This is a genomic window from Ferruginibacter sp. SUN002 (assembly GCF_050611725.1).
Taxonomy (GTDB): domain Bacteria; phylum Bacteroidota; class Bacteroidia; order Chitinophagales; family Chitinophagaceae; genus Ferruginibacter.
Window position 1 is genome coordinate 1 of sequence record NZ_JBODJB010000001.1, and the last position, 230686, is coordinate 230686.

Genomic DNA, 230686 nt, shown 5'->3' on the forward strand with positions numbered 1-230686 from the left:
TACGTAAAGATCCTTTAACTCTTAATCTGGCGGTTGATGCATCTGTTGTACTGCTTGCATTTACACCTTTGGTTCTATCACCTCTGATGTAGATCATCCAGGCATTATGAGCATTCGCAATACTTGTTGTTGTTGTTGCTGTACCCATACCTACCCATGCAGGGTTAGTACCTGGAGAATAGCTCAACAATGAATAACCCGGTGTTGTTGCATCAAAACCTGCAGCACCTGTTGGACTAGTGATCAAGGTACCGAATCCGTTATCGTTGATACCATTTTCCTGCCATGAAGCTCTGATCGTTTGTGTACTTGCTACTGGTAAAGCCAACATTCTCCAACCTCTGTTCAATTGTTGGGTTGTAAATCTTTCGGCAATAATGTTATCAGCACCTAAGATACCACCGCCACCGGTTACTGCACCTATAGTTCCTGTACCACTTGCTGTAGATTGAAGAAGAACAGGATTACTGTTGAAATCAATGATACCACCTGTAGCTTTTAATTCTACACCGGGAGCAATGATCAATGTATCACCTGCTGTTGAACCTTGATAATCGAAAGTACCCGTAACATTCAGATCTGAACTGATGGTTATTTTACCTTTACCTGCAGGAATGATCACATCTGATGCGGATGTAGGCACTGATCCGCAGAACCAGTTAGCCGGGTTGTTAAAGTTGCCATCGGTACCTGTATATAAACCACATTTCGGTGTACCGTTTAAAATTACGTCATCAATTCTTATTGAGTTGCTTCCACTTTTTACAAAGCGAATTTTAAGACCATCTATCTGTGCACCTGCAGGCAAGCTAAGTGTTTTCGCCGCATACCATGCTACAGAAGCAGTACCTGATTCGTTAAATAAAGCCGTAGAAGTACTTGCTACAGAAACCCATGCACTACCATTCCAGTAATCAACTGCAAATGTTGCATGTGCCGCAGCATTTTCTTTTCTGTAAGCATAACTTAATGAAAGACCCGTGTAATTAGCTGCGTTAATGCTTTCAATTGAGAAACCAATTGTTCCTGATGTTGCAAAGAACACATTACCATTACCAGAAGCACCTGTATAACCCGAAGATGCACCTGTAGTTCTTACATCAGATGTTGTCTGACCTCCAATACCAAAAGTCAAAATTCCTTTATTTTGGAAAGTGGCAGGAGCTGTACCACCTGCATAAGTTGCAATTATAGTTGTTCCAGATGGAGTACCCATATTTTCAGAAAAAATAGGAGCAGGTGTCCATTTCGCATACAGGGTAACGTTAGCAGCACCCATTGTGAAGGTTACACTACCTGTTGCTGCGTAATTTATTCCTGTACCGTCTGCAGCTGTATTCCATCCAACAAAAGTATGAGCTGTTTTAACCAATGACCCTGTATTAGCCAATACAGTTACTGAAGAATTATAAGCATAGTTTGCCGGGGCTGATGGTACTGTACCACCGGTATTGTCGTTACCATTGTAAGTAACTGTATAATTAATAGGTGTCCATTTAGCATATAACGTAACAGCATTTGCAGGCATTAAGAAAGTAGCACTTCCTGTTGCTGCATAATCTGTTCCTGAACCGTTTGCAGCTGTATTCCAACCGCTGAATGTATAACCGGTTAGTGCAATATTGCCTGAATTTGTTAATACAGTTACTGTTGAAGCATAATCATAGTTTGCCGGTGCTGACGGTACAGAACCTGTTCCGCCGTTAACACTATAAGTAACTGCATATTGATTGATGTTCCATTTTGCATATAGGGTTGTAATACCTGTAATATTGAATGTACCACTACCTGCTGTATAATTTGTTCCGTTACCATCTGCCTGTGTATTCCAACCGCCAAATGTGTAACCTGTTTTTGCAACAGGGCCTGAATTTGCTAATACTGTAACAAGCGCATTTGGTAAATATTTCACATTATCTGTAGGCACTGTACCTGTTCCACCATTCGCATTGTATGTAACAGTGTATGTCCATTTCGCATACAGGATAACGTTAGCAGCAGGCATTGTTAAAGTTGCACTACCTGTTGCAGCATAACTTGTACCTGTTCCATCGGCCGCAGTATTCCATCCGTCAAATACATAACCTGCTCTTGCAAGATCTGTATTGGCTGCTACAGTTGCCACAGCTGCTTCTAAATAAGTATTATTATCAACAGGTGGCGTACCTGTTCCGCCGTTTGCACTGTAAGTAATTGTATAAGTAACATTGGCTACCCATTTCGCATACAGAGTAACGTTAGCAGTACCCATCGTGAATGTTACGCTACCGGTAGCAGCATAATTCGTTCCATTACCATCCGCCTGTGTATTCCAACCACTAAATACATATCCTGATTTAGAAAGTGTATTTGTATTAGCCAGTACCGTTACGATTGTATTATAATCATGGCTGGTTGGTGCTGATGGCACAGAGCCACCGTCATTACCATTACCACTATAAGTAACTGTATAAGAATTGATCGTCCATTTTGCATACAAGGTTGTACTTGCTGCAGGCATTGTATAGGTAGTTGTATAATTTGTTCCTAAACCATCTGCCTGTGTATTCCATCCGGCAAATGTGTAACCGGTTTTTGTCATAGCACCAACACCAGGTAAAGTAACGGTTGCACCGGCAGCATATGTAGCAGCACTTGGAGCAGAGCCCGATCCTGTATTGATATTATAGGTAAGTGTATACGCACCAGCAGGTACTACCTCTGCCCAACTTGAGCCAGCCCTGAAACCGTCAATTTCTGCAGTTGGTGCATCGGCAGAAGCTCCTTGTCTGACCATTATACCAGTCATCGCTGCCTGATCAGTTGTTCCACTACCTGTAGTTAAGGTTGCAGTACCCTCTAAACCATTTAAAGTCGGGTTAACCCAAAGGCTAACAATATCATCTGTACCACTTACTGTATTGTACGCATATTTTATTGCAACCAAATAAGTAGTTCCCAGTGTTCTTGCCGTACCTGTTTCATAAACAGCCGTAGCATTGGTTTTACCAACACCGAAATAGAAACCACCAGAAGTAGATTTTGCATAAATTCTTGTAGCAAAAGTACTGGTTCCGCTAATTAATCCTGTGAAATAATCACCGTTTGTCTGAGCTGCAGTTATTTTTACCAGGAATGATCCATAAGCAGCGCCTGATGATACGGTATTTCCAGTTAATCTCACTGCGTCTTGGCCATTATTTGCCAAAGGCAAGCTTAAGCCAATGCCTGACTGTACTGCACCATCATAAGTTAAACCTGCACCATTTACAGTTAAGTTATTAGTACCTGTACCGCTTGTTGCAGTCCATACACCTCCTGTACCAGCAACTAATCCGGTACCATTTGCATAACTGAAATCTTCAACAAAAGTTGGAGCCCATTTAGGATATAAGTTAAAATCTGCATCCCCCATTGTAAAAGTTGCACCCGGAGCATAATCTGTACCGGTACCATCTGCCAAAGTATTCCATCCGGCAAAACCATAACCTGTTTTCACAAGATTGCCGGTATTACCAAGTACGGTAACGGTTGCACCATAATTTTGTGAAGTTGTACCCGGAGCTGTACCACCGGTACTTCCCGTAGTGTTATAAATAACTGAATACGAATTCACCGTCCATTTAGCATATAAGGTAACCGCATTTGCAGGCATTAAGAAAGTAGCACTTCCTGATGCTGCATAATCTGTTCCTGAACCATCTGCAGCTGTATTCCAACCGCTGAATGTATAACCCGTTCTCGCCAGCGTATTAGTATTTGCTAATACGGTTACAGTAGCGTTGTAATCATAGTTTGTTGATGAAGCCGGAACTGAACCAGTTGTATTTCCGTTACCATCATAACTAACCGCATATTGATTGATGTTCCATTTTGCATATAGTGTAGTAATGCTTGTTATGTTGAAAGTTCCACTACCTGCTGTATAATTTGTTCCCAATCCATCTGACTGTGTATTCCATCCGCCAAAGGTGTAACCTGTTTTTGTAACAGGGCCAGCGTTTGCTAATACTGTAACAAGCGCATTTGGTAAATATTTTACATTATCTGTAGGCACTGTACCTGTTCCACCATTCGCACTGTATGTTACAGTGTATGTCCATTTCGCATATAGGGTAACGTTAGCCGCAGGCATTATTAAAGTAGCGCTGCCTGTTGCAGCATAATTTGTGCCTGTACCATCGGCCGCAGTATTCCAGCCATCAAATACATAACCTGCTCTTGCAAGATCGGTATTAGCAAGCACAGTAACTACCTCTCCTGAATTATGAGCATTCCCATCCACAGGAGGTGTACCTGTTCCGCTATTAGCATCATAGGTAATATTGTATGTTGCAACTGAAAGCCATTTAGCATATAAAGTTGTATTGATTGTAATATTGAAAGTAGTGCTATTGTCAGCAGGATAACTTGAACCCGATCCGTCAGCAGCAGTATTCCAACCGTCGAAAGTGAAACCTGCTTTTGTTAAACCACCCGAGTTGGTTTGAACAGTTACAAGATCATTATAATTGTATGTATTACCATCGGTAGGAACAGAGCCTGTTCCACCATTAGCATCGTATGTTACTGTAAAAGTTGGTCTTACTGCAATTGACAAATACAAAGTACCTGCACCCGATAAACCACTGCTACTTGTATTTACAGATGGTTGGCTGCTTAATGTACCAACAGTACCATCAATTGAAGCATAAGATGAAGCTGCATCTGATGGGCTAGCTGCAATGATACGTCCGGCAGGTACAGCAGGTGTTGATCTACCTATAGAAAAATTAGTAGCTGCAAATGTAGCGCCGGTAGTAATTACTTTCCAGTATTCTGTACCGCTGATACTTGCAACAGTTGTTCCGTTAGCTGTTCCTGCAGGAGCCGCTGCAAAGGCTTCAATATTGATTGTAGGCGTTCCACTTGCAATTGTTCCGGCAGTAAATGCAAACGGGTAATATTTAGATGATTTACCTAAAGGAATTGTATACAACCCTGTAGATGTAGTTCCTAAAGTTCTTGTAACCGCACCATCGATATAAGCAGTTGTACTACCACCGGTAATTGTACCACTTGCAGGATTAGTAAGATTTAAAGTATTAGCACCTGTAGTAGTTAAAACAGCTGATAAAGCTAGTGTACCCGACATCGTTATAGCACGGTTAAGGGTAACGGCAGCTCCAATTGTTACATCAGCGGGATTCCCTAGTGTACTGGTAGGGAATGGTGCTGTTGTAGCGGCATTGAAAGTATAGTTTGCACCAGCATTAAATGTTCTAGTTTGAACATTGGTACTATTAATAGTACCATTTGTTCCTGAAGTACCTGTACCTACTATACCGCCTGTATTTGATGTAACAAGTGTACCACCGGAATTGATAACAAATGTAGTTCCTGCAGCAGTTGTACCATTACTAGTGATATTATTTGTACCAACATTAAGTGTTCCTTTATCTTTAATGGTCAAAGTTCCCACAAAACCAGCCCCGGCGTCATTCACCAAGGTTATGCTGTTATTCAATACAACAGTAGTAAGATTTGTCCCATCACCAATTTCATAATTCGCATACCCTACTGTACCAGTAGCTGTAAAAGTATAGGTTTGACTCGTTCCACTAAATACCACCGTACCATTAGGAGCAGAACTACCAATTGTAGTAATCCTTCCGTTTGTTCCGGAGATATTCAAATTACCCTTAAGTTGTATAGTAGTATTATTGGTACCAGTTCCATTCAGATCAATAAATCCACCATTTGAGATCGACGTAGTACCATTTACAGTAAGAATAAAAGAAGTTCCGTTATTTGTTCTTAAGCTACCTCCTGATCCCGACACACTTAGATCATTCCCTACAGTCATTGTCCCCCCCAAAGTAGCTATTGATGTTCCACTATACGTTAAGTTATAATAGTTACTACCGCTTGCAACAGCAAGAACCGGTATGGTTTGTGCCGTACTTCCGTTAAATTCAACCGTACTTGTACCAATTGTATAATTGCCGCCTCCTTGTGTAAATGTTCCGGCAATTTTAATGACCCCACTTAGTGATCTAGTGTTATTTGAAGAAGATAAATTATTATAAGTAGCTCCCGGAATAACTTGTCCGTTTGCTCCGTTAAAATTAAATGTATTAGACGTTACCGTTAGTGTACCTGCCCCCGGAGTATATGTTCCGGAAACATTGATTGTTCCACCATTAATTAAAGTTCTGTTACCACCTGATATATTCAGATTTGAATATGTACCTGCCACAACCGTTTGTGCACTTGAACTGTTATATTGTAATTCCTGAGACCATGTTCTACCGGTAGGTATTGGTGTACCAGTTGTGTTTTGTGTTTTTATAATACCCGTTCCGCTTGTTGTGAGTGAAGCCCCGGTTAAAGCATTCGTTCCAAGATCGAAAGTAGAACCGTTTGCAACCGTTAAAGCAGTTACTACTGCAATAGCACCGCTTGCTGTAGCGTTAGCAGTTGTTGTTGACACTGAAAGATTGCCATATGTAGCTGCCGGAACTGCCTGAGCACCCGCTGCCGTAAATGCAACAGTACTTGTGGCATTTAATGTTCCTAAAGTAGGATTGGTTGTGTTTGCAATGGTAAGCGTTGCCGCGGCGCTCACATCTATCGTACCTGTTACAGCGAAACCTGAAGGAATAGTGAAATTACATGCGTTGGTTCCATTACCTACAACAATTTTAGATCCTGTACCTGACACTGTCCAAGCTGCACCTATAGTTGGTGATGCGTTGTTTCTTACATTAAAAATTTGACCATTTGTGGTAAAGTCTGTTGGTGCTGTACCGGTACCATCTGTACTTGTACCCCAGTTAGCAGTTGAATTTAAATCACCCGTTGATTTTGAATAGAAATTTGTTGTTGTAACAGCTGCAGCTGTTGTACCAGTTACTGTAAAATTTCTACACCTAACTGTCTGCGAATTGGTGATTGTATTTCCAGATCCATTGTTATAAACATAGAAGCGAAGATATAATGTTTGACCATTTGTTACACTTATTGACAAAGAAGATGCAGTAGTTGTTGTAGCTGTAGTTGATAAAGCAAAAGTACTACCTACTATCGAAGGCGAGGTGAATGAAGAACTATATGAATATTGTATTTGACCAGTTGCTGTTTGACTAGATAGGTTATGTGTAGCAGCAATGCTTGAAATTGTGAAATCATTCCCGGCTGTTGGTGAAATTGAGAATTGATAATAGTCATTCGCATCCAATCCAGTTGAGCCCCAGCCATTAGATGAAACACCATTAGCAGTAAACGTCATTGCGCCAATTCCACTACCACCAGTTTGAGCACCACCAGCAACATTACCAACAATAGCAGCGTTAGCATTAGCCGTTAAAGCCCAAGTACCTGATGCAGCTTGGCCTAAACCTGAACTAGCAATTGCAACAAGTGCAACAAAAAGGAAACTAAATCTCAATAAATTTTTCTTAAAAGAAGTCAGAGTTAAATTACAATTCATATAAAGTAAATTTTATATTTTTTATTTCTAAAGAGCCAAAGAAAATGCTTGTTTATAAACTAAATGTTATCAAAATAAAAACTGATTGTTGCCTTGTGCAACAATTTTTTCATGTAGTGGCAGCTATGGATTACGTGATCCGGAGCCTGCAAATCGAAGCAATTTGTTTTTGTAGGGGGTAGAATGCATCAATAACATAGATCAGTTTTTAATTGTTCAGTTTTAAAATTTGGCTAAACGATTATTTACTAACCGTTTAGTTTAGACGAAGCCCTCAGTCGTTAGCTGAAAGCGGACAAACAAGGTCAAAAACTTTTCTATATTATATTGGAGTGGCGTTTAAAAAAGGCTTTAGTATAAATTAAACCCGATTCTAATTTGTGAAAGTATGAACAAAAAGTTAAAAAATCAAAAAATGAATAAAAAAGTGCATAATTTTTATTTTGTGGGGATAAAATGAATAATTTATGCATTTTTATACTATGATGGCTCATTTATGATATGTGTCATATTTATTCGGTATTTAATATGTATAATGGGTATTTTATGCTCATTTACGATTGCTTTTTCTAAAATCGCCATCCAACAACAATGTGAGGTTATTTTTTATTACTTTACAGCCGTTAATACTAAACCATTCAATTTTAATGGCAAAAACTAATAGTAAGACTACCATTGCAGCTAAAATAGACAAACCAACTGCCGCACAAAAAATTATTACCGTATTTGGTGAAAGATCACTCTGGCATATCATTGTATTGGTATTGTTGCCATTCTTTATTTTCATTAAGATTACCGGGTTTGAGTTCATCAATATGGACGATGTGGCCATTATCCAAAATAACTTTCATATACTTGGTAGCATAAAGAATATTGGTATAGCTTTTAAAACCGACGCTTTTTTGAGTGCTCATGGAGATTTTTACAGGCCGGTGCAAACGGTATCTTTCATGATAGATGCACTGATCGGAAAAGAAAACCCATGGATCTATCACTTTTCAGGATTGATCTATCACTTGCTTACCGTAATTGCCTTGTATTACCTGCTTATTTTTTTAGGAATAAAGAAAATGGTTTCTTTCATTTTCAGTTTGCTGTTTAGTTTGCATCCTGTACTGGCCGCAGCAATTTCCTGGGTACCGGCAAGAGGTGATGTACTGATCGGGCTATTCGGCATACTCATGCTGATCACCTTTGCTAAGTATATCCGCTCCGGCAAATGGCATTTCTTTGCATTGCATGCGCTTTTGTTTTTAACCGCAGCTTTTACCAAAGAAACTACATTGGTGTTTCCGTTAATGTTGCTGTTTTATTATTTTTTGATAGCGAAAGAAAAGTTTTCACTGAAGAAGCTGCTTCCATTTTTTCTACTATGGATTACCGTTAGTATTGTTTTCTTATACATGAGAAGTAAGGTTGTAAGCGGCACACCTCCGGATTTTATATTCGGGTTGAAGCCACTTCTTTTAAATCTTCCAACCATACCGATCATACTGGCAAAGTTCTTTTTACCGGCTAACTTATCAACGATGCCGTTGTTCGAAAATTCGTTTACCATCATCGGATGTATTATTCTATTGCTAATGGGTTTGATGGTTTACAAAAAGATACGATCAAAAGAATGGTTGCCCTTGTTCGGATTTTCCTGGTTCCTACTTTTTATTGCCCCTCCCTTACTTTTCAAATTATTTTTTAGTAAATATTTACTGGAATATTATGAACATAGGGCTTACTTACCTTTTATAGGTGTTATTATCTTACTAAGCTACCTTTTCAATGAAATACTTTCTAAATCAAAAACCGGTAATATTATCTGGTTGCCTGTTGTAGCTATTGTGTTATTTACGCCAATTGCCTCCATACATAGCGATCATTTTAAAAATACCATGCAATTCTTCGGAAGAGCTGCCGAATTAAATAATCCCGGAGCTTCTATAAAAATTGCCGAAGAATATATCAATGCCCATGATATTGTAAGTGCCAGTGCCGAGATAGAAAAAGGCATAGAAAATTCAAATGGCGAATATCCTCCGGCATTCTTTTCAAGAGGTATCATTGACCTTACTTATGAAAAAAAATATTTTGATGCAGATGCTGATTTTTCTACTACGCTTGCACTGGACTCAACTTTTTTTCAGGCTTATATCAAACGTGCTGAAGCAAGGATACAAACACAAAACATCGGCGGTGCCTTTGATGATCTGAATAAAGCAAAACAGTTTGTCCCTAATGATCCTACAATATTTTATACCGAAGGAAAAGTATTTGTGGCTTCGCAGCAACCTGAACCGGCACTTGTTAGTTTTTCAAAAGCAATTAAACTGGACAGCAACTATACAGAAGCATACAACGACAGGGCTTTCGTGAATTACAGATTGAAAAAATTTGATGATGCATTAGCTGATTGTGATAAAGCGATTGCACGAAATCAGTTGTTTTTAAACGCTTATTACAATAAAGGAATGATATTGTATGAAAAAGGGTTAAGCGATTCTGCCATTAAGCAATTTGACATTACACTGAACCTGGCCAACAACTTTTATTTTGGATATTTTTACAGAGGTATGGCTAAACTGCAAAAGAAAGATATGACCGGCGCCTGTAATGATTGGCAGGAGTCTGTTAAACTCGGCTTTGATATGGCACAAGACACCATACAAAAATATTGTCGTTAAAAATTGTACTAACACTTTGAATGGTTATGGGAGAAAAAATGTTTACTGCACAGGGCTTTTTGTGGCATTTAAAAAACAATAAGTGGCTGCAAATTTCATTGCTAATTATATTGCCTATACTTGTTTACATACAGTGTGTCAAATTTGATTATACCAATTTTGATGACAATGGTATCATTCAACAAAAATTTGATATTGTTGGCGACATAAAAAAAATCGATACAGCTTATAAGGTGGATGCCTTCTTTAATAAAAACGGGGACTTTTACCGACCCGTGCAAAACATCACATTTATGCTAGATGCTCAGGTAAGCAGAGATAAACTGTGGATGTTTCATATCAGCAATTTGGTGATACATATCTTAACCGGTATTGCATTGTATTTTTTTCTGCTATTGTTGCAGCCAAGCAGACTAGTTGCATTTTCTTTAGCATTGCTTTTTTCTATACATCCTCTTTTTGCTTCAGGCGTTGGCTGGGTACCTTCACGAGGTGATATATTGATCGGACTACTTGGAGTACTTTTGTTCATTACATTTCATCATCAGATCGTTAAAAAAAGTGTAGTATACTTCTTTTTACACTCCTTAACTTTTTTGATCATTTTATTTACGAAAGAAACAACCATCCTTTTTCCATTACTATTGATCTTTTATTATTTCCTAGTGATCAATCCTTTACCGAATCATAAAAAAATAATGTATCATTCCTTGCGCTTACTCCCCTATCTTGTTGTATGGGCCGCTGCTACGATTTTCTTTTTTATGATGCGGAGTAATGTAGTGGCCAATACCGGAGCTACGGCAGATGTACTCGGCATTATTCCCTTCTTTAAAAACAATACAGTAGTGCCAACAATCATTGGCAAGTTTTTCTTCCCGAATAACCTTTCTACTTTTCCGTTATACAATAATTTCGATACGATTATTGGAAGTGTTTTTCTAATTGCCATAGTTTTTATTACCATTTATTTTTCAGCAAAAAAACAATGGGCAGTGTTGCTAGGCTTATTGTGGTTCTTATTCTTTGCAGTACCACCAACTATTTACAGACTTCAAAACGCCGACACTTTTTTTAACTACCTCGAACATCGTACTTATTTACCGATGATCGGCATTGTGATCATACTAAGTTTTTTTCTGAATGAGGCATTGAAATTTTCAGGTGCAAAAAAAATATTTGCGGCCGTTTATATCCCTGTACTGATCGTATTCGGTATTTTAGCTGTAAGACATGCAGGAGATTATAAAAATTCTTTCACAGTTAGAGACAGAGCTGCAAAACTCGATAATCCTTCGGGCTTATCGGGCAGAGCCGGCGAGTATTTGAAAAAGGGAGATACTTTAAATGCACTAATTGATATTAACAAAGCAATTGCACTTAATAACAAAGATGCTACGATGTATTTTGAGAGAGGAAAGATCATGTCGAAAACTCAAAAGCATGAAGAAGCTGAACAGAACTTTACACTTGCATTAGAACTACAACCGAATTTTGCTGATGCGTTACTGGCTCGTTCTGTTGAAAAAAGATTTTTAAAAAAATACGAAGGTGCTTTTAGAGACGTTTTCAGAGCAGCAACACTTGACTCAACAAATCCAAAAGTGTACAACACTTTTGGTAATTTATTTATAGAAGTAAAAAACTATGCGGAAGCAGTTAACAGCTTTTCGAAGTCGATAAAATTACAGCCAAAGTTTGCCGATGTTTATAATAACAGAGCTTATGCATCTATTTTACTAAATGATTTTAAAAGTGCTATTACCGATTGCCATACAGCGCTTGCATTGATGGAAAAAAAACCTTCTCCAATTGTTTATAATAACCTGGGGCATGCATATAGAGAATTGAATATATATGATTCGGCTTTTTATTATTTCGATAAAGCTATTTACCTCAACAAGAAATTTTCGCAAGCATATTTCGAAAGAGGCATAGCAAAACAAAAAGTAAATGATCTTAAAGGTGCATGTAATGACTGGTATGAATCGTACTCTTTAGGCTATTCGGATACATTGAAATTGAGTGAAAAATATTGTCGTTAAGATAAGCACCCGGCAAATTTGTTTTTTATGATAAGAGATAAGAAAATAGTAGTTGTAATGCCTGCATATAATGCAGCAAAAACCCTTGTACAAACTTATAATGAAATTCCTTTCGATATTGTTGATGAAGTATTGCTTGTAGATGATGCTAGTAAAGACGAAACCTCTACAATAGCAAAACAGTTAAATATCGGATTACATATCCACGAAAAAAATCTCGGTTACGGCGGCAATCAAAAAACCTGCTATACGGCTGCTTTAAATACCGGTGCAGACATTGTTATCATGTTGCATCCGGATTATCAATATACTCCAAAACTTATTGGCGCCATGGCTTATTTGCTTGAGTCGGGAGAATTTGATGTGGTACTCGGCTCAAGGATCCTTGGAGGAAAAGCGTTAAGTGGTGGTATGCCTTATTATAAATATTTTTTTAATCGTATACTTACTTTATCTCAAAATATTTTAATGAGTGCAAAGCTGTCGGAGTATCACACAGGTTACAGAGCATACAACAGAAAAGTATTAGAAAAATTAAATTGGCGAAATAATTCCGATGATTTTGTGTTTGATAACCAATTCTTATCACAAGCGATCTTTCACGGTTTCAAAATTGGAGAAATTACCTGTCCTACCAAATACTTTGAAGACGCATCTTCCATCAATTTTTTAAGAAGTATGAAATACGGATTAGGCTGTTTAAAAAACGGTTTGCTATTCCGTTTACATAAATGGGGAATTTATAAATCAAAACTTTTTTCTTAGTCTCCTTATTGCATTTGTTAAATCATACAATCATCTTGTGCTTTTTTAGATAAAGAATAAATATTTATCTAAATTTGCAGCTACTTTCGTTCTTGCTAAAAAATTTGTTGTAAATAAATTTTATAACAGGCATTAGCAAAGCGTATTAAACCTTTCCAACTAATGAAAAGCTTGTTGCTTGCCCTTGCACTACTATTGTGCTCCAATACCTATTGCCAATATAATTTTTATTACGGCAACCTGCATTCTCATACTGCTTATTCGGACGGAAATAAAGACAGTGCTACAACGGGTTATAAAACTCCCGGACAAAGTTATGCGTACACAAAGGGCAGCTATCATATGGACTTTTTAGGCATTGCAGAACACAACCACTTTTCAAGTGCTAATAATCCGGGAATGCATCTGGCAGATTATGCAAAAGGCGTTTATCAGGCAGATACAGCAAACAATGAAGGAACTTTTGTTTGTATGTACGGAATGGAATGGGGTGTAATTGATAATGGCGGGCATCTGGTAACTTACGGTATACCTGGGTTGGTTGGCTGGGAAAGCGGAAGTGGCGGCTGGGGACCAACAAATAATTACAATATTTTTTGTGCAAAAACTGATTATTCAAAATTCTGGCAGATCGTTAATTCCTATCCAAATGCTTTTTGTACGCTGGCTCATCCACAGGATTTTGATTATAATAATTTGATAGAAGGCACATTGAATACATCTGCAGATAGTGCTGTGGTAGGCGTAGCCGTTAGAAGTGGTGCCGCATTTTCTACAACTACAGATTATTCCGATGCTGTACCATCAAGTTATTCATCTGTTTATTATGAAGCATTGGGAAAAGGGTTTCATGTAGGCCCTAATTGCGATCAGGACAACCACTACACCAACTTTGGAAGAACCAACAAAATGAGAACAGTTGTGTTGGCAAAGAGTTTGAAAAGAGATAGTATCATGGCGGCTTACAGAGCAATGCGCTTCTATGCATCTGACGACTGGAATGTACAAGTGAATTTTACGGTCAATGGATTTTTTATGGGTTCCGATACAACAGCCGCATCTAATTCAGCAATACAGGTTTCTGTTGTAGATCCGGATGCAGGCGATAATGTTAGCAGAATTGATATTTATTATGGTGTACCCGGCAGCGGATTGAACCCAACAAGCTTAAGATCTATTACCAACAACAGTGTTTTAAACTATACACATACTACAACACTCGGTAATAAATTTTATTATTTTGTACGAGTGATACAGGCAGATGGTGATATTATCTGGACCGCTCCAATTTGGATCTACAGAAATTTAAATACTACACCGATACATTTGATTGATTTCGATGGTATTCAAAAAGACGAGCAGATCAATCTTTCATGGACTACAGCGCTTGATTACAGTGTAGATTATTTTGAAGTAGAGCGTAGTGTAGACGGCACCAATTTTTCTTTTGTAAGTGAATTGACGGCGAATAATACAAACTATAGTTTTACGGATGTACAACCCGTTAATGGTTTGAATTTTTACAGGTTAAAACAGATCAATGGTGATGGAAGTTTTGTGTACTCATCTACCATTGCAATTAATTTTAACAACCCTGTTGTAAAAATCATTCAGATCAATCCTAATCCTGTAGTTGATCAATTAACCATCATTTGTACTGCAAAGAATAAAGAGCAAATTACCTGTAAGATCTATTCATCCGAAGGAAGAGAAGTAAAAAACATTGCCGTCAATTTTAAGCCGGGAGAAAATAAGATCACTACCGATGTTTCAAAATTAGCATCAGGCAATTATTTTGTTGTGATCAGTAAACCTGATGTACGTATCACTGAAAGTAAATTCGTGAAATTATAAACAAGAGCTACAAGCCACAGAAAAAGCTACAAGCTACAAGCCACAAGGGACAAGTATACCGTTCGTAATTCTTTTGCTTCTCCCTTGTAGCTCATCCCTTGTAGCTTTTATTTCACCGCCTCCGTAATCACCTTCCCCACACACCCACTCGGCATTTGTATCTTTAGCATTGCAGCTACTGTTGCAGCAATATCTGTCATGTATGTTTCCCTGTTAGTCTTACCCGGTTTTACACCCCAACCAAAAAACAATAAGGGAATATGTGCATCGTACGGGTTCCACAAACCATGTGTGGTACCTTTACCCCACCCGTCAAAATAGCCCGAACGAAGTGTAAACTGAATATCGCCGCTGCGTTTAGGATTGTACCCATTTGTCATCATCGATTTTTGAGGCTCAGCAATGGTAGTCTCAGACAATTCATCTAATTCAAATGCTTCAACGATATACACTTTTTGTTTAAGCGATTTAATAACAGCTTTTTTAATTGCATCTATATCTTTTCCTTGCTTTTCAATTTCCGTAGTATTTAAATAAACCTGATAGTTCTGTAAATTGACAACACCATTCTTTACCCCAAAATTTCTTTCTATCATATCATTCATTTCTTTTTGCAGATCCTTATCTTCAAACATTCCTCCGGGTATTTGATGTTGTGCCAAAAAGCCCGGTGCATGTGCCGCACCATGATCTGCTGTTAAGAACAACATATAATTACCCTTGCCGATCTTTGTATCTAAATACAAAAGGAAATTTTCAATGTCTTTATCCAAACGTAAAAAAGCATCTTCTGCCTCAATTGAATTAGGGCCGAATGCATGCCCTATATAATCCGTTGAAGAAATACTCACCGCCAGAAAATCTGTTCCGGCATGAGACCCCATGTCTTCATTTTGAATGGTTGCTTTCGCAAAATCAAATGTATAAGTTGTACCGAATGGCGTTCGTTTAAAAGCCTGGTATTTTGTATCGGTTAATGAAGAAAGTTTATGTGGGAAAGTAGATGCCTTCAATCCTTCAATTTTATCCTCATAAGGTTCGTCATCATCAGTGCTCTGATCATATTTCTCTATCGGCAATAAAGTATTCCAGTCTTTACTCATGTATTTTGCAGCCAGATCTTTATTATTAAATGTATCAACCCATGTAGGCAATTGCTTCATATAATAACTACTAGTGATCCATTTGCCCACTTTATCATCATACCAGTAAGCTGCATTGGCACTATGACCTGCAGGTAAAATAGCTCCTCTGTCTTTCAAAGCAATACCAATAACTTTTGTTTTAAAATTATTACTCAATCTTAATTCATCCGTAATAGTGGTGGTCCACATATTATCCGGACTCATTTTCCCTGCATTGGTATTGCTACCAACGGTTGATACAGTTGAATCATCTGTACAATAAACATTTTTGCCTAAAGTTCTGTCATACCAGTTGTTTCCAACTATACCATGCACAGCAGGTACACTTCCCGTATATACCGAAGTATGCCCCGGTGCTGTATAGGTTGGCGTATAAGGTATGAGTGTATTCTCGGCACTAAAACCCTCTTTTAGTAGTCGCTTAAATCCATTGGCACTGTACAAATTATTATAGCGATATAAATAATCCCAACGCATTTGATCAATTACCAGACCTACTACCAACTTTGGTTTGGAAGATTGTGCCGTAACTGAATAAGAAATAAGTAATAAGAAACATGTAATAAGAAAGTATGAACGACGCATCATTTATTTTATTTAAGTAGTTAAAATTAAGACAGTTGTCTGACATAAAAAGGCTGTTAACCTCATGTTATGGATTTTGGGCTCAAAACCTTAATTTTGCACATCGTAAATCAAAAATCGTAATTCTACATGGCAGATGTTTTTGAAAAACTGGTAAAAGATGGCGGCCCTATCGGTCAGCACATGGACAGAGCACACGGCTATTTTGCTTTCCCGAAATTAGAAGGCGAATTAAAGCCAAGAATGAAATTTCGTGGTAAAGAAATGATCGTTTGGAGTTTGAACAATTATTTAGGTTTAGTAAATCATCCTGAAGTAAGAAAAGCAGATACAGAAGCTGCACAAAAATACGGTATGGGTAACCCAATGGGTGCAAGGATGATGAGTGGTAATACCGACAAACACGAAGCCCTAGAAAATATCATCAGCGAATTTGTAAGTAGAGAAGATACCATGTTGTTGAACTTCGGTTATCAAGGTATCATGAGTTGTATCGATGCATTGGTGAACAGAAGAGATGTGATCGTTTATGATGCGGAAGCTCATGCCTGTATCGTAGATGGTATCCGTTTACACATGGGTTATACCTATGCATTCAAACACAACGATATTGAAGATTTTGAAAAGCAAATGCAACGTGCCGAAAAGATGGCAGAAAAACAAGGTGGTGGTATTTTAGTGATCACCGAAGGAGTTTTTGGAATGGATGGCGAACAAGGTATCTTAAAAGAAATTGTTGCACTTAAAAAGAAATTTGATTTCAGAATATTAATTGATGATGCTCACGGTTTCGGATACATGGGACCAACAGGTGCCGGTGCCGATGAAGCACAAGGTTGCCAGGCCGGTATCGATCTATACTTCAGCACATTTGTAAAAAGCATGGGCAGCATTGGTGCTTTCATCAGCGGACCAAAAGCTGTTATCAAATATTTGCGTTACAACACCCGTAGCCAGATCTTCGCAAAAAGCTTACCGTTAATTATTGTTGATGGCATGCTAAAGCGTATGGAAATGGTTAAGACAATGCCTGAGTTGAGAGAAAAATTATGGGCTAATGTTGAACGTTTACAAAATGGTTTAAAAGAAAGAGGTTTTGATATCGGACATACCAACTCTCCTGTTACACCGATCTATATGAAAGGCGATGTACCTGAAGCTACTTCAATGGTGATGGACCTTAGAGAGAACTACCATATTTTCTGTTCAATTGTTGTGTATCCGGTAATACCAAAGGGAGATATCATTTATCGCCTGATTCCTACTGCTGCACATAGCTTCGATGATATTGATGAAACATTGAAAGCTTTTGAAGAAACAAAGAAAAAATTAGATGCAGGTGCTTATAAAGCCGTTGATATTCCTGATATGGCGGAGAAAGCAGTATAAGATTTTATAAATATTTTTATTCGATCCCACTTTTAACCAGGTGGGATTTTTTTATTACTAACATTTTTGCTTTGGTCATCATCGTGGTGTTCATCCTGAGGAACGAAGAATTACACTCTTGTACGGTATACTATTGTTGGGCTTTTATGTAAGCGAATGTTGTTGGTCAGGCGACCAACAACGTAAAAATTATTTATAAATGAGAAATCTATGTAAAACGGACTAAAGCTTATTTGACAGTTTTCTTCTTAGTAAAATAAATCTTACCATACCCGTATGATCTACCTAACAAACATTCCCAATTACCTTCTAAAGTATAACCGCTCTTATTGCTCTTAAGCTTGAGAAACATTTTTTGAAGACAAACAGCATTGACCTTTTTAGGCTTCAATATTTCTTTTTCTTGAAGAAAAACAGAATCACCCGAAAAGGTGTAAGCCATACTACAAACCACTATTGTATCAATGCCTTTTGAATAACTGTAAATATTATAAGAACTATCTTTATCCTGTTGGAAATATAATTTAATTGGAAATTCTTTATCTAAATTTTGATCATCTGTAAAGCTACCTTTCCATTCCCCTGAAAGTGACTGTGACCAACTGTGCAAAAATGAAAAAATAAATAAAATTGAAAGGAAGAAAAATCTCATACTTAATTTTAAGTATAGATGTTAAATTCAAATGAATGGTTGCATATGACATAATTTATCGTTGTTGTTTTCGCCAAACTTCAACCTATTCAGCACGCCGCTGTTGTGTCTCCCGACCAACAGCCGAAGTCTTAACCAGCATACTCATTTTATTTCAGCAACCACATTAAACATAAGGTTATGTTTTTTGCCGGTAAGTCGGGAAAACGAAAATTAAATAAATACTTATCGTCTTCCCGACTTACCGGCTATTTAAATTTCAAATTCAGTGTAATAATATTCGAATGCAATGTATTACTGCGTTTGTAATACCCGTAACGCAGCTCAACCATATTCCAGTGTCGAATACCGAATATGCCTTTCGGAGGTACAAACCTTACACCTGCACCTAAAAATTGGCTGTTGAATTTCGACAGATCATAATTGCTTGTATAAAAATTATCCGCAGTGGTATGCTCTTTGTAGCCTGCAAAATAATCAATAGCAGTTTGTGTATAATATCGATAAAAAGGAGCAACAGATAAAAAAGGATTGATCTTTACAGAAGCTTCCAGTTCTGCTGTGTGGGCATTCAAACCCCAGTCATCATGATAAAAACGATAGAAAGAACGAAGGACAATATTATCACCCAAAAAATAATTGGCTCTTAGACTTACCGGTAATTTAAATCGTGATGACGGAAGTAGTTCAGATCTCACCGCATTGTTATTCAGATAAACCCTGTGAAAAGGCAATGCTAAAAATCCGTTCTGATAAGCAATGTCCAGCAGCACCATTAACTGCAAACGTTGATTCACAATTTGTGAATAGGAAAATGTTCCACTATATGAATTTCTTGCGCTTGTTGGATAATCATCATCATCGTCATCATGCCGACCGCCACCTTGTCTTAATTCTGTTGGTAGTATCATAGATACTGCATCGAAATAAGCCTGCGCTTTAAAACCAAACTCCGCATTCCTGTTTTTCGATTTTTGAAAAACACTTGCGCCAATTCCAAAAGACTGGTAATCGAATTCTGTTGAATAAGAAGCATTCAGTCCTATCGTTGTTCCTTTCTTTTCATTTTCTCTTGTCCAGGAAACTGATGGATAAAAACGTACGTCGGAAGAAGATGCAGAAGAGTTTGCTTTCAGATCTATTTTATCGGAAGATGCAGAAGTATAATAATCAACACCGGCATCTATATCCAAGCCGTGTTTGCGGCCATGTTTGTCATACAAGCTTAGTTTAACATCTATGGAATTAGCAAGATCGCTAAGCTTTTCGGTACCAATGCCACCTGTCACTGACGAATTATTTCCATCCTGATGATAATAACTGCTTACAAGATTTACCTCGTCCAATTTTAAGGTACGGCTTTTATATTGAGCCGTATCTGTAGTTTGTGAGAAAGCGTTGAGCAGACTGACATACAATCCTACTACAACTAAACAAATTTTCTTCATGCTCGTATTTTGAATTGTATTAATTGCAACCGCAGCCACCACCGGCTTTACCGCCATTAGCACCGGATGCTCCTTCACGGTAAGATTGAAAACTCATTTCGGTTTTTTGAACTTTTCTTGCAGATAATTCCATTTCAGCATCATTCAATCTTGATTTTTGATACGGCTTTACCGAAGCACATGAACTCATTGTAATAATGACAGCGCCGAGTAAAAACATTTTTCCTTTCATATAAGATTAATATTTTTTGATGTATACATTTTATTCTCATCATCGATGATGATACAACCAATTCCTTTTATTTGATTGATCATATCGATCCCTACTTTGATGCCCATGATTGCAATGGGTGTTGCCATTGCATCTGCAATTTCTGCATTCGGACAAATAACCGTTACACTCTTGATACCGGTAATAGGCAAGCCCGTTTTAGGATCGATGGTATGAGAATATTTTTTCCCATCGATCATTACAAATTTCTCATAATTGCCTGATGTAGCTACTGACATATCAGTGATCTCTACATGAGAGAATGCATGTTGTGCATTATCAGGATCAGAAATACCGATGGTCCATGGTTTCCCATCAGGTTGATAACCCCATGTTGTAAGATCGCCGGCAGCATTTACAATACCACTCTCAACACCTTTTTGTTTCATGATCATCTTTGCTCGTTCTGCCGCATATCCTTTACCAATTCCTCCAAATCCAATTCGCATTCCTTTTTCTTTTAAAAAAACAGTACATTTTTTTTCATCTAGGATCACGTTACGATAGTTGATCAATCTTACTAGTTTTTTTGCCTGCTCAGCATCCGGCAAATGTTTCATTGTCTTGTCAAAGTTCCACAAACTTTTATCGATCGATCCATAAGTAATATCAAAAGCACCTTGTGTAATATCAGATATTTTTATGGAACGTTGGATCAGATCTAAAACTTCTTTATCAACTTTAACCGGCACCAATCCAGCATTTGCATTGATCTGATTTGTCTGACTTTCGTCGTTGTATGTTGTGAGCAATTTTTCGATCCTGCTTATTTCTGTAATAGCCTCTTCAATTCTTTCATAAGCCCATGCAGCATCATCAGACACGACACTTATTTCAAAACGGTTACCCATCAAACGAAGTACAGATTTGTGTATTGTAGCATTATTTGCTGCCATTAATAACAGTTCTTATTGTTTCAACAAAGTCAACAGAATTTTCCTTCGGCAACCCATCCCAGGTTTTTAAAATTTTACCATTCGCATCCAATAACAAGGTGTAAGGAAATTTTCCTTCGGGATTATATTTATCTGCCAATGCCTCATTTAGTTTTACCTGAGCCTTGTCTAATTTATTTTTTTTGTTTCTTGGAAAATCGGCATTTACCAATACAAGATTTGTATTAGCAAAGTTGTTGAATGTATCGCTGTTAAAAATTTCTTTTTTTAAACGAATACAAGGAATACACCAATCTGAGCCGGAGAAATTCAATAAGATCATTTGATTTTTTTCCTTTGCTATTTTTTGAGCATCATCAAAATTGGTTAGCCAAACTGATGAGGAAAACATCAATAACGAAAACAATAAAACGGAAAGAATTTTCATATACTATTGAAATAAATCATTTACCCTAAAAAACCTCAACAAAGTATACCAAAGATACTTTGTTGAGGTCAAACCAACTGAATACTTCCTTATTTATAGAGTGTTACCGGCTCTACTTGTGTTTCAACACCTTTAAGAACAACGACATTATTAACCGTTGTATCCTTATAGCCATTAAAAGCTTTAAAAGTAATACTGTAAGTACCTTCATTTAAACCCCTTATTTTATATTCGCCATCATCATCGTATTCAGGAATTGCTGTTGCAGTGTCAGTTGCATTAAAAATAGTAATCAATGCTTTTGCATCAACCGGACGAACCTTCCCTTCTACACTACCTGAATTTTCGTCGCAGAAAGGTTTTACAACAGGCGTAAGATAATATTGTCCTCCGTCTAAAGTAATAGATCGGCCAAGATCAAAATCTAACCAGATATTAACCGGCGTATCATCCTCTTCATTTTCATTATCTCCATCATTTTCATTATCCCCACCTTGCTCATCTTCATCATGAATTTTTACATAAAGATAATTGTCAACTCCAGGCGCTAAAGATAAAGTATGTGCTACTCCACCCACATAAACAACACTACCTGCACCCAATGAAACCCTAATCTTTCTTACATCTCCTTGAATTGTACCTGAAGCCAACAAAGCATCTACGCCATTTCTTAATGCAGAAACATTGTATAAACCCGGAGTCATCGACAGATCAACCCAATATCCGAACGCATCATTATCTTGATGATCATCATCTCCATCATGATCATTATCACCAAAGTCATCATCATTTTCATGCTCTTCGCTTGAATCAAGTTTTACTTCTACACGCTGAATATCAATCAAAACTGAATCAAACACAATCGGAGCAGGATCGTCTGTTAAATAAAGAGATAAATGTTGAGCGCCTGAAGAACCTGCCGTGTCTTTCTTACAAGCAGAGAAGATCAGCATAACCAAGAACAATGATAGCCCCAGGCCGACCAAAGTTGTTTTTGTACTTTTCATAAAAAAATGAATTATAGTTTGATGATAAAATTTTTTGTTCAAAATGGTAGATGTATATTTCAAACCAAAAGGTTGGGTTAAACTTAAAAAAAATAAATATTTATTGTAACCCAACCATTTCTACCAAAACCAGCATCTATTTTGGCAAACGACAGCTATTTAGTGGATATCACCGAAAAACTTATACAGGGATGTATTAAAGGAGACAGGCATAGCCAAAGCCAGTTGTATAAGTTATTAGCACCCAAGATGTTTGTTGTTTGTTTACGATATTCAAAAAGCAAAGAAGAGGCCGAGGAAATTGTTCAGGAAGGCTTTATGAAGGTCTTTTCGTTCATCGATCAATTCAGATCAGCCGGTCCTTTTGAAGGCTGGGTGAGAAAAATAATGGTGAATTGTGCACTGCAACGATACAGAAGTAAACCTCAATTGCATGCAGTTGTAAATATAGATAGCAGCGATCTTGAGCCTATAGGCAGTGAGGATATACTTTCCGGAATCGGAGTTAAAGAGCTACTGAATATGGTACAACAATTACCACCTGCATATAAAATGGTATTTAACTTATATGTTTTTGAAGGAATGAAGCATAAAGAAATTGCAACCCATTTAGGGATTTCAGAAGGCACTTCAAAATCAAACCTGTCGGATGCAAGAGTACTGTTACAAAAAGCAGTGAAGAATAGTTTACAAGTTTTAAAAGAAAACATTAAACCAATATGAAAGAAGATCTACACGATATAGATAAATTATTTCAATCGGCTATTAATGAGCATCAAGAAATGCCTTCTGATGAGGTATGGAACAATCTTGAAAAAAATCTGGATAAGAATGATATAATAGATTTCCGAAAAAAGAATAGTGGGCTAAAAAGATTATCGGTATTGCTATTATTACTCCTTTCCGGTATCAGCGTTTATTTATTACTGAACACACAAAAAGACAAACCGGTTTCATCTAATCAAATCACAACAACACCAAACGATCCTGTTGCCGATCAATCGCAAAAAAACATAGCTGCAAAAAAGAATACTGCAGATATTTTAAAAGATAAATTGATTGCAAAAAAAACAATCGAAAAAGCTGACGTCGCCGAAGCAAAAAATAGTTCTTCCCTGGAAACAAACAATACCGCTAACGCTGCTACTGGAAAAGCAATTAGCGATCAAAACAAAACTACTGCTACTTTAAAAAGAAGTAGTAAAAATAATCCGGTAAAGAACAAAAATATTTCCGGTAATATTAATAAAAGTCGAAAAACGACCACTAAAAAAGCTTCTGTAAAAATTTCCACCAACAAAGCAACAGACAATTTTGATGGTGATGAAGACAGAGAACTTAGTTCCGCTGTTGACGAAACCAATATCTCAACTAACAAAGAAATTAAAGATAGTTCTACTATTGAGAGTAATAAAGCAACTTCTTTGGCAGTAGCAGCAACTAAGCCAACAGAAGTGGGGAAAACCAGTCCGGCAAAGAAGAAAGACCAAAAGAAAAAAGAAACCGACTTTGCTCTAAATTTTTTCTACTCGCCGGACTTTGCTTTTTATCGTTTACAAAATGACGAGAATAACAATCAGCAAAGCGGAGAAAATGAAGATGAATTCAATGACAATGAAGAGCATGGGAATGCTTTCACCGGCGGCATTTTGTTCGACTACAATTTGAATGATCACTGGACCATACAATCTGGTATTGTTTTTTCAAAAACTACGATCAGGAGCGATGAAAAAAAGATATATGCTCAAACTGATAATTCAGGAAACATCAAATATAGATACAATGCCTCATCGGGATATACCTTTGTAAATGCTCCGGAAGGTAATGCACCATCTGTAGGCGATAGTATCGAAGCGTCATCCGCATTACATACCATAAAGTATATTGGAGTGCCTTTAGCATTAAAATATACACTGTCATATAAAAAATGGGAATTGAATATGTCTGCCGGAGCAACTGCAAATTTTCTCATCAATGGTAAAATACAAACTTCGTTGGAAGGCAGTGGTGATGACGATGATCATGATAAAAAATACAAACTTCAAGGGTTGAAAAAAACGTATTTCTCCGGATCAGCAAGCATTGGTGCTGCCTATAATTTAAACAAACAGTGGGCAATTACATTTAATCCAACAGTCCGTTTTGCGTTAAGTGCTATCAATAAAAATGTAAGTGTACGATCGTATCCAAATTCATTCGGATTATCTACCGGACTCCGCTTTAAATTCTAATAATGTCTATGAAAAAAATTATTGGTTTTCTTCAAACAATAACAGCAATCACTAAATTCTTGGTAACCGATAGATTTTTTGTAAAAGATATTTTATAGTCTATTTTGCTAACTTGCAGTAGTAAAATTATTTACAATGAATAAAGTATGGTTTATCACCGGTTGCTCAACCGGATTTGGGAGAGAATTGGCACAACAAACATTGGCCTTAGGCTACAAAGTAGCTGTAGCATCTCGTAATACAGAAGATGTGAAAGATATTGTAGCAGCATATCCTGAAACTGCCTTTGCTGTAAAGTTAGATGTTACCAAAGCTGATGAGATCAGTTCTTCTGTAAAACAGGTATTAGAAAAATTCGGCAGTATAGATGTATTGGTGAACAATGCCGGGATTGGTTATTTTGGTGCTGCTGAAGAAAGTGAAGAAGCAGAATTTCGTCATATGTTTGAAGTGAACTTTTTTGGATTGGTTAATCTTACTCAAAAAGTATTGCCCGTTATGCGTAAGCAAAAAAACGGACATATAGTGAACATTGCATCCATTGCAGGATTCTTTGCTTTTCCTGCTTTAAGTTTTTATAATGCCACGAAATTCGCTGTGGTTGGTTACTCAGAATCTCTTGCAAAAGAGACAGGTCACTTAGGCATTAAAATAACCATCATTGCCCCAAGTGGTTTCCGTACCGATTGGGCAGGTCGTTCAGCAAAAGAAAGCTCGATTGTAATTGATGATTATGCACCGACTGCCGGTGCAAACAGAGCTAATTTAAGAAAAGCAAGTGGCCATCAACCGGGTGATCCAGTAAAAGGGGCTGCAGCTATTATAAAAGCAGTTGAATCTGAAAATCCGCCATTGCATTTATTGTTGGGTGCCGCAGCATTAAAAAATGCACGTATCAAATTAGCTGAATTGAAAAATGATTTTGATACCTGGGAAGCTACAACCATTGGTGCCGATTCTCCTTTATCTGAATAATCAATTTTCTCCTATGGTATTTATTTTGTCTTCTAAATTATAATCGGCCTGTGTTTTGTAAGGCCACTGGTTTCTTATTTTAGCTAAAACAAAATATACCAATAGCCCACTACCAAACACAATTAAGAAAGAAACAATAATTGTAAGCCCCGTTGCATAAAAAATAAATAACCACATAGCTATTGCCAATATTATCGGCAAGGGATACAAGGGCATTTTATAGGGAAGCCCTACCGTTCCTTTTCGTTTACGCAATAACGTTACACCAACAGCCTGACCGATGAACTGCACCATGATACGCATGGCAAGAATTCCATCAATAACATGTTTCATTTTAAACAGCAGGCTGAATATAAAAGCAAACCCAGCTAACACCAATAGTGACACATAGGGAAAGTTTTTGGTTGGATGTAATTTGGCAAATACTTTAAAGAATGCCCCATCTACAGCGGCTGCATAGGGTACTCTTGAATAACCCAGCATTACGGCAAATAAGGAGGCTAGTGCTACCCACAATATCATCACCGTGGCTATTTGTGCCGCACCTGTACCATACAACCGTTCTATAAATGTGCTCACAACAAAATTATTTTGTCCTGCATCTTGCCATAATTTTATTTCCTGCCAAGATATAACGCTACTTACACTTACATTCATCGCCAGGTATAAAATGGCAATTCCAATTACAGAAATGAACATACTCCGTGGAATATTTTTACCCGGATCTTTTATCTCCCCGCCTAAATGGCAAACATTATAATATCCCAAATAACTGTAGATCGTTTTTACACAAGCTTGTCCAAATACAAATGATACTAACTGTCCCCAGCTGAAATCTGCATTAATATCTTTTAAAGGCTGTAAAAAATTACCATGTGCTATTCCACCGATGATGATCCAACCTAATGTAAGCAGTACACCACTCCATAGCAATACACCGATCTTACCAATACTGTCAATCTTTCTATACAATAAAAAAGTAACAAACACTATAACGGTGGCGGATACCATTTTTTGTTGAATTACATCCAAGTTTACTAAGTATCCTAAATACTGAGCAAAACCTATAGCTGCAGAAGCCGCAACCAACGGAGCTTGTATTACGGTTTGCCATACATACAAAAAGCTCATCATCTTCCCGGCTCCATTTTTCCCATAGGCTTCTTTAAGAAAATTATAACTACCGCCGGCTAATGGATAGGCTGCTCCCAATTCACTCCATATCATTGCATCTATCAAAGAAAGTACAGCACCGGCTATCCATGCGTACAAAAACATTCCACCCATTAAACCCATTACTATCGGCAAGGTTACAAACGGACCGATCCCCACCATATCGATCATATTGAGTACGGTAGATTGAAAAAGTCCTAAGTGCCGTTCCAGTTTTGGGTTTGTTATTGTCATATTCTAATTTATTTCACACACCAAGCTAATGCCAGCTGACTGAAAAATTTAACTTCTACGTTTAACGAAACTGCATCATACTTTGATAATATGCAAGATGCTGTTGCAGTTTCTAAATTTTTAAAATCAAATGTCCTTATCTGCATATGTTCTTTAAAATCCAGTTCACCTTTTCCCTCCCATTTAAAAATAGTTTCTTTAATACTCCAAGCCGAAGTTAATAATTGAATGAGCGGCAGATCATTTGTGGTATTACTATTTTGCAAAAGTATTTGTTCTGCTTCACTCAAATATTTATGCTTTACTCGTTCAACTTTATCTGTATATAATTCAATATCTACACCTACCCTATTCTTTGTACTAACAATTGCTGCTGCAAAATCTCCGCAATGGGATATGGAAAAATGATACGCTTCGTCTACCAAAAAAGGTTTCCTCGTATCGGCTACCTGAATTAAACTGTGAGGAAAATCAGGGAACAATTCTTTTAACAAAAATCTGCCTGCCAAATGCTGCAAACGCTTGTGTGGATGGGTGATGCTCCTTTGTAAAGGCACCTGCAATAAAAAAAAATCTTCCGATTCGGTAATATGCCAAATAGCCAATTTAGTGGCCTCGTTGATATTTTGTTGATAAACCAAAGGCATAGAAACAATGAAAAATGAAAAATGAAAAATGAAAAATTTACTTTTACAAAATAACGATTAAACCATTTAACATTACATAAATAATTAAGAACAATGATACTTAGTGATTCACGCATTTTAGAGGAAATTGAAAAAGGCACCATCAAAGTTGTACCTTATAACAGAGAATGTTTAGGCAGTAACAGCTATGATGTACATTTAGGGAAACACCTTGCAACTTATACCAACAAAGAATTAGACGCTAAGGCACACAACACTATTGAGCATTTTGAAATACCTGACGAAGGTTTTGTTTTACAACCACACGAATTTTATCTCGGTGTTACAGAAGAATATACTGAAACACATGCACACGTTCCTTTCTTAGAAGGCAAATCTTCTACTGGGCGTTTGGGTATTGACATACACGCTACCGCCGGCAAAGGTGATGTTGGATTTTGTGGTAACTGGACTTTAGAAATTTCTGTAAAAAAACCCGTACGAGTGTATAAAGGGATGCCAATCGGTCAATTAATTTATTTCCCTGCCGATGGTGAGATCATTGTAAAATACAATCAGAAGAAAAACGCCAAATACAGTGGCCAGCCTAATAAGCCGGTAGAGAGCATGATGTGGAAGAACAGTTTTTAGAACAACTTCAATGGATTAACTATAAGGGATAAGTGTGCTAACAATATGCTTCTCCCTTGTGACTTGCAGTTTGTAGCTTGCCCTTCTATATCCTCCCATATTTTTTATAGTACGCTATTAGCAGCCCTGTCACCTCATCATAACTAAAAACACCGGCCGGTTGATCATTGCTTTGTAAAAATTTTCCGTACATCCATCTGATAATAGGCTCAACCGGGTTTCTGTGCTGTTCCATGAATGTTTTCCATTGTTGCAGATCTGCTTTCACTTCAGGTAAAAGTTTTGCTTTATTCTGTATTGCTGTAACACTATCTACCCTATACAAGGTTCTGTTAGCATATGTAAAAAGATCAACGTATACCGAATAATTAAACCAGGAACTCCTTGATCCGGATGCAGCTAAATATCCAACAAAATTTGCTTCATCTTCTTTTGCATAGCCAAGCTGATGGGCCATTTCATGACAAGTTGTGTAGGGCTGCAAAAAAATCGGAACACTTGTATTCACATTCGCTTCGCCGGTAAGCGGATTATAATAACCAATGAAACCAAGATAATTACCCACCCATCCCCATAAAGATTTTTTAACGGATGGTGTTTCGTAATTTAGGAAACTATACCGCTTGTTAAGTGCTGCATAAGCATCAAGAACTCCTCTGTAAATTTCTTTGTGGGAAATGTCAGTCGTTTTTTTTGATAACCTTATTTTGCTTTCATTCACTCTTTGTAACAAAATAGAGTCAATCATTTTTAATTCCGGAACAGAATATTTTTCTACGCTTAAACCAAGTTGCGATGCAATACCTTTTCTATTGTAATTGATTCCCCAAAAAATATTAAAGGCTGAGTATAGAATTAAGGAAAGAACAAGCAACTTATAAAAAACAAGTTGAAGCCGTTCTGTATTCATCTGTTTTTGGAAAACAGCTTTCATAAATTTTACCAAAGTCCACAATAGCCAAATTACGGCAATTCCGTAAATAATATCTCCCAGGCTAAAGGGGATCCATCCAAACGAAAAACGTAAAATTTTACTTATTACCGGATATATGCCTGCCGAGTAATAATTTTCTACCCGATCGCCATCCATGGAAAACAACTTAATGAGGATAGCTACCATCCCCAAAAAAACAAGTACAAACCATTTAGTTCTATATTTCATATATACCTGAATAACAATGAATAAAGCCCAATTTAAAAGAGGTTAATCCCCAAAGTATCAAGCTAAGTTATCTTTTTGTATTTTAATTCAAAATTCAAAATTTATAATTCAATTTTTTTTGTACCTTTGCCGTCCTTTAAACCAGCGGAAATGGGAAAAAGAAAGGCATTTGAGATAGCATTTGTAGGTTTAAAGCCTGGTATTCACGAGTTTACGTACGAAGTGAATGATGAGTTCTTTGGCGAAATTGACAATAGAGACTTTGCTAATTGCAATGCAACGGTAAAGCTTCAGTTAGATAAAAAGAATAGCTTTTTTTTACTCAAGTTTGAAATTGGCGGTAAAGCAGATGTTGTTTGCGATAAATGCGGCAACACCCTTACCAAAGATCTTTGGGATGAGTTCAATATGCTGGTTAAAATGGTTGATAATCCTGAAGAGATGAACGATCAGGAAGATGATCCGGATGTTTTTTACATCTCAAGAACAGAAAGCCATTTGCAGCTAAATGATTGGATATTCGAGTTTGTAACGCTGAGTATTCCCAATCAAAAAAAATGCAGTGAAGAAGAGTTTGGAGGTGAGAAATGCAATTTGGAAGTATTGAAAAAGCTAAAAGAAATGGAGGTTAAGTACAGCGGCCAAAATGCCGATAATATCTGGAAAGACCTTGATCAATTTAAAGAAAACAAAAATTAAATAATTAACAACGTAAAATAAGAAGTCATGCCAAATCCGAAACGACGCCATTCGCAGCAACGCAGTGCAAAGAGAAGGACGCATTATAAAGCATCAGAAACTACTTTAACTGTAGATAAAACTACCGGCCTTACACACGTACGTCACCGTGCTCATGTAAGTGAAGGTAAATTGTACTACAAAGGACAGGTTGTAGCTGAAAAAGCTCCATTAAAAGCTTAGTATTTCCTAAAAATATTAATTCCGAAATTCTAAATTCCAGACTAAAATAGTTTGGGGTTTAGAATTTTTTTATTCGTTACTTTTATCCCATGAATATAGGTATTGATATGATGGGTGGCGATTACGCCCCTTTAGAAGCCGTAAAAGGAATTTCATTATTCATGAATGATGTGCAGACATCTGTACAACTCACCCTAATTGGGGATGAGCAAAAACTCAATGAGTTACTTGAATTAAATTCCATCGACCCCAAAAATATTACAGTTGTTCATGCATCACAGGTAATAGAAATGCAGGAGCATCCTACCAAGGCATTAAAAGAAAAGCAACAATCATCCATCGCTATCGGTTTTCATTTATTGGCCACCGGCAAAATAGATGCATTTATTAGCGCAGGTAATACCGGTGCAATGATGGTGGGTTCTTTGTTCAGCATAAAAGCTATTGAAGGCGTAAGCCGCCCTACCATTGGTGCTTATATGCCAAGAGAAAATGGAAAATTAGGGGTATTGCTCGACGCAGGTATCAATGCAGATTGTAAACCTGAAAACCTGAATCAGTTTGCAATATTGGGATCATTATTTGCAGAACATGTTTTAGGCATCAGCAATCCCAAAGTTGGTCTTATCAATTTAGGAGAAGAAGAAGGTAAAGGAAACATTTTGGCACAAGCTACTTATCCTTTACTAAAAGAAAATACACAAATAAATTTTATCGGCAATATTGAAGGAAGGGACATCTTAATAGACAAAGCCGATGTAATGGTTTGCGATGGCTTTACAGGTAATGTAGTATTGAAAATGGCCGAAAGTATTCATGATATAGTACAACGCAGAGGCATACACGACGAACATTTTGAAAGATTTAATTTCGAAATGTATGGAGGTGTTCCGGTATTAGGTGTAAACAAACCCGTTATCATCGGACATGGTATTTCTCATGCAATAGCGTTTAAAAGTATGATCATGACCGCACAACGAATGCTGGAAAAAGCATTAATAGATAAGATGAAAGCAGCCTTTACTGCATAAACTTAAGAAAATAAAAAAGCCCTCTGTAAATGCAGAGGGCTTTTTTATTAATAGGTAGAATTATTTTTTACCTAAATGAATTTGGAAACCTGCTTTTAATCCGAAAGAGTTTGTTGGATCTGAATCTGATTTCCATTTTTCTGAACCATAAGCAAGTGCAACTTCTAAAGCTATACTTTTGTTCAAGAAGAATGCAGGACCAGCTGATAATTCCCAATTTGTAAAGCTTTCTGAATCACCAGTTTTTGGTTTCCAACTACCGAAACCAAATTTACCATTCACAAATAATTTTGCGTTAGTACCAATTGGTAAGAAATAATAACGTGCAAATGGCGCAAAGCCAAATTGAGTGTAAGAATCTTTTACTGATGACAAATCGATACCTGCACCTACAGCAATATCCTGAGCAACGAAATAACCAATTGCCGGAGATATATTTACACGGGTAACCGCATCAGCTGGTTTTTGTTTTTCAGATGCAAAACTTGCAGAACCGCCTAATAACCAGGTTCCTTTTTCGGTTTGAGCATTAGCACTTGCTGTAGCCAAAGCCACAATCGCTAAACTTAAGATTACTTTTTTCATGTTACTTGATTTTTGGTTTTTAATGTGTAAAATCATTACTGCAAGTTTACGGCAAACCCATGAGGTTGTTTTCGATATGCAGCAATATGCAAAGATTAATATAATTTATATCATCTTTATACCCTAAAGTGGGTATAAAGATCAATTTTTGGTAGTTTTCAACAGAAAAATGGCATTTGTTGAAAAGTTGCATTAAATAAAAAAAACATATTTATAAAATTATATATATAAAATAAGCGCTAGTTATAAAGCGCCTAATTAATACCGAGCTATATTGACCGGGTACAATTATTTCACAGGTTAAATCAGTAATTTTGACGCATGGAAAAATATCTAGGAGATCTATTTGAGGCCCAAACATATGATAGCAATAGCTTTTTTTTAATTGCCGGGCCATGTGTGGTAGAAGATGAAACGGTAGTAATGGAAATTGCCGATAAAGTTTCGAGTATTTGCAAAAAATTATCGATACCTTATGTGTTTAAAGCCTCTTACAGAAAAGCTAATAGAACCAGTGCCGATTCTTTCACCGGAATTGGGGATGAAAAAGCACTTGAACTGATACAAAAAACGGGAAAAAAGTTCTCTCTTCCTACAACTACAGATATTCATACCGCTGCCGAAGCTGCTTTAGCAGCTCAGTATGTAGACATTCTTCAGATCCCTGCATTTCTTTGCAGACAAACCGATCTTTTAATTGCAGCCGCAGAAACAGGAAAGATCATCAACGTAAAAAAAGGACAGTTCCTAAGCGGCCCCTCAATGAAATTCGCTGCAGACAAAGTACGTAATGCAGGTAATAATAAAATAATGCTAACAGATAGAGGTAATACTTTTGGCTACCAGGATCTTGTAGTTGACTTCAGAAATATTCCCTGGATGAAAGAAAATAATGTACCTGTAATAATGGATTGCACACACAGCTTACAACAACCCAATCAAACAAGCGGCGTTACAGGTGGCAACCCCCAATTAATTGAAACCATTGCTAAAGCTGCTATTGCAACCGGGGCAGATGGCTTGTTTATTGAAACACACCCCAATCCGTCGGTCGCCAAAAGTGATGGTGCCAATATGTTGCCTTTAAACTTACTCGAACCATTATTGGAAAAACTGGTTCGCCTAAAAAAGGCTGTAAACTAAATTGTCCCGCCAAGGGCAGGACAATTTCTTACATCAAAAACCATCAATAATCAAAAAATCTATTGGTAATTCACAGACTGAATAAAAGCGGAAATATTTTTTGCTGGCAGCAATTTTCTTTCGTGTGCAAGGTACACTAAGTGTACTTCTAAAAAATACCTTATTCAGACAGTTCAATAATTGCAAAGGTCATATTAATGCAAACGTTCTCGGTAAAATATATAGGTTTTATATATCGCTGGGCAGAATATTAAATTCTTTTTTAAAAGCTATCGTAAAGTTGCTCAGGTTTTTAAAATTCAACATTAAACCAACTTCTTTCACAGAATATTTACGAGTTACCAATAGAGAATTTGCTTTTAGCATCCTGTTCTTTTGATAATATTCATATATACTTAATCCGTATATCTTTTTGAAAAGCGTTTTAAGTTTAGTTTCACTCATAGCAGCTTGTCTCGCCAGTTGTGCAATAGTGGGTGGGGCCACAGAAAAATCTCTTACCAATGCCGACTCTACATTCATTAATTGTTGAATCGTTTCATCATCTAGGCTGCTACGAAAGTTTTTAGGGTCGATCTTTTCATAAAGTCGTGTAAAAAACCTTTCTATTAAAAGCATTATTCGGTTTTGAATAATTACACTTTTCAACGGTTTATTATTCCTATCCGCTTCCAGTACCTCATTCAAAAGAAAACGGTATTCTGTATCAAATGGTTCAAAATTAAGGCTGGCGGTTTTCAGAGAAAGATATTTCTGTATCACATTGTCGTTGGAGTCTATCCCTAAATATTTGGCAAGCCATTCTTTAGTGATAAGTACGTTGATACTTTTAATAGCGCTTCCTTTACTTAAAGCAAAACCAAAATCGAGTAAAGAACTGGTTAGTAAAACAGCCGATCGGCTCTGCCAAACTGAACTTGACAATTCTTCTCTGCCGAATTTCACCGTTAGTTTATCCGCTATTTTTATCTCATCAAATCTCAATGCATAAAATTCATCGGGTGATTTTGTTCTTGTTATACAAAAATCCTGATTCAATGTAACACTAATAATATATGCCTGTAAACCATTAGGTAGAGTAATTACCTTATTGTAACCATCGGCAAAAGAAGTCGGAAAGTCTAATCTGTTATCTTCACTAACGGATGCGCCTACCGCTTTTGCCAGATCGGCCAAAAACGCATAATAATCCTTATGTGTATAGTTGAGATAAAACATAAAAGAGCAATGTTACAACAGTATTAATTATTTGCAACAATATCTCCAGGAGATATTTTGTATTGTTTCTTAAATGCAACAATAAAATTAGAAGGATTATTATAACCTATAGCTTCTGCTGTTTCTTTTACATTGCATTTTCCCGTAACCAATAGTTCTTTGGCTTTTTGCAGTCGCAGTTTCTGATAATATGCATAGATACTATCGCCATACAAATTTTTAAAACTCTTTTTCAACTTAGTTGTGCTCATCGATACCAATCTCGAAAACTCATCGATTGTAGGAGGCTGTTCGCTAAAATCATTTACCAGTATTTGCTCCACTCTTATCAAACGATTGATATCGTCTTGGTTTATATCAAATCTGCCCTGCAGTAATGACATTTTATCAAATAATTTCGAAAAAAAACGTTCAACTAGCAACGATACCCTGTTTTGTAAGAACACATTTTTCAGCGGATTATCTTTTTCTATCCGCCATAGGTCATTCAATAATTTTTGATATTCACTATCTAATTTTTCAATATCAAAACTTTCTGTTTTAAGAGATAGATATTTTTGTAAAACCTCTGCATCACTATCTAAGCCCAAATATTTTTTAAGCCACTTTCTGTTGAAAAGTATTTTAACGGATTTCATATTGATGCCAGCCGGAATCTCTTCTGTGTTTTTAAAAAGATTACTGGTAAGCCTTGCAACTGAATGTACCGTATTTGTTTTTTGCAATATTTCTTCTTCAACCGTAAACTTAAATGTATCGGTGATCTTCATATCATCAAAATGAAGAATATAATATTGCTCATCCGACTTTTCTCGTATGGTTAATATTGGATTATTGAAAACTGCATCGATCAAAAAAACCTGCAATTCATCGAATAAACTAAAGACCTTGATCACACCCTTACCAACCGGCTCATTCACAATTACAAAATCCTCATTCTTATATGGAATGCCTAAGGTGAAAGCAAGATCTTTCAACAGCTTTTGGTAATTGGTATGATGTATATTGAACACAACCATGAGAAAAAGTTGAAGGTAGAAACTGATGAGACCTGAACTGTTAAAGGTATCTTAACGGATTGCGTCTTGCATTGAGGATATATCGTTTAATGTTCATCCAAAAAGCGATGAATAAATATATTATCAGGGGCGACCCCATCGTCATAAAAGATATGTATATAAAGTATTTCCTGATGGTTGAAGTTGCAATACCCATCCGCTCACCGATTGCCGAACAAACTCCAAACACATGCCATTCGATAAAATGCTTCAATCGATTCATAGCCCAATTTACAAAAAATAATAGAAATAACCTACAAATTTCCTGTCTTAGCTTGACTGTTTTGTTGTAATTTTGCAAAATGAAATAAGCAGGTATCCTGTTTTTTCCAATCTATTCTTCAAATCATAATCCCAAAATTGTAATTAGCTATGGCTTTTGACATCGAAATGATCAAAAAGGTATACGCCAACTTCGGTAGCAGAATTGCAGCTGCCCGTAAAGTTGTAGGTAAACCTCTAACACTTACAGAAAAAATATTATATGCTCACCTTACCGAAGGTGATGCCAGCAAAGCATACAGCCGTGGTGCTGATTATGTTGATTTTGCACCGGACCGTGTGGCCATGCAGGATGCAACTGCTCAGATGGCTTTATTGCAGTTCATGCAAAGTGGAAGGGCAAAAGTAGCTGTACCAAGTACGGTACACTGTGATCACTTGATCGAAGCTAAAGAGAATAGCAAAACGGATCTTACAAGAGCTGTTAGCGAAAGCAGTGAAGTATATGATTTTCTTGCATCGGTTAGTAATAAATACGGCATTGGTTTCTGGAAACCGGGTGCAGGTATCATTCATCAGGTAGTATTGGAAAATTACGCTTTCCCGGGTGGTATGATGATTGGTACAGATAGCCACACTGTAAATGCTGGTGGTCTTGGTATGATCGCTATTGGTGTTGGTGGTGCTGATGCTTGTGATGTAATGGCTGGCTTACCATGGGAACTTAAAATGCCAAAATTGATCGGTGTAAAATTAACCGGTAAATTAAATGGCTGGACTGCTCCTAAAGATGTTATTTTAAAAGTTGCCGGTATCCTTACTGTAAAAGGTGGTACTGGTGCTGTTGTTGAATATTTTGGTGAAGGTGCTACAAGCATGAGCTGTACAGGTAAAGGAACCATTTGTAATATGGGTGCTGAGATCGGTGCTACTACTTCTACATTTGGTTACGATGATAGCATGAGCCGTTATTTAAAATCTACAGGCAGAGAAGATATTGCTGCTGCTGCAGATGCTATCAAAGAACATTTAACCGGTGATGCTGAAGTATATGCTGACCCGGCTAAATATTTCGATCAAGTAATTGAGATCGATCTGAATACATTAGAACCACACTTAAACGGACCATTCACTCCGGATCTTGCTACGCCTATTTCTAAAATGAAAGAAGAAGCTGCTAAGAATGGCTGGCCTACAAAAATTGAAGTTGGCTTGATCGGTAGTTGTACAAACTCTTCTTATGAAGATATCAGTCGTGCTGTTAGTTTAGCGCAACAGGTAAGCGATAAAGGATTAAAATTAAATGCAGAATTTAAAATTACTCCGGGTAGCGAATTAGTTCGTTACACTATTGAAAGAGATGGCTTCCTTGGTGTGTTTGATAAAATTGGTGCTACAGTATTTGCAAATGCTTGCGGACCATGTATTGGTATGTGGGACAGAGTTGGTGCAGAGAAAAAAGAAAAAAACACCATCGTTCACAGTTTCAACAGAAACTTTGCAAAACGTGCTGATGGTAACCCTAATACTTTTGCGTTTGTAGGTTCTCCTGAAATCGTTACTGCAATGGCTATTGCAGGTGATCTTGGATTCAATCCATTAACAGATACGCTTACAAATGATAAAGGCGAACAAGTAAAATTAGATCCGCCAACAGGATTTGAATTACCAGTAAAAGGATTTGCTGTTGAAGATGCAGGTTATCAAAAACCGGCTGAAGATGGAAGTAGTGTTCAAGTGAAAGTTGCTCCTGACAGCAAACGTTTACAATTGCTAGATCCATTTGCTGCATGGGAAGGTGTTGATCTTAAAGGACTAAAATTGTTGATCAAAGCAAAAGGAAAATGTACAACCGATCATATCAGTATGGCAGGACCATGGTTAAAATTCCGTGGACATTTGGATAATATCAGCAACAATATGTTGATCGGTGCGGTTAACTTTTTCAATGAAAAAACTGACAGCGTAAAAAATCAATTGACCAGTGAATACGGAACTGTGCCAAGCACACAAAGAGCTTATAAAGCTGCCGGTGTTGGCACTATCGTTGTTGGTGATGAAAACTATGGCGAAGGTTCATCAAGAGAACATGCAGCTATGGAGCCTCGTCACTTAGGTGTTAGAGCTGTATTGGTAAAATCTTTTGCTCGTATCCACGAAACCAATTTGAAAAAACAAGGTATGTTGGCATTAACTTTTGCTAACAAAGAAGATTACGATAAGATTTTGGAAGATGATACCATTGACATCGAAGGTTTGTTAGCGTTTGCTCCAAACAAACCATTGCAATTGGTATTGAACCATGCAGATGGCAGCAGTGAAACCATCCAGGTAAATCATACTTATAACGATCAACAGATCGAATGGTTTAAAGCTGGTGGTGCATTAAACATTATCAGAAGAGAATTTGCTGCTTCAAACAATTAAGCAACAATTTTATAATAAAAAAGGCTATCAAATTTGATAGCCTTTTTTATTTATCCTTAGCATTGTTAAAATTAAAATGACGGTCAAGCGATATCCAACCTCCTCCTTCAATAAAGAAAACGACCAATAGAAATAAAACAATTATACTCAACAATGATTCAGTACTACTCGATATCACAATGGATCTAGAGTGTACAAAAAGAACTGCACCCAATAATATTGGTATTTGTATCAGGCAAGCCATTCTTGTAAACAATCCTACAATGATAAGGAAACCACCAAGTAAATGCGCCCATGCAATAAATTGTGCTAACCAAGGGCTGGTCCCTAATCCGCTTCCCTCCATTATTTGACGCAGAAGAACATCGTTGCCCAAAAAAGAAATGCCTTTTGCAAAGAGGCAAAGCCCCAATATCACCCTTAAAAATATCAACCATTTAGGATGATGTGTAGAACTCCATTTTTCTATTTGACTCAACAGATTCATAACAGATGAATTTGTAATGAATAACTACTATGAATTTACAAAACATAATAGCTCTGGTCAAGTAAAATTTATGCACTTTTTCGATATTAACATTCCATTGTACGTGTCATTTTATACTCACACTATTTTAAAAAATTGTAGTTTTATTAAAATTTGTTGAATGATCAGACAATTAACGACTATTCTTTTTACAATAATTTCTATAAATGCTTTTGCTCAAAAACAACTGGACGATTATTTTATTCCGAGCAAGATCAATAAAGCCACAGAAATTAAAAACCAGGCCGAAAGTGGCACTTGCTGGAGCTTTGCAGCTACTTCGCTTATAGAAAGCAGTTGTATTAATAAAGATTCGACAGTAGAGGTAAGTGAAATGTTCACTGCAAGAAATATCTATATTGAAAAAGCTAAGAACTACATTTTACGTCAGGGAGCAACTCAATTCAGCCAGGGTAGCCAAGCACATGACCTGCTCAATTCATACCGTAAATACGGTGCAGTACCAAGAAGTATATATCCTGGATTACAAAATGGAGAAACTTTTTTCAATCACGACTCATTGTACAATCAATTAAAAAAATACCTTGACAGTTTGATTGAGCACAAACCTATTCCCGACAACTGGTTAGATCATTACATTGATCTGTTAGATAAAAAATTAGGCAAAGCTCCTGTTGGAGATTTTTGGTACAGAGGAAAAATGTATACTGCCCTCTCATACGCAGAAGAATATCTAAAAGCGGATCCTAAAGATTATATTACAATTACTTCTTTCACACATCATCTTTACTATAATTCATTTGTTCTTGAAAGCCCTTATAACTGGAGTAACGGATTATATTATAATGTAGGATTACAAACATTACTCAATATTACTAATAGTGCCATCCATCATGGATATACTGTATTATGGAATGGCGATGTGTCAAATAATCATTTTATGCCATATAGTGGATTAGCATTGAACCTTGATGACTCTTTGCAGTATGACAACATCAATCCTGATATGAAAGAGATCAAATGGGATGAAACCGAAAGAACAAGATTATATCAGAATTTAACTACTACGGTAGATCATGTAATGCATATCATTGGTACTGTGCGAACGAAAAAAGGCAAAACATTTTATAAAGTCAAAAATTCGTGGGGAGAAATCGGACCGTCAAAAGGTTATTTGTATATGTCTGAAGATTATTTTGCAATGAACACAGTTAGCATTACCCTTTTAAAAGTAGCATTGGACTACAAATATTCTTTTATCCTCCATCCGATGCAGATAAAATAAATTATGATGACAACAATTAAAACTGCAATCCTCTCTTTCGGTATGTCAGGCAGGGTTTTTCATGCTCCCTTTATAGAATTACATCCGGGCTTTAAATTGGCAGGTGCATGGGAAAGAAGTACAAAAGGTATTCAGGAACATTATCCTTCAACTATATCGTATCCAACATTAGAAAGTGTATTAGCAGATGAAACAATAGAGTTGATCATAGTAAATACACCGACGTATACACATTATGATTATGCAAAACAAGCATTATTAGCAGGCAAACATATCGTTGTAGAAAAAGCATTTACTACAACGGTGGAAGAAGCGAAAGAATTAAAAGCCATTGCTGAAAAACAAAATAAAAAAATTGCAGTCTTTCAAAACAGAAGATGGGACAGCGATTTTAAAACAGTACAAAAAGTTTTAAAGGATGGATTGTTGGGTAAATTAAATGAAGCCGAAATTCATTTTGATAGATATAATTTAGCGTTAAGCCCAAAAGGCCATAAAGAAATACCCGGCCCCGGTGCAGGTATATTAAAAGATCTTGGACCACATTTAATTGATCAGGCTTTATGTTTATTCGGAATGCCGGAATCATTGTTTGCAGATATCCGCATTACCAGAGAAACATCTTCAGTAGATGACTGGATCGATATTTTATTATACTATCCAACATTCAGAATAAGATTAAAGGCAGGTTATATTGTAAGAGAACCACTACCCTCCTACGTTTTTCACGGCACAAAAGGTTCGTTCTTAAAAAGCCGTGGGGATATTCAGGAACCCTCTCTGTTAAAAGGCATGAAGCCTAACACAACCGACTGGGGAGCGGAGCCGGAAAGTGAACAAGGCTTATTACATACAGAAAAAGACGGAAAAATTATTCGTGAAAGAATCCCCACATTAAACGGCAATTATTACGACTTTTATGATGGTGTGTACAAAGGCCTCTCCTCTTCAAACCCAATGCCCGTAACGGTTGACGACGGCATTAATGTAATGAGGATCATTGAAACGGCCATTCAAAGCAATCAAATAAAAGCAGCAATAACCCTCTAAAAAAGAGCACATTTTTAATGTTAACAAATATTTTATTAAAAATTCGATGTTTAAACATTGATTTTTGTATCTTGCATGAAAATTAAACATCATGGCAACTAAAAAATGGGCTATAGACCCAACACACAGCGAAGTAACTTTCAAGATCAAACACCTTATGATCACTAATGTGACAGGTAGTTTTGATATTTTTAATGCAGCAGTAGAAACCGATAATGAGGATTTTACTAAAGCAAGCATCAGTTTTACTGCTGATATTGATTCGATCAATACCGGCGTAGAACAAAGAGATGCACATTTAAAAAGTGCAGATTTCTTTGATGCAACAACTTATCCGAAATTAAAATTTGTGGCAACAAAATACGAGAACGTAGACAACGACGGTTCTTATGAATTGTATGGCGATCTTACTATTAAAGATGTAACCAAACAAGTTAAATTAAGTGTTGAATTCGGTGGCGTTGTAAAAGATCCATACGGAAATACAAAAGCAGGATTTACCATCAATGGCAAGATCAACCGTAAAGATTTCGGACTTACATGGAATGCAGTAACAGAAGCAGGTGGTGTTGTTGTTAGCGACGAAGTAAGGATCAGTGCAGAGATACAGTTGATAGAACAACAGTAATAGCTTCAAGCAGCAAGTTGCAAGGGACAAAAAAGCTACAAGCTTCAAGCCGCAAGGGACAAGTATGCTGATTGTAGCTCTTTTGCTTATCCCTTGCGGCTTGAAGCTTGTAGCTTAAGTCACTTTTCTAATTCTGCCCCAGCCTTCCCTTGAATTTATGTTTCTTTCTATGCCCCATTGCAGCACAGGGCTGTACAGATTTATTTTGAAAATCATCTGATATGATGCTGATATTCCCATCTACTTCCAGCATGGCAAGGTCAACTCGCTGACAATCTTTTACACCATGCTCCCTTACAGCAGCTTCCAGCTCTTCAAGGGTTATCTCCGCTTTTTTGAGATTGTCTGTTTGTATTTCTCCTTTATAAATGAGCAAAATTGCTTTACCCTGCAGCAGTTCATTCACATTCTTATTTGAATACAATATCTTCTTTAAAATAAAATTTACTACAAACAATGCCGTAGCAGCTATGATACCTCCTGCCAAAGATATATCGGGTCCTACCATGGCATTTTGCACCGAGTTACTGATCAATAAAATAAATACCAGATCGATCACTGATAATTGTGCTAATTCCTTCTTCCCAAAAACACGAATGGCAATGATCACAAAAAAATACACAGCAATGCAGCGTAAAATGATCTGCACATAATTATTATGAAATATTTCCGGCATCGTTATTAATTATGATCAAATTTAACTTTCTAAAATTGATTTGCAGGTATATTAGTTGTTAACGTCGAACCACACTTTGGTACTATCGTTCCAATCTCCATTATAATTAATGGTAAGCTCCTCACCATTTTCTATAGCCCTAACGGTTTGAATAAAGATAACATCATCTTCATAATCCATTATGTATTCACAATTGCTTTTATAGCTGTGGTTATACATAGGAATTAACCCCAAAGCCATACAACATTTATCCTGCTGCTTACCCCAATCAAAAATATAATCATGCAGTAATGTTTTATCCAGGTGCAATTTATCATCCTTGGTCATCACTATTACCGGAGACATTTCGATGATCGTGTTGGCGGGTATTCGTTCATGGGTAAAAACGCCCCTGCCCATATTGTCAGTTTTATCAACGTACAAATATGATTTTATCATAACGTTTGATTAAAGTTAAATGAGTTAAATTGCGGCTCGTTTCCCTGACAAAATTAAGCACAACACGGTCATGTCATTAGAAATAGAAGAAATATCAATACAACAACACTTTGAGGAAGTAATTGCCTCAGAAGATAAACTGAAGATACAGGAATTCCTGAATCATCAGAATATCAGTGATGTGGCTGAATTGATCTATGAAAATGAAGAATACGAGACCCAGATCATGGGACATTTGTCTATTCACAGGGCTGCCAGTGTGTTTAAAATATTAGAGCTTTCCAATCAGAAAAGGATCATAAAAAATCTGCCGGCCTTTACCACTGCAGAATTATTGAACGCATTACCTGCAGATGACCGTACTGCATTTTTAAGTGAATTGCCTAGTAGCGCCGTAAGAGAGTTGGTAAAAGCATTGAATCCCGATGAAAGAAAGATTACTTTATCATTATTAGGATATCCTGAAGGCAGTGTGGGTAGGTTGATGACGCCGGATTATGTTTACGTATATGAAAATGATTCGGTAGAAGATGTATTGAATACCATCAGAAAATATGCTAAGAACAGTGAGACCATTGACGTGATCTATGTGATCAACGAGCATGGCGAATTTTTAGATGATATCAGGATCAAAGATTTTATCATGGCTACGCCTGATAAAAAAGTAAATGAACTCATGGATGGCAGGGCTATCACATTATTTGCAGAAGACGATCAGGAAGTTGCCAACGAGGCTTTTAAAATGAATAATCGTGTAGCCTTACCCGTAGTGAGCAAGACAAATAAATTGTTGGGCATTGTTACCATCGATGATGTACTTTGGGTAGCTAATGAAGAATTCAGTGAGGATATACAAAAGATCGGGGGTACCGAAGCATTGGATGAACCTTATTTAGAAATGCCTTTGTTCAAATTGTTTAAGAAACGCATCGGCTGGCTGGTAGTTTTATTTTTAGGAGAAATGCTTACTGCCACCGCAATGGGTTTCTTTGAAGATGAAATAAGCAAAGCAGTAGTGTTAGTGTTGTTTATACCGCTAATTATATCAAGTGGTGGTAATACCGGCTCACAGGCATCTACCTTGATCATTCAGGCAATGGCAGTTGGAGAAATTACCATTGCCAACTGGTGGAGGGTAATGCGTAGGGAGATCATACAAGGTTTAATGCTGGGAGCCGTTTTAGGGCTTATTGGTTTTATAAGGGTGATCATTTGGGCAAATATTCTGCATGGTGTGTATGGAACCCATGAGGTTTTAATAGCTTTCACTGTTGGGTTCTCTTTGCTGGGTGTGGTTTTGTGGGGCACTTTAACCGGATCTATGTTGCCCATTATTTTAAAGAAACTAGGTGCTGATCCGGCTGTTTCATCTGCTCCATTTGTAGCAACTTTGGTAGATGTAACCGGGCTTATCATATATTTTTCTTTTGCATATACCTTTTTAAAAGGTGTACTGCTTTAATTACTGCTACTTGTTTTGCATAAAATCAATTAGTTGGCTACATTTTTATTATTTTGCAAGGCGATAATTGGCGGATAAAGTTATACTGTACAAGCATATGCTTAGTTCCTCAGCATAAACGCTGCCAATGAAGTTGATTAAAATTACTATTGTTCGGTTCAAAAAAATTATTATATGTGTGGAATAGTTGGCTATACGGGACCAAGAGAGGCTTACCCGATCGTTATTAATGGTTTGAAAAGATTAGAATACCGTGGTTATGACAGTACCGGTATTGCCTTATTAAATGGCGGATTAAAAGTTTACAAAAAGAAAGGCAGAGTTGCTGATCTGGAAGGATTTGTTTTGGGCAAAGACCTTCACTCTAATATAGGCATAGGCCATACACGTTGGGCTACCCATGGTGAACCCAATGATAAGAATGCTCATCCGCATCAATCTGCAAGTGGTAAATTAGCAATGATACACAATGGTATCATTGAAAACTATGCACAGATAAAAAAAGAATTACTCAATAAAGGTTATTCTTTTAAAAGTGATACGGATTCTGAAGTGTTATTGAATTTTATTGAAGAGATCCGTAAAAACAATGATTGCTCTCTGGAAGATGCTGTTAGAAGTGCATTAAAAAGAATCACCGGAGCCTATTGTATTTTATTAATTGATGAAGATGATCCTGAAACAATTATTGCCGCAAGAAAAGGTAGTCCGCTGGTAATAGGTGTTGGTAAAGGCGAACATTTTTTAGGCAGCGATGCCACACCAATGCTGGAATACACTAAAGAGGTAGTGTATGTAAACGATTATGAACTAGCCGTTGTAAAACCTGATTCATTGGTACTTAAAAATTTAGGCAATGAAAAGATCACACCGTTCATTACCAAATTGGATATGGAATTAGCAGCCATTGAAAAAGGCGGCTACGATCATTTCATGCTAAAAGAAATTTTTGAACAACCCAGCACCATACATGATTGCTTACGTGGCAGATTAGACGCAAATGCAGGCACCATCACCATGAGTGGTATTCAAAATAATATGGAAGCTTTTAAAGAAGCAAAACGTATTATTATTTTAGCCTGTGGTACCAGTTGGCATGCAGGTTTGGTGGCAGAATATGTGATTGAAGAATTATGCCGCATACCCGTAGAAGTTGAATATGCATCTGAATTCAGATACAGAAATCCCATCATCAATAAAGGCGATATCATAATTGCTATATCGCAAAGTGGCGAAACGGCAGATACTTTAGTAGCTATTGAAAATGCTAAAGAACAAGGTGCGGTTATTTTTGGTATTGTAAACGTGGTAGGCTCTTCTATTGCACGTATCAGTAACGGTGGTGCTTATACGCATGCCGGACCGGAAATTGGCGTTGCATCAACAAAAGCATTTACAGGACAGTTGGCCGTTATTATGATGATGGCATTAAAAATTGCCAGAGAGAAAAATACGATCAGCCAGGAGAGATACAATGCTTTATTATTTGAACTGGAAGCAATACCAGAAAAAGTAGAAGCCCTATTAAAAAGTGCAGAAGACATTAAAAAGATCGGGCTTAAATATCAAGGTGCTACCAGTTCTTTATTTTTAGGAAGAGGCTATAATTTCCCAATTGCTTTAGAAGGTGCATTGAAATTAAAAGAGATCAGCTACATACATGCAGAAGGTTACCCTGCTGCAGAAATGAAACATGGCCCTATTGCATTGGTAGACGAAGATCTGCCCGTAGTATTTGTTGCTACTAAAGATAGTTATCACGAAAAAATTGTAAGTAATATACAAGAGATCAAAGCACGTAAGGGAAAGGTAATTGCCATCATTACTGAAGGCGATGAAGTAATTCCCGGATTAGCTGATGATGTTTTTTATGTACCACCTGCAGATGAATTGATAGCTCCTTTATTAAGCTGCATTCCTTTGCAACTGCTCTCCTACTATGTTGGTATTGCAAAAGGGGTTGATGTAGACAAACCAAGAAATCTGGCAAAAAGTGTTACGGTAGAATAACACCAAATCATAAAACAAAAAAGGTTCGTAAAACATACGAACCTTTTTTATTGGCTTACTATAAATTTTCAAGGAACCCATATTTTGCAATATAACCCTCTACTTCTCTTGAAAGTTGATCGAGTTGTTTTTCTTTCAAACTTCTTACAAAGCGCCAGTTACTCCAGGGCCTGTAGCCGGGTATTTTCATATAGTCTATAGTAATATATACATTCAATATTTTTTTAACCGCCGACGCAGGAAATGACTTTTCATCAATAGCCTCCAAATCGGTAATACTAAAGTTCTTGGCCTGCTTATAAATAATTCTAAGATCGGCTGTTAAACAATCTATCAAAGAAGGCGGATTGGCTTTACCCGAAGTGATACGATATTCATACGTTTCTGTAATTGGCTTTGATACCTTACCTCCATCTGTTGCGTCATAAGTATCAACTTTCGACAAAAGTGGATATTTAATTTTCACTTTTGCAAACTTTGCCGCATCCATCTTGGTAAGCTTAACTTCTTTGCTTTTTACTTCATCTTTTTTTACCGGCTCTTCTTTTACTTTTGGAGTTTCTTTTTTTACAAATGGGTTTTTTATTGAAAGCAATTCAATAGAAAACTTATCATCCGCATAATAACCTAAAAATGCAGTTGAATAATTAAATTCTACCAAGCCAAGTGTAATTTTTGTATCTCCCGGATCATACACCCCTAATGCATAGGTCATCGACAAATCTTCTCCATTATAGGTGATCGTTTTATCTGTTTCATATTCATCAGGAGAAAAAGTTCGGGATACACCATCTACACTAACGGTCATGTCTAAAGCCAGGTCGTACATATCGTAAAAGAAATTATAACCTAGCAGCCAGCGGCTTTCGTATTTCCCGAGTTTTTCATCTACAAATGTTGGTTTAATATTAATTGAGCCGGACTCCATAACAGCAGTATAAGGGAATACCGAACTTTTTGGTTTTGCTTTTGAGTCCACCACTCGCCAATCTATCCTAACATTGCCCTTTTCGTTCCATTCCTTAACAGTGGCTTCCACTTTATAGCCTTTTGCACCTTCCTTAACTGCATAAATAAAAGACGTGCCTTTACCAATTTGCCTTTCCTGAGCGGAAACAGACAGTTGGCTACACAAAAACAGAATAGTAATAATGCTAATAAATTTTTTCATACTCAAATTATTGAGCCAACAAAGTAGTTAATCTTTTCGGTAATTATTGTACGTGCAGGAAGGTATATTCTTGCTAATCAGCTTAAATAAAAATTATCGGCAATATAAATACTGCATTATTCAAACGAAGTATCTCTATTGTTACTTTTTTTTGCGGAAAAAGAGGTAAGCGAGGGAGGAGCTTACGATAAAAAAGCCGCCCGAAATCGATTACATCCCGATTTCGGGTTGGTACTCCGATTAAGCTTTTTACTTCCCGCCGAGTCGGGATTTGCAAACTGTAAACTCAACATCAGTAATTCTACATTATGCTATGTTCCCAAAATGATACACAACAAATAGCCGCAACTTTTTAACAATTTTTGTTTTTGGTACGATTTTGGATTCGTGGGAGCAGACTAAAATCCAATATCATGAAATTCCTGATCGCATTTGCACTTTGTGCCATTACTACACTTAACAGCTTTGCTCAACGCAATAAGGTAGATGACCTCGACACGGAGAATTTTTTACGTGCCGGCGGAAAACTCGGTTTCAATGTAAATAAAACGCCGAACCAATCTTTCAAAAACAGTTTTCATTATAATTATCAACTAGGTGCTTTTGTACAGATCAATTTCAGCAGACGATTTGGTGTGCAACCCGAAGTAAATTTTGTGCAGGCTACTGCAGAGCAGGGCAATGAATTGCCAACCATATTCAACGATGCATTTCGTGATGGTGTACAGATCAGAAGACCGTTCAATTATTTAGAGATACCTGTATTGATCAATATGAATGTTGGACAAAGCAGGCATGTAAAACTACAGTTTGGCCCTGCGTATAATATTTTACTAAATAAAAACGAAGAGAACATTAAAAACAATACCGTTACCAACCTATATAAAAATGGCGAACTAAGTGCCATTGGCGGCCTATGGATACAATTGCCTTTTATTAATATCAGCGGCCGTTATAAAATGGGATTGAGTAAAGTAACGGCAGCAGACAATAGTACGAGTTGGAAAAACCAGGCTTTTGAATTTGCGGTTGGTTTTACATTATAAATTATTTTCCCTGATTACCTTTTAGCACCGGACTTTGTTCGGTGTTTTTTATTTAATTAATAAATTACTTATTTTGAAATAACAACATGCTACACCTCTATTGGTAGCCAATAGGTTGGCTAAGTTGGTTTGCAGATCTCTCCAACGTATACGAAATCGGTAAGTAAGCCTATTGCCCATCTATTAAAAACCTATTCTTCATAGGTGGAGGAACCTAATAAACACTTCGAATGAGCCTATAAAGAACGGGTTGGCAAAGTAGTAACCCATAGGTATGTATGCCTATGATGATTAGGCTATACAACCTGATGGCATCAATATTGAACGTATGGGGAATAGGTTCTGGAGAAATATAACCTGAAATGGTAAATATGATTGGCGCTATAAACAATACAAAATGTATAACACTAAAAAATTGGTTTTTAACCCTTTATGATTTTTGACAGTAACTTTTAATATCATATATTTATGTGTTAGCCACAATAGTAGAGCGACACCCTACAAATTATGAAATATCACTTTGGAGATTTTTTAGACAGGACTGCGGACTATTGGACAACAATTCCAAATAGAGACAGATACGCCTTTGTTGCGAATTCTAAAATTCAAAATAAAGACCAAATAAAAATCCTAACAATCAGCAAAAGTCAAGATAAAGAATATTGGGAACAAGTATTTGATTGCCCAAACCTTGAAGAGTTGACACTTCAAGACCCCAGTAAAGAGCAAGTTCAAGCAATTCGCAAATTGACAAATCTCAAACGGTTAAGAGTGACTTTTTTCAGAGCGGTTGACATTGAATTTGTTGGAGACTTAATTAACACAGAAGAACTGATACTTGAATATGTTTCAGGCTTTTCAGACTTGACACCTTTATTAAAGTTGAACAAACTTAAATCTTTGCAATTGGTGAATCTACGCAGAGTTTCAAATTTTGACGGACTTAAAGGATTGAAAAGTTTAAGATACTTACAAATAGACGGAACTCTTGATTGGAGCCAACCAATTGAAAACTTTAATTTTTTAGAGGGTATTGAAAACTTAGAAGTTCTTGCATTGGGGTTTATAACAAATAAGACAGAATTCCCTGCACTCTTGCCAGTTCTTAAATTGACAAAATTGAAAAAGATTATGGCAAGTTTATCTACCTTTTCAACAAAAGAATTTGCATTTCTTGAAGTAGCCAAGCCGAATACATTTCTTTGTGATTTTAGTAATACCAAACTCAAAAGCTATGTAATTACAAGCAGCGACTACATTTATTTTATAGGCAAAGGGACAAGAAGTATTAATTCAAAGGAAGAAAATGCACAGGATAAAATAAAACTCTTTGAAAAAAAGTATAACGATTATAAAAGTGAAGCGGCAAGCGTAATCAAGAACTACTGTGGCTAACAAAAGGTTTGCCGCAAGGCTGGCGGACGGAATAACAATCAGCAGTTGTACTACTATCAACTAATATCGGGCTTGACCGAATTCTATCTGGCTTTTAGTTGTTAACTTCAACATTAGTTTTTCAATCGGCTTCAGTTGCCGGGCAGACACAGTAACAATTCCAGCCCTGCGGCAAGCCTCGAACGTTAGCGGAAATTCTCCTGAATGAAACATCTACTCATTTTATTGCTTTTGGAACTTTCTACAAAAAGCTCATTCAGTCAGTCAAATCAACCAAGCTTACTTTATGGGAGGTATGAAGGAATTGAAATAAGATATCTCAAACACGTAAACGACACTTCAAGCAAAGTTGACCGAATGAACGAGACTTGGGGGAAAAAAACATTGACCTTAGACAGCAGTGGTACCTTTTTGTTAGAATTTCCTGTTCCGTATCCAACGACAGCTATTGGATTAAAGAGATCAGCTGCAGGTCGATGGAAAAGGATAAACGACACTTTAATTCTCGACAGTTATCAACCTTATAGCGCTTTCATAAAAGTTAAAGAGAAAAAGGTAGATCATAAACATATTCAGGTTAAGTTAAATTATACTAATAAAGGCAAAAAGTATTATCCTGGACTAAGTATTAGAATCAACAATCGGAAGGAGCAAATGATTAATACAAGAGAGAGGAAATGGATATACCTACCTCTGGATACAGTCAGAACTATTTTGATTCAACATTGGGCTGGACCAACGAGTACAGATCGAGAGTGGGTTTATAGACCTAAAAACATTGAATGTAACTCCTTTGCAATAACTGTGAGTGATAGTGATGTAACAACCAATTTTATTGTCGAAGACTATAAGCTTCTTATTGTGGACTCAGCGCTTATACAAATTGACCAAATATTTAGACTTAGTGGAAATGGCTTCAAGTTTATAAACTTCCGCTAACATTGGGTTTTATGCAAGTTGGGCTTGACATTGTGACATCAGCTATTTGCAAATCCCATCTTCAGTTCCAGCAGACGAATATCTATCAGCTTTTGTACTTAACTTCATCAACATATTTTTAATCGGCAGCGGTTATGGGCAGACGGAATACTAATTCCCAACCTGCATAAAGCCCTGTCGTTGCCTACAATAGTAAAATGACACCTCGTTCATATTTATACATACTGACAATAATCTTTTTAACAAGCTGTGACTTTAAATCTGCTGACGATTATTTAAAGCAAGGTCACGACATTGGTTTGACTGGAAATTATAAAGCTGCAATTCCAATTTTTGACAAAGCAATTCAAAAAAATCCAAAATTGAAGGAGGCTTATATTCAACGTGGACTTTGTTATGAAAACATTCACGAAGACAGTCTTGCAATAAACGACTATAAAAAATTGTTGAGCTTTGACCATAAAAACACGACTGCATTTTATTACATTGGACTTTGTAAATACAGACAAAATAAATTTGAAGAAGCAATTGAGTTCTATAACAATGCATTAATTACAAAAGGAATTTCAAATCCGTTAGACACTTCAAGGTCACAATTTGTACTCGACCTCAACAAAAATGGAATACTTGGTGAGCAAGCCACTTTTGATGTTGCATCTTATGAAATATATTATGAAAGAGGTTTAGCATATTATTCGACTGGACAAATAAAAAGAGCCTTTTATGACTTCGAAAATTGCATCAACCAAAAATATCAGTTAGGAGAAAGTAATTATATGATTGGACTTTGTTGGTTGACAGCAAACAAAAAAGACAAAGCTTGTGAAGCATTTAGACAAGGAGCATTTTATGGAGACAGTCTTTCAAAAACACAAATTCTTGAAGTATGCAAGTGAAACTACTGCAGGCAAAATAGGGTTTTATGCAACTTGGGCATGACCAGCAAACATCAACCATTTGCATATCCAAGCTTTGGTTCGGGCTGGGCAAACAACTTTGAACTTTAATTCTTAATTTCAACTTTATATTTTCAATCACCAGCGGTTGTCGGCGGACGGAATACTAATTCCCAACCTGCAGCAAGCCCTGCCCGTTATGCCCAATACTATAACACACCCTACGAATATCAACGCACATAGAAAATGAGATTAGATAGACCACAAATGACGAAATATTTTACATTTTTTCTTTTAATAATTCTAACCAGCAGACAACTTAAAGCTCAAGACACCTTGCGGCTTGATACAACACAACAGTTGAAAGAAGTAATTATAACTTATCAAGCCGACAAACTTACTCCAATAACTTTTCAGAACATAAGTTCTAAAGACCTCAAGACAAAGTCAACAGGACAAGAACCTTCGTTCTTGCTTTCTGAAACTCCATCAATCACGAATTATTCAGACGCAGGAAACTCACAAGGCTATTCCTATTTCAGATTGAGAGGCATTGACCAAACAAGAATCAACATGACACTTGACGGAGTTCCATTAAACGAACCCGAAGATCAAGGAGCATATTTTTCTAACTATCCTGACATCTTAAATTCAGTAAGTAAAATTCAAATTCAACGGGGTGTAGGTACTTCCAAAAATGGAGTAGCAAGTTATGGCGGTAGTATTCAACTATTTTCTCCCCACCTTTACGATTCAACCAAAACAATTCTTGGCTTTGGTTATGGAACATTCAACAGTTTGAGAGCATTTGGCGAATACAATAGCGGAATAAAAAAAAATAAAGCAATTTACGCAAGAGCATCAGAAGTTTTTTCTGACGGCTACAAATACAATTCTTCAAACAACTCACAATCTGTTTTTATAAGTGGCGGTTTGTTCTATGACAAATCAACTTGGAAAATAAATTTGCTTGTCGGACACCAACAAAATCAATTAGCATGGATTGGCGTTTCAGATTCATTGATTGAAACAGATAGAAAAACAAACGCAAACAAAAATGAGAAAGACCAGTTCACTCAATGTTTAGCACAGCTTCAAAACGGTTGGCGACCCAATAATTTTTCATCAATTCAATCAAGTGTTTACTATACTTTCTTAAACGGCAATTACGATTTCAATTTGAACAACTTTTTAGGATTGCCGACCACAAACGAACTTTACAATTATGCTTTTAAATCAACCTTGATTGGCTTTTTCAGCAACTACACTTTTTCAAAAAAGCATTTCAACTGGACAACTGGAATTCACGGAAATATTTATGACCGTCAACATATCGGCAGCGAAAAAACTTTAGGACAGCTCTACAAAAACACTGGCTACAAAAAAGAAGTGAGTGTTTTTACAAAAGCAGATTACACTTTCAAGTGGCTTACATTCTTTGCCGACATTCAATATCGTTATTCATCGTTTGACTATAAAGGAACAGTTACATTTGATAAAATGCAATGGCATTTCATCAATCCAAAAGCAGGATTGAGTGTTGAAGTAAAACCAAACTCTATAATTTATTACAGCATTGGAAGCACAGGCAGAGAGCCAACACGAAACGATATGCTTGGAGGCAATGATGATTTATTAGCAGACAGTTTAGGCAATGCAATTCTTTCAATCAAAACGCCTGAATATGTTCTCAATCATGAGTTAGGTTTTAGACACAAATCAAAGAAATTGAATTTCAATTTGAATCTTTACTACATGGATTTTAAAAATGAAATTGTGCTTGACGGGAAATTTGGACCAAATGGTTTAGCACTCACAAATAAAAGTGAGCAAAGTTTCAGAACAGGAATTGAGTTAAGTGTTACTTACAAAGTCAGCAAATGTTTTTCACTTATAAATAATCCTTCTTTCAATTACAGTCGCATCAAAGAACAAAAGGAAGTGTTCACTCCTATTCTCACACCGCCTTTAATCATCAGTCAAGAAGCGGTTTATACATACAAAGGTTTTTCAGTTACAGTTTCATTAAGGTATCAAGACAAATCATACATTGACTTTGCAAACACTTCTACTGTAAAAAGTTATTTCCTTTTAAATGGACGAGTTAGTTATGACATCAAAGGTTTTCAGTTTTGTGTTTTCGCAAACAACATCACCAACTCAAAATATTTCAACAACGGCTATGTGGATTTTGACGGCAGCAAAAAGTATTTTGTGCAAGCACCGTCAAATTTTTATGCTTCAATAAAATATAGCTTCTGATGAACTTCTTTGAAATAGAAAATATCGCCTTTAAAATATTGGGTTACCCAATCAGCTATGTTGAGTTGATAGGAACATTGTTTGGTTTGGCTTCTGTTTACTTTGCTTCAAGGGCAAACATTCTGACTTGGGGAACAGGAATAGTGAATGAAGTTTTTCTTTTCATTTTGTTTTTTCAAATTCAACTGTATGCAGATATGTTTCTGCAAATTTATTTTTTTGTTGTAACGCTTTACGGTTGGTATAAATGGAACACAAAGACAAGTGAAAACAAATTATCTGAAATAAGTTTCAGAAACAAAATATCTCTTGCTGTTACCATTCTAATCGGAACATTGATTTCGGGTTTTCTCTTAACCAATATTCATTTGTATTTGCCAGCGTATTTCAAAATACAAGCGGCTTATCCTTTCATCGATTCGTTTGTAATGGTTTCAAGTATTGTTGCTACAATCCTACTTGCAAAAAAGAAAATTGAGAACTGGTATTTATGGATTGCAGTTGATTTGGTTTGTGTTGTTCTCTATTTCAAAAAAGGAGTTTACTTTCTCTCACTTGAATATTTTATTTTTCTTGGACTTGCATCTTACGGACTTTATCACTGGAGAAAACAATTAAGGAATGACTAAAGCATTTGTATTCGGTAAGTTTTTGCCTTTTCACAAAGGACATGAAGCGATGATAAATTTCGCTTTGAGTAATTGCGACTTTCTCACAGTTTTAGTTTGTTGCAGCGACAAAGAAAATATTCCCGACACAGTTAGAAAGTCATGGATTGAAAAGACATTTGAAAATGAAAAGAGAGTTGAAGTAAGAACCTTTAACTATTTGGAAAGTGAATTGCCAAACACATCAGAAACTTCCGAATCAGTTTCAAAAATTTGGGCGGACATTTTCAAAAAGCAATTGCCTGATTATTCTCTTCTGATTACATCAGAAGAATACGGCAACTTCGTTGCCGCCTTTATGAATATTCAGCACATTGCTTTTGACATTCCTAAAAAACTTTTTCCTGTTTCGGCCACTGCTGTTCGTAAAGATGTGTTTGCTAATTGGAAATTTTTGCCCGACAGTGTGAAGCCCGACTTTGCAATTAAGGTTGTGATATTGGGAACTGAATCAACAGGCAAGACAACCTTGACAGAAAAACTTGCAAAGCATTTCAATTGCAATTTGGTTTTAGAAGCAGCAAGAGAAATTATTGCTAACTCAAACTCTTTCAGCTTTGACGACTTACATCTTGTAGCAACAGAACATGCAAAGAGAATTGGCAAAACTAGTTTAGCCGACAGTCCGCTTGTAATTATAGACACCGATATTCACACAACAAAATCCTATTCACGATTCACCTTTGAGAAAGAACTTGAAATAAGTGCTGATATTTACAATTCCAATAGAGCAAATATTTATCTTTACCTCAATAACGATGTTGAATATCTGCAAGACGGAACACGATTGAGTGAAGCAGAAAGAAATTTATTAGACCTTTCACACCGACAAGTTTTGACAGACCATAACATTGACATTTTAGAAATAAAGGGCAACTGGGACGAGAGATTTGAAAAGGCAGTTGAACAAGTAAACAAACTAATTGCAACGAATGGACAAAAACACTGGGCATAACACTGGTTTGGCAAAAGTGGCGGTTCAGTGCTCCGCAGACACATTTGTGGTTAATCAAAGTTTGGTTCTCCGCATCAATATTTGTGCTGAAAATCACCACCTTCGCCAAGCCCGAAAAAGTTGATCAATAAAACCCTCTCTCATTCTGTGGCTTAGGTCCTTCGGCACGTAGGGTTTGCTAGCATTTAAAAAACACAATCAAATAAAGGCTGTAATGAGTCATCAATGTTCATTCATATTCTATCGCCGAAATGCTACGCCTGATAGCAGCGGATACCCCGGTGAAGGTTTTGCAGCCGGGCCGGTGCCGGAGTAGCAGCGAATAGCAGGACCAAAGCCGATCAGCGGTATTAGTTTGCGTACAAAAACACTCCAACCTTACCGAAAAACGCATATTCGCTGAAATTTCATTATTTTAGTCGATAATTATTTTACGAAGCAATGAATATTATTAAGAAGAAACCTGTAGAGCAACTCGGCTATGGGTTTGTTGATCCTGAGTTCATTCCCAAAGGGAAAGATGAGTACTACCTCAGGAATATTCAAAATGGCAAATCGGGCAATTACAGAAAATTAACTGCGCTTGAAATTCAGGTGTTGGTTAGAAACAGAAATACCTCCGACGACTGGAATAAAATATTTGTATCGGAAAAATTTAATCCGGAACTGGTTAAGAATTGTCAGTTTTACGGTTTGATACGCATTGGTAAATTAGAACCGCTGTATCTTGAATTTCATAACCTGCGTATGCCGGTTGGTTTATACAACAGTACCATCATCAGCTCCGATTTTGGCGATAATGTTTGTATTGATAATGTGAACTGTTTGAGTAGATACATTATTGGTAACGATGTAATGATCGCTAATGTAAATGAACTGGCTACTACCGATAAAGCAAAATTTGGTAATGGCATTTTAAATGATGGTGAAGATGAGAAATACAGAGTGTGGATGGAATTGTGCAATGAGAATGGTGGTAGAAAAGTGATTTTGTTCGACGGTATGCTTACAGGTGATGCATACCTGTGGAGCCGGTATAGAGACGATGTGGCCCTGATGGAAAAATTTAAAAAATTTACCGAAAACAAATTTGATACAAGAAGGGGTTATTACGGAAGAATACAAGACAGAACCGTTATAAAAAACTGTAAGATCATTAAAGATGTGAATATTGGTAGTGATGCGTATTTGAAAGGGGCGAATAAATTAAAAAATCTTACCATTAACAGCGATAAAAACCGCACTACACAAATTGGTGAAGGTTGCGAAGTGGTGAATGGTATTGTTGGTTATGGTTGCAGAATTTTTTATGGTGTAAAGGCGGTGCGTTTTGTAATGGCCTCACATTCGCAATTAAAATATGGTGCAAGATTATTGAACTCTTATCTTGGCAACAACTCTACCATTTCCTGTTGTGAGGTATTGAACTCATTGATATTTCCGGCACACGAACAACACCATAACAATTCATTTTTATGTGCTTCGCTGATCATGGGGCAAAGTAATATGGCGGCGGGTGCTACCATTGGCAGTAATCATAATAGTCGTGCTGCAGATGGTGAGATCATTGCCGGTCGTGGCTTTTGGCCGGGACTTTGCGTTAGCTTGAAGCACAATTCGAAGTTTGCTTCGTTCACCATTTTAGCTAAAGGAGATTTTCCTGCAGAAGTGAATATACCCGTTCCGTTTAGTTTGGTGGTAAATGATGTATCGAAAGATAATTTAGTGATACTGCCGGGCTACTGGTTCCTGTATAATATGTATGCACTGGAACGCAATTCGAAAAAATATATAGACAGGGACAGACGCACTGAAAAGATACAAAACATCGAATTCGATTATCTGGCTCCCGATACGGTCAATGAAATGTTTGACAGTTTGAAACTATTACAATCGTTAAAGCCTGATAGTAATGGTACGGCAGAAGTTGCTAACTGGGAAAATTCCGACAGAAAAACACTGATCATAAAAGTTCCGAAAGCTATTGAGGTATTTACGGCACTGATAGAATATTATGGTGTGAACGAAATATTCAATCATATAGAAAACAATAAGATCAAAACCTTTGATGAATTAAAGAAAACACTGTCTGCAAAAATTCATAGAAGCGACTGGTTAAACATTGGCGGGCAATTGATACAAAAAACAGTTGTGGATACTTTTAAGATAAACGTAAAAAAAGACAAGATAAAAGGCTGGGATGATGTGCATAATTTTTATAGAAAAGAAGGCGCCGCTTATTCAAAAGATAAACTTGATCATGCTTACACTTCGTTATTGGAAATTTTAAAAATAACGCCTAAACAATTTACACCGGAATTGTTTAAACAATTACTGCTGAAGTATGTGAGAACAAAAGAAGGTTTATGCAAAAGCATTTACAATAGTCGTGCAAAAGACTACAGCAGCGACTTTAGAAAAATGGTATATGAAACAACCGAGGAAATGAATAAAGTAATTGGCAGATTGGAAGACAATGCATTTATTCAACAGGAAATGGCTGAGCTGGATGAAACAAAAAAGAAAATAAACTCATTGATCAAAAAATTCAAATTATAAATTTTGAAAAAACTGTTCGTACTATTTGTATTGGTATTACTATGCAGCAATACTTTTTCTCAAAATCTGGCCACTATAAAAAAAGAACTGGAGGCAACCGATAATCCGCTTGGTTACGTAAAATACAAACTGAAGAAAAAATATGTGATAGACACTATTACTGTTTTAAGCACAACAGAGTTTCTCGGCGTTGCCGATAGCCTTGCTTACAAAGGCAAGGTGGGTAAGGTTTACGGGCCTTTTAAAAAAGGAAATTATCTGATAAAAGTGCTTGCTAAATTGCCCAACACATTTTATCATGTTAGCCATATTGTATTAGACACGGCTATCTTCAGAGAAAAATTTGCTGAAAATTTAGCTGATACGATCATTAGTAAAATAAAAACCGGCAGATCAACTTTTGCAAATATGGCCAAAACTTACAGCTCCGATAATGTTTCATCTGGCAAAGGCGGCGACTTGGGTTGGTTTATAAGAGGTTTTATGCTCCCTCAATTAGATGATGCTATAGCTACACACAAAAAAGGAGAAATATTTAAAGTATGGACAGATATTGGGCTGCACATTGTAACTATCACTGACAAACCAAAAGAGGATAATGGTTTTGCGCTGCTGCTACGAGTGTTACTTTAATTCGGGCAAGTTGCAAGCTCAATAAAGTTTTCGACTATCGAGATTCCCTGTTCCGCATCATTTCACCGTAATTTAATTTTTGTGACAGAGCGGATACTGCCATTGCAATACGTTTGGTTTTTGTGGCGTCGGTTTTTGCAGCATCTATCCATTTACTGAAATAATTTTGCATAGACCTTGTTTGTGTTTTAAAAAATGCCAAGGCATCCGGATCATCTTCCAAACAATCCATAAATTCTCTATTGAGCTCGTAAGTTGTTTTATCCAATGCCAATTGTACGTTCAACATAGCCCCTTTTCTTTTACCGATCCCTTTTCTGATAGCCGCATTTAAAGGCATTATTAGATCGCCTCCTCCCATGGGTAATAAAGAAATACCATTGAAAGCAAAATCGTCTAACTTACCTTTTACCCTGAACCCTTTCTTATCTGCGGAGTAAAGCTGAACAGCTATATCTGCGGGGATGGTAATATATGTCCAGCCCGTCTTTTCTCCTTGCTTCGCAAACTGCAAAATGGTCGTTGTAAATTTTACCATAATGACATTACATTGATTATTGACGTAAAAAACAAAGCTATATCTTTGTCATCTTAAAAAAATGATATGGCAAAAGTAAATATTGCATTGGTACAAATGAGCTGTGTGGCCGATAAGCAAACGAATTTAAACAAGGCTATTGCTAAGGTAAAAGAAGCTGCAAAAAAGGGAGCACAAATTGTTTGTCTGCAGGAACTTTTTACCTCATTATATTTTTGTGATACGGAAGATTACGAGCATTTTAAATTAGCAGAATCTATCCCTGGTGCATCTACCGATGCGTTGAGCAAAGTAGCTGCGGAAGAAGGGGTTGTAATTATTGCATCGCTTTTTGAAAAAAGAACACAAGGTTTGTATCATAACACAACTGCTGTTATTGACGCTGATGGAAAATATTTAGGGAAGTACAGAAAAATGCACATACCTGATGATCCGGCTTTTTACGAAAAATTTTATTTTACTCCGGGTGATCTTGGATATAAAATATTCAAAACAAAATTTGCAACTTTTGGTGTGTTGATCTGTTGGGATCAATGGTATCCGGAAGCTGCAAGAATTACGGCTTTGATGGGAGCTGAAATCTTATTTTATCCAACCGCAATTGGTTGGGCTACTTCGCAAGATGAAGCAACGAATACCGAGCAATACAATGCATGGCAAACCATACAACGCAGTCATGCTGTTGCAAACGGTGTGCATGTGGTAAGTGTTAACAGGGTTGGTTTTGAACAGAATGGCGCTATGAAATTCTGGGGTGGATCTTTTGTTTCGAATCCGTTTGGCACATTGTTATACAAAGCATCTCACGAAGAGGAAGAAGTTGCAATTGTAGAAATTGATACAGCTAAAACAGATAGTTACAGGACACACTGGCCTTTTTTAAGGGACAGAAGAATTGACAGCTATCAACCAATTACAAAAAGATTTATTGACGAGGATTAACCCCCTCCGCCCCCTAAAGGGGAGTTATAGAAAGGGTAATCAAATAAATAAAAATCTCAAAATAATAAGTGAATAAAAATAAATTAGAATCGTCAAATAACTCCCCTTTAGGGGACGGGGGCAAAACTCCTGCTGAACTAGGCTACTACTTCCCTGCCGAATTTGCTCTGCATGAAGCGATGTGGTTGAGCTGGCCTCATAAAGAAGCATCATGGCCGGGAAAGATCGCTGAAATATATCCTTACTATTGCGAATTTATAAAAGAGGTAAGCAAGAGCGAAATAGTACGTATCAATGTGGCTGATGAAGCCATGAGACAATTTGCTTTAGGTCATTTAAAAAAAGCTGCTGCCGATATTTCAAGAATTGAATTTTATTTTCACCCTACCAATGATGCATGGTGCAGAGATCACGGACCGGCATTTTTAATTAACCCATCTGCAAAAGAAAAAAAAATAATTGTTGATTGGAATTACAATGCATGGGGAAATAAATATCCACCTTTCGATCTGGATGATGTGGTGCCAACTCTGATCGGTAAACATTTTAATATACCGGTATATCATCCGGGTATTGTTATGGAAGGCGGTTCGGTGGAATTTAATGGAAAAGGAACTATACTTACTTCGAAAGCATGTTTATTAAATAAGAATCGAAATCCGCATTTAAATCAGGAACAAATAGAGAAATACTTGTATGATTATTATGGCGCTGAACAGATCTTATGGGTGGATGAAGGTATTGTTGGTGATGATACCGATGGCCATATTGATGACACCGTTCGTTTTGTAAATGAAGATACCGTATTGACTGTTATTGAAACAGATAAACAAGATGAGAATTACGAACTGTTACAAGACAATTTGCATCAACTAAAAAAAATGCGTTTATTAAATGGCAAACAATTGAATATTGTTGAACTACCCATGCCCGATGCGGTGATATATGAAAACCAACGGCTACCTGCATCATACGCCAATTTCTATATTGCCAATCATGCAGTGATCGTTCCTACGTTCAGGTGTAAAAAAGATGACGAAGCGTTACAGATCATACAATCTTGTTTCAAAAACAGAGCAGTTGTTGGTATTGATTCTACCGAGATCATTTGGGGATTGGGCAGTTTTCATTGTTTGAGCCAGCAAGAACCAGCAGTTTAATTTACGATTTTCCAAACTTTGAAGGATAAGCACAAATAGAACCAGCTTTAATTTAATGAAATCGTACATCGTACATCCCAAATCGTAAATTAAACTGAACTGTTGGAATCATAGTGAATCCCATATTATTGATCTTTTATTAACTTTTCAATTCATATATTTAGTACATGAAAAACTTTACAAAACTACTCTCCGTACTATTTTTTACAATTATAGCTTTGCAGGTATCTGCACAGAAAAAAGATTTTTCTGCGGTAGATAATTATGTAAAAAGCTTGGGTTCACTTGATACATTAAATATGGGTACCATTAGTTATGTAATTACAAAAAAGTTTCCTGATAATTTAGATAAAGTGAGAGCCATTTTTGACTGGATAGCATACAATATCAATTTCGATCTTAAAGCTGCAAAAGCAAATAATAATGATAAAAGCGGTTCGGATATTATTTTAAAAACAAGAAAAGCAACAGCAGCAGGTTATGCCGCACTGTTTCAGGATATGTGCAGTGTGGTAAAAATAAGATGCCTTACTGTTGATGGTTGGGTAAAAAATAATGTTGAACAAATTGGCGAAAAGCCGGATGAGTTCAATCACACATGGGCAGTGGTACAATTAGGGCAGAGCCCGGAAACATGGTTTTATGTAGATCCTACCTGGGGCAGTGGCTACACCGATGAAAAAATGACCACCTACACTAAAAGTTTTAATGATAATTATTTCTTCGCCAACAAAACCATTTTCAACTTTCAACATTTTCCCGATAATATGGCCTGGCAATTAGGTAACGGATCAAAAAACATTAAGGAATTCATCAATACACCGTTAGTAAAAGAAACGGCATATAATGTTGGATTAAGTTCTTACGCTCCCGACAATGGATACATTAAAACCAAATCGAGTAAAGCAGTTCAGTTCTCTATAAAAATTTCTGACACAGTGAATGTGCAAATTGTATCGCTTGTAATTGGTCCGGAAAAAAAGAAAAAAACCAAAACAGTTGACTATACTTTTACAGAGGGTAAAATTTTGTTCAGTTATAAATTCGATGAGGAAGATACCTACCCTGTTACCGTTTTGATCAACAATAAACCTGTACTTGCTTATTTTGCAGAAGTGGTTGAATAAACGATTTAACAATACTTTATTATACAAGGAGTATCATTTCGTATTTACATTTGGTTTATAAATTTAAAACAAAATGAAAGAAAACTCTTTTCTGAAGCCAGCCATCATCGGCCTGGCTATTATTTTAACTGCATTTATCCTCGGTAGTGCTTTTAAAAATCGAAATGCTACCGACGATTCAATTTCAGTAACAGGGTTGGGTTCCAAAGATTTTATTTCAGATGAAATTTCCTGGTCGGGTAGTTTCAACACCAAAGCGATGGAAGCTAAAGATGCATACAATCTTATCAATGACGACAAAGAAAAAGTAAAAGCATTTTTTATTTCGAAAGGCTTCAAAGAAAATGAATTTTCATTTGGCGGTGTAAACTTCAATCAATCTTACCGTACCATCACCATTGAAACTGATGGAAATACTACAAAGACCGAACAGATATTCGACGGTTACACAGCCACGCAAAGTGTAAATTTCATCAGCATAAAAAATCCTGAGTTGATGAAGAAAATAGAAAATGTAATAGATCATACAGCAGAATTGATCAACTCGGGTATTCAGTTCAACAGTAATTCGGTTCAATATACTTATTCTGACCTACCAAGTTTGAAACACAACCTGATAGAAAAGGCAACACAGGATGCAAAAGAAAGAGCACAAAAGATTGTAAAGACAGGCGAAGGGGATCTGGGTAAATTAAAAGATGCCAGCATGGGTGTATTTCAGATCACCGGAAAAGGATCGGTTGAAGAAGACAGCTATGGTGGCAATAATGATACATACAGCAAAGCTAAAACAGCTCGTATTACTGTTAGGTTAACATATGAATTAGAATAAAAAATGTAGATAAAAAAAGTCCTCAATTTTCATTGAGGACTTTTCATTTAAGCTCTTTGTTTTACCGGAGCTTTTTTCTTTACTTTCTTTAATGTACCGTCGATGGCTTTACTCAATTCATCGAAAGTGATCTTACCATTGTATCGTTCGCCATTAATAAAAAATGTAGGAACATTTGTAACACCTCTATCTTTTCCTTCTCTGATATCTCCCTGAACCTGCCAGCCATAAGTTGCATTTACCAACTCATCTAAGAAACGTTTGTTGTTAACGCCTGCTTCTTTACTATGTAATTTTAAACTGGTGGTTCCTAAATTTCTGCGGTTTGCAAATAAAATATTGTGCATTTCCCAGAATTTACCGTCTTGTGCAGTAGCAACTGCCGCTTCACCCGCCTTTAAAGCACGTTGGTGAATATTAGTTAAAGGAAAATGACGGAAATTAAAACGGATCTTACCTTCATATTCTTCCAACAATTGTTTAACTACCTCGTTAGCTTTTGCACATGCTTCACTTTCATATTCACCAAACTCTTCTAATGTTACCAACGCATTTTTGTTTCCTACAAATACATCTCTCGGTTCTATAATTTCAACCACATCTTTCTTAAATGCCATAATGATCTCCTTTTTTTATATGTTTTAGGTAGAAAATTCTACCGAATTGCTGCAATTTCTTGTTCTGTAAACTGTGGATTATGCTAGTTAGATAAGTATAAAATGTCAGTTCAGAAGGATTACCAAGCGACGAAAGGTACTATTTTTTGCCATTTTTTATCTACCATTTAAGGAATATTTCCTTTATTCATTATTAATAATGATGATAATCAATGAGTTATAAAATTTTAATTTTTATCCTTAACAAGACATTTACACAGATTTAGCCTTAGTTTCCCTTTTTTTCTCCGAAACCGACTCGTTTCTGAAAACTACCGTACCATCGAAAACATCTACCAAAACCGGCTTGGTTTTGTCAATATCTCCCGCTAAAATCCGTTTGCTTAATTGGTTAACGATCTCTTTCTGAATCAATCTTTTTAAGGGCCTTGCACCAAACTGGGTATCATATCCGTTTTCTGCCAGGTAATCCAAAGCATAATCACTAAATGTTAATTGAATACCGCTTTCTGCCACCAATTTTTTCAGGTTGTCGAGCTGAATACCGATGATCCCCTTTATTTCTTTTTTCATTAAAGGCTGGAACATGATGATCTCATCAATCCTGTTCAAAAATTCCGGACGAATGGTTTGTTTTAATAAATTAACCACTTCGGCTTTTGTACTTTCCACCACTTCCTCTTTATTCTTATCGGTGATGTTTTCAAAATTCTCCTGAATGATCTGGCTGCCCATATTACTTGTCATGATGATGATGGTGTTTTTGAAATTCACCACCCTACCCTTGTTGTCTGTTAATCTTCCATCATCTAAAACCTGTAGTAAAACATTGTACACATCAGGGTGGGCCTTTTCAATTTCATCTAAAAGCACCACGCTATATGGTTTACGTCGTACTGCTTCTGTTAACTGGCCACCTTCATCGTAACCAACATAACCCGGAGGCGCACCAACCAATCTGCTCACAGAATGTTTTTCCTGATATTCACTCATATCAATTCTGGTCATCATACTATCGTCATCAAAGAGATAGTCTGCCAACGCTTTTGCCAATTCTGTTTTACCCACACCGGTAGTACCAAGGAAAATAAAAGAACCGATCGGTTTTTTAGGATCTTGTAATCCAGCTCTGCTTCTGCGAATGGCATCACTTACAGCTTCGATTGCTTCTTCTTGTCCAACAACTCTTTTATGCAATTCTTCCTCCAGATTCAACAATTTTTCTCTTTCACTTTGCAACATTTTCATCACGGGAATACCTGTTGCTTTCGCTATATTTTCAGCAATGTCTTCCGCATCAACCTCTTCTTTCAATAAACGTTTTTCACTGATCTGATCAAGTAATTGTGTTTGCTCTGCAATGATCTTCTCTTGTTCTTGTACTTTACCATATCTGATCTCGGCTACTTTACCGTAATTACCTTCACGTTCTGCTTTTTCTGCAGCCAATTTTAAGTTCTCTATTTCGGCTTTTGCATTTTGTACTTTTTCAACTACCTCTTTTTCCTGTTGCCATTTTGCTTTGAATGTATCTCTTTGTACAGCAAGATTAGATATCTCTGTATTCAATTCCTTCAGTTTTACTTCATCACTTTCTCTCTTGATCGCTTCTCTTTCAATTTCAAGTTGGCGTATTTGTCTTTCTAACTTGTCTAATTCTTCGGGCATAGAGTTCATCTCTAAACGAAGCTTAGCAGCACTTTCATCAATTAGGTCGATGGCTTTATCCGGTAAAAAACGATCGGTAATATATCTGTGAGATAATTCTACTGCAGCAATGATCGCTTCATCTTTGATACGAACATGATGATAGGTTTCATAACGATCTTTCAACCCACGTAAAATGGAAACGGCATCATCAACAGTAGGTTCATCTACCATTACTTTCTGAAAACGTCTTTCCAACGCTTTATCTTTTTCAAAAAATTTCTGATACTCATTCAATGTGGTTGCTCCTACTGCTCTCAACTCTCCTCTAGCTAAAGCTGGTTTCAAAATATTAGCAGCATCCATGGCTCCATCGCCTCCACCTGCACCAACAAGTGTATGAATTTCATCGATGAATAAAATTATTTCCCCATCGCTTGATGTAACTTCCTTTACAACGGATTTTAATCTTTCTTCAAACTCTCCTTTATACTTTGCGCCGGCTATCAATTGCCCCATATCCAAAGCATAAATAATTTTTGATCTTAAATTCTCGGGAACATCGCCATTTACAATACGCATGGCTAAACCTTCGGCAATGGCTGTTTTACCAACACCGGGCTCTCCTACCAAAATGGGATTGTTTTTACTTCTACGAGAAAGAATGTGTAAGGTTCTGCGTATCTCTTCATCTCTACCGATGACGGGATCTAATTTCCCTGCTCTTGCCATTTCAATTAAGTTCTTTGCATACTTATTCAATGCGTTGAACTGTGTTTCCTGAGTTTGAGAAGAAATTGTAGATCCTTTACGCAGATCTTTTATTGCAGCGGTTAAACCTTTTTCTGTAAGACCTGCGTCTTTTAAAATTTTTGCACTGTTATCATTACCTTGAAGTAAAGCGATCAATAAATGTTCTACACTTACAAACTCATCGCCAAATGATTTTAAAATGCCAGACGACTTTAAGATAACAGTATTCATATCACGACTAACCATTTGAGCCGGTTCGCCGTTTTGAACTTTTGGTAGTTTATTAATACTCTCATCTACTTTACTCTCAACAAAATTTACGTTGACGTTATTTTTTTTCAATAGAAATTCTATCGGCGAATCATCTTCGCTGAGTAATGCTTTTAACAAGTGCTCAGTCTCAATATTCGGATTGGCATTATTGAATGCCAACTGCTGAGATTGAGCAATTGCTTCCTGTGCTTTAATGGTGAAATTATTCAGATTCATATCGTTATTTTATGTGTTAATTTTAGTAGTTCAGTGCAAATGCCAATCCAAATGATAAATTCAGCAATTATGGCGTATAAATGCATAGGTAGCTGCCGCAAATGCAGTACAGCAAATATTTTTCTGCTATTGTTGCAGGTTTTAAACTCAATAATGTAATAAAAAATGGAGCGGTAATTACGGGATAAAAGTAATGCGGTTGAAAAACGACGATCAATTATCATTCACTTTTTTTCAAGACCACAAGCAGCCTATCTGCTTTATAGATATCAGCATAAAATTTTGCCAACTCAGAATAATCAGCAGCAGGAAAATTACCACTGAATTGTTCCCTGTTTCGGTAATAAATTATTTGATTACTTTTCACAACAAAAGAAGCATAATATTTTCCGAATTTATTTTCAATTTTTGTTATTCCCGGAAGCGACTCAACCTGATAGCCTGCAGGGAAATCTATAATAACACTATCCATATCATGGTATTCAAAATTCAGTTCTACCGAATTTATTCTTGCAGTATCGGTACTTAAACGTCTTTTTGTTTTTGATAAAACATTCGGAGAAATAAATAATCTTTTACCACTCACCTGAGCGTAATTCCTGGCTTTGATCTCCAGATCTTCGTAAACTACAGGTAGTTTACCAGCTTGTTCTTTGAATGAATAATTAATGATATCAAAACTTGGAAGCATGATTACTTCTTTCAGATATTCTGTTACACTTGCTTTTGATAAATTATTGATCACTGAATGCAGGTTATCCTGCTGCATAGCTGCATAAGTTGTTTTAACTTTTGTATTCAAATCACCGGTTTCTTCCAGCACCGCATTGATCTTTCTAACCTGAATATTATCATCAATATCATATTTGGGTGTCCGTACAATCTTACCTCCATTTTCATCTACTAATAGGGCATATCTGTCTGCAGTAAACGAACTTAAGTAACCCATTGGCAAGGTTTGACTGGTACATTCCAACCAAACACTATCTTTTTGTAAGGGCACACATACAATAATATGATTGAATTGTGTTGAGGGAAAATCAACCAATAGTTTTTTATCGTCGTCACCGGATTTTATAAGTGTGTAAAAAGCTTTAAGTCCTACTTCTTTCAACATGGCACACATGTAATTGCTCAATGCTTTACAATCACCATAGCCCTTTTGTGCAACATACTCCGCAGGAAATGTCTGCCATCCTCCAATACCTAATTTAATATTAACATAACGAGTATTGTTTTGCAGGTATTTATAAAGTGTTCGAATCTTTTCCCGATCATCATGAATTGAATCGGTCAATTGATGCACCATGTTTTTTGTAGCTTCGGGCAATTGATCTCTTCCTACGTTTAATGAATAAACGAATTTTCCAAATCCAGACCAAGTACTCATATTACCTTTATAATCTTCTACATCAAAATCTGTTGGTGCTAAAAAAACTGTTGGTGTTAACTCATACCATTCCTGAGATAAAATTTCTTTGCTTACTGCACTAAATTTTTCTATCTGCCATTCATATACATTATTATTTTTGTTCTTAGTGATAGTAGGCTCCTTACTTATATTGAACATTTTATAACGGAGGCCATAGTCAACCGGTGTTTCTACAATCAACTTACTTAATTCTACTGATAGATTACTTCCTTGCACAGGCATCCAATCCGGAAAATAAAAAATCCCTTTAAAATCAATGGCGGTTTCGTATTGTATGGTGTATGGGTAATTTTTATTCTGAAAATTGTAGTACTTAATCCGGCTATCAGAAACAAAACTAGAACCCCCTGCAAGACTTATGTCTTGAATATCCGATTTTTTCAGCTTTCTGATTCTTTCACCAAAAGCGTCGAATAATTCACCTTCTATATATTTGACATTTCGCAATTTATCATAGTATTCATAAACACCTGCATAATGATCAGCAGCCTCGTTCAAAATTGTAATGGCGTATTTATGATAAAGTGTTGCCTTTCCAATATCATCAATTACAAGTTTTACTTCTTCAAACCGCTTAATTGCATTTGCATTTTTTAACAGGCCAGCTGTAACAAGACATATAGAATAATTATTTTTTTGTGCCTGACTTTTTAGGGCCTGAGAAAAAAACACAAGAATTAATATCGTTGTTCTAAAGATCATTATTTCTTTAATTTAAAAACAATTTGTTCGCTTTGCTTTTTTACGATGTAGTCAAAAAAGCTTCTTAATGCCTCATACTCTTCGGGATAGAAAGTTGCTTTTTCGAGTTTAATTCTTGATCTTAAGTTAATTGAACTCTCTCCAACAGATATCAGATATTCAAAGTACCCTTCTTCTCCATTAAAAGTAACTTTAGTTGGTGCCGGCACTTCATCTACAACATATCCTTCTGGTATATCTAAATATAACGCTACCGTTTCATCTGTTAAATAAGGCATTTCAACAGGATATTTCCTTTCTGCCGATTTAAAATAATTTTCGGTATAACCTTCTTTGAGCATCGGGTTGAAGTAAATTACATCTGCATTACCTGAATTGTCTATCGTTAAATTATATTTTAAGTTAATCGTCTTTTCACAATCGTCAAGATTCTCAAGCTTTATATCCCTAGCAACAAAGTTCTCAGCGTAAGAAGAAGACAATTCTTTTTCAAATTGCCCAATACCATGCTGTGCAATTTCATCTCTTATATCATACGACTCGTAATACCCCAAATTGGAACTAAGATTTCCTTCCCATTTACCTTTTACTTTCTGATCATTGAAAAGCATGATGTTAGTGTATTTGGCTTCAGCTAAAGTGTCTGGTGAAAAATTAATTGCTAAAGGAATTTTATCGATTACCCTTGCATCTCCGTTATAACAAAATAACGGAAGATGCCCAAAGCCAATTTTAGTTTTAGATGCATCTAAAAAATAATTTGTACTATCAATGTCTAATTTACATACCACATAATTAAATCTATCGAGTAGAGGATAAATGTTATTGATATAACCATGATCAGTAGTACTTAGAATAACAGGAGCGGCATACAGGTTTTCATGTTTGAGCATAGCAATCAACAATACATTAATTTCTGCAACAGATCCGCTTTTAGAGCTAAAAACATCCTTCAATGGTTTGCTCAGTAATATACCTCTGTCACCCGTTGATTTTATTTGCTTTTTTACATATTCGTAAATCTTTCTGGCTTTATCAATTTTCGTTAAAGCTCCGCTCATTATCAATTTAATATCATCATCCAGCCAATTATTCTCCTTATTTATTTTGGCTCCGAAATCATCACTTTGCATTAATTCGTCACTTACAGTGATCCAATCTCCCATAACCTTTTTCGGAGGTTGATTAGGAAATTTGTAACCCGACATTTGAAACTCAATTCTAGCTATATGGTTTTTTATTGAGGATGTGTATTTCTCTTCCTTAAGTGCCGGAACATCTTTCATGATCCATGTGTTTTCTGTTTCTGTACCACTCAGCTTTAAATGATCCGGGCTACCGTAAGCGCCATTGTAATCAACGGTAACGTAGTAATCGCCGTGATATGATTTATTATTCTTTTTGAAAAAAGGGTGATAGCCCTGTGAAAGAAAAACATATTCAAAAAATTCTGGCACTTTGGTTGTGTATTCGCTCCAAACCCTCGGATAAGAGCCTTGAAAATTCCACGCATGCAGATTAAACAAATAATCAGAATTAATAGTGTATGAATATTCTATTATACAACCTTCTTTAACCTGAGGCAATGTAAATTTCTTGACCACATGGTTCTTATCATACTTATCTTTAAAAACCGACTTCATATCCAGTTTTGTTTCAACTACTTTACCGTTTTCAAGATTATAAGTTATTGCACTGATCTTCTCCAAACTCTCTTCTTTATTTCCTTGAACATATAATGGGATCTCAACATTGGCCAGATCAAAACCATTTTTATTAATTATTTTTACACGACGCTGGTGTTTAAATACCAATGTAAAATACCCCTTTGTGTTTCCTTCAAACGAACTAATACCCACGTCTGCAATTACAACAGCACCTTCGGTTGTATCAACATTTAATTTTGTAATATCAAAGTCTTCAACAGAAACTCGTCCAAACTTTATGGGCAATTTATCCTGAGCATACAGGCTATTCGATATAAATAAGAAACAAAGTCCGGAAAGAATAAAAAACTTAAACTTCATAAAGTACAAATTTTAATTTTATGTTCGCTAAATTTAGTAAATCTGAATATATCTGAAAGTAAATAATGAATATTTCTGAAAAAAAATATTTTATAAAAAAATTAGCAACCGATCTGGGATTTACTCATTGCGGTATTGCTAAAGCTGCACGGCTAGACGAAGATGCCCGTCGTTTAGAAAAATGGTTGAATAAGGGTATGCATGGCAATATGCAATACATGGAAAACCATTTTGATCTTAGAACCGATCCGAATAAATTAGTACCCGGCGCCAAATCTGTAATTACATTATTATTAAATTACTTCCCAAATGAGCAGCAAAACAGCAACGCTCCTAAAATAGCCAAATATGCGCTGGGAAAGGATTACCATGAAGTGATCAGAGAAAAATTAAAAACATTTTTGCTTTTACTGAGAAAAGATATCGGCGAAATAAACGGCAGAGGTTTTGTTGATAGCGCTCCTGTGCTAGAAAGAACCTGGGCTCAAAAATCAGGGCTTGGCTGGATCGGAAAAAACGGAAACATTATCAATAAGCAAAGTGGCAGTTTCTTCTTTATTGCTACACTAATCGTAGATATTGAATTAGCTTACGATGACCCATATGCGAAAGATTATTGTGGTACTTGTACAAATTGCATTGATCATTGCCCAACAGAAGCTATTTTACCGGATAAAGTAATTGACGGCAGCAAATGCATCTCCTATTTTACGATTGAGTTGAAAGATGCTTTGATCCCCGATACCATGAAAGGCAAATTTAACAACTGGATGTTTGGCTGCGATGTTTGTCAGGATGTTTGTCCCTGGAACAGATTTTCAAAATCAACCGAAGAAGCCAACTTCACACCTATCCGTGAAGTGCTCAATTTTTCTATTAATGATTGGGAAGAATTAACGGAGGAATCTTTTAAAAAAATATTCAGACATTCTCCTTTAAAAAGAAGTAAATGGCAGGGAATTAAAAGAAACCTACAATTTATACAACAATAATAGTTATAAGGCTTCTACATATTTTTTCAAACTCTCCAGTGTAGTTTCATAACCCGGGCCGTAAATTTTATCGATGAAAATACCATAAAATTTTTCCCATGGATACCAATGTAGCTTTGTAAGTGATCTCCATTCTACCTGCAGCTGACCAGACTTCTGAACAGGAATGATATTTAGTTCATTTTCTATAGGATCATCTCCATGTGCCTGCATTGTAAATTTTATGGATGAAGAATCTGCAGTTGTAATGCGTATATGTGTTGTCTTACCCATGTAAGTTACATCGCAACACTTTCCGCTGTATACTGCAGGGTCATCGCAATATGCAAGCACTGTACCATCTGCTTGTAATCCCGGATGCCACTCATGCCATTTTTTAACATTAGATAAATGATCATATAAAATGCTCTTGCTACAGTTAATAACAGTGGCTCTCGATATCCTTACAGTTGATGGAATTAATAGTGAAAACAATGTTATCACTAAAAACAAAACAATTGAAACAAATAAAAATCCTTTTACTAAACGCATATTATTCCCATTTAAAAACTTTAACTGCAACTGCATAAACTACCACACCCCACAGCAATAAAATACCTATTTCATTTCTTACATCCCATAAATTTTGCCCTTCAAATGCAACTTCTCTCATGGCATTGTTCAAATGCGTGAGCGGCATTGCTTTTGATATTGGCTGTAACCATTTTGGGAAAACATCTGCATTAAAAAAAGTACCACCTAATAAAAACTGTGGCAATGTTATAATATTTGCTATTGGAGGAATAGTACTGTCACTTTTTGCGATGCCACTAACAATAAAACCAAATCCCATAAAAACCAATAATCCAACGAAACTCAAAAAAAGCATTTCAAACAAAGTTTGTACACCATTTACCAGTGTAAAACCAAATGCAAACTTTCCTACTACAATAATAACTACAGCCGTTATCATTTGAAAAAGTACTCTTGCCAAACCTTCTCCCAAAACTATATACGTACGACTAATTGGTGTAGCAAAAAATCTTTTAAGTACTAATGTATTTCTTAGATTAAAGAACATGAATGCAACACCAAAAACACCTGAACTTAACAATGAGAATCCTAATTGTCCGGGTAAAATAAAATCGATCGTTTTATATTCCCTTATTTTTTCTATATCTCTTTCATAGTTAAAATCTGCCACTGCATACGTTGGTCGGTTCACATATTTTTCATTACTGATCTTATTTACGATGGCATTTACAACCGGTAAAAATTGTGGCCATTTATCTCCGCTTGCAGTAGTACTTTTTATTGAATATGTATAAGCCGGTATTTGTGACGTGTTTTTTACAATACTAAGCACTCCAGTTATTTTCCCTTTTACCAAACTTGCTCTTAATTCTTTATCATCTGCAAAACGTACAATTTTGATTCGGCTATTTGTTTTTAATGAATCGTACAGTGCATTTGTAGTATCGCAATGCTTATCTAAGGCTATTTTATATACCGGCACCCCTCCATTATTGCCTATAAAACCAAACACCAGAATGAATATAAAAGGAAAAGCAAATCCAAATACGACAGCTGACGGACTTCTGAAGATTGCCCTGACACTGGCTTTTGTTATTGCCAACATTGCTTTTAACTGGCTATATCCTTTCATACAGATTTTACATTGAGACGGCAAAGTTATTGGTAAAAGCGATAAAAAAAATTTGAAATTAGCGACATTTGTCGTAAATTTGAAGACAAATGACGGGTATGAAAAAAAAGAAAGTCATAAAGCAGTATAAACCAAATGAGAATGAAGCCTTAAATAAGGCTGAAGAATCTATTCCTGTGTTTTCTAAAAACATAAGAACACTGCCGGTTACCAAAGATTTCACATACGCCGAATTTAAAAAAATTGCCGATAAAGCTCCCTTCTCACAGGCCGAATGGGCCACTATTTTGCACCTCAGCGAACGTACCTTACAACGCTATGCCAAAAACAATGGAAGCTTTGCTGCTATTAATGCAGAACGAGCCATGCAAATTGCTAAGGTTCTAAAAGAAGCAAAGATCACTTTCGGTTCTGTCGAAAAATTTTATGCTTGGATCAAACGTAATCCATATATGCTTGAAGGAAACTTATCTTTCAATTCGCTTACAAGTTATGATGGCATTGAAAAAGTATTAACACAATTGGGAAGAATTCAACATGGAATTTTTGCATGACAGTGTACAGAATCAGCAACTCCGCATTCAGTGATGATATCAGTGGTACTGGTGCAAAATTAAAGGGTGCCAGATGGAACTCTGTAGACGTGCCTATGCTATATACATCACAATTTATTTCTTTGGCAGTTTTGGAAATGCTGGTAAATACTAACTTTAAAGATTATGCTATTCCTTTGGATCTAATGTATATTCAATTGCCTACTCAACCTTCTATCGCTGAAATAAAATTAGAAAAATTAAAATCAAACTGGAGAGAAGATATTGAATTCACAAGATATATTGGAGACGAGTTCATCAAACAAAACAAAGCGTTGCTATTAAAAGTCCCCTCAGTAGTGATAAATGAAGAATACAATTATCTTGCTAATCCATTACATCCTGATTTTAAGAAAGTAAAACTTGTTAAAACAAAGTCTTTCTGGCCCGATAAAAGACTCTTTAGTATATGATCATAAAAACCTATTTACTTCTTGGCAGCAATATGGGCAACAGTAAAACACAATTATCTGTTGCTATTAAACATATACAAAAAGAGATAGGAAAATTAATGCGACAATCCTCTTTATATCGAACTGCCGCATGGGGCAATACCGACCAACCGGATTTTTTAAATCAGGTAATTATTGTGGAATCAAAATTATCTGCGGAGCAAATGATAAAAAAAATTCTTGACATTGAAGAAAAAATGGGTCGAGTGAGAACCATAAAAAATGCTCCAAGGATCATTGACATTGATATTCTCTTTATCGAAAAAGCAATCATCAATAAAAAAAATCTGATAGTACCACATCCTGAAATTGCCAACAGAAAATTTGTACTTATACCTCTAAATGAGTTATCTCCCAACTTTAAACACCCCATATTAAACAAATCTATTCACCACTTATTAACGATTTGTAAAGACAGCCTGAATGTGAAAAAGTTTTGATTGTTCAACTACGCTTTCAACTTATTTTGCAACAATAAGTATGAAGTACAATTTTGTAACAATAGAAGGGAATATCGGGGCAGGTAAAACCACGCTAGCGCATTTATTAAGCAAACACTATAATGCCCGACTGATATTAGAGGAGTTTGCAGACAATCCTTTCTTACCCAAATTTTACGAAAATCAGGAGCAGTACGCATTTCCGCTAGAACTCTTCTTTATGGCAGAACGCTATAAGCAGTTGAAAGAATTATTACAGACCAAAGATATGTTTCAGCATATTACTATTTCCGATTATCTCTTCACTAAATGCTTATTGTTTGCTAAAGTAAATTTGCCTGAAGAAGAATTCAGATTATATCAAAAGCTTTTTGAGATCATCAATCCACAGATCGTTCAACCCGATATTTTAATATACCTGCATACGCCTGTAAACAAATTACAAGAGAATATAAAAAAAAGGAACAGAGAATATGAGCAGGGCATTCCCAATGAATATCTTTTCACCTTGCAGGAAACTTACACACAGTATATAAAACAGCATAATATAAAAACCATTTTTGTAGATGCTTCAAATGCAGACTTTTTAAATAATGATGAACACCTGAAAGTAATAACAGATGCATTGAATACCGAATTTGAAGAAGGCCAGCACTATCTTACTTTACCATAACTGCAATAGTTTAAATAACTTCGCATTCAACCTTGTTCACCCGAATAACCTTTACACTTGAACTTAAATGCATTAACAGCCCTTAAAATCACTGAATTCAGAAATTTCATTCTGGGTAGGTTTGTATTTATTATGGGGCTACGCATGATGGGTACATTGGTAGCCTGGTGGATGTATGAATTAACAGGAGATGCTTTTTATATAGGTATGATCGGGCTTGCGGAAGCTGTTCCCGCTGTCGCATTATCATTGTATGCCGGCTATGTAATTGATAAGTCTGAGAAACGAATGTTGTTGCTTTTTACAACATTTTTGTATCTCGTTTGTACACTTGTTCTACTCGGTAGTTCTACAGACTGGTTTCGTTATGAATTTGGCGATAAACTTATCATCGTTCTTATTTATACAATCATCTTTTTTACAGGAATCATCAGAGCCTTTGCTGGGCCAAGTTTTGGAGCAATCATTGCATCACTGGTTCCGAGAGAATTGCTTTCAACTGCATCGCAACTAAGTTCAAGCACTTGGCTAGTTGGCAGTATTATTGGCCATGCTATGGCAGGCTTTTTAATTGCCTGGTTAGGTGTAACGGGTACATTTGCCATCATCAGTGCATTAATATTTTCCGGCTGGATATTATTGAACAGATTAGAAGAAAAACCTCCCGGTATATCTGAAGAAAAGAAAACATTCGAGGCAATCAAAGAAGGACTTCAGTTCGTTTTTAAAACGAAAGAAGTTTTAGCGGCCCTATCATTAGATCTTTTTGCTGTATTGTTTGGTGGCGCCGTGGCGATGGTACCTGTTTATGCAAAAGATATTTTACATGTGGGGCCAATTGGTTTTGGTTGGTTGAATGCAGCTACCGATATCGGCGCAATAGCAATGGTGGTCTCTCTCACACTCAAGCCAATGAAAAAAAGGCAAGGCATTAAACTCTTGTTGGCCGTTGCAGGTTTTGGTATTTGCATCATTGTATTCGGTATTTCGAAATGGTATTGGCTTTCTTTTGTTGCCTTATTTATTTCCGGCGTATTAGATGGTGTAAGTGTGGTAGTACGTGGAAATATTGTTCAATTAAAAACACCTGACCATCTTAGAGGCAGAGTGCTCAGTGTTAACTCAATGTTCATCAATTCATCCAATGAAATAGGTCAATTTGAAAGCGGCGTTGCGGCAAGACTAATGGGAGTGATCCCGTCTGTTGTATTTGGCGGCAGCATGACCGTATTAACAGTTATCATAACCTGGATAAAGGCTCCCTCATTAAAGAAATTAGAATATTAAATCGGCCGTTTTAAGTATAGAAAAGAGTACATTTGAGTTGAAACAAACCTCAGATGAAAGTATCATACCTCTACACAACATTGTGCCGCTTAGTGCGTCACGGCTTTTTAGCGCTTGTCTTATTTTTTTCGCTCTCACCTAAAAATGCTAATGCATGGGGCCCGAAAGGACACACTATTGTAGGACAAATTGCCATGCAATTATTAAGCGCTGAAGTTAGAGCAAATGTATTGAGTGTTTTAAACGGAATGCCCATTGACACTGCTGCCAACTGGATGGATATTCAAAGATCCAATTCGGATTATGATTTCATGAAACCATGGCACTATATTGATTTTGGGAAAGATGTAATTTATGCTCCTTCTACTGATGAAAATAGCGTAAACAAGATCATTGCGGTCTTTAATGAATTAAGACACAAACATGTGCTTTGTGATGAACAAATAAAAATGGATCTGTTGATTCTTATACATTTGATGGGTGATCTTAGTCAACCTTTACATAACGGTTATGATGATGACCTTGGCGGTAACAAAAGACCGGTACAACTTGATACATTAAAAACAAATCTGCACCATTTTTGGGATGAGAATATTATTGATCTGAGATCTATCACTTTTGAAGATTGCATGGCCCTTTACAAAAGCATGGATGCAAATAAAATTGATTCCATTGAAGGCATTCATCCGGCTTTATGGATGAAAGAATCACGTTCGTTATTACCCAAAGTATATGACTTCAGCGAGTATATTATCACTGATGCTTATGTTGACAGAAGTGCTGCCATTGTAAAAAGACAATTACTGATAGCAGGTGTAAGACTTGCAAATATGTTGACAAAATTATTTACGCCTGAAGCCGCTCCTGTTGATGCAAAACTATTAGCCGCCAAATACAAAAATGGTATAGATGCGAAAGATGCAGCAGCCAGTATCGGTAAAAAAATTACGGCTTGCTCAAAAGTATTCGGTGTAAAATCTTTGGAAAATGTAACCTTTATTAATATGGGAGCTAAAGCCCCAAACAGCCCATTAACGATTGTTGTTTTTGCAAAAGATGTAAAGAATTTCAAACCATCTATTGAAGAACTTTATAACAACAAAAACATTTGTGTTATAGGAACGGTTGTTGAGTATAAAGGGAAAGTAGAAATTATTGTCAGCAGTCCAAGCGATATTATTGTTCAATAATTCATTAAAGCATATTCATTGTTTTAGATAATTACTTATCTTTCGCCAACGACCTGCTTATATGACTAAAGATACATCTCCTATTACCACATATGTTGAAAGCACTACGCCACTCAAACAATTAGGCGTACTATCATTACCGGTTATTGTTGGCGCCCTCGGCCTTTTTGTTGATGTATACGATCTTTTGCTTTTTGGTATTGTACGCAAACCCAGTCTTGAGGCTTTAGGCTTAAATTCTGAGCAAGTGCTATCCCAGGGAGAATTTATTATTAGCGTACAAATGATCGGACTTGTTATCGGGGGTATTTTATGGGGTATACTCGGCGATAAAAAAGGAAGACTAAATGTTTTATTTGGTTCTATTCTTCTGTATTCATTGGCTAATATTACTAACGGCATGGTACAAACGATTCCGCAATACGTTATCACACGTTTTATTGCAGGTATCGGCTTAGCCGGAGAACTTGGTGCAAGTATAACCTTGGTTGCTGAATTGTTACCAAAAGAAAAAAGAGGTATCGCAGCATCGGTCATTACAAGCTTTGGTGTATTTGGCGCCGTTGCAGCCTACCTGGTTTATCAAACCTTTCATGACTGGCGTTTAAGCTATTATATTGGCGGAGGAATGGGACTTTTGCTACTGTTTTTACGTGTAAGTATTTTTGAGAGCGGTATGTACGATGCCATTAAAAAAACAACAGTTGAAAGAGGAAACTTCTTGATGTTCTTTAATAATAAAGATCGTTTTTTAAGATACCTCAAAGGTGTTGTTATTGGCTTACCTGTTTGGTTTGCAATTGGTGTACTTATTACTTTCTCTGATAAGTTTGCAAAAGAAATGGGTATCGAAAACATCGATCCCGGTAAAGCAATCATGTATCAATATTTTGCACTTTCCTTTGGCGACCTAACGGCAGGATTACTCAGTAATTATTTAAAAAGCAGAAAAAAAGCCTTGTTTATTTTCTTCGGAATTCTTACAGTATTTATCATTTTATATTTCACACAACATGGCGGATCGGCACAAACAATGTATTGGCTTTGTGCCGGGTTAGGCTTTGGCTCAGGGTTTTCGGTTTTGTACATCACCATGTCTGCAGAACAATTTGGCATAAACCTAAGAGCTTCTGCGGCCATCTCCATACCTAATATGGTACGGGGTGGGCTACCACTGATCTTACTAATGTTTAAAGGCATCCGTTCTCTTACAGGAGATTATATTACAGGAGGATGTATCACTGGTTTCATCATTATGTCAATGGCAATCTGGGCAGGCTATTACACAAAAGAAAGTTTTGGAAAGGACTTGAATTTCTTAGAAAAGTAAGCAGCTATTTTATTTCTATTAATTTTTCCAGCACATAATAAACTGCCGGACAAAAAGTAGAATTCTTTAATGTCAATGGCTGCCTTTTTAAGATCACATCTTCATCAGTATAAGGAAAACGTTCACAATCAGACGGACGAACATCATAAATACTACAGTAGTTATCATCCCCAAGAAAAGAGCACGGCGCCTGACGCATTACATAATCACCTTCTTCATCAACCCTTAAATAAGTATTGATCAGATCGCCATCTTTCATTTTAAGATGTTTCGCTATTCGTTTAATATCTGGTGTTTTAAATCGTGGAGAATAGCCTTTACAACAGTTGCCGCATTGAAGGCAGTCAATTTTGCTAAACGCCTCATCATGCAATTCCGGCAAAGCTCTTAACACAGTATTTTTATTTGCCCTGTTAAGATACTGTTTATAGGCTTTCTGCCTTTCAATGGTCTTTTTCTCCCAATTATCTAGCAAATGTTCACTCATAAATACATTTTAGTGGTTATACCCTACTTTTCCACAGATGCAAGGTAGCGAACAAATCGGCATTTTATCTTGTGGTGTTAACGTAATTTTGCACCATTCAATAACCCCCAAATCCAAGGCTACTTAATTGAAACAAATCATACAAGACCAACAGCTAAACGATATAGATATAAAAAATATTAATACAATGAATTTATTCGAAAAGCAACAGAATGAATTTGTCGGCAGACACATCGGACCAAATGAAAATGATACAAAGAAAATGTTGTCGGTTGTTGGAATAGATTCATTAGATGAATTGATCAGCAAAACAATCCCCGATTCTATCAGAATAAAAGAAGATCTGGCCATTCCGGATGCAGTAAGCGAATTTGATTATTTAAGAGAATTAAAAAATACGGCATCAAAAAACAAGGTCTTCAAAAATTATATTGGGCAAGGATATTACGATACGATAACTCCTAGCGTTATTCTAAGAAACATTTTTGAAAACCCGGGATGGTACACTCAATACACCCCATACCAGGCAGAAATATCTCAGGGTAGGTTGGAAAGTTTATTGAACTACCAAACAATGGTAAGCGAACTTACTGCCTTACCGATTGCTAATGCAAGTTTATTAGATGAAGGCACTGCCGCTGCAGAAGCAATGGCAATGCTGTTCAATCATAAAAATAAAGATCACGATCATATCACTGCACCAAAGTTTTTTGTTGACGAAAACATATTTGTACAAACAAAAGATATTTTAATTACAAGAGCTACGCCAATTGGTGTTGAACTTGTTTTTGGAGATTTCTCCACTGCAACTTTGGACGAAAACTATTTTGGCGCAATCGTTCAATACCCCGATAGCAATGGTTCGGTTGTCGATCACCGTGAGTTCATTGAAAAAGCTCATGCGGTGAATGCAATGGTGGTTATGGCCACTGATCTTTTAGCATTAACTTTACTTACCCCTCCGGGAGAATTGGGTGCAGATGTTGCCATTGGGTCGTCTCAACGTTTCGGTGTGCCAATGGGCTTTGGCGGCCCCCATGCTGCATTCTTCGCAACAAAAGATGAATTCAAAAGAAATATTCCCGGAAGGATCATTGGTGTAAGTATAGATGCTCAGGGAAAGAGATGCTTACGTATGGCTTTACAAACAAGAGAGCAGCACATTCGACGTGAAAAAGCCACCAGCAATATTTGCACGGCGCAGGCTTTGCTGGCAAACATGGCAGCTATGTATGTTGTGTATCACGGAGAAGAGGGATTAAAAAATATTGCTAAACGTGTGAGTTTGTTAACGCAAACACTGGCAACAGAATTAAATGAACTTGGTTTTAAAAATGAAAACCGATATTATTTTGATACAATCAAAGTAAAGGTTGATGATGTTGATTTGATTTTAAAATCAGCTCAACAAGAGGGAATTAATTTTAATTACTTCAAAGATAATTATATAGGTATTTCTATTGATGAAACAACATCGCAGCAGGATATCATTAACATTCTCCACATTTTTGCAAAATCTATTAATATCGATACAGCTTCTGCTCTTTTCAATCATGAAGCTGTATTGGAAAATATCCCTGGCAATTTAACAAGAACATCTGCCTTTTTACTGCATGCAGTTTTTAATACACATCGCAGCGAAAGTCAGATGATGCGTTATCTTAAACTATTGGAAAATAAAGATCTAAGTTTAAATACTTCCATGATCAGCTTAGGTAGCTGCACAATGAAGTTAAATGCAGCATCTGAATTGATTCCGGTTAGCTGGCCTGAGTTCAGCAAACTACATCCATTTGCCCCGGCTAATCAAACAGAAGGATACCAACAGATCATTAAAGAATTAGAAGATTACTTAAGCACCATCACTGGCTTTGCTGCAACCTCTTTACAGCCTAACAGTGGAGCACAGGGTGAATATGCAGGTTTGTTGGCAATCAGAAACTACCATATATCAAGAGGTGAAGCTCATCGAAATGTAGTATTGATACCTATTTCAGCACATGGCACCAACCCTGCCAGCGCAGTAATGGCAGGAATGAAAGTTGTTGTTACAAAATGTGATGAAGCCGGAAATATCGATCACGAAGATCTGATGGCTAAAGCAGAAGAGCACAAAAATGACCTTGCTGCTTTGATGGTTACTTATCCATCTACACATGGCGTATTTGAAGAAAGCATCAAAGAAATTTGCGACATTATTCATGAACATGGCGGACAAGTTTATATGGATGGTGCTAACATGAATGCTCAGGTTGGATTAACCAGTCCGGGTATGATTGGCGCAGATGTTTGCCATTTGAATTTACATAAAACATTTGCTATACCCCATGGTGGTGGTGGGCCTGGTGTTGGACCAATTTGTGTTGCAGAACAACTTGTACCATTCCTACCTACAACCATCAATGGTAAAATTGGTGGTCGTGTTTCTGCAGCAGCTTATGGCAGTGCAAGTATTTTATTGATCAGCTATGCATATATAAAAATGTTAGGTGCTAAGGGAGTTCGCAAAGCAACAGAGTATGCAATCCTCAATGCCAATTATATGAAAGCAAGATTAGAAAAATTCTATCCGATTTTATATTCGGGCAAAAACGGAACAGCGGCTCACGAATTTATTGTTGATCTGCGTCCTTTCAAAACAAGTGCCGGCATCGAAGCAGAAGACGTGGCAAAACGTTTGATGGATTATGGCTTTCATGCACCAACACTTTCATTTCCGGTAGCCGGTACTTTAATGATTGAGCCTACAGAAAGTGAAGACAAAGCCGAGCTTGACAGGTTCTGTGATGCCATGATCGGTATTTACAATGAAATAAAAGATATCGAAGAAGGCAAAGTAGACAAGAAAGATAACTTGCTCAAAAATGCACCACATACACAATCTGTTATTTGCGCAAATGAGTGGAGCAAAGCCTATACAAGAGAACAGGCTGCATTTCCTCTACCGTATGTAAAAGAAAATAAATTTTGGCCAAGTGTTAGCAGGGTAAACAATACTCATGGTGATAGAAATTTAGTTTGTACTTGTGAGCCAACTGAAGCTTATGTGTAAAATATGCAGATAAACATAATAAATAAAAAAGCCGCTAAAAAACAATAGCGGCTTTTTTATAAAACTCAAAAAAAAAAATTAATCCAAATTTGGTTGTGGTGTATAACGCAAGTATGGTTTTACAATATCCAATCCTTTAGGGAATTTTTTGATCGCATCTTCTGTACTAACGGCAGGAACAACGATTACTTTTTCGCCATGTGCCCAGTTAGCCGGAGTGGCTACACTGTAGTTAGCAGTTAATTGCAATGAATCTAACACCCTTAATACTTCTACAAAATTTCTTCCTGTAGACGCAGGATAAGTGATGATTAATTTAACTGCTTTGTCCGGGCCAATGATCACCAATGAACGAACTGTTGCAGTTGCAGATGCATTCGGATGAATGAAATCATACAAAGTAGACACTTTTCTGTCATCATCAGCAATGATTGGGAATTCAACATTACAATTTTGTGTTTCGTTGATGTCACCGATCCAGCCTAAGTGTTTATCCACCGGATCAACGCTCAATGCCAATACCTTTGTATTGCGTTTTGCAAATTCGTCTTTTAAAGCAGCAGTACGACCTAGTTCTGTTGTACACACAGGCGTATAATCTGCAGGGTGAGAAAATAAAATTCCCCATGAATCACCTAAGTATTCGTAGAAATCTATTTCCCCTAACGATGTTTTTGCCTGAAAGTTGGGAGCTATATCCCCTAAACGTAAACTCATAGTTGTATAAAATTTATGGTTATGAATAATTTGGACTGCAAATATAAACATAGTCCACCAATTAAGTGGACTTATTTCAACGGTTTTTTTTGAATTTTATATTAACTTTATAGCATGTTATCGAAAAAAACTCAATACGCACTCAAAGCCTTGGGCTATTTAGCTACTAAATACGGACAGGGGCCTGTGCTAATTTCAGATATTGCAGTAAAAAAGAAAATTCCTGTAAAATTTTTAGAAACCATCCTGCTTGAATTGAAACAAGCCGGTATTTTAGAAAGTAAAAAAGGTAAAGGGGGAGGTTACTACCTTGCTCAATCGCCTAAAAAGATATCGTTAGCCAGCGCTATTCGACTTGTGGGAGGACCTATTGCACTTATCCCTTGTGTAAGCTTGAACTTCTATGAAAAATGTAAGGATTGTGATGAAGCTACCTGCGGCTTGAATAAAGCCATGGCTATTACAAGAGATGCGACTTTAAAGATATTAGAGAAGAAGACGTTGGCTGAGTTGATGGATGAGCAATAAAAGCTTCAATGAAAAATGAATAGTGAAAAATGAAAAACTCAGTTCATAACTTTTTATTTTTAGTTTTTCATTTTTAGTTTTTAGCTTTTCATTTTTAACTTGATGAAGCCCTCTTCAACTTTACCTTCCCGAACTTATTCTTCACATCATCTATTGCTTTGTAGAGATCTGTTTTCCTTTCAACATCGCTAAATATATTTGTCTGCACAGCATTGTTGGTTAACTCACTTAACCGCACTCCCATTAACCTTACCGGTGTGCCTTTTTTGTATAATTTATGAAAGAGTTCTTTTGCAACGGGAATGATCTCATCATCCGCACAAGTATAAGGAACGGTTGTTTGTCGAGATGTTGTTTCAAAATTCGGATAACGAATTTTTACTGCAATACATCCTGCTACTTTACCATCCTCCCTTAATTCAAAGGCAATCTTTTCTGTTTGACGGACTAGTTCACTCATTAAAAAATTCACATCGGTCACATTCTCAAAAAAAGTATTTTCTGTTGAGATGGATTTTGCTTCGTGATACTGTGTTACTTCTCTGGTGTGGATCCCATGACTTTTTTGCCATAATGAAACACCCCATTTTCCTAACCTTGCCTCTAATTCTTCCGGTGTTCGTAAACTTACATCTCTGATGGTTTTTATACCGATCGATTTCAATACTTCATACGTATGATCTCCCACCCCGGGAATTTTATTGACCGCAAGCGGCGCTAAAAATTCTTTTTCTTTTCCAAATGGTATATGCAAATAACCATTGGGCTTTGCTTCATCTGTTGCAATTTTTGCAACCATTTTATTGCTGGCCATACCAAAAGAAATAGGCAACCTTGTTTCATCAATGATCTGTTGACGAAGATCGATCGTCCATTGCAGCGGATCAAAAAACTTATCCATTCCCGTTAGGTCTAAGTAAAATTCATCTATGCTAGCTTTTTCGAACAACGGAGCTTTGGATGCAATGATCTCTGTAACCCAGCGGCTGTATTTACTGTACGATCCATAAGTGCCTTTAATAAAAATACCATGTGGGCATAATTGAAACGCTTTATTGCCGGGCATACCGCTATGTACACCAAACTTTCTGGCTTCATAACTACAGGTGGTTACAATGCCTCTTTCTTTATGCCCTAAAATAACAGGCTTGCCTCTCAACGAAGGATCGTTGAGTATCTCTACAGCCACAAAAAATGAGTCGAGATCGAAATGAGCAATTATACGTTGAGGGTCATTCACAAAATAAAGATACTAAATTTATTAGCAATCCCATCCCCCCTCAAAGGGGGAATTTACCCCAAACACCTAAAGGGACTTTCCTTTGTTAGGTTATTAATTTTGTTTAATCTTCTTTATAATTAACGCTGCCAAAATATTTTTCTCTTTGCAGTTCCCCCCTTTAGGGAGCGGAGGGGGTGTTGTTTTATTGATAAATATCTAACAACCCATCAGGAAGCGTTACAAAGACCTTCCTGTTTTTTTGATCTACTTTCTCCAATGAGTCCTGATGAATAGGAATAAGTGCTTCTTTGCCATTTAATAAGATGGTACAGAGTATTTGGTGGGGTTGTTCAATAACTTCAATGATCTCACCGAGATCTTTTCCATCGCTGACTAAATTAAAACCCACCATAAAAATTGGAGAGGCTTTAGCAGCGAACCTTTTAAAATCTTCTTCGAGCAGCCACACTTCTTTTGGGGTAAGTTTACGGGCTACTTCTTTGGTATCGATCCCTTCAATTTTTATATAGATCTCTGCATCGTTTTTTATGGAGGTTGATTCAATAAAATAAGGCATGAAATTATCTTTCCCCTCTTCAATAAAAAAAGTTTCCAATCCTTTCAGTGAAGTTTTTTGACCGAGGCTATGCTGTAAAACCAATTCACCTTTTAATCCAAAACTTGCTGCCAGTTTACCAATTTTGAAATATTCTTTCATGTTGCAAAGTTAAGCTACAAGCCACAAGTAGCAAGGGACAAGCAAGTAATTCGTTTACTTGTCTCTTGTGGCTGCAGCTTGAAGTTTGCTAAATAAAAAAAGTCCTGCTAAATAATAGCAGGACTCAAGAATTTAGTAACAAAAGCAATCTTATTCTTCTGTTTTAGGTTCTTCTGTTGCAGGTGCTTCTTCTGCAGGTGCTGCTTCGGCAACAGCTACAGGAGCTTCAGCTACTTTTTTCACTACAGGTCTGTTACGACTTTCCATACGTGCTTTTTTATGAGCACCCTGGCGTTTAGCGATGTGAGCATCATGCTCAGCCATCCATGTAGTAAATTTCTGCATTGCTGCAGCTTCATCAAATAAACCAAGGCTAACGCCGCGGAGTAAATGTTTCAAATACAACACACCTTTGAAAGAAAGGATGCGACGAACGGTATCAGTTGGTTGAGCACCTTTGTGCAACCAGTCTAATGCCTTTTGACGATCGATCTGCACAGTTGCAGGAACCGTTAAAGGATTGTACGTTCCAAGTTTTTGAATGAATTTACCGTCACGAGGGCTTCTGCCATCAGCAACTACGATGAAGTAGAATGGTCTCTTCTTTGAGCCATGTCTTTGTAGTCTCATTTTTACAGCCATAAAAAATAGAAATTTTTTTGGTGTTAATAAATAGGGTTTCTAAATCTCCTTAAAAAAGGAAAGCAAAGTTACTATTATGAGATTCAATCTCCAAATTTCAATGTTAATTTTTATTAAGCTGCTGCTAAACCACTCATCCTTACGTGATAATGAGGCTTTTATCTCATAACATCAAAGCGTTGCTGAACATAATTCCAGTTCAATATTTTCCAGAAATTGTCAATATACTCAGCCCTTCTATTGCGATATTTCAGGTAATAGGCATGCTCCCAAACATCTAATCCGATCAAAGGAATTCCTTTTGACTCAGCAATGTTCATCAAGGGATTATCCTGATTAGGAGTAGAACAAATGAGCAATTGCTTTTTATCTGTATAAACCAGCCATGCCCAACCGCTTCCGAACCTGCTCTTTGCTGCTTCATTAAAAGCTTTTTGCATTGTTTCCAAAGAGCCAAAATCTCTTTCGATCATTGCTAATAAAGAACCTTGTGGTTTTGTGGTGGTGTTAGCAGATAATAATTTCCAGAATAATTCATGATTGTAATGACCACCTGCATTGTTCCGCATTTTTACAGAGTATTTGGAAATATTGTACAACACATCTTCCAACGGCTTATTCATATCCACCGCTTCATCTCTGGCAGCATCCTGTAAATTTTTTGCATAGGATGCTGCATGTTTGTTGTAATGTATGTCCATTGTTTCCGTATCGATCCACGGCTCAAGTCCATTGTATGCATATGCTAACGGTTGCTGGGTAAAGCCGGTTTTCAACGGAGTTGTACCTGTAGCTTTTTTTGAGGATGAGCAGGATGATAAGAATGCACTCAATCCTTGTGTAGCAACAACAGCAGCCAATCCTGCTTTAGCAGAATTACTGATGAACTTTCTTCTTGAAGAAGTTTTCATAACTAAAAAATTTTAAGACACTAAATATAGCAAACTATTTCCGTGCAAGTAAGTTTCCAAACATTGATCTGACCCTTTTAAAGAAACGGTAATAAAACTCTTTATTGAACAGTTGAGAATCATGCATGGCTTTGTATGTAAAAAAGATACCGACCGGCGCCAACACAAACACTGGCAACCAGGCTCCGGCTACTACCGGAATAACCGCATCTTTTGCCAATTTCTCACCAAAAATATTCAACAGATGAAAAAGCAAAAAGAATACAATAGCAACAACGATTGGCATTCCCAGCCCCCCCTTTCGAATGATAGAACCTAAAGGTGCTCCGATAAAAAATAATACTAAGCACACAAATGATATAGAAAATTTTTGTTGCCAGATTAGCTTACTGTGACGCAAATCTTTTTTCTTTCCCTCCAACTCATTACCACTAAACATCAAAACACTTTTTAAATTATCTACAATTCTTAACGCTCCGTCATTAACTGCTGTTTCAACAGAATCGGGGATAAGATCGGCAAAGTTTTTTGTATTGGCCGAAGGCTTTACAGCTGGTATTTTTTCCCATACAGAATCAGCCACATTTGTAGATACTAATTGTTCATTAACATCTTTAGTAAATTCTTTACTGATGCTGTCATTATCTACAACAAGATCTTTAATACGCTTACTCAGTTCCGGTATGTTCATAGCTCGACTATCTTGTTTGTAAATACTATCCGGTGCGGTTGACAATTTAAGCGACTCAATATCAATTAATTTTTTATATGATGTAAATCCAAGTCGTATAAATTCCGAAGCACTGTCCAGCATCTGTGCTCTGCCACGCTCCTGATAGCGAAAACCATTTAGCAGGGTAAACTCCAAATATCTTTCATCAGCCGAAAGTTGCATGGTACCTTTTTCTGCAATAATGCAATTATCCTGCAATGTATTCTGTTGTTCATAGATGATGACATTATGAATGGTTATTCCATCCGGGTCTTTTTTTGCGATCTTAATGGCATAGTTCGGGATGGCAGTGTAAAATGTTCCTGCCTTAAGATCCAATGCAGGCTTTTTTATGAGAATACCCGAATACAATGCCCTGAATTTTGCATTCGCATTTGGTATAATAAAATTGGCAAAAACAAAAGTGATTCCGCAAAGCAGTAAAGCCACCCACATAAGCGGACGCATGAACCTCAATAAAGAAATACCGGATGATTTAATGGCGACTAATTCAAATCTTTCACCAAGATTGCCAAATGTCATGATAGAAGAGATCAATATAGCAATAGGCAATACTAATATCAAAAGCGATGCACTTGCATACCACAAAAACTTAAGCACCGTAATGGTATCTAACCCTTTACCAACAAGATCATCTACATACTTCCACAAGCTCTGCATCAGTATAACAAAATAGGCAATAAAGAACGTTACTGAAAACGGCCCTATAAATGATTTGAGTATTAGTTTATCTAATTTCTTCATTGATTCGCTTAACCCAATAAGTTATTTGGATTAATTTGTTATTTTTCAACATGATTGAAAATACAAAAATAACTCTTTCTGCCAAGGAACTTGAATTGGTTTGTAACAGAGAGTGGATTTTAACGAAACATGCTATCATTGAAAAAGTCTACAACGTTTTTGGAAACTTATCGATTTCTATGCAAACCATGGTAAACAATAGCAATCTGTCACCTGAAATAAAGCAAACCACACCCAAAATTTCTAAAGGCGAAAACTACCTATTGTTACCCTACGTTATGCTCGACTATCCAAGATACTTTGAGCCTGAAAATACATTTGCAATAAGAACATTTTTCTGGTGGGGAAAATCTATGAGCATACACCTGCTGATATCAGGTAACTATCAAAAAGAAATGTTGAACAATTTGATAACTCATTTTGCTGTTTTACAAGAAAAAGATTTTGCTATTTGCGTTGCCGAAACTCCCTGGCAACACCATTTTGAAAAAGACAATTACGTTTCTTTGAAAGAATATACTTTAAATGAATTTGCAGTTATACTACACCGTAAGTCATTTGTAAAAATCGGTAGAAGTATTGCGTTAGAGCAGTGGGACGAGGTAGCTGACTTTTTGCTAGAAAGCTTTTCTTTGGTAGTAAAGATCGTTTAGAAATTTTAGAAGAGCTTTACTAAAGCATCTAAACCTAATTACCCAATCTATGAAATAGATCTTTTACCTGATATTCCCATAATTGACTTTGATCTTTTATTTCTTTTTTATCGGCAAAATCTTTTATGATAAGAATGGTTTGATTGGTTACTTCAGATTTATCAATACTGAATTCAAAATATTCATCTTTGGCATTATGCAACCATCTGAAACGCACAAATTTGTCCTGCTCGGTTTCTAACAACTCCGCTTTCTCATCATCACCATTCCATGAAAAACTAAAAACACCATCTCTCTCATCAACTTTATCTGCAAACCACTCTTGCAAACCCGCCGGTGTTCTTAAAAAATCATAAAGTATGGCTGGTGAACATCTAACCGGGTACTCCAACGTATATAAAACTTTCTTACTCATCCCAATATTTTAAAATCTGTCTTGAATGATGCAATAATAACAAAATAAACGAGGCAACAAAATATTTTTACAACTATTTTTTGTTCACCATTAGGTCGTTTTCATATGAAAATCAGGCTGAATGCAGTTTATACCATAATTTTTTTTTTGGAAACATATTGTAAATAGCATAAATTACGTTTAAGAAATTTAACAAGGCCTTAACCTTTTTATAAACAACCGATAAAACCTCACGGCTTATGAGTATGCGTCAGCTAAAAATCACAAAGTCGATCACTAATCGTGAGAGCCAAAGTCTCGAAAAATATCTTCAGGAAATAGGTAAAGTGGAGTTGATCTCTCCGGAGGAAGAAGTAAAACTTGCAATCCGTATTAAACAAGGAGATCAATGTGCCCTTGATAAGCTAACCAAAGCAAATCTCAGATTTGTTGTATCTGTTGCTAAACAGTATCAAAATCAAGGACTTACATTATCAGACCTCATCAATGAAGGCAATTTAGGTCTCATAAAGGCAGCCCAAAGGTTTGACGAAACAAGGGGATTTAAATTCATCTCTTATGCAGTATGGTGGATCAGACAAAGTATTTTGCAAGCCTTAGCAGAACAATCAAGAATTGTACGTTTACCACTTAACAAAGTTGGCTTAACTAATAGGATCAGTAAGGCATTTCAACAGTTAGAACAAGAATTTGAAAGAGAACCAACTGCAGAAGAACTCGCCACTTTACTGGATATTGAAACTGAGGAAGTTGCTGCTACGCTTGGCGCATCGGCTCGTCATGTGAGTATGGACCAGCCTTTTTCAGAAGGAGAAGAAGGATCACTGATTGATGTATTGGAAAATCCGAATGCAGACAGCACCGATATGGAAGTTACTTTTAAAGCTTCTTTAAAGACTGAAATAGACAGATCTTTAAGTACTTTAACCGAAAGGCAGAAAGATGTGATACGTTTTTTCTTTGGAATAGGTGTAGACCATCCTTTGAGCCTTGAAGATATTGGTGAACATTTTCATCTAACCAGAGAAAGAGTAAGACAGATCAAGGATAAGGCCATTACCAAATTAAGATCAACTTCCAGATGTAAATTGCTTCGTACTTACCTTGGTGCATAAAGATTTCATACATTTGCAAACTTTTTAGAGTGAACTTTTAAGTTCACTTTTTTTATGGAAATTATTAAATAGAGATACAAAATGTTCAATTCATTAAGTGAGAAACTAGAAAGTGCGTTTAAGAATATTAAAGGTCAGGGCAGGATCAGTGAACTTAATATTGCCAATACGGTAAAGGATATACGCAGAGCGTTGGTGGATGCCGATGTGAATTATAAAATTGCCAAAGAATTTACAGATAAAGTAAAGGAAACGGCATTGGGCTCAAAAGTGTTGTTATCGGTTAATCCGGGGCAACAAATGGTAAAGATCGTTCAGGATGAATTAACTGAACTGATGGGTGGTAAAGAAAGTGATTTTGTGATCAATGGAAACCCTGCTATTATTTTGATCGCCGGCTTACAAGGTAGTGGTAAAACAACTTTCAGTGGTAAACTTGCAAACTATTTAAAGACAAAAAAGGGCAAATCTCCATTACTTGTTGCTGCAGATATTTACAGGCCTGCAGCGATCGATCAATTGGAAGTACTTGGCGGGCAAATCGGTGTGGATGTTTTCTCTGAAAGAGAAAATAAAGATGCAGTAAGTATTGCACAAAATGCCATCAAAGAAGCTAAGGCAAAAAATAAAAATGTGATCATTATAGATACCGCCGGTCGTTTAGCGGTGGATGAAATAATGATGACAGAAGTTGCCAATATCAAAGCGGCCGTTAACCCACAGGAAATTTTATTTGTAGTAGATAGCATGACGGGACAGGATGCGGTGAATACAGCTGCCGCATTCAATGAAAGATTAGATTTCAGCGGTGTTGTATTAACTAAGCTTGATGGTGATACAAGAGGTGGTGCTGCACTATCTATCAAATACACAGTAAACAAGCCTATAAAGTTTGCAAGCAGTGGCGAGAAAATGGAAACGCTTGATGTGTTCTATCCTGAAAGGATGGCGCAGCGTATTTTGGGTATGGGTGATATTGTGAGTTTGGTAGAAAAAGCGCAGGCGCAATTTGATGAAGCAGAGGCTGCAAAACTTGAGAAAAAGATCAGAAAAAATCAATTTGATTTTGAAGATTTTAAAACTCAATTGCAGCAAATAAAAAAGATGGGCAACCTAAAAGACTTGATGGGTATGATTCCCGGCGTAGGCAAACAAATTAAAGATGTTGATATTAAAGATGATGCTTTTAAAGGCATTGAAGCATTGATCAATTCAATGACATTGGAAGAAAGAAGAAATCCGGACTTGATCAATCCAAGCCGTAAAGCCAGAATTGCAAAAGGAGCAGGAAAAGATACGGCTGAACTTAATCAGTTCTTAAAACAGTTTGAACAAATGAAAGGAATGATGAAAATGATGAATAAAATGCCGATGGGGAAAATGCCCGGAATGAAAAGATAACTTTATAAAACAGATCCTTCCTTAATAGTCTCAGCCTTTGTTTTTGGGGTTCTTCAAAAAAGAACGATCCTGAACAAAGGCTGATTTTTCAATAGGAGATCTATCTTAGATATAGACGTTTAATTCAAAAAAATATTGTCAAAATCGCAGGAAATCTTGTTTGAAATTTTAGTTATAAATCGCTTACATTCGTTTCCCTAAATCTAATTATTATGCAAGTCTGGAAAGAATATCAGGAGAAAAATAAAGATCGCTTTTTAAATGAATTATTAGACCTATTGCGTATACCAAGCATTAGTGCTAAATCGGAACATAAAGATGATATGATCAAGTGTGCAGAAGCAATTCAACAACGTTTAATAGAAGCCGGTGCAGACACTGTAAAGATATATCCGATCGAAGGTGGACATCCTGTAGTGTATGCTGAAAAAATAATTGACCCATCCAAACCAACCGTATTGGTTTATGGGCATTACGATGTGCAACCTGCCGAACCATTAGAATTATGGAAAAGCGGCCCCTTTGATCCCGTAATCGTTGACGGAAAAATATTTGCACGTGGCAGTTGCGATGATAAAGGGCAAGTGTATATGCATGTGAAAGCGTTGGAAACATTGGTTAAAACAAATACACTTACCACTAATATTAAATTTTGTATTGAAGGTGAAGAAGAAGTAGGCTCTCCTAATCTTGGAAAATTTGTTTCCACTCACAAAGAACTATTAAAAGCAGATTGCATTTTAATAAGCGATAGTGCAATGATCAGCATGGAAAACCCTAGCATTGATATTGGTGTACGTGGACTAAGCTATATTGAGGTAGAAATTACCGGACCAAACAGAGACTTGCACAGTGGTGTTTATGGTGGCGCTGTTGCTAACCCTATTACTATTTTAGCAAAGATGATCGCAAGTTGTCATGATGAAAACAATCATATTACCATACCAGGTTTTTATGATGATGTAATTGTTGCAACCGAAGAAGAAAGAAAACTAATGGCGGCTGCACCTTTTGATGAAAAAGAATATCGTGAAGACCTTGGTATTAAAGAGTTATGGGGTGAAAAAGGATTTACTACCAATGAAAGAACCGGCATCAGACCAACATTAGAGTTGAACGGTATTTGGGGCGGCTATCAGGGTGAAGGAGCTAAAACAGTTTTACCATCTAAAGCCTCAGCAAAAATTTCTGCCCGTTTGGTTCCAAATCAATCATCTGAAAAGATCACGGAAAAATTATTGAATTATTTTAAATCGATTGCTCCTGCAGGCGTTACCGTTAGTGCCTTTGAACACCATGGCGGCGAGGCTTATATGACACCGATCAACAGCAAAGCATATCAAGCCGCAGCAAAAGCAATTGAAACAACATTCGGGAAAAAACCAATTCCCGTTCGTGGCGGTGGCAGCATTCCTATTTGTGCTTTGTTCGAAAAAGAACTGGGTATAAAAATTGTGTTCATGGGTTTTGGTTTAGATAGTGATAATCTGCACAGCCCAAATGAAAAATTCAACCTGGAAAATTTTTATAAGGGTATAGAAACCATCCCCTACTTTCATCAATATTTTGCAGAATAATTTTAATATTGTATAAAAAAAGCGGCCTCAAATGAGGCCGCTTTTGTATTGGTATATAGGACTATTTCTTAATGATCTTTTGTGTGATCACTCCTGATCTTGTTGCTACTTCTACTGTGTAGATACCGCTAGACAAACCATCCAGATCTTTTATTACTACAATATTATCATTTGGCTGCAAGATAATATTACGTTTAACAACAGCCTGACCTGATAGATTCATGATACGAACAGTTGTCGCTTCTTCAAAGTCACTGTGAATCTGCATTTTAATGTTGCTTATAAACGGATTAGGATACACTGCAAAGTTTTTAATCGTTGTAGTTCCGTTAAGATGCAATGACACAACGTTTGTTACCGAAACATTTGCTTCTTTGTCAAATATCTTCAATCTGTAGTAAAATACTTTTACGGATGTATTCCATAAGAAATTGCTGAATTGATAATTGTTTACAAGCGTTGAAGTGCCGTTACCAGTTACTGTTCCAACCTTTGTGAAATTTATACCGTCTAAGCTTTGTTCAATGTCAAAATGATCATTTTTATCTTCGCTAACAGTTGTCCATCTTAAAACAGCACTACCATTTTCATTCGAAACATTGAACTTAGATATTTTTACGGCTAATGATCCGCCTTGTGGTCCGATGATAGCAGTTGCATCATCAACGTAAGGATCGCCTGAAATACCATTACCAACAATACGTGCCAGATTTATAACCGACGATACCTGATTAGCAACAGCCGGTGTCATTACTTTAAATCTTACCGCATAACTTTCTCCTGATTGCAACACACCACCTTGTGTACTTGTAGCGCCTGTTCCAATAAAATATTTAATATAGAACTTACCACCATCTACAGTTTTAAACGCCTCATCTGCATCATTCGGATTATCAGTTTTAGGACCCACAATCCCACCCGGAGAACTAATTATCTCTAAGCTGTTAGGCACATATATTACGTTTGACGGAATCGTATCAATGATAACACAATTGTACGCCGGCCCTACTCCAACATTTGAACCCGATAAAGTATAAGTCAATACCTCGTTTGGCGTTAAAACATTTAGAGGGAAATTTGCATCCTGTACCGCTTTATCAATAAAAATACTTGGCTCTTTTGTTTTCATTGTAAATGCAAACACACTTGGAAAATACTGATCTGCTTCTGTACCAAACTCTACCGTTGCCTGAGTGGCATTAGGCACAATTCCATAACCGGTGCCTACTTCCATCTCATCTAAATCCAAACCAAACTGATTTATATAATTCGGAAATTTAGTAGTTACATCCGCACCATTTTTAGAGATCGTTCCATTCCAAAAATTATTTGCAGGGTTACGGGCATCACTTACGGTAACACCATTTAGTTTGACATAATCACCCGCCGGTGTTTGTGATGATGCCGCTAAGTTTGCATCACCTTCCCACGAAAGTGCTGTCATATAAGCATCTGATGCAGACAGTGGTGTTGAAGGAGCATTTAAACCTGTTAATGTTATGGATTGAGTTACAGCACTACCATCATCAAAAACCTGAAGATACCCATCATACACTCTAACACTTGAATAAGTTGAGGTAGGATTTTCATACACAACTACTATTGACCATCCACCATAATGTCCACCACCACTGATTGATCCGGTAGCACATGAAACATTGGCAACAGTGTATGTACCTGCACCATTATTTTTTACATAATCTGTAACATCTACATAAGCTTGATATACAGTATCAGAACCACTATTAACATTAGCTTTATCAATTTGTGCTAAAGGGGCAATGCCTGTTAAATAAGCTCCGCTGTTGCCTTTACGAATTTGAATTGTCCTTAAATTGATGAAATCATTAACACCTGCTCCGGCAGATACTCTACCACCCCAATACAAACGTGCAAATTTGATTGTATTGGTGCCTGTACTAGGAAGGATCAGATCAGCAGATGAAGAGTTAAAGGTAGGATTATCACCAGCCAATAATTCGAAATCAAAATAAAGATCATCAGTACCTGATTCGTTACTAGCGGATGTGTGTACTTCTACCTGAATAACATTGTTGCCATTCACAAAAGGAGCTCCGGCATTTACGGTAAAACTTGATATTTCTTCCGGCTCAGTATTATCAGATGAATTCGTACTATAATCAGGTGTTCCATTATCCATATTAATTCTGCCAACTTCAGTACCATTCACATACACTACTGCTCCATCATCAATCTTTAAATTGAATGTATAGTTTTCATAAGTAGCCGTATTTATATTTACAGTTTGTGTAAAATAGTAAGTTCGTCTATCCGTTAAAGTTGTATTCACTGTACCGGTAGGACCGTAACCCAATGGGGCTGCTCCGGGACCACCCGGAAGAGAGCTTACATTTGGCCAACCTGCAGGTTGGCTATTAGCATTGGAATAAGTCCAACTTGATCCATAGTTTACTAAAGTAGCAGTTGGATTTACTCCATCAATATCTACATACTGCATGTTGGAGCCATCATTACCATACTGACTGGTGGCTCCATTTGAGTACGAACCGAAATCATTGTGACGGTCTGTTAAAACTGTACCATTAGAACTTTCCATCTGCATTACAGTGTTACCAAAAGCAGTATGACCACCTTTTAAATTGTTTGAGTAAATAAGATCATACGATCTGATCACCTGTGCGGTGGAACTAAAAGAAGTTAAAAGCAAAAAAGTAACGGCACATAGGCTCAATCCATTTTTTTGCAATTGGGTAAAAATTTTCATGACGGGGTTATTTTAAGGTTTAATTAAAAGCCCTTCACATGATATTGTACACAACAAAGTGCTGATCAACGGTGTTCGAGATAGGAAAATGAATTACAGAATGTATTGTTGCTCACGCAGTAAAGTCGATCAAAAAAAGCATCAACAACTATAGTTGGTAGTAGGGAACGGTACAGATGCGATTAATAATCAGAGCACTAAGTTACAATTTAAATCAGTAAATCCAAATGAGTTGCATAATTTTTTTGTGTTAACATATTGTAATCTTATTTAAAAAAGCTTAAGCATATCATTAAAGATCACTAACGGTACAAAATAAAAGAGCGACCCCAAGAATGAGGTCGCATTAAACATACCCTGAAAAACCTAACTCTTAAATTTCGTCATCCAAGGTTTTGTTTTTGTTATGTATCTCAAGTGTAAGTCTCTTATAAAAAAATATATTTTGAATGAATGTGGGCAGCAATCCGCCGTATTAAAAATATTTTTAAGGTACCTTTAGTTGGAGTTCAATAAATAATAATGGACTTGTGGAGTTTCGTGTAAGGATAGACGATCAATAGGTTATGAACCAAAGGAATACTAAAAATTCAGGGATTTTTCAAAGGAGAGTGCAGTTATTTTGTATTCGGCGTTACTGAGTTTTGGTACGGTAATGCCATTCCGAATAACAGAACGAAGTTAATACAGATTTTTGGTAAATCAAAACAAATACCGAAATCAAATTTAAAAATTCCTATCCGGTATTTGCTTTAAATCCATGTAAAGGGGTTTATTATCTGGCTCCCGGCGGGCAATATTGTTTTAAAAACTTTGTATATAATGCGGATAAATGGGCTCTTGTACCCTCTCCTTCAGATAGACTATGAGTACGGTTGGGATATGCCATGAACTGAAATTGTTTATTATACTTTACTAACTCATTGATCAGCACCTCTGCGTTACTGTAATGTACATTATCATCTCCGGTGCCGTGTATTATTAATAAATTTCCCTGCAGATTTTTTGCATAATTAACAGCCGACCCTTTTATATAATCCTCTCTGTTCTCTTGCGGAAGTCCCATGTATCTTTCTTCATAAATATTATCATAGGATAATAAATTATCCAGCGCTGCAATTGAAATCCCCGTTTTAAAAAGTTCAGGATACTGAAACAACAAATGCAATGTTGTTGACCCACCGCCACTCCAACCCCAAACTGCCACACGGTCTTTATCGATATATGGTTTAGCAATAATTTTTTTTGCGGCCATAGCAATGTCTCTCACATTGATTCTTCCTATTTGCTTGTAAATAGCTTTACGCCACGCTGCTCCTTTTAATGAAGGTGTGCCTCTGTTATCAACCGAAACCTGTATGTAGCCTTCTGTAAGCATATCTCCATCGTAAAGCCCATAAACATCATTCTGATAACCATATTTATCTTCTACAGTGCTACTACCGGGTTCGCCATATAAATAAAATAATACCGGATACTTTTTTGTACTGTCAAAATCAAGAGGTTTGGTTATCCATGCATCCACAGTGATACCATCTTCTGTAGTAATTTTTGTAAATTCCGTATTACTAAATGGCGTTTCGGTAAAATCCTCTGAAGTAAGAGGTAATTTATTTTGTAAGTTGATCCATTCCTGTACCGGACGTATCTTATGACTGCTAAATGTATGATAAGCCCACGTAGCTTTAGGAGAAATAGTGTAATCATTTGTTCCCTTTAGCGCCAAATTTGATATGGGCTCAGGAGTTTTACTTTTACCATCCAACCTAACTCTATACAAATATAATTGTGTAGCATTATCAGGCGAAGCCATAAAATAAACGTAACCGCCTTTATCATCTATGCATTTAATATTTGCAATATCATACTTACCTGCGGTGAGCAACACTTCCTTAGTGCCGTCGCTGCTTACTTTATAAATATGCCTCCACCCGTCCTTTTCGCTTACCCACAAAAAATCTTTACCGCCGTTCAACCACTCCCAACCGGTAGGGTCATCATCATTCCAGTAATCTTTTGTTTCGATCCAAGAATTGTTGCTCTCTGTATAGAACGATTTACTATCGCCGGATTGAGCGTTGCAATAAAATAGTTTACTTACCTGTTGCTTTCTGTTCAATTGCTGTACAACCAATGTTTTGGCATTACTCCACTCCATACGGGTAATATAATGCTGCTGAGGATCTCCTTCGATATTCATCCAGTTAATTTTAGCATCTGCAACTTTTACAACACCAATTCGTGCAGGTGACGGCGACTCCCCTACTTTAGGATACTCTACCGGAATAACTTTTGAATAAACCGAATCAGTTGTATTCAGCATATAATAATCCCTAACCTTTGTTGCATCAATTTGCCAGAAAGCTATGCTTTGTCCATCGGGGCTCCAGCGAAAACCATCTCTGCACTGAAACTCTTCTTCATATACCCAATCGAAAGTGCCGTTGATCAGTTTTCGGGTACCATCAAACGTTAGTTGTTTTATTGTATTAGACTCAATATCTTCTGTATAAATATTTTTTTCGCTTACATAGGCAACTGATCTACCATCGGGAGATAACTTAGCATACATCAGTGATTGAGCCGGCAATGATCTTCCAAGTTTGGTTAGTTTTTTATTCGGCACATCCAACACCCAATAATCGCCTCTGGTTTTATATCGCCACACTCTAGCCGTATTGGTAAATATCAATATTTTAGTTTTATCTGTACTGATACTAAAAGCTGCTACTGCAGTTGGTAAATTTTTCAATAACTCTTTTTTTACAAGTTCTGTTTCTTCACCTGTAGCAAGATCAACTTTTGTGATACTTTTTCCTTGCAGTCTATAATATCCGTTTCCATCATCAGTCCACTTGATACCATCTCCCGGAAATTGAGCCGAAACAGTTTGTGCAATTGACACAACAATAAAGATCGCAAGCAAAAAGCTGTATTTTTTTGTAAGCATATATTCAATATTTATCGAACTAAATTAAACAAATGCAATTACTTGCAATTACCATTCGTATAAAAGAATTTACATTTGGGTATGATTGCAGAAAAAATACGGTTGGATAAGTATTTGTGGGCTATCAGGCTTTTTAAAACTCGTAGCCAGGCTGCTGATGCCTGCGATAAGGGTAAGGTGAAACTAAACGGAGACAATGCGAAAGCCGCCAGATCGGTGAATATAAATGATGAATATGAAGTGAAAACGGAATCCAAGCGTTGGAAAATAAAAGTGACCGGTTTATTAGAAAAAAGAGTACAATACAGTGACGCTATTAAATATTATACAGATATTACCCCTGCAGAAGAGTTGGACAGAATTAAATTTGAAGCAGCTACATTCAATACCGGCAAACGGCTGAGCAAAGTTGGAAGGCCGACAAAAAAAGATAAAAGAGATCTAGACGGATTCATGAACACCCCCTCCGCCCCCTAAAGGGGGAACTATTACACGAAGAGGTATGCGAATTTTAATGATTGTTCAATTGACAAATACTTATTTAAAAACTTTATTACTTAGTTTTACCTCTACAAAATGAATCAACAATAATTTTAAACTAAAAGCCCCTTTAGGGGTTGGGGTATGAAGATAGATATCATCTCTGTAGTTCCTGATCTTTTAGAAAGTCCTTTTGCCCATTCAATAATGAAAAGGGCAAGAGATAAAGGCTTGCTTGAGGTAAATTGCATCAATCTCAGAGAATACACCACCTATGCCAGGGCACAGGTAGATGATTACCAGTTTGGCGGCGGTGCCGGTATGGTAATGATGGTTGAACCTCTGGTGAATGCCATTGAAAGTTTACAAGAATCTACTGTTTACGATGAGGTCATCTATCTCACTCCCGATGGTAAGACCTTTGACCAGAAAATGGCCAATCATCTATCGTTGAAAAATAATTTACTGTTGATATGTGGTCATTATAAAGGAATAGACCAAAGGGTAAGAGATCATTTTATTACAAAAGAAATTTCTATTGGAGATTATGTACTAAGTGGCGGAGAACTGGCTGCAGCTGTATTGGTTGATGCCATCGGCAGACTTATACCCGGTGTTTTAAATGATGAAACCTCTGCCTTAACCGATTCTTTTCAGGATGGGTTACTGGCTCCTCCTGTTTATACCCGGCCCGTAATTTTCAGAGATTGGAAGGTTCCCGACATTCTTTTAAGTGGCAATCATGCTAAAATTGAGGAATGGCGGCATGAACAAGCCCTGAAAAACACTGCAGAAAAGCGCCCTGACTTACTTCCGTAATACTTTCAGAAATATTTTGTGTATTAATTGCCGAATTGTATCTTTGCAGTCCGAAAAAAACGCCGCGTTGGTCAAGGGGTTAAGACGCCTCCCTTTCACGGAGGAATCACGGGTTCGAATCCCGTACGTGGTACTAAAAACCTCAACAAAGTTGAGGTTTTTGTTTTTTATACCTTATTTGATAGCTTTCGTTTACTTATAAACTTACCAAAGGCAACAAAGAGCAAAGAAACGGCAAGAAAGAACACCGTTAATAATCCTGCATTTTGTAAGGCTTTATTCCATCCTAACTTATCGGCATCAATGAATGGGTAAGGATAAAATCCTGAATATGCTCCTCTAATAAAAACAATAACTGCATAAATAAAGGGATATAATAACCATGGAAATACATTTTTATATTGTAAGCTATCTTTCTTTACAATGATCAACCAATACAATAAAAACAAAACAGGAATGATCAGATGCAATAATTCATCTACCACCCTTTGCATACCCTGCGGATCCCATATAAACCTTAGAATGGTATTGTAGATTATTCCTACCACCACTATATAAATTGTGAGTGCTGTACGTGTTTGTTGTTGTTGAAAAAATTTGCCGAAAGACGAGTGAGGATTGAGAAACAAAACCGTACTACAAATGGCAATAAATAAATTGGTAAGAATAGTGAAGTAACTAAAAAATCTTATAAACAGTTCCTGCTTGGATGCAATATCAAGTGTTATATGCAGATAGAATTGTCCGATCAACGCAAACCACCCTAAAACAACAAGTGTCAATAAAAATATTTTTTCGAATTTAGTTTGCTGCTGCATCTGTCAAAAATTTTGTTGAATAAATATATTCATTCTCTGTCCAATTAATATCATTTGTTTAAACAGATAAATATTATATCGGTTATAGGTAAAACAACAATGGGCTACTGATCAGTAACCCATTGTTGTTTATTGAAAATCTACAAAATGCTTATTGCTTAACGATCTTAGTACTTGATATTTGATTTTTACCATTTACTACTTTCACTAAATACACTCCTTTTGGCAGGGCTGCTATATTTATCTGTGAATTTACTTTTGTAGTTTTTGCTGTCATAACCTGACGACCATTCACATCAAACAAATGTATTTCAGATGCACCTTCAAAACCTGTAAGATTTATATTCACTATATCTTTTACAGGATTAGGATATACTTCTACAATTTGTTTACTCTTATTACCACTAACAAAATTATTTGCACCTTTCGTTGCAGTGCCTGTTGCTACTTTTAATGTGTAACAAGAAGTAGCATTGAAAGCACTGCTATAACCATATACTCTTATATAATAAGTACCTGCGGCAGCAGTGTAATTGATCGTTTCGCTGGTAGTACTTGAGTTTTGAGAAACACCTAATTGAGTAGTTCCATTACTACTGTACAGCTTAACATCGTAATCACCAGGCAAGGTGCCTAAAGTAATGGTGATGGTGCCACCTGTAGAGATCACAAATTTGTAGTAATCAATATCAGTAGACGTGCCAATAGTTCCTGTAATATTTGTATTTAACGGAATTTGTGCAGCTCCCGATGTTGTAGCATTGGTTGTATTATCATAAGCACTTACACAACTTGTACTAACAGATGTTGTTGCATTTAATGCATAACATACAGTTGTACTAAATGCACCACTGTAACCAATTACTTTAATATAATAAGTTCCTGCAGCCTGACTTGTAAGTGCGACAGATTCATTGTTTGTACTAGCATTTTCTGATGCCCCTAATTGAGTACCTGCAGCATTATAAACATACAGATCATAATCACCCGGTAAATTACTCAACGCAACTGTTATGTTACCTGCAGCGGTAGTTACTATTTTATAATAGTCGATATCAGTAGAAGAGCCGATTGCAGCTGATATAGCAGTTCCTGTAGCAATGGTTGCTGCAGTAGCTAATGTTTCATTTGCTTCGTAAGCTGTAGTACAAGAAGTAGTTACAGCAGCAGTTGTAAACTGAGCAGCAGTGGCTGTACTTGTTCCGCTTGTACAGTTAGTTACTACTCTCCAATCATACACTGAAGAAGCAACCAAACCACTTAACGCAACAGATGTTGATGTTATTGCGGTGGCTGCACTGACCCATGTTGATGAAGAAGATAACTTATAATCAACCGTATAATTAGATGCTCCACTTACTGCAGTCCAGCTAACAGTAGCACCACTACTTGTAATAGCAGATGATGCTAAACCTGTTGGTGCGTTACAAACAGCAACAGCAGTTGTTGTAAATTGTGCAGTTGTTGCCGTACTTGACAAACTGCTGCAATTAGTAGCCACTCTCCAGTCGTACACAGATGAAGCAACCAAACCACTCAAAGTAACTGATGTTGAAGTTGTAGCTGTAGCTGCACTTATCCAGGTAGATGAAGAAGATAATTTATAATCAACTGCATAACTTACTGCACCACTTACCGCAGCCCAACTAACAGTTGCACTACTTGTTGTAATCGCAGATGATGCTAAACCTGTTGGTGCGTTACAAACAGCCGGAGCTGTTGTTGTAAATTGTGCCTGTACATTGCTTCCGCTTCCTGCCGAGCAGGTTGCTTTCACTCTCCAATCATAAGTAGAACCTTGTGTTAAACCGGTCAATACCTGCGAAGTTGAAGTTGTTGCAGTTGCAGCACTTATCCACGTAGAAGAAGAACTTAATTTGTAATCTACTGCATAACTGATCGCATTGGCAACTGCAGCCCAGCTGACTGTTGCGGTATTATCGCCAATTGCAGATGAACTTAATCCTGTAGGATTACCGCAGGCTACTACGCCATTAATTGTAAAGTTTGTGTTAGAAATATCAAAAAAGATATTACCCACTGCTTCTACTTTAATTCTTGCAGTAGTTGTTGGGGTAGCCGGTATCACTAATGCTTCAGTACCATCATTAGGCGTGCTAGCTGCTAATACTGTCGGGAATGTTTGCCCGCCATTAGTAGATAAAGAAATTTTTACGTTTGCACAATTAATTGGAGAACCTGTTGTACCATTTACGCTCCATGTTATTGTTTGTGTTGAACCCCCTGTGTATGTAACCGCAGTATTTGGAGCAGTAACAAGAAAAGGTCCTGTAGTACTGCTAATGGTAACGTTTACATCGTCACTTTGATTAGCTCCACCACCTGCATGATTATCTCTTACAGTTAATCTGAATGCTAGTGTTCTTGCAACCGAAGGTAATTTCTCCCACGTATTACCGTTAGTTCCATCTAATATTGAAGATAATATCGGGAAAGTTCTTGTTGGAGAAGTACTGTATGGTCTTGAACGGAATACCGGACCCGATGTTGCTGTTGCACTCGGCATCGTAGTTGTTTTTGTACCTGTATTATATTGTTCCCAAGTGTAAGACAATACATCACCTACAGTAGCATCGGTACCTGCACCTGTTAAGGCAAACGGTGTTGATTTCGGAATTGTATAATCCGATCCTGCATTGGCTGTTGGTATTGCATTGCCTGTAGTTGTTACCACCGCACAAGCTCCACCACCTGAAGAAGATTTTATATAATCTGTAACCTGCTCTACACTTCTTGCATGAAAATAATCATCACTATGTGCCTGTACATCGGTTGATCCGGTTATACCGGCATACCCCATAATAGTAGATCCGCTGCCGGGTTCGTATTGTGCTGCCGTACCACTTTCGTTACTGAATGTAAAAGTATGATTGGCCCCAAATTGATGTCCCATTTCATGTGTTGTATAATCTACAACAAACGGATCTCCTTCCGGATTAACATGCGAAGTAAAGGCACTTCCTTTTGAACCTGATTTACAAACGCAACCAATACAACCGGCATTACCATTATTATTTGCGGCTGATGATTCTTTATGTACTAAGTGACCAATATCATAATTAGCAGAGCCAATTACTGCATCGATGGTTGTTTGTGTTTTAGTATTCCATTCAGTACTCCATGGATCGGTTGATGCATTTAAATAAATGATCGCATCATTGTTAGCTACCAAATTCATGTGAATACCAAAATCTCTCTCGTAGATACCGTTTGTTCTGGTCATTAATGTAACCATTGCTGCCAACACTTTCGATTTACGTTGTGCATCGGTAGTTTCTGTGCCGTTTAAAAAATATTGTGCATACTCTCCTGTGCAAGCCAATGCCAGTCTATATGTTCTGAGTCTACCATCATCAGCGCCTCTCATTAATCTTGTTGGTGTTTCTACATTTAATGTAGGCTCTGTAACCGCGGCGGCAGTAAGACAATGAAAAGATTTTTTATAATCAACAACATCTGGTCTTGCAAAAACCACATAATATTTATTGTCTCTATCAACCGGATCTATGTAGATCGTTTTTCTGTCAACAGATAATATCATTGCATGAAAACCTCTCGGAGAAAAATCACAACGAATGGTCGATGTAGGATCTTCAATACCCTGACCTGCATAAGATTTAATATCAGGATATTTTTCTGCCAGCGCCGGATCCATTACCGGAGCTTCAACAAGTTTATATCTTTCTATTTTACCTTCCGGATTGGGAATAGATAAAATAAAATCAGATGCTGCAGCAGCAATGTGCTTTTGCAAAGGTGTTCTTTTAAGATCTAAGCTAAACATATCTTCACTTAGCTCAAAAATCTTGTATGCCTGAGGTTTGTAACGGTTGGCAAACAGATCTTTTTTAATGGAGGATTCATTGACTGATTTCCAGAAGTTTTTATTCTGTGCAGTTGCAGTTTTTAATGCAAAAAAAGCAAACGTCAACAACAAAATTTTTCTCATAGATAGGTGTTTGGTTTATAAAAATTAGAGATAAATATAATAAGTAATTCCACAAAAACAGCATGTGCTGGTAAAATATTTACAACTATAAAGCAATTTTAGAGCAGAATTTTACAAAAATTGGATCAATTTCTACAAAATTTTTATTGCAACTCTTTGATAATAAATTGTAAACTTGCAGAAATGAATAAAGCTGTCTTCTCATTATTAAAAAAAGACCTTTTATTGGAATTGAGGCAACAATATACCCTCTACGGTATATTATTGTACGTAGCATCAACCATTTTCATTGTTAAGCTATCTATTAATGATCCTGAAGCGGATGTGTGGAACGGGCTTTTCTGGGTTATTCAATTGTTTGTTTGTATAAATGCTGTGGCAAAAAGCTTTTTGCAGGAAAGTCGTGGCAGAATGCTCTATTTTTATTCGATAGTAAGTGCAGGAGAATTTATTCTTGCAAAATTATTGTACAATATCATACTTATGTTATTGATGAGTATGATCAGCCTGTTACTTTTCTTTCTACTCCTTAAAAACCCGTTAAACAACACGGCTGTATTTTTTGGAATTGTGTGCATTGGGGGAATAAGTTTAAGCCTTGTATTTACGCTGCTTTCTGCCGTTGCAGCCAAAGCACAACAGAATGCAGCCATGATGGCAATATTGGGCATTCCGCTCATTGTGCCTCATCTGCTCTTGCTGATGCGATTATCGAAAAATGCGTTTGGGGAAGTATTTAAAGAAGGTGCTGTTATGCAACTATCGGCACTGATCATCGGGTTTGATATTTCGTTGGTGATACTTTCACTCTTGCTCTTTCCTTTTTTATGGAAAGATTGATAGTTTTTTTACAATTTGTACAACAATATCTTTCCTTTAATTTTGCAGACACAATTTTTATATGCGTAAAATCTGGTGGAAAATAGCGGCAGTTGTTTTATTGACATACACATTCTCAGCTGGCTTTCTTATTCATGTGCCCCATATCGGTAATTTGAAGGAAACCATCCGCAATTTATTTTTCCATGTACCGATGTGGTTTGGGCAGATAGCGTTGTTTTCAATTTCACTTGTTTATTCCATTCTTTACCTGCGTACTTTCAACCTGAAGCATGATATTTATGCCACAGCTTTTGCAAAAACGGGTATTTTTATGGGTTTACTTGGTTTGGTAACAGGGATGATATGGGCCAACTATACCTGGGGTGCCCCATGGAGTAACGATCCAAAACAAATTGGTGTAGCCATTGCCTTGCTTACATATATGGCTTACTTGGTACTAAGAGGTTCTATGCCTGATATTGACAGAAGAGCTAAAGTGGCTTCGGTGTATAATATTTTTGCTTACTTCATTTATCTTCTTTTTATAATGGTACTTCCTCGTTTGGTTGAGTCATTACATCCGGGAGGGAAAGGCGTACAAGGTAACCCTGGTTTAAATGGCGCAGACCTTGATGCTACCATGCGTTTGGTTTTTTGGCCGGCTGTATTGGGCTGGATCTTATTAGGTGTTTGGATCAGCACCCTGATTGTGAGAATAAATTCTATAAAAGATAAAAATCTTATTCATGTATAAATTCATTATCCGCATTTTTGTATTTGTTCATTTGATGCTTATATCTGCTGCAACATTTGCTCAGCAAAATACTCCTGTTGAGGAAACCGTTATGCGTAGCAACGATAAGATCTATGTGGTAATGGCTGTTTGTATCACCATTCTTTTTGGCCTTATTATCTATTTAGTAAGTATCGATAGAAAAATAGGAAAAATAGAAGACCAACAGTAATTACCATTCTTCACAAATAATATAAAAGAAACTAACTTTTATATTTTCATTTTATCTCCTTTCTGTACATTTACTTTTAATTGCAGCTTGCCAGTTGCAACCAAATAACGATTGCTAAATAAAATAATTAATCCATGTCAGCACAACAGCCGTATAGCTTTTTCCATAGTGTGGAACAAAGCTTTGACAAAGCAGCCAAATTTACCAAATGGGATCCCGGAATTCTTGAACAAATAAAAGCATGTAATGCCGTTTATCAAATTCGTTTCCCGATAAAGAGAGATGACGGAAGCATTGAAGTAATAGAAGCATACAGAGTTCAACATAGTCAACATAAATCTCCATGCAAAGGTGGTATTCGTTTTAGTGATGAAGTAAATCAGGATGAAGTGATGGCGCTTGCATCGTTGATGACTTACAAATGTGCCATTGTAAACGTTCCGTTTGGTGGAGCAAAAGGGGGATTGAAAATCAATCCTCGTAGTTATTCTACTTACGAACTGGAAAAAATCACCCGACGTTATACATCTGAATTAGTAAAGAAAAATTTTATCGGTCCGGGTATTGATGTACCTGCACCCGACTACGGAACAGGCGAAAGAGAAATGGCCTGGATCGTAGATACCTACCAATCATTAAAGCCCGGCGAAATTGATAGTGCCGGTTGTGTTACGGGTAAGCCTGTGTCCTTAGGCGGAGTTCGTGGAAGAAAAGAAGCAACAGGGCTCGGTGTGTTTTATGGTATTCGTGAAGTATGTAATATGCATGAAGTTATGCATGGCATGGGGCTTCCCGTTGGTGTGGAAGGAAAAACGATAGTGGTGCAAGGATTAGGAAATGTTGGTTATCATACAGCAAAATTTTTCAGAGAACACGGCTCTAAAGTGATTGCATTAGCAGAATATGAAGGGGCGATATACAGTGCTGATGGTTTAAATGAAGAAGAAGTTTTTCAACACAGAAAAAAAACGGGCTCTATTTTAAATTTCCCGGGAGCAACTAACCTTGCAAAAAATACCGATGCATTGGAATTGGAATGTGATATTTTAATTCCGGCTGCTTTGGAAAATGTGATCAATGCAGAAAATGCACCAAGGATAAAAGCAAAGATCATCGGTGAGGCAGCCAACGGACCTTGTACGCCTGAAGCAGATGAAATATTTACTAAGAAAAGAATACTATGTGTACCGGATATGTATCTAAATGCAGGCGGTGTAACAGTGAGTTATTTTGAATGGTTAAAAAACCTTAGCCATGTACGTTATGGCAGATTAGAAAAACGTTTTACCGAAAATTTAAACACACATATCCTTGCTCAAATAGAGGGCCTAACTGGTAAGCAGGTAAGTGATCAGGAAAGAGCTTTCATTAAACACGGACCAGATGAAGTTGATCTTGTATACAGTGGTTTGGAAGAAACCATGAGTGCCGCCACAAGAGAAATTATGGATATCTGGCACAGCAATCCGGAAATACCTGATATGCGTACAGCCGCTTATGTTAGTGCTATTAATAAGGTAGCAACTATTTATGCTGAGCTGGGTATTTTCCCATAAGGAAAGCTCCAAGTTAGTAGCTTCAAGGGACAAGTATGTGGAATCGAATCTCTTTGCTTCTCCCTTGTAGCTTGGTGCTTGAGGCTAAAAATCCGGCAACTCCAACAACGCTGTCAATTCATTGTTTGCTGTAGAATAAGCAACTGTATTACTTCCATTTGTAATTACAAGAAAGGGGACTTGTAGTACTTGATTGTATCTCAATACCTGATTCAATACAACTGTATCTAAAGCCACATTCATCTCTTTACATTCAACGATCATCCATGGTTTTGAATCTTTATCAAAAACCACTATATCAAAACGCTTCTTTAACTCTCCCAATTTTATCTCTCTTTCAACAGCTATCAATGAAGCCGGATACTGCATCACTTGCATTAAATATTGCAGAAAATTCTGCCTTACCCATTCTTCCGGCGTAAGTATTAACCATTGCTTACGAACCTCGTCAAAAATAAATTCTTTGTTACTTTCACCTTTAATTTTGGGCTGATATGATGGGTATTCTATCTTTATCATCTGCTATCAAAAAAATATTTTGTACTTTTATCAATGGCAAAGAAACAAATTTGAAACTTAATGAGGCTTAAATTTTAGAATTTGCAGTACAGAAATAAAAAATGTAAGATATGAAGACAAAAGAAGAAATCGTAAAAAATTGGCTGCACCGCTATACCGGCGAAGAGTTGGCAAACTTTGGTGAATACATTTTATTGACCAATTTCAGTAATTATGTATCTCTGTTTGCAGAGTGGAATAAAGTAGAAGTAATTGGCAAGGACAGGCCAATGCAGTGTGCAACAGCCGACAATATTACCATTATCAATTTTGGTATGGGTAGCCCGGGCGCTGCCACCATAATGGATCTGTTATCTGCCATAGAACCAAAAGCGGTGTTGTTTTTAGGTAAGTGCGGTGGGTTGAAAAAGCGTAATACCATTGGAGATCTAATTCTACCGATCGCTGCACTAAGAGGCGAGGGTACCAGTAATGATTACTTCCCTCCCGAAGTACCGGCACTACCTGCGTTTATGTTGCAAAAAGCGATCAGTACCACCATCCGTGATTATGATTGCGATTACTGGACAGGTACTGTTTACACCACCAACCGCCGTGTTTGGGAACACGATGAAGTGTTTAAAGAATATCTACAAAAAGTAAGAGCCTATGCCATAGATATGGAAACAGCTACTATTTTTACGGTAGGTTTTTACAATAAAATACCAACTGGTGCATTACTGCTAGTAAGTGATAGTCCGATGGTACCAGAAGGTGTAAAAACTGAAGCCAGTGATAAAAAAGTTACTACGCAATTTGTAGAACGCCATATCAAGATCGGTATCGATTCCTTAAAACAAATTATGAATAACGGACATACTGTTAGACATTTGCATTTTTAATTTTTTGGGATCATGCTTTAAAACTTATACCAAATACACTCTGAATTTATGTATTTAGTGCTATAACATAAGACATTATTAAAAAGCCAACCTTTTATTAAATAAATAAAAGGTTGGCTTTTTAAATCTTAAGATTGTTTGGCTTTTTTATTTTTTAATAACAAAAAAACAACCAAGCCTACTTGTATTGCCAAGGAATATACTTTTATATCATAGCCATAGAACTTTCTAGCTAAATATGTAAGAATACCTAAAATTATTCCTACTACAATTGCGTATATAATCATTTTTTGTAGTGTCATTTTAAATAATTTGATAATTAAAATTACAAAATACTATTAGGGATTAGTAACTAATTCTAGTTGTACTTTTTCGATACTTGTCTTTAGAGTTGTAGACAATACTCTTATTTGGGCATCGGTTAATGTTTCAGTTATTCTCTTGGATGGCCATAACCAATTTATAAGTATATCTACAGCTTGAGTTACCGAAGCACTAACACCTCCAGCAATTGCACCTCCCAACCATCCGGGTATTGCCCCAAGGGTGTTGCTACAGTGCCTCCGATTAATGCTCCTGCAACGCCTCCACCTACCGCACCTGAAAAGTCGGAACTTATTACTTTATTTATATTTACAACATTACGATCAATTTCTACCGACCGTGCCAATTTTCTTTTATTATCTGCCCAGCCTAAACTTAATGAATTGAAATTTTGCGTCCAATATTGACCACTATACTTTGCAGTAGATAATGCACTTAATAATATTCCATCTTCAATTTTCAATACGCTTTTTGATGAAATGATTTCCTTCTCCATGTTTTCTATTTGTTCAGTAAAATGCTTTATACTCCTTCCGTCATAATTTGCAATTATATCATTTACTTTATCAATTTTATCAAAAAAGAAACTACTTAAAACTTGATTTAAAGTTGAATTTTGCCTCATTTCATATGAACCTACATTTCGCAAATTGTTAAATATGTCGGAAGCGAATAATTTTTCATTAAATAACTGATCTTTAGTATTGGAACTTTTAATTAAAAATTGATTCAGGTTATTCAAATTACTTTTTTCCGCTTTCACTTGTTCTGCCGTGAATTGTTGAAAGAAACTAGACAACCCATCGTTGTGTGATTTACCTACATAATCGAAGTTTCTCAGCGTCTTATTTTCATTTACAGCATCAAATGAAGCACTAGAATTTTTGTTACATCCATTTATCATAACCAGTAAGCTAATTAAGCAAATGGTTAAAAGCATATTAAATGAAATTTTAAAAGACATATTTAAAAAATTAAGAAGTTACCCTACCTTCAGAAAATAAAACATGGTGCTGTGTCAGGATTTTCCACCATAAAGAACAAAAGCTTGTAATTACCACTTCTACTAACGAATCTCAAACATAATCTTAGACGTTCCTAACCGTTTTCCCTATATCTTATCATTTATTTCTATAAATAGTTTTTTTTAGCAGCAACCTTTTTTTTCTATAATTCGTCATATAATCATAATCAAATTTTTATGATTCATAATAACATTAAAGTATTAAGAATTAAAAACAATTTCACTCAAGAAGAAATGGCGGAGGCAAGTAATTGTAGCCAAAATACCTGGAGCCTGATTGAAACCGGTAAAACACCTTTGGTTCATATCGATAGGATCATTAAAATTGCTAAAATATTAAATTGCCATCCCTTGGAACTATTTGAAGGCACCGAATTATCCATAAAAGCATATAATGAATATCAAAACTCCTCGTTAAAATCGCTATAATACTCTGGTCTTGAGAATATCGCACCTTTCTATGTATTCCCTTATTTTTGTTAAATGGAAGGAACATATAGTTATCAACAATTATATCAGTTCGCAAAAAATATTTTTTTGCAGATTGGCTGCAACGATGCCAATGCTGAAACTGCCACAAAAGTGTTACTCTCTGCCGATCTACGTGGTGTAGATAGCCATGGTATTGCCCGATTAGTTGGTTATGTAAGATTATGGGAGGCCGAAAGAATAAACGCCAATCCAAATATTTCAATCGTACACGAAACGCCTTCTACTGCCACTGTTGATGGCGACAAAGGGTTGGGTTTGGTAGTAGCGCCTGCGGCCATGCAAATAGCCATCGACAAAGCAAAAAATGTTGGTAGCGGTTGGGTAAGTGTAAAAAACAGTAACCATTTTGGTATTGCCGGTTATCATGCTATGATGGCTTTGGATAATGATATGATCGGCATTGCAATGACCAACGCCTCTGCATTGGTTGCGCCAACTTTTTCTTCGGAAAAATTATTAGGTACTAACCCTATTGCCGTAGCCATTCCTTCAGGAAATGAAGCACCATTTGTTTCCGACTTTGCTACAACAACTGCTGCAAATGGAAAATTAGAGATCTTACAACGTAAAAATCTAGATACACCTAACGGTTGGGTACAAACGAAAGAGGGTTTCCCATCAAACAATGCAAATGAACTAAAGAACGGTGGTGCATTGTTGCCATTAGGCAGCGACAGAGACCGCAGCAGTCACAAAGGATATAATCTTGGTGCAATAGTAGATATTTTTTCTGCAGTATTAAGCGGTGCTAATTACGGACCATGGGTGCCCCCCTTCCCTGCGTATGTACCAATGCCGGAAGGTATGCCGGGTGAAGGTATTGGCCATTTCTTCGGAGCCATGCGTATTGATGCATTCAGACCAGCATCAGAATTTAAACTGCATATGGATAAGTGGATACATCGTTTTAAAACAGCCAAAACGGTTGAAGATCATCAAAGAGTACTTATTCCGGGTGAACCTGAGGCCGAATTTGAAATTGAAAGAAAAGCAAATGGTATACCTCTGCACGAATCTGTTGTAGCAGATTTGACTGAGTTAGGAAAAAAATTCGATACTCCATTTAATTAGCAGTCAGGCGGGGACCGTCAGACCAGGTGCAAAAAAGACAAAAATTTGACCGTAATTATCTCCCTGTAAGTATCTTTGCACCCAATTTAAAAATCAAATAGCTTTTCTGATGAAAATAATGAAGTTTGGCGGCACCAGCGTGGGTAAGCCTGAAAGAATGCATGAAGTTTCTAAACTGATCACAAAAGATGCGGAAAGTAAGATCGTTGTATTATCTGCATTAAGCGGAACAACGAATGCTTTGGTAGCAATCAGTGAGTCGTTGGCAAAATCTGACAGAGTAAAAGCCAAAGAACAAATTGATGCATTAGAAGCACATTACCAAAATTTCATTGCCCAATTGGTAAAAACAGATGCAGCACTTACTAAAGCAAAAGCTATTGTTGCAGAGCATTTTGAATTCTTAAATATCATCCTAAAAATATCTTTCAACGAAGCATTGAATAAAGATATTCTTGCGCAAGGTGAATTGTTAAGTACTAAACTATTCTCTACTTTCTTAGAAGAGCAAGGTATCGATCATATGTATTTAGCAGCTTTGGATTTTATGGTGATTGATGAGTATGATGAACCAGATTTAGATACCATCAAAAAGAAATTAGCTGAAATTTTAAAAGTAAATAGCAACAAAAAATTATTCATTACCCAGGGATATATATGCCGCAATGCAAAAGGTGAAGTAGATAATTTAAAAAGAGGTGGAAGCGATTACAGCGCCTCATTGATTGCTGCTGCTTGCAATGCCACTGTTTGTGAAATATGGACGGATATTGATGGTATGCATAACAACGACCCGAGAGTTGTAAATAAAACTGTAGCCATTGAGCAATTGAGTTTTGACGAAGCGGCCGAGTTAGCATATTTCGGTGCAAAAATTTTGCACCCTACTTGTATCTGGCCTGCACAATTAGCGAAAGTACCGGTGAAATTATTGAACACTATGCAACCCGATGCAGTAGGTACTACCATTACATCTGAAGCAGGTTCTAATGGCGTTAAAGCTGTTGCCGCAAAAGACGGTATTACTGCTATCAACATTAAAAGCAGCCGTATGCTATTGGCTTATGGTTTCTTGAGAAAAGTATTTGAAGTATTTGAAAAATACCGTACTTCTATTGATATGATCACAACATCTGAAGTTGCTGTTTCTCTTTCGATAGATAGCGATACTTACTTACCTGAAATTATAAAAGAACTGGAAGTATTTGGAAATGTTGAGATCGATAAAGATCAGACAATTGTTTCTATCGTTGGTAATGAGATCACAGAAACTAAAAATCTGAAACAACTTTTATTCACTGCTTTGAGTGATATTCCTGTAAGAATGGTAAGCTACGGTGGCAGTAAGCACAATGTTTCTATATTGATACCAAGTAGTTTTAAAACAAAAACATTACAAGCGATCAATAGCGGTATATTCGGTTTAGAATAATCTAACTCAAAATATTAGAATAAAAAAAACTCCTTTAGTTGGGAGTTTTTTTTATTCTAATAGTACTTATTAAATACACCTAAAAAATCATTACAGCTTTATTAGCTTTTGTTGTGTTATAATATTATCGCTGCTAATGCGGATAATATATACACCGGGCATAAGTTTATTCAGATCTGCAATATTGAATTTATTCAATCCGCTCGTACCTTTAAATATTTTTTGAGCTATCGTTTTACCAACGGCATCAACCAACGCAACATTTACAGTTGTTGATCTTTTCAGATCAATATTGATTTTAATCGCACTCATAAAGGGATTGGGACTTACGGTAGTCATCAAGATATGATCATCAACATTTCTGACAGCTATGACTTTACTGAAAGAAACACTACCATTTTTATCTGTTATTTTTAAGCGATAAAAATTTACTCCCTCAACAGGTGCTGCATCTGTATATTGATAATCTACAGCTATCCCTGCACTACTCTTAGCAATTATTTTACCAAGGGAAATAAATTCAATATTATCGTTGCTTCTTTCTACGATATAATTATCCGCAGATATTTCTGAAGCAATATTCCAGATAAGATCAATTTTGTTTTTATTCAATTTTGCAGAAAAGTTGTTGAGTGTTATTGGCAAAGGAACCGAAAAAGGCATTGTTACTGTTGCAATATTACTGCTCACCAATGCTGCATCTAATTCAACGTAATCAAAGGTTACTGTTACGGGACCATCAATCGGATCAATCGTTAATTTTGCAGGATCATAATTTTTTATCGTATCATTCACTCCTAAAATAATTGCAACCGGCCCTGCACCAAAATCATAATAGAGTGTAGCATTCGTCGGTAATGTTTTTATAACAACAGTATCTGATCCTGATACTCCACCAAAAGTTCCTTGTTCAGGATCGCTTCCCTTTAATGTGGGGACTATAAATTGCACAGTGCCATTTGGATTAAGTTGAACTAATGAAGAAACATCATTTGCCATCGGTGCTCTTTCTATCCCAAAATCAACACCTGTAACGCTAACTGTACCTACTACAACATTTATAGAATCCAGATTTCCTGAAGTAATAAAACCTCCACCCGTTCCATTGTTTGTTCCTACACTATCTCCTGTATTCAACCAACCATCTGTAAGACTTGCATTCGGCGCAGGTGCACCAATTGTACCAGGTGCGGTAGTAGTAATTTTTATTGAATACGTACCGGAAAATAAATTACTGAAACTATAAGTACCATTTGCAGGTAATAAAGAAGATGCAACAATATTGTTGGACGCATCTACTAAAACAGCGTATAGTGAACTAGATGTATTTGTACCGACTCCATTTACTAAACCATCAGTCATTCCATTGGCATCATTAAAAATTGTACCGCTGATTGTCTGGCAAGTTGCTGTTAAAGAAATATCATCCAATACCAGATCATTTCCTTGTCCTCCCGGTTTATTATTGATGAGATATACTTTTACATTACCGGATGCCGGAGCAATGAATGAGCCTTTCTTTTCGATCCATGTAAGGGTGGTACCTGTTTTAGGAATATCTCCTGATGGCAGATCTAACAGAATTTGTCCGGTTGTTGGATCAATTACTCTTAAGATCACATTAGGATCTGTTGCATCGGTTGCTACTGCAAGCAATACATTGGCCAGCCATGCAGAAAACTGATAACTGTTTCCAGGAACTAAACCTGCATATTCTTTTTCGTAATAAACCCCTGAAGAGAAATCTGCATTTACCAATAACATACCTCCGTTGGTATTACCCGTATGATCATGATCACTGACATCTCTTGAGCCACCTGCATGTATATCACAGTTATAACTACATGCGGCTCCATCAACACCAGGACCCGATACCCATTGATAATAATAACCTGTTGCATCAAATACAGAACTCACTACATCATATTGACCGTCATTAGTACCATTGCCCTGGTAATGCCCCATTGGGTTTGTGTTAAATGTGTACGTAGTTTGTCCTACAGGAAGAGAACTAACGGTATTGGGCACAACAGTTCCGAAAGTTTCAACAAAAGTGCCACCACAGGCTGTAGAAATTATTTGAGCTGCTGGTTTTGATCCAAGCACATTTGTATATTGAATATATGCATGCTCTCCGGAACCCAGCGAAATAGTTGAAGTACCTGTATTTGTGTTATAAGAATCTCCGTTGGTACCAAATATTAATACATCCTGTAAATAGTAGCCGGCAGCAACGGTTTCTGTAAATGAATAATTACCCGATGGTTGATTATAATAAATGATTGTATTGTTAATACCGGCAGTTTGTGCAACGATCTCTACCCATCTTCCATCCGATAATCTTTTTAATAAATAAGAACGACCACCGTTGAAACTCAATGTCATCAATGGTTCATTATCTGCGCCTACTGTTACATTGTACATGGTTGTACCTGTGGGTGCCAATGCATCGGCCACCCAGGCTGAGCCATTCCAGTAATACAAAATATCATAATTAACATTTGATGGATTAGGAGCTATCGTCCATGCTGTACCGTTACTACCAACTGCAATATCCTTAGCGGCCTGGCCACCGGGTAAACCATGATTGATACTTGTAGTTCCGGTATATTCATAAACATGATTATTCAAACCTACATACCAGGCTGTACCGACCGGTCCACCATCAACTCTTTTACCCGTAGGTTGTGGACTACCGGCCAATGCAGTATAGCTACTACCGCTTACCCATTTATATATTTTATCATCTGTGCCGATGATATAAACACCGTTATCAGCACCAACACCAACGTCTTTTGCAGTACCGGAAGCAACACCGTTTCTGTAAATATTATTCGCTGCATTGATCTGCCAGTTAATACCACTGGTTTCAATGTCAAGACGTACGGCATTATTGCCTGCCGGGTGTATCCAGGCAGGATCTCCTGAGCTGTAAGTGTAAACATCATTTACAGGCGCATCTTTTTGTGTGAAAGCTAAGTAACCAAAGCCTGCAGCGGAAGCACCTATCTCTAATGGTTGCTTAGCACTAAACTCGTCGTGCAATGTAATGACAGGATTAGCTGCAAATGCAGAACCGGCAGGGCCTGCGGTACTGAAATTAAAATTCTGATTGGCATTTGGCAATGTGTTTTTTTGAAGAACAATGGATTGTGTTTGTGCAGAAGCTACCATACTATACATAGCAATGGCAATAAAAAATAGATTTTTTTTCATACAACAATTTTTAAAATGAGCAATACGGCTTAGATAAGAGAAGGTGGGAATTTCTAAAAATGAGGCTTATTAGATGTGTAACAAGTACACATTATAATGCAGAGTTAGTTTTTTTAATCGATATCACAAAAAAAAAATCAAATATTTTATCGGATTGTAAAAATTTCAGTAACAAGTCTGTTAATTTTATTTTTTTATTCTGTAGAGAAGAATAAAAATTATTGAAAGGCTTTACTTACAATCAAATCTTTATTTCCGGTAGTATATTCGTAAAAGCCTTCGCCGGTTTTGATGCCTAATTTACCTTTACTAACCATCTCAACCAACAAGGGGCAAGGAGCATACTTAGGTGTTTGAAATCCATCGTGCAATACATTGATGATACTTAAACACACATCTAAGCCAATGAAATCGGCTAACTGCAAGGGGCCCATCGGATGGGCCATTCCCAATTTCATGATCGTATCAATTTCTTCTACACCGGCAACACCTTCATGCAAACTGTAAATTGCTTCATTGATCATTGGCATTAAAATGCGGTTAGCAATAAAACCGGGGGCATCATTTACTACACAAGGAATTTTATTAAGCTGTTTTGTTAGTGTTACAATTGTTTCAGTGACTTCTTTTGTTGTGGCAGGGTTTTTAATGATCTCTACCAGTTTCATTATTGGTACAGGGTTCATGAAATGCATACCAATTACCAGTTGCGGCCGCTTTGTAACTGCTGCAATTTTTGTTATGGAGATAGATGAAGTATTGGTTGCTAAAATACAGCCGACAGGTGCAGTTTCATCAATGGTTTGAAATATTTTTAATTTCAGATCTATATTTTCTGATGCAGCCTCAACAACTAAGCCGGCATTTTTTACACCTGAAGAAATATCGGTAGTTGCAGTAATATTTTTTAAAGTGGCTACTTTCTGTTTTTCAGTAATTACTTCTTTAGCAATTTGCCTGTCTAAATTTTTAGTGATTGTTGCAATTGCTTTTTCTAATTGTGCTGCGTTAATATCAATCAGAGATACTTCATATCCGGCTTGAGCGAAAACATGGGCTATCCCATTACCCATTGTTCCTGAACCAATTACTGAAATATTCTTCATATTATTTGAATGCATTTAATCCGGTAATATCCATACCTGTTATTAATAAATGAATATCATGTGTTCCTTCATAAGTGATCACACTTTCTAAATTCATCATGTGACGCATAACAGGATACTCGCCTGTTATGCCCATACCGCCTAACATTTGGCGAGCATCCCTGCAAATATTGGTAGCTACTTCGCAAGCATTTCTTTTTGCCATACTTACTTGTTGCGGTGTGGCTTTTCCTTCATTCATCAAAACACCTAAGCGCCAATTTAGTAATTGTGCTTTGGTAATTTCAGTGATCATCTCTGCCAGCTTTTTTTGTTGCAACTGAAATGCTCCGATCGGTTTATCAAACTGAATTCTTTCTTTACTATATTGTAATGCCGTATGATAACAATCCATCGCAGCACCAATAACGCCCCATGCAATACCATATCTGGCTTTGGTCAAGCAACCTAAGGGACCTTTTAATCCTTCTACATTCGGTAAAATGTTTTCTTTTGGAACCTTTACATTATCAAACACTAATTCGCCGGTAGCACTTGCTCTCAAACTCCATTTGCCATGCGTTGTGGGTGTAGAAAACCCTTCCATTCCACGCTCTACGATCAATCCTCTAAAAACATCCTTTTCATCTCTTGCCCACACTACCGCTATTTGCGCAAAGGGGGCATTGCTGATCCACATCTTTGCGCCATTTAAAATAACATATCCATCACCGTTATCTTTAATATTAGTAAGCATACTGCTTGGGTCGCTACCATGATTCGGTTCTGTTAACCCAAAGCAGCCTAACCATTCACCACTGGCTAGTTTTGGAAGATATTTATTCCGTTGTTCTTCATTGCCGTATTGATAGATGGGATGCATCACCAAACTTCCTTGCACACTTGCTGTGCTGCGTACACCACTGTCGCCTCTTTCTAATTCCTGCATCATTAAACCATAGCTTATATAATCTAAACCTCCGCCGCCATATTGCTCAGGTATAGTTGGACCAAAGCAGCCTAACTCTCCCAATTGTTTTACTATCTTTTGTGGAAATTCTGCTCGTTGAGCATAGTCTTCTATGATCGGTGATATTTCTTTCTTCACATAACTACGTACTGTTTCACGAATTAGTTTATGTTCCTCGGTAAGTAACTCATCTATATTAAAATAATCGGGTGATTGAAAATTATCAGTTTTGGCAGCCATACTATTTAAGATTTGTGATGTACGATTTAAGATTTTCTTCTTTAAAGATAATGAAAAACCAAACTATAACAGCCTTATCATTTATGTATTGATTGTGAGTTTTTATTGAAAATGATTTAATTTCAGTAAAACATTTTATATGAAACACATTGTACTGTTTTCCATATGCATACTGATAATAAACGCTTCTTTTGCTCAAAAGAAAAAGAAAGTAAGACCAGAAGATACCATAGAGCAATACTGGTTTGTAATGATAAAAACAGGGCCGAAAGATAATGCATACGACAGTGCGACAAAAGCAAAACTTTTTGAAGGGCACATGGCGAATATCAATAAACTTTATTACGATGGTATTTTAAAAGTAGCCGGGCCTTTCGGTAAAAATGATTATAACTGGCGAGGTATTTTTGTTTTTGACGGCAAAGCAGCTGAATGCAAAACAAAAGCAGATGTTGAAAGGATAATTCAAACGGATCCGGCAATTGCTGCAGAAATATTTGTTGTAGAAGTATCGCCTTGGTACACTTCGCCGATGGGAAGTTTTAAACATGGTAAACCCAAAAAACCTAAATCATAAAAGATAACCTGCCATTTCAGTTTGATACTGTAATGCAATAGCTCTTGCTTCTTCAGCAAAATTTTCTTTTTCACTTGCGTAGATGATGGCTCTGGATGCATTTACCAATAAACCACAATCATCGTTCTTTCCGTATTTGGTTACGTCTGATAAACTGCCGCCTTGTGCGCCTACACCGGGTACTAATAGAAATGAATCAGGAATAATGTTGCGGATATTTTCTAACTCCGTTGCTTGAGTAGCACCGAGTACAAACATTAAATTATCAGGTGTACCCCATGAGGCTACTTTTCTTATTACACTTTCGTACAAGAAATCACTTCTCAAATGTTCTTCATTGCCATTTTGAATTTTAAGCATTTCGAAATCTGCTGCACCTTTATTGCTGGTTAGCCCTAGAACGATCGTCCACTTACCTTTAAACTCCAAGAATGGACGAATGCTATCTTCTCCCATGTATGGAGCTACTGTGATGGCATCAAAATTCATTGTTTCGAAAAATGCTTTGGCATATTGTGAAGAGGTGTTGCCTATATCTCCTCGTTTTGCGTCTGCTATTTTGAAATGTTCATTGGGAATATAATTCACCGTTCTTTCCATGGCCTCCCAACCTTTGAGGCCCATGGCTTCGTAAAAAGCGGTGTTTATTTTATAGCTAACGCAGAGGTCTTTTGTAGCGTCTATTATTTGTTTGTTGAATTCGAAGATCGCATCTTTATGATCTTGCAGATGCTTGGGAATTTTTGTGATGTCTGTATCTAAGCCTACGCAGAGGTACGATCGTTTATTTTTTATTTGTTCGATGAGGGATTGGCGTGTCATGTGGGGCAAAGATAAATTTTTATCCTTGTTTTATTTTCTTTTTTGCTTGTCCAAAAAAGAAACAAAAAAAGACACCGACAAAGGATATACAGCGCCTTTGTCGGAAGGAGCTATGTGGAACTTTAGTACTACTGTGGCTTCAGCATTTGATCTTTACTCTTAGAATTGAAGAATTCATGGAATTTCAAAAAACTAATCAGCTCCATCTCTTCCTGCCTTCCAAAATCCTTCTTCATCCCAAGAAGACATTTCATCTTCCCCATTTTTAATACTTTGCTGAATTCGATAATCCTCATCATGCAGATTATTCTCATTTTCAAAATCACTAACTATATCATACAACCTAGTTATTGAATTTTTATACACATATAACGAATTAAAATTAAGAGGGTACTTTACCAAAACATTTTCTTCAAATTCTATATCGAATATTTCAAAATAGTTCAATTCAAGAACATTGTCGTCTTCCAAAGAGCTTTTACATTTAACCTTGTGAATTGAATATTTATTGTAAATCTCATCAAAATCACTAACAAGGTATTTCGTCTTGAATCTTAAATTATTATTTGAAACGCCGCTTATGAAAATTTTATAATACTCAGTTATATAACTTTTAGCTCTATTAAAATCACATAATTTACCTAGAAATTTTTGTTCATTAGACACTAAAATGGTTTGATAGAAAATAGTCCCACTTGTAACATCATAGTACAATTCTAATCCCTTACCTTGATAAGTTTGAAATTTTTGCCCTAGAAAAATAATTTGACAATCTTCCTCAGCTTTTGAAAATGTAACTTCCTTTACATATTTAGCTAAATTCAATACTCTAAGTTTTCCTTCTTCTGAACTTAGTGCCTTTAAGATTTCTGTCAATTCCATAAAATTGAAAAATATTAGCTTGTTAAAGTAATGATATCAGCAAGTAAAGTACAAATTATTTGAATAAGTATATAGCAACTGAAGATGAAAACAGTCTTATTTAATGATTAGATAAATCATTCCAAATCGTAGTTCAGACAAAATACGCTTCAATAAAAGCTCAATAAAGCCATGCCGTACAAGTGAGTGACACAACAATGGTGACCAAAGCAAAAATGTTCATAACAAAAAAGTCAAAAGTATTAACACTTTTGACTTTTGATTTTTTACTTTTGAATTTTCATTCTAAACTACTACCTCCTGTATCTCCGTCGGCGCCAAATTTGCATTACGCATTGCAATACCTCTTACAGCTGCACCTGCAAAATCAGTGAATGATTTTTTAGTTATTTCATCATCACTAACCATAATGGGTACCCCAAGATCGCCGCCTTCACGGATAGATTGTACAATAGGAATTTGCCCAAGGAATGGAATGTCAAATTCTTCGGCAAGGTTTTTACCACCATTCTTACCAAAAATGTAGTATTTATTTTCAGGCAATTCTGCCGGCGTGAAATAACTCATGTTCTCTACAAGCCCTATCACAGGCACTTTTAATTGTGCTTGTCCGAACATAGCGATACCTTTTTTAGCATCAGCCAATGCAACAGTTTGCGGTGTTGTAACAACGATCACACCTGTAACAGGTACGGTTTGTACAATGGTTAAATGAATATCACCTGTGCCGGGTGGCATGTCAATTACTAAATAATCCAATTCGCCCCAATCCACATCAGTAGTAAATTGACGAATTGCACTGCTCACCATCGGGCCACGCCAAACTACGGCTTGCTTTTCATCTATCAATAAACCAATACTCATTGTTTTAATGCCGAATTTTTCAATCGGTACTATCATGCCTTTGCCATCTACTTCTCTCATCAACGGTCTTTCTCCTCTAATACCAAACATGATGTGTTGACTCGGACCATAAATATCCGCATCCATCAACCCAACTTTCGCTCCGCCTTGTGCCAATGCCAAAGCAAGGTTTGCTGATACTGTACTTTTTCCAACGCCACCTTTTCCGCTCACTACAGCAATGATATTTTTTACACCTGCTAAAACTGTTTTAGCATCTTTTCTGTTGGTACTTGTATTAGAGGTAAAGTTTACTGTTACAACAGCTTCTTTATTTACCAATAGTTTGATAGCATTTTCACTGGCCATACGCATCATGTCTTTCATGGGGCAGGCAGGTGTTGTGAGCACTATGGTGAAAGCAACATTGTTGCCATCAATGACAATATCTTTTATCATGTTCAGCGTTACAAGGTCTTTACCAAGATCTGGTTCTTGTACGTTGCTGAGGGCTTTTAGTATGTCTTCTTGTGTCATTTATTTTTTAATATTTTTTTAATAGTTATAGTATTCATGTTACTTTTTTGCGGAAAAAAAGTAACCAAAAAAGCCGCCGACAAATGATTACATCCCATTTGTCGGATGGTTCCCTGATTAAGCTTTTGTACTACTGTAAACTCAACTTCAGTTCCCTGCTCTTAGAATTGAAGAGTAAACTGTATATCAAATACATCAGATTTAAAAATCCTGCTAATCCACCAATCTTGTAAATCCTGATTCAGACAAAATAAGCTGATACAACTCAATTTATTGTTAAAAACCTGTTTGCGCTGCAAAATTAAACATTGAAGCCTTTACTTTGTTTATTAATTAAGAAAAACTGCTTTTGAGAGCCTATTAAATGAAGAAATTCCTACAATACACTTTTATAGCTGTTTGTTTTCTGCCTTCTGCTGCCCGTGCACAGTTTGAGACTATTAAAGACTCTGTTGTACAGTTATATGGGGTAGTTATGACTGCTGATAGTCTGCAAGGGCTTCAGTCTGTTACTGTGATGGTAAAAGGACAGAATCGAGGCACTGTAACCAATCGTCAGGGGGTGTTCAGTATTGTTGTTTTAAAGGGAGACCAAATAACCTTCTCTAGTGTTGGTTATAAGCCAAAAGAATTAACCATTCCTAAAAATATTGAGGGAACCGATTATAGTGTGATACAATTAATGGTTACCGACACCATTTACCTGCCTGCCACAGTACTGAAACCAAGACCCAGAAGGGAGCAGTTTGAGAGAGATTTCCTAAATACACAAGTACCGGCCGATAATTTAGAGATAGCCCGCCAGAATAATGATGAGGCCAAACGTAAGGTATTGATGGCTTATTTACCGAGAGATGGGCAGGAATCGAACAGAAACCATCTCATCAAACAAAGCAATAAAATTTATTATACTGGCCAAAACGCTCCAATCAACTTACTGAACCCTTCTGCATGGAACGAGTTTGTCAAAGCATGGAAAAGAGGGGATTTTAAGAGTAAAAAATAATCTTCGGCTCTAGAGAAAAGTTCGGCTTTTTATGGCTTTTCTAATTTCTCATAATATTATATTTGTAGAATGACAGATGTTGCTAAAAATACGCTCTCTGAAAAACAGCATAATATTTTCCTGATTGGTTTTATGGGAAGCGGTAAAACGCATTGGGGCAGTATATGGGCTACTTCCCACGGCTATTCATTTATTGATCTTGATGAGGTCATTGAAAAAAATGAAGGAAAAACTGTTGCTGAGATATTTGACCAACACGGTGAAGATTATTTCAGGTTGATAGAAACAAAAACACTTCGTCGCTTAGCCAATAAACAAAATACGATCATTGCCTGCGGTGGCGGCACCCCCTGCTTTCATGAAAATATACAATGGATGAAAGAACATGGCACAGTAGTTTTCATTTCATCTTCCATTAAAAAAATTCTGGAACGTGTTTTGGAAGAACAGGACAAACGACCTTTGCTAAAAAAATTGAACGAGGCTGAATTGCTTTTCTTCATTGAACAAAAATTAAAGGAGAGAGAGCCTTTCTATACGCAAGCTGATATTACTCTTGATGCCGATAACATTACCAGCGAAACTTTCAAAGAGATCATTTCAACAAAAAATTAATGCACAAATTATTTATCCGAACTGCTGCCCTGTTAGGAGCTTTAACCGTAATATTAGGAGCTTTTGGTGCTCATAAATTAAAAGAATTTTTGCCACCTGCTACACTGAACATTTTCGAAACAGCTGTTCGTTACCAATTTTATCATGTGCTTGCATTATTGTTTGTTGGTATTTTATTTAAAGAGTTTGCCAATAAGTATATGCAATGGGCAGGTTATCTTTTTATTGCCGGCATTATCTTGTTTAGCGGTTCTCTTTATCTAATAACCTATTTACACGCTGTTGAAATAATTGGCTACAATGGCATCGGGCTTATTACTCCCATTGGAGGTTTGTTATTTATTTTAGGCTGGATCCTACTGACTTTAGGTGTAAAATCGGGGCAAAACTAATTTTATCCGCATTGCTGTATAACAGGTATTTACAGTATTGCTTTTTTATATCTTTGTTAGAATGGCAAGTAAAACAAAAACAGAGAAAGCTCCTAAGGCAGATAAGACAGATCTGAAAGCGGAGAAAGAAGAAAAAGTAGAAGTAAAGCAACTGCTTAAGGATGAACGTACGCACAAAATTACCGGTGCTGTTTTTTTGTTGATCGCTTCAATGTTATTTATTGCTTTCACGTCTTATCTTTTTACCTGGGAAGAAGATTATAGTGCGGTACATCAATTTGATTATCACCTCTTGTTGGGTAAAGACGTCAAGGTTAGCAATTTGCTTGGAACATTGGGTGCTTTTCTTTCTCACTTTTTTATTTATAAAGGATTTGGTATTGCCTCCTACTTAATTTGTTCTTTCTTTTTTGTAGTAGGTGTTAATTTATTTTTTGGTAAGAAAGTGTTTTCCATTGGTCGTAATGTAAAATATGTAATTGTAGGACTGGTTGTATTAAGTGTTGCCGCATCTGTTATTGCAGGCCTTGGCAGTACAAACAATCAACCCATGTTTGCGTGGGGCGGTGCCGTTGGTGATATGATCCGAGATTGGATGTTTGGCATTGTTGGAAAGATCGGTACCATTGCAATCCTTTCAGTGGTAGTACTATCATACATTATCTGGAGATTTAATCCGGTGTTTAAACTGCCATCTAAAAAAGTATTATTGCCGGATGATAATCTTGCAGTAGTCCCTATCCCTGAAGAAAAATCTGAATTGATCGAATTAGCCGTAGAAGATAAAAAAGAAGCAACTACATCAACGGATGAAGGTAGTGGTAATTTCTTAAAAGGTAATGCAGGTATGGTAGCCATTCCTTCACAAGAAAACCCATCATTGAACCATGATATAAAAATTGTTGAGAAAGAAGAAGATCCAATTGAGGAAGAAGAAGAGGAAGAAGAAACACCTCCAATTGTTGCACCCATTAAAGAAGAACCGGTTATAGTTGCAAAGAAAACTGTAGATCCTACTCCACTTGAACTGGAAATAAAATCTGTTCCGGATAAAATTGCTGACGAACCTGTTGCTGCAACAGAAAAACCGAAGACTGCAACCAGTACACCATACGATCCGATCTTAGATCTGAGAGATTACAAATATCCAACGCTTGATCTTTTAGAAAATCATGGCAGTGATAAAATTGTACAAGACAATAATGAGCTGGAGAATAATAAGAACCAGATCATCAACACACTTAAGAACTACGATATTCATATCTCTAAAATTTCCGCAACTGTAGGCCCAACGGTTACACTGTATGAAATTATTCCTGCTGCAGGTGTACGTATCTCACGTATTAAAAATTTGGAAGATGATATTGCGTTAAGCCTTGCTGCGCTTGGCATTCGTATTATTGCACCAATACCGGGTAAAGGAACCATTGGAATTGAAGTGCCGAATGCGAAGAAGACAATTGTTAGTATGAAGACCTTATTGGCTTCGGAAAAATTCCAGAAAAATAGTTTCTCTTTACCAATCGCTATTGGTAAAAAGATCGATAACGAAAACTTTATTGTTGACCTTGCTGCCATGCCGCATTTATTAATGGCTGGTGCAACAGGACAAGGTAAATCGGTTGGGTTGAATGCAATACTAGTTTCTTTATTGTATAAAAAACATCCATCGCAATTAAAATTTGTATTGGTAGATCCGAAGAAAGTAGAATTGAGCATCTACAAAACAATTGAAAAACATTTCTTAGCAAAATTGCCGGATGAAGGCGATGCCATCATTACGGATACAAAGAAAGTAGTACACACATTAAATGCATTGTGTATTGAAATGGATAACCGTTACGATCTGTTGAAAGAAGCCGGTTGCCGTAATATACGTGAGTACAATGAAAAATTTGCTGCAAGAAAACTAAACCCTGAAAAAGGGCACCAATTCTTACCATTCATTGTTTTGGTGGTAGATGAGTTTGCCGATCTGATCATGACAGCAGGTAAAGAAGTCGAAATGCCGATTGCACGTTTGGCTCAGTTGGCACGTGCTATTGGTATCCATTTAATTATTGCAACACAACGTCCTTCTGTAAATATCATCACAGGTACTATCAAAGCTAACTTCCCTGCTCGTATAGCCTTTAAGGTTAGTAGTAAGATCGATAGTCGAACCATTTTAGATGCAGGTGGTGCAGAACAATTAATTGGTAAAGGCGATATGCTGGTAAGCTACAACGGCGAACTGGTTCGTTTACAATGTGCTTTTGTTGACACTCCTGAAGTTGATAAGATCGTTGATTTCATTGGCGACCAACGTGGTTACCCACAAGCATTTTTATTGCCTGAGTATGTGGATGAAAAAGAAATGGAAGGAAAAGATTTTGACCTTGGCGATAAAGACCCACTTTTTGAAGATGCTGCAAGATTGATTGTTGCAAGCCAGGTAGGAAGTACTTCCCTACTCCAACGCCGCATGAAGCTTGGTTATAACCGTGCCGGCCGTTTAATGGATCAGTTAGAAGCAGCAGGTGTTGTTGGTGCTAATCAAGGCAGCAAGGCAAGAGATGTTTTGATCAAGACTGAAGCCGATCTGCAGATGTATCTGGATAATAATTTATAGCATCTTGAAAAAAATATTAATCATTTTTACCAGTACAATTCTTTTTTCATGCAAAAAAGATGAAGCAACGAATTGCAAAAAAATTACAGGGTATATGGTCATGTCAGGCTCTTACATGATCCATTTAGATGATGGAAGCGAAATAACAATCACCAAAGTTGAATATGATACAGGGAATTATGCTACTGGTAAAACTATTTGCAATTAAAACTACCCTTTAATATTCCTTTCCATCCACTCCTGTTGCGACGAAGCAGATTGCTCTAAAGTTACTAATGCTGCTATTTTTTGTTGGCCTCTAGTAATGGATTGCGTTACATAACTATGTTCAATCGGTTCATCTTCTTTCATGCCCAGCATCTTAATTAGCGGTATCATTTTTTCGCTACCGAAATGTTTGAAGATAGCTTCGTCTAAAGAACTATATACAGGAATTTTTGTATGTGGCCAGTTGCTAATCAGAGCTGTTTCCTTTTCATGTAAAGGATAATGTCCCAGAAAAACCGGTTGCTTGTTTTCTATCATCGTAATAAAAACATGACGAGCATCCAATACTCTGGCTTCATCTATTCCATTCTGCGCAAATAACTCTTTTGCAGTTTTCAGCGTATCGGCAAACCAGGCAATAAAAACCGTATCGGCCTGTTGTTTTGCTAATTGTAAAATGGCATACCATTTTCCTGCAGCATCAATAAACACACGATCAACAAAAACACCTTCGCCGGATTTTTCTTCTTTCTTGCCAAATAAATTAAAAAACATAAAGTTGATTTATGCTGCAATTTAACAACTAAACCTCAATTGTTTTGTTAGTATATTTACAGGATAGTAAGTATTCATGGCAAAAGCAAAAAAAACTGCCGAGGCAGAAGTAATCAACAACAATTTTATTGAAGTATTTGGTGCAAGGGAACACAATCTCAAGAATATCGACATACATATACCGAAGAACAAACTGGTGGTATTCACCGGTGTTAGTGGCAGCGGTAAATCTTCTTTAGCATTTGATACCATTTATAATGAAGGGCAACGTCGGTACATGGAAAGCTTTGGTGCCTATGCCCGTCAGTTCATTGGTGATATGGAGCGACCCGATGTAGATAAGATCACGGGACTCTCTCCTGTTATTTCCATAGAGCAAAAAACAACGAATAAAAATCCACGAAGCACCGTCGGTACCATTACAGAAATTTATGATTTCCTTCGCCTACTATTTGCAAGAGTTGGCGAAGCCTACAGCTACAACACCGGAAAGAAAATGGTGCAGTTCAGTGAAGAAGAAATTGTTCAAAATATTTTCGAAAAATTTGACAATAAAAAAATAAATCTTTTAGCGCCATTGGTAAGAGGGAGAAAAGGTCATTACCGAGAACTTTTTGAAGAAGTAAGAAAAAAAGGATTTTTAAAAGTAAGGATCGATGGTGAAGTGAAAGACCTTGCTCCTAAAATGCAGGTTGATCGATATAAAATTCACGACATAGAATTAGTGGTGGATAGATTACCGGTGAATGATGAAATGCGTTTCAGGCTTAGCCAGAGTGTACAAAAAACATTACAACTCGGCAAAGATCTGATGTTTGTTTTGGTAGAAGGTACAGATAAGGTTGTACAATACAGTAAATTGTTAATGTGTGAAGAAACAGGTATCAGTTATGAGAAACCTTCTCCAAATGCATTTTCTTTCAACAGTCCATATGGTGCATGCCCTACCTGTAAAGGTTTGGGAGATGTTTACACCATCGATATGGAATCTGTTTTACCTGATACAAGCAAGAGTGTAAAAGACGGAGCCATTGTTCCCTTAGGTGAAGAAAGAGAAGCCAGTGTATTTCAACAGGTAGCTGCTTTTGCAAAAAAGCATAAAATAAATTTAGATAAAGCCATTAAAGATCTCCCGAAAGAACATGTTGATCTTTTATTGTATGGCGATCAAGAAATTAATCCTGCACTGGAATTAGACCTCAGTGATGAAACCGTTCCACAGGTTTACACCGGAAGTTATGAAGGTATTATACCGATGTTGAAACGCTGGTTCTCCTCTCCGCAAAGCAATGCAGGCTTACAGGAATGGGTAGAAAAATTCATGGTGTTAAAAACATGCGGCACTTGTAATGGAACAAGATTAAGAAAAGAGAGCATATGGTTTAAGATCGATAAAAGAAATATTGCAGAGCTCAGCAATTTGAATTTAGATAATCTTGCTGCATGGTTCGATGGCATTGAATTACGCTTGAGCGATAAACAAAATGCCATTGCAAAAGATGTATTGAAAGAAATAAGAGAACGCCTACAATTTTTGTTGGATGTTGGTCTTACTTATCTCACATTGAACCGATCTTCCAAAACCCTCAGTGGTGGCGAGAGTCAGCGAATACGTTTAGCAACACAAATTGGCTCACAGCTACAAGGCATCACGTATATTTTAGATGAACCGAGTATTGGTTTGCACCAAAGAGATAACCAACGATTGATTGGCGCATTGCAAAACCTGAGAGATATCGGTAATAGTGTGTTAGTGGTAGAGCATGATAAAGACATTATGTTAGCGGCTGATTATTTAGTTGACATAGGACCAAAAGCCGGCAGACATGGCGGGGAAATTGTTGCCATGGGTACACCGCAAGAAGTACTCGATTCTAATTCTGATACGGCACAATATTTAAACGGCGATAAAAAAATTGACGTTCCAACTGAAAGAAGAAAAGGCAATGGTAAGTTTATTGAGATAACCGGAGCCAAAGGAAATAATTTGCAAAATGTATCCGTAAAGTTTCCTTTAGGAAAATTAATTTTAGTAACGGGTGTAAGTGGCAGTGGCAAATCAACATTGATCAATGAAACATTGTATCCGTTGTTGAGTAAATATTGTTACAATTCAAAAACGAATCCTTTAGAACATAAAACGGTAAAGGGTTTGGAGCACATCGACAAAGTAATTGAAATAGACCAATCCCCTATTGGACGTACACCAAGAAGTAACCCAGCAACCTATTGCGGTTTCTTTACAGATATTAGAACATTGTTTGCAGCTGTACCCGAAGCCAAAATTCGTGGTTACAATGCAGGTCGTTTTTCATTTAATGTAAAGAGTGGTAGATGTGAAGTATGTGAAGGAGGTGGTATGCGTATCATTGAAATGAATTTTTTGCCCGATGTACAAGTGCATTGTGAAAAATGTAATGGCAGAAGATACAACAGAGAAACATTGGAAATTCGTTACAAAGGAAAATCTATCAGCGACGTACTAGATATGACGGTGGATGAAGCCGTTGATTTTTTTCAGGCGGTACCATACATTTACCGAAAAATAAAAGTATTACAAGAAGTCGGGCTAGGTTATATTACACTCGGACAAAGTGCTGTAACATTGAGTGGTGGCGAAGCTCAAAGAGTTAAACTATCTACGGAGTTAGGAAAAAAAGATACCGGAAAAACTTTTTATATTTTGGATGAACCAACTACGGGTTTACATTTTCAGGATATACAACACCTTTTGGTAGTGATCAACAAACTAGTTGATAGAGGAAATTCTGTTTTAGTGATCGAACATAATATGGATGTGATAAAAGTTGCTGATCATATCATCGATATCGGACCAGAGGGTGGTGACGGTGGCGGACTTGTTTTATTTGAAGGCTTACCGGAAGATCTTATTAAAATAAAAGAAAGTTTTACAGGAAAATATTTAATTCCTGAATTGAAAAATTAAAATCGCACCGGACATTTAGTTTGCCTGCGTTCTCTCCATCTTTCAGGACCTTCAAATTCATGACCGATTCTTACGCCGATCTTAAATCCAACGGTAAAATAAGCGTCTGCATTCGTTTCCGTACCGCGTTTATCTCCCGGATAACCCCATGTACCTCTGAAATAAGTAACACCTATCTTATTATATATTTCTTTTGCTACCAACGCATTTTCAGGTGTTAAATATTTATCGAAATATTTTGGGTCGATGTATTTCGTACTAACGTCATCAATATAATCTGTAAAAGATTTTCTGTAAGCTATTTCAAGACCAATATTTACTTTAGGTGAAAGAAAGTATTTTATACCTCCACCCATCGGGATATTTATCTGCGTTAGTTTATATTGCTTTCTATCCGGATATTCCGACATTCCCTGCCCTTCTGTTCTTAGTGGCCGCAGATCATACCATCTTATATTTCCTTCAGCATCGGCAAGCGAACCCTGCGGATTAAAATGAAAGGCTCCAACACCGGCGAAGAAATACGGACGTAATCTGGATTCATTCTCTGTGTTACGCATTGCATAAGCAGTTGGTGAAAATTCAATTGCAGCATAAGCTTCCCATACCTTACTTCTGAAATCAAGATTGCGTTGCTTACGGGTAAGCTCCTGCCCCCCGCTGTTTTTTATGATCTCATCTCTACCTTCAACATAGGTGTATTGAGCTCCCAGTCTGAAACCGATCCATTCATTCGGATTAACAGTTACAAAACCGCCTTTCATTAATTTAGTGAGTTGCAAATTCAGATCTTTAAGAAAACGGGTTCCGATACCTTTGTTACCGCCAAGATCGCCAAGAAAAAAACTGGGACCAAAAGTAACACCAACTTCCACACTGGCTTTAGGATTACCAAATATTAAGTGTTGGGATGTAGCAGTAAGGCAGACCATGCATAAAAAAAGTATAGAGGCAATGCTCCTTAGAGCAAAGCAGCGCAAACTCCTTTTCATGGTTTTAAAAATTGGTTAAGCAGATATTGGTTTTTGTATATTTTTAAAATATACAATTTTATTTTCTAAAACATCAACGACTCAATTCCATCTCTATATGTTCTATGTTATCTTCTAAATAAATTTCACTCGTCTGAACAAAACCAAGTGAAGCATAAAAATTTTTCAAATATAATTGAGCGCCGATCATTATTTTTTTGCAATTGAATTGTGTGATTGTTTTTTCAATTGCCAGTTTCATCATCTCTCTTCCATACCCTTCTTTTCTGTATCGTGGTGATGAAACCACTCTGCCAATGCTTGCTTCAGAAAATGCTAGCCCGGGAGGTAATATCCTGCAATATGCTGCCAGATCATTTTCAACCCAACCCATTAAATGCCATGAGTGTGAATCCTTCCCGTCTGCATCCTGATACACGCAATTTTGCTCAACAACAAACACTTCATTTCTTAATTGCATGACCGCATAAAGCTCTGCAGATTCCAACTCATTAAACGTTTTATAGACCCATTTTATTTGCATTTTTTTACATATTTTAATACTTAGGAATATTACTGTTAGCAACTTTTAATCGAAGTGGTTTCCGCAATCATTAGGTAAAAACACATTCATTTACAATGATATTTGAAAACATTTTTCAGCATATCAAATATACTGTTTAGCATATAAAATTTTGCAAGAGTAAAAACACGTTGATGTTTTTTAGATTTAACACGGCGAATGCAATAAGATTTGCGGTAGTTGGTAATAAATTTTTATCGTTGCAGAGTCTTAGTGCTTATTGAATCGCACTGTTTAAGTAGTTTTAAAGCATTAGCAAAGTCTCCATCATTATCAGCAGATTCTTTTCCTTGATAGAAAAACAGACATGCTTTCTCCTCATCCCCAGATTTGAGCATTATTGTTCCAAGCCATAAGAAGCAATTACTCTTTTCATAATTTTCATTAATTAAATCCTGAAAATCTTTGTATGCATTACGCAGATTACCCATTTCATATTCTACCTGAGCTTTTTGATACAATGCATCATTATAAGGAATTTGATACCTTGCTTCTTCATTCAATTCAGCAAGTTCAGAACTCAACTCAAACCTAAAACCACCAGCCGCCATATGCATATCCAAAATTTTTTCAAAGTCGAATAAAGCATCACTTAGTTTGTTTTGCTCCCAAAAACAAAATCCTCGATAATAATACGCCTCTTGAAGTTTTTTATTCCTTTTAATGATCTTGGAACACATTTTAATAGCGCTCTCATAATCTTTCTTTTTATAAAGATTTTTCATTTCATCAAACATTTCTCCAGTAGATCTCTTGCATGCGGATAAAAAGATCAAAATAAAAAATAAGCTAAAAAGAACTTTACTTTTCATTACGATAACTTTTGACCTATTAAATTATTGAGCCAAAGAAATTCTTATCTGCACACCTGCTCTCGTGTTCGTAATGGCTGCACTTGATTGCACATAAGGGATCACTTTTCTTCTGTCGAAGAATAATTTGATATTCACTCTGCTGTTCAGGAAGTAATCAATGGTTGGAGAAAAAGTAATTTCTTTACTTCCTGCGGTAGGTACTGTATTATCCTGACCCAACCTGCTATTGGATGTTGCATTGTCTCTGATCTTATAATCAAATCTAAAATTAATTTCATTATCCAGTTTTCCTGAACCGCTTTTGCTTAAGAATTTAGGTAGCTTCAAGCCTCCCAATAATTTCATGCCGCGTTTACGGAAACCTGCGCCAATAGAAAATTCTGTACTTCTTGTTTCACTTAATTGATAGTCGATCAAACTCAAACTTAAAATACGTTGTTTGCTATATTCAAATTTTGCCTGCAACTGATTGGTGAACATCATATCTACTCCTATCAATGGTGCAAATTGTTCCTGTATAGTAATATTAGGTATTAGGAAATAAGGAACAAAGTTTTGAGAAACCGTATCAAAGAAAGTAGGCATTCCCTGGTTTAATGTATCGGCATAATATAATGCTGAAGTAAATCCATTCATGCTCAAATTACCATTATAACCGTGTGAAATAGTGAAGTTGGTAAATACTTTATCCAATCCTTTCATTCTACTCAAACCGCTGTAATCTAATTTCCAGTTTGGTTTAGGCAAAATATTTCGGAACGGATTAGATTTAATATTAGGATTGCTTTGTTTAATTAATCCTACTTTATTAGGGTCTTGTCCGGTGTATGCAGCAATGAATGCCGGTATCAATACATCAACAGCATATTTATTGTAGCCTTTGTAATAACCATTCGCCAATTCTTCACTTACAAGATTTCCTTTACCTAATCTTTCCGACAAGATGATCCTGTTATTCTCAAATGTTTTAAATGTTTCTGATACTCTGTTAGGATCAAACTTCCCAAACAATGTTTTATATGCAATATAACTTACATCAAAACCGCCACCTGCATACGGACTTAAATGTCCAAATTCATTTCCTGTTCCCGAAGTATCTTTAAACAACTCAGAATATGTTTTGTTGAATGTCTTGCTGAGATTAACGCTGATGTTCAGATCTCTTACCGGCTCTAACTGAGCTGTAAGCATTAAACGCTGATCGAAGGATTGTTGCAAAATAGTATTGAATAAAGCATCCTTCGTTATTAATCCTTTTTTGGAGGCACTGTTCAACCAGTTTGTATCCGGTTGCATACCAAGCACAAAATCAAGTCCGGGTGCCATGCTGTTCCAGTTCTGACCAACTATTTTGGTACTGTCTGTATACCCGGGTAAACGTGTATTTGCATTTTCAGATATAGAAACATTTACCTGCTTAAGACTTGTGATCAATTTACCAAATACTCTGCCTACAGTTCCAACATCAGGTAAAGCATTCTTATCTCTTATCTTCTTTACTTTAACACGTTTTACTTCCTTCACTTTTATACCATCTCTCATCACATATTTGAAAACAGTATCTGTTCTTGTCAATTTCGGATTTGATTGTCCTTGCATTCTTGGTTGATCAATTGCTCTGAAGAATTTCAGTTTATTGTACAACTTAGTAAAATCCAATTGTGCTGTAGCTTCTTTTTGCTGGCCATTCTCCAGTATATTACCAAGATTAACTGCCAGTCTCGATGCACCGATCCAGCGATAATCTGCCTGATATTTCACATTGATCGTTGTCCAGTCTATCAACGGGAATTTAGATGTTGGTAAGGTATAAGAGAAATTAGCCGTTTGATTGTACAATGTATTTCTACCACCTTTCCAGAAGTTTGTACGAACAGTATCTTTCTTTTCCTTAGTATCCAATCTTCCAAATGGTTCATCTACTCTTGAGTTATTTGTTGCCGTTAGGTCAAAGTTGATTGAACGTGTCAATGTCCAACGGAGTATATAATCTCTCTGGAACGTAAAGAATTTATCGTAGGTTTCAGGAATTTTATATTTTGAAGAACCAATACTCCTCGGACGTATCGCTGCAAACTGGCGATGAATATCTGCCTTAAAGCTCAATTGACTCGGCACCGGATTAAAGTTGAAATCTTTGATCAGATCGAACCAATGTGTTTTACGCTTTTTAAAGAATTTGATCTTTTTGAATGGCTCTATATATTTAGCCTGTGGAGCAAAATTGTAACCTATACCGCCTCTATGTCTGGTCACTTCATTATTTTCTATCAACGGGCTATGCGCCTTAATATTAATGTAGGAGTAACTAAGGTCTACATTTGATATATCATATATCTTAGGTTTTTTAGTACCCGTTCTGTTTTTACGAACATTGGTAAAGTTTAAAGTTTTTGTACTTGTAAAATCTACTGCAGCATTTTTTATAGAATCTTTTTCCGCACCTGATGCTGCACTCAACTTATCTTTCAATTTGATATCAAGATCGTACGGATCGTATTCAGGTGTGCTGATCGCCTGAGAGTAACTTGCAAAAACAGGAATTGAGATAGCTGCTTTTTTAGGCAATAGTTTTCCTAATTCCAATGTAGCAGCAACATCAAATTGTTTGTAGTCATCTCTGTATCTGTCATTGGCTCTTTGCTCCAGTGTACCAAAGCCCTGACTGTGTGTAGATACCGAGGCTGTTAAGGTTCCAAGATCAGCCAATGTCATATCTACTCTGCCCATAGCAGCCCAACCTCCTTGTTCATCAATGGATGATAAACGTAATTCATTTACCCAAACTTCACCACAGGCGCTCGGACTGTTCTCATTTTCAATACTGATCAACACACCTCGGATCTCACCCAAATTCGGATCTCCCATTACCGCATAGGTTTGACCGTTAGTTTGAGCTTTCCTGTAAATATCCGTAACAGAACAGTTGCCGCAAAGATTTCTCTCCTGTTTCAGTTTTGTCAATGTTGTAAGATCAACATTCAGACTATTAATTGCTTTCCACAAAGAATCATTGTAGGCATCACTGTCAGGATTAAGATTTGCATCATCAAGGTCTGTGAGGTAAAGTGGTATTTTAATTTCGTAATAATTGTTTACAAAATCGGTACCGATCCTGATAATTGCATTCATATCTTTATCTGCAATACCAAAAGGCGTTTTAATACTGTTCTCTGCATGTATATACATTGCAAGATTTTTGTACTGACGAAGATCTCTGTTGGCAAATGTTTGGAAAACACCTCTTGTATCTCCTTTACCCATTCCGCAGAAACGTAAACTCATACTTTGTTCGTTCTGCAAAAGATTCACACCATTGTTACTTTGTATTTGCTGGCGTTCGATATCTTTAGGTGTACGGTATGGCAAAGGCGAACGTTTATCGTTTTCTTCGATGTTCACTCCACCTACACTAAAATCAACCGTTGTGCTGATCGGATTATAATTACCCGTAGTATCTACTTTATATTTGAATTGACGCCAGATATTTCTTGTCAATTGCAACTGACCAAAACGAAGCGTTACACTATCTTCAAAATCGGTTAAGAACATTCTTATAAAACGGATCGATTTAAAATCGGGAATATTTCCAATTTTTTTATTGTACGAATTGATCGGTATTCTGAATTGATACCATATTTCATCACGAGTACTTCCGTCTGCAGGTTTTACTGTTACCGTTTTTTTATCAACAATAAAATTATTGCCACCTACTTCCATTTCAGAATTACCGTTCGGTTTGATCTTTACTACATATTGAAAATACTCTTCAACCTCATTCAGTGTATTGTCTCTGTTAAGGTCTTCAGCATCGGGATATAATGTTGCTGCAGATGAAAATTCTGTTCCGGTATTTGCTTGAGAGTTTCCTTGTGGATTATTAAAATTTTTATACCGTGCTAAAATTCCATCCGTTTCAGTGAAAGCTTCATTCCTATAATGAACATAATCATCTAATGACGGATCGTTATTGAATTTTTGAAATGCGGCAGGTGATACAATACCTTGAAGGTTCACCAGATATGGCAGATGTTGTATTCTTTCCGAGTTGTCATCCAACCCATCCAGCCCAATATCCTGTGCTTCTCTATCTTCAACATTATTACTGAATGCATTGGTAACCTGAATCGGATTACGTGGTACTCTGCTCCAGTTAGATGTATCAACCTGTGCAGGAGAATTTGGTGTTGGCAATCCATTTTCATAAAACCTTCTACCATCTTTTAAAATATCTTCAGAAATATTTCCTAGATTAAAATACAATTTACCTCCGGTAGAATTGGATGCGTTAGGATTACGGGGTGTATTAATAAAAGGATCCTGCATCCAGAATTCAATGAACTCAATGTTAGCAGTTTCAAAATCTGTTTGATCGATATTACGCATTAAACCACCCCAACGTTTTTTCGGATCTTTCAAAAGACCGGTACTGGCAACATTTGCACCGTCATCAGCATAATTGTACGGACCTTTTTCCGTAGGGTAATAGGACAGATCAAAAGTTACTAATTGATTTTGTCCGAAGCCGGTTGTTTTTTGTGGGAAGATCTCACTCTGATAAACAGTTCTTACTCTCGGATCACTCAGCTCTTCTCTGTTGTTTGCTAGTGGATTATTATTTCCTTTATACAATTGTAAAGATGGTTCAATTTGATACCAAGCCAGTTTTGCTCGGTTCTTTCCATAGTCAAGATCATTGTTCAATCCTGCTTCGGGGAAAAGTTCGTTACCAAATTCATCTGTTGCACCTTTAGGTGTTGATGCCAATGTCCATGTAACTGCAGGGAAACGAAGATCGATTCCTGAACGACTGCCTTCAAAATCATCAATATAAACAGCCCCTTTACTTCCGCTACCGATCTGCGGCGCATGACCGGGTTTTAGAATAGCTAACTCACCATACGCATTGATAGTAGATGGTGCCGTAGTTTGATAGAACGGTAATTTATCTAACCACTTCGTTAATCTCGGTACTTCTTTTCTGTAGTTAACATCCAAACCATACATGGTGTTTCTGATAGGATCTTCGTTGTAGTTTACTTTGGTAAAGAATGGTCGTTCTCCCAATCTTACAACCGTAGCACCGATCGCAAGTTGTTCCTTAACCGTATTCTTCGCCATATAATCCAATCGAAGTCCGAGATAATTTCTTTGTTGAATACCAAATGCCGCATTGTTCTCAAAATTTACCTGAACCGGTAACCCTGCATTTAATACTGCCTGATTGGTAATTTTTATCGTACCAAGATCGTAGTTGATATCATAATCAACTCCTTCAATTAAAGTTTGTCCGCCTGCGCTAACGGTAACGCTACCACGAGGTATATTATAGCCGATGCTGATGTCGGAAGAACCGGAGGTTTTTGCCGAACCTTTCATCACAAATCTGTCGAGATTAGGGTATTGTTGTGCTACAGCTTTAATGGAATCGTACAATGCATAAAACAAGGTATCTCTTATGGTAGACGGAATAGTGGTATATATCTGTTCAGCAAGGTCTTTACCAAAAGGCTCAAGTACCGGGAAAATGATCCTGCTGTATGGAGAGATCACAGTATATCCTTCAACATAATCAAACACACCATCGGGTTGAGGATCTAGCTGATTATTCAATCTGTCTAAATTCAATAAAGTCAAAATAGGAGTACCCTGATTTTTGTCGCCGTAAGGCACATAAGGTTTTACACCAAGACTTGGTTCCTGATAATACATGCTCAGTTTAAAATCTGTTGGTGTTAATGTACCATAACCAACGGAGTAAACATTCTTCATCATCAAACTCCAAAGTGGTAAATTTGTTCTTTGTGATGTTGCTTTCAATAATTTTAAAAACAATACTTGTTGTGTAGCCTTATTGCTATCGGGAGGAAGGTCTGAAGAAAACTCTCCTACCTGATAAACTCTGCCATTGTAAGCATATTGGTACGCAACGGCTAATACTTCATCCGTTTGCAGCGGCTGACTTAAAGAAATAAATCCAACCTGACGATTGTAAATGTATTGGGTGCTATCTAATTTACGAGCAAATATTTTTTCGAATTGTTGCACAGGTTGCAGGTTCATATTATTAACCAGATTACTGTATACCAATGCAGGATCTCTATTTACAGGATTTGCTTTAAGATCGGCAAACAATGTGTTTGCATTGTTATCCGGAAGCCCGGGGTTAACAGGATTCACAATATCCGGTTGCGTTTCACCGAGGTTCATGAAACCTACTACATCTCTGGTATCGGTGGTGGCGCCATTTCTATTGGTTACCCAAACTTCCATTCTTAATATTTGCACAGGCGTAGTTACTGCCGGCAAATTTTTCATTGTTGTATTGTAATTGCTTTTGAAATATTGTGCCAATAAAAAGTGTCTATTCTCTTCGTAGTCATCTGCTTTCAGATCTATCAACTGAGCAGCTGCGCCACCTTGGAGGTTCACACTTTGTCTTTGTGATTTTTGATTAGCCAAAACAGCCGTTACATTAAGTTTACCAAATTGCAATTGTGTTTTTAAACCAAACAATTGTTGTGCTCCGGGAATTAATGTACTTCGTGAAGGGAAACTTACATTACCTGCTTCTAATCTTTTTATTATTTCGTCATCAACACCGGTATAGTCTAATTTAAGCTGATTGTCTTGTCCGAAATTAGCAAGCGTATTATAGTTGATCGGGAATTTTAATTTATCGCCAATGTTTGCATTCACATTTACCTGAGCATTCATATCAAAATCAAAACCACCGTTCTTTCTTGCTCTTTCTGGTAATGTAGGGTTTGCTATATTTTGTCCCTGATAACCTGCAATTACATCCACGTTTCCTTGTGGTGTAATTTCTATTTTCCCATTACCGAATAAACGATTGAATAAATTATCAACAAGATTCAGTTTAGGCTTGGCTAGTTTACTGTTAAGCAAACTCATAGTGTTGGCACGTTTTTTAAAATACTCTGCCTCTGTTTGCTTGTTGCGTATCTGCCAATACTCGTCGAAAGTGTAAGTTGTTGGTGTACGATAATATTTATCGCCTATCTTTTCATAAACAACATACAATTTTGTTTTAGCATCGTAGGCAACTGAATCGGTAATATTGGAAGGTTTCTTAAAATCGAAAGTGCTTTTTTTATCGTTAATAAAATCCCCTCTTCTGTCGTGAATAGGAAAGTGCAAACCTCCGTTATTACCCGGTTCTAAAGTATCAATTGCATTACGGTAATTATTTGAAGGAGTATTATCTGAAGCGGTAGCGGATAAAGACACTGTTGTAAGCAACAATACCTGTAACAACCAAAAACATGCCCTTTGCTTTGTTAAGTTCTTTGTGGTAAACATTCAGTAAATCAATTAATGTAGATTAGTATCAAATGGCTTTTAGGGCTTTTTTAATCAGTTCTTCTAAGTTACTATTATTTGGTTCAGATAAAACAATTTTTTGAACAGCGGCTTCGGCCTGCGAACGGGATATACCCAAGGCAATTAAAGCATTTGAAGCATCCTGTTGTAAACTATTTCCATGGGCAAAAGGTACACTAACATCCGATGATATTTTACCCACTTTGTCTTTCAACTCCAACACCAATCGTTCAGCTGTTTTTTTACCTATACCCTTGATGCTTTCAAGTAACTTAACGTTGCTTTGCAGGATAGCCCTGCTAATTTCATCGGGCTTCAAGCCTGATAGCATCATTCTTGCTGTAGCAGCACCAATGCCCGAAACACCGATCAACTGAATAAACATTTCCTTTTCTGCCTTATCAAAAAAACCATATAAAGTATGTCCGTCTTCCTTAATTTGTAAATAGGTAAACAACTTACCCTGATCCATATTCTGAATATGAGAATATGTGTTCAGGCTGATATTTACTTCGTACCCCACGCCTTGTATATCAACATAAACTTGAGTAGGGGTTTTATCTATAAATTTTCCTTGCAGATATGCGTACATAATTCAATATCAGTCAGTAGCGAAAATAAGGATATTTTTTGAGTGAAAGCGTTAAAATAGGCATTCCGGGCTGATGGTGCCCGTAAAAACCTACTAACCACAGATTTAACCTAAGCAATGCTTTCTAACTCTGTGAGCCTCTGTGAAAAAACTCCGTGTAACTCTGTGGTAAGAATCCTTACTTTTGCACTCATATTTTCTTTACAAGATATATAAATATTTTACATACGATGCAAAAAATAAATGCCGTTATTACTTCAGTAGGTGGTTATGTTCCTGAATTCAGATTGACCAATGCAGTTTTAGAAACACTTGTTGATACAAATGATGAATGGATAAAATCGAGAACAGGAATTGAAGAAAGAAGGATCTTAAAAGGCGAAGGATTGGCTACTTCGGATATGGGAGTACCGGCAGTTTTAGAGATTTGTAAAAAAAGAGGCATTGACCCGATGGAAATAGATTGTATGATCGTTGCTACGGTTACGCCTGATATGGTTTTCCCTTCTACAGCTAATTTGATATGTGATAAGATAGGAGCAAAAAATGCCTGGGGATTCGATCTGAGTGCGGCTTGTTCAGGATTTTTATTTGGTTTAACAACAGCTGCGTCTTTTATTGAGAGTGGCAGATATAAAAAAGTTGTGGTGGTGGGTGCCGATAAAATGAGTTCAATTGTTGATTACAGCGATAGAACAACTTGTATCATTTTTGGTGATGGTGCCGGTGCAGTTTTATTAGAACCTACTACTGAAGACATTGGTGTAAAAGACAGTATTCTTAGAAGCGATGGCAGCGGTAAAGATTTCTTACACATGAAAGCCGGCGGTTCGTTAAAACCTGCAAGTATTGAAACAGTTACTGCAAAAGAACATTTTATTTTTCAGGACGGACAACCCGTATTCAAAGCTGCTGTTAAAGGTATGGCCGATACTGCATTTGAGTTATTAGAACGCAATAGTTTAACAGGCGATGATATTGCATGGCTTGTTCCACATCAGGCAAATAAAAGAATCATTGATGCTACTGCAAATAGGATCAATTTATCACACGAAAAAGTAATGTTGAATATTCAAAAATACGGTAACACTACTGCAGGCACTATTCCACTTTGTTTATGGGATTGGGAAAAACAATTACACAAAGGTGATAAACTTGTATTGGCTGCTTTTGGTGGTGGGTTTACCTGGGGTGCTACTTTAATTACCTGGGGGTACGATTCGAATTGATTTGGAGATGTGAAAGTTTGGAGATGTGCTAATTTATAATTTGCTACTGTTTATTTTTTTGTTCTGGTATATAAGATGAAATCTGTTCCGGGAATTTTATCTACACCCAATTGATGAAATATTGTAACGATCTGTCCCCTGTGGTATGTGCCATGATTAAACATATGCATCAATACTTCAGTAACAGGTTGTTTGAATTGTTCCTTTTTAGAATTCTGATAAGCAAACACATGTTGTAATTGATTTTCGCCGGCGGCATCCACCCACTCCTTCCATTGTAAAGATTGTTGTTGAGATTGTTTTACTAACTCCGAAAAATTGCCTGTAAAATTTTTACTCGGCACTTCTACAAACTCTGCCAATTTCAAACGCTGCCACCAAATTGATTCTGCATCCAATAAATGTAAAACTGTTTTGTATAAACTTGGAAAACTGTTCGGAACTTCCTGATGTATTTGTTCTTCTGTTAATAAAGATATTCTCTCGAACAATTTATTATTTGCCCATACATTATATGCTGCGTATTGCTGAAGTAATTGTTTCATAGCCCCTCCGCCCCCTAAAGGGGGAACTTTGGTTTAAAATTATTTGATGTTCTTTTCAATTCTTGATTGAATAATTTCATTTTTATCCAAATGCTTTTATCGTTTTACCAAAGATAAATTATTTTACAAGGTTGCATACTTCCAAGTTTCCCCTTTAGGGGGTGGAGGGGGTTCTGGTTCCGGCATACAATTCGTATTCATACAATCTGCAATCGATCTTACTTGTATAAAATTCTATGCGTCTGCTTGGTTTTAATCCGATCCGTTTTCCTAACTCTAAATTACCTGTAAAAATATATCCAGTATAGCCTTTGCATTGTTTTTTCATAAAATCACCCATGCGTTTATAAGTGAATTGCAACTCAGCTTCCACTCCTAACCTATCACCATATTCAGGATTAAAATAAATAACTCCATTGCCACCTTCCGGAACAGGTGTAGTTTCAAAATCTCCCAAAGTGAATTCAATGATATCCTCTACACCTGCTGCACCGGCATTTATTTTTGAAATATTAATTGCATCACTGCTGATATCAGATGCAATGATCTTCAATCCGGGAACTTCAATAATGATTTCGTCTAACCGTGTACATTCTTTTAAATAGATAGTTTCATTATACCCGACGATATGCATGAATCCATAGTTGCTTCTGTATAACCCGGGCATGCGATTGGTTGCCAACAATGCAGCTTCAATCGCTACTGTAGAAGAACCACACATTGGATTTATAAAAGGTGATTGTCTATCCCATTTCGTAGCCAGCAATGTAGATGCAGCAAGGGCTTCAAGCATCGGCGCTTTTCCTGGAATTTTTCTATAGCCATGCTTGGACAGCGTTTCACCGGATGTATCAACAAAAATTTCAGCAACAGATTCCTGCCAATATAAATGAATGACTGTTTTATCCAACTCCGGTCCGGAATTGGGTCTGGATCCTGTTTTATTTCTAAATCTGTCAACAATAGCATCTTTCACTTTTACATTAGCAAATAAAGAATTGTTGATGGTATCATTGTTCACATTACTTGTGATAGAAAAATATCCATCGGGAGCAATGATATCTTCCCATTCAAAATTAATCAACGCTTTGTACAAAGCATCTGCATTGTAAGCATTAAATTCTTTCACAGAAAATAATACCTGACTTGCACAACGCAGATTCAGATTCAGTTTGATACAATCTTCCAGCGAACCCTTTAATTCTACGCCTGTTTTAAAAACTCTTACGGGCACAAAGCCAAGTGCTTCTATCTCTTTTTGTAGATATGGAGATAACCGATTGCTGCAGGTTACTATGATCTTACTTGTAATGTTGAAAAGGTGCATAATGAAGCACAAAAGTAGGCAATCTCTCCGCTAATCGAATTTCAAAAATTTTTCTTCCTGAATTTTTTGCAACATTGGTTGAACGACGTTTAATGTATTTCCATTTAAAACCTCGTTGTAATAGTAAAGATATTTATCGCACATTTGTGTTGAAGAGAAATTAGAAAGCACATACTCATGACATCGCTTTCTATTGAATGCATCAACATTTTTCAACGCATTGGCCAACTCAACTGAATTATCCGACAAAAAGCCCACTTCAGAATTCACTAATTCGGGTAATGACCCGTATGGCGTGGCAAACACAGGACAACCGAAATATAAACTTTCAATGATAGCAATACCAAATGGCTCATGCCATCTCACAGGAAATAAAAATGCTTTTGAATCATTGATGATCTTATTTTTCTTTTCTCCGCCAAGCATTCCATGAAAATGTGCATTAGGAGTGAATGTAAGACGTATACCCTGATTAAAATTAAATCGTACACCACCAATAATATGGATCGGGAGCTTTGCCATACCGGCAATCTTTATTGCTCCTTTTACATTTTTTACACGCCAAGCAGCATCGCCTAAAAAATGGATGTAAGTACGTTTATTATCTAAAACAGGAATTCCGTAATCAGCAGGGTCAATACCATTGTGTACAAAAGAATTACTTCCAAATCTTGCTGCATGATCAGCAGAAACAAAAACTGTATTGATATCAAGTTTTTTTTGCTGATGCATATTTCCGTGACGGGTAATGATATACGGCTTAAGAGGAGTTTCGTTTACGCCATGATTCAAATGTACAATATCAACATCATCGGGAACCTGCTTATTGAAAGGTTGTGTCGGATCAAAAACCAACACATTTGCAAACGGGCAACTTGACCCAGCTGCAACGAGATAGCTAACCTTATGCCCACGAGCTGCCAACTGTTTTCCCAACCACCATATAACTCTTTCAGTACCACCATATCTGATAGCGGGAATAACGCTGTTGTTAACTATTAATACATGCATGGATCTAAAATTAAGTATTAATAATAATAAAGATCTACAATAAGCTGAGGCATTTTTTCAAACTGTCTTTCCAGAATGGAATTGAGATATTGAATGTTTGCTGAATAGCCGAAGTATCTAAAACCGAGTACTGTGGCCTTTTTGCAGGTGTAGGATATTGGGAAGTAGGAATAGGGTTAACAATACAATTACTTCCTGTCAACTCCTTTATTGCTGTTGCAAATTCATACCAATTGATAATACCTGAATTGGAGTAGTTGTATATGTTGGAGGTTGGAAGTTGGAAGTTGGAGTTTATAATTTGCATAATAGCACTTGCAAGATCAGCAGCATAAGTTGGGCAACCTTGTTGATCATTTACAACATTAATACTTTCTCTCTCCTTCATCAAACGCAACATCGTTTTCACAAAATTATTTCCGAAAGAAGAATAAACCCAAGAAGTACGAATGATAATAGAATCTGGATTATTTTTCAAAGCAAGTTGCTCTCCTTTTAATTTACTTGCTCCATACACACCAATCGGATCTGTTAGCTGATCTTCTTTTATTGGAGTAGTGTTGGTGCCATTGAAAACATAATCGGTAGAAATATGAATGAATTTTGTGCCGTACTCTTTGCAAACTACTGCCAGATTTGCAACTGCATCTGCATTGATCAGATACGCTTTATCAATTTCACTTTCTGCTTTATCTACTGCAGTATATGCGGCACAGTTAACACACCAGTCAATTTTATGTTGACTGAAATAATTTTTTACTTCATTGAAATCATCGATCGCCAATTCATTCTTTGTAACAAATAAAAAATCATACTGTGGATATGCAGCAGCTATCGCTTTCATCTCCTGCCCCAACTGTCCGCCGGCTCCTGTAACTAAAATGGTTGACATATTATTTTCCGAATATGAAGTTACTGATACAATCGTTTAAGAGCGGATGGTTTCGATCTCTATCTGCTACGATCTGTTTCTCTGCAGGAACCCCCCAATCTATTTCAAGCACAGGATCGTTAAAAACCAAACCACCTTCACTTTGTTTATTATAAAACTGATCTACCTTATACATTACTTCGGCCGTTTCTGATATAACAGCATAGCCGTGTGCAAAGCCTTGGGGAACTAATAATTGTTTTTTATTATCGGCCGATAATTCAATGGAAAATGATTTACCATAAGTTGGCGACCCTTTTCTAATATCAACTGCGGCATCAATAATAGCTCCGCTAAGTACTCTTATCAGCTTTGTTTGTGCGTAAGGGTTTAATTGATAATGTAACCCTCTGATAACGCCATATGTAGATCTAGCCTGATTATCCTGTACAAATTTTATTTCTACACCTTCAGCAGAAAAGATCTTCTCATTATAACTTTCAAAAAAATAACCTCGGTCGTCTTTGTGTACAACTGGCTCAAAGATCATCAATCCGGGCAAATCTGTTTTTATAAACGGCATTAAGAATTAAAAATTAAAAATTAAAAATTAAAAATTATGACTCACCAATAATCATAACTTTATTTTGTATATACCTTTTTAAAAAAATTAATAGTTTCTATTAACCCGTCCTGAAATCTTTTAGTTGGCTGATAATCCAATAAGCTCTTCGCTAAAGATATATCTGCCAAGGAATCTCTGATATCACCTGCTCTGGGTTCTCTGTAAGTAGGTTCAAAATCACTTTGTAGATGTTCTCTGCATTTATTATACAGGTCATTCACAGAAAAATTTTCTCCAATGGCAACATTGTACACTTTATTGACTGCATCAGGATTATCGGTAAGCATACCTTTTACGTTTATCTGCACTGCATTTTCAACGAATGTAAAATCTCTGGTTTGTTTACCATCTCCATTAATAAAGACCGGCGTACGATGTAAAATGCCTTTTACAAACAATGGTATCACTGCTGCATATTGTCCATCAGGATCTTGACGTGGTCCAAAAACATTAAAGTAACGAAAGCCCATAATTTTTAGGCCATACGTATTTGCAAAAACTTCTGCGTATAACTCATTCGTTTTTTTGGTAACCGCATAAGGCGAAAGACAATTGCCAACACGTGATTCTATTTTGGGTAATGTTTTTTCATCTCCATAAACAGAAGATGATGATGCATATACAAACTGTTTTACGTTATTATCAACTGCGGCCTTGAGCATATTAACAAAGCCAGATACATTTACAGCAGCAGAGCTAACGGGATCGGCTATAGAACGTGGCACAGAGCCTAATGCAGCCTGGTGGCTTACATAGTCTATTCCGTTGCAAGCTTGCTTACAAGTTTCTGCATCACGAATATCGCCTTCAATAAATTCGAAAGCTGGATAAGTACTAAGGATATCAATATTGGATTGAAATCCGTTGGCAAAATTATCCAATACCCTCACTTTTTTTGCACCATTCTTCAACAAATATTCAGCAATATGACTACCAATAAAGCCTGCACCTCCCGTTATAAGAAAGCTGCTGTTGCTTAGATCTTTTGTATGAAAAATTAAACTCAAACGTAAAAGTATTAAAGGCTCCAGTAATGGCGTGTCTTGATCTTGTTTCTATAAATACCTTTCAGGTCTGCGATCATTGCAGCAGGTTTTGTAATGCCTGAAAAATAAGCATCATCTAATTGTTTATAATCATTGTGCGGAACAGTGATTACTATTGCATCATAATCATTAGCAATAACCGGTGTTAATTCAATTCCATATTCGTGTAACAATTCATCGCTATCAGCATACGGATCTGTAAGATCAACATTCAATGAAAAAGACTTCAACTCTTTGACCACATCCGCCACTTTTGAATTACGTATATCGCTTACGTTTTCTTTAAACGTTGCACCCATCACCAGTACTTTTGCATCTTTTACATTACCGTTACTTTGGATGATGTGCTGTAAAACTTTTTTAGCTACGTAACCAGCCATGCCGTCATTGATAGACCGTCCGGCTAAAATAACCTGACTATCATAGCCAAGTTTTTTTGATTTATATGTTAGGTAGTATGGATCTACGCCAATACAATGACCACCAACAAGACCGGGTTGAAATTTTAGAAAATTCCATTTTGTTCCGGCTGCTTCCAATACTTCAAATGTATTGATACCCATTTTATCAAAGATGATCGACAATTCATTCATCAATGCAATATTCAGATCACGTTGTGTGTTTTCAATAATCTTTGCTGCTTCAGCTACTTTAATACTTGATGCTCTGTGGACACCTGCAGTAACCACCAACTCATAAACTTTTGCAATTACCTCGGCCGAATCTGCATCACAACCACTTACCACTTTTACAATTTTTGCCAGTGTATGTTCTTTATCTCCCGGGTTAATTCTTTCTGGCGAATACCCCAATTTAAAATCTGCTATATTTTTTAATCCTGACAGATCTTCAATGATCGGCAAACAATCTTCTTCAGTACAGCCGGGATATACAGTGCTTTCAAAAACCACATAATCTCCTTTTTTGATCACCTTTCCAACTGTTTCACTTGCTTTTAATACAGGAGTAAGATCGGGAATATTATTTTCATCAACAGGAGTAGGTACTGCTACGATGAAAAAATTTGCTTTCTTTAATACATCGAGGTTATTTGTAAATTCAATATCACATCCATCAAATGCGCTACTCTCTAATTCCTGACTTGGGTCGATCTTGTTACGCATCATATCAACACGTTTAGCATTGATATCAAAACCAATTACTTTTATTTTTTTAGCAAATTCCAGTGCAATAGGCAACCCAACATAACCCAAACCTATTACCGCTAATTGTTTTTTCTTATCTAACAGATCCTGATACATTAATAATTGAGGATTATGAATGATGAATTATTTTTTTTCTTCAAACTCTTTTGGCATTTTGTACAATTCTTCTTTAGGCAGATTTTTGAAATAGTCATATGTGATCTTCAAACCTTCTCCTCTTGAAACTTTCGGTTCCCAGTTCAATATTGATTTGGCTCTTGAGATATCCGGCCTTCTTTGTTTAGGATCATCTGTAGGTAAAGGCTTGTAAACGATTTTTTGGGTGGTGCCCGTAAGTTTTATGATCTCTTCTGCAAAATCTTTCAATGAAATTTCATCGGGGTTACCAATGTTTACCGGTAATGTATAATCACTCATCAGTAATTTATAAATACCATCTACCAGATCGTCTACATAACAAAAGCTTCTCGTTTGTGAGCCATCACCAAATACCGTCAGATCTTCGCCTCGTAATGCCTGTCCGATAAATGCAGGTAAAGCCCTCCCATCGTTCAATCGCATTCGTGGACCATAGGTATTAAATATCCTGATGATCCTTGTTTCAACGCCATGATAAGTATGATAAGCCATTGTAATAGCTTCCTGAAAACGTTTTGCTTCGTCATATACGCCACGTGGCCCTACGGGATTTACATTACCCCAGTACTCTTCAGTTTGCGGATGCACTAACGGATCGCCATATACCTCACTCGTACTGGCTACTAATATTCTTGCTTTTTTTTCTTTAGCAAGGCCTAAACAATTATGTGTACCAAGCGAACCAACCTTTAAGGTTTGAATTGGAATTTTTAGATAATCGATCGGACTTGCAGGTGAGGCAAAATGAAGAATGTAATCAAGTTCACCATTAACATGAATAAACTTAGAAACATCATGATTGTAGAACTCAAAATTTTCTAACGGAAAAAGGTGCTCAATATTTTTAAGATCGCCGGTAATAAGATTATCCATCGCAATTACATGAAAGCCTTCTTTGATGAAGCGATCACATAAATGTGAACCTAAAAAACCGGCAGCCCCGGTGATGAGTATTCTTTTTTTCATTAGAGGTTTATTGTTGTTTATCCTATAACTTTTCTTCCGATACTTACATAATAAAAACCTAAGTCCTGCATTTGCTGCAGATCAAATAAGTTTCTACCATCAAACACTACTTTATTTTTTAAAAGACCTGTTATTTTTTCAAAATCCGGTGTTCTGAATTCACTCCATTCAGTAGCAATCACCAATGCATCCGCATCTTGCAAAGCATCATATTGATTATTTGCAAAATAGATCTTATCTCCCAACAACTGTTTTACATTTGGCATTCCTTCAGGATCAAAAGCAGATACTGCTGCTCCTTCGGCCAACAATGCATCAATGATGTATAATGCAGGTGCTTCTCTGATATCATCTGTATTTGGTTTGAATGCAAGACCCCACAATGCAATTTTTTTTCCTTTCAAATTGCCGTTAAAATATTTTTTTATGCTTGGCAACAAATGTAATTTTTGTTTGCTGTTCACATCCATCACCGCTTCCAATATTTTAAAGTCGTAGTTCACTTCTTTAGACGATTTAGCTAAGGCTTGAACGTCTTTGGGGAAGCAACTTCCGCCATATCCGATACCGGGGAACAAAAATCTTTTCCCAATTCTTTCATCACTACCAATTCCTTTACGAACCAAGTCAACATCTGCTCCCAACAACTCACATAGCTGAGCTATTTCATTCATAAATGTGATCTTAGTTGCTAAGAATGAATTGGCTGCATACTTTGTAAGCTCTGCACTTTTTTCATCCATAAAAATGATCGGGTTGCCCTGGCGAACAAACGGTGCATATAGATCGTTCAATATTTTCTTCGCCTTTTCGCTGCTCGTACCGATCACCACTCTATCAGGTTTCATGAAATCATCTACAGCTACACCTTCTCTTAAAAACTCAGGATTACTTACTACCGCAAATGAATTTTCATTGGCACCACTTTTAATTAATGCCGCATGTACTTTATCTGATGTACCAACCGGTACAGTACTTTTATCAATGATCACTTTATAGTCTGTCGGTTCAATTATTTTACCAAGGTCTGCAGCTACACCAAGGATGTATTTTAAGTCAGCACTTCCATCTTCTCCCGGAGGAGTAGGTAAGGCAAGAAAAATGATTTGTGCATCTTTAATCCCATCTGCTAGAGATGTTGTAAAATTTAGTCTGCCTTCTTTTTGATTGCGCAAAAAGATCTTTTCCAATCCGGGCTCATAAATTGTAATAGTTCCACTACTCAACTTATCTACTTTACTTTTATCAATATCTACACAGGTTACTTTATTGCCTGTTTCGGCAAAACATGTACCTGTAACCAATCCTACATACCCTGTTCCAACTACTGCTATTTTCATTTTGTTATTTGTTAATTGTTATTTGTTATTTGTTGTTGGCATCTTTTGCTTTTTTAAGATACCCAATATAGCCGTTCAATATTGTTATACATTTTATTATCTGTTCCTTTCTTACAACAAATTCTTCATTAATTAAATAATTTTCTTCTACTGCAATTATTAAGTGATCGATAATCTCATATAAAGAACCTCTACTTATTCTACAAAATTGTATATTTTCCTGATAATTAAATCTACCATATCCCTCCGCTATGTTATTCGTTACCGAGCGCAAACATCTTATTAACTGATCTTTTAACCGATACTCTTCGCTTTTTGGTAATCCTGATAAAAATACTTTTAAACTTTCTCTTAATACAACCGCCTCTTTCCAACAATTTAATTCTTCAAACGATTTTAAGTTCTCCATACTAATAACCAATCACTATTAACCAATTATCTATTCGCAAACCCCAAGACATTTTTTACTATATAGCTCTGCTGCTCTTCATCCAGCTCTGTATGAATCGGTAAAGAGATCACTCTTTCCGTTAACCAATCGGTGACAGGAAGATCATAACTGCTGCCACCAAAGGATTCAAACATTTTTTGTTTGTGGCAAGGTACCGGATAATAGATCATCGACGGTATTTTTTGTTCAGCTAAAAATGCACTTAATGCATCTCTATCTACCCCATTTAATACCAAAGTATATTGATGGAAAACATGATCATTATATGCTGCTCTGAAGGGTGTTGTTATTTTCGTATGATTGGCAAAAGCTTTATCATAAAAATCAGCAGCTTTTCTTCTTGCTAAAATATACTCATCGAGGTGTTGCAACTTAATGTCGAGTATTGCTGCTTGTACAGCATCCAATCTGGAATTACAACCAACAATATCATGATAATATCTTGCTCCTTGTCCGTGTGCTGCGATCTTTTTTAATTTTTCTGACAGCATATCATCATTGGTAAACATTGCACCTCCATCTCCATACGCCCCCAAATTTTTCGACGGGTAAAATGATGTAGTTCCGATATGTGCAATGCCGCCGGTTTTTTTAACCGATCCATCACTGAATGTATAATTGCAACCGATGGCTTGAGCATTATCTTCAATTACATGTAGATTATGTTTTGCAGCAATGGCCATTATCTTCTCCATATCTGCAGCATGGCCGTATAAATGTACAGGTACAATTGCTTTAGTTTTTGGTGTGATTGCTTTTTCTATTGCTTCCGGATCGATACAAAAGGTTTGTTTATCTACCTCAACAAAAACTGGCTTTAATTTTAGTATTGCTGCTGCTTCAACTGTAGCTATATATGTAAATGAAGGTGTAATAACCTCGTCTCCCGGTTGAAGATCTAAAGCCATCATGGCTATCTGTAAAGCATCTGTGCCGTTGGCACAGGGAATTGCATGTTTAACGCCATTATAATCAGCTAAATGGGTGGCGAAATCGGCTACTACTTTTCCGCCTATAAACTGAGAACTTTCCAATACAGCAATTACCGCAGCATCTACCTCTGTCTTGATCTTATTGTACTGGGTTTTGGTATCTACCATTTGTAATGGCCTCATGCGTTTCAGTTTTTTATGGAGCGGCAAAGATAATACTTGCTTTGCTATTTATAAAGGATGATTTATAGCTTGATATACAGGGCAATAGCCGTATTTTTGACCAAATTTTACGCAGTTGAGTTTCTTCATATATAAGCTGGCCATATATTTATACGTTTCAGGTATAAAAATTGCGTCGCTTTGGAATGCCAAAGCCCGACTATGGGTCAATGGTAGAAGAACTTTCCCTACCATTAATAAAAATACTGCTAACAAGGATAAAACAATATGGATGCACTGCTCAAGTTTGGGTGAGTTTGAGCAAGGAAGACCGCTATTAGAACAACTGAAAAAAGAGCAGCCCGATGCTGAGATCGTTTTAACTTTCTTTTCGCCGAGTGGGTATGAAGTTTGTAAAAACTATGCAGGTGCCGATTATGTTTTTTATTTGCCGATAGATTCTGCAACCAATGCTAAAAAATTTATTGATACAATTGAACCCACATTGGTACTTTGGATAAAATATGAGTATTGGTATTTTTATCTTACCGAGTTAAAAAAAAGAAATATTCCAACTCTTTTGATCTCTGCTATTTTTCTTCCTTATCAACCTTTCTTTAAATGGTATGGTGGCATTTGGAAAAAAATGCTTGGCTGTTTTAGTCATTTATTTGTACAAACCCCTGCTTCGAAAGATGCTCTGAATAAAATTAGCTTTGTTGGAAACATTACAGTAAGCGGCGATACAAGGTTTGATAGAGTAATTACGATTGCCAATAATTTTGAACCTATAGAATTGATTGAAAAATTTTGCGGCGATAACAGGGTCATTGTTGCAGGAAGTACATGGGAAGAAGATGAAGCGGAACTGATTCATTTTGTAAGAGCCAATCCTAATATTAAATTTATTGTTGCACCGCATTCGATTGATGCTGAAAATCTGAAGGATGTAAAAAAAGAATTCAAAGGGTCTATTTATTTCTCAGAATTAACAGAAGCAAATCTTCACTCAACCAATATTGTTATTATTGATAATGTTGGAATGCTCTCCAGACTTTATAAATATGCAACCATCACTTATGTTGGCGGGGCATTTACTGATAATGGCGTACACAATGTTTTAGAAGCGGCAGTATATGGCAAGCCGGTTATTTACGGACCTGAATATGAAAAATATGCGGAAGCAACAGAGCTTGTTTATAGTGGTGGTGGTATTTCTATCAACAATGCACTGGAATTTGAAACTGTTTTAAAAAGATTGCTGGAGAATGACGAAGAATTAAGCCGAGTAAGCAATATTGCAAAAAACTATGTTTATGTAAGAGCGGGAGCCAGCCAGAAGATCGTTGATCATATTTACGAGAATCGTCTCTTAACCAATTGATCAAATTGCTTCACCGTTTCCTGACTGTCGATCCAACCTAGCTTTGTTTTCAATTCTCTTCTGATCCAGTATTCAGCCTCGGGCCAGATAGAAAAACTATTGATCGTTTTTATACTTCTTTCGTACATGGCCTCATCTCCCCTGAACAATTCGTTGATGTATAAAAAGCGGTCGTTGATGCCAATTGCTTTTTTAAGATCTTTTACCGGAGCATCGGTCAATGTTTCACTCAATTCTGTTTTTGTTTCTTTCAACACATCATTTACCGAAACAGATTCTTTGGCAACTGCCTGATTGATCTCTTTTTCAACAGGTTTGGTAATGGATTGATGTTGTCTTAATGTAGGAGCTTCTTCATCTATCGACTCAAATAAAAGTTGCGGTTTACTCTGTACGCTCATTCTTTGAATGGATGCTGCATTGCGTTTTATTTCCTCCAACTCTGCTTCTACTTCTTCTTCATTGATTTGTAGCACTTCGACAGTTCTTTCTTCTTCAATTGCTGTAGTAGGTTTTGTTTCAACAGGAGCTGTTACTGGCATAGATATAGCAACAGAAGTACTTTGTGCCGTACCCTGTAAGTGCTGTAATTCATGTTGCATCATTTGCACCGTAAGTAGTAACAGTTCAGGCGAAGCTCCGTCTTTAAATTGTTGCTGCAGTTTTTGCAAAAGTGTTTCCACTCTATCCATAAAACAATGTTAATAGTTTGTCTTAAAATTTAGTTTGGTGAATCCACCAAAACCATAATCTTTGCAATTGTGGCTTAAAGTTACAAACTCAATTCAAAAAAATTACATAAATGTTTATAGAACCAAATTTAAAAGGAGAAAGACGTGGGTGGATAGAAGTGATATGCGGCAGTATGTTTAGCGGTAAAACAGAAGAATTGATCAGAAGATTGAAAAGAGTGAAGATAGCTAACCTTAAAGTTGAGATATACAAACCTGCAATTGATGTACGATATGATGAGGTAAAAATTGTTAGCCATGATTCGAATGCAATTCACAGTACACCTGTAAAGAACTCTCGTGAAATATTAGAAGTGGCTACGGATGTAGATGTGGTTGGTATTGACGAAGCTCAGTTCTTTGATGCTGAAATAGCGAATGTTTGTGAACAATTGGCATCAAAAGGTATCAGGGTTATTGTTGCAGGATTGGATATGGATTACCTCGGTAACCCTTTCGGACAAATGCCTAACCTATTAGCCAAAGCAGACTATATTACTAAACTCCACGCCATTTGTGTCAAATGTGGCAACATAGCCAATATCAGTTACCGCAAAACTGCTCAGGAGGGCCAGGTTTTATTGGGTGAAAAAGATATTTATGAGCCGAGATGCAGGCATTGTGCACAAGAAGGATAACGGAACACGGATGGCACAGTTTAAACTGATTGACACAGATTTTTGTTACGCCACTTTTCCAACAAAATAATTTTATCAGTTAATATCCATCCAATCCGTGTCATCCGTGTTCTATCAATCATGTCAACCCAACCTCAAAATGCATTTCAGGAATAGTAATATCGTGAAATCCTTTTTTAGCCAATCGTTTTTTAAATTCCTGTTGTACATCATACTCTCCATGAACTATAAATAATTTAGCAACCTGCTGCGGATTCTGGCAAGCAAGGAATTGACAAAGATCATCATAATCGCCATGTGCACTCATGCTTCTGATAGACCCTATCTCCGCATTTACTTCATGTGCCACACCATAAATACCAACTTCTTTATTACCTGCCATCAATCTACCGCCTAATGAGCGTGGTTCACAATAGCCTGTAAACAAAATTGTATTTCGACTGTTTTCAATATTATTACTGATATGGTGTTTTACCCTGCCTGCATCTGCCATACCGCTTGCTGAAATAACTACAAAAGGCCCATCTTTAAAATTCAGCGCTTTCGATTCGTCAACTGTTTTGATATATTTTAATCCCTTAAATCCGAAAGGATCATTATCACTTTGTAAAACCCTTTGAATGGTTTTATTGAAATATTTTGGATAATGCTTTACAATTTCTGTAGCCTTAACACTAAGCGGACTATCAACAAAATATTCTAGTGCCGGCAAACGCCCCTCCATTTCTAATTGGTTCATCGCATATAATATCTCCTGCGTACGACCAACGCTGAATGCAGCCATGATCAACTTCCCTTTTTTCTGCACACAGGCTTTTTCTATCCAATGCAAAACCTGATCGGGAGTAGTTACAGATACATCATGCAAACTATTACCGTATGTAGATTCGATGATGATATAATCTGCTTGTGAAAATTCTTTCGGCGATTTCAATATAACATCGCGGTATCTTCCTACATCTCCACTGAATGTTAAACGCTTTGTTTTCCCATTCTCTGTTACCTTTAAATGTACCGCAGCACTACCAATGATATGGCCTGCATCGGTATACATCACCTCAATATTATCATCGATCTTAAACCAGATATCGTATTCTACTTCTACAAAAGCATCCATAGCATTTAGAGCATCTTCAGTATTATACAAGGGCTCTATATATGGTTTCCCTTCTTGTGCTCTTTTTTTGTTTTCAAATTTAGCATCGCTTTCCTGTATGCCTGCAGAATCTTCAAGCAAAGCCGCTGTCAACTCCTTGGTTGCCGGCGTACAAAATATTTTTCCATCAAAACCATCTTTAATCAATTTAGGAATAAGGCCACTATGGTCGATATGAGCATGAGACAAAATAAGATGTGTTACTTCTCTTGGTTCAAAGCCCCATTCTCTGTTCAGTGGATCCGTATCTTTTCCCATGCCTTGAAACATACCACAGTCGAGCAGGTATTTATTACCGTTAGTTAATGAAAGTAAATGTTTTGAGCCCGTTACCGTTCTTGCAGCTCCATGGAAAGCAATTTTCATCGTTGATTATTTAATAAGATTAATTTTTCTTTGATTTGAATGACCATGTAATATAGAACTCTGCCACAACATCGCCATCTTTATTCTTTCCTGTTGACTTTACTTTAACAATCTTCCCTTCTCCTGTTTGTATGGCTTCGTTAACCGTATCGGTGATCAGTTTCCCATCTTCACAGATAAATGCTGTAGGGCCGGTGGCTTTTTTGAAATAGTTTGCCTCCATACTTACAACTAACATTGAAACAGCAGGGTTTCTTTTATAGGTATTCATCATGGCCAACAAACCTGTGCTTAATTCAGCTGCCATTGCCAAACAGGCAAAATAAGTACTCTTGAAAGGGTTTTGCGAAAACCATTTATACGGAACCGTTACTATTGCTTTTTCTTCTGAAATACCTAATACCCTTACTCCGCTGAAAAAAGCGGAAGGAAGTTTTGAAAAAAGAAACATCCTGAATTTAACAGGATGCTTCACAAGCTCTAAAAAATATTGTTTCCCATCTGTCATAATAAATTATTCTTATTGCTTATCGATCTCCACTACACAACCAACCACATTATTTTTTTCTGTAGCATCTGCTTTAAAATATATGCTACCGTTTGTTGTACTATTATACCTCACATTTTTTATGGAGGCACTATTGATCACTTCATTTAGTTTACCTGCAAAAGTCGATTGTTTACTGGCATTGATGGAAGCATTAATAGCATTATAATCCAGCGCTGTTTTACTTACCACTACTCCCATAAAATCTTTATTGCCCAGTTCATCTGCTCGTATAGATTGTTTACGAGGAAATAATCTGGTACCGGTAATACCGCAATATGGCGAGTGAGATTCGTTGTACGGAAACAATACAAAACTACTGCCGGACGCATTCGGAGTAAATAAATAGATATAACACTCTACCGCATTTTTTATTTCGATCTTAAATTGAGTTCCTTTTGCAACAGGTGTGGTTGTTACGAAAGTATTACCACTGCTCACTTTTAAAGGAATGTTTTGTTTGTTACTATTATTGATCAGCCCGATATTACATTCAAAATCTACATTCAATGCAGCACCACGTTTAGGCATAGGGTCTACCCCATAGGCCTCCCTTACAAAAACTTTAAAATCAGCATAACGAACCCATGCAATACCGTTTTGCCCCCAGTCTGTTCCCCAACTATTCATTATTTGAAAAGCGCCACCTTCCAATCTGTCATCATATCCTATCACACACATGGCATGACCGCCAAACCCTACCTGGTCTTTATCTTCTTCGGTAGGATGCCATACTTTTTGACCGATCATATCCTGCATAAACGTTCCGCCAACCATCATACCAATTACTACCGGTGCATCTTTTGCAAGATGCTCTTTAATAGATCGGATGCTTAAAGCGGTACCGTCATCTTCTGTTAATCTGTTAAAGCCATGCATTTTATTTTGCGATGCATTGTTCCATATACTTGTACCAGCTCCTCTTTGACAATCATTTTCATCGTAAGGAAATTGATTGAAAGGAACAGACCCTTTATTGGTCATGAATTCCATTGCTTTAATAATGTACGATCCCTGGCAACCATCCAAACCAATTTGATTGTATAAAAATGCCGGACTATATGCAACTTCATTAGGATTTTGCGATGTACTCGAACTTTCTATAATAGTTCTTGCCGCATAAGCACTACTCCAAGCAACACAACTTCCCTGTTTTCCCTGATTTAATCTTTGCGGTGCAAATCTTTCCAACGAAACGCTTTCAGGTAAAGGATTTTTTCCTTTATCATCTTCCAGTCCTTCATATACATCCGCTTGCTTAAACTTGTTAACGTCGAGCAAACCGCCTTTTGTAAATTGAGAGATCGTATCTGTTAGCCCTGAACAGGATTTATTCTGCATTAAAAAATATCCGCCTCCAACGATCAGTAAGAGCAATAGCATTCCCTTACCACCCTTAAACAAACTAAAGAGCAATGGTAAAAAATTCAACAACCCTCCTCCCGGAAAACCGCCTCTACCACCACCGCCGGAGTTGTTATCCGTATTTTCATTGTAGTCGTTTTTGTCTTGTGGATCGTCCACCATTTCTAAAGGCATAACAAATAATTTTAGTTAATAAACGGATATTAAAAATAGTAAGATTTCGTAATATAAGATATACAAATTTTGCGAAAAGACACAAGCCACAAGACCCAAGAGACTAGTCTGCTGATATAAAAAAACATTTTAACCAGTGTACTTGTCCCTTGGGTCTTGTGGCTTGAAGCTATTTAACTCTTTATACCTAAATGATCAATCAACAACCTGATTTTTTAATAGGTCTTCAAACACATCTCTTTTACGAATGAGTTTTGCCTTACCATCGATCACCAGGACTTCTGCAGGTTTTAATCTGGAATTGAAGTTAGACGACATTTCAAACCCGTAAGCTCCTGCGTTATAGAAAACTAAGAAATCTCCTTCACGTACTTCATTTAATTTTCTATCCCATGCAAAAGTGTCCGTCTCACATATATTACCTACTACAGTATAGATCCTTTCTGCCCCACCTGCATTGCTGATATTTTCAATATGATGATAGGCATCGTACATCATTGGACGGATCAAATGATTGAACCCACTATTCACACCTGCAAAAAGTGCAGCCGGCGTTTGTTTGATAACGTTAGTCTTTGTGATCAAATAACCACATTGACTAACAAGATATTTACCCGGCTCAAACCATATTTGTAATTTTCTGCCCGATTCTTTTTCGTACTCAGCTAATGCCACTGAAACTTTTTCTCCTAAAGTATTTACATCCGTTTCTGCATCTCCGGGTTGATATGGCACTTTAAAACCACTGCCCAGATCAATAAATTTCAGATCAGGAAAATGTTCTGCAATACTGAACATCACTTCCAGCCCTTCCAGAAAAACATTGATGTCTTTGATCTCACTACCGGTATGCATATGAATACCATTCACATTAATATTGGTTGTTTTTACGATCCTTTCAATATGCCTCATCTGATGCACTGAAATACCGAATTTACTATCAATATGTCCTGTACTGATTTTGTAATTACCACCCGCCATGATATGCGGATTTAAACGAATACACACCGGATAGCTGTTTCCGAATTTATTCCCAAACTGTTCTAAAATAGATATGTTATCGATATTGATGTGTACCCCTAATTCTTTCGCTTCAACGATCTCATCAAAGTCAACACAGTTAGGTGTGTACAGGATATTATCTTTATTAAAACCTGCCATCAATCCAAGCTTAACTTCATTGATGCTTACACAATCAAGCGATGCACCAAGTGTTTGAATGTATTTTAAAACATTGATATTGGTTAAAGATTTACAAGCATAAAAAAAATGTGCGTCACAACCTTTAAATGCCTTCTTCAGTTTATTGTATTGTTCTCCAATCTTTTCTGCATGATATACATACACAGGGGTTCCAAACTCGTTAGCGATCTCAATCAATTGTTGATGCGTTAATTTTTTTGACATTTTGTTTTAATTGTTAGGTTGTTATTTTTTGATCAATAAAAAAGGTATGAAATGTTTCCGTTTCATACCTTAGTTAATTAGTTATATACATAAGTCTATGATTCGGACGTATCGTCTTCCTTTTCCTTTATCTGTTTATCTTCCACAATTTCGCCTTCAGTTGTTACTGCTAAAACCACGTCTGCATTTTCTACAGATTCAATGATACTTTCTTCTGTTGGCTCTTCTGTTGTTTCATTCACCATGATCTCTTCAACAGCACCATGATTCACCATCGTAGCCTGCACTAATTCTTCCATCAACACTTCGCTGATCTTCGGCAGATCATCTGTAGAATTGATACCAAAATAATCCATGAAAGATTTTGAAGTACCATAGATCAATGGTTTTCCTACCGCCTCTTCATTTCTTCCGGTGATGATGATCAGGTCTTTTTCCAATAATTTTTGTACTGCATAATCACAATTCACTCCTCTAATAGATTCAATCTCACTTTTAGTGATCGGTTGTTTGTACGCAATAATAGCAAGTGTTTCCAAAGCCGCAATAGAAAGGCGTTTTAAAAACTTATCTCCATTTAATTGAGCAACCGTTTTATGATATTCTTTCTTTGTAAGGAACTGCCATCCACCGCCGCTTTGTTTTAATTCAAATGCATAAAACTCTGCAGCATATTTTTCCTGTATCCCATTAATAGCAGCATCCACCTGTTCGATGGTTGCTCTATCTTCAATAAAACCCATTGCATTATTCAGCAATTCAACCAATTCGGTATTCACCAATGGTTTATCACTTGCAAATATCAAGGCTTCAATATGTGGTATAATTTGAGAAAGTTCCATTTAATAAGTTTAATAGGTTTAATAAATTGAAGAGGTTTAATAGGTGTTAGAAGAACATTTGTAACTTCTTAAACCTATTGAACCTGTTAACTCATTTAACCATTTAATGCTGCTGCTCCACTCACAATCTCTGTCAACTCAGTTGTAATAGCTGCTTGTCTAGCTCTGTTATAACTGATCTTCAGCGATTTCAACAATTCATTTGCATTATCACTCGCTTTATCCATTGCAGTCATCCTAGCACCATGCTCACTTGCGTTCGCATCTAAAACCGCTTTGAATAATTGAGTGTTTAAGATCTTTGGCATCAATTCAGCTACCAATACATCCTTACCTGGTTCAAAGATAAAATCAGATTGTTTTTGCCCTGCTACCTGAGCAACTTTTGGCACCGGTAAAAATTGTTCTGCAACAAATACTTGCGTAGCTGCATTTTTAAATTCACTATATATCAACTCCACCGCATCTACTTCTTTGTTTGCAAAAGCACTCATTGCATATTTAGCCGCTGTTTGTACTTTATCAAAACTAAGACCGGTAAAGATCTCCCAAAATTGAGGAACTACTTTAAAACCGTTTTTAGTAAAATGTTCGAACCCTTTTTTACCTATGGGTAATATCTGCACATTACCTTTTGCATGTTGAGCAGCATATTTATCCTTAATGGTTTGTTTGGCTAATTTGATCAGGTTACTATTATATCCACCACACAAACCTCTATCACTGGTAACTACAATGATCAATACTTTTTCAACCGGTCTTTCTGCACCTAAAGCAATATTCAGATTTCCATCTCCGCTGCTTACAATATTACTCAGCATTTCCTGCAATTTTTGAGCGTATGGACGCATTTGCGTAATGGCATCCTGAGCTCTACGCAATTTAGCCGCACTTACCATTTTCATTGCCTTGGTAATCTGTTGAGTACTTTGTACACTCTTAATTCTGTTACGTACTTCTTTTAATGCACCTGACATATCTAAAACCGATTAAAAAATTAATATTCACTTTCGGGCTGCAAAAGTAGGGCAAAATATGTAAAAAAAGGGGATAAAGCGGTCAAATGTTGACAATAAGTTTATTTCAGTTTGATCTTTACGGGTTTTAAAGCATACTGAATTTCCATTTGTCCGCCTTCGGGGGTGGTCTGTTTTAAAGGAACTGTACGGAAAAGCTTTGCATTCAGGGTTAATTCTTTTCCCTTTTGACGCTTTAATTCCGATACCGGAACGATAATTTTATTGGCAGAATCTGTGGCGTTTACGGTTATGCTGAATGTGCTATCTGTATCAGTGGCATATAGCCTGATATAATCATCTCCTTTTAGCTCAAGAGCCGGCTCAAATGCATACTGAATAAGCAATGGCTGATCTTTTGGTGCTGAAGCAGGTACATCTTTCAACTTGAATTCGTTCATAAAAAAACCATTTTCATAGGCTTTCTTATTGATATCGTAGAAAACAAAGCTATGACTAGACAACATCAAACCTGCATCTTGTTTATGCTCATAATATGCTCCGGAATACTTGCTGCTATCCACTTTTATACGTTGCTGATCGAATTGTACATATGAGGGATCCGAAAGTTCTAAAGTTGTTCCTTTACTTCCTGCAAAACGAAACTGTGCCCAGGCTGTAAAATCCTTTTCCCCTTCGGTATAATTGATACTGTAAGATTGATAGATCTTATCCTGAGCCACATCTTTACTGTTGCCGATCTCACTGCTTGAGCATTTTGTAAATCCAATAATAATACTTGTAAAAAGAGCGATCTGAAGAATTTTGCTATGTTTCATAATAGAGATTTTACTGTTTTATATCCGGATCTATAAAAAGTTAGTTAACAAAAGCATAAACCGCTAAACGATACAGTATTAAAGGTAAAAACACCAACTATTCCTTACCTTTGCTGCCCCGTAAAAGGCTTTGCTCTGTCAATTTGACCACATTAATTTTTAAGCATCAAATTTGACAATGCAATTAAACGAATTAAATATTTATATACAATACCCAATAATACTGAATGTATGGCAGGCTTTTTATCAAAACTATTTGGTGGCAGCAAAAGTGAAAAGGACGTAAAAAAGATCAGTCCACAAGTTGCGATCATCAACAACTTTTTTTCTCAATATCAATCGCTTTCCAACGATCAGTTAAGAGGCAAGACCGGAGAGTTCCGCAGTCGTATCAAAAGCCACTTAAGCAATATCGAAACTGAAATTGCCAACAAACAACATGAGGCTGAAAATTTACCTGTAGAAGATATCAACGCTAAGGACCTTATTTATCAGGAAATTGATAAACTGAAAAAAGAAAAGGATACACAAATTGAGCAGATCCTGAATGAAATTTTACCCGAAGCATTTGCAGTTGTAAAAGAAACTGCCCGCCGTTTTAAAGAAAACACAACAATAGAAGCTACGGCTACTGAACTAGATAAAACACTTGCTGTAAAGAAACAACACATCTCCATACAAGGTGATAAATCCATTTATAAAAACACCTGGTTAGCTGCCGGTGGAGAAGTTACCTGGAACATGCAACACTACGATGTACAGTTGATCGGTGGTGCAGTATTACACTCCGGTAAAATTGCTGAGATGGCTACCGGTGAAGGTAAAACGCTTGTGAGTACATTACCTGCTTATTTAAATGCATTGGCCGGTGAAGGTGTACACATTGTTACAGTGAATGATTATCTGGCAAGAAGGGATAGTGAATGGAACGGACCAATCTTTGAATGGTTGGGTATCACAGTTGATTGTATTGATAAACATGAACCTAACAGCGATGCTCGTAGAGCAGCTTACAATGCCGACATTACTTATGGTACAAATAATGAATTTGGCTTCGATTATTTGAGAGATAACATGGTGCATAGCCCGGATGAAATGGTACAACGCAAACATCATTTTGCAATGGTGGATGAGGTGGATAGCGTTTTGATCGATGATGCCCGTACGCCTTTAATCATCAGCGGCCCCGTTGGCCACAGCGATAATACGCAACAATTTTTTGATCTTAAACCACGTATCGAAAAATTAGTAGAAGCTCAGAAAAAAGCTATCAATCAATTCTTAATTGAAGCAAAAAAGAAAATTGCCGAAGGCAATGACGATCCTAAAGACGGAGGCCTTGCTTTAATGAGAGCTCATCGTGGTTTACCTAAGAATAGCGCCTTGATCAAATTCTTAAGTGAACCGGGCATGAGGGTGAAATTACAAAAAAGCGAAAACTATTATTTAGCTGATCAGCAAAAACAAATGCCTGTTGTTGATGAAGAATTATTCTTTCACATTGATGAAAAAAACAATCAGGTTGATTTGACGGATAAAGGTATTAACCTAATCACCAGAGCTGGTGAGGATACAGAATTCTTTATTCTTCCTGATATCGCTACTAAATTAGCCGACATAGAAAAAGCGAATTTAAGTGCAGAAGAAAAATTACATAGCAAAGAAATTTTATTGAATGAATATTCTTTAAAAGCAGATCGTATTCATACGGTACAACAATTACTAAAAGCTTACACTTTATTTGATAAGGATATCGAATACGTGGTAATGGATGGTGCCGTAAAGATAGTAGATGAACAAACGGGTCGTATCCTAGATGGACGCCGATATAGCGATGGTTTGCATCAGGCCATTGAAGCAAAGGAAAATGTAAAGATCGAAGCATCTACACAAACCTATGCAACTGTAACCTTGCAAAACTATTTCCGTATGTACCATAAGCTTTGCGGTATGACGGGTACTGCCGAAACTGAAGCTGCTGAATTGTGGGACATCTACAAATTAGATGTGGTAACCATCCCAACAAATATTCCTGCTATCAGAAAAGATCATCAGGATCTTGTTTACAAAACAAAGAGAGAGAAATACAAAGCGGTTATTGAAGATATTGAGCGTTTACGCCTTGCCGGTAGACCATCATTGGTTGGTACTACTTCGGTTGAAGTGAGCGAATTATTGAGCAGGATGTTAAAGCAAAAAAACATTCCTCATAATGTATTGAATGCGAAACAACATGCCAAAGAGGCACAAGTGGTTGCTGAAGCAGGACTTGCCGGCGCAGTTACCATTGCTACCAACATGGCCGGTCGTGGTACGGATATTAAATTAGGCCCCGGCGTTAAAGATGCCGGTGGTTTAGCCATTCTTGGTACAGAAAGACATGAAAGCCGTCGTGTAGATAGACAGCTTCGTGGTCGTGCCGGTCGTCAGGGGGATCCGGGTAGTACGCAATTTTTTGTGAGTCTTGAAGATGATCTGATGCGTATGTTCGGCAGTGAACGTATTGCTTCTTTAATGGATAGAATGGGTTACAAAGAAGGCGAAGTGATCCAGCATAGCATGATCTCTAAATCTATTGAAAGAGCGCAGAAAAAAGTTGAAGAAAATAACTTCGGCATCCGTAAAAGATTGCTAGAGTACGATGATGTAATGAACAAACAACGTAATGTGGTGTATAGTAAACGTAACCATGCATTGTTTGGAGAACGTCTTGCACTTGATCTTGACAATGCATTCTATTCTGTATCTAAAGATCTAATCGAATCTTTTAGAATGTCTGAAGGTTATGATGATTTTAAACTAGCGGTCATTATGAATTTTGGTATCGACACAACCGTTACTCCTGAAGAATTAGAAAAAGGTGATATTCCAACTGTATCGGAGAAATTATACAGCGAAGCAAAAGCGAATTATAATAGAAAGGTTAAGGCAATTGCAGAGCAAACTTACCCGATCATTAAAAATATCCGGAAGGAACAAGGAAATCATATTGAAAATGTTGCTGTGCCGTTTACCGACGGTAAAAAGTCAATGCAGGCCTTAGCAAATCTGGATAAAACAATTGCTACCGAAGGTGCCGAATTAACCAATGCCTTGGAACGTAGCATTACATTAGGGTTGATAGATGATGCATGGAAAGAACATTTAAGAGCGATGGACGATCTGCGTCATAGCGTTCAAACCGCAGGTTATGAACAAAAAGATCCTTTGGTTATTTATAAGATAGAGGCGTTCAATGCTTTTAAACAAATGGATGATCAGGTAAATAAAGATATTGTTAGTTTCTTATGTCATTGCAATATTCCGATGGAACAAACCAATGCAGGTCAGATCAAAGAAGGCAGAGAGCAAAAGACGGACATGAGCAAAATGAATATCAACAAAGCTGAGATAGATGCAGCCGGCGATAGTTATGCGGCAAATGAAAAGGATTATTATGATCCTTCTGATCCAATCAAAAAAAGCGAACCGATCAGGGTTGATAAAATGCCGGGCAGAAATGAGCCCTGCCCTTGCGGTAGTGGAAAAAAATATAAGCAATGCCACGGAAAAGAAGCATAGATATGATTATTAAATAAAAAGAATAGCCCCTAACTAAGTTAGGGGCTATTCTTTTTAGAGTTACACTTGGTAACGTGATATAACAGCTTTAATACAAATACATAAATCTATCTTAATGTTTAAACAGTTCGTCCCTCAAAGAGTTCCTATATTATACATTTACATACCGCCAATTTATTTGTATGAAACTTCGATTCATCTTTCTTTTAGGAATATTATTTTTTGTTTTTGGAGAAAGCGTTTCACAAACTAAAAAAAACGATACACTTGCTATCATATATGCTGATGTTGGACATAGGTATTCGAATAGGAAAAAGATAGAGATCAAACAAAATGATACCACTTATGAATGTTCTCTTTTCTGCGAAAATCTAATTTGTACAGGCTCGGATACAATGAGGTGGTTAACTGACACAATAAAATATATGCTTTGTAAAAATGTGTGGCTATTTGAATCAGATATCAAGGAACTCAATTCATTTAAAAGAGAATTCGACAATCTACCATCTACTATTAACTTTTGTGGATTTTTTCATAGGTATGGACTTTATACATTAAAAACAAGCGATTTAGAAATCACAAAAACCGACTGCGACAATAAGTGGAATGGGTTTCACTTATTACAAGACAAGATATTTGGTCTACTAGAATAACCAATGCATCCAACTTGTCTGCAGATCTTAATGGCAAGGAACACTCTTCTTTTAATCTTACCAAAGCCTCACTTACAGAAAAAATCAGTGTGATCTGTTAAATCAGTGTAATCCGTGTTCCATCATTTATTGCATTTTTTGCAGAAAAAGTAAAAGAAAACCCTAAATTTGATATTTACAATAAGATTGTATGGCAACAGAAAAAAAGATAATTAGTTATTTACCCGATTTTGGCAGTTCTCCACGAATTGATCAAGTAGGTGTTGAAGAAAGAGCTTCTCGTTTTACCAAACGTAGTATTAAGAACGAAACCAAAATGAATGGTTTGTTACTTACCCTGAATATGATCGATCTTACCACACTGGAAGGAAAAGATACTCAAGGAAAAGTAAAACAAATGTGCTACAAAGCTCAGCATTTACACGATGCATTCCCTGGTTTACCAACCGTGGCTGCAGTTTGCGTTTACCCATCAATGGTAGCTACTGCTAAAAAAGCGCTGGGCAATTCAGGTGTTAAAATTGCAGCAGTATCAACAGCCTTCCCAAGCGGACAAGCTCCAAGAGATATAAAAATTCGTGACACTAAGTTTGCAGTGGAAAACGGCGCCGATGAAATTGATATGGTGATCAGTCGTGGTAAATTTTTAGAAGGTGAATACAATTTTGTATTTGATGAAATTGCAGCTATCAAAGAAGCCTGCGGCACTGCCAGACTAAAAGTAATTTTAGAAACAGGTGAGTTGGTCACTTATGATAAAGTCCGCAGAGCAAGTGATATTGCAATGTATGCCGGTGCCGATTTCATCAAAACATCTACCGGAAAAATTTCTCCTGCAGCTACTATGCCTGTAACATTAGTAATGTTAGAAGCTATCAGAGATTTTTATTATAAAACGGGAAAAAGAATTGCCATGAAACCTGCCGGAGGTATCTCTACAGCTAAGCTGGCATTGCATTACCTCGTAATGCTGAATGAAGTACTGGGAGAAGAATGGATGAACAACGAATGGTTCAGATTTGGTGCCAGTAGTTTAGCAAATGATGTGCTGATGCAGATCATGAAACAAAAGACCGGTGTGTATCAAGGTAAAGATTATTTCTCAGTAGATTAACCAAGGTTTAAAGAGTTTAATAGATTTAAGAAGTATAAAAAGTTGCTTCAACCTGTTAAACCTATTCAACCTTTTAAACTTATTAAACTTAAAAGTTTTATGGCAAAAGCAGTTAAAAACAATACAATAAAATTAAAATTTGATAGTGCTAGAAATCTGGCACCGGCTCCTGAAAGCAAAAGTGCTGCTAAAATAAATCCGCAATATGATCTATTCATCAACGGTAAATTTGAAAAGCCTTCGTCAAAAAAATATTTTGATACCATCAACCCTGCAACAGAAGAAAAATTATCAAGTGTTGCAGATGCCAATGCCACAGATGTAAACAAAGCTGTTGTAGCTGCAAGAAATGCCTACAATAAGACATGGAGCAAAATGCCTGCAAAAGAAAGGGCAAAATATATTTACAGAATTGCCCGTATGGTGCAGGAAAGAGCAAGAGAATTTGCGATCATCGAAACATTAGATGGCGGTAAACCGATCAGAGAAAGTAGAGATTTTGATGTACCAACTGCTGCCAATCATTTCTTCTATTATGCAGGATGGGCTGATAAATTAGAATATGCTTTTCCAAACCGTAAAGCTCAACCCCTTGGTGTTGCAGGGCAAATCATTCCATGGAATTTTCCATTACTAATGGCTGCATGGAAAATTGCACCCGCTTTAGCAACAGGAAATACCGTTGTCTTAAAACCTGCAGAAACCACTCCCCTAACAGCTTTAAAGTTGGCTGAAATTATTCAGGAAGCTGATTTGCCACCGGGTGTTGTAAATATCATTACCGGTGCCGGAGATACTGGTGCTGCAATTGTTAATCATCCAGATATAAATAAGATAGCCTTTACCGGCAGTACCAATGTAGGTAAGATCATTCAACGTGCTATTGCAGGTACTGACAAAAAAGCCACGCTTGAATTAGGTGGTAAAGCCGCTAATATTATTTTCGATGACGCTCCGCTTGATCAAGCTGTTGAAGGTGTGATCAATGGTATCTTCTTTAATCAGGGCCATGTATGTTGCGCCGGTAGTCGCTTGTTTGTACAGGAATCTGTTTTCAAACAAGTAGTACAAAAATTAAAAGACAGAATGGAAACACTCATCGTTGGTGATCCATTGGATAAGAATACAGATATTGGTGCCATTAATAGTAAAGAACAACTAGGCACAATCGAAAAATATTTAGCTATCGGTAAAAAAGAAGGTGCGGAAATGTTCCAGTCTTCTTGCAGCATTCCTAAGAAAGGATTTTTCTGCAGACCAACCATCTTTACCAATGTTGCACAATCCAACAGAATTGCACAGGAAGAAATTTTTGGTCCAGTATTAACTATCCAATCTTTCAGAACTGATGATGAAGTAATTGAAAAAGCAAACAATACACCATTTGGTTTATCTGCCGGTGTATGGACAGATAAAGGTTCTAAAATATTTAACCTTACAACTAAATTAAGAGCAGGTGTGGTTTGGGCTAATACATATAACAAATTCGATCCTACATCTCCATTCGGTGGTTATAAAGAAAGTGGTTATGGTAGAGAAGGTGGCTTACATGGATTGGCAGCGTACCTTGATTTGGTTTAATACGTTTAATACGTTTAAGAGGTTGAAGAGGTTGAATGCGTTTAAAAGGTTTAAAAGGTTTAAGAAGTTTAAAAGGTTTAAAAGGTTTAAGAAGTTTAAAAGGTTTAATACGTTAAAAAGTTGTTGTGCTTGCAACCTCTTTAACTTTTTAAACCTCTATAACCTATTAAACTTCAGTTATGGCAACAATAAATAGGTTTGAAGATATTTTATCTTGGAAAGAGGCAAGAACATTAAATAAAACAATTGGAGATCTAATAGATAAAGGAAAATTTAAAAATAGTTTTAGATTAATTAATCAAATAGAAGGTTCAGCAGGCTCAATAATGGATAATATTGCTGAAGGATTTGAGAGGGGAGGAAATAAAGAATTTATACAATTCTTATTTATAGCAAAAGCATCTTGTGGTGAATTAAGATCACAATTATATAGAGCTTTAGATAGAAATTTTATAGAACAAAATGAATTTGAATCGTTATCAGTGCATGCAATGAGAATAAATAGCCTGATACAAAAATTTATAAATTATTTAGAAAACACAACAATAAAAGGAACTAAGTTTAAACCAAAAACAGAGTAGAATGGTTTAACAGGTTTAATAGGTTTAAGAAGTTTCAAAAGTTGCTTCAACCTGTTAAACCTATTCAACCGCTTAAACCTATTCAACCTCTTAAACCTATTAAACCTCTTAAACTTATTAAACAAGTACTATGGCAACTATAACAAAAGAAAACGAAACAAGATTGGAAGTTTTAAAAACATATAAAATATACGTTGGAGGTCAATTCCCTCGTACAGAATCCGGAAGATACTATGTAGCAACAAATGCTAAAGGAACTCCCTTGGCAAACATGTGCCTTTCTTCCCGTAAAGATTTCAGAGATGCTGTAAGCAACAGTAGAAATGCATTTGGCGGTTGGAGTGCAAGAGCAGCATTTAATCGAGGTCAAATCTTATATCGCATTGCAGAAATGCTGGAAGGCAGAAAAGCACAATTCATCGATGAATTGATCAAACAGGATGTAACAAAAGCTGCTGCTGAAAAAGAAGTGAATCTTTCTATCGACAGATTAATATATTACAGTGGTTGGTGTGATAAATTTCAACAATCATTTGGTTCGGTTAATCCGGTGGCATCATCTCATTTTAACTTTTCGGTACCGGAACCTACAGGTGTGGTAGCAGCAATTGCTCCGCAAGACACTTCTTTGCTTGGTTTGGTATCAATCATTGCGCCAATCATTGCCGGTGGTAATACATGCATTGTTTTAGCATCTTATGCAAAGCCACTTTGTGCAGTAACATTTGCCGAAGTGTTGAACTCATCTGATCTTCCGGGTGGTGTAGTGAATATTCTTACCGGAAAAATAAGTGAGTTAGCTCCTTTCTTTGCAGATCATATGGATGTAAATGCTGTAGTATTTTGTGAAAAAGACAAGGAGTTAAAAAAGATGATACAAACAAAAGCTTCTCTTAACGTAAAACGTGTTTTACAATACGATAAAAAAAATTGGCTAACTGATAACGGTCAGTCTCCATATTTTATCACAGATTTGCAGGAAATAAAAACAACATGGCATCCGATAGAAAATATTGGAGGAGCAAAAGCCAGTTACTAAATAACTACTCAAATGAAAATCGGATTATTGATTGTAGCAGTATTGTTTTCTTCTACTGTGTTTTCTCAGGATACCTTGATCACTGCAGATGAAGGCATGGGCACTGTCACTGTTGTTAAAGACAGCAGATTAGATGTACTTGCAAAAAAAGAAGCTGAATTCAACGACAAGAATGTGCTCCCAAATGGAACCTACGCAATGAAAGGCTTTAGGTTGATGGTATTAAGTACTAATGATAGGGCTTTTGCAATGAAAGTAAGATCCCAATTATTACAACGTTATCCCGATCAAAAAGTATATATGAGTTTTCAGGCACCATATCTAAAATTGAAATTTGGTAATTTTTTAGAAAAGACGGATGCTGAAAAGATGAAAAATGATATAGCCAAAGCAAAACTGGTTACCTCTAATATATATGTTGTTCCGGAGATGGTAGAAATAAAGATCGACAACACAAAAGAAAAAGAAACCCAACAGTAAGTATTAATAATCTATAGTGAGCAATTCTCTACAAAATAAAATAAAAGAGCTTTCTAAAAAATATGCAGATGAATTCATCGCTGTTCGTCATCACCTGCATGCAAACCCTGAGTTAAGTTATAAAGAGTTTGAAACATCTGCATTCATCCAACAAAAGCTAACTGAGTTGAATGTTCCTTTCGAAATAAAAGCTACAACAGGTGTTGTAGGACTTATTAAGGGTAAGAATCCAGACAAACGTGTAGTGGCATTAAGAGCCGACATGGATGCCTTGCCAATCACGGAAGAAAATGATGTTACATATAAATCTACAAAGCCCGGCATCATGCATGCCTGTGGACATGATGTACATACAACTTGTTTGCTTGGTGCAGCTAAAATTCTAAGCGAAACAAAAGATGAATGGGAAGGTACTGTGAAATTGATCTTCCAACCGGGTGAAGAAAAAAATCCGGGAGGTGCAAGCATATTAATTAAAGAAGGAGTACTCGAAAATCCTGCTCCACAAAATATTTTTGCATTACATGTACATCCCGGTTTAGAAACAGGCAGACTTAGTTTCAGAGGCGGAATGGTAATGGCAAGCGCCGACGAAATTTATATCACCATAAAAGGAAAAGGCGGTCATGCAGCTGCTCCACATTTAACAGTTGATACATTATTGATCACATCTCATCTCGTGATTGGTCTGCAACAAATTGTAAGCAGAAATAATAATCCTTTTAACCCGTCAGTATTAAGTATCACTTCTATACAGGGAGGATCTACCACCAACGTCATTCCATCTGAAGTAAAGATCATGGGTACTTTCAGGGCAATGAATGAAGAATGGCGTTTTAAAGCTCATGAACTCATCAAAAAACAGGCAACTGAATTGGTTGAAAGTATGGGCGGACAGATTGACATTAAAATTGATGTTGGATATCCATTTGTATTGAATGATGTTGCTTTATCTGCAAGTGCCAGATCTAAAGCAGAAGCATATCTCGGAAAAGATAATGTAGAAGAGACTGAGCTAAGAATGGGTGCTGAAGATTTCGGTTACTACTCTCACAAAATACCTGGATGTTTTTTCAGATTAGGTGCCGGCAATAAAGCGAAAGGCATCAGCAGTGGAGTACATACTCCTACTTTTAATATTGATGAAAATGCTATAGAAATTGGCATGGGTATGATGGCTTTATTTGGTGCTACGAATGCAGAGTAATTATTTCCCCATAATTTTCTTTCGATGAGCCGTTCCCCAATCCTTCAACGCTTCTATTACTTTGTGTAAAGTTTTCGAATAAGGCAGCAATGCATATTCTACAGTAACCGGCGACGTATCATAAACCGTTCTTTTGATCAGTTGATGCATCTCCAGATCTTTTAACTCTTTTGCCAACACTTTCGATGTAAGGTTGGGAATACTTCTTTCAATTTCACGAAAACGCTTATTCCCCGAAGAAAGCGAAACGATGATCTGTAGCTTCCATTTACCATTAATGACTTCTAATGCATCCCTTATGGGAAGCAAAGAAGACTGACAATCTGAATGACACATCTTTTCCATTGTATTTCAATTTGGTTACCTACAGGTAATTGGTTACTTAAAGGTAACTGCTTACAAATAGTAAGCAAATATAAATAAGTTTGCAGTGTCAAACAAATTATTTATTATTTAAAAAGAAGAAAATGAAAAAAGATAGAATTATTTACTGGTCAGCAACAGGTATCATCGGATTAATGATGTTATTCAGTGCGTACAATTATTTTTCAAACCCTCAAATGGCTGGCGCTTTCAAACATCTCGGTTTTCCCGATTATTTCAGAATTGAGTTAGCTATTGCAAAAATTTTAGGTGTGGCTATCTTATTGATTCCACAAGTTTCAAATAAAATAAAAGAATGGGCTTATGCAGGTTTTGGCATCGTATTCATTTCAGCTTCAATAGCTCATGCAAGTAGTGGCGATCCATCTTCTGCAATTATTACCCCGATGATATTTCTGGCAATCCTGGCAGTTTCTAACTTCTACCTATACAAACTAAGTAAAATTCAAAAGGTTGCTAAAGTAGCTGTCAGATCAACTAAACAAACCAGCACTCCAAGCATTACCAAGCCTGAGTTCTCTCTGTCTTAAAAAATAAATACACAGTATACAATAGCCTGCTTCTTCAGCAGGCTATTTTTTAACACAGCATTGCAATAACAAATTACCAATTCACAAAAAATAGCAGTAAATTGGAAGAGGTAAATCAACAAAATGAAAAATCACTATCATTACGAAACTGTAACTGAAGCAATTGAACAGCTCAGAGAACAAGGTTATACGCTGGATTTTAATCTGGAAGAAAATTGCATTGTTTGTGATACGGACAAATTCAGTGCTGATGAATTCGATATTGTTGAGATCTACCGTTATGAAGGAGATTCTGATCCGGCTGACGAAGCTACGGTTTATGGCATTCAGTCAAAATCGGGTATAAAGGGAATACTGGTGACGGGTTTTGGGAACTCATCGGATAACTCAATGACCAACGAAATACTGAAAAAGCTAAAAATTTGATAATTCGCAAATCTTTTCCCTACTAACCGGCACGGCAGCATGTTTTTATCTCGATCCTTATAGTATCTTAGCTGCAAAATAACGGGTTTTGAAAAAAGTACATCTGCTGATCCTTCTTATTGTCTCATTTACTTTACAAAGTTGTTTTGAATTAATTGAACAGGTTCAACTCAAAAAAGACGGTTCCGGTAATTTTCAACTTACATTGAATATGAGTAAGAGCAAAACAAAGCTCAACTCAATAATGAAACTGGAAAAAATAAATGGTCGTCCTGTTCCAAAAAAATGGGAAATAACAGCCCGTCTCAAAGAAATAGAAAAACTTCTCAGCAAAACCGAAGGTATTACCAATGCAAAAACCTCTATGGATTTTGATAATTATATCATGACGGTAAGTTGCAATTTTTCAAATATCACTCAACTAAATAAAGCCATCAAAACCATCAAACAAAAAGAAAATCTAACAGGCGATGCCTTGACAGACAACTACGCTTATGATGCCAAAACAAATACCTTTCAACGTAAAAATAAATTTGGTTTAAAAGATATTTATTCCAAAATGAGCAGTGCAGATAGGGAAATATTCTCCTCGGCTAATTACACTTCTATATACAAATTTGATGTAGATGTAAAAACTGTGAGCAATAAAGGAGCTAAAATATCCCCCAGCAAAAAAGCTGTGATGTTAAAAGAAACAGCATTGAATGTTGTTACCGAAAAAAAATCAATTGAAAATAAAATAAATCTCACCAACGAATGAAATCAATTCTAACTGCTATCACTTGCCTCGTTCTTATGAGCAATGCAGCAAAAGCCCAAAACCTTGCTTCAAAAATTCCTGCCGAAGCAAATATTGTAATAAAATATTCCGGTGCTAACCTGCTGCAAAAACTTCCTGCTAATAAATTTGATAGCTATAAGAGAGTAAAAAAAGAATTCTTTAAAAATTTAGGATTAAGCGGAAAGACTCCAATTTCTAGCATTGGCATTAACTTTCAGCAAGATGCATATCAATATGTAGTATCGACAGACAGTTCAAGTTTTCTAGTTACACTATTCAGTATTAAAGATGAAGCAAAATTCAGTGCTCTTATAAAAAGAAATTATAAACCTGCCAAAGCATTCGATACAAAGAACGGGTATAAATTTTATGCTGTTTCAAGTTCTACTTTTATTGGATGGAATGGAAACTTAGCCACTTTGATTAACGCAGATTATTCAAGCTACAAATATTATCAATCAGATTATTCAGATTATAATTACGCACCTGCGGCGGTAGATACAGCAAAAATGTTCGAAGGCGTTGGCGCTATAGAACCTTATGAAGATTCAACGATTGCTTTAGTGGAAGCCATGGCGCAAATCGACACTACATCAGTTGCAGTTGATGAAATCACAAGAATGGTAGATTCTGCGGCGGCACAAGCAGCAGCAGATGCAGACGCAGCAATGGCAGTTGCGGATACCGTTGCCAAGTACGAAGAAGTAAAAACACCGGATGAAATTCGCTTTACACCTCCTGTAATCAGTGAAGATGTTGAATATTCGAATGTTGCCGTTGACTCTGTTGTTGCCGCTGTTCCATACCAAGAAACCGAGTGGCAGAAAAAAGACAGATTAGCTAGAGATAAATTTTATAAAGATCTTGAAATCTATAACGATTCTGTTCGATTGGCGCTTTCTCAAAACATTTTAACTACAACTTTTAAGTCAGCAATAATCAGCAAACCATTCAGTAGTTTGATCGATAATAAAGCAGATATAAGTATTTGGGTAGATTCAGTAGGATTCCTAAATAAATTATGGAATAAAATGTACTACCCTTACTCTTACTCAAGGTATAGTTATAACAGGTTCAATGTGAATGGATGGCCCGGCACCATCTCCGGCATTAATATTTATTTTGAAAAAGACAGTATCAGAATAAGTCAGGTTGGATATGCAGCTAATGAAAAAGGCAATAACTTATTGAAAGCTTCATTAGACAGCAAACAAAGTGCATCACTTGCCAACTATGTTCGTCCGAAAGATCTTGGGTATTTATCTATGTCGGTTAATACCGAAAACTTAACACACTACTATTATACTGTTATTAAGAGACTTTACTCCAACATGTACAATGGAAAAAAATATGATGCTTTTGTGGATGCATATGTTGATATTCTTGAGATCTGTGTTGATGAAAAGGGAGTATCGGATATGATCACCGGGAATGCTGTTTTTATCTTACACGGAGTAAAACCAAGAACGGTTAAGTACATTACATATGAATATGATAAAGAAAATTATACTCAGAAAGAAATAGAAAAAACAAAAGTAGAAACATCTCCTGATTTTACAGTGGTATTTGAAACAAGGAACGAGAATATCTATAATAAATTGATTCACCTCCCAATTACACTAGAAGACAGTACGATCAAGTATGCTAAAACCGGAAACTATTATACACTTACAATGGACGATAAAGATCTTTTTGAAAAAATGTATTTCATGGTGAGAGACGGTAAATGCATCATCACCACTTCAAAAGAAGTTGTAGCCAATCCAAATTACAATCTTCAAACTACAGCCGATGCAAGTTCTAAAGAATCGATCTTAAACAATAACTACTCCGCCAAATTCAACATTAAAGACATTCTTAAAGATTGTGCCCTAAGTGTGTCGGACGAAGGAAATAAAAAGATGCTTGAATACCTACAAGCAAATGCCGGCACCCTTACAATAGAAAGTGGCATCAAAAACGACACTATTCAATCTAACACTATTTTAAGCATCGCAGGTAAACATAAGAACAGTCTTGAATATCTTTTCAACCTCTGGGAAACCTTGATACAAATGGACGAGTCCGAGAAAGAATAAAAAACGGACAAATGAGTAAGCGTAAATGGTTTTTGATTATTGCAGTGGCTTTGGCACTCTTTGGCTGGTACTTGTTGTTTTACAAAACTTACAGTAAAACAACCATTGCCGTAAGTGCCGACGCTGTATTGTCAATTGATGTAAAACGAAATGCCAATACAATACTTGCTTATTATCTAACCACCCCCGGCGAATGGAACCTGAACTCTATTTTTAAATCAAGAAAAAAGAAAAAAGGTAGCTGGCAAAAGGCGGTAGAAATACCTGATTATATTTTTATTTTTCATTGCAAAGGACAACCTGCATCTGCCTTCTACACAGTGTTAGATATTTCAGATGAAGAAGACTTCAATAGTATGTTGGCTGAAAATGAGTTTCATAGTGGAGAATCGGTAAATGGTTTTTTTCAATACGCTTCTACCAAACTTGGAGTTGATATTATTAAAAGTAAGGATCAGGTTCTGATTGGTAATATTGCAGTAAAGGATAAAAATTTGATTCGGTCAGTAGCAAATGAAATTTTTGAAAAGAAAACGTACATAGCTGAAGCAACGCTAAAAAAAATCGTAGATGCACCCAATCATTTTTCATTATATGTAGAAAATGAAAACCTTCCTTTGCGATCAGTACTCTTTAATGGTAATTTTAAAAATGGAGCTGTTACTGTTGATGCATCAACAAAGCCAGATAACAAATATAATTTTACAGAAGAGGATTTTAAATACAACAATCAATCAATACTAAGTTTAGGATTTACACAAATGCCATTTTTCGGCGTGCCGGGATCAATTTCTGATAAAAATAAATCCGGCGTTTCTACAGCCCTCAATTTCGATGTTGATTCGCTCTTTGTACGGTCCAATAAAAACTATCAACTTGATATTGCAGCAATAAAAACTAAGATCGATTCTGCAATCAGTTATGAATATGATGATGACTTTAATAAGATAGAAAAAGTTGTAGTTAACACCATTCAGGAACCTAGCTTTAGTTTTAATGTAACCGGAGAAGATTTTTCAGGGCTTATTGATTACTGGAAAAAAAATAAGAATCTAGAATTGAATAATGATCAAAATCTCTTTGTATCGATCCCTTTTGTAAAAACATACGCTATTACCAATCCGCATTTACTTTCTCTTACTTCATATAATTATAGCCTCCCCACTTATAACGAACATGTAAAATGTATTGCATATTTAACAGCTGATCCTAATAAGATACCTGCAGATCTTTTAAAATACTTACCTGAATCTTTTTCAAAATTGCTCAGTAAAATAGAGTCTGCGAATATTTTAGTAAAAAATGATACGGGAAATCTCAAATTCAATCTAACCATCACAAATAAGGTCAAAAACAAGCCATTTTTACTCTCTTTTAAATAAGGCCGCTTAAGATAGTTTTTTGTACCTTCATAAACTCATTTGACAAAGTAAAAAGCTGTATACTACGCTTTAATAAAAGTTAAATAGTAGCAATGCCGATGAAAGGATTGCGACGCAACGATGTTGAACAGAGTTCAAATGCTTGTAACAAAAAAATATTAACGAACTATAATAAAGATGTCAAAAGAATTAAGAAGACAACAGGCCTTAGAATATCATTCCAAAGGCAGACCCGGAAAAATTGAAGTCATTCCTACCAAAGAAGCCAAAACACAAAGAGACCTTTCCTTAGCATATTCACCCGGTGTGGCAGAACCATGTTTGGAAATTGCTGCCAATGTTGAAGAGGTGTACAAATACACTGCTAAAGGAAATTTAGTTGGTGTGATCAGTAACGGTACCGCTGTTTTGGGATTAGGTAATATCGGCCCCGAAGCAGGCAAACCTGTTATGGAAGGTAAAGGTGTACTTTTCAAAATATTTGCAGATATAGATGTATTTGATATTGAGATCAATGAAACCGATCCAGAGAAATTTGTACAGATCGTAAAAGCGCTGGAGCCAACTTTTGGTGGTATTAATTTAGAAGATATTAAAGCACCTGAATGTTTTTATATTGAACAAAAATTAAAGGAGCAATTAAAAATCCCTGTGATGCATGACGATCAGCATGGCACTGCGATCATTTCTGCTGCAGCATTATTGAATGCCGTTGAAATACAAAAAAAGAAAATTGACAAAATACATATAGTAGTGAATGGTGCAGGCGCTGCGGCTATCTCTTGTATGAAATTGTATATCAGCCTTGGCGCAAAAAAAGAAAACATAAAAGTTTACGATAGCAAAGGATTGATACATGCAGGCAGAGAAGACCTGGATGATATAAAAAAAGAATTCATCTCCACTTCAAAATCATACACATTAGCCGAAGGTTTTAAAGATGCTGATGTATTCATTGGTTTGAGTAAAGGAAATGTAGTTACACAGGATATGGTAAAAAGTATGGCAAAGCATCCGATCATTTTTGCAATGGCCAACCCTGATCCTGAAATTACATATGAGGATGCAACTGCTGCACGTAAAGATGTGATCATGGCTACCGGCCGTAGCGATTATCCTAATCAGGTAAACAATGTTTTAGGATTCCCTTATATTTTTCGTGGTGCCTTAGACGTTAGAGCTACTACCATTAATGAAGCCATGAAATTGGCTGCAGTAAAAGCCTTGGCTGAATTGGCGAAATCACCTGTACCCGATATTGTTAACCTTGCATATAACGATCAGGTAATAACTTTCGGACCAAGCTATATAATTCCAAAACCTGTTGATCCTCGTTTATTGGCCACCGTTGCCCCGGCTGTTGCAAAAGCTGCTATGGAAAGTGGTGTTGCTAAGAAACCAATTACAGATTGGGATGCATACGAACTGGAATTGAATAAACGATTGGGATTAGACAATCAATTGAGCAGAGCCATCGGCAGTAAAGCGAGAAGAGATCCTAAACGAGTTGTTTTTGCAGATGCTGAAAATATCAAAATTTTAAAAGTTGCTCAACTGGCACAGGAAGAAGGTGTTGCTTATCCTATTTTATTAGGCGATGAAAACAGGATCATTCAAATTGCCAAAGAAAATGGTATTGACATTGATGATATGCCGATCATCAACCCTAAAGGAGATAAGTCGGAAGAGATGCGAAAAGAATTTGTAGAATTATTCTTCAAAAAACGTCAACGCAGAGGTGTAAACAGACATGAGGCTAATAAATTTTTAAGAGACAGAAATTATTTTGGTTGCATGATGGTAGAAACCGGTAATGCCGATTGCATGATCAGTGGGCTGACACGTAATTACCCTGATACAATACGACCTGCTATACATGCCATCGGTACCGAAGAAGGTGTAAAACATATTGCAGGAATGTATATCATGTTCACCAAAAAAGGTCCTTTATTTTTAGCAGACACCACCATTAACTTCAACCCAACGGCAGAAGAACTGGCAGAGATAACATTGCTCACAGCCAATCAAGTAAAAATGTTCGGTGTACAACCACGAATTGCGATGCTCTCTTATTCTAATTTCGGTAGTAGCGATTCGCCGGAAGCTATATTGGTGCGTAAAGCCAGAGAGATCGTAAAAGAAAAAGATCCTTCTTTGATCTGTGACGGTGAAGTACAGGGCATTGTAGCATTCAACAAAGAAATTCTGAAAGAAAATTATCCGTTTACAGAATTATTAGATGGTGAAGTTAATACATTGATCTTCCCTAATCTGGCGGCAGGTAATATTGCTTATAACCTCTTACAGGAAGTCGGTGGGGCCGATTCTATCGGACCAATACTGATGGGATTGAAAAAACCGGTGCATGTATTGCAGCTTGGTAGCTCTATCCGTTCTATCTTTAATATGGTGCTAATTGCAGTTGTAGATGCACAAATGAAAAACAAATCGAATACACCTGAGGTTATTAAAAAAATAAAAGGCTGGACCAGATTTAAAAAAACATCTCATGACCTTTAAGAATGTACTGATATGCCGATGTGCTAATGTGCTGATATAACAATTCAAAAATTGTAAAGAAATATAGTATTCAATCAGTAATTTTGTTTTCAACCGAATAGACACATTAGCAAATTAGCAAAGAATGACCCTTTTCACCCACATAGGCCGTTACATTTTAATGATCAAAGGCATGTTTTCCAAACCGGAGAACTACAAAATGTATTGGAAAGAATTTATGCATCAATGTGTAGAAATAGGCATTCGGTCTATTGGTATTGTTGCCATCATTTCTGTTTTTATGGGTGCGGTAAGTGCGGTTCAAACGGCGTATCAATTGGTCAGTCCCGTAATTCCGAAAAGTACCATTGCACAAATTGTTAGAGATACGGTTATTCTTGAATTTGCCCCTACCCTTGTTTGTATTGTTTTAGCAGGTGTTGTGGGCAGTAAAATTGCCAGCGAGTTAGGCAACATGAGAGTAAGCGAACAAATAGATGCTCTTGAAATTATGGGCATCAATACAAAAGCATATTTAGTAATGCCTAAAATACTAGCTGCATTGATCATGATCCCAATGTTGGTTGTATTATCAATGGTATTAGGCATTTGGGGCGGTCGTTTTGCCGGATCCGCATCCAACATTTTGTCTACCGATACATTTGATAAGGGTTTGTTGGAGAGTTTTGTTTCATACAATGTATTTTTTGCGTTGGCTAAGGCCTACACTTTTGCATTTATCATCAGCAGCATTCCTGCCTATTATGGTTACAATGTAAAAGGTGGGGCATTGGAAATTGGTAGAAGTAGTACAAAAAGTGTAGTAGTAAGTTGTGTGATGATATTATTTGCGGATTATATTTTGGCGGCGTTGTTGCTCTAGATAGCAGTTTCAAGCCACAAGCTACAAGGGACAATCATAATGCAACAATCCTCTTTACTTCTCCCTTGCCACTTGTAACTTGCAGCTATTCCAAACCTTATTCTATTCGTTATTAACTAAAACGTATAGAATGAAAGATTTTAAAAGATTAATCGTTTGGCAAAAGGGATTCCGTCTGGCAATAGATTGTCACAAACATTGCAGAAAATTGCCAGCAAAAGAAAGGTATGAATTGTGTTCACAACTAAGACGAGCAGCTTTTTCAATACCTTTAAATATAGCAGAAGGAAGTGCTAAAGCAACCAATGCACATAAGAAAATATTTTTAGACAATGCTTTAGGAAGTTCTTATGAAGTTGAAACGATATTATTAGCTATAATTGAGATTTATCCAAATGAAAAAGCCCAATGTGAAATTTTTATTGACATTTGTATTGAGATTCAAAAAATGCTAACTGCTTTAATAAGTAAACTAGTATAATACAGCCACAAAAGAAAAGCAGGCTTGTCCCTTGTGGCTTGCAGCTTGAGGCTACTAAAAACAATGATTGAATTTAAAAATATCGAGAAGAGTTTCGGAGAAAAACGTGTACTCAATGACGTAAGCCACATCATGCAAACAGGCATGTGTAATCTCATTATTGGTACAAGCGGTAGCGGAAAAACAGTTTTACAAAAATGCTTGGTTGGTTTATTTGAACCCGACCAGGGAGAGATCATTTATGACGGAACTAGCTTTACTGATATGACTGAAGAAAACAGAAAAGAACTTCGTCAGCAAATAGGCATGTTATTTCAAGGCTCAGCACTGTTTGATAGTATGACCGTTGAACAAAATGTAATGTTCCCCTTGGATATGTTCTCAAAACTGAATCATTCTGAAAAACAAAAACGTGTGAACGAAGTTTTAGAAAGAGTCAATTTAAAAGATGCTCATAAAAAATATCCTGCCGAAGTCAGTGGTGGTATGAAAAAAAGGGTGGGTATTGCCAGAGCCATCGTTCTAAATCCAAAATATTTATTCTGTGATGAGCCTAACTCCGGTCTCGATCCTCAAACATCAATGGTCATCGATAAATTAATATACGATATCACCAAAGAGTTCAATATGACCACCATCATCAATACCCACGACATGAACAGTGTAATGGAAATCGGTGAAAACATTCTTTATATGTACGAAGGTCAAAAAGAATGGGCAGGCAATAACAAAGAGATCATCTTCTCCAAAAACGAACGCCTCAATGCCTTCATTTTTGCATCAGAATTTTTAAAAGATGCAAAAGAAATGCGTATGCTCGAAGCCACAGGTAAGATCAGTGATGAAAGGAATATGGACGAGCTACTTAAATAGCTTCAGCCCTAAATACAAGCCACAAGCTACAAGCCTCAAGGGAGAAGCAAAGAGGTTAGATGCTGCATGCTTGTCCCTTGAAGCTCCTTTTGCCGCTACTCCCTAAAATTCGGCTCGGGAACGTTCCCACATTTAATCCAAAATCTCTCTTTTCTACTCAAACATTTAGGCTTAATTTTGCCGACGTTAACGATAAAATTCACCAATCGATAAATCTTAAAAAAGCTTATGTCAGTTCTGGTAAACAAAAAGTCTAAAATTATTGTACAGGGTTTTACAGGTACAGAAGGTACTTTCCATGCAACACAAATGATCGAATACGGCACCGACCTGGTTGGTGGCGTTACCCCGGGTAAAGGAGGCAGCACTCACTTGGATAAACCTGTTTTCAATACTGTAGCAGATGCTGTTAAAACCACCGGCGCTGATGTAAGTATCATTTTTGTACCACCGGCATTCGCTGCTGATGCGATCATGGAAGCTGCTGACGCAGGAATTGGATTGGTGGTATGTATCACTGAGGGTATTCCTGTTCAGGATATGGTGAAAGTGAAAAATTATTTACAAGGAAAAACTACAAGGCTGATCGGACCAAACTGTCCGGGTGTTATAACTGCCGAAGAATGTAAAGTAGGTATCATGCCGGGCTTTATCTTCAAAAAAGGTAGAATCGGTATCGTATCAAAATCTGGTACACTTACTTACGAAGCAGCAGATCAGGTTGCAAAAGCTGGTTTAGGTATTAGTACAGCGATCGGTATCGGTGGAGATCCGATCATTGGTACAACAACCAAAGAAGCCGTTGAATTATTCATGAACGATCCTGAAACAGATGCTATCGTAATGATCGGTGAAATTGGTGGTGGCATGGAAGCTGAAGCTGCTAAGTACATCAAATCAACCGGTAATAAAAAACCTGTTGTAGGTTTCATCGCAGGTCAAACAGCCCCTCCGGGCCGTCGTATGGGTCATGCAGGTGCTATCGTTGGTGGTGCCGATGATACAGCTGCTGCTAAAATGAAGATCATGGCAGAATGTGGTATACACGTTGTTGCAAGTCCTGCAGACATTGGTAAAACAATGGCAGAAGCAATTAAAAAATAATAACCTATACATAGCTAAAAAATCCCTTCAAATTAGAGGGGATTTTTTTATGGAATAAAATATAATCCATCATCTTCGTAAAAAAGATTTAATGAAAATATTTTTAATGGGATTAATAGCCTTTCTATCTCAAACAACAACTGCACAACTGTACCCTTCCGAAGAATTTGGATTCGATGCGTATAAAGAAGTAAAAGTTAAAAAACATAAGCAAAAACTGAAACTTACATTTATAGTTGACAGCATTGTATTTCCCGATACCAATAGCTCAGTTGCTATCAATTCCAGCATAGATAGTAAGATCAAGTAACACAATGCAGTATTATACGGTATTATTCACATAGAATGACAAGTCAGTCAATAAAAAAACTCCTTCAGATTTGAAGGAGTTTTTTATTGGTAAGCCTATTAAAGTGCTCTATTTATACGCAATAAACTTCTGCTCTGCTTTCACGATCTTTTCAAAAAATAATTTAAACGTAGCGTAATCACTTGCAGGAATATTCTTACGCTTACTGGTGAATTTTCTAGTAACCACCAGTTTGTCAGGCGCTTTTAAAGTGTACTGAAGCGTAAACTTCATATCATTCATCGTTAAAGTTTCCGATGTAGGTAATTCTACAAACTTCTTACCTGCAGGAGCAGTAATGTTTACGATCGTTTCGTAAGTATCAATTTCCTCGTAGCGCCAGTACTCAATAGGGTAAGAACGTGTTTCAGCAGAAAAACTACCCAACGAGGCAACTATGTCGGGATAATTAATTCTGAAAGTTTTTAAACTGCCTATTTCTGCAACCTCATTCTTAACCTTGTAGCTATAGCTATATGTTACGGAATCATTCAACGGAGCAAGATCATCAAATTTTATCTTATCGAGTTTTACATTGTTGACATAACTGCCGGCAACAATTTTCTCCATCGCTATTGCTTGCTTTTCAGTATCCTGATGCAAATAATCATTTCTCATTCCTGAAGTTGGGTTGCCATACTTAACGCTTCTAACACTCACATTCAAATCATTGTCAATCGGCTTAATATCTACAATTCTTTTAATGATATCTTTTCCTCTGTTAACCGGATTCAATACCTGCAGTTCTGATTTCACCGCACTGTTCTTTTCCGGTATCTCTAAAATAAGGGCCCCGCCTGTTAAGTTATTAGGTAAACTTGCAAATGGTAAATAGTTATCAGTAAGCTCTATATAATAAGGCTTACCATCCAGCATTGCTTTAGCAATACAGTGATTAAATTCAACACTTGGTAAAAGAATATCCTTTTCTCCGTTATCTCTTGTATCTACCAATACCATTTGAGCGTTGATACCTGCAAGTTTTGCAAGCGTTACAAACAAACTCGAAAGATCTTTACAATCTCCCAAACGTGTTGTTAGAGTGGTAGCAGCTGGTTGCGGTACATATGCACTTTGTCTGAAAGAAACCGAGCTATAACGAATATTGGCTTCTATATAATCATAAATGATCTTTGCTTTTTGATATTGCGTCATCAACTTTTTACTGTCAGGAAATAATTTTTTATACAGATTCGTTATCTCAAAATCTTCTTCCGCCCTATTGTGTGCAACATCACTGTACCAGTCAGCAATTTCCTTCCAGGTACTTATAGTGGATATATGTAATAATGTACCAACATCTCCCAGTTCAGGCATTAAAGGCTCATCTTTTTGCGGTTCCGGATCAAGCATTTCCCAACTGTACTGTTTAAAATCTTCAATATCTTTTACAACAGGTTTAATAGTTGAATTGGCGAATTCATATTGTATTTTTTGATTCGAAGGCACTAACAAATTATACCTTGTTATGGCAGAATATATTTGACCACCGAAAATATATTTATCCCAATACTCTTTTGCAAATCTTCCATATACATAACGTTGCAAACGGTATTTGAACACAAGTACATCGCCGGCTTCAAGATTCGTGAACACAATCTCATTCCCTGTTCTTTCACCTTCTATCCTCGATTTATTTTTCTTTATCACTTCAGCTTTCTCTATCAAAAGATCTTGCGAATTATCATAACCGATAGATGACTCTTTATATTTATCAACACCTTTATCGTTGGTGATCTTTAAAATGATCGTATAATATTCCTCAGATGCACCACCCGGATAAAGGATCACATCTTTTTGATCAAGAATATAGTAATAGCCGTAGTCAGTATTTTTTGCCTGATCTTCTTTATCATCCTTGATCGTTTTATCAATATCAATTTCTTTAAAAAGTTTATACGGTTCAGATTTGCCGTTCAGTTTTCTTAATTTATTTATGATAGAATACTGATTCGGGTCATATTGCAAAGAGCGATTGTATGCATCAATAGCTTCAGATTCTTTCTCTTCTGCCATTTTTATGTCACCCAGTTTTTCCCAATAACTTTCCGTATAAGGTGCAAGAGAAATCGCTGTTTTAACATATGACTCAGCCTTATCGAATTGTTTGGTCATATAAAACTCTTTCGACATATCGTAATATTGATAAGAATCATACGGGAATAAGTCTATCAGTTTTTGCTTTATTTCAATGGCTTTTTTTGTATTCCCTTGATCTGCCAATGCTGAAGAATATTGTTCATATACATCATAGTGAAAATTATCTTTCAGATAGTTTTCATAAACTTTCATCGCTCCTTTATTATCCTTGTAAACATCTTTCTTAATGTTGTACATCATGCTAACGAACTTAGAATTAGAAGGATATTTTTTGTACATCTTCTCAGCTGCTTTGATCATCTCTTCGTATTTCTTATCATGTATCAACAACAATAATTGATACGCTTCTGTGCTTTGGTCTTCACCATGCAGATCAATTCTTTTCTGAAGCTCTGTTGCTGCATCTTCATATTTTTCATTGTCGAAATAATCTTTAATGTTCAGGTCAAGCATTGCCAAGCTCTCAGGGTCAACTTGCTTGATCTTTTCAATTTCTTCAAGTGCAAGTGTCCTGTTATCTTCTTTATTTAATATCTCTATTAATTTTATTTTCAGTATCGCATTATCCGGGGCTTTTTTAATGGCAGTGTTGATGAGATTTCTTGCTTCAATTATTTTGCCGTTACGTAGATAAACATCTGTTAATAAAAGATAGTTTACCAAATTATCCGGTTGCTGATTGATCTTTTCATTGAAATATGCAGCAGCAAAATGTGGTATGATATCATGTTTAGTTTCACCGGATCCCTTTTTAGGATATGCAGCATATTTTGAGCTTCCTGTTATACCGGGTATCGGTTTCAAATACTCATCTGTAAACCTTACACAAAAATTCGGGTAACTAGTACTTGTATAACCCAACTGTACTAAAATTCTGTTCACTCCTTTTTGCAGATCACATTTCACTGTGTAAGCATCCATCTCTGTAACTTTTTCATCTGACTCAGCTATAACCAGTTCATCATTGATCCAAACTTTTATTGAACCCGAAAATCCTACATTACAAAAAATAGTTTGCTCTTTATCTGATGTAATAAAATTTTGTGCATATACAACTGCAGTTGATTTTTTAACAGGATAGCTGAGTGGTATCCAGCCATCCTTAATTTCAAAAGGAGGTGTAAACCATTTTATATCGGCATTATTCGAAGATTTGAATACTGCTGTTTCTTCAGGATGTTCAAGCGGACCAAAATTTTTAAAGTAACCGCTTTTAGATATATTTTCAAATGGCCCTACATATTGCCAACTTTTAATGCTACCTATTTTGTCATAATATTTTTGTATATGATCAAATTCGTTAGAATATAATGAATGCAATGCCCTTTGATAATTAGCCGCAGCTACAATAGTACCGGGGGCTTTTTGGTCAACAGTTAAATCCTCTATCAGACTTAATTGATTTTCCTGATCTTTCTTTCCATAATTACCCAGTGTTGCTTCATTAAACCATAAAGCGTATATGTAAGGATATGGATTGCTTGCTTTTTTATAAAATGAATTGCCAAAGTCTGTTATATACTTTTCTTTACCATTATAGGTTTGCAGGTAAACATTTGTAATATATGCATCGGTAGCAGTGGCCGGATCTTTTTTGGCCTCCTCTAATAATTTTTCTGCTTCTGCTCTTTTATTGTCATTTAAAGCCTGCCAGGCTTTTTCATAGCTACTGTTCTGAGCAAATAAAGTTTGGGCACAAAATAAAAGGCTTAGTAAGCAAAAGCTTTTAAGTTTCATGTTTACGTTGGTTTAATTAAGTGGTGCATTCAATCTAATGTTGATACAAAAGGATGTTCTAATAGATGGGCAATATAAATATAAATGTTAAAAAACAGCGAGCTTATAAGTTAAAAGTGATTATTACACAAGCAATTAAAATCTAATATTCATTTTTAAAAAACGCTGACAACATAAATCGCGACATTACCCTATGAAAATTTGCGTTTAGAACCTCAAACAAAAAGCCCCATCAAATTTAATTGACGGGGCTGGGTTGTTGTGTCGGGATGGCAAGATTCGAACTTGCGACCTCCTGGTCCCAAACCAGGCGCGATAACCGGGCTACGCTACATCCCGAACTTGGTTATCTTCTTTAAGTCAAATGCTTTTTGCGGAGAGGGTGGGATTCGAACCCACGGTACAGTTTAACCCGTACGACGATTTAGCAAACCGTTCCTTTCGGCCACTCAGGCACCTCTCCTGACCTGCCCTAATTGCTTAGGGGTTGCAAAAATACTAATCCACTACGTAATACCCAAAACTAAATGCAAAATATGCAGAAATAATTTTTGTAAATCCCGAAAGTATTGCTGAATAAGGATAAAATGTAGAAGTGTGCGACGCCAATGCAGCCAAATAGCAGTACCAAAGTCGGTCAAAAAGAAGAAGTCCAAACCGTATGGTTTGGACTTCAAATGCGTTTAGATCGTTTAGGTTTACATGGCAGCCAATTGCACTTTTTGTTGCAATTCGACCACACTTTCTTTAAATAAAGTATCGGTATCCATTAGGTCTTTAACCGTTTGGCAGCTGTGAATCACTGTAGTGTGATCTCTACCGCCAAAATGTTCGCCGATTGTTTTTAATGAATTTTTAGTGAACGTTTTTGCAAGGAACATTGTTATCTGACGAGCCTGTACTATTTCACGTTTACGTGTTTTTTGAAGTAGTTTATCGTAAGGCACATCAAAGTAATCACACACCATTTTTTGAATGGTATCAATTGTAATTTCCTTGCTCGAGGATTTTACAAAGTTGCGTAGTACTTTCTTTGCCAATTCCAAATCGATTTCTCTTTTATTCAGCGAAGATTGTGCCAATAATGAGATCAATGCGCCTTCTAATTCACGTACATTACTGTTAATATTATAAGCGATGTACTTCACTACTTCTTTCGGCATTTCCAATCCATCACTCTTCATTTTTCTATCCAAAATTTCAATCTTGGTTTCGTAGTCGGGTGATTGTAGATCGGCACTTAAACCCCAACGGAAACGGCTTAACAGTCGTTCCTGTACACCTTCTAAATCCTTTGGTGGTTTATCACTGGTAAGGATCAATTGTTTTCCACTTTGATGTAAGTGATTGAAGATTGAGAAGAATGCATCCTGCGATTTTTCTGCCCTGCTGAAGAATTGCACATCATCAATAATCAAGACATCTATCAATTGATAAAAATGGATGAAATCGTTGATAGCTCCGTTACGTCCGTGATCTATAAATTGATTGATGAATTTTTCTGAACTTACATACAACACTACTTTGTTGCTGTGAATGCGTTTTACTTCGTTACCGATGGCTTGTGCCAAATGCGTTTTACCTAATCCTACTCCACCGTATATAACAAGCGGGTTAAACGAAGTACCTCCCGGTTTTTCTGCAACCGTTTTACCGGCTCTACGGGCAACCCTGTTACAATCTCCTTCAATAAAGCTATCGAAAGTATATGCATTATTGAGTTGCGGATCGATCTGCATTTTTTTAAGACCCGGAATTACAAATGGGTTCTTAACAGGATTATTAATTACTAGAGGAAAATCCATTTCGTTGTTTGAATAAGATTTAAATCCCTGTTGACCGGGGATATCCATTGTTAAAGGTTTGTTCTTGCTATTACCGCTATCAACCATGATGCGATATTCCAATCTAGCTTCCTTGCCTAATTCTCTTTTCAAAGTTTTAGCAAGCAAACTTATGTAATGCTCTTCAAGATACTCAAAAAAGAACTGACTTGGTACTTGAATGGTTAAAACTTTATCTTTTAATGCAACCGGTTTTATCGGTTCGAACCAAGTTTTGAAATGTTGCCATTCTACGATGTCTTTGATTATATCCAAACAGTTAGCCCATACTTTATCAAAAACTTTATCCATTATTCCTTAAGCGCTTTATATGTTGAGTAAAATATTCCTGAAAATTGCTAAAATATTCCTTAGCGGGACAGCGAATATCAAGATAAATTGTTGAAAAAAAAATTTTTTATTCTCTTGTTTTTTTACTTATGACCACAGTATGGGATTTTGCAAGATTTTTTTTCGATGATTTTGAGAATTCAAAATCTAGTCTACCGAGCTGAATGCCCGCCCAGCCTACCTGATTTACGAAAACAGTATTTCCGTTTTTATTTAAATAACTATCCGGCGCATTCATGAAAGTATGTGTGTGTCCGCCCAAAATAAGGTCAATATTTTCTGTTTCTTTCGCTAAAACAATATCGCTTATTTTATTATCAACATATTTATACCCAAGATGACTTAAACATATTACCATATCGCAGCTCTTTTCCTTCTTCAACATGGTAGCAATTTTGCTTGCATTTTCTATCGGATCAAGGTATTTTGTATTGCCAAAAAGGTTGTCGGGGATCAATCCTTTTCCTTCTATTCCTACTCCTGTAACACCAATTTTTAATTTCCCCTTTTTAAATATTTTATAGGGCTGATATTTAAACTCCATCGGAGTACCGGTAAAATCGTAATTACATACTACAATGGGAAAACTGGCATGATGTAATTGTGTAGCAAAATTCTCTAATCCGGCATCAAAATCATGATTACCCATTGTTGCAGCATCATATCCCATCGCCGCCATTGCTTTTATTTCAGGCTCTCCTTTGTATATGTTAAAGTAAGGAGTACCCTGAAAAATATCTCCTGCATCTAATAGCAAAATATGATCTTCCTCGGCTCTAATCTGCTTAATGACCTCTGCTCTGGCCTCTACTCCCCCCAATCCGGGGTTTTTAGGATCATCTTTTGGAAAGGGCTCTAACCTACTGTGCACATCATTTGTATGCAATATGGTCAGCTTCTTTGCCACATCCGGTTCCTCAGCCAATATGCTTTGGGAAGTAAGTAGTGCCCCCGTTGCCAATAAGGATTGTTTTAAAAATTTTCTTCTATTGTGCATTGGATACCCTGTTTTCAAGTTTAGAAATAATTGTTTTCCCTTCTTTGGCGAACTTAGCAAAATAGGCCATCACCGCATCTCTGTATAAATAACCATTGTTGATCTGCGGAATAGTTTTCAGCATTTCGCATTCATCGCCGCCATTTGCAATATAATCGACCAATGCTATTGTATAGACAGTCGATTCATTCAAAGCAACACCATTTATTTTTATATTGATAGCTTTTTTATCTTTTATTTGATAACTCATGCCTGCACAGGGCCAGCCCCCTTTTGCCGCAGCAATATTCAACACCTGTTGTATGACCTTTCCTTCCAATTTTTGTAAAACAAGTACATTATCGAACGGAGCTACTTCAAAAATTTTACCTCGGGTAATGCTACCGGCGGCAATAGATGGAAGCCTGATGGCGCCATAGTTCAAAAAAGCTGCATCTACATTCATTTGGTATTTTTCCTTTGCCATATACAGCATGGCATCAGTCAAAATATTATTCAATGTTCCTTCAGGAGATTTTTTTTCAAGCACCATGCCCGCAGTTGCAACAAAATCATTCATATTACTATTCACACTATCGCTGTAGGGCTTCAACATTACAGACAATTCATTCGTGGGGCGTTCATCAGACTTTATCTTGTAGCCCTTGTATTGAGCAGATTGAGGTTGATAGCGGGTATTGCAGGCATTCAATAAAAAAATTACCGCAAACAATAAAAGTATATTGGATCTACGCATGAATAAAATGGGGTTAAATGAGCTACGAAAGGTAGGTATATTTTTTTTAATATGATGTCAAAAAAATGAAAAATAATTACAAATAAATAAGTTTACTTTTGACCAATAATACAAATACAATGAGCTACGAATTAACGGGCAAATTAGTTGCCAAATATGATACAGTACAACGTACAGAAACTTTTAAAACAAGAGAATTTGCTGTTGAAAAGACAGATGAGATTGGTGGCAGAACCATTACCAATTATGCAAAATTTCAATGTATTCAAGATAAAACAACCATTATCGATAAAGTGAATATTGGCGATGAAATAAAAGTTCATTTTAACATCAAAGGAACCAAGTGGGAAAAAGATGGCAAAACAAATTACATCACTAATTTAGACGCATGGCGTATTGAGCAAATTCTGCAGCCCGGTGCTGATGCTCCTGCCAAAGCAGCCATTGATAATGATTATTTAGAACCGCTTGATACGTTCACATCAGCTTCGCCTGATGCGATCGATGATCTGCCGTTTTAAGACACTCTTGCCCCTATCCCCTAAAGGGGGATTACGGGTAGATTATGCAATAGATTTAAGCGAATAAAATTTCCGGGATAAGTATCCGGCGTTATTATATGCAACAAAAAATTTCTTTAAAAGTACTTCCTTCCGAAGCAGCCAATGAAGCTGTAATAAAACAACTCATAGCCAATAGCTGTAGTAAAAAATTATCTTCTGTAAGTGGCTATACTATTGCCAAACAATCCATCGATGCAAGAGCCAAAACCATTTGGGTTAACCTTACAGTTAATGCATTTATTGATGAGCCTTTTCATCAAAGAGAAATTCAATCTTTTAATTTTAAGGATGTACAAAATGCATCTAAATCAGTTATTATAATTGGCGCCGGACCAGCAGGATTATTTGCAGCATTGCAGTTGATCGAACAAGGCATTAAACCAATCATTCTTGAAAGAGGTAAAGATGTAAGAGCAAGGAGAAGGGACCTGGCTGCTTTGAATAAAGAAGGTATTGTAAATCCTGAAAGCAATTATTGTTTTGGCGAAGGAGGTGCCGGCACTTACAGCGATGGTAAATTATATACAAGAAGTAATAAACGTGGTGATATTGACAGAATACTGAATCTCTTTGTACACTTTGGTGCCGAAGAAAAAATATTATACGAAGCTCATCCGCATATCGGCACTAACAAACTACCGCATATTATAACGGCTATGCGTAAATGCATTACCGATTGTGGAGGCGAATTCTTATTCGAGAAGAAAGTAATTGACTTTGAGATTGCCGATAACAAAATAAGATCGGTTAAAACAGCGGATGGTAATTCATTCACGGCAGAAGCCATCATTTTAGCTACCGGCCATTCTGCCAGAGATATTTTCGAATTACTCCACAGTAAAAATATTTTAATTGAAGCCAAACCTTTTGCCTTAGGCGTAAGGGTTGAACATCCTCAACAATTAATTGACAGTGTCCAATATCACTGTTCTTCAAGAGGAGAATTCTTACCTCCGGCTTCGTATAGTTTAGTACAACAGGTAAATGGAAGAGGCGTATTTTCATTTTGTATGTGCCCTGGTGGCATTATAGCCCCTGCTGCTACTACTCCGGGAGAGTTGGTAGTAAACGGCTGGAGCCCATCTAAAAGAAATAACCCTTACGCAAATAGCGGTATGGTTGTACAAATAGAATTAAGCGACGTAATTAAAAATGAAAAGATGAAAGCGGATGCATTAGCAATGATGCGTTTTCAGCAAATGGTTGAACAAAAAAGTTTTATAGCCGGCGGAGGTAATTTTGTAGCACCCGCTCAACGTATGGTCGATTTTTCTAACAAAAAGCGATCAGCAGATCTGCCAGATTGTTCTTATCAACCCGGACTTAACAGTTCTCAATTGAATGAAGTTTTACCTGATTTTATTTATAGTGCTTTGGCAAAAGGATTTATTGAGTTTGGTAAAAAAGTAAAAGGCTATTTCACCAATGATGCAGTAGTAGTAGCTACAGAAAGTCGTACTTCTTCCCCGGTGCGTATTCCTAGAGATGCAGAAACTTTACAACATCCACAAATAAAAAATTTATACCCTTGTGCAGAAGGTGCCGGTTATGCAGGTGGCATTGTAAGTGCAGCGATGGATGGAGAGAGAGTGGCGAAACAATTGGCTGATAAACTTACCAATCTGTAAAATAACATTCACAATGACTACCGGGACATAAATATTTTTTATACCCATGCAACCATTCTAAATACTTTCCCATCTCGCAAGTATTGCGAATGCCTTACAACTACTTAAACAACAATTAATTAAGTAAGTTTAATTATTTCATGTTAATTATGAAGATCGTTCAATCATTTTGGTCTTTACCTGCGCAGAATAATGCCAAAGATGCCCTCAATGGCAGAAATTGCGGTGGCTGGCCTAGCGAAAGACTGCATGCAATGAGTTGGGCTTTTAGTATTTCCAAATTAAAACAGTTTTATCCTGAAGTAGTATTATACACGGATAAGACTGGCAAGGAATGGTTGATTGATAAACTGAATTTGCCTTATACAAATGTTCATAAAGAACTGGATTGCCTGAATACTTATAATCCACTATTATGGGCTTTGCCTAAGATATACACCTATGCAAAACAATCCGAACCTTTCATACATGTTGATGGTGATGTATATATCTGGGAGAAATTCAGTAATAAATTTGAAAATGCTGAGTTATTAGTTCAAAATTTAGAAGAAAATTACGCTTATTACAAAAAGCCATTAAAGCAAATTGCCGAACATTTTACTTATCTACCAAACCTACTTCAGGAAGCACTAAATGCTCAATCAAATCAACCATTAATTAGCATTAATGCTGGTGTTATTGGCGGGCACAATAATAACTTTTTCGAAGAGCTCAAAACATTTGCATTTGATTTTATTACAAAAAATGCAGTGGTTATTTCAAGGGTAGATGCAGGAGACCTTAATATTGTTTTTGAACAATTATGCTGCTATTTATGGGCTAAAAATAAAAATATCCCAATTACCACTTTATTAGAAAATGTAACTGTTGAGTCTGCAGATCTTATTCGATTTAATACCACGCCGTTACTAAATAAATTTATTCATGTAATTGGATTTGCAAAACAAAACCCCATTGCCTGTAGCCAATTAGAAAGAAGATTGAAATATGAATTTCCGGAAATGTATACACACATAAATGCATTATATCCGATTGAAAAAATAACGAGTATTCCATTAACAGTTAATAAGGATTATGACATTAAAGAAATATTTACAAATACAAATATCATTTTAGATAAACTTACTATCGATTATAAAAATATTGAATTTGAAAGCCTTTGCGATTTAATTGAAGTCGAGTACAATAAACATTCTACAGAAAACCACTATAAATTATTAAGTGATATATACCAAATAGAAAAGTATAAATATTTAACTCATAAAACCCTTTATAGTAGCCCTGAGACCTTTACAAAAAATATAGAAGAAAAAACAGAAAAGATTTTAAGAAAATTATATGAAGATAATATAGATGCATTTTTAAGCACAAAATTCACATTGGATAAAAATATCTGTCAAATAGCTTATTTAAGTTATCAATATCCAAACCCGATAACAATGGAGGTAATAGAAAGTATTGTAACAGATAAATGCACTATTACTGAAAGCAAAAACACACAAATGGTTTTGATACAATCCTTAGGCTATAATGAAAAAGAATTGTATACAAAACCGTTAACTAGTTGGAATGAGTTATTGTATTATTTTGATGAGGAAGCATTAACCGGCAACCAATTGATTGATATAATAAAGAAGCGAAATGATTTTGAATACAATGGCACCCAACTTAAAATAGATGTTTTGAATTTTTTAAGTAGTAACTGCTTATATTTTTCTTATTTGAAAATAGTAAAATAAAAACTGAATTTATAAATAATAAAATAGCTAATGAAAAAAAATAGAACAGATTGAAATTAGATTAACACTTGTACTAAAGACTATAAAAATACTTATATCAATAGTATTAATAGCAGGTGCTACAAATATAATTTTAAAACTTAACTATAAGTATTTTTTATACCTCATGCTATATTGCCTTGCAGGAACATATTTTTTGATTTATGGCTTATATGATGTAATTAAAAATAAAATGTTGAACCAAGTTAGCTACCATTACCTTTTAAATTTATTTACCAAGTTTAACAAGGGTAATACCAATCCCGAAAAATTTATTTCAATAGCAATAGGGATAATTGCTTTGATTTTTAGTGTTGCTTTTTTTGTAATCACATTTAAATATTTAAAAAATCCTCAAAGTTACTTTACAAGATAACTTACAAACACAATCTTACTGGGAGCATTGTAATGTAGGCCTACTCGAAGTACAAGAGAAAAAGAAGATTACATTATTTTAAATTAAGAAATATGAAAAGTAAAATGAACCATGTGGGAATGCAAAAATTAAATTCCCAAGAAATGGAAGTAATTGCAGGAGGTAGCTGCAGTACATCATCGATGGTCGCAGGAGGAATCTTCGCCTTTGGGATGATTTTCATAACAGGTGGTGCGGCTGCATGTGCAGCTGTGGGTCTTTATGCAGCATATATGAAAGATTGCTAAAAGAAACACATTTACAAATATTTCGGGAACAATTTCCAGTTCCCGAAATATTATTTCGTTACCAAAATTCTTATTAAACATGCTAGTGGATAATCAAAAAATCGATATTGATTTTATATTAAAAAAAAGAAGATTTAAAATTAATTGGTATGACTTCCATATATTATATGTCTTGTGCATTTTAACTTATCTCATCCTTATTTTTTGTATTAGTTCTATATTCCCAGTAGCCGACTCTTATGGAAATCTAATTCCAATAAGAATCTTCGTCTATTTATTGGTTTTTTTATTACAGTTTACATTAGGACTCTTGTACTATAAATATTTATTAAAAAACGTTTCATTCAGTGCCTATGAAACATCGCTTACCAAAGAACAAAAATTGAAAATGATTACAAAACTTTTAGAAAAATTTTCATTACCACTCTACAAAACTAATTCTATAAATATATTTTTTTCCACTTACAAATATGGTCCATTCAAAGTATATTCAAAAGATATTTATTTTATTCTCGATACCAATAATATTTTATTCAACATTCGCAATACAAAAGTTGATATTTTTTATATAATACCCGATAAAAAAGCAAACTTGATTAAACAAGAATTGATTAACCTAATAAATAATTCAATTAATGCAACAAATAAAATAAAAAATAACTAAGAATATTTTTTGTACCGATAATCAATTTTTAAAAAAATGAATGAATTCAATATTGAAATTCTTACAATAAAAAAAAGAAATTATTTTTGTGGGATAACGATTTTTATATATGCAATAACATTTTTTATCGAGTATTTTTTTTATACTGATTCGGTTTATTATAGTACTTATACTGAACAGCTAAGTTTAGAAAAAGTACAAGAAATATTAGATAGCGAAAAAAAGTATCGATGGTTAGGTTATTTGATTATCCCAATTTCATTGATTTTAAAGGTACTATACAATAGCTTCTGGGTTACAATAGGCTCCCTATTAAATAATGAAAGAAGTAGTTTTAAACACAATTACAATATTTGCTTAAAAGCAGAGTATGTTTTTGTATTAAGGCTTTTAGTGAAATTTTGTTGTTTAGTAATTTATAAACCGGTAAATACCTTGTATGATTTAGCTTTTGTACCGGGTGCATTATCAAATTTATTTCCAATAAGTAGCACACCGCAATGGTATCAATATCCATTACAAACTATCAATATTTGGGAGCTTCTATATTGTTTTGTGGGCACATCTATGTATGCCATACAACATAATGTTAGTAAATCAAAAGCCGCAGCCATGTTTTGCATCCCTTATTTAATTGGCCTTGCAATATGGGTATTAATAGTAGTTTTTTTTACACTACAATTTTCTTAGCATGAAATGGAAAAGAATAATCCCGGTTTTATCAATAATAATTTCAACGACGGCCTTTTTACTGATCAATATAACTAAGTCATTAAAGAGCAAAAACGCTATTGAAAAAAAAATTGCTACGCTACCCACCTTTGAATTTTATAATTTGCAAAAGCAAAAATTTACCAAAGATTCGATACAAGCAAATAGACCCACGTTATTCATACTCTATAATTCAGATTGTGAGCATTGTCAATACGAAGCTTCAGAAATCACAAAGTTTGCAAACGCATTTAAAACAACTAATATTTTATTTATATCCAATCAACCCTATCCAGAAATCAATCAGTTTGATAGCATCTATCATCTTACACAATACCCATTTATTAAATTATTAAAAGATAGTACCGATAATTTTTATAAAATATTTGGTACATCTGTGGTACCCTCACTGATCATATATAACAGCAAGAGTGAATTAGTAAAAAATTATAAAGGAGAGGTAAACGTTCTAAAAGTTATCGACCAATTGAAATAAAAAATATGAAAAAAATAAAATATTTTCTATGGGCACTTATAATTATTTCTGAATTACTAGTGATAAATAATTTATTGACGTTATATAAAGTAGAAAACAAGTATTCATTTATTGCAGGTATTATTATGTTTAGTGGAAATGCAGGCTTTGTTTTTTATTTAGCAAGAAAATCTACAAAAAGAAAATAATCATTCCATAAATTACTAATAAAATAAACGATTGCGTTTGAATAACCACAATCTTAAACATATTCAAAAAACTATTACACTTCAACAAGATCAACAGGATTGTGGGGTAGCTTGTCTTTTATCCCTTATCAAATATTATGGTGGTGTAAATACTTTTGATAATTTGAGAAAATTAAGCGGCACCAATATTACTGGTACCACCTTACTTGGGCTATATCAAGCAGCCAATCAATCAGGTTTTACTGCGGAAGGTTATGAGGCTGATATTGCGGCATTGCTTACCCATCCTGATCCTTGCATTTTACATTTATTAATAGATAACACTATACAGCATTATGTAGTTTGTTATGGAGTTACTCAAAAAGACAATGAACTGAAATTTATTATTGGAGATCCTTCAAAAGGCATTGAATATTTAAATAAAAGCGAATTAAAAAAAATCTGGAAAAGCAAAACCTGTCTTACATTAACTCCAAATGAAAGCTTCAAAAAAGAAAGCGCAATTAACAAAGAAAAAATACTATGGTTAAAACAATTGGTAAAAGATGATGCCACCATACTATCTATTGCATTTGCACTTGGCATTGGCATAGCAATATTAGGGTTATCGATGGCTATTTTTTCTCAACGGCTGATTGATGATATTATACCGCAACATAATTTCTTAAAACTGAACTTAGGAGTTGCATTACTTCTGGTATTATTAATTATAAAAGAAGGATTGATCGTATTACGACAACTATTTTTATTGCGACAATCCAAAGATTTCAATATTCGAATTACAACATTTTTTTATGACCATTTATTACATTTACCAAAACCATTTTTCGATACTCGAAAGATCGGCGAACTTTCAGCACGGCTGCAGGATACTGGCAGAATACAAAATGTAATTACACAATTAACCGGCAACGTCATTATAGATCTCCTGATAGTAATTGTTTCGTTTATTTTTATTTTTATATACAGTTGGCAGGTAGGCATCATTTGTTTATGTACCATGCCTTTTTTTTATAATTTAATTTATCTGAAGACTAAACAAATACAGGATAAGCAAAGGGCAATCATGAGTAATTATGCCACCGTTGAAAGTAACTACATATCTAGCTTGCAGGGGATAGACAGCATAAAAAATTTTAATAAAGAAAGTTTATTTGCAACAGTAAATAATAGCATTTATAAACATTATCAAGATTCGATTGTAATATTTGGTAAAATTAAAATTAAAATCTCCTTTCTTGTCAATGTATTTGCGTCCTTATTTTTATGCAGTATTTTGATGTATAGTAGTTATCAAGTAATAAACCATCATTTGAAATTAGGGGAGCTAATGGCTTTATTAGGCATGTGTAGCACACTTTTACCACCAGTTACTAATTTAGCATTAGTTTTTTTACCTATTAATGAAGCTAAAATTGCTTTTGACAGAATGTTTGAGTTTACAAGTGTCGAAAAAGAAATTATTAATGCTGAGAATAATTTACCCTCTAACTTAAGTCTACAATCAATAAACATACAAAATCTGTTATTTCGCTTTGCTGGTCGTAGTCCAATTTTAAAAGATATATCTCTGAAAATTAGAAGAGGAGAAAGCACCGCAATAATTGGAGAAAATGGCTGCGGCAAAAGTACTTTACTGCAATTGTTACAAAAAAATTACGATTATGAAAAAGGTTCAATCATCATTAATGACAGAATAGATTTAAAAGATATTTCTATTGTAAATTGGAGAAAAATAGTAGCAGCGGTGCCGCAACAAATACATCTTTTTAATACCTCTGTGTTAGAAAACATAGCTTTTGAAGATGCGTCAGTTAAAACAGAAAAAGTAATTGACTTTTTAAAAGAATACGGCTTTATTCAATTTATCGAGTCCTTACCCCAATCTTATTTTACTTTAGTGGGAGAAGAAGGTATAAATATATCAGGCGGTCAACGACAAATAATTGCACTTGCAAGAGCATTATACCATCAACCACAATTACTAATTTTAGACGAAGCGACATCTGCTATGGATAAAGACGCTGAAAGATTTGTATTACAATTGCTTATGAAATTAAAACCAAAAATAGCTATTATTCTAATTGCTCATAAAATAGAGAATTTGCAGACCATTTGCAATGAAGTATACTTATTTGAAAAAGGGTTTGCCAGATCCATATCATTACCTAGCAAGGAGTATGTAAACTAATAAGCTACCGTTTATAAAATAACTTGCTTACTAAAACCTTACATCTATACATTTGCCTAATTATTTTTTATGAACTTACTTGAGCTACAAAACATCAAAAAATATTTCGCCTCACAAAAAGCGGTTGATGATATCAGTTTTGACATCAAAGAAGGAAGTATTTTCGGTTTACTTGGCCCAAATGGTGCCGGTAAAACAACATTACTAAGAATGATCACCGGAATATTTTATCCGGATAGCGGCATCATTAATCTGAATGGCAAAAAATTCAATCCTGTTGAAGATGTTGGCCTGATCGGTTACATGCCTGAAGAAAGAGGTTTGTACAAAAAGATGAAGATCGGCGAACAGGCTTTGTATTTGGCACAACTAAAGGGCTTGAGCAGAACCGATGCCATGCAAAAATTAAAATACTGGTTCGAAAAATTTGAGATGCAAAGCTGGTGGAACAAAAAAGTAGAGGATCTCAGTAAAGGGATGAGCCAAAAATTACAATTTGTTACAACGGTTTTACATGAACCAAAATTGATCATTCTTGATGAACCATTTAGCGGCCTCGACCCGGTGAATGCGAATATTATTAAAGACGAAATCTTTAACCTGTCTCAAAAGGGTATCACTATCATATTCAGCACACATCGCATGGAACAAGTAGAAGAGATCTGCGACCATATCATTCTTGTAAACAAGGGACAAAAGATACTGGACGGTACAGTGAGTGATATCAAAAATCAATTCAAAGAAAACATCTACAGGATCAATGCTGCAACATCTGCGGAGCAACTAGGCACCTACATTTTTGAAGTCATCAAACATCAACCCGATCAATTACAAATCAAGTTGCAACACGATAGTACTACGAATGATGTTCTGCAATATTTGATCAATAAAAACATTACTGTTAATTCTTTTACAGAGATACTCCCATCACTGAATGATATCTTTATTAAACTGGTAGAAGGAACTCCCGGTGCAAGACAGTTTAATTAAGTACGATTTGGGATGTACGATTGTGTTATAGTTGTTAATTTATTTTTTGTTTAGTGCTTTAAAAATATATAAGAATAATATTATGAGTAAAACCTGGTTAATCATAAAACGAGAATACACTACAAGAGTAAGAAACAAAACATTCTTATTATCAACTTTTCTATTACCGTTGGTCATTGTACTTTTCATTGCAGGCTCCATTTATCTTTCAACCAAAGGAGCATCCGAAAAATGTATTGTTGCACTGAATGACGAAACAGGCATTTTTAAAAACACGTTAAAAGATAAAAAAGATAAATCTATCCGGTTTGTTTACACAAGCGATACTGCTGTCAGCAAATTATTAAATGGTCAATTTGATGCATACATACATATAAAAGATCTGCAAAAAAATGCAGAGAATGCAATATCCATTGAGGTAAAAAAGCAGATCAGTGCTAATAACGAAGATTATATCCGAAACCAGATGAATCTTGTTCTTGAAAATAAAATGCTGGAAGACAATTTTAAAATGCCGATGGCTACGCTCGACTCCATGAGAAAGCAGGCAAAGAATATCGATCTTATACAATCAAAAGGCGAAGGAAAGGATAAGCAGCAAATATATTCCGGACTTACAGCGAGTATCGGGTATTTCTGTGGTATTTTGATCTACATTACCATGTTCATTTATGGCACACAGGTTATGCGTGGGGTAATGGAAGAAAAAACGAATCGTATTGCAGAAGTAATTGTAAGCTCTGTAAAACCTTTTCAATTAATGCTTGGAAAAATAGTAGGCATAGGTGCCGTAGGTATCACTCAATTTTTATTATGGATCATCTTGATCTTTGGAATTTTTTCAGTCGCACAATTATTTATTCCGGCTGATATTTTACAACAGGTAGAACAATTACAAAATAATCCTGCACTGCAAAATAGCAATACTGTGCAAATTAGTCAGGCAGCTAAAAATATCGCCGGAGCTACAGAAGCATTATACTCATTAAACTGGCCACTTATAATCAGCAGTTTCTTGTTTTTCTTTTTAGGAGGATATTTATTTTATGCTGCATTGTTTGCAGCAGTGGGCAGTGTTATAAACGAAGACCCACAGGAGGCTCAATCGCTGGTATTACCAATAACAATGCCGATCATTTTTGCATTTATCATTTTGACACAAGCCATTCAAAACCCAAATACCTCTTTGGCATTTTGGGGAAGCGTTATTCCCTTTACTTCACCTATTGTAATGATGGGAATTGTACCGGCACCCGGGGCAGTCCCCTGGACACAGTTAGTACTGTCAATGACTTTATTGATAGCAGGTTTTTTATTTACAACATGGCTTGCTGCAAAAATTTACCATGTCGGTATTTTAAGCTATGGTAAAAAAGGTTCGTGGAAACAAATGATCAAATGGGCTTTTGGAAAATCATGATCATGCAGCAAAAATCGATTTCCTTATTTCTGATTTTACATAACCATACAAAACACCCCATACAGCAAGTATTGCTGTGAATATAGCACCTAATACAAAACCGACAATTGACCAAACTACAGGAGATTTTTTTTCAACTGTAAACGGAGGGTCGGGTTTATCTAAAATCGATATAATAGGAGTTGCCTTTTGTAATGTCCATAGTGCTTCGTCTCTGTTAGCAATGGCTGCTTCTCGTTGTGCTTTGATCCTATCCCTATCTCCCGAAAGATTTTCTTTTGGTAAAGAGTATTCTAATCTATCGGGTGTAAAAAAAGTAGCATTTTGCATTGCAATAGCACGGCTGTCAAATCCTCTAACTACAAGATTCAAAGAATCGATCTTTTTCACCGTAAAATTATAATCATCCATTGCCTTCTGAGTTCGTAGATTGATATAGAAGTCAGATATCTTGGCGATGATCACTTCTGTAACAGGTTTTACAAGACTTTCATTCGTATTTGTAAATGCTAACTCAAGTACACCGTTACGATTGATCTTTGCATCAACTGCCGATTTCAAAATATTACCTCCAATGCTAACCAATGCAGCACTGTCAGCAGGTATTTTTATCTTAGAAGAGAACAAACCCTTGTTGTTATTTGTTTCATTGATCAATAATTCTGCAATGGTCTTATTATTGATGCTTTGTAATTTTGCAGCGGCTACTGCTTCTCTTACGTTACGACTATTTGCCAGTTCGATGATATTTATAGCAGCATCACTACTGAAACTTTTAGAACCATCTCCCATTCCCAAAAGGCTGCTAAGGCTATTGCCTGCAAGTGACCCTTGCGATTGATTATTCAATGGAAATACAGTGGCTCTTGATGTGTAAGCCGGCTTGGAACGAAATGCATAAAAAAACAGTAAAACAGCCACAATGATTCCAACAAGAATAATCAACAGTTTAGCCTTACTTAATCTGGCTGATATTGCCTTAATAAAATCCGCTGTGCTCACTGTAGTTATTTTATAAGTTTTTAATAATGAGACTTGCAATGATCACCGGTATCGTTGCAGTAATAGATTGAATAATGATGTTACCAACATCTTTGCCTTCTTTTCTTTCAGGAACCGTTATTGTACAACCTTCTTTTACCTTTGGATAGAAATGGATAAAAAGGAAATTTCTTGTTCGTCTGCTCTTGCCATTTGCGTATGTAACATATATTCTGTTACGCCATGGTTTTACCCCGAAGCCACCTGCTTTGTCAACATAATACATTAACCTGTTATAGTCTTTATCAAAAGTGGTTTTTACAGGTGCCTGCACAACCCCTTGCACCGTAACAAACGGATTAATTTCAGGAATATAGATCACATCTTTTTCCTGAAGCACAATATCATACTTTGAATCCTTTTCATTTAATGCCTTGAAAAGATCGATACTAACGGGTTTGCCTATGTTACCCAACACCTCTTCTTTTATCACTCCATTTGTATCTAAAACTTTCTTCGCCAGATATTCATCTCTGAAAAAATCGGTTTCACCTCTTATTAAAAAGGCACCACTAAGATCCGCATTATCCAATACCCCTCCTGCTCTTTTGATATAAGACGATAATTTTTCTTCTTTATTCAATCGGGGATAATTACCCGGATATTTAACCAACCCTTGTATCAAAACATTTTGTTGAAGCTTGAACTCGGGATTCTTTCTCACAAAAACCTGATCATAGGGCTTAATAATAACTTGTGCCGAAGTCAGGTCAAGTTCTAAATTAGGCAATACAGCATATGATTTTACTACAGTCTGTGTTGGCTTTAACCCTTGTTTTGCTGAATCAATATCTACAATACTTGAAATTTCCAATCTGCCAAATTCAGCTGATTGCTTTAAACCGCCGGACAAATAAATGAGATCCTGTAGTGTCATTCCTCCATAAACTTTCAGTTTGCCGGGCTTGCGTACTTCGCCGAAAATCTCTACAAAATGTTGTTCGCCAAATTCGCTGTTAGAAAATAACTGAATAAGGTCGTTAGGCTGCAGTGCAACATTATTTACAGCGCTATTGTTGCTTTCAATATCTCTCAAACTGATCTCTATCTTATCTACTTTAAGATTAACCGAATCAGCTCCTCTGCGGAAAATATACGCTCTCGGCAAATAAGTATTTTTGGTAATACCACCAGCTCTATTGATCACATCAAATAAAAGATCACCCTTCTTTATTTCATAAAATCCCGGATAAGAAACTTCTCCCTTTATCTCTACTTTATTGATGACTCCTGGGTTAATGATATTTACTTTAACCACATCGCCATCTTTCAAAATAAAATCCGGTTTACCCTGATGTAATATTGCAGTTGCGTTCACATCATGTATTACCTGTTTTTCATTTTCAGTTCTCACAATTTTTACATCTGATGTATAAGCATCCGGTGTAAAGCCACCTGCAAAATCTGCCAATGCTTTTATTCCTTCATTCTTTTTTAATTGATAATACATCGGACGTTTAAATTGTCCCGTTGCCAGCACTTTCTTCTCTACAAAAGTTACAAGTACAAAATCATTGTTTTGTAAATAAATTCGATTGCCAATATCTCCTGATGTCAGGTATTTATATACATCCAATGTTTCAATTACTTTACCGTTACGCTTAACTTTTATCTCTCTTAAATTACCATATTTTGTAACACCACCTGCTAAACCAATTACATTGAATGCATTGGAAAATGCCGAAACGGTTACCGGCCCGGGGTTATTTACTTCGCCACCTACATTAACACTGATGGTACGTGGTTGTCCTAAAGTTACTTGTATGTTCGTAGTTGCCGGTACAACACTTTTAAATCTTGAATAGATCAACGAACGAGCCGATTCAAAAGTTAAACCTTGCACTGTTATTTTACCAAGACTTGCAGGAAATATAGAACCATCTCTTGCTACTACGTAATCTTCCTGATACTCGCCTCCGCCCCATAATGCTACAACAATATGATCTCCTACACCAATCGGATAATCCAAGGGAGGTGTAGAGAGTTCTGCAACATTCAGCATTGCAGTGTTTTTGAAAATATTTGTTCCGTATGTATCATCCGATTTGTAACTGTTCGCTCTGATATTATCTTCTATGATCGTATCTTTTACAACAGTAACATTTTGCTGTTCGGGCAATTTATTTTTGTCTGCACCTGCTTGTACATTTTTATTATTATCGCCGAAATATGATTTTAATACTTTTGGAGGCATTTGTGCAGGATCGATCGTTCCTGCAGGAAGATTTTTTATTTCTTCGGTTGTTGGTAAGGTTGTAGGCGGCTGACAAAATGCATTAACTGAAAAACTCATTAAGATAACAAGCAGCAGTTTTGTTTTCGTATTGACCAATAGCTTCAAATTAAAAGGCATTTGTTAGGGGTTAATTTACAAATTAATTAGGGCAAATATATTAATTATTTATTTGAGGGGCTGCGCCAATAAAGCCATAAACTCTGTCCATATCTCTTTTACAATGGCTTCTGCCGGCTTTATTTCCTTTATTATTGAGCTTACCTGACCAATTTCAAGCTCGCCTTCCTTTAAATCTCCTTCAAACATACCTTTTTTTGCCCTGCCTTTACCCAGCAATTCTTGTAACGCTTCCACAGAAACGCCGTTAGATTCTGCTTGCTGTACGGCCATATAAAACTCATTTTTTAATAACCTTACAGGGGTAAGTGCTTTCAAACTTAGCTTAGTATCACCTTCCTGAGCAGCAATAACCGCTTCTTTAAAATTGATATGAGAAGAGGCTTCGGTACTTGCAACAAACCTGCTACCGATCTGTACACCACTTGCACCCAATACCATTGCTGCCAACATTTGTCTTCCAGTAGCAATTCCGCCAGCCGATATAACGGGAATGGATACTGTATTACAAACTGCCGGAGTGAGCACCATAGTTGTAGTCTCTTCTCTCCCGTTATGACCGCCGGCTTCAAAGCCTTCGGCTACAACTGCATCGCAACCTGCGGCTTCGGCCTTTTGTGCAAATCTGCTGCTACTTACAACATGCACTACTATAATGCCGTGTTGTTTTAAGATAGGTGTCCATGTATTGGGGTTCCCTGCAGATGTAAAAACGACCGGTACTTTTTCATCGATCACTGTTTGAATATGTTTTTCAATATCAGGATACAGTAAGGGGATATTTACACCAAAAGGATTTTGTGTTGCAGCTTTACATTTTTGAATGTGCTCTCTTAGAACATCGGGATACATACTGCCGCTACCAATTAAACCCAACCCTCCGGCATTGCTAACGGCACTGGATAAACGCCAACCACTTGCCCATACCATACCTGCTTGTATGATGGGATAACTTATGCCAAAAAGTTCGGTTATGCTATTATTGAAAGGTTTCACTGTGTAGTGTTTAATAAGTTTATGAGGTTGAATAGGTTTAACGAGTTAAAGAAACCTTTGAAACTTATTGAACTTTTGTGACCTGTTAAACTTTCAAGACTAACCAAGATCTATATCCGTATTATCTCCAATATTCAACGAACGGGTCTCTCCTTTTACGCCTGTATCACTACCGATCAGAGAATCATCCAATACTACATCAAATAATTTCGAAAAAGAACCAATGATAGATTCTTTTACAATTGTATAATTTAAAATGGTGCTTTCACCAATGGTAACATTGGGGCCTATTACAGAGTTTCTTATATCGCAACCCTCACCGATACTTACAGGAGGAATGATAATGGTGTTTTCAAAGTTGTGGCGTTGAGGTAAACTACCTCCGGATTTTTTTAGCAAAGTGGCATTCGATTCAAGCAATGTTTCTTTCTTACCACAATCGAACCAGCTCTGTACTTTAAAGGATTTGAATTTTGCACCGGACTGTATCATACATTCCAAAGCATCTGTTAAACTCAACTCCTGCATACGGTCGCTACCGCCTTCCATTATTTTTTTAAGACAATTAAAAAGAAAATCTGTCTCTTTTATTTTATAAATACCAACCAAAGCCATATTACTTTTTGGTATGGATGGCTTTTCTACTACCCTTGTGATTGTGCCTTCTTCATCGATTTCTGCTACGCCAAAATTTCGTGGATCATCTACTTTTTTCACACCTAACATAGAGTATGGCGATTCCAACACCTCTTTTACATCGTACTCAGCTATTGTATCTCCCAAAACAATAAATACTTCATCGTTACCAACGATCTCATTTGCAAGATCAATAGCATGACCTGTTCCGTACCGTTCATTTTGATAAACAAAATAACAGGTAAGCTCGGGGTATTTTGCCTTTACGTAATCCTGGATCTTTTCACCGAGATAGCCAACGATAAAAATATATTCCTTTATCCCGGCATCGAGTAGTTGATCTACAATGGTGCTTAAAATTGTTTTACCTGCTAAAGGTATTAAAGCCTTTGGCTGTGTATATGTATGTGGTCGCAGCTTGGTTCCTGCTCCGGCCACCGGTATAATTGCCTTCATAATGAAACTCCGGTTCCGCTACAGCGGAAGGTTTTATTTAGAATAAACTTTCAAACGCCTCAAATCAGTGTGTGAAAGTAGTGAATTTTGAATAAACACGACTGTTTTTATGAACCATACCCGTTGTATATTTGCAAAAATTTACAACACCACATAATTATGCAAAAAGATACATTAGTTTTTGATTTGATACGTAAGGAACTAGAACGTCAACGTCATGGAATTGAATTAATTGCTTCGGAAAACTTCACCTCTTTACAAGTGATGCAAGCAATGGGCAATGTAATGACCAATAAATACGCAGAAGGGTATCCGGGCAGAAGATATTATGCAGGTTGTGAGATCGTTGATCAAACTGAACAATTAGCAATAGATAGATTAAATAAAATTTTTGGTTGCGAATATGCTAACGTGCAACCACATAGCGGTGCTCAAGCAAATGCAGCAGTAGCTTTAGCTATTTTACAACCGGGTGATAGAATATTAGGACTTGACCTGAGTATGGGTGGTCACCTAACACATGGTTCGGCAGTAAATTATTCTGGTAAATTATATGAACCACATTTTTATGGTGTTATTAAAGAAACCGGTTTGGTTGATTACGATACCTTAGAAAAGAAAGCAAGAGAGTTAAAACCCAAACTGATCATCTGCGGAGCAAGTGCTTACAGCCGTGACTGGGATTATGCCAGAATCAGAAAAGTAGCTGACGAGGTTGGTGCTTTGGTACATTGTGATATGGCACACCCGGCAGGTTTGATCGCTAAAGGCTTATTGAACTCTCCGTTTGAACATTGTCAGATCGTTACTTCTACTACACATAAAACTTTACGTGGACCAAGAGGTGGTATTATCTTGATGAAAAAAGATTTTGAAAACCCATGGGGATTGAAAGATGTAAAAGGTAATATCCGCATGATGAGTAATTTGTTGGATATGGCTGTATTCCCCGGTATTCAAGGCGGACCATTAGAACATGTAATTGCTGCAAAAGCTGTTGCCTTTGGAGAAATTCTGTCGGATGACTTTACCGTGTATGCAAAACAAGTGATCAGCAACGCACAGGCAATGGCTAAAGCGTTTGTTGATAAAGGCTATCAGTTGATCAGTAACGGTACAGACAATCATTTAATGTTGATAGATCTTCGTAATAAAGATATCAGTGGTAAAAAAGCAGAACAAGCATTGGTGAAAGCTGATATCACTTTAAATAAGAACATGGTTCCTTTTGATGATAAGAGCGCATTTGTAACTTCGGGTATCCGTGTGGGTACAGCTGCTATTACAACAAGAGGTTTTAAAGAAGAGCATATGAGCTTTGTTGTTGATTCAATTGACAAGGTGTTGATGAATGCTGATGACGAGGCATTGATCTCAAAAGTTCGTGGAGATGTAAATGAGTTTATGAAACAGTTTGTACTTTATCCGGAATTGGGATAATTGTTCAAGAGGTTCTAAAAGTTTAATAAGTTTAAAATGCTTGTTTAACTTGTTGAACCTTTTCAACGTTTTAAACATATTAAACTTAAGAAAATGATACAACGCATTCAATCAATCTGGCTTTTACTGGCATCGGTTTTTGCATTTTGTACAATTCGTTTTTCTACTTACAGCGGTACCGATATTAATAATGTTCCTTACACCAAACTTACGGGTGCTACGGGAGGATTTTTAATTCTAACACTTACTATACTTGTTGGATTACTTGCCGCAGTTGCTATCTTTTTATTTAAGAACAGAAATACACAGCTATGGCTTTGCGTTGGTGGCGTAGCTGCTGAAATCATATTATTGTTGTTGTACTACGGACAGATAAAAACCTTTGCGCAGGGTACACTTTCCCTTACTGCGATCATTCATCCTGCCATCATAACATTTTTTGTGTTGGCTGTAAAAGGCATCCTTAATGATAAAAAGATAATTGAGGATAGTGACAGGTTGAGATAATATTACTGCCCACCTTTATACTTCGGCCGCTCCTCTTCTTTTATTTTTATCGACAATGGCCCATTACCAATGATCAAAAAATAAACAAGCAATAAGAGTACTATAAGCGTTACAAATATTTCGGAATAGGTTCTGAAAATATCTTCGTGAGCATGTACAAATATCAATGCCCCCAGCAAAATTGGTATCTGAATCAAACAGGCTAATCTTGTGAGAAAGCCCAATACCATCAAAACTCCTCCTACTATATGTGCAAACACGATATAGTGACTGAATAAGAGAGCCCAAAAACTGTTGAACTGAGATTTGCCCGTCATTACACTTACAAGTTGACTGGTATTACGAAGAAAGTCGATGCCCTTGTAAAGCAGGAATATGCCTAAAACTATACGTATTACGTCTAACCATTTAGGGTGATGTCTATCGCCCCAAATTTCTAAGCGGTGTACTAAATTCATATAGCAAGATTTAGAAGTGAAGAAAAAAGAACTAACTAAATCTACTAAATATTATTGGGGATTCAAAGCTAATTAACGCTTTTCTTAGGTGTTTGAGGGCTTAGAGCCGTATTGATGCCTTCGCTACAAAAACTTGCCGGTGTAACTTTCTTTACATTTTTTTAGGTCTTCGGGCCTACCTGCAAAAACCAACTTACCACCTCCATCGCCTGCTTCTGGGCCAAGGTCAATTACCCAATCTGCAGACTTGATCACATCGGTATTGTGTTCAATAACCAATATGGTATGCCCTTGCTCAATCAAGGCATTGAATGAAGTGAGTAATTTTTTTATATCATGAAAATGAAGACCTGTTGTTGGTTCATCAAAAATGAATAATATTTTTCCCTGCGCTTTTCCTTTGCCTAAAAAAGATGCAAGCTTTACTCTTTGTGCTTCTCCTCCGGACAATGTATTACTTGACTGACCAAGTTTTACATAACCCAACCCCACATCACTTAAGGGTTGTATCTTCTTTGCCACATCATGCTCATCGGCAAAAAAATCAATGGATTCATCAACACTCATGTCAAGTACTTCATAAATATTTTTATCGTTGTACTTTACTTCTAAAACTTCTTCTTTGAATTTTTTACCGCCGCAAACTTCGCAGGTCAAATGCACATCTGCTAAAAATTGCATTTCTACAATTTGTTCTCCTTCTCCTTTGCAGGTATCACATCTGCCACCATCAACATTAAATGAAAAATGTTTTGGTTGAAAACCTCTTAGTTTACTCAATGGTTGTTTCGCAAATAACTCTCTTATCTCATCATACGCTTTAATATAAGTAACAGGATTGCTTCTGGATGATTTACCGATCGGATTTTGATCTACCATTTCTATTTGTGAAACAGCATCAATATCTCCACTAACAGCTTTATGCAAACCGGGTCTGTCTGCAATCCCTTCTTTTATTTTTTGCAAAGCAGGAAATAATATTTGTTTCACTAAAGTTGTTTTACCACTTCCACTTACACCACTAACAACACACAACACATTCAATGGAAATTCAACCGTGATATTTTTCAAATTGTTTTGTCTGGCTCCTTCAACTTTAATGCTGCGATTCCATTTACGTATATTTTTTGGCGGCTCAATTTGTAGAGCTCCGCTTAAATATTTTCCTGTCAGACTTTCTTTATTGGCAATCAACTCATCATAATTACCCGATGCAATAACTTCTCCACCCAAATGACTTGCCAACGGCCCCATATCAATGATATGATCTGCTTCTCTCATCATCATTTCATCGTGTTCAACAACAACAACGGTATTGCCCAGATCTCTTAACTCTTTTAAAACACCAATGAGTTTTTCTGTATCCCTACTATGTAAGCCAATTGAAGGTTCATCTAATATGTATAATGAATTGGTAAGATTGCTACCCAAACTTCTTGTTAATTGAATACGCTGACTTTCCCCGCCACTCAATGAGTTGGCTAAACGATTTAAAGTGAGATAGCCTAATCCTACGTCTAGTAATGTTTTTAAACGATGATGAATTTCCAATAAGATTCTTTTTGCAACCTTACTATCGTATTCAGACAATTTCAGCTCATCAAACCATACTTTCAAATCTCTTACGGGTAATTCACATAGTTCTCCAATATGCTTTCCATTTATCTTAACATACAATGCTTCTTTTCGAAGGCGATAACCATTACAATCAGTACAAGTTGTTTTACCTCTATACCTGCTTAACAAAACCCTGTATTGTACCTTATAAAGATTCGCTTCTACTTCTTTGAAAAAATCATTGATGCCTTGTGCATGATCGTTCCCTTCCCAAAGCAATTTTAATTCTGCATCGGAAAGATCAATGATCGGTTTATGGATCGGAAAATTTGTTTTTTTTGCAGCCTTGATGAATTGATCTTTCCACCAACTTAATTTTTCGCCTTTCCATGGGGCAACAGCCGATTCGTATAGACTTAAGTTTTTGTTTGGAATGATAAGATCAGGATCTAAACCTAGTATCTGACTAAAGCCTTCGCAAGTAGGACAAGCCCCAAAAGGATTATTGAATGAAAAAAGATTTGGAACAGGCTCTTCAAATACAATTCCATCCAATTCAAATTTATTGTTGAAATGCAATGTCTTTGTATCATTTACCATCAACATCATTTCACCCTCACCTTCATAAAAAGCAGTGCCTACTGAATCGGATATTCTATGTATATCATCCTCATCAAAAGTCTTAACAACAATTCTATCTATTAAAATGTACGATGTATGATGTTCGATGTTCGATGTAAGCCTTTTCTTTAGATCTTTATCAGTTAGTTCTAAGAGCTCTTCTATTCGCAATATCTCAAGTTCTTTTTCTTTTGGAGATGTTGGAGATGCAATTCTTGTAAAACCCTTTTGTAATAAAATATTTAATTCTTCTTTCAACTCACGTTTTGTATGTTGTTTGAAAGGAACGAGTATTAAAACCTTGTCGCCCTCTTTAAAATGCTGAACCGCTTTTATTACATCAGCTACATCGTCTTTCTTAACTTCTCTTCCGCTCACAGGAGAAATGGTTTTACCGACTCTTGCAAAAAGTAATCGTAAATAATCATATATCTCGGTCATGCTACCCACTGTACTACGAGGTGTACGGGTAACTACTTTTTGTTCTATGGCGATGGCAGGACAAAGGCCTTTTATATAATCCACATCCGGTTTATCCATCCGTTGCATAAACTGACGGGCATAGGCGCTCAAACTTTCTGCATACCTGCGCTGCCCTTCGGCAAATAAAGTATCGATAGTTAGAGAAGATTTTCCTGAGCCGGACACACCGGTAACTACTACCAGTTTATTACGTGGTATTGTTACTGTTACATTCTTAAGATTGTGCACTCTTGCACCCTTAATGTAAATTCCCTCAGTAGTATTTGCAGGTGAATTTTTGACCGTTTGCCTAATCGATTTTGTTTTCATTTTATTGCGATTACAAATTTAGTATGTTAGTCCCACGATTTATTATTTATATCTGAAAATCGATGTAATGCCCGTCAATACTGGGTCTGAAAATTTTACTAAGTAGTTCTACGATAAAAATTGACCTAAAAATGGTCAATTGTACTCTATAAAAATCAAAAAAGGCATTCTATTTTTACAGTCCAATATCCAATAAGAGAAAAGCCCCAGAGCCTGTCTTACTAAGTGCTTCCACGCCTTCCCTTACACGATGTTGGTACACACAATCCTTAATCTTTAAACTGGCAAGTTTATGAAAAACCTTACAAACCTTACTGATCAGCAATTGATCCACCTTTACATGGACGGCAATGCAGATGCTCTTTCAACGTTAGTTATGCGTTACAAAGACAAAATTTACACTTCTATTTATTTACTTGTAAAAGACAAGTATTTAGCTGAAGACATGTTCCAGGATGTATTTATCCGTGTGATCGACACTTTAAAAAGTGGCCGATATACAGACGAAGGTAAATTCTTACCATGGGCATTACGTATTGCACACAATATGTGTGTAGATCATTTCAGAAAAGTTAAACGTGGTCCGAGTATTAAAACCAGCGACGACCGTGACATTTTTGAAGTGTTGAATTTCTCTGAACCGGGAGCTGAACACAAGATCATGCAAAGTCAAAGTCATGACAGAGTTAGAAAGCTGATCGACATGCTTCCTGAAGATCAACGTGAAGTGATCATTATGCGTCACTATGCTGATTTGAGTTTTAAAGAAATAGCAGATTTAACTAAATGCAGCATAAACACTGCGTTGGGTCGTATGCGTTATGGTTTAATAAACCTACGCAGAATGATGACAGAAAAACAAATAGCACTATAGAAGAATATTAAAACCCTGATTAGCAAAACAACATTAAAGCCCTCCGTAAAGAGGGCTTTGTGTTTATACTCATTTCATTTTCAATAAATATAACTGAGCCCCAATAAACAAAAAGCAATATTGATTACCAGCTGTAAAAGCAATAACCTAATATTTTTTTTGTCGACAAAAGTATTCTTGAAATAGTATAAATAAATTACCTCAATAAGTATTAGACAGTTTGCAATAAATAAAAATGTTGGTATCCACAGTAGCTTGGAATTCTCTGAGAAATGTCTGATTGTTGATAAGATAATATAGAAAATAAGTGTAGACAAGCCAACAATATTTCTAATATATACTATTTTGAATCTATCAAACTTTGCCATAGTTTATTTCTTTAAGTCGTTTTTCTATTGATACAAATTTTTCCAAGCAACGTCTCCTTTAGGGACGTTGCGTACTTATTACTAATAATCTTACAATTTACTTAAATCCATATCATCCATAATTCTGGAGAACAACTCGTTTTACTGGACATTGTAAAATAAAAACCTTTAGATGTAAAAATTCAGCTAAAGGTTGTATCAATATGTATATTGCAAAAAATGTTATGCTAGACGCAACGTCCCGTGTCGGAGACGTTGCTGGGACAAAGCATGTTTATTTTTACAGCCAACTAGTATTAAGAAAAATAGGAACGCAGATTTATCTATAATATTCATATTGTTTTTTATACAAAGTGAAATCGCCATCTAAGAATGTAGTACGATCATATTTCCCAACTGTCAAACTTAATCTCTTTTTGTTCTTTTTTTGAAAGCCTAAAGAAATATTATAGGCCTTTGACGAGAAACTATAAACAGAATCGCATACATAATCAACCTTTTTATTTTCATCAAATATTGGAGAGCCTTCCGGTAACTCCCAGCCGCCCTCTTCATTCTTAAATCTGATCAATTTTGCTACCCCACTTATCACTTTTTTTCTTTTGTTTTTCACAAAGACTATCTCAAATTTCAGTTGAAGGGCATTTATTTTATTGAGGTTTGCCTTAATGTTTATTGTATCATTTTTTAACGAATAATAAAGGGGCTCTTTAGTGTTTTTTTCGGAAAAATCACTTTGCATTGCCTTTGGGTATATAGTACCATTCTTGGTAGACCACAGATGAGTTGTTTTAAAACTATATCCAGCAATGATTAATCCGAACGCAGCTCCGATTGCCAATGACTTTGAAATAACCATATTATAAAAATTAAACTGTAAAAAATCAAATAATTAGTATCTTATCGAGAATCCATAAAATTGAGTGATCTTTTTTCAGCAACGTCTCCTTTAGGGGCTTTGCGTACTTATTACTAATAATCTTACAATTTACTTAAATCCATATCATCCATAATTCTGGAGAACAACTCGATTTAATGATATTGTAAAATACAAACCTTTAGACGTAAAAATTCAGCTAAAGGTTGTATCAAAATGTATATTGCAAAAACTGTTATGCTAGACGCAACGTCCCGTGCCGGAGACGTTGCTGGGACAAGGCGAAGAGGGTTTTATGTTTATGATAAAACAGAAATCAAAAAACTCTTGAAAGTTTTTTGATGAATTTCCATTTTTTCCGAATGTACTCCTTAGCATTAAAATCACACCAAGAATACACGTTTAACATACTAGTATTGCCCTCATAGGATTTTATAAATTCATTTAGAGTAACATCAACAACTGTTTTTTGAAAGGTATCAGTTAATGCATATATATCAGCAATCTTAAATCTCTCTAAAGTAGAACCATAAATTAAGTAACCGAGATACAATGGACTTTGAAAATGATCTGCTGACGTGTCACGACGATTAACCAATAATTCGATGTGTGCATCGATACATTGGCATTTCATTAAGTTAGTTAGATGAGTTTTTACATCAACCCAATTTATTGGTTTCGGTTTAATTGTATCTATCGCTGGGTTTTGTGCAAAGGTAAATTCCGAAACAAAAATAATGAGTCCGAGAGTAAGAATCAGATGCTTCATAAAGAATATTTTTTACTGCCGTAAGTCTTTTACCTACTATCTCATTAAAATTAATAAATACTCCCTATACGCTGTCACTTGGTTGCTGGCCATTCCCTGTTCCTCCCAACTTGAGGTGCCAAATAGGTTCCTCAAGTTTTAGATCGTTTCCAACTAAATAGCCCTCCAAAAGAGGGCTATGTGTTTATGATGAGTTTTTATTTAATTTATCCCAAACAAATGTGCAAACACTTTTCTTCCATCTTCATTTCCTAAAATATTACTGGTAGCTCTTTCTGGATGAGGCATCATGCCAAATACATTTCTTTCTTTGTTGCAGATACCGGCTATATTATGTGTGGCACCATTTGGATTGGCAGATGAGGTAACCGTTCCTTTTTCATCGCAATAACGATAAATGATCTGACGATGCATTTCCAATTCTTCTAATGTTTTATCATCGGCAAAATATCTTCCTTCGCCATGAGCAACCGGAATTTTTAATGCAGAACTGCCTTCGGCTGCTGCTTCTTTAATGAATACATTTTTACAAACAAATTGTTGTTGTTGGTTACGTAACAATGCACCCGGTAATAAACCACTTTCACATAAAATTTGAAATCCATTACAAACGCCCAGTACTTTACCCCCTTTATTTGCAAATTCTATCACACTTTGCATCATCGGACTAAATTTTGCAATAGCACCACAACGTAAATAATCTCCGAAACTAAAGCCACCGGGTAATACAATGCAATCATCTGTTGTAAAACTGCTGATGTCCTGATCTTTATGCCAAAGTTCTACTACTTCCTGTCCAAGATCGTTTCTAAGTGATTCGATCATGTCTCTGTCGCAATTACTTCCGGGAAAAACTACTACGCCGAATTTCATGTGAAATTATTTTACTATGTGTATTTGATGAATAATGAGTTGCCGTACAAGTGAGTGACACAACGATGATGCCATGAAAAACAAATGCCGGTTACAAAAATTTACGCAAAGGTAATTATTCATTTCATTATTTCACGAAGTAACTAAAAGCCACCACAAAAGCTACCATTATCCAATGCAGCCAGGTGGGAAACCACTTTTTTTCGGGGTATAAAAATGCGCAGGCTACAAAGGCGGAAAGCGGCACGGCACATAAGATCCAATACTGAAAAGTATAAGTGGCATTAATAAATGGGATGAATATGGCTACCAAAAAATACAAAAAAACCAATTGCCAGCTTTTACGTGATTGCACCAGTTGACGAAGAAAATTTTTCTGCATGTAATACAATCCTACAATGGTTGCAAACAAAACAATAATGATGGCAGCTAATGCCCAGTTAGAATCATAGAACTTAGGGTAACTGAACGCTATGCCGGGGAATGTATAGCTCTTCAACCGATCGGTTAAAAATGCAATGGCCAACACAAAATAATAAGGTGTGATAATGCCTAATAAAGCGATCAACCATTCGGCTAATTTAAAAGGTCTTGTTATAACCAACCCGAAAACAATTAACAGGGCAAAAGCAATTGAAGGAAAATAAAAAAATGTGCTCAAGCCAATGGCAATACCGATATTGAATAATGCCGTTTTAGGATTGGGGCTGTTATACAAAGCACTCATACGTGCCCAAACCCATATCAGCAATGTATTGATGATGAGTGATGCGGATAAAATATTCCACTCGGTGAATAAAGATGTAACGAGCAAATAACTCATTGCTGTTAAATAGTTCGATCTTGGCATGAGGCGTTGATCGCTTACCAACTTATTAAAAACAATGGCCTGCATATACAATAATACAAATGCTATAATAGGGTAGATTGCAGGAATGGTTTTACCAATAGCCGATAACTGTGCTAATAAAGCTTTGAATAAAAATCCGTCGGTCTTTTGCTCTACCGGAATAACAGGATGCAGAAACATATGCAACTTCAGCAGAAGCCCATATACTAAAAGTAAAAAATTATTATAGGGATTGTTGGCTTTAAATGTGCCTGTCACTGTTTAATTATTTATTCTGCAAATGTGATTAATAAATGTGGCTTAAAAAAATTCGTTAGTAATCTATTTTAGCAAAACAGATCAACGAATTTCTGAAAGTGCATGGAATAATGATCTGTCTTGCTCCTACCTGTTTACCAAATTGTGGCATAAACTCATACCCTTCGTCTAATTTTCTGAATGTCGCATTTCTGGTTACACTACCATCGGCCGTAATACTGTAATCAGACAACAACTGTTTTCTTCTTTCTAAAAGATTGAAGAAAAAGTGAATTTGTCCGCCTGTATTAAAATTAACGAAGGATAAATAATTATCGTTATCATTATCAAATTGCTCTTTTTCTATAATCCTGCTCCATTGAGCAACGGCCTTACTATCAAAACTAATTGCAAGTAAACTGTTGTAAATATATTTTGTATTGGGTGCATTGTTATTATTGTAAAACGATCTGTAAAACGGATCATAGTAATAACCGTAGGGATTAGAATAAGGGGAATAGAAATAATCCCAGCGGTTCCAGATATTGTTGTTATTATAACCCTGGCTAATAGTATAAAAATCTTCAGCTATGAGGATAAAACCTCCATCTTTTTTTACTATAATATTTTTAATGAAGAAATTGTCGAAAGCTGTTCGTATGGATGCATTCTTTTTTGCAAGGGCTCTAATCTCTTCATCGAGGTATAAAAAACGATTGACAAATAAAGAATCTCCTTGCTTATCCCAGATAAATGAAAAGATACCATCAATACTGCCTCTTTTTTGTTTGTAGTAAAAAGAGTTGATAAGATAGCGCTTATTTACATTGTCAATTTTTAATTTTATTTCGTCCAGATATTTTTCATTCAGATCAATATCATGTTTCATCAATGTATCGGCCGCAACAGATTTTACATACAACTGCATTTGGCTTGAATAATCGGCATTGCCGGATGTAGTAGATCTGGTAAAAACAAAATTGCCTTCATTGTCTAATAGAAAATTATTATAGATATCTTTCTTTTCATTGAACGGCAGTATATAATCTGCCTTATTGATAAATTTTAATTCGTTGTTGAATAATAGGGTCGAAAAATTCAATCGTTCATTTTTCTTCTGAATTTTAAAAATGGAAATGAATTTTTTATCTTCACTGTTAATAACACTATAAATTTTATTATCACCAAAAACATTGATTGATGTGGAATCCAGCTTAACCGGCTTTTCAATCATATTACCCTCAGCATCTAATTTTACCGCCATACAATACACTATCCTCTTTCGCTGATATTGATAGATGAGATAAAAAAAGTCAGGATAAGTAATAAAGTCAACATTAAAAGTTTTTCCTTCTATAATATCAAGGTCTTTTTTGTCCTTCAAAACCATACTATCGTTGTACACAGAAATAGCATATTTAAAACGAATGTTCTTAAAAACAAGAATATTGCTTTTTACTTTACCGATGATCTCAAAATTAATATCACGATTGTCGTTTGCTAGTGGCTCGGTATAAGTAATACGTTGAGCATTGCCAACAACCGGCAATAAACAATAAGCAATAAACAAAAGAGTTGACAGGCACCTTATCATACAAATTATTCTTCTTTAAAATTACACCTAAAACAGCCAATTTAAATATTTGAACAAGATAAAATTTGTTTTGTTTAGATTGCGATATTATTTAACTATATGCAAACAGTTTTAATTACAGGCGGTACGGGTCTTATTGGTAAAACACTTACTAATGCATTACTGCAAAAAGGATACCACGTGATCGTCCTAAGCAGAAAAAGTCAACCTTCATCCGGCAATGTTACGTATGCCCAATGGGATATTGATAAAAAAACAATTGATGTTACGGCTGTACAAAAAGCTGACTACATCATCCATCTTGCCGGTGCCGGCGTGGTAGATAAAAAATGGACGACAGCTTATAAAAAAGAGATACAAGATAGCAGAACCAAGAGCAGTGAATTATTGATCGATACTTTAAAAAACAATACTCATAAAATAAAAGCTGTGATCAGTGCTTCGGCTATAGGCTGGTATATTCCTTCCGACATTTTACATACAGAAGATGAAAAAGCTGACGATAGTTTTTTAGGTGAAACCTGCCGGCTTTGGGAAGAAAGTGTTGAGCCATTCAAGCAACTGAATATCCGTGTGGCAAAACTCAGAATTGGTATTGTATTGAGTAAAGATGGAGGAGCTTTGGCAGAATTTATTAAGCCGATAAAATTTGGCGTAGCTGCAATTTTAGGAAGTGGCAAACAACTGATCAGCTGGATACATATTGATGACCTTTGTCGATTGTTTATTTATGGTATAGAAAATCAAAACATCAATAGTATTTATAATGCTGTAGCATCAGAGCCTGTAACCAATAAAACACTTACCCTTTCGCTTGCAAAAAAATTGAAGGGGAGGTTTTTTATTCCGATGCATGTTCCAGAATTTGTGTTAAAGATCATGCTGGGAGGAAGAAGTGTTGAAATTTTGAAAAGTAGTAGGGTGAGTAATGAGAAGATATTGAAAGAAGGGTTTGTGTTTTCTTTTGATACAATTGATAAAGCCATAGAAAATCTGTAGACTGTAAAAACAATAAATTGGTTGTAACAAGAAGAAATCAATTACTCAGGAATTATGTTTTTCATGCCACACAGAACTAAAACCACCAATTACAGCAAATCCATTTCTATCAAATTGTAATTTTTGCAAATTCAAATCATCAATATCTTTTTGCAAAACTTTTCTCGTAAACGGATTCATGGTGCCGCCGGGTTTTAGTGGCTCAGCATTAGGATCATATTGAAATGCAGGATCAGTAATGGTTCCTCTTGGATACATAATTCCGGGAGCTCCCATTCCTCTAATATCCAATTCATGTGGATGATCGAGCCCAATAGTGTGGCCATATTCATGAGCAGCGGTAGTAGAGTTATTTAATAGATTATCCAGTTTAAAATAACCGGTATTAGAATTCACCGCATCCACAAATGAGATATTTCCGGTAGCATGTTCTTCTATTCTGAAATAATTATTTCTGGGATTGGTATTTTCAAAAACCATTTGAGGAGATAATGATCTTGACCAAATGCCTTCAATATCAAATACAACTTTGTAAATATCATTTTTGATCTTCACTTTTCCGTTAGCTTCGTTCCAATGTTGTTGTATGTCTTCTGCAATTTGAATTGATAAAAGATCGTTAGCGGCATCTCCATAAAAAAATAATACGGAATGAATAATGAGTTGTTTTTTATGTGGTAGTAATTCTGCTTCTCCCATACTTTAATATCAATTAGTCTCTATTTAGTTAATACATCAATCACACTTACAAATCTGCTTTGATAATAAACACTTTCCATTGAAGTGATTGTAACACTGTTTACTTTACCGCTGCTGGAATGTATGAACGATGGTTTGCCATTAATAATATCAATCACAATACCAATATGACCAATGGTCAATTCTTTTGGATTGGTTCCTCTAAATAATATCAGATCGCCTTTGGTGCAAGTTGACAGATCTTTTTGCTTACCTATTTTTTCAAAATCATAAGAAGACCTTGGAACATTTATTTTAAAATGATTAAAAACATAAGTAATAAATCCGGAGCAATCAAAACCTTTTGAAGGATCAGTACTTCCATATAAATAAGGCACTCCCAATAATGTTTTTGCAAACGACACCAAACTATCTCTGTTTATAATATCCTGTTGTGCTGATGAAATATTTGTATGAATTGTACGAGGAACAACGGTATCAATTTTTTTATTAATTACCTCAATAGCAGAAATTGAATCTGCAGCAGGATAAACAGGTACTTGAACAGCTGGACCTTCTTTTAGAAATACAAAACAACAAACCGTTATGATTCCTCCTACTAACAATCCTGCTATAAAATTCTTCATACCGGTAATTTACCATTAATTCCTCAGAGGTTTGCCACTTTTTAAAACCGACTGAATTCTTTCCAAAGTTTTCTTTTCGCCACATAAACTTAAAAATGCTTCTCTTTCCAAATTCAATAAATATTGTTCGCTCACTAATTGCGGTTCACTCAGATCGCCACCGCACATTACATATGCTAATTTTTTAGCCACCGTTGCATCATGTGCTGTTGCATAATTAGCCGTTTGCATACCATTGATACCTGCTAACAATGTACCTAAAGCACTACGTCCTAAAACTTTAATATCGTTGCGTTGTACCGGCATTACATATCCATCATCGTACAATTCAATCACTGCTTGTTTTGCTTCAGCAATTCTTCTTCCCTGATTAATGCTGATAATATCTCTGCCTTTTCTATATATACCAAGATCAAAAGCTTCGTGTGCACTGGTTGACACTTTTGCAGTGGCAATGTTTAGGAATCGATTTTGCAATGTAAGTGTATCCACTTCCCCCTCATGCATTTCATCTGCAGCACGTAAAACAAATTCCTTTGTACCGGCACCACCGGGTATTACACCAATGCCTACTTCAACTAAACCTGTGTAAGTTTCCGCAGCCGCAATTACTTTATCGGCATGTAAACTCATTTCACAGGCACCACCTAAAGCCAATCCATGAGGAGCTACCACAACCGGAATGCTCGAATATCTTACTCTCATAACCGTTTGCTGAAATTGACGAATAGCCATATCGATCTCGTCATAGTCTTGTTCTATCGCCAACATGAATATCATACCCACATTTGCACCTGCACTAAAATTATTTCCTTCATTTGCAATAACCAATCCTTTATATTTTTCTTCTGCCAATGCGATGGATCTTTGTACGCCTTCTAATACCTCGCCGCCAATACTACCCATTTTGGTGTACCATTCCAGGCCCAACACATCATTACCTAAATGATAGGTACGGCAAGCAGAATTTTTCCAAACCGTTTCATTAGCAAAATTCTTCATTACAATAAATGCTTCGCCGCCAGGTAAGGGCTTGTATTTTTTACTACTAACATCATAGCATAAACGCTTTCCATTCTCTACTTTATAAAATGATGTATTTCCTTCAGCCAACATTTCATCAACCCAAGCAGCTACTTTATAACCAGCCGCTTTCATCGCTTCTGTTGTCTTTGCAACACCCAATGTATCCCAACTTTCGAAAGGCCCTATCTCCCAGCCAAAACCGGCCATCATACCATCATCTACTCTGTATAACTCATCGCTTATCTCAGGAATACGATGGCTGATATAAGAAAATAAACTATAATGGAACTGACGATAAAAATCACCTGCCTTATCTGTACCGACACAAAGCGCTTTTAATCGTTGATGCAGATCTTCGATAGGTTTGGCAGTTTCCAGCGTTGCAAATTTGGGTTTAGTTCTTGGTTCATAATTCATCGTTGAGAGACTCAACACCTGAATATCTTTCTCTCCTCCTGCACCTTTTGTTTTTTTGAAAAACCCCTGACCTGTTTTATCTCCCAACCAATTATTTTCAACCATCTTATTTAACCAGGATGGAATTGTAAATGTGTCTTTTGCTTCATCATTCGGACAATTATCGGCAACACCTTTTGCAACTTTTACCAATGTGTCAATCCCTACAACATCAGCTGTTCTGAAGGTGGCCGATTTTGGTCTGCCGATGATAGGACCGGTCAATGCATCTATTTCATCAATACTTAATTGCAGCTTTTCCATGGCATTCATAATGGCCATCATACCAAACACCCCTACTCGGTTTGCAATAAATGCCGGAGTGTCTTTACACAACACCGTTGTTTTACCTAATTGTAAACTTCCATAGTTCATTAAAAAATCTACAACTGCGTTGTCGGTATCCGGTGTTGGAATAATTTCTAATAAACGTAAATATCTTGGTGGATTGAAAAAGTGTGTGCCGCAAAAATGTTTTTTAAAATCATCACTCCTTCCTTCAGCCATCATATGAATGGGAATGCCCGAAGTGTTGGAAGTAATTAATGTACCGGGTTTACGGAATTTTTCTACTTCAGAAAAAATTGATTGTTTAATGTCAAGTCTTTCAACCACCACTTCAATTACCCAATCGCAGTCTGCGATATCTTTCATATTATCCGTAAAATTTCCTGTTTTAATTTTTTTAACAACATCTTTTGTATAAACAGGAGAAGGATTACTTTTTATGGCAGCTGCCAAAGCGTCGTTTACAATTTTATTTTTTTCTGAAAGTTTTGCATCGGCCAATAAATCCTTGGGTTGTAAATCTAATAATAACACCTGCAACCCTATCCCTGCAAAATGGCAGGCAATTCTACTACCCATTACCCCGCTTCCTAAAACAGCTACTTTTTTTATGGTTCTTTTCATACTATCAATTTTAAGCAATTCGTACTTTTAAAAATTAGTTAGTTAAACAACTATTTCTATCTCGAAATTAAGACTTTTGGAAAAACTTTCAGAAAAAATAATGTTCACTTTGCTTACACATATCAATTGACATAAGTCAAATAGAATTTTTTCTAAAATATTGATGGCTATTAAGTTGAGATTTACGTGTTATTTATAAAAAGATATAGCTAAGCGTCCATAATACATACTAAATCGAGTATTTCTACGTTTATTATTCAGGAAATACGAATAAAAGGCCGGATTTAATGAAACAAAAGACAAAAACAACTAAACAAGCAATCAGATAAAGTAGCCTTGTCTATTTTATTATAAATCCAATAAACCTAAAAAAACCTGAGCATGAAGAACCTTGCTAAAGCTACCCTTAGCCCCTTATCTGTTAGCTACAAATCCCCTTTAGTAGTTAGCGACCTGTTAAATGCACTGCCTGAGGCAGTTATTACAGCCGATCCTAATTTTAAAATTACCGGACTCAACCCAGTTGCCGAAGCTATTTACGGAATGCCGTTAAAAGATGCAATCGGACAATCATTGTTTGAGTTGATCAATTTTGAAATAGTTGGTTTGCCTTTACATGATGCTTTAAAAAGTCTTTTTGAACATGGTTTTTGGGCAGGGGACATTATTTTCTATACTAAAGACAAACAAAGAATATATTTTAATTCAAGGTGTACTTTAATGAAAGATGAGGCCGGAAAAGTTTCATCGATCGTTTTAGTGAATCATAATATTTCAGAAAAAATACAACAGGATCGAGAGCTTGCTCAGATCGAAAATAAATATCAAACTGTTGTTGAATCTTTATCTGAAGGTGTTATGCTGATCAATGCTGATGGGACAGTGAGCACAGCTAACAGAAGAGCAAAAGAAATTTTAGGATTAACGGATGATGAGGCAACCGGCTTAGTCGTTGCTAGTCCAAAATGGAAAGCAACAAGAGAAGATAACAGCGAATTTCCGTTAGAAGAATTTCCTGCAATTGTAACGCTTAAAACAGGTGTTGATACGAATGATACCATCATGGGTGTTGAGCAAAGCAATGGAACTAAGATCTGGTTATCGATCAACACCAGGGCCATTTATAAAGACGGACATAAATCTCCCGATGCCGTTATTTCATCTTTTAAAGATATTACCGCTATTAAAGTTGCCACTGAAAAATTACAGAAGAATGAAGTAATGTTCAGAAGCTTTATGTGCAATAGTCATAACCTTGGATGGGTATATGATAAAGACGGAAATCTTGTTTATGGTAATCCTGTTTTAATGGAAACTGTTGGACTTACACAGGATGCCATTGGTAAAAACATTTATGAAGTAACAAATCGAAGAGTGGCAGCAGCTATTCTGGATAAAAACAAAAAAGTATTAGAAACCGGAGAAGTGATCATTTCTGAAGACAGATTTGTTGACAAATTCGGTCAGACAAGATATTTTATTGCACACTATTTTCTGTTAACTTTTGGAGACGATCAAAAATTCGTAGGTGGTCATGCATTAGATATCACTGAAAGAAAAAAGATGCAGGCTGAATTAGTGAACGAACAAATACAAAGACAAAAACAAATCAATCAGGCTACATTAGAGGCTCAGGAAGAAGAAAGAGATCGTATCAGCGGCGAGTTACATGACAATGTAAATCAGTTGTTGATGAGTTCTAAATTGCATATTAATGTTGCGAAAAAAGCGACAGAAAATCAGGAAGAACTACTTGATAAAGCTACCGACTATTTAATGATGGCAATTGAAGAAATTAGAGCCTTATCAAGAACCTTGAATTCTTCCGTAGTATCTACCGTAGGTTTGGTTAGCAGCGTAAATGATATTGCAAAAAATCTGGAGCAATTGAATAATATCAAAACTTCTATCGATTTCAGTCAGGATGCAATAGACGTACTTTCTGATGAACAGCAATTAATGATCTACAGAATTGTGCAGGAGCAAAGCAATAACATTATTAAATATGCAGATGCGACAGCTACAAACTTTACATTGAAAAAAGTAAACAAGTACATTCAATTAACTATAGCAGATAATGGTAAAGGATTTGATAAAGAAAAAACCGAATTAAAAGGTATTGGTCTTATCAATATATTCAACCGT

At 36.4% G+C, this 230686-nt stretch carries 192 protein-coding genes and 3 tRNA genes (1 of these 195 cut by a window edge); 102 read left to right on the forward strand and 93 right to left on the reverse strand.

The window, feature by feature from the left end:
• A partial coding sequence (locus tag ACQ33O_RS00005; RefSeq protein ID WP_430993482.1) for a beta strand repeat-containing protein occupies window positions 1–7450 on the reverse strand: 7450 nt, incomplete at its 3' end.
• A gap of 647 nt (window positions 7451–8097) precedes the next feature.
• Here ACQ33O_RS00005 and ACQ33O_RS00010 point away from each other — a divergent pair.
• From ACQ33O_RS00010 to ACQ33O_RS00025, 4 genes are all read left to right on the forward strand, one after another.
• Window positions 8098–10125: a hypothetical protein gene (locus ACQ33O_RS00010; RefSeq protein ID WP_430993483.1), complete on the forward strand. Its 2028-nt coding sequence runs from the start codon at window positions 8098–8100 to the stop codon at window positions 10123–10125.
• Between the two features lie 26 nt (window positions 10126–10151).
• Window positions 10152–12170: a tetratricopeptide repeat protein gene (locus ACQ33O_RS00015; RefSeq protein ID WP_430993484.1), complete on the forward strand. Its 2019-nt coding sequence runs from the start codon at window positions 10152–10154 to the stop codon at window positions 12168–12170.
• A gap of 27 nt (window positions 12171–12197) precedes the next feature.
• A complete protein-coding gene (locus ACQ33O_RS00020; protein WP_430993485.1) occupies window positions 12198–12935 on the forward strand; it encodes a glycosyltransferase family 2 protein in 738 nt (245 codons plus the stop codon).
• A 162-nt stretch (window positions 12936–13097) separates the two neighbouring features.
• Window positions 13098–14789 (forward strand): T9SS type A sorting domain-containing protein, encoded by a 1692-nt coding sequence (locus tag ACQ33O_RS00025; RefSeq protein WP_430993486.1) that lies wholly within the window; start codon window positions 13098–13100, stop codon window positions 14787–14789.
• Between the two features lie 107 nt (window positions 14790–14896).
• Here the strand turns inward: ACQ33O_RS00025 and pafA are convergent, their stop codons facing one another.
• Window positions 14897–16522 carry an alkaline phosphatase PafA gene (gene pafA, locus ACQ33O_RS00030; protein WP_430993487.1) on the reverse strand — a complete coding sequence of 542 codons (1626 nt, stop codon included), beginning with the start codon at window positions 16520–16522 and terminating at the stop codon, window positions 14897–14899.
• Window positions 16523–16648: 126 nt separating this feature from the next.
• On the opposite strand from pafA, the gene ACQ33O_RS00035 reads away from it, so the two are divergent.
• Window positions 16649–17908 carry an aminotransferase class I/II-fold pyridoxal phosphate-dependent enzyme gene (locus ACQ33O_RS00035; RefSeq protein WP_430993488.1) on the forward strand — a complete coding sequence of 420 codons (1260 nt, stop codon included), beginning with the start codon at window positions 16649–16651 and terminating at the stop codon, window positions 17906–17908.
• 229 nt (window positions 17909–18137) lie between these two features.
• Here the strand turns inward: ACQ33O_RS00035 and ACQ33O_RS00040 are convergent, their stop codons facing one another.
• The 6 genes from ACQ33O_RS00040 to ACQ33O_RS00065 all read right to left on the reverse strand — a co-directional run bounded on the left by ACQ33O_RS00040 (window position 18138) and on the right by ACQ33O_RS00065 (window position 22609).
• Window positions 18138–18560, reverse strand: a complete 423-nt coding sequence (locus tag ACQ33O_RS00040) for a hypothetical protein (protein ID WP_430993489.1) — start codon at window positions 18558–18560, stop codon at window positions 18138–18140.
• A gap of 248 nt (window positions 18561–18808) precedes the next feature.
• A complete protein-coding gene (locus ACQ33O_RS00045; protein ID WP_430993490.1) occupies window positions 18809–20008 on the reverse strand; it encodes a DUF3570 domain-containing protein in 1200 nt (399 codons plus the stop codon).
• Window positions 20009–20027: 19 nt separating this feature from the next.
• Window positions 20028–20240, reverse strand: a complete 213-nt coding sequence (locus tag ACQ33O_RS00050) for a DUF4266 domain-containing protein (protein WP_430993491.1) — start codon at window positions 20238–20240, stop codon at window positions 20028–20030.
• Window positions 20237–21175, reverse strand: coding sequence for an FAD:protein FMN transferase (locus ACQ33O_RS00055; protein ID WP_430993492.1), 939 nt, complete (start codon window positions 21173–21175; stop codon window positions 20237–20239). The genes ACQ33O_RS00050 and ACQ33O_RS00055 overlap by 4 nt, the downstream gene beginning before the upstream one ends.
• On the reverse strand, window positions 21162–21602 hold the full coding sequence (locus ACQ33O_RS00060; protein ID WP_430993493.1) for a thioredoxin family protein: 441 nt from the start codon (window positions 21600–21602) through the stop codon (window positions 21162–21164). Before ACQ33O_RS00060 ends, ACQ33O_RS00055 begins: the two co-directional genes overlap by 14 nt.
• A gap of 89 nt (window positions 21603–21691) precedes the next feature.
• On the reverse strand, window positions 21692–22609 hold the full coding sequence (locus ACQ33O_RS00065) for a DUF4382 domain-containing protein (protein WP_430993494.1): 918 nt from the start codon (window positions 22607–22609) through the stop codon (window positions 21692–21694).
• A gap of 141 nt (window positions 22610–22750) precedes the next feature.
• Here ACQ33O_RS00065 and ACQ33O_RS00070 point away from each other — a divergent pair, with 141 nt between their 5' ends.
• The 3 genes from ACQ33O_RS00070 (at window position 22751) to ACQ33O_RS00080 (ending at window position 25815) form a co-directional block, all read left to right on the forward strand.
• A complete protein-coding gene (locus tag ACQ33O_RS00070; protein WP_430993495.1) occupies window positions 22751–23332 on the forward strand; it encodes an RNA polymerase sigma factor in 582 nt (193 codons plus the stop codon).
• Window positions 23329–24840 carry an outer membrane beta-barrel protein gene (locus ACQ33O_RS00075; RefSeq protein WP_430993496.1) on the forward strand — a complete coding sequence of 504 codons (1512 nt, stop codon included), beginning with the start codon at window positions 23329–23331 and terminating at the stop codon, window positions 24838–24840. Before ACQ33O_RS00070 ends, ACQ33O_RS00075 begins: the two co-directional genes overlap by 4 nt.
• Window positions 24841–24975: 135 nt before the next feature.
• A complete protein-coding gene (locus tag ACQ33O_RS00080; RefSeq protein ID WP_430993497.1) occupies window positions 24976–25815 on the forward strand; it encodes an oxidoreductase in 840 nt (279 codons plus the stop codon).
• Here the strand turns inward: ACQ33O_RS00080 and ACQ33O_RS00085 are convergent, their stop codons facing one another.
• Complete coding sequence (locus ACQ33O_RS00085; protein WP_430993498.1) at window positions 25816–27222, reverse strand: APC family permease; 1407 nt, start codon at window positions 27220–27222, stop codon at window positions 25816–25818.
• Window positions 27223–27230: 8 nt separating this feature from the next.
• On the reverse strand, window positions 27231–27869 hold the full coding sequence (locus ACQ33O_RS00090; RefSeq protein WP_430993499.1) for a 4'-phosphopantetheinyl transferase family protein: 639 nt from the start codon (window positions 27867–27869) through the stop codon (window positions 27231–27233).
• A 93-nt stretch (window positions 27870–27962) separates the two neighbouring features.
• On the opposite strand from ACQ33O_RS00090, the gene dcd reads away from it, so the two are divergent.
• Entirely contained in the window at window positions 27963–28499 is a 537-nt protein-coding gene (gene dcd, locus ACQ33O_RS00095) for a dCTP deaminase (protein ID WP_430993500.1), read from the forward strand.
• Window positions 28500–28584: 85 nt separating this feature from the next.
• Here the strand turns inward: dcd and ACQ33O_RS00100 are convergent, their stop codons facing one another.
• Window positions 28585–29661 carry a DUF3810 domain-containing protein gene (locus ACQ33O_RS00100; RefSeq protein ID WP_430993501.1) on the reverse strand — a complete coding sequence of 359 codons (1077 nt, stop codon included), beginning with the start codon at window positions 29659–29661 and terminating at the stop codon, window positions 28585–28587.
• 150 nt (window positions 29662–29811) lie between these two features.
• Between ACQ33O_RS00100 and ACQ33O_RS00105 the strand changes: the two genes are divergently transcribed.
• The 3 genes from ACQ33O_RS00105 (at window position 29812) to plsX (ending at window position 31613) form a co-directional block, all read left to right on the forward strand.
• Window positions 29812–30360 carry a YceD family protein gene (locus ACQ33O_RS00105; RefSeq protein ID WP_430993502.1) on the forward strand — a complete coding sequence of 183 codons (549 nt, stop codon included), beginning with the start codon at window positions 29812–29814 and terminating at the stop codon, window positions 30358–30360.
• A gap of 27 nt (window positions 30361–30387) precedes the next feature.
• Complete coding sequence (rpmF, locus tag ACQ33O_RS00110) at window positions 30388–30582, forward strand: 50S ribosomal protein L32 (RefSeq protein WP_430993503.1); 195 nt, start codon at window positions 30388–30390, stop codon at window positions 30580–30582.
• Window positions 30583–30671: 89 nt separating this feature from the next.
• On the forward strand, window positions 30672–31613 hold the full coding sequence (plsX, locus tag ACQ33O_RS00115) for a phosphate acyltransferase PlsX (protein WP_430993504.1): 942 nt from the start codon (window positions 30672–30674) through the stop codon (window positions 31611–31613).
• 60 nt (window positions 31614–31673) lie between these two features.
• Here plsX and ACQ33O_RS00120 read toward each other — a convergent pair whose 3' ends face one another.
• Complete coding sequence (locus ACQ33O_RS00120; RefSeq protein ID WP_430993505.1) at window positions 31674–32198, reverse strand: outer membrane beta-barrel protein; 525 nt, start codon at window positions 32196–32198, stop codon at window positions 31674–31676.
• A 321-nt stretch (window positions 32199–32519) separates the two neighbouring features.
• Here ACQ33O_RS00120 and kdsA point away from each other — a divergent pair, with 321 nt between their 5' ends.
• On the forward strand, window positions 32520–33341 hold the full coding sequence (kdsA, locus tag ACQ33O_RS00125; protein ID WP_430993506.1) for a 3-deoxy-8-phosphooctulonate synthase: 822 nt from the start codon (window positions 32520–32522) through the stop codon (window positions 33339–33341).
• A gap of 228 nt (window positions 33342–33569) precedes the next feature.
• Here kdsA and ACQ33O_RS00130 read toward each other — a convergent pair whose 3' ends face one another.
• Genes ACQ33O_RS00130 through ACQ33O_RS00140 form a run of 3 tightly spaced genes read right to left on the reverse strand, consistent with a single transcriptional unit; the run spans window position 33570 to window position 35840 of the window.
• On the reverse strand, window positions 33570–34559 hold the full coding sequence (locus ACQ33O_RS00130; RefSeq protein WP_430993507.1) for a helix-turn-helix transcriptional regulator: 990 nt from the start codon (window positions 34557–34559) through the stop codon (window positions 33570–33572).
• A gap of 23 nt (window positions 34560–34582) precedes the next feature.
• Window positions 34583–35578 (reverse strand): helix-turn-helix domain-containing protein, encoded by a 996-nt coding sequence (locus tag ACQ33O_RS00135; protein ID WP_430993508.1) that lies wholly within the window; start codon window positions 35576–35578, stop codon window positions 34583–34585.
• 40 nt (window positions 35579–35618) lie between these two features.
• Complete coding sequence (locus ACQ33O_RS00140) at window positions 35619–35840, reverse strand: PspC domain-containing protein (protein ID WP_430993509.1); 222 nt, start codon at window positions 35838–35840, stop codon at window positions 35619–35621.
• A gap of 149 nt (window positions 35841–35989) precedes the next feature.
• Here ACQ33O_RS00140 and ACQ33O_RS00145 point away from each other — a divergent pair, with 149 nt between their 5' ends.
• Complete coding sequence (locus ACQ33O_RS00145) at window positions 35990–38266, forward strand: aconitate hydratase (RefSeq protein ID WP_430993510.1); 2277 nt, start codon at window positions 35990–35992, stop codon at window positions 38264–38266.
• 46 nt (window positions 38267–38312) lie between these two features.
• Here ACQ33O_RS00145 and ACQ33O_RS00150 read toward each other — a convergent pair whose 3' ends face one another.
• On the reverse strand, window positions 38313–38753 hold the full coding sequence (locus tag ACQ33O_RS00150; protein ID WP_430993511.1) for a DoxX family protein: 441 nt from the start codon (window positions 38751–38753) through the stop codon (window positions 38313–38315).
• A gap of 160 nt (window positions 38754–38913) precedes the next feature.
• On the opposite strand from ACQ33O_RS00150, the gene ACQ33O_RS00155 reads away from it, so the two are divergent.
• The 3 genes from ACQ33O_RS00155 to ACQ33O_RS00165 all read left to right on the forward strand — a co-directional run bounded on the left by ACQ33O_RS00155 (window position 38914) and on the right by ACQ33O_RS00165 (window position 41716).
• Window positions 38914–40038: a C1 family peptidase gene (locus ACQ33O_RS00155; protein WP_430993512.1), complete on the forward strand. Its 1125-nt coding sequence runs from the start codon at window positions 38914–38916 to the stop codon at window positions 40036–40038.
• Between the two features lie 3 nt (window positions 40039–40041).
• On the forward strand, window positions 40042–41088 hold the full coding sequence (locus ACQ33O_RS00160; RefSeq protein ID WP_430993513.1) for a Gfo/Idh/MocA family oxidoreductase: 1047 nt from the start codon (window positions 40042–40044) through the stop codon (window positions 41086–41088).
• A gap of 91 nt (window positions 41089–41179) precedes the next feature.
• Window positions 41180–41716 (forward strand): YceI family protein, encoded by a 537-nt coding sequence (locus tag ACQ33O_RS00165; protein ID WP_430993514.1) that lies wholly within the window; start codon window positions 41180–41182, stop codon window positions 41714–41716.
• A 127-nt stretch (window positions 41717–41843) separates the two neighbouring features.
• Here the strand turns inward: ACQ33O_RS00165 and ACQ33O_RS00170 are convergent, their stop codons facing one another.
• Entirely contained in the window at window positions 41844–42392 is a 549-nt protein-coding gene (locus ACQ33O_RS00170; protein WP_430993515.1) for a DUF421 domain-containing protein, read from the reverse strand.
• A gap of 51 nt (window positions 42393–42443) precedes the next feature.
• On the reverse strand, window positions 42444–42830 hold the full coding sequence (locus tag ACQ33O_RS00175) for an SET domain-containing protein-lysine N-methyltransferase (protein WP_430993516.1): 387 nt from the start codon (window positions 42828–42830) through the stop codon (window positions 42444–42446).
• A 70-nt stretch (window positions 42831–42900) separates the two neighbouring features.
• Here ACQ33O_RS00175 and mgtE point away from each other — a divergent pair, with 70 nt between their 5' ends.
• Complete coding sequence (gene mgtE, locus ACQ33O_RS00180) at window positions 42901–44292, forward strand: magnesium transporter (RefSeq protein ID WP_430993517.1); 1392 nt, start codon at window positions 42901–42903, stop codon at window positions 44290–44292.
• A gap of 174 nt (window positions 44293–44466) precedes the next feature.
• Entirely contained in the window at window positions 44467–46302 is a 1836-nt protein-coding gene (glmS, locus tag ACQ33O_RS00185; protein WP_430993518.1) for a glutamine--fructose-6-phosphate transaminase (isomerizing), read from the forward strand.
• A gap of 58 nt (window positions 46303–46360) precedes the next feature.
• Here glmS and ACQ33O_RS00190 read toward each other — a convergent pair whose 3' ends face one another.
• On the reverse strand, window positions 46361–47473 hold the full coding sequence (locus tag ACQ33O_RS00190; RefSeq protein WP_430993519.1) for a hypothetical protein: 1113 nt from the start codon (window positions 47471–47473) through the stop codon (window positions 46361–46363).
• A gap of 413 nt (window positions 47474–47886) precedes the next feature.
• Here ACQ33O_RS00190 and ACQ33O_RS00195 point away from each other — a divergent pair, with 413 nt between their 5' ends.
• From ACQ33O_RS00195 to ACQ33O_RS00235, 9 genes are all read left to right on the forward strand, one after another.
• On the forward strand, window positions 47887–48519 hold the full coding sequence (locus tag ACQ33O_RS00195) for a porin family protein (protein ID WP_430993520.1): 633 nt from the start codon (window positions 47887–47889) through the stop codon (window positions 48517–48519).
• Window positions 48520–49026: 507 nt separating this feature from the next.
• Window positions 49027–49914 carry a hypothetical protein gene (locus tag ACQ33O_RS00200; protein WP_430993521.1) on the forward strand — a complete coding sequence of 296 codons (888 nt, stop codon included), beginning with the start codon at window positions 49027–49029 and terminating at the stop codon, window positions 49912–49914.
• Between the two features lie 204 nt (window positions 49915–50118).
• A complete protein-coding gene (locus tag ACQ33O_RS00205; protein ID WP_430993522.1) occupies window positions 50119–50853 on the forward strand; it encodes a hypothetical protein in 735 nt (244 codons plus the stop codon).
• A 197-nt stretch (window positions 50854–51050) separates the two neighbouring features.
• Window positions 51051–51749: a tetratricopeptide repeat protein gene (locus ACQ33O_RS00210; protein WP_430993523.1), complete on the forward strand. Its 699-nt coding sequence runs from the start codon at window positions 51051–51053 to the stop codon at window positions 51747–51749.
• Between the two features lie 246 nt (window positions 51750–51995).
• The gene (locus tag ACQ33O_RS00215) at window positions 51996–54011 is read left to right on the forward strand and encodes a TonB-dependent receptor (RefSeq protein WP_430993524.1); all 2016 of its coding nucleotides are present in this window, start codon (window positions 51996–51998) and stop codon (window positions 54009–54011) included.
• Window positions 54011–54640, forward strand: a complete 630-nt coding sequence (gene pnuC, locus ACQ33O_RS00220) for a nicotinamide riboside transporter PnuC (protein WP_430993525.1) — start codon at window positions 54011–54013, stop codon at window positions 54638–54640. Before ACQ33O_RS00215 ends, pnuC begins: the two co-directional genes overlap by 1 nt.
• Window positions 54633–55634, forward strand: a complete 1002-nt coding sequence (locus ACQ33O_RS00225; protein ID WP_430993526.1) for an AAA family ATPase — start codon at window positions 54633–54635, stop codon at window positions 55632–55634. The genes pnuC and ACQ33O_RS00225 overlap by 8 nt, the downstream gene beginning before the upstream one ends.
• Before the next feature lie 441 nt (window positions 55635–56075).
• A complete protein-coding gene (locus ACQ33O_RS00230) occupies window positions 56076–58193 on the forward strand; it encodes a DUF4954 family protein (protein ID WP_430993527.1) in 2118 nt (705 codons plus the stop codon).
• 3 nt (window positions 58194–58196) lie between these two features.
• On the forward strand, window positions 58197–58826 hold the full coding sequence (locus ACQ33O_RS00235; protein WP_430993528.1) for a peptidylprolyl isomerase: 630 nt from the start codon (window positions 58197–58199) through the stop codon (window positions 58824–58826).
• Window positions 58827–58860: 34 nt separating this feature from the next.
• Here the strand turns inward: ACQ33O_RS00235 and ACQ33O_RS00240 are convergent, their stop codons facing one another.
• Window positions 58861–59364 (reverse strand): YdeI/OmpD-associated family protein, encoded by a 504-nt coding sequence (locus ACQ33O_RS00240; protein WP_430993529.1) that lies wholly within the window; start codon window positions 59362–59364, stop codon window positions 58861–58863.
• A 66-nt stretch (window positions 59365–59430) separates the two neighbouring features.
• Here ACQ33O_RS00240 and ACQ33O_RS00245 point away from each other — a divergent pair, with 66 nt between their 5' ends.
• From ACQ33O_RS00245 to ACQ33O_RS00260, 4 genes are all read left to right on the forward strand, one after another.
• On the forward strand, window positions 59431–60306 hold the full coding sequence (locus ACQ33O_RS00245) for a carbon-nitrogen hydrolase (protein WP_430993530.1): 876 nt from the start codon (window positions 59431–59433) through the stop codon (window positions 60304–60306).
• A 68-nt stretch (window positions 60307–60374) separates the two neighbouring features.
• Window positions 60375–61466, forward strand: coding sequence for an agmatine deiminase family protein (locus ACQ33O_RS00250; protein WP_430993531.1), 1092 nt, complete (start codon window positions 60375–60377; stop codon window positions 61464–61466).
• Between the two features lie 167 nt (window positions 61467–61633).
• Entirely contained in the window at window positions 61634–62593 is a 960-nt protein-coding gene (locus tag ACQ33O_RS00255) for a transglutaminase domain-containing protein (RefSeq protein WP_430993532.1), read from the forward strand.
• A gap of 73 nt (window positions 62594–62666) precedes the next feature.
• Window positions 62667–63425, forward strand: coding sequence for an SIMPL domain-containing protein (locus tag ACQ33O_RS00260; protein ID WP_430993533.1), 759 nt, complete (start codon window positions 62667–62669; stop codon window positions 63423–63425).
• Window positions 63426–63472: 47 nt separating this feature from the next.
• On the opposite strand, the gene ACQ33O_RS00265 is transcribed toward ACQ33O_RS00260, so the two are convergent.
• From ACQ33O_RS00265 to ACQ33O_RS00280, 4 genes are all read right to left on the reverse strand, one after another.
• A complete protein-coding gene (locus tag ACQ33O_RS00265; protein ID WP_430993534.1) occupies window positions 63473–64042 on the reverse strand; it encodes a DsbA family protein in 570 nt (189 codons plus the stop codon).
• Between the two features lie 252 nt (window positions 64043–64294).
• Window positions 64295–66931, reverse strand: a complete 2637-nt coding sequence (clpB, locus tag ACQ33O_RS00270) for an ATP-dependent chaperone ClpB (RefSeq protein ID WP_430993535.1) — start codon at window positions 66929–66931, stop codon at window positions 64295–64297.
• A gap of 220 nt (window positions 66932–67151) precedes the next feature.
• Entirely contained in the window at window positions 67152–69065 is a 1914-nt protein-coding gene (locus tag ACQ33O_RS00275) for a DUF3857 domain-containing transglutaminase family protein (RefSeq protein ID WP_430993536.1), read from the reverse strand.
• Window positions 69065–71092 carry a DUF3858 domain-containing protein gene (locus ACQ33O_RS00280; RefSeq protein WP_430993537.1) on the reverse strand — a complete coding sequence of 676 codons (2028 nt, stop codon included), beginning with the start codon at window positions 71090–71092 and terminating at the stop codon, window positions 69065–69067. Before ACQ33O_RS00280 ends, ACQ33O_RS00275 begins: the two co-directional genes overlap by 1 nt.
• Before the next feature lie 65 nt (window positions 71093–71157).
• On the opposite strand from ACQ33O_RS00280, the gene queG reads away from it, so the two are divergent.
• Window positions 71158–72084: a tRNA epoxyqueuosine(34) reductase QueG gene (gene queG, locus ACQ33O_RS00285; RefSeq protein ID WP_430993538.1), complete on the forward strand. Its 927-nt coding sequence runs from the start codon at window positions 71158–71160 to the stop codon at window positions 72082–72084.
• Between the two features lie 3 nt (window positions 72085–72087).
• Here queG and ACQ33O_RS00290 read toward each other — a convergent pair whose 3' ends face one another.
• Entirely contained in the window at window positions 72088–72615 is a 528-nt protein-coding gene (locus ACQ33O_RS00290) for an SRPBCC family protein (protein ID WP_430993539.1), read from the reverse strand.
• A gap of 1 nt (window position 72616) precedes the next feature.
• Entirely contained in the window at window positions 72617–73729 is a 1113-nt protein-coding gene (locus tag ACQ33O_RS00295) for an ABC transporter permease (RefSeq protein WP_430993540.1), read from the reverse strand.
• A gap of 98 nt (window positions 73730–73827) precedes the next feature.
• On the opposite strand from ACQ33O_RS00295, the gene parS reads away from it, so the two are divergent.
• The 7 genes from parS (at window position 73828) to ACQ33O_RS00330 (ending at window position 79694) form a co-directional block, all read left to right on the forward strand.
• Entirely contained in the window at window positions 73828–74283 is a 456-nt protein-coding gene (gene parS, locus ACQ33O_RS00300; RefSeq protein ID WP_430993541.1) for a type II RES/Xre toxin-antitoxin system antitoxin, read from the forward strand.
• A complete protein-coding gene (locus ACQ33O_RS00305) occupies window positions 74280–74735 on the forward strand; it encodes an RES family NAD+ phosphorylase (RefSeq protein ID WP_430993542.1) in 456 nt (151 codons plus the stop codon). Before parS ends, ACQ33O_RS00305 begins: the two co-directional genes overlap by 4 nt.
• Window positions 74732–75214 (forward strand): 2-amino-4-hydroxy-6-hydroxymethyldihydropteridine diphosphokinase, encoded by a 483-nt coding sequence (gene folK, locus ACQ33O_RS00310; protein WP_430993543.1) that lies wholly within the window; start codon window positions 74732–74734, stop codon window positions 75212–75214. Before ACQ33O_RS00305 ends, folK begins: the two co-directional genes overlap by 4 nt.
• Before the next feature lie 40 nt (window positions 75215–75254).
• Window positions 75255–75887 carry a deoxynucleoside kinase gene (locus ACQ33O_RS00315; RefSeq protein ID WP_430993544.1) on the forward strand — a complete coding sequence of 211 codons (633 nt, stop codon included), beginning with the start codon at window positions 75255–75257 and terminating at the stop codon, window positions 75885–75887.
• A gap of 57 nt (window positions 75888–75944) precedes the next feature.
• Window positions 75945–77174, forward strand: coding sequence for an MFS transporter (locus tag ACQ33O_RS00320; RefSeq protein ID WP_430993545.1), 1230 nt, complete (start codon window positions 75945–75947; stop codon window positions 77172–77174).
• Between the two features lie 53 nt (window positions 77175–77227).
• Window positions 77228–78364, forward strand: a complete 1137-nt coding sequence (locus tag ACQ33O_RS00325; protein WP_430993546.1) for a S1/P1 nuclease — start codon at window positions 77228–77230, stop codon at window positions 78362–78364.
• A gap of 61 nt (window positions 78365–78425) precedes the next feature.
• A complete protein-coding gene (locus ACQ33O_RS00330) occupies window positions 78426–79694 on the forward strand; it encodes an MFS transporter (protein WP_430993547.1) in 1269 nt (422 codons plus the stop codon).
• Window positions 79695–79698: 4 nt separating this feature from the next.
• Here ACQ33O_RS00330 and ACQ33O_RS00335 read toward each other — a convergent pair whose 3' ends face one another.
• Window positions 79699–80181, reverse strand: a complete 483-nt coding sequence (locus tag ACQ33O_RS00335) for a YkgJ family cysteine cluster protein (RefSeq protein WP_430993548.1) — start codon at window positions 80179–80181, stop codon at window positions 79699–79701.
• Between the two features lie 187 nt (window positions 80182–80368).
• On the opposite strand from ACQ33O_RS00335, the gene gcvP reads away from it, so the two are divergent.
• Complete coding sequence (gene gcvP, locus ACQ33O_RS00340) at window positions 80369–83233, forward strand: aminomethyl-transferring glycine dehydrogenase (RefSeq protein ID WP_430993549.1); 2865 nt, start codon at window positions 80369–80371, stop codon at window positions 83231–83233.
• A 78-nt stretch (window positions 83234–83311) separates the two neighbouring features.
• On the opposite strand, the gene ACQ33O_RS00345 is transcribed toward gcvP, so the two are convergent.
• On the reverse strand, window positions 83312–83950 hold the full coding sequence (locus ACQ33O_RS00345) for a peroxiredoxin (RefSeq protein WP_430993550.1): 639 nt from the start codon (window positions 83948–83950) through the stop codon (window positions 83312–83314).
• Between the two features lie 114 nt (window positions 83951–84064).
• Between ACQ33O_RS00345 and ACQ33O_RS00350 the strand changes: the two genes are divergently transcribed.
• Entirely contained in the window at window positions 84065–84478 is a 414-nt protein-coding gene (locus ACQ33O_RS00350) for an RrF2 family transcriptional regulator (protein ID WP_430993551.1), read from the forward strand.
• A gap of 94 nt (window positions 84479–84572) precedes the next feature.
• Here ACQ33O_RS00350 and dinB read toward each other — a convergent pair whose 3' ends face one another.
• The 5 genes from dinB to ACQ33O_RS00375 all read right to left on the reverse strand — a co-directional run bounded on the left by dinB (window position 84573) and on the right by ACQ33O_RS00375 (window position 89448).
• The gene (gene dinB / locus ACQ33O_RS00355; protein WP_430993552.1) at window positions 84573–85718 is read right to left on the reverse strand and encodes a DNA polymerase IV; all 1146 of its coding nucleotides are present in this window, start codon (window positions 85716–85718) and stop codon (window positions 84573–84575) included.
• 184 nt (window positions 85719–85902) lie between these two features.
• The gene (gene rimM, locus ACQ33O_RS00360; RefSeq protein WP_430993553.1) at window positions 85903–86418 is read right to left on the reverse strand and encodes a ribosome maturation factor RimM; all 516 of its coding nucleotides are present in this window, start codon (window positions 86416–86418) and stop codon (window positions 85903–85905) included.
• A 150-nt stretch (window positions 86419–86568) separates the two neighbouring features.
• Window positions 86569–87060: a 30S ribosomal protein S16 gene (rpsP, locus tag ACQ33O_RS00365; protein WP_430993554.1), complete on the reverse strand. Its 492-nt coding sequence runs from the start codon at window positions 87058–87060 to the stop codon at window positions 86569–86571.
• 158 nt (window positions 87061–87218) lie between these two features.
• Window positions 87219–87971, reverse strand: a complete 753-nt coding sequence (locus tag ACQ33O_RS00370) for a superoxide dismutase (RefSeq protein WP_430993555.1) — start codon at window positions 87969–87971, stop codon at window positions 87219–87221.
• Window positions 87972–88005: 34 nt separating this feature from the next.
• Window positions 88006–89448: an LptF/LptG family permease gene (locus ACQ33O_RS00375; RefSeq protein ID WP_430993556.1), complete on the reverse strand. Its 1443-nt coding sequence runs from the start codon at window positions 89446–89448 to the stop codon at window positions 88006–88008.
• Window positions 89449–89498: 50 nt separating this feature from the next.
• Between ACQ33O_RS00375 and ACQ33O_RS00380 the strand changes: the two genes are divergently transcribed.
• Complete coding sequence (locus ACQ33O_RS00380) at window positions 89499–90101, forward strand: hypothetical protein (protein ID WP_430993557.1); 603 nt, start codon at window positions 89499–89501, stop codon at window positions 90099–90101.
• A gap of 34 nt (window positions 90102–90135) precedes the next feature.
• Here the strand turns inward: ACQ33O_RS00380 and ACQ33O_RS00385 are convergent, their stop codons facing one another.
• A complete protein-coding gene (locus ACQ33O_RS00385) occupies window positions 90136–90516 on the reverse strand; it encodes an START-like domain-containing protein (protein ID WP_430993558.1) in 381 nt (126 codons plus the stop codon).
• 245 nt (window positions 90517–90761) lie between these two features.
• Between ACQ33O_RS00385 and ACQ33O_RS00390 the strand changes: the two genes are divergently transcribed.
• The 3 genes from ACQ33O_RS00390 to ACQ33O_RS00400 all read left to right on the forward strand — a co-directional run bounded on the left by ACQ33O_RS00390 (window position 90762) and on the right by ACQ33O_RS00400 (window position 94609).
• Window positions 90762–91631 (forward strand): sigma-70 family RNA polymerase sigma factor, encoded by an 870-nt coding sequence (locus tag ACQ33O_RS00390; protein WP_430993559.1) that lies wholly within the window; start codon window positions 90762–90764, stop codon window positions 91629–91631.
• Window positions 91632–91712: 81 nt separating this feature from the next.
• Window positions 91713–93032, forward strand: a complete 1320-nt coding sequence (gene ffh / locus ACQ33O_RS00395) for a signal recognition particle protein (RefSeq protein WP_430993560.1) — start codon at window positions 91713–91715, stop codon at window positions 93030–93032.
• Window positions 93033–93244: 212 nt separating this feature from the next.
• Window positions 93245–94609 carry a dipeptidase gene (locus ACQ33O_RS00400; RefSeq protein ID WP_430993561.1) on the forward strand — a complete coding sequence of 455 codons (1365 nt, stop codon included), beginning with the start codon at window positions 93245–93247 and terminating at the stop codon, window positions 94607–94609.
• Between the two features lie 61 nt (window positions 94610–94670).
• Here ACQ33O_RS00400 and ACQ33O_RS00405 read toward each other — a convergent pair whose 3' ends face one another.
• Window positions 94671–97355: a T9SS type A sorting domain-containing protein gene (locus ACQ33O_RS00405; protein WP_430993562.1), complete on the reverse strand. Its 2685-nt coding sequence runs from the start codon at window positions 97353–97355 to the stop codon at window positions 94671–94673.
• Between the two features lie 775 nt (window positions 97356–98130).
• Window positions 98131–100305: a DPP IV N-terminal domain-containing protein gene (locus ACQ33O_RS00410; RefSeq protein WP_430993563.1), complete on the reverse strand. Its 2175-nt coding sequence runs from the start codon at window positions 100303–100305 to the stop codon at window positions 98131–98133.
• 81 nt (window positions 100306–100386) lie between these two features.
• Here ACQ33O_RS00410 and ACQ33O_RS00415 point away from each other — a divergent pair, with 81 nt between their 5' ends.
• The 3 genes from ACQ33O_RS00415 (at window position 100387) to ACQ33O_RS00425 (ending at window position 101737) form a co-directional block, all read left to right on the forward strand.
• Window positions 100387–100782, forward strand: a complete 396-nt coding sequence (locus ACQ33O_RS00415) for an RNA-binding S4 domain-containing protein (RefSeq protein ID WP_430993564.1) — start codon at window positions 100387–100389, stop codon at window positions 100780–100782.
• A 147-nt stretch (window positions 100783–100929) separates the two neighbouring features.
• Entirely contained in the window at window positions 100930–101604 is a 675-nt protein-coding gene (gene trmD, locus ACQ33O_RS00420; protein ID WP_430993565.1) for a tRNA (guanosine(37)-N1)-methyltransferase TrmD, read from the forward strand.
• A gap of 61 nt (window positions 101605–101665) precedes the next feature.
• Window positions 101666–101737 (forward strand) — tRNA-Glu (locus ACQ33O_RS00425).
• A 34-nt stretch (window positions 101738–101771) separates the two neighbouring features.
• Here ACQ33O_RS00425 and ACQ33O_RS00430 read toward each other — a convergent pair.
• Window positions 101772–102422, reverse strand: coding sequence for a Pr6Pr family membrane protein (locus ACQ33O_RS00430; RefSeq protein ID WP_430993566.1), 651 nt, complete (start codon window positions 102420–102422; stop codon window positions 101772–101774).
• A gap of 151 nt (window positions 102423–102573) precedes the next feature.
• A complete protein-coding gene (locus ACQ33O_RS00435) occupies window positions 102574–106392 on the reverse strand; it encodes a reprolysin-like metallopeptidase (RefSeq protein WP_430993567.1) in 3819 nt (1272 codons plus the stop codon).
• A gap of 183 nt (window positions 106393–106575) precedes the next feature.
• On the opposite strand from ACQ33O_RS00435, the gene ACQ33O_RS00440 reads away from it, so the two are divergent.
• From ACQ33O_RS00440 to ACQ33O_RS00455, 4 genes are all read left to right on the forward strand, one after another.
• Window positions 106576–107232, forward strand: coding sequence for a heme exporter protein CcmB (locus tag ACQ33O_RS00440; RefSeq protein WP_430993568.1), 657 nt, complete (start codon window positions 106576–106578; stop codon window positions 107230–107232).
• Window positions 107233–107293: 61 nt separating this feature from the next.
• Complete coding sequence (ccsA, locus tag ACQ33O_RS00445) at window positions 107294–107968, forward strand: cytochrome c biogenesis protein CcsA (protein ID WP_430993569.1); 675 nt, start codon at window positions 107294–107296, stop codon at window positions 107966–107968.
• Entirely contained in the window at window positions 107961–108179 is a 219-nt protein-coding gene (locus ACQ33O_RS00450) for a CcmD family protein (protein WP_430993570.1), read from the forward strand. The genes ccsA and ACQ33O_RS00450 overlap by 8 nt, the downstream gene beginning before the upstream one ends.
• A gap of 134 nt (window positions 108180–108313) precedes the next feature.
• Window positions 108314–109735, forward strand: a complete 1422-nt coding sequence (locus ACQ33O_RS00455) for a Glu/Leu/Phe/Val family dehydrogenase (RefSeq protein WP_430993571.1) — start codon at window positions 108314–108316, stop codon at window positions 109733–109735.
• Between the two features lie 84 nt (window positions 109736–109819).
• On the opposite strand, the gene ACQ33O_RS00460 is transcribed toward ACQ33O_RS00455, so the two are convergent.
• The gene (locus ACQ33O_RS00460) at window positions 109820–110254 is read right to left on the reverse strand and encodes a type I restriction enzyme HsdR N-terminal domain-containing protein (protein WP_430993572.1); all 435 of its coding nucleotides are present in this window, start codon (window positions 110252–110254) and stop codon (window positions 109820–109822) included.
• Between the two features lie 110 nt (window positions 110255–110364).
• Between ACQ33O_RS00460 and ACQ33O_RS00465 the strand changes: the two genes are divergently transcribed.
• Complete coding sequence (locus ACQ33O_RS00465; protein ID WP_430993573.1) at window positions 110365–111135, forward strand: AMP nucleosidase; 771 nt, start codon at window positions 110365–110367, stop codon at window positions 111133–111135.
• Between the two features lie 128 nt (window positions 111136–111263).
• Here ACQ33O_RS00465 and ACQ33O_RS00470 read toward each other — a convergent pair whose 3' ends face one another.
• Both ACQ33O_RS00470 and ACQ33O_RS00475 read right to left on the reverse strand, forming a co-directional pair.
• Window positions 111264–111437 carry a hypothetical protein gene (locus ACQ33O_RS00470; RefSeq protein ID WP_430993574.1) on the reverse strand — a complete coding sequence of 58 codons (174 nt, stop codon included), beginning with the start codon at window positions 111435–111437 and terminating at the stop codon, window positions 111264–111266.
• A 182-nt stretch (window positions 111438–111619) separates the two neighbouring features.
• Window positions 111620–112423 (reverse strand): hypothetical protein, encoded by an 804-nt coding sequence (locus ACQ33O_RS00475; RefSeq protein WP_430993575.1) that lies wholly within the window; start codon window positions 112421–112423, stop codon window positions 111620–111622.
• A gap of 237 nt (window positions 112424–112660) precedes the next feature.
• On the opposite strand from ACQ33O_RS00475, the gene ACQ33O_RS00480 reads away from it, so the two are divergent.
• The 3 genes from ACQ33O_RS00480 to ACQ33O_RS00490 all read left to right on the forward strand — a co-directional run bounded on the left by ACQ33O_RS00480 (window position 112661) and on the right by ACQ33O_RS00490 (window position 115478).
• Window positions 112661–112912, forward strand: a complete 252-nt coding sequence (locus ACQ33O_RS00480) for a helix-turn-helix domain-containing protein (protein WP_430993576.1) — start codon at window positions 112661–112663, stop codon at window positions 112910–112912.
• A gap of 54 nt (window positions 112913–112966) precedes the next feature.
• A complete protein-coding gene (locus ACQ33O_RS00485) occupies window positions 112967–114046 on the forward strand; it encodes an Ldh family oxidoreductase (RefSeq protein WP_430993577.1) in 1080 nt (359 codons plus the stop codon).
• A 109-nt stretch (window positions 114047–114155) separates the two neighbouring features.
• Entirely contained in the window at window positions 114156–115478 is a 1323-nt protein-coding gene (locus ACQ33O_RS00490) for an aspartate kinase (protein WP_430993578.1), read from the forward strand.
• 90 nt (window positions 115479–115568) lie between these two features.
• Here the strand turns inward: ACQ33O_RS00490 and ACQ33O_RS00495 are convergent, their stop codons facing one another.
• From ACQ33O_RS00495 to ACQ33O_RS00505, 3 genes are all read right to left on the reverse strand, one after another.
• Window positions 115569–118694 (reverse strand): T9SS type A sorting domain-containing protein, encoded by a 3126-nt coding sequence (locus ACQ33O_RS00495; RefSeq protein ID WP_430993579.1) that lies wholly within the window; start codon window positions 118692–118694, stop codon window positions 115569–115571.
• 218 nt (window positions 118695–118912) lie between these two features.
• Window positions 118913–119800 (reverse strand): 3-hydroxyacyl-CoA dehydrogenase family protein, encoded by an 888-nt coding sequence (locus ACQ33O_RS00500; RefSeq protein ID WP_430993580.1) that lies wholly within the window; start codon window positions 119798–119800, stop codon window positions 118913–118915.
• 1 nt (window position 119801) lies between these two features.
• Complete coding sequence (locus ACQ33O_RS00505; protein WP_430993581.1) at window positions 119802–120989, reverse strand: acyl-CoA dehydrogenase family protein; 1188 nt, start codon at window positions 120987–120989, stop codon at window positions 119802–119804.
• 139 nt (window positions 120990–121128) lie between these two features.
• Here ACQ33O_RS00505 and ACQ33O_RS00510 point away from each other — a divergent pair, with 139 nt between their 5' ends.
• The gene (locus ACQ33O_RS00510) at window positions 121129–121566 is read left to right on the forward strand and encodes a YciI family protein (protein WP_430993582.1); all 438 of its coding nucleotides are present in this window, start codon (window positions 121129–121131) and stop codon (window positions 121564–121566) included.
• Here the strand turns inward: ACQ33O_RS00510 and pyrF are convergent.
• From pyrF to ACQ33O_RS00525, 3 genes are all read right to left on the reverse strand, one after another.
• Window positions 121561–122388, reverse strand: a complete 828-nt coding sequence (gene pyrF / locus ACQ33O_RS00515) for an orotidine-5'-phosphate decarboxylase (RefSeq protein ID WP_430993583.1) — start codon at window positions 122386–122388, stop codon at window positions 121561–121563. The two genes, ACQ33O_RS00510 and pyrF, sit on opposite strands and share 6 nt — an antisense overlap.
• Before the next feature lie 192 nt (window positions 122389–122580).
• A complete protein-coding gene (locus ACQ33O_RS00520) occupies window positions 122581–123270 on the reverse strand; it encodes a hypothetical protein (RefSeq protein ID WP_430993584.1) in 690 nt (229 codons plus the stop codon).
• Window positions 123271–123555: 285 nt separating this feature from the next.
• Entirely contained in the window at window positions 123556–124650 is a 1095-nt protein-coding gene (locus tag ACQ33O_RS00525) for an Mrp/NBP35 family ATP-binding protein (RefSeq protein ID WP_430993585.1), read from the reverse strand.
• A gap of 364 nt (window positions 124651–125014) precedes the next feature.
• Here ACQ33O_RS00525 and ACQ33O_RS00530 point away from each other — a divergent pair, with 364 nt between their 5' ends.
• The 5 genes from ACQ33O_RS00530 (at window position 125015) to ACQ33O_RS00550 (ending at window position 129482) form a co-directional block, all read left to right on the forward strand.
• Window positions 125015–125656 carry a carboxypeptidase-like regulatory domain-containing protein gene (locus tag ACQ33O_RS00530; protein WP_430993586.1) on the forward strand — a complete coding sequence of 214 codons (642 nt, stop codon included), beginning with the start codon at window positions 125015–125017 and terminating at the stop codon, window positions 125654–125656.
• A 69-nt stretch (window positions 125657–125725) separates the two neighbouring features.
• The gene (locus ACQ33O_RS00535; RefSeq protein WP_430993587.1) at window positions 125726–126271 is read left to right on the forward strand and encodes a shikimate kinase; all 546 of its coding nucleotides are present in this window, start codon (window positions 125726–125728) and stop codon (window positions 126269–126271) included.
• Window positions 126271–126663 carry a DUF423 domain-containing protein gene (locus ACQ33O_RS00540; protein WP_430993588.1) on the forward strand — a complete coding sequence of 131 codons (393 nt, stop codon included), beginning with the start codon at window positions 126271–126273 and terminating at the stop codon, window positions 126661–126663. The genes ACQ33O_RS00535 and ACQ33O_RS00540 overlap by 1 nt, the downstream gene beginning before the upstream one ends.
• A 61-nt stretch (window positions 126664–126724) precedes the next feature.
• Complete coding sequence (locus tag ACQ33O_RS00545) at window positions 126725–129274, forward strand: DNA translocase FtsK 4TM domain-containing protein (RefSeq protein WP_430993589.1); 2550 nt, start codon at window positions 126725–126727, stop codon at window positions 129272–129274.
• Between the two features lie 4 nt (window positions 129275–129278).
• Window positions 129279–129482, forward strand: a complete 204-nt coding sequence (locus ACQ33O_RS00550) for a hypothetical protein (RefSeq protein WP_430993590.1) — start codon at window positions 129279–129281, stop codon at window positions 129480–129482.
• Between the two features lie 2 nt (window positions 129483–129484).
• Here the strand turns inward: ACQ33O_RS00550 and ACQ33O_RS00555 are convergent, their stop codons facing one another.
• Complete coding sequence (locus tag ACQ33O_RS00555; RefSeq protein WP_430993591.1) at window positions 129485–130036, reverse strand: hypothetical protein; 552 nt, start codon at window positions 130034–130036, stop codon at window positions 129485–129487.
• A 76-nt stretch (window positions 130037–130112) separates the two neighbouring features.
• On the opposite strand from ACQ33O_RS00555, the gene uvrA (ACQ33O_RS00560) reads away from it, so the two are divergent.
• Complete coding sequence (gene uvrA / locus ACQ33O_RS00560) at window positions 130113–132983, forward strand: excinuclease ABC subunit UvrA (RefSeq protein WP_430993592.1); 2871 nt, start codon at window positions 130113–130115, stop codon at window positions 132981–132983.
• On the opposite strand, the gene ACQ33O_RS00565 is transcribed toward uvrA (ACQ33O_RS00560), so the two are convergent.
• From ACQ33O_RS00565 to ruvA, 5 genes are all read right to left on the reverse strand, one after another.
• Complete coding sequence (locus ACQ33O_RS00565; protein ID WP_430993593.1) at window positions 132980–133915, reverse strand: hypothetical protein; 936 nt, start codon at window positions 133913–133915, stop codon at window positions 132980–132982. The genes uvrA (ACQ33O_RS00560) and ACQ33O_RS00565 overlap by 4 nt on opposite strands.
• A gap of 133 nt (window positions 133916–134048) precedes the next feature.
• Window positions 134049–134498 carry a GNAT family N-acetyltransferase gene (locus ACQ33O_RS00570; RefSeq protein ID WP_430993594.1) on the reverse strand — a complete coding sequence of 150 codons (450 nt, stop codon included), beginning with the start codon at window positions 134496–134498 and terminating at the stop codon, window positions 134049–134051.
• A gap of 233 nt (window positions 134499–134731) precedes the next feature.
• Window positions 134732–135349 carry a tetratricopeptide repeat protein gene (locus tag ACQ33O_RS00575; protein WP_430993595.1) on the reverse strand — a complete coding sequence of 206 codons (618 nt, stop codon included), beginning with the start codon at window positions 135347–135349 and terminating at the stop codon, window positions 134732–134734.
• Window positions 135350–135373: 24 nt separating this feature from the next.
• Complete coding sequence (gene sprA / locus ACQ33O_RS00580) at window positions 135374–142675, reverse strand: cell surface protein SprA (protein ID WP_430993596.1); 7302 nt, start codon at window positions 142673–142675, stop codon at window positions 135374–135376.
• A 28-nt stretch (window positions 142676–142703) separates the two neighbouring features.
• Window positions 142704–143288 (reverse strand): Holliday junction branch migration protein RuvA, encoded by a 585-nt coding sequence (gene ruvA / locus ACQ33O_RS00585; RefSeq protein WP_430993597.1) that lies wholly within the window; start codon window positions 143286–143288, stop codon window positions 142704–142706.
• Between the two features lie 230 nt (window positions 143289–143518).
• On the opposite strand from ruvA, the gene ACQ33O_RS00590 reads away from it, so the two are divergent.
• The gene (locus ACQ33O_RS00590; protein WP_430993598.1) at window positions 143519–144517 is read left to right on the forward strand and encodes a beta-ketoacyl-ACP synthase III; all 999 of its coding nucleotides are present in this window, start codon (window positions 143519–143521) and stop codon (window positions 144515–144517) included.
• A gap of 50 nt (window positions 144518–144567) precedes the next feature.
• Here the strand turns inward: ACQ33O_RS00590 and ACQ33O_RS00595 are convergent, their stop codons facing one another.
• From ACQ33O_RS00595 to ACQ33O_RS00645, 11 genes are all read right to left on the reverse strand, one after another.
• Complete coding sequence (locus tag ACQ33O_RS00595; protein WP_430993599.1) at window positions 144568–145062, reverse strand: DinB family protein; 495 nt, start codon at window positions 145060–145062, stop codon at window positions 144568–144570.
• A 154-nt stretch (window positions 145063–145216) separates the two neighbouring features.
• Entirely contained in the window at window positions 145217–146389 is a 1173-nt protein-coding gene (locus ACQ33O_RS00600; RefSeq protein ID WP_430993600.1) for a THUMP domain-containing class I SAM-dependent RNA methyltransferase, read from the reverse strand.
• A gap of 30 nt (window positions 146390–146419) precedes the next feature.
• Window positions 146420–147400, reverse strand: a complete 981-nt coding sequence (locus tag ACQ33O_RS00605; RefSeq protein ID WP_430993601.1) for a glycosyltransferase — start codon at window positions 147398–147400, stop codon at window positions 146420–146422.
• Between the two features lie 34 nt (window positions 147401–147434).
• On the reverse strand, window positions 147435–148292 hold the full coding sequence (gene rfbD, locus ACQ33O_RS00610; RefSeq protein ID WP_430993602.1) for a dTDP-4-dehydrorhamnose reductase: 858 nt from the start codon (window positions 148290–148292) through the stop codon (window positions 147435–147437).
• Window position 148293: 1 nt separating this feature from the next.
• Window positions 148294–148854, reverse strand: a complete 561-nt coding sequence (rfbC, locus tag ACQ33O_RS00615; protein ID WP_430993603.1) for a dTDP-4-dehydrorhamnose 3,5-epimerase — start codon at window positions 148852–148854, stop codon at window positions 148294–148296.
• 59 nt (window positions 148855–148913) lie between these two features.
• Window positions 148914–149903 carry an SDR family oxidoreductase gene (locus ACQ33O_RS00620; RefSeq protein ID WP_430993604.1) on the reverse strand — a complete coding sequence of 330 codons (990 nt, stop codon included), beginning with the start codon at window positions 149901–149903 and terminating at the stop codon, window positions 148914–148916.
• A gap of 11 nt (window positions 149904–149914) precedes the next feature.
• The gene (locus ACQ33O_RS00625) at window positions 149915–151204 is read right to left on the reverse strand and encodes a nucleotide sugar dehydrogenase (protein ID WP_430993605.1); all 1290 of its coding nucleotides are present in this window, start codon (window positions 151202–151204) and stop codon (window positions 149915–149917) included.
• A gap of 27 nt (window positions 151205–151231) precedes the next feature.
• Window positions 151232–152212 carry a UDP-glucuronic acid decarboxylase family protein gene (locus tag ACQ33O_RS00630; protein ID WP_430993606.1) on the reverse strand — a complete coding sequence of 327 codons (981 nt, stop codon included), beginning with the start codon at window positions 152210–152212 and terminating at the stop codon, window positions 151232–151234.
• Window positions 152213–152229: 17 nt separating this feature from the next.
• Window positions 152230–153552 carry a UDP-glucose dehydrogenase family protein gene (locus ACQ33O_RS00635; RefSeq protein WP_430993607.1) on the reverse strand — a complete coding sequence of 441 codons (1323 nt, stop codon included), beginning with the start codon at window positions 153550–153552 and terminating at the stop codon, window positions 152230–152232.
• Window positions 153553–153577: 25 nt separating this feature from the next.
• Window positions 153578–153961, reverse strand: coding sequence for a four helix bundle protein (locus tag ACQ33O_RS00640; RefSeq protein WP_430993608.1), 384 nt, complete (start codon window positions 153959–153961; stop codon window positions 153578–153580).
• A gap of 26 nt (window positions 153962–153987) precedes the next feature.
• Window positions 153988–155118 (reverse strand): DegT/DnrJ/EryC1/StrS family aminotransferase, encoded by a 1131-nt coding sequence (locus ACQ33O_RS00645; RefSeq protein ID WP_430993609.1) that lies wholly within the window; start codon window positions 155116–155118, stop codon window positions 153988–153990.
• A 115-nt stretch (window positions 155119–155233) separates the two neighbouring features.
• Here ACQ33O_RS00645 and ACQ33O_RS00650 point away from each other — a divergent pair, with 115 nt between their 5' ends.
• Complete coding sequence (locus ACQ33O_RS00650) at window positions 155234–156481, forward strand: 3-deoxy-D-manno-octulosonic acid transferase (RefSeq protein ID WP_430993610.1); 1248 nt, start codon at window positions 155234–155236, stop codon at window positions 156479–156481.
• Here ACQ33O_RS00650 and ACQ33O_RS00655 read toward each other — a convergent pair.
• Window positions 156454–157173: a hypothetical protein gene (locus ACQ33O_RS00655; RefSeq protein WP_430993611.1), complete on the reverse strand. Its 720-nt coding sequence runs from the start codon at window positions 157171–157173 to the stop codon at window positions 156454–156456. The two genes, ACQ33O_RS00650 and ACQ33O_RS00655, sit on opposite strands and share 28 nt — an antisense overlap.
• Window positions 157174–157283: 110 nt before the next feature.
• Between ACQ33O_RS00655 and ACQ33O_RS00660 the strand changes: the two genes are divergently transcribed.
• Complete coding sequence (locus ACQ33O_RS00660; protein ID WP_430993612.1) at window positions 157284–157850, forward strand: thymidine kinase; 567 nt, start codon at window positions 157284–157286, stop codon at window positions 157848–157850.
• 118 nt (window positions 157851–157968) lie between these two features.
• Here ACQ33O_RS00660 and ACQ33O_RS00665 read toward each other — a convergent pair whose 3' ends face one another.
• From ACQ33O_RS00665 to ACQ33O_RS00695, 7 genes are all read right to left on the reverse strand, one after another.
• Window positions 157969–159372, reverse strand: a complete 1404-nt coding sequence (locus ACQ33O_RS00665) for an MBL fold metallo-hydrolase RNA specificity domain-containing protein (RefSeq protein WP_430993613.1) — start codon at window positions 159370–159372, stop codon at window positions 157969–157971.
• A gap of 19 nt (window positions 159373–159391) precedes the next feature.
• Window positions 159392–159880 carry a DUF4442 domain-containing protein gene (locus tag ACQ33O_RS00670; RefSeq protein ID WP_430993614.1) on the reverse strand — a complete coding sequence of 163 codons (489 nt, stop codon included), beginning with the start codon at window positions 159878–159880 and terminating at the stop codon, window positions 159392–159394.
• Window positions 159881–159892: 12 nt separating this feature from the next.
• The gene (locus ACQ33O_RS00675) at window positions 159893–161458 is read right to left on the reverse strand and encodes a C1 family peptidase (RefSeq protein ID WP_430993615.1); all 1566 of its coding nucleotides are present in this window, start codon (window positions 161456–161458) and stop codon (window positions 159893–159895) included.
• 195 nt (window positions 161459–161653) lie between these two features.
• Window positions 161654–162865 carry a diaminopimelate decarboxylase gene (gene lysA / locus ACQ33O_RS00680; protein ID WP_430993616.1) on the reverse strand — a complete coding sequence of 404 codons (1212 nt, stop codon included), beginning with the start codon at window positions 162863–162865 and terminating at the stop codon, window positions 161654–161656.
• Between the two features lie 95 nt (window positions 162866–162960).
• The gene (scpB, locus tag ACQ33O_RS00685; RefSeq protein WP_430993617.1) at window positions 162961–163707 is read right to left on the reverse strand and encodes an SMC-Scp complex subunit ScpB; all 747 of its coding nucleotides are present in this window, start codon (window positions 163705–163707) and stop codon (window positions 162961–162963) included.
• A gap of 95 nt (window positions 163708–163802) precedes the next feature.
• The gene (gene atpG, locus ACQ33O_RS00690) at window positions 163803–164684 is read right to left on the reverse strand and encodes an ATP synthase F1 subunit gamma (protein ID WP_430993618.1); all 882 of its coding nucleotides are present in this window, start codon (window positions 164682–164684) and stop codon (window positions 163803–163805) included.
• A 101-nt stretch (window positions 164685–164785) separates the two neighbouring features.
• Window positions 164786–165502 (reverse strand): hypothetical protein, encoded by a 717-nt coding sequence (locus ACQ33O_RS00695; RefSeq protein ID WP_430993619.1) that lies wholly within the window; start codon window positions 165500–165502, stop codon window positions 164786–164788.
• A gap of 231 nt (window positions 165503–165733) precedes the next feature.
• Here ACQ33O_RS00695 and secA point away from each other — a divergent pair, with 231 nt between their 5' ends.
• The 8 genes from secA to ACQ33O_RS00735 all read left to right on the forward strand — a co-directional run bounded on the left by secA (window position 165734) and on the right by ACQ33O_RS00735 (window position 175718).
• The gene (gene secA, locus ACQ33O_RS00700; protein WP_430993620.1) at window positions 165734–169063 is read left to right on the forward strand and encodes a preprotein translocase subunit SecA; all 3330 of its coding nucleotides are present in this window, start codon (window positions 165734–165736) and stop codon (window positions 169061–169063) included.
• A gap of 182 nt (window positions 169064–169245) precedes the next feature.
• Window positions 169246–169716, forward strand: coding sequence for a hypothetical protein (locus tag ACQ33O_RS00705; RefSeq protein ID WP_430993621.1), 471 nt, complete (start codon window positions 169246–169248; stop codon window positions 169714–169716).
• Between the two features lie 190 nt (window positions 169717–169906).
• A complete protein-coding gene (gene deoC, locus ACQ33O_RS00710) occupies window positions 169907–170830 on the forward strand; it encodes a deoxyribose-phosphate aldolase (RefSeq protein WP_430993622.1) in 924 nt (307 codons plus the stop codon).
• 99 nt (window positions 170831–170929) lie between these two features.
• A complete protein-coding gene (locus ACQ33O_RS00715; RefSeq protein ID WP_430993623.1) occupies window positions 170930–172411 on the forward strand; it encodes an aldehyde dehydrogenase family protein in 1482 nt (493 codons plus the stop codon).
• A 179-nt stretch (window positions 172412–172590) separates the two neighbouring features.
• On the forward strand, window positions 172591–172992 hold the full coding sequence (locus tag ACQ33O_RS00720; protein WP_430993624.1) for a four helix bundle protein: 402 nt from the start codon (window positions 172591–172593) through the stop codon (window positions 172990–172992).
• A 130-nt stretch (window positions 172993–173122) separates the two neighbouring features.
• Window positions 173123–174031: an aldehyde dehydrogenase family protein gene (locus ACQ33O_RS00725; RefSeq protein WP_430993625.1), complete on the forward strand. Its 909-nt coding sequence runs from the start codon at window positions 173123–173125 to the stop codon at window positions 174029–174031.
• A 12-nt stretch (window positions 174032–174043) separates the two neighbouring features.
• Window positions 174044–174511 carry a hypothetical protein gene (locus ACQ33O_RS00730; RefSeq protein ID WP_430993626.1) on the forward strand — a complete coding sequence of 156 codons (468 nt, stop codon included), beginning with the start codon at window positions 174044–174046 and terminating at the stop codon, window positions 174509–174511.
• A 16-nt stretch (window positions 174512–174527) separates the two neighbouring features.
• Window positions 174528–175718 carry a M20 metallopeptidase family protein gene (locus ACQ33O_RS00735; protein ID WP_430993627.1) on the forward strand — a complete coding sequence of 397 codons (1191 nt, stop codon included), beginning with the start codon at window positions 174528–174530 and terminating at the stop codon, window positions 175716–175718.
• Here ACQ33O_RS00735 and ACQ33O_RS00740 read toward each other — a convergent pair whose 3' ends face one another.
• The gene (locus ACQ33O_RS00740) at window positions 175719–176063 is read right to left on the reverse strand and encodes a winged helix-turn-helix transcriptional regulator (protein WP_430993628.1); all 345 of its coding nucleotides are present in this window, start codon (window positions 176061–176063) and stop codon (window positions 175719–175721) included.
• Window positions 176064–176185: 122 nt separating this feature from the next.
• Here ACQ33O_RS00740 and ACQ33O_RS00745 point away from each other — a divergent pair, with 122 nt between their 5' ends.
• The 11 genes from ACQ33O_RS00745 to ACQ33O_RS00795 all read left to right on the forward strand — a co-directional run bounded on the left by ACQ33O_RS00745 (window position 176186) and on the right by ACQ33O_RS00795 (window position 187449).
• Window positions 176186–176632: a DoxX family protein gene (locus tag ACQ33O_RS00745; protein ID WP_430993629.1), complete on the forward strand. Its 447-nt coding sequence runs from the start codon at window positions 176186–176188 to the stop codon at window positions 176630–176632.
• A gap of 123 nt (window positions 176633–176755) precedes the next feature.
• Window positions 176756–177058 (forward strand): hypothetical protein, encoded by a 303-nt coding sequence (locus ACQ33O_RS00750; protein ID WP_430993630.1) that lies wholly within the window; start codon window positions 176756–176758, stop codon window positions 177056–177058.
• Window positions 177059–177146: 88 nt separating this feature from the next.
• Window positions 177147–177818: a hypothetical protein gene (locus ACQ33O_RS00755; protein WP_430993631.1), complete on the forward strand. Its 672-nt coding sequence runs from the start codon at window positions 177147–177149 to the stop codon at window positions 177816–177818.
• A complete protein-coding gene (locus ACQ33O_RS00760; RefSeq protein ID WP_430993632.1) occupies window positions 177815–179917 on the forward strand; it encodes a hypothetical protein in 2103 nt (700 codons plus the stop codon). Before ACQ33O_RS00755 ends, ACQ33O_RS00760 begins: the two co-directional genes overlap by 4 nt.
• An 11-nt stretch (window positions 179918–179928) precedes the next feature.
• Entirely contained in the window at window positions 179929–181299 is a 1371-nt protein-coding gene (locus tag ACQ33O_RS00765; RefSeq protein ID WP_430993633.1) for a hypothetical protein, read from the forward strand.
• Between the two features lie 177 nt (window positions 181300–181476).
• On the forward strand, window positions 181477–183819 hold the full coding sequence (locus ACQ33O_RS00770; protein WP_430993634.1) for an NADP-dependent malic enzyme: 2343 nt from the start codon (window positions 181477–181479) through the stop codon (window positions 183817–183819).
• A gap of 124 nt (window positions 183820–183943) precedes the next feature.
• Window positions 183944–184681, forward strand: coding sequence for an MlaE family ABC transporter permease (locus ACQ33O_RS00775; protein ID WP_430993635.1), 738 nt, complete (start codon window positions 183944–183946; stop codon window positions 184679–184681).
• Window positions 184682–184811: 130 nt separating this feature from the next.
• Window positions 184812–185162, forward strand: coding sequence for a four helix bundle protein (locus ACQ33O_RS00780; RefSeq protein WP_430993636.1), 351 nt, complete (start codon window positions 184812–184814; stop codon window positions 185160–185162).
• Between the two features lie 63 nt (window positions 185163–185225).
• A complete protein-coding gene (locus ACQ33O_RS00785) occupies window positions 185226–186035 on the forward strand; it encodes an ABC transporter ATP-binding protein (RefSeq protein ID WP_430993637.1) in 810 nt (269 codons plus the stop codon).
• A gap of 228 nt (window positions 186036–186263) precedes the next feature.
• Complete coding sequence (gene sucD / locus ACQ33O_RS00790) at window positions 186264–187139, forward strand: succinate--CoA ligase subunit alpha (RefSeq protein ID WP_430993638.1); 876 nt, start codon at window positions 186264–186266, stop codon at window positions 187137–187139.
• Between the two features lie 91 nt (window positions 187140–187230).
• On the forward strand, window positions 187231–187449 hold the full coding sequence (locus ACQ33O_RS00795) for a hypothetical protein (protein ID WP_430993639.1): 219 nt from the start codon (window positions 187231–187233) through the stop codon (window positions 187447–187449).
• A 108-nt stretch (window positions 187450–187557) separates the two neighbouring features.
• On the opposite strand, the gene ACQ33O_RS00800 is transcribed toward ACQ33O_RS00795, so the two are convergent.
• The 6 genes from ACQ33O_RS00800 to ACQ33O_RS00825 all read right to left on the reverse strand — a co-directional run bounded on the left by ACQ33O_RS00800 (window position 187558) and on the right by ACQ33O_RS00825 (window position 195232).
• Window positions 187558–191325 carry a DUF3857 domain-containing protein gene (locus ACQ33O_RS00800; RefSeq protein ID WP_430993640.1) on the reverse strand — a complete coding sequence of 1256 codons (3768 nt, stop codon included), beginning with the start codon at window positions 191323–191325 and terminating at the stop codon, window positions 187558–187560.
• 264 nt (window positions 191326–191589) lie between these two features.
• Window positions 191590–191664 (reverse strand) — tRNA-Pro (locus ACQ33O_RS00805).
• A gap of 35 nt (window positions 191665–191699) precedes the next feature.
• Window positions 191700–191788: transfer RNA gene (locus ACQ33O_RS00810), tRNA-Ser, on the reverse strand.
• 235 nt (window positions 191789–192023) lie between these two features.
• Window positions 192024–193460 carry a chromosomal replication initiator protein DnaA gene (dnaA, locus tag ACQ33O_RS00815; RefSeq protein WP_430993641.1) on the reverse strand — a complete coding sequence of 479 codons (1437 nt, stop codon included), beginning with the start codon at window positions 193458–193460 and terminating at the stop codon, window positions 192024–192026.
• A gap of 106 nt (window positions 193461–193566) precedes the next feature.
• Entirely contained in the window at window positions 193567–194496 is a 930-nt protein-coding gene (locus ACQ33O_RS00820; protein ID WP_430993642.1) for a bifunctional metallophosphatase/5'-nucleotidase, read from the reverse strand.
• Window positions 194486–195232 (reverse strand): 5'-nucleotidase C-terminal domain-containing protein, encoded by a 747-nt coding sequence (locus ACQ33O_RS00825; protein ID WP_430993643.1) that lies wholly within the window; start codon window positions 195230–195232, stop codon window positions 194486–194488. Before ACQ33O_RS00825 ends, ACQ33O_RS00820 begins: the two co-directional genes overlap by 11 nt.
• A 119-nt stretch (window positions 195233–195351) precedes the next feature.
• Here ACQ33O_RS00825 and ACQ33O_RS00830 point away from each other — a divergent pair, with 119 nt between their 5' ends.
• From ACQ33O_RS00830 to ACQ33O_RS00880, 11 genes are all read left to right on the forward strand, one after another.
• On the forward strand, window positions 195352–195753 hold the full coding sequence (locus ACQ33O_RS00830; protein ID WP_430993644.1) for a DUF3127 domain-containing protein: 402 nt from the start codon (window positions 195352–195354) through the stop codon (window positions 195751–195753).
• Between the two features lie 98 nt (window positions 195754–195851).
• Window positions 195852–197423, forward strand: a complete 1572-nt coding sequence (locus tag ACQ33O_RS00835; protein WP_430993645.1) for an FAD-dependent protein — start codon at window positions 195852–195854, stop codon at window positions 197421–197423.
• A gap of 149 nt (window positions 197424–197572) precedes the next feature.
• Entirely contained in the window at window positions 197573–199162 is a 1590-nt protein-coding gene (locus tag ACQ33O_RS00840) for a DUF6734 family protein (RefSeq protein ID WP_430993646.1), read from the forward strand.
• A gap of 558 nt (window positions 199163–199720) precedes the next feature.
• A complete protein-coding gene (locus tag ACQ33O_RS00845) occupies window positions 199721–199864 on the forward strand; it encodes a hypothetical protein (protein WP_430993647.1) in 144 nt (47 codons plus the stop codon).
• Window positions 199865–200252: 388 nt separating this feature from the next.
• Window positions 200253–200528, forward strand: a complete 276-nt coding sequence (locus ACQ33O_RS00850) for a hypothetical protein (RefSeq protein WP_430993648.1) — start codon at window positions 200253–200255, stop codon at window positions 200526–200528.
• A 36-nt stretch (window positions 200529–200564) separates the two neighbouring features.
• Window positions 200565–201218: a hypothetical protein gene (locus tag ACQ33O_RS00855; protein ID WP_430993649.1), complete on the forward strand. Its 654-nt coding sequence runs from the start codon at window positions 200565–200567 to the stop codon at window positions 201216–201218.
• Between the two features lie 145 nt (window positions 201219–201363).
• Window positions 201364–201735: a TlpA family protein disulfide reductase gene (locus ACQ33O_RS00860; RefSeq protein ID WP_430993650.1), complete on the forward strand. Its 372-nt coding sequence runs from the start codon at window positions 201364–201366 to the stop codon at window positions 201733–201735.
• Between the two features lie 5 nt (window positions 201736–201740).
• Window positions 201741–201923, forward strand: coding sequence for a hypothetical protein (locus ACQ33O_RS00865; RefSeq protein ID WP_430993651.1), 183 nt, complete (start codon window positions 201741–201743; stop codon window positions 201921–201923).
• 31 nt (window positions 201924–201954) lie between these two features.
• Window positions 201955–204114: a peptidase domain-containing ABC transporter gene (locus ACQ33O_RS00870; RefSeq protein ID WP_430993652.1), complete on the forward strand. Its 2160-nt coding sequence runs from the start codon at window positions 201955–201957 to the stop codon at window positions 204112–204114.
• 69 nt (window positions 204115–204183) lie between these two features.
• The gene (locus ACQ33O_RS00875; RefSeq protein WP_430993653.1) at window positions 204184–205104 is read left to right on the forward strand and encodes an ABC transporter ATP-binding protein; all 921 of its coding nucleotides are present in this window, start codon (window positions 204184–204186) and stop codon (window positions 205102–205104) included.
• A gap of 82 nt (window positions 205105–205186) precedes the next feature.
• Window positions 205187–206524, forward strand: a complete 1338-nt coding sequence (locus ACQ33O_RS00880; RefSeq protein WP_430993654.1) for an ABC transporter permease — start codon at window positions 205187–205189, stop codon at window positions 206522–206524.
• Here the strand turns inward: ACQ33O_RS00880 and ACQ33O_RS00885 are convergent, their stop codons facing one another.
• The 4 genes from ACQ33O_RS00885 to ACQ33O_RS00900 all read right to left on the reverse strand — a co-directional run bounded on the left by ACQ33O_RS00885 (window position 206525) and on the right by ACQ33O_RS00900 (window position 212006).
• Complete coding sequence (locus ACQ33O_RS00885) at window positions 206525–207526, reverse strand: Wzz/FepE/Etk N-terminal domain-containing protein (RefSeq protein WP_430993655.1); 1002 nt, start codon at window positions 207524–207526, stop codon at window positions 206525–206527. It lies immediately after the preceding gene.
• Between the two features lie 10 nt (window positions 207527–207536).
• Window positions 207537–209858 (reverse strand): SLBB domain-containing protein, encoded by a 2322-nt coding sequence (locus ACQ33O_RS00890; RefSeq protein ID WP_430993656.1) that lies wholly within the window; start codon window positions 209856–209858, stop codon window positions 207537–207539.
• Between the two features lie 108 nt (window positions 209859–209966).
• Complete coding sequence (locus ACQ33O_RS00895; RefSeq protein WP_430993657.1) at window positions 209967–210914, reverse strand: NAD(P)H-dependent flavin oxidoreductase; 948 nt, start codon at window positions 210912–210914, stop codon at window positions 209967–209969.
• A gap of 99 nt (window positions 210915–211013) precedes the next feature.
• Window positions 211014–212006, reverse strand: coding sequence for a sugar phosphate nucleotidyltransferase (locus ACQ33O_RS00900; protein ID WP_430993658.1), 993 nt, complete (start codon window positions 212004–212006; stop codon window positions 211014–211016).
• Window positions 212007–212165: 159 nt separating this feature from the next.
• Here ACQ33O_RS00900 and glyA point away from each other — a divergent pair, with 159 nt between their 5' ends.
• A complete protein-coding gene (glyA, locus tag ACQ33O_RS00905; protein ID WP_430993659.1) occupies window positions 212166–213446 on the forward strand; it encodes a serine hydroxymethyltransferase in 1281 nt (426 codons plus the stop codon).
• Between the two features lie 93 nt (window positions 213447–213539).
• The gene (locus ACQ33O_RS00910) at window positions 213540–213953 is read left to right on the forward strand and encodes a DUF4293 family protein (RefSeq protein ID WP_430993660.1); all 414 of its coding nucleotides are present in this window, start codon (window positions 213540–213542) and stop codon (window positions 213951–213953) included.
• 2 nt (window positions 213954–213955) lie between these two features.
• Here the strand turns inward: ACQ33O_RS00910 and ACQ33O_RS00915 are convergent, their stop codons facing one another.
• Both ACQ33O_RS00915 and uvrA (ACQ33O_RS00920) read right to left on the reverse strand, forming a co-directional pair.
• Window positions 213956–214411, reverse strand: coding sequence for a DoxX family protein (locus ACQ33O_RS00915; protein ID WP_430993661.1), 456 nt, complete (start codon window positions 214409–214411; stop codon window positions 213956–213958).
• A 123-nt stretch (window positions 214412–214534) separates the two neighbouring features.
• Window positions 214535–217381, reverse strand: coding sequence for an excinuclease ABC subunit UvrA (uvrA, locus tag ACQ33O_RS00920; protein WP_430993662.1), 2847 nt, complete (start codon window positions 217379–217381; stop codon window positions 214535–214537).
• 292 nt (window positions 217382–217673) lie between these two features.
• Between uvrA (ACQ33O_RS00920) and ACQ33O_RS00925 the strand changes: the two genes are divergently transcribed.
• Window positions 217674–218255: an RNA polymerase sigma factor gene (locus ACQ33O_RS00925; protein ID WP_430993663.1), complete on the forward strand. Its 582-nt coding sequence runs from the start codon at window positions 217674–217676 to the stop codon at window positions 218253–218255.
• Window positions 218256–218942: 687 nt separating this feature from the next.
• Here ACQ33O_RS00925 and ACQ33O_RS00930 read toward each other — a convergent pair.
• From ACQ33O_RS00930 to ACQ33O_RS00950, 5 genes are all read right to left on the reverse strand, one after another.
• Window positions 218943–219482, reverse strand: coding sequence for a hypothetical protein (locus tag ACQ33O_RS00930; RefSeq protein ID WP_430993664.1), 540 nt, complete (start codon window positions 219480–219482; stop codon window positions 218943–218945).
• Window positions 219483–219816: 334 nt separating this feature from the next.
• Window positions 219817–220269 (reverse strand): hypothetical protein, encoded by a 453-nt coding sequence (locus tag ACQ33O_RS00935; protein ID WP_430993665.1) that lies wholly within the window; start codon window positions 220267–220269, stop codon window positions 219817–219819.
• Between the two features lie 201 nt (window positions 220270–220470).
• Window positions 220471–221142, reverse strand: coding sequence for a phosphoribosylformylglycinamidine synthase subunit PurQ (gene purQ, locus ACQ33O_RS00940; RefSeq protein ID WP_430993666.1), 672 nt, complete (start codon window positions 221140–221142; stop codon window positions 220471–220473).
• A 127-nt stretch (window positions 221143–221269) separates the two neighbouring features.
• Window positions 221270–222250 (reverse strand): DUF6427 family protein, encoded by a 981-nt coding sequence (locus ACQ33O_RS00945; RefSeq protein WP_430993667.1) that lies wholly within the window; start codon window positions 222248–222250, stop codon window positions 221270–221272.
• A gap of 55 nt (window positions 222251–222305) precedes the next feature.
• Window positions 222306–223823 carry a hypothetical protein gene (locus ACQ33O_RS00950; protein WP_430993668.1) on the reverse strand — a complete coding sequence of 506 codons (1518 nt, stop codon included), beginning with the start codon at window positions 223821–223823 and terminating at the stop codon, window positions 222306–222308.
• 99 nt (window positions 223824–223922) lie between these two features.
• On the opposite strand from ACQ33O_RS00950, the gene ACQ33O_RS00955 reads away from it, so the two are divergent.
• Window positions 223923–224822: a TIGR01777 family oxidoreductase gene (locus ACQ33O_RS00955; protein ID WP_430993669.1), complete on the forward strand. Its 900-nt coding sequence runs from the start codon at window positions 223923–223925 to the stop codon at window positions 224820–224822.
• Between the two features lie 45 nt (window positions 224823–224867).
• Here ACQ33O_RS00955 and ACQ33O_RS00960 read toward each other — a convergent pair whose 3' ends face one another.
• Genes ACQ33O_RS00960 through ACQ33O_RS00970 form a run of 3 tightly spaced genes read right to left on the reverse strand, consistent with a single transcriptional unit; the run spans window position 224868 to window position 228541 of the window.
• Window positions 224868–225521, reverse strand: a complete 654-nt coding sequence (locus ACQ33O_RS00960; protein WP_430993670.1) for a peptidase M10 — start codon at window positions 225519–225521, stop codon at window positions 224868–224870.
• A gap of 20 nt (window positions 225522–225541) precedes the next feature.
• A complete protein-coding gene (locus ACQ33O_RS00965; protein ID WP_430993671.1) occupies window positions 225542–226147 on the reverse strand; it encodes a C40 family peptidase in 606 nt (201 codons plus the stop codon).
• A gap of 15 nt (window positions 226148–226162) precedes the next feature.
• Complete coding sequence (locus ACQ33O_RS00970) at window positions 226163–228541, reverse strand: 3-hydroxyacyl-CoA dehydrogenase/enoyl-CoA hydratase family protein (protein WP_430993672.1); 2379 nt, start codon at window positions 228539–228541, stop codon at window positions 226163–226165.
• 381 nt (window positions 228542–228922) lie between these two features.
• On the opposite strand from ACQ33O_RS00970, the gene ACQ33O_RS00975 reads away from it, so the two are divergent.
• Window positions 228923–230686, forward strand: partial view of a PAS domain S-box protein gene (locus ACQ33O_RS00975; RefSeq protein ID WP_430993673.1) — the 5' portion only. Its footprint extends 87 nt past the window's final position; 1764 of the gene's 1851 nt are visible here — the first part of the coding sequence; the start codon lies at window positions 228923–228925; its stop codon lies off the right edge, out of view.

Excerpts from the sequence above, each read along its gene's own strand:
- ACQ33O_RS00010 (WP_430993483.1), top strand. The coding sequence starts at position 8,098 with ATGGCAAAAACTAATAGTAAGACTACCATTGCAGCTAAAATAGACAAA.
- ACQ33O_RS00015 (WP_430993484.1), top strand. The coding sequence starts at position 10,152 with ATGGGAGAAAAAATGTTTACTGCACAGGGCTTTTTGTGGCATTTAAAA.
- ACQ33O_RS00020 (WP_430993485.1), top strand. The coding sequence starts at position 12,198 with ATGATAAGAGATAAGAAAATAGTAGTTGTAATGCCTGCATATAATGCA.
- ACQ33O_RS00025 (WP_430993486.1), top strand. The coding sequence starts at position 13,098 with ATGAAAAGCTTGTTGCTTGCCCTTGCACTACTATTGTGCTCCAATACC.
- pafA (WP_430993487.1), bottom strand. The coding sequence starts at position 16,522 with ATGATGCGTCGTTCATACTTTCTTATTACATGTTTCTTATTACTTATT.
- ACQ33O_RS00035 (WP_430993488.1), top strand. The coding sequence starts at position 16,649 with ATGGCAGATGTTTTTGAAAAACTGGTAAAAGATGGCGGCCCTATCGGT.
- ACQ33O_RS00040 (WP_430993489.1), bottom strand. The coding sequence starts at position 18,560 with ATGAGATTTTTCTTCCTTTCAATTTTATTTATTTTTTCATTTTTGCAC.
- ACQ33O_RS00045 (WP_430993490.1), bottom strand. The coding sequence starts at position 20,008 with ATGAAGAAAATTTGTTTAGTTGTAGTAGGATTGTATGTCAGTCTGCTC.
- ACQ33O_RS00050 (WP_430993491.1), bottom strand. The coding sequence starts at position 20,240 with ATGAAAGGAAAAATGTTTTTACTCGGCGCTGTCATTATTACAATGAGT.
- ACQ33O_RS00055 (WP_430993492.1), bottom strand. The coding sequence starts at position 21,175 with ATGGCAGCAAATAATGCTACAATACACAAATCTGTACTTCGTTTGATG.
- ACQ33O_RS00060 (WP_430993493.1), bottom strand. The coding sequence starts at position 21,602 with ATGAAAATTCTTTCCGTTTTATTGTTTTCGTTATTGATGTTTTCCTCA.
- ACQ33O_RS00065 (WP_430993494.1), bottom strand. The coding sequence starts at position 22,609 with ATGAAAAGTACAAAAACAACTTTGGTCGGCCTGGGGCTATCATTGTTC.
- ACQ33O_RS00075 (WP_430993496.1), top strand. The coding sequence starts at position 23,329 with ATGAAAGAAGATCTACACGATATAGATAAATTATTTCAATCGGCTATT.
- ACQ33O_RS00080 (WP_430993497.1), top strand. The coding sequence starts at position 24,976 with ATGAATAAAGTATGGTTTATCACCGGTTGCTCAACCGGATTTGGGAGA.
- ACQ33O_RS00085 (WP_430993498.1), bottom strand. The coding sequence starts at position 27,222 with ATGACAATAACAAACCCAAAACTGGAACGGCACTTAGGACTTTTTCAA.
- ACQ33O_RS00090 (WP_430993499.1), bottom strand. The coding sequence starts at position 27,869 with ATGCCTTTGGTTTATCAACAAAATATCAACGAGGCCACTAAATTGGCT.
- dcd (WP_430993500.1), top strand. The coding sequence starts at position 27,963 with ATGATACTTAGTGATTCACGCATTTTAGAGGAAATTGAAAAAGGCACC.
- ACQ33O_RS00100 (WP_430993501.1), bottom strand. The coding sequence starts at position 29,661 with ATGAAATATAGAACTAAATGGTTTGTACTTGTTTTTTTGGGGATGGTA.
- ACQ33O_RS00105 (WP_430993502.1), top strand. The coding sequence starts at position 29,812 with ATGGGAAAAAGAAAGGCATTTGAGATAGCATTTGTAGGTTTAAAGCCT.
- rpmF (WP_430993503.1), top strand. The coding sequence starts at position 30,388 with ATGCCAAATCCGAAACGACGCCATTCGCAGCAACGCAGTGCAAAGAGA.
- plsX (WP_430993504.1), top strand. The coding sequence starts at position 30,672 with ATGAATATAGGTATTGATATGATGGGTGGCGATTACGCCCCTTTAGAA.
- ACQ33O_RS00120 (WP_430993505.1), bottom strand. The coding sequence starts at position 32,198 with ATGAAAAAAGTAATCTTAAGTTTAGCGATTGTGGCTTTGGCTACAGCA.
- kdsA (WP_430993506.1), top strand. The coding sequence starts at position 32,520 with ATGGAAAAATATCTAGGAGATCTATTTGAGGCCCAAACATATGATAGC.
- ACQ33O_RS00130 (WP_430993507.1), bottom strand. The coding sequence starts at position 34,559 with ATGTTTTATCTCAACTATACACATAAGGATTATTATGCGTTTTTGGCC.
- ACQ33O_RS00135 (WP_430993508.1), bottom strand. The coding sequence starts at position 35,578 with ATGGTTGTGTTCAATATACATCATACCAATTACCAAAAGCTGTTGAAA.
- ACQ33O_RS00140 (WP_430993509.1), bottom strand. The coding sequence starts at position 35,840 with ATGAATCGATTGAAGCATTTTATCGAATGGCATGTGTTTGGAGTTTGT.
- ACQ33O_RS00145 (WP_430993510.1), top strand. The coding sequence starts at position 35,990 with ATGGCTTTTGACATCGAAATGATCAAAAAGGTATACGCCAACTTCGGT.
- ACQ33O_RS00150 (WP_430993511.1), bottom strand. The coding sequence starts at position 38,753 with ATGAATCTGTTGAGTCAAATAGAAAAATGGAGTTCTACACATCATCCT.
- ACQ33O_RS00155 (WP_430993512.1), top strand. The coding sequence starts at position 38,914 with ATGATCAGACAATTAACGACTATTCTTTTTACAATAATTTCTATAAAT.
- ACQ33O_RS00160 (WP_430993513.1), top strand. The coding sequence starts at position 40,042 with ATGATGACAACAATTAAAACTGCAATCCTCTCTTTCGGTATGTCAGGC.
- ACQ33O_RS00165 (WP_430993514.1), top strand. The coding sequence starts at position 41,180 with ATGGCAACTAAAAAATGGGCTATAGACCCAACACACAGCGAAGTAACT.
- ACQ33O_RS00170 (WP_430993515.1), bottom strand. The coding sequence starts at position 42,392 with ATGCCGGAAATATTTCATAATAATTATGTGCAGATCATTTTACGCTGC.
- ACQ33O_RS00175 (WP_430993516.1), bottom strand. The coding sequence starts at position 42,830 with ATGATAAAATCATATTTGTACGTTGATAAAACTGACAATATGGGCAGG.
- mgtE (WP_430993517.1), top strand. The coding sequence starts at position 42,901 with ATGTCATTAGAAATAGAAGAAATATCAATACAACAACACTTTGAGGAA.
- glmS (WP_430993518.1), top strand. The coding sequence starts at position 44,467 with ATGTGTGGAATAGTTGGCTATACGGGACCAAGAGAGGCTTACCCGATC.
- ACQ33O_RS00190 (WP_430993519.1), bottom strand. The coding sequence starts at position 47,473 with ATGAAAAAATTTATTAGCATTATTACTATTCTGTTTTTGTGTAGCCAA.
- ACQ33O_RS00195 (WP_430993520.1), top strand. The coding sequence starts at position 47,887 with ATGAAATTCCTGATCGCATTTGCACTTTGTGCCATTACTACACTTAAC.
- ACQ33O_RS00200 (WP_430993521.1), top strand. The coding sequence starts at position 49,027 with ATGAAATATCACTTTGGAGATTTTTTAGACAGGACTGCGGACTATTGG.
- ACQ33O_RS00205 (WP_430993522.1), top strand. The coding sequence starts at position 50,119 with ATGAAACATCTACTCATTTTATTGCTTTTGGAACTTTCTACAAAAAGC.
- ACQ33O_RS00210 (WP_430993523.1), top strand. The coding sequence starts at position 51,051 with ATGACACCTCGTTCATATTTATACATACTGACAATAATCTTTTTAACA.
- ACQ33O_RS00215 (WP_430993524.1), top strand. The coding sequence starts at position 51,996 with ATGAGATTAGATAGACCACAAATGACGAAATATTTTACATTTTTTCTT.
- pnuC (WP_430993525.1), top strand. The coding sequence starts at position 54,011 with ATGAACTTCTTTGAAATAGAAAATATCGCCTTTAAAATATTGGGTTAC.
- ACQ33O_RS00225 (WP_430993526.1), top strand. The coding sequence starts at position 54,633 with ATGACTAAAGCATTTGTATTCGGTAAGTTTTTGCCTTTTCACAAAGGA.
- ACQ33O_RS00230 (WP_430993527.1), top strand. The coding sequence starts at position 56,076 with ATGAATATTATTAAGAAGAAACCTGTAGAGCAACTCGGCTATGGGTTT.
- ACQ33O_RS00240 (WP_430993529.1), bottom strand. The coding sequence starts at position 59,364 with ATGGTAAAATTTACAACGACCATTTTGCAGTTTGCGAAGCAAGGAGAA.
- ACQ33O_RS00245 (WP_430993530.1), top strand. The coding sequence starts at position 59,431 with ATGGCAAAAGTAAATATTGCATTGGTACAAATGAGCTGTGTGGCCGAT.
- ACQ33O_RS00255 (WP_430993532.1), top strand. The coding sequence starts at position 61,634 with ATGAAAAACTTTACAAAACTACTCTCCGTACTATTTTTTACAATTATA.
- ACQ33O_RS00260 (WP_430993533.1), top strand. The coding sequence starts at position 62,667 with ATGAAAGAAAACTCTTTTCTGAAGCCAGCCATCATCGGCCTGGCTATT.
- ACQ33O_RS00265 (WP_430993534.1), bottom strand. The coding sequence starts at position 64,042 with ATGGCATTTAAGAAAGATGTGGTTGAAATTATAGAACCGAGAGATGTA.
- clpB (WP_430993535.1), bottom strand. The coding sequence starts at position 66,931 with ATGAATCTGAATAATTTCACCATTAAAGCACAGGAAGCAATTGCTCAA.
- ACQ33O_RS00275 (WP_430993536.1), bottom strand. The coding sequence starts at position 69,065 with ATGATCTTTAGAACAACGATATTAATTCTTGTGTTTTTTTCTCAGGCC.
- ACQ33O_RS00280 (WP_430993537.1), bottom strand. The coding sequence starts at position 71,092 with ATGAAGTTTAAGTTTTTTATTCTTTCCGGACTTTGTTTCTTATTTATA.
- queG (WP_430993538.1), top strand. The coding sequence starts at position 71,158 with ATGAATATTTCTGAAAAAAAATATTTTATAAAAAAATTAGCAACCGAT.
- ACQ33O_RS00290 (WP_430993539.1), bottom strand. The coding sequence starts at position 72,615 with ATGCGTTTAGTAAAAGGATTTTTATTTGTTTCAATTGTTTTGTTTTTA.
- ACQ33O_RS00295 (WP_430993540.1), bottom strand. The coding sequence starts at position 73,729 with ATGAAAGGATATAGCCAGTTAAAAGCAATGTTGGCAATAACAAAAGCC.
- parS (WP_430993541.1), top strand. The coding sequence starts at position 73,828 with ATGAAAAAAAAGAAAGTCATAAAGCAGTATAAACCAAATGAGAATGAA.
- ACQ33O_RS00305 (WP_430993542.1), top strand. The coding sequence starts at position 74,280 with ATGACAGTGTACAGAATCAGCAACTCCGCATTCAGTGATGATATCAGT.
- folK (WP_430993543.1), top strand. The coding sequence starts at position 74,732 with ATGATCATAAAAACCTATTTACTTCTTGGCAGCAATATGGGCAACAGT.
- ACQ33O_RS00315 (WP_430993544.1), top strand. The coding sequence starts at position 75,255 with ATGAAGTACAATTTTGTAACAATAGAAGGGAATATCGGGGCAGGTAAA.
- ACQ33O_RS00325 (WP_430993546.1), top strand. The coding sequence starts at position 77,228 with ATGAAAGTATCATACCTCTACACAACATTGTGCCGCTTAGTGCGTCAC.
- ACQ33O_RS00330 (WP_430993547.1), top strand. The coding sequence starts at position 78,426 with ATGACTAAAGATACATCTCCTATTACCACATATGTTGAAAGCACTACG.
- ACQ33O_RS00335 (WP_430993548.1), bottom strand. The coding sequence starts at position 80,181 with ATGAGTGAACATTTGCTAGATAATTGGGAGAAAAAGACCATTGAAAGG.
- gcvP (WP_430993549.1), top strand. The coding sequence starts at position 80,369 with ATGAATTTATTCGAAAAGCAACAGAATGAATTTGTCGGCAGACACATC.
- ACQ33O_RS00345 (WP_430993550.1), bottom strand. The coding sequence starts at position 83,950 with ATGAGTTTACGTTTAGGGGATATAGCTCCCAACTTTCAGGCAAAAACA.
- ACQ33O_RS00350 (WP_430993551.1), top strand. The coding sequence starts at position 84,065 with ATGTTATCGAAAAAAACTCAATACGCACTCAAAGCCTTGGGCTATTTA.
- rimM (WP_430993553.1), bottom strand. The coding sequence starts at position 86,418 with ATGAAAGAATATTTCAAAATTGGTAAACTGGCAGCAAGTTTTGGATTA.
- rpsP (WP_430993554.1), bottom strand. The coding sequence starts at position 87,060 with ATGGCTGTAAAAATGAGACTACAAAGACATGGCTCAAAGAAGAGACCA.
- ACQ33O_RS00370 (WP_430993555.1), bottom strand. The coding sequence starts at position 87,971 with ATGAAAACTTCTTCAAGAAGAAAGTTCATCAGTAATTCTGCTAAAGCA.
- ACQ33O_RS00375 (WP_430993556.1), bottom strand. The coding sequence starts at position 89,448 with ATGAAGAAATTAGATAAACTAATACTCAAATCATTTATAGGGCCGTTT.
- ACQ33O_RS00380 (WP_430993557.1), top strand. The coding sequence starts at position 89,499 with ATGATTGAAAATACAAAAATAACTCTTTCTGCCAAGGAACTTGAATTG.
- ACQ33O_RS00385 (WP_430993558.1), bottom strand. The coding sequence starts at position 90,516 with ATGAGTAAGAAAGTTTTATATACGTTGGAGTACCCGGTTAGATGTTCA.
- ACQ33O_RS00390 (WP_430993559.1), top strand. The coding sequence starts at position 90,762 with ATGCGTCAGCTAAAAATCACAAAGTCGATCACTAATCGTGAGAGCCAA.
- ffh (WP_430993560.1), top strand. The coding sequence starts at position 91,713 with ATGTTCAATTCATTAAGTGAGAAACTAGAAAGTGCGTTTAAGAATATT.
- ACQ33O_RS00400 (WP_430993561.1), top strand. The coding sequence starts at position 93,245 with ATGCAAGTCTGGAAAGAATATCAGGAGAAAAATAAAGATCGCTTTTTA.
- ACQ33O_RS00405 (WP_430993562.1), bottom strand. The coding sequence starts at position 97,355 with ATGAAAATTTTTACCCAATTGCAAAAAAATGGATTGAGCCTATGTGCC.
- ACQ33O_RS00410 (WP_430993563.1), bottom strand. The coding sequence starts at position 100,305 with ATGCTTACAAAAAAATACAGCTTTTTGCTTGCGATCTTTATTGTTGTG.
- ACQ33O_RS00415 (WP_430993564.1), top strand. The coding sequence starts at position 100,387 with ATGATTGCAGAAAAAATACGGTTGGATAAGTATTTGTGGGCTATCAGG.
- trmD (WP_430993565.1), top strand. The coding sequence starts at position 100,930 with ATGAAGATAGATATCATCTCTGTAGTTCCTGATCTTTTAGAAAGTCCT.
- ACQ33O_RS00430 (WP_430993566.1), bottom strand. The coding sequence starts at position 102,422 with ATGCAGCAGCAAACTAAATTCGAAAAAATATTTTTATTGACACTTGTT.
- ACQ33O_RS00435 (WP_430993567.1), bottom strand. The coding sequence starts at position 106,392 with ATGAGAAAAATTTTGTTGTTGACGTTTGCTTTTTTTGCATTAAAAACT.
- ACQ33O_RS00440 (WP_430993568.1), top strand. The coding sequence starts at position 106,576 with ATGAATAAAGCTGTCTTCTCATTATTAAAAAAAGACCTTTTATTGGAA.
- ccsA (WP_430993569.1), top strand. The coding sequence starts at position 107,294 with ATGCGTAAAATCTGGTGGAAAATAGCGGCAGTTGTTTTATTGACATAC.
- ACQ33O_RS00450 (WP_430993570.1), top strand. The coding sequence starts at position 107,961 with ATGTATAAATTCATTATCCGCATTTTTGTATTTGTTCATTTGATGCTT.
- ACQ33O_RS00455 (WP_430993571.1), top strand. The coding sequence starts at position 108,314 with ATGTCAGCACAACAGCCGTATAGCTTTTTCCATAGTGTGGAACAAAGC.
- ACQ33O_RS00460 (WP_430993572.1), bottom strand. The coding sequence starts at position 110,254 with ATGATAAAGATAGAATACCCATCATATCAGCCCAAAATTAAAGGTGAA.
- ACQ33O_RS00465 (WP_430993573.1), top strand. The coding sequence starts at position 110,365 with ATGAAGACAAAAGAAGAAATCGTAAAAAATTGGCTGCACCGCTATACC.
- ACQ33O_RS00470 (WP_430993574.1), bottom strand. The coding sequence starts at position 111,437 with ATGACACTACAAAAAATGATTATATACGCAATTGTAGTAGGAATAATT.
- ACQ33O_RS00475 (WP_430993575.1), bottom strand. The coding sequence starts at position 112,423 with ATGTCTTTTAAAATTTCATTTAATATGCTTTTAACCATTTGCTTAATT.
- ACQ33O_RS00480 (WP_430993576.1), top strand. The coding sequence starts at position 112,661 with ATGATTCATAATAACATTAAAGTATTAAGAATTAAAAACAATTTCACT.
- ACQ33O_RS00485 (WP_430993577.1), top strand. The coding sequence starts at position 112,967 with ATGGAAGGAACATATAGTTATCAACAATTATATCAGTTCGCAAAAAAT.
- ACQ33O_RS00490 (WP_430993578.1), top strand. The coding sequence starts at position 114,156 with ATGAAAATAATGAAGTTTGGCGGCACCAGCGTGGGTAAGCCTGAAAGA.
- ACQ33O_RS00495 (WP_430993579.1), bottom strand. The coding sequence starts at position 118,694 with ATGAAAAAAAATCTATTTTTTATTGCCATTGCTATGTATAGTATGGTA.
- ACQ33O_RS00500 (WP_430993580.1), bottom strand. The coding sequence starts at position 119,800 with ATGAAGAATATTTCAGTAATTGGTTCAGGAACAATGGGTAATGGGATA.
- ACQ33O_RS00505 (WP_430993581.1), bottom strand. The coding sequence starts at position 120,989 with ATGGCTGCCAAAACTGATAATTTTCAATCACCCGATTATTTTAATATA.
- ACQ33O_RS00510 (WP_430993582.1), top strand. The coding sequence starts at position 121,129 with ATGAAACACATTGTACTGTTTTCCATATGCATACTGATAATAAACGCT.
- pyrF (WP_430993583.1), bottom strand. The coding sequence starts at position 122,388 with ATGACACGCCAATCCCTCATCGAACAAATAAAAAATAAACGATCGTAC.
- ACQ33O_RS00520 (WP_430993584.1), bottom strand. The coding sequence starts at position 123,270 with ATGGAATTGACAGAAATCTTAAAGGCACTAAGTTCAGAAGAAGGAAAA.
- ACQ33O_RS00525 (WP_430993585.1), bottom strand. The coding sequence starts at position 124,650 with ATGACACAAGAAGACATACTAAAAGCCCTCAGCAACGTACAAGAACCA.
- ACQ33O_RS00530 (WP_430993586.1), top strand. The coding sequence starts at position 125,015 with ATGAAGAAATTCCTACAATACACTTTTATAGCTGTTTGTTTTCTGCCT.
- ACQ33O_RS00535 (WP_430993587.1), top strand. The coding sequence starts at position 125,726 with ATGACAGATGTTGCTAAAAATACGCTCTCTGAAAAACAGCATAATATT.
- ACQ33O_RS00540 (WP_430993588.1), top strand. The coding sequence starts at position 126,271 with ATGCACAAATTATTTATCCGAACTGCTGCCCTGTTAGGAGCTTTAACC.
- ACQ33O_RS00545 (WP_430993589.1), top strand. The coding sequence starts at position 126,725 with ATGGCAAGTAAAACAAAAACAGAGAAAGCTCCTAAGGCAGATAAGACA.
- ACQ33O_RS00555 (WP_430993591.1), bottom strand. The coding sequence starts at position 130,036 with ATGTTTTTTAATTTATTTGGCAAGAAAGAAGAAAAATCCGGCGAAGGT.
- uvrA (WP_430993592.1), top strand. The coding sequence starts at position 130,113 with ATGGCAAAAGCAAAAAAAACTGCCGAGGCAGAAGTAATCAACAACAAT.
- ACQ33O_RS00565 (WP_430993593.1), bottom strand. The coding sequence starts at position 133,915 with ATGGTCTGCCTTACTGCTACATCCCAACACTTAATATTTGGTAATCCT.
- ACQ33O_RS00570 (WP_430993594.1), bottom strand. The coding sequence starts at position 134,498 with ATGCAAATAAAATGGGTCTATAAAACGTTTAATGAGTTGGAATCTGCA.
- ACQ33O_RS00575 (WP_430993595.1), bottom strand. The coding sequence starts at position 135,349 with ATGAAAAGTAAAGTTCTTTTTAGCTTATTTTTTATTTTGATCTTTTTA.
- sprA (WP_430993596.1), bottom strand. The coding sequence starts at position 142,675 with ATGTTTACCACAAAGAACTTAACAAAGCAAAGGGCATGTTTTTGGTTG.
- ruvA (WP_430993597.1), bottom strand. The coding sequence starts at position 143,288 with ATGTACGCATATCTGCAAGGAAAATTTATAGATAAAACCCCTACTCAA.
- ACQ33O_RS00590 (WP_430993598.1), top strand. The coding sequence starts at position 143,519 with ATGCAAAAAATAAATGCCGTTATTACTTCAGTAGGTGGTTATGTTCCT.
- ACQ33O_RS00595 (WP_430993599.1), bottom strand. The coding sequence starts at position 145,062 with ATGAAACAATTACTTCAGCAATACGCAGCATATAATGTATGGGCAAAT.
- ACQ33O_RS00600 (WP_430993600.1), bottom strand. The coding sequence starts at position 146,389 with ATGCACCTTTTCAACATTACAAGTAAGATCATAGTAACCTGCAGCAAT.
- ACQ33O_RS00605 (WP_430993601.1), bottom strand. The coding sequence starts at position 147,400 with ATGCATGTATTAATAGTTAACAACAGCGTTATTCCCGCTATCAGATAT.
- rfbD (WP_430993602.1), bottom strand. The coding sequence starts at position 148,292 with ATGTCAACCATTTTAGTTACAGGAGCCGGCGGACAGTTGGGGCAGGAG.
- rfbC (WP_430993603.1), bottom strand. The coding sequence starts at position 148,854 with ATGCCGTTTATAAAAACAGATTTGCCCGGATTGATGATCTTTGAGCCA.
- ACQ33O_RS00625 (WP_430993605.1), bottom strand. The coding sequence starts at position 151,204 with ATGTATCAGGATCTGTTAGATAAGAAAAAACAATTAGCGGTAATAGGT.
- ACQ33O_RS00630 (WP_430993606.1), bottom strand. The coding sequence starts at position 152,212 with ATGAAAAAAAGAATACTCATCACCGGGGCTGCCGGTTTTTTAGGTTCA.
- ACQ33O_RS00635 (WP_430993607.1), bottom strand. The coding sequence starts at position 153,552 with ATGAAAATAGCAGTAGTTGGAACAGGGTATGTAGGATTGGTTACAGGT.
- ACQ33O_RS00640 (WP_430993608.1), bottom strand. The coding sequence starts at position 153,961 with ATGGAGAACTTAAAATCGTTTGAAGAATTAAATTGTTGGAAAGAGGCG.
- ACQ33O_RS00645 (WP_430993609.1), bottom strand. The coding sequence starts at position 155,118 with ATGAGGCCATTACAAATGGTAGATACCAAAACCCAGTACAATAAGATC.
- ACQ33O_RS00655 (WP_430993611.1), bottom strand. The coding sequence starts at position 157,173 with ATGGATAGAGTGGAAACACTTTTGCAAAAACTGCAGCAACAATTTAAA.
- ACQ33O_RS00660 (WP_430993612.1), top strand. The coding sequence starts at position 157,284 with ATGTTTATAGAACCAAATTTAAAAGGAGAAAGACGTGGGTGGATAGAA.
- ACQ33O_RS00665 (WP_430993613.1), bottom strand. The coding sequence starts at position 159,372 with ATGAAAATTGCTTTCCATGGAGCTGCAAGAACGGTAACGGGCTCAAAA.
- ACQ33O_RS00670 (WP_430993614.1), bottom strand. The coding sequence starts at position 159,880 with ATGACAGATGGGAAACAATATTTTTTAGAGCTTGTGAAGCATCCTGTT.
- ACQ33O_RS00675 (WP_430993615.1), bottom strand. The coding sequence starts at position 161,458 with ATGCCTTTAGAAATGGTGGACGATCCACAAGACAAAAACGACTACAAT.
- lysA (WP_430993616.1), bottom strand. The coding sequence starts at position 162,865 with ATGTCAAAAAAATTAACGCATCAACAATTGATTGAGATCGCTAACGAG.
- scpB (WP_430993617.1), bottom strand. The coding sequence starts at position 163,707 with ATGGAACTTTCTCAAATTATACCACATATTGAAGCCTTGATATTTGCA.
- atpG (WP_430993618.1), bottom strand. The coding sequence starts at position 164,684 with ATGTCAGGTGCATTAAAAGAAGTACGTAACAGAATTAAGAGTGTACAA.
- ACQ33O_RS00695 (WP_430993619.1), bottom strand. The coding sequence starts at position 165,502 with ATGAAACATAGCAAAATTCTTCAGATCGCTCTTTTTACAAGTATTATT.
- secA (WP_430993620.1), top strand. The coding sequence starts at position 165,734 with ATGGCAGGCTTTTTATCAAAACTATTTGGTGGCAGCAAAAGTGAAAAG.
- ACQ33O_RS00705 (WP_430993621.1), top strand. The coding sequence starts at position 169,246 with ATGAAACTTCGATTCATCTTTCTTTTAGGAATATTATTTTTTGTTTTT.
- deoC (WP_430993622.1), top strand. The coding sequence starts at position 169,907 with ATGGCAACAGAAAAAAAGATAATTAGTTATTTACCCGATTTTGGCAGT.
- ACQ33O_RS00715 (WP_430993623.1), top strand. The coding sequence starts at position 170,930 with ATGGCAAAAGCAGTTAAAAACAATACAATAAAATTAAAATTTGATAGT.
- ACQ33O_RS00720 (WP_430993624.1), top strand. The coding sequence starts at position 172,591 with ATGGCAACAATAAATAGGTTTGAAGATATTTTATCTTGGAAAGAGGCA.
- ACQ33O_RS00725 (WP_430993625.1), top strand. The coding sequence starts at position 173,123 with ATGGCAACTATAACAAAAGAAAACGAAACAAGATTGGAAGTTTTAAAA.
- ACQ33O_RS00730 (WP_430993626.1), top strand. The coding sequence starts at position 174,044 with ATGAAAATCGGATTATTGATTGTAGCAGTATTGTTTTCTTCTACTGTG.
- ACQ33O_RS00740 (WP_430993628.1), bottom strand. The coding sequence starts at position 176,063 with ATGGAAAAGATGTGTCATTCAGATTGTCAGTCTTCTTTGCTTCCCATA.
- ACQ33O_RS00745 (WP_430993629.1), top strand. The coding sequence starts at position 176,186 with ATGAAAAAAGATAGAATTATTTACTGGTCAGCAACAGGTATCATCGGA.
- ACQ33O_RS00750 (WP_430993630.1), top strand. The coding sequence starts at position 176,756 with ATGAAAAATCACTATCATTACGAAACTGTAACTGAAGCAATTGAACAG.
- ACQ33O_RS00760 (WP_430993632.1), top strand. The coding sequence starts at position 177,815 with ATGAAATCAATTCTAACTGCTATCACTTGCCTCGTTCTTATGAGCAAT.
- ACQ33O_RS00765 (WP_430993633.1), top strand. The coding sequence starts at position 179,929 with ATGAGTAAGCGTAAATGGTTTTTGATTATTGCAGTGGCTTTGGCACTC.
- ACQ33O_RS00770 (WP_430993634.1), top strand. The coding sequence starts at position 181,477 with ATGTCAAAAGAATTAAGAAGACAACAGGCCTTAGAATATCATTCCAAA.
- ACQ33O_RS00775 (WP_430993635.1), top strand. The coding sequence starts at position 183,944 with ATGACCCTTTTCACCCACATAGGCCGTTACATTTTAATGATCAAAGGC.
- ACQ33O_RS00780 (WP_430993636.1), top strand. The coding sequence starts at position 184,812 with ATGAAAGATTTTAAAAGATTAATCGTTTGGCAAAAGGGATTCCGTCTG.
- ACQ33O_RS00785 (WP_430993637.1), top strand. The coding sequence starts at position 185,226 with ATGATTGAATTTAAAAATATCGAGAAGAGTTTCGGAGAAAAACGTGTA.
- sucD (WP_430993638.1), top strand. The coding sequence starts at position 186,264 with ATGTCAGTTCTGGTAAACAAAAAGTCTAAAATTATTGTACAGGGTTTT.
- ACQ33O_RS00795 (WP_430993639.1), top strand. The coding sequence starts at position 187,231 with ATGAAAATATTTTTAATGGGATTAATAGCCTTTCTATCTCAAACAACA.
- ACQ33O_RS00800 (WP_430993640.1), bottom strand. The coding sequence starts at position 191,325 with ATGAAACTTAAAAGCTTTTGCTTACTAAGCCTTTTATTTTGTGCCCAA.
- dnaA (WP_430993641.1), bottom strand. The coding sequence starts at position 193,460 with ATGGATAAAGTTTTTGATAAAGTATGGGCTAACTGTTTGGATATAATC.
- ACQ33O_RS00820 (WP_430993642.1), bottom strand. The coding sequence starts at position 194,496 with ATGCACAATAGAAGAAAATTTTTAAAACAATCCTTATTGGCAACGGGG.
- ACQ33O_RS00825 (WP_430993643.1), bottom strand. The coding sequence starts at position 195,232 with ATGCGTAGATCCAATATACTTTTATTGTTTGCGGTAATTTTTTTATTG.
- ACQ33O_RS00830 (WP_430993644.1), top strand. The coding sequence starts at position 195,352 with ATGAGCTACGAATTAACGGGCAAATTAGTTGCCAAATATGATACAGTA.
- ACQ33O_RS00835 (WP_430993645.1), top strand. The coding sequence starts at position 195,852 with ATGCAACAAAAAATTTCTTTAAAAGTACTTCCTTCCGAAGCAGCCAAT.
- ACQ33O_RS00840 (WP_430993646.1), top strand. The coding sequence starts at position 197,573 with ATGAAGATCGTTCAATCATTTTGGTCTTTACCTGCGCAGAATAATGCC.
- ACQ33O_RS00845 (WP_430993647.1), top strand. The coding sequence starts at position 199,721 with ATGGAAGTAATTGCAGGAGGTAGCTGCAGTACATCATCGATGGTCGCA.
- ACQ33O_RS00850 (WP_430993648.1), top strand. The coding sequence starts at position 200,253 with ATGATTACAAAACTTTTAGAAAAATTTTCATTACCACTCTACAAAACT.
- ACQ33O_RS00855 (WP_430993649.1), top strand. The coding sequence starts at position 200,565 with ATGAATGAATTCAATATTGAAATTCTTACAATAAAAAAAAGAAATTAT.
- ACQ33O_RS00865 (WP_430993651.1), top strand. The coding sequence starts at position 201,741 with ATGAAAAAAATAAAATATTTTCTATGGGCACTTATAATTATTTCTGAA.
- ACQ33O_RS00875 (WP_430993653.1), top strand. The coding sequence starts at position 204,184 with ATGAACTTACTTGAGCTACAAAACATCAAAAAATATTTCGCCTCACAA.
- ACQ33O_RS00880 (WP_430993654.1), top strand. The coding sequence starts at position 205,187 with ATGAGTAAAACCTGGTTAATCATAAAACGAGAATACACTACAAGAGTA.
- ACQ33O_RS00890 (WP_430993656.1), bottom strand. The coding sequence starts at position 209,858 with ATGAGTTTTTCAGTTAATGCATTTTGTCAGCCGCCTACAACCTTACCA.
- ACQ33O_RS00900 (WP_430993658.1), bottom strand. The coding sequence starts at position 212,006 with ATGAAGGCAATTATACCGGTGGCCGGAGCAGGAACCAAGCTGCGACCA.
- glyA (WP_430993659.1), top strand. The coding sequence starts at position 212,166 with ATGCAAAAAGATACATTAGTTTTTGATTTGATACGTAAGGAACTAGAA.
- ACQ33O_RS00910 (WP_430993660.1), top strand. The coding sequence starts at position 213,540 with ATGATACAACGCATTCAATCAATCTGGCTTTTACTGGCATCGGTTTTT.
- ACQ33O_RS00915 (WP_430993661.1), bottom strand. The coding sequence starts at position 214,411 with ATGAATTTAGTACACCGCTTAGAAATTTGGGGCGATAGACATCACCCT.
- uvrA (WP_430993662.1), bottom strand. The coding sequence starts at position 217,381 with ATGAAAACAAAATCGATTAGGCAAACGGTCAAAAATTCACCTGCAAAT.
- ACQ33O_RS00925 (WP_430993663.1), top strand. The coding sequence starts at position 217,674 with ATGAAAAACCTTACAAACCTTACTGATCAGCAATTGATCCACCTTTAC.
- ACQ33O_RS00930 (WP_430993664.1), bottom strand. The coding sequence starts at position 219,482 with ATGGTTATTTCAAAGTCATTGGCAATCGGAGCTGCGTTCGGATTAATC.
- ACQ33O_RS00935 (WP_430993665.1), bottom strand. The coding sequence starts at position 220,269 with ATGAAGCATCTGATTCTTACTCTCGGACTCATTATTTTTGTTTCGGAA.
- purQ (WP_430993666.1), bottom strand. The coding sequence starts at position 221,142 with ATGAAATTCGGCGTAGTAGTTTTTCCCGGAAGTAATTGCGACAGAGAC.
- ACQ33O_RS00950 (WP_430993668.1), bottom strand. The coding sequence starts at position 223,823 with ATGATAAGGTGCCTGTCAACTCTTTTGTTTATTGCTTATTGTTTATTG.
- ACQ33O_RS00955 (WP_430993669.1), top strand. The coding sequence starts at position 223,923 with ATGCAAACAGTTTTAATTACAGGCGGTACGGGTCTTATTGGTAAAACA.
- ACQ33O_RS00960 (WP_430993670.1), bottom strand. The coding sequence starts at position 225,521 with ATGGGAGAAGCAGAATTACTACCACATAAAAAACAACTCATTATTCAT.
- ACQ33O_RS00965 (WP_430993671.1), bottom strand. The coding sequence starts at position 226,147 with ATGAAGAATTTTATAGCAGGATTGTTAGTAGGAGGAATCATAACGGTT.
- ACQ33O_RS00970 (WP_430993672.1), bottom strand. The coding sequence starts at position 228,541 with ATGAAAAGAACCATAAAAAAAGTAGCTGTTTTAGGAAGCGGGGTAATG.